The following is a 227,442-nucleotide window of genomic DNA, read 5'->3' as shown; positions in this document are numbered from 1 at the left end:
CTCCCTCCGCACCTCCACCGCGCCCGACCCACCGAAGTGCGCCGGAATCACCAACTCCCGTTCCTCCGCCGCTCGTTCCAGCACCCGGAGCCTGCTGGCCGCCGCCCGGCGCGGATCGAGGCAGAAGCAGCTGCTGCACTCCGGGCGCACCACCTGCACAGGGCTGTGCATCAAGTCCCCTACGAACACGGCCCGTTCGCCGCGCGAGGCGAGCCGCAGCACCGCCGAGCCGGGGGTGTGGCCGGGGGCCGACTCCAGGGTGAGGTGCTCGTCGATGCGGTACTCCCCGTCCCAGAGCTCGGCCTGCCCGGCCCGGTGCACGGGCGCGACGCTGTCCTCGTAGACCAGGCGGTCGTCCTCCCGTACCCCGCCGCCGTAGCCGCCCGCCGGGCCGAAGTGGGCGTCGTCGGCGGCCGGCAGGAGGTAGCGGGCCCGGGGGAAGGCCGGCGCCCACTCGCCCTCGACGTCGACGGTGTTCCAGCCGACGTGGTCCGCGTGGATATGCGTGTTGACGACGACGTCGACGTCCTGCGGGCGCACCCCCGCCCGCGCCAGCCGCCCCGGCAGGTCGCCCTGACGCCGGTGGAAGTGCGGAAAGCCCGGCCGCTCACGCCCGTTGCCCACTCCGGTGTCGACGAGTACCGTCCGCCCGGCGCTGCGCACGACCCAGGTCTGCAGCGCGGACACCACCCGGTCGCTGTCGGGGTCCCAGTGGTCGGGGGCGAGCAGCCCGCGGTGCTCCTTCCACACCTCGGGGCCGCAGTCGGGGACGAGCACGGGGGCGGGCACGAAGAGGGACTGCCACTCGACGACACGGAGGACCTCGACGTCCCCGATCACGAAACTCTGCACGTGCTCATCAACCAGGTCAGGTGTCATGTCATCACTCATGTCAGGCGTCGTGTCATCACTCATGTCAGGCGTCGTGTCATCACTCATGTCAGGCGTCATGTCATCGAGCCTAGGAAGAGGCCGGTGAGTGTTTCGATGCCTGGACGGCTCAGCCGGATACGCATGCGTCTCACGACAGGGTCGCCATGGACCGTACGCTGCCCCCATGGACCTGGTGAGCGACGCGATCTCCTCCGTACGAACCGGGCTTCCGCACTCCAACCGGCTGAGTGTGAGCGGGAGTTGGTGCACCCGGCTGGCCGCCTACGAAGGCGCCGGGTTCCATGTCGTCCTCGCGGGCGTCTGCTGGCTGCTGCCGGAGGGAGGCGGCGCGTGGCTGCGGCTGGGGGCGGGGGACGTCGTACTGCTGCCGCACGGCGCGGAACACGTGCTGGCCGACGCGCCGGTGGACGCGGCGACGGCCGCCCGCGCGGCGCCGTTCGAGGACGCCGAACGTCCGGCGGGGCCGACGGACGCCGTCGGCGACGTGGAACTCCTCTGCGGCAAGTACCGGCTGGACCGCAGCCGGACCCACCCCCTGCTGGCGGAACTGCCCCAGGTCGTCCATCTGCCGAACCGGGCCGACCGCCCCGCCGAACTCCGGGCCGCCGTGGACCTGTTGGCCGGTGAGCTGGACGGTCGCCGCCCGGGCTCCGCCCTCGCCCTGCCGAGCCTGCTCGACCTGCTCCTCGTCTACATGGTCCGGGCGTGGCTGGCGCGGGCCGCGACGGGCGCCTGGCCTGCGGTGCTGGGCGACCCGGTCGCCACGGCCGCGCTGCGCGCCCTGCACTCCGACCCCGCCGCCCCCTGGACCGCCGACCGGCTGGCCGCCCGGGCGGGCGTCTCCCGGGCGACGCTGTCCCGCCGCTTCACCGCGCTGGTCGGCCGGCCGCCGATGGCGTACCTCACGTGGTGGCGTCTGACGCTGGCCGCCGCCCGGCTGCGCGACTCGGACGCGCCGCTGGCGACGGTCGCCCGGGAGGCGGGGTACGGCAGCCCATACGCGCTCTCCCACGCCTTCAGCCGGGAGTTCGGGACGACGCCGGGGAGGTTCAGAGCTGGTCGACCTTCAGGTTCGCGATCGCCGTCCGCGCCACCTCCCGGCCCCGCTCGGTGAAGTCGCCCCTGCCCGGGTAGGCGACGGTGAGCTTGTACATGTCGCCGGCGGAGGACTTGTAGTAGAAGATCCGCAGCTCGCGCGGGCGGGGGTCCTGGGAGTCGTCGGTGGTGTACTTCACGGTGTTCCCGGCGGCCTTCTCACCGTGGAACGTCGCGTTGTCGTCGGTGACGGTCCTCGCGCCCTTGGGCATGTCGAGGCGGTAGCTGCCGCTGTCCTTGAACTCGCCGTTGTCGGCGTACATCTCGGCGGCGGCGGAGTCCTTGATCTCGTCACCGGTGTCCTCCGCCTTCCGGGCGACGGACAGCACGACGGTGACCGCGCCGCTCGGGTCGGTGTAGCTGACCCAGTGGCCGTCGTCGGTCTTACGGTCGGGAAGCCCCTTTTCGTAGCCCCCGGGCACCGCCAGCGTCGCGCGCACGTCCGTCACGTGGTGGGTCTTCCAGCCGTCCGGCAGCGGACCGGCGAACGGATCGGCGAACACCAGATAGGCCGCCACCGCCGCCGCGACGACCGACGCGACACCGGCGGCCCCGATCCCGATCCACGCCCTACGGCCGAACCGGCGCCGCCGAGCAGGGACTTCGGCCTGCTGCACGGTCTGCGTGGGCTGCGTGGGCTGCGTGGGCTGCGGCGGGCGGGGCGCGGGCGGGTTCGCGGCGGCCTGGAGCAGGGCCCGCACCTGCGCGGGCCCGGGGCGGCGCGCGGGATCCTTGTCCAGCAGCCCGTTGACGGCGTCGGCGAGCGGGCCCTGCGCGGCGGGCGGCGCGGGCGCGGCGTTGAGGACGGACTGGAGGGTGGCCGGGGTGTTGCTGCGGCGGAACGGGGAGACGCCCTCCGCCGCCGCGTACAGCACCACGCCGAGGGACCACAGGTCGGACGCCGGACCCGGACGCTGGCCCAGCACCCGCTCGGGCGCGATGTACTCGGGCGAGCCGACGAAGCCGCCGGTGTCGGTCAGGTTCGTCTCGCCCTCGATCTGGGCGATGCCGAAGTCGGTGAGGACGACCCGGTCGTACCGGCCGAGCAGCACGTTGTCCGGCTTGACGTCCCGGTGCAGGATGCCCGCCGCGTGCGCGGCCTCCAGCGCCCCGAGCACCTCCAGGCCGATCCGGGCCGCCTCGCGGATGCTCAGGGTGCCCTCCTGGAGGGCGTCGCCGAGCGAGCGCCCATGGACCAGCTCCATCACGATCCACGGCTGTCCGTCCACGACGGCCACGTCATGCACGTTCACCACGGACGGATGGTCCAGCCGGGCCGCGGCCCGCGCCTCGCGCCGCATCCGCTCGAACGCGTTGGCCCGTTCACGCGCGGAAAGATGGTCCGGAACCCGGGGCTCCTTGACGGCGACCTCACGGTCCACCGTCTCGTCCTTGGCCCGCCACACCGTGCCCATACCGCCGTGCCCGAGCTTGGCGAGCAGCCGGTAACGCCCGGCTATCAGCCGCCCGACACCTGGTTCCTGTGCCCGTGTCTGTGGCGGTGCCTGTGCCGGTGCCTGTGCCGATGCCGATGCCGGTGCCTGCTGAGGTACGGCTGCCTGCGGGTTCGGCGGTTGCAGAACAAAACTCGTCGTCTCGTCGGACTCGTGGCCTACGCCCCCCTGATGACTCATGGGTCCATCCATATCGCGCCAGGCAGGCCGGTATCCACCGAAGACGTGCAACTACCCTGTCACGAACGTGTCGACGGCGACGTCGAAGTACTCCCGGGCCTCCCGCACCTTCCCGACCGGCGCCGACACCCATACGTCGTACAGCCGACCGCCCTCCTCCCAGCACAGGTCGTACGTGTGCCGGGGCCCCTCCGCCGCGCTGAAGCCGTTCCAGGTGAACTCCCAGAGTGCGGCCGGGTGTCCGCCGTGCTCGGTCTCCGTGACCCGGCCGTCGTGGTAACCGGGATTGGTGTCCGGGCCCTTGGCGGCCGCGTCCTCCATCACGGCGAGCGGACCGTCGGGCGATGCGGCGGTGACCTTGATGCCGAGCCGGAACACCTGCCCCGGGGACATGTAGAAGACCCGCTCGCCCTGTGGCGTCCGCGTGAAGTCCTCCGGCACGGCGAGCGCGAACCCGGCCGGATCGTCGGCGACCCGGTAACCGGAGGGGGCGCTCGGCGCGGTGACGGCGGTGGAGTGGTCGTCGGAGGCGGGCGACGGGGAGCGACGGCTCGCGGAAGCGGACGGGGTGGGGTCGGCCCCGGAAGCGGTGGCGGCCGTAGAGCTCGTCGAACCGCTCCCCGGGCCGCTCCCCGAGCCGCTCGTCGTACCGCCCGTCGGCGACTGCGGCGCCGAACTCGTCGACGCCCGGCCCCCGTCGCCGTCCCGGTTCACCAGCAGCGCCGCCGCCGACACGCCCGCGCCCGCCATCGCGGCCACCAGCAGCGCGGCCACCAGCACGCCCCGCGTGGAACGCTCCCGACCGGCCGCATCCCGCCCGTCCGCATCCCGCCCGTCCGCCTCCTGACCGGCCGCGTCCGACCGCTGGCGGGGCAGGTCGGCCTGGGTCGGCGTGTAGCCGGAGGACACCGCCGGCGGCGTACGCCCGGTGTCCCTGAAGGCGCGCAGCATCCGCTCCGCCTCCGCCGCGCCGAGCCGCCGGTCCGGATCGCGCTCCAGCAGCCCCCGTACGACGGGCAGCAGCGGGGCGGCCTGCGGGGGCGTACGGATGTCGGCGAAGACGACGGCATGCAGGATGCCGCCCAACGAGTCGCGGCGGAACGGCGATTCGCCGCTCAGCACCGTGCACAGCAGCGCGCCCAGCGACCACAGGTCGGACTCCGGCCCGGTGCGCGCCCCGGACATCCGCTCCGGCGCGGTGTACTCCGGCGAGCCGACGAACGAACCCGTCTCGGTGAGCGTGGTGGCGCCCGCGACCTGCGCGATGCCGAAGTCGGTGAGGACGACCCGTTCGTCGTCACCCTCGCGCCGGCCTGCGCCTTCGCCCTCGCCGCCGCCTTCGAGCAGGACGTTCGCCGGCTTGATGTCCCGGTGCAGGACCCCGGCCGCGTGCGCGGCGCGCAGCGCGCCGAGCAGGGCGATGCCGATCCGGGCCGCCTCGTCCGGGGCGAGCGGACCGTGCTCGGCGATCCGGTCGGCGAGCGAGCCCCCGCCGATCAACTCCATGACGATGTACGGACGTTCGTCCTCCTCGACGACGTCGTGCACCACGATGACGTGCGGATGGCTCAGCTGGGCGACCGCACGGGCCTCGCGCAGCGTCCGGTCGCGTCGGCCACGGGCCTCCTCGTCCGGGAGCGAGTCGTCCTGGGTCAGCTCCTTGACCGCGACACGCCGTCCCAACAGCTCGTCGTTGGCCCGCCACACGATGCCCATGCCGCCGCGCCCGAGCCTCGCCTCCAGCCGGTAACGGCCCGCGATGACCCGTCCTGTGCCGTTCCCGACCCCCTCGGTCCCCATGAGCCCCATCATGCCGCACCGGACGCCCCGCCTCCGGGGCGGCGACCGGCCAACTGCCCCCGCCGGCCGACCGCCCACGCCCCCATGGCGGCCCACCATGGCTCAGGAACTGCTCGTCGGCTCCCGCCAGCTCTGCAGCACGGCCTTGAACTGCTTGGCCGTCGTGGCCCAGTCCTGCGCGGGCGACGACATGTAGACCGCGTACTCACTGCCGTCGCGGGCGTCGTACGTCTCCTCGATCGCCCGGCGCGGCCCCGGGAACGCGGTGTCCTTGGCCTGTGCGGTCCACGTGTACTCCCACTCGGAGCCCGCGCGGTCACGGTAGACGTTCTTCTTCAGGGTGACCTGGTGGTAGTCGACCAGCCCGTCGATCTGCTGCTCGAGGTCGACCTGGTGCGCGTACGGATCGCTGAAGTCGGGGGACTTGTCGAGGGCGATGCGCACGAAGTGCTCGCCGCCGTCGGGCGAGTAGTCGACCTGCTTGAGGTCGCCGTCGTCCTGGTACACCTTCCGCTCCCAGCCCTTGGGGAGCGAGAGCCCGAAGCCGAACGGGTCGTGGATCTCGCTCCAGGAGTCGGAGTCGGAACCCTCCTCCGCGGGAGCGCCGGTGGCCGTGGAGCCCGGCGCCCCGCCGGCCTCCTCCTGCCGCCCCGCGTCCCACTTCTGCAGCGCCACCGCCGTGCCCCCGCCGATCAGCGCGGCCACGACGAGCGCGAGCACGAGCGTGCGCCGACGGCGACGACGCCGGGGCGGCCGGGGGGACGCATGGGATCCGTGGGAGGTGTGAGAGGCGTGGGAGTCGTGGGACGCCGGAGATGCAGTGGACGCGGCGGCCACGGCGGACGAGTTCGGCCCGATGTACGTGGGGCCGCTGTCCACGCCGTCCACGGCTCCGTCCACGGTGCCGACCCCGCCGACCGCGGTCGGTCCGGTGGTCATCGGTACGGAGGTCGACGCCTCCTGCCCCGCGGAGAGGGCGGAGGTTTTGGAGACTCCGGACGAGCCGGAGCCGTACGCCGTCCCCGTACCCGCCGTACCGCCCGTACCCGACATGCCGCCCGCACCCCGGTCGGTCCCCCCGAACTGCGTAGGCACCCATGCCTGCGCCGCGCTCGGGCGGCGTCCTTCGGCCGCCTCGGCCAGGAGCTGCTCGGCCTCGGCGGTGTCGGGGCGGGCGGCCGGGTCCTTGCGCAGCAGCGCGGTGATGACGGGCTCGAGCGGGCCCGCGTACGACGGCTGGGCGGCCTGCTCCTCGACGACCGCCTGCAGGGTGGTCAGCGGCGAGGTGCGGCGGAACGGCGAACGCCCCTCGACCGCCGTGTACAGCGTCGCGCCGAGCGCCCACAGGTCGGAGGACGAGCCGGGGTCGTGGCCGCGGACCCGTTCGGGGGCCAGGTAGTCGACGGAGCCGACGACCTCCCCGGTACGGGTGATGGTCGTGTCGCCCTCGATCTGGGCGATGCCGAAGTCGGTGAGGAGCACCCGGCCGTCGTGCCCGAGGAGCACGTTGCCGGGCTTGACGTCACGGTGCAGGACGCCGGCGGAGTGCGCGGCGCGCAGGGCGCGCAGCACCCACAGCCCGATCCGGGCCGCCTCGGCGGGCTCGACCCGCCCGTCCTCCTTGATCGCGTCGGCCAGCGAACGGCCCTCGACCAGCTCCATCACGATCCACGGACGGCCGTCGTGTTCCAGCACGTCGTGCACGGTGACCACGGCGGAGTGGTTGATCCGCGCGGCCGCCCGGGCCTCCGCCCTGGTCCGCGCCAACAGGATCGTCCGGTCGCCCTCGGACACGTAGAGCGCTGCGGTCAGCTCCTTGATGGCGACGGCCCGGTGCAGCAGCTCATCGTGCGCACGCCACACCCGGCCCATGCCCCCGCTGCCGATGGAGTCGGCGAGCCGGTAACGGCCCGCGAGGAGCAGGCCCTGCATCTGATTCACGTTGCCCCGCAATGCTCTTGACAGGGTCAGCGTAAAGACCGGGCCGCGGCCGGGGAACCATCAGGGGCCCAAGGAGACCGCACTGTGACGGTTGTCGCTTCTGACGTCCACCGGGAACCGAAACGGGAAGCAGAAACAGAACCGGTGGACACCCGTCGAGCCTGTTGGACCGATCAGCCCGTGTACTGATAGGTGGCCGACGCCTGTTCGTACAACCGCGTCACCTCGTCCCGCTCGGCCTCGGGGCCGCGGACCTGGACGACGTGATAGCGCCCGTCGACGAGGATCGCCAGATTGCGCACATACAGCTCGCGTCCGGCGCCGTCGGTCCAGGTGAACTGCCCCTCGGCCATGACCCGCGTGCCCACCTGGATCGTCCGCAGCCCCGACGCCGTCGCCCAACTGGAGTCCCGGTACGGCTGCAGCTCGCTCTCCTTGTCCCGCTGGTACGCCATCGGGTCGCTGCCGTTCTTCGAGGCGCTGTCCCGCCCGGGGACGACGATCAGCTCGAAGTCCCCGTGCGCGTAGACGACCTGCCCGCGCCCGTTCTTCGGCGTACGGTCCCAGCCGTTGGCCACGGCCACCTGGAAGCCGGCCGCGTCCTTGCGCAGGGTGAAGCCGTCGGCGACGTCGGAACCGGACCCGGTCTGCGTCTGCGTGGCCTCGGCCTCCGAGGAGGCGCTGCCACTGGGCGCCGGCGAGGTCTGGTCCGGCCGGGGCTCACTGCTCGCCTCGGTGTCCTGGCCGACCGACCCGGTCGCCCCGGTCGCCCCGGTCCGCTGCCCCCCGTCCGTGCCGGCCGCGTTCTCCTCCCCGGACTTGGGCATGAACAGCACGGCGTACGCGACCACCGCGGCCAGCAGAAGCAGTATCAGCACGAGCAGCACGCGCCCCAGGCTTCGCGGCGAACGGCCCGTCTCCCGCGGAGCCGCCCGCTTGTGCCGCCCGTGCGTCGCGGGCAGCCCGGCACGCCGTCTGCGCACCAACTCGCCCTTGCGCCGGACGATCGGCAGCCGACGCGGGTCGGCGGGCGGCGCGGCGACGACGTACGTCCCCGCCTCCGGCTCCGGCGCGGAACGCACCAGCGAGCGCAGCCAGCCCCGCAGCTCCTCGAAGTCGAGGCGCTCGGTGGGGTCCTGCCGCAGCAGCGACTCCACCACGGGCCGCAGCGACCCGCACTCCTCGGCGAAGGCCGGCGGCTCGGCGCACACCAGCTGCACCAGCTCCGCCGTCGACTCCTCCGGATACGGCGCATGCCCCTGCACGGCCCGGAACAGCAACGCCCCCAACGCCCACAGGTCGGTCGCCGGGCCGATCGGCGCGGCCAGCTGCCAGTTCTCGTGCACCGGACCCGCCTGCTCCGGCGCCCACCGCTCGGTGACGGGCCCGACGACCGCCATCCGCGCCTGCCGGGCCCGCTCGGCGGCCAACGCCGTCGCAGGCCCCCGCCGAGCCGCCGCCCCGGGCGCCCCCGCCACCGGATCGCCCCAACGCGCCCCGGCACGCGCCCCACCGGAACCCTCGACCGACTGAGCGGGGAGGGAGACGGAAGGCGAAGGGGCAGAGGCGGGGGCGGGGGCAGGGGCAGGGGTGGCTGCGGAAGCGGCGATGCCATGGGGACCGTACGGGCCGTACGAGCCGTACGAGCCGTACGAGCCGTATGGTCCGGAAGCGGGGAGCTCCTGGGCGGAACCCGGAAGCGGCTGGGCCGACCCGGGAAGCTGCTGCGCCGGAGCGGGTGACGTGGGAGCGTACCCCGCCGACGCCGGGCCCCCCGCCGACGCGCTCGACCCAGGCCCCGGCCCTGAACCCGGCCCCGGCCCCGGCCCGTAGCCTGCCGAACCGGCCCCGGGCGTCGGCGCGCCGCGGACGCCGTAGGGGTCGGCGATCTGTCCGGGCGGCCCCTCCGGGGTACGGGCCCCCGGCAGGGCAGCCCGCCCGTTCTGTCCGTTCTGCGTCTCCTGGACCCGGGCCGCCGCCCGCGCCCCCGCGCGATACGCGGCGATCGCCCCGGCCCGCGCGGCACGAATGTCCCCACCGGTCTCCACGGCCGCCCTACGGGCCACCGCTCCCGATGTCCCGGCCCCGTTCGCCGACTCGTCCCCGGCTCCCGGCAGCCCACCGGCCGCCCGCGCCTCGATGGCGGCCCGCCGAGCAGCCTCGGGATCCACCGCACCGACACCACCGGCCCCAGCCCCCGCCACCGGCCCGGAACCGGCAGACCCACCGGACCCCCCCGAACCACCGGGACCGCCGTAACCACCCGGGCCGCCCATTCCCGTCGGCGGCACGGCGGAGCGAAGGCCTCCGCTCTCCTGCCCCGGCGCGCCCTGCCCCTCCTCCACCGGCACCGGGTCGTACCCGCACAGCGCCTCTTCCGCCGCCCCGACCGCCAGTCCGGTCAGCATGACCCGGCCGTCGTCGCAGACCAGGACCGTGCGCGCGGTGATGTTGCGATGCACCCAGCCGTGCGCGTGCAGCACCCGAAGCGCCATGAGCACGTCGGAGGCGACCTCGGCCGCCCGGTACGGCGTCAGGGGCTTCTCGGCGAGCAGCGCCGACAGGGGCCGCGCGGCCACCAGTTCACTCACTATCCACAGCGAACCGCCGTCGGCGAACACGTCGAAGACCTGGTCGAGCCGAGGATGGTCGGGAATGCTCGCCGCGGCCTGCGCCGCCTCAACCGCCCGTCGTACGACGGGATCGGCGGGCCGTCGCGCCCCGGCGCCCGCGCCCGTGCCCAGCCCCGCGCCCGCTCGCGCTCCCGGCCGCCGGGCCCCGCGCTCACGCGCCGTGAACCCCTCGGGCAGCCCCTCCGCGTCGAGCACCTCCGCCTCGACGACCTCCGGCAACGGCACCTGCCGGACCAGGACTTCCTGCCCGCTGTAGGTGTCGAAGGCCCGGGTCTCGGTGAGTTCGTACTCCTCCGCGGGAGGCAGCGGCAAGCGGTAGCGGTCGGCGAGTACCCGTCCCGCATAGTCGTCCACGTTGCCTCCCCCGGCCGCCAGGTCGGTCAATTCCGTTCACCTTGCGTGCCGTTCCAGCCATATTCGGCCGTACAGCTGGCTGCGTACGGTCCGCAAGCACTCACGATACGTGCCGGAGGCAACCCGCAAAGAGGGGATGCAAGATCTCGCACCCGCAACAGGCCCCGCACGGACCGCCAGCAGGCCCCGAAGGCCTCGCCACTTCGGCTGCTTCGGCTACTTCGGCTACTTCTTCGGCGTGAAGGTGTCCGCGAGCGTCGCCCAGGTGGTCTCCCGCAGATCGGTGCCCCACGCGGCGGACTTCGCCGTGTACATCAGCGCGTACCCCAGGCTGCCGTTCACGACGAACCCACGGTCGACCGTGCGGTACTTGGTCCCGCTCTCCACATAGGTGAACTCCCAGTCGGCCGTGTTCCAGCCGCGGTAGTCCACCTCCGCTATTCGGATCTTCTTGTACTGCGAGCGCGTCATGTAGCGCTCCTGGTTCTCCCAGTCGGCGACGGGGTCGTCCTTGGGCGTGGTCGTCCAGGCCACGAGCAGCTTCTGCCCGTCGGGCCCCGTGAACCGGTCCCCCGCGGACCCGGTGGACTGGAACTCCCACCCGGCGGGCAGCCCGATCGAGTACCCCTGACTCCCCTTGTACGTCGTCGTCGCCTGCCCGTCCTCATTGGCGGATACGTCGGACCCGGCGCCCCCGTCCGTGGAGGCGCCGTTGCTGGACGAGGAGCCGGCCGTGGCGGACTGCGACGCCGAACCGTCCGTCCGGGTCCCACCGTCCGTGCCGTCCCCGGACTCCGAGTCCCCCTTGTCCTCCTTGGTGGAGGCACTCGCGCTGTCGCTCGCCGTGCCGCCCGCGACCGCCTTGGAGCCACCGCTCTTCGAGCCGCTCGCCTTGTCGTCGTCCCCGCCGCCCAGCGTGAGGGCCAGCACGGTACCGAGCACCGCGAGCACCACCACCAGCGCGATGATCACCAGCGTCCGCTTCGGCACCACATCGGTGAGCGGCGCCCTGGGCACCGACCGCGGCGGCAGATCCGGAGGCGTCATCACGGGCCACCCCGAACTCCGCCCACCGGCACGGGCGCCGGCGCCAGAACCGACACCGGCTGCCGACGGGGTCGCCGAAGCGGTGGTGACCGTGGCCGCACCCGTGGTCCTGCCCTTCGAGGCAGACACAGCAGAGGCAGAAGGGGAGGAAGAGGAAAAGGAAGAAGAAGCAGGAGAGGGCGAGACGGAGGTAGAGGGAGAGGAAGCCGTAACCTCGGCGGAAGCCGCAGCAGCCCCGGTGCCCTTCTTCGCCTCATCCGCCCGCACGGCCCCCGAAGCCGAAGTCGCAGCCGAAGCCGCGGTCGAAGCCGAAGTCGCAGACCCGTTCGTCGACTTGGCGCGGGACGCGGCCGCAGAGGTGGCCGCTCCGGCCGCGACGGCGGCCTTGCGCACGGACCGGAACGCCCCGCGCAACTTCTCGCCGGCCTCCCCGCCGCCCGAACTCCCCTTGTTCTCCGGGGAGTCCGGCTGTGCCGGCAGCGGCACGACCGTCGTCGCGTCGGCCGGCTCGACCTCCCTGGGCTCGGGCGCGTGGATCACCGCGCTGAGCATCGACCGCGCACCGGCGTCATCGAGCCTCCGTGCGGGATCCTTGGTGAGCAGACCGTAGATGACGTCCCTCAGCGGACCCGCGTTCTTCGGCTCCTCCAACGGCTCGGTCATCACCGCGGTGAGCGTGGCGATCGCGGAGCCCTTGTCATACGGGGGCGAGCCCTCGACCGCCGCGTACAGCAGCCCGCCGAGCGACCACAGGTCCGCCGCCGGCCCCGGCTTGTGCCCGCGGGCCCGCTCCGGGGAGATGTAGGAGGGCGCGCCGACGAGCATGCCGGTGGAGGTGATGGACGGGTCGCCCTCGACCTGCGCGATACCGAAGTCAGTGAGCACGACCCGGCCGTCCTCGGCGATCAGCACGTTGGACGGCTTCACGTCACGGTGCAGAATCCCCTCACGGTGCGCCGAACGCAGCACGTCGAGAATCGCGAGCCCGACCTCCGCCGCACGCCTGGGCTCCAGCACGCCGTCCTCGCGGATGACCTCGGCGAGCGACTTGCCCTCGACGAGCTCCATCACGATCCACGGCCGGTCGTCCTCGTCGACCACGTCGAAGACCGTCACCGCGCTGTTGTTACGGATCCGCGCAATGGCCTTGGCCTCGCGCAGCGTCCGCGTGATCAGCCGGCGCTTCTCGTCGTCGTCGATGTTCCCCGGGAACCGCAGCTCCTTGACGGCGACAGTGCGTCCGAGGGTCTCGTCCTCCGCCCGCCACACCGTCCCCATGCCGCCGCGGCCGAGTACGTCTCCCAGCCGGTACCGCCCGGCGAGGAGACGTGCGCTCTTGTCCTGACGGGATGACCCCGCCCGCTCCGCCTCCGACATGCGTCCCCTCATGCAACCCGCCCTGACAGAGCCTTCATTGTCCCTCACCCGACAAGTGCCCGACGCCCAGGGTGCCTCTCACGACATCCACACCTCACCCCAGGACAGGAGCATTCAGGCCAGAAGGTGCAGCAGTCTCCGGCCAAACAGCACCACAACACCCACACCACCCGAGGAACACCACCTGCCCCACCTGCGAATTCCCCCTTTCCCCCCTCCCTCCGCCTCCCCCTCCCCCTCCCCCTCCCCCTCCCCGCCCCCGCCCTCGCCCTCGCCCTCGGCCCAAGCCCAGCCCTAAGCCCAGGCCCAAGCCCCGCCCTCGGCCCAAGCACCGGCCGGGCCTGGGCCGGACCTCGGCCCAAGCCCATGCCCGGCCCAGGCCTCGCCCCATGCCCATGCCCCGGCCCGGCCCCGGCCCCGATGAAGTGCCCCCTCCCCACCCCTGGATGATGGGCTCGACGCGACTCGGCAGAACTCGACGGGACTCGACCGCACCGCGACGAGAAAGGAGGATCCGCATGTCGCCGCCGTTCAGGAGCCTGTCGGCCGTGTCGCTGGCCCTGGCTCTCCTCGGCCTGGCCGCGACCGGATCGCAGGCGACCTCGACCCCGCCCACGGATGCCCTTCTCCCCCTGCTCGTCACTCGGGGTCAGGCCCCCGCCGCGGCCCTGCTGGCCCGTGAGGAGTCCGGCACCCGCTACGCCGAGGCGGGTCCCGGGATCTCCCGGGCCGACCGCTTCCGGGCCGGCAGCGTCACGAAGAGCTTCCTCGCGACCGTCGTGCTCCAACTGGCCGCCGAACACCGGCTGTCGCTGTCCGACACGGTGGAGTCGCATCTGCCGGGACTGGTGCGCGGGGCGGGCAACGACGGGCGCGCGCTGACCCTGCGTTCCCTGCTGACCCACACCAGCGGCCTGTACGACTTCACCCGGGACACCGAGGGCGTCGTCCCCGTCACCCCGCTTCAAGCTGTGCGTATCGCGCTCACCCACCCTCCGGCCGACCGCGGCCGCTTCGTCTACTCCAACACCAACTACGTCCTGCTCGGCCTGGTCGTCGAGCAGGTCACCGGCCACTCGTACGCCATGGAGGCCGAGCGGCGGATCATCGCTCCCCTGCGTCTGACGGGCACCTCCTTCCCGGGCTCCCGCACCTCTCTTCCCTCTCCGCACGGTCGCGCCTACGACACGGACGGAACCGACGTCACCGAGCTCGACCCGCGGGTGGCCGGGGCCGCGGGCGAGTTGGTGACCACGCTCGCCGACCTGGACCGCTTCTACGCGGCGCTGCTCGGCGGCGAGCTGCTGTCCTCGCGTTGGCTGCGCGAGATGCTCGACACCCGTACCGCACACGGCTCGTACGGCATGGGGCTGTTTCCCGTGAGGCTTCCGTGCGGCGTCACGGTGTGGGGGCACAACGGCCGGATCTCGGGCAGCTACGTGCGCACCGCGGCCACCCTCGACGGTCGGCGTGTCCTCACCTTCCGGGTGAACACGACGGCGGTCGCAGATCCCGGCCTCGAACCGGCCCTGCTCGCCGCCGAGTTCTGCCCCCGCACCCCGTAGAACGAGCGGGTTCCGAACGGAGATCCCGGTTCACGACACCCGTTCGAGTGAAAGAGCGGGCACCCGGCCACAGGCCCCGCACGTCACAGCGGCGCGATGTCCGGCGCCCCCAGTCGTGCCGCGTCCGCCGTCAGGTCGTCGGGCTGGAGTTGGGACTCGCGCTCGGCCTCCACCCGCTTCTCGTAGTGCTCGACCTCGCGCTCGATCTGGTCCTTGTCCCAGCCCAGCACCGGCGCCATCAGCTCAGCTGCCTCCCGGGCGCTGCGCATCCCGCGGTCGAAGGTCTCGATGGAGATGCGGGTGCGTCGGGTCAGCACGTCGTCGAGATGGCGTGCGCCCTCGTGGGAGGCGGCGTAGACGATCTCGGCGCGGAGGTAGTCGTCGGCGGCCTGGAGGGGCTCGCCGAGGGAGGGGTCCGAGGCGATGAGGTCGAGGATCTCCTCGGACATCGTGCCGAAGCGATTCAGCAGGTGCTCGATCCGCACCACGTGCAGCCCGGTCCGTGCGGCCGTCCGCGCTCGCGCGTTCCACAGGGCCCGGTAGCCCTCCGCGCCCAGCAGCGGGACGTCCTCGGTGACGCACTCGGCGACGCGCTGGTCGAGCCCGTGCACGGCCTCGTCGACGGCGTCCTTGGCCATCACCCGGTACGTCGTGTACTTGCCGCCCGCGACCACGACGAGCCCCGGCACCGGATGGGCGACGGTGTGCTCGCGTGACAGCTTGCTGGTGGCGTCCGACTCGCCGGCCAGCAGCGGTCGTAGACCTGCGTACACGCCTTCGACGTCGTCCCTGGTGAGCGGGGTGCGGAGCACGGAGTTCACGTGCTCAAGGAGGTAGTCGATGTCCGCACTGGACGCGGCCGGGTGGGCCTTGTCGAGGTCCCAGTCGGTGTCGGTGGTGCCGATGATCCAGTGCCGTCCCCAGGGGATGACGAACAGCACGGACTTCTCGGTGCGCAGGATCAGTCCGGTGGAGGAGCTGATCCGGTCCCTCGGGACGACCAGGTGGATGCCCTTGGAGGCGCGGACGTGGAACTGTCCCCGTTCGCCCACCATCGCCTGCGTGTCGTCGGTCCACACGCCGGTGGCGTTGACGATCTGGCGGGCGCGGATCTCGTACTCCCCGCCGCCCTCGACGTCCTGGACGCGTGCGCCGACGACTCGTTCGCCCTCGCGCAGGAAGCTCGTGACGCGCGCGCGGTTGGCCGTCTTCGCGCCGTAGGACGCGGCCGTGCGCACGAGGGTGGCGACGAAGCGGGCGTCGTCCATCTGGGCGTCGTAGTACTGCAGCGCGCCGACCAGGGCGTCCTTCTTCAGGGCGGGGGCGACGCGCAGGGCGCGGGTGCGGCTGAGGTGGCGGTGCAGGGGCAGGCCCCGGCCGTGGCCGCGGGCCATGGACATCGCGTCGTAGAGCGCGACGCCCGAGCCGGCGTAGAGGCGCTCCCAGCCCTTGTGCTGGAGCGGGTAGAGGAACGGAACGGGCTTGACCAGGTGGGGGGCCAGGCGTTCCAGGAGCAGTCCGCGTTCCTTCAGCGCCTCGCGGACGAGGGTGAAGTCGAGCATCTCCAGATAGCGCAGTCCGCCGTGGATCAGTTTGCTGGACCTGCTCGACGTGCCCGACGCCCAGTCCCGGGCTTCGACCAGGCCCGTGGACAGGCCGCGTGTCACGGCGTCGAGGGCGGTGCCCGCGCCGACCACTCCGGCTCCGACGACCAGTACGTCCAGCTCGCGCTCGGCCATGCCCGCCAGAGACTCGGCTCGCTGCGCCGGCCCCAGTGTCGCTGTCCTCACCGCTGCCTCCCGCTGTCGGTCGCGCCGGCCGCACCCTCAGGGCGAGGCCCGGCCCGTTTCCCCCATGACCAGATTCTGACCTTGTTGCCCGACTTCAGCCACCACATGCCCCCAGCCTGTGGACAACTCTCCCGGAAACTCACGTGACCGGAACGGGTCTACGGGAAAACACAGTCGATCAATCCCGCATAACGGTCATATTTACTCCTAGTCTGACATTGCGCTCGCCCATCCTGTCCACAGGGCTTGCGCACCTGTCCCGCTTCGGTTACTGGGAAGGACGGCATACGCCATGCCCGCAGATCTCGCCGTCATCGGACTCGGCCCGCTCGGCCTGCCCCTGGCCCAGGCCGCCGTGGCCGCCGGCATCCCCACCCTCGGCTACCGGACCGGCCCCGAGGCGGGCTCCCTCAGCCCCGCCGAACTGCGCCGGATGCTCTCGGGGGGTTTCCGGCCCGCCACCGACCCGGCGGAACTGGGCCGGGTGCGCACGGCCGTCATCTGCGCCCCCACCCCGCGCGACGCGGACGGCGGACTCGACCTGAGCCAGGTCGAGGCGGCCGCCCGCACCCTGGCCGGACAGCTGCGCCCGCACACCACCGTGATCCTCGAGTCGCCCGTGCACCCGGGGACGACGGAGGAGTTCCTGCGCCCGATCCTGGAGGAGACCTCCGGCCTGCGCGCGGGCCGCGACTTCCACCTCGCCTACTCCCCCAGCCGGGTCGACCCCGGCGGCCGCGACTTCTCCCCGGCCACCACCCCGAAGGTCATCGGCGGCCTCACCCCCGCCTGCACCGAGTCGGCCGCCGCCTTCTACGGCCGTCTCACCGACAAGGTGGTACGCGCGCGTGGGCTGCGGGAAGCGGAGACCGTGCAGCTCCTGGAGACCAACTTCCGGCACGTCAACATCGCCCTCGTCAACGAGATGGCCGTCCTCTGCCACGACCTCGGCGTCGACCTGTGGGACGTCATCCGCTGCGCGGAGACCAAGCCGTTCGGCTTCCAGGCGTTCCGCCCCGGCCCGGGCGTCGGCGGCCACTCCGTCCCCCTGGACCGCACCGGCCACCACCCCGGCGGCCCCCTGCGCATGGTCGAACTCGCCCAGCAGGTCAACAGCCGCATGCCCCGCTACGTCGTCCAGCGCGCCGCCGCGCTCCTGAACGAGCACGGCAAGTCGGCGCGGGGCGCGCGCGTGCTGCTGCTCGGCGTCACCTACAAGCCCGACCTCGCCGACCAGACCGCCACCCCCGCGCGCGAGATCGCGATCCGTCTGATGGAGCTGGGCGCCGCCGTCAGCTACCACGACCCGCACGTACCGTCCTGGAGCGTCCTGGACCGTCCGGTGCCGCGCGCCGACTCCCTCTACGAGGCCGCCGCCGACGCCGACCTGACGATCCTCCTCCAGCAGCACCGCACGTACGACCTCCAGGGCCTGTCGGTGAAGGCCCAGCTGTTGCTGGACACACGGGGGGCCACTCCCACGGGGGCGGCGCATCGGTTGTGAAATGGGGCGCACGCGGCCGACCCGGGCTCCGGGGGCTGGTGGCGCACGGCACGGCACGCCGGTAACGTACGAAACAGGTGAGGCCCACCGCAGTGGCCACTGCGGCAGGCTCCTGGATGGATCACGGAGTGTCCGCCCCTAATGTGTTTGGGGGCGGCCGCTCACCGTCCGAAATAGAAACAGGTGGAGCCCACCGCAGTGGGCACTGCGGCAGGCTCCTGGATGGATCACGGAGTGTCCGCCCCTATTGTGGTTGGGGGCGGCCGCTCACCATCCGAAAAGACGCAAGATCCACCTCCTCCGGCACTGCACCATCCGAAGACGGAGTCGGTCCCAGCGGGTGGGCTTGCGGTGGCGTCCCATGGGTGCCCCCTTCCACCACGCCGCCCAGATGGCCCGGTGGACGGCTCGTTCAGGAACTCGGGCCGGGCCCCGAGGGCCGGGGTCCGGAACGATGTCCTTGGAAGGGGGCACCCCACACAACCGGGGCGCCACTCCGGACGCTATCGCCCGCGACCCACCTGACCAGCCCGTATCCGCCCTGAACGCAACCGCGCGCCCCCGACCCACACCCACGCGCCTCAGGTCCGTCCGAGCACGCAGAAGGGGCCGGTCAGCTCACCCAAGTGAGCTGACCGGCCCCTCTCGACCGTCTACGGCACTACGGGACTACCGTCGGTGCACCGAGTCCGCGACCGTCACCTCGACGCGCTGGAACTCCTTCAGTTCGCTGTAGCCGGTGGTGGCCATGGCGCGGCGCAGGGCGCCGAAGAAGTTCATCGAGCCGTCGGGCGTGTGGGACGGGCCCGTGAGGACCTCCTCGATGGTGCCGACGGTGCCGAGGTCGACCTTCTTGCCGCGCGGCAGCTCCTCGTTGACGGCCTCCATGCCCCAGTGGTTGCCCCGGCCCGGCGCGTCGGTCGCGCGCGCGAGCGGGGAGCCCATCATCACGGAGTCGGCGCCGCAGGCGATCGCCTTGGGCAGGTCGCCGGACCAGCCGACGCCGCCGTCCGCGATCACGTGCACATACCGGCCGCCGGACTCGTCCATGTAGTCCCGGCGGGCGGCGGCCACGTCGGCGACCGCCGTGGCCATCGGGACCTGGATGCCCAGCACGTTGCGCGTGGTGTGCGCCGCGCCGCCGCCGAAGCCGACGAGCACGCCCGCCGCGCCGGTGCGCATCAGGTGCAGGGCCGCGGTGTAGGTGGCGCAGCCGCCGACGATCACCGGGACGTCGAGTTCGTAGATGAACTGCTTCAGGTTCAGCGGCTCGTGCGAGCCGGAGACGTGCTCCGCCGAGACCGTCGTGCCGCGGATGACGAAGATGTCCACGCCCGCGTCGACGACGGCCTTGGAGAACTGGGCCGTGCGCTGCGGGGAGAGCGCGGCGGCGGTGACCACGCCCGAGTCGCGCACCTCCTTGATGCGCTGCCCGATCAGCTCCTCCTTGATGGGGGCGGCGTAGATCTCCTGGAGGCGGCGGGTCGCGGTGTCCGCGTCCAGCTCGGCGATCTCGTCGAGCAGCGGCTGCGGGTCCTCGTAGCGTGTCCACAGGCCCTCGAGGTTGAGGACGCCGAGGCCGCCGAGCTCGCCGATGCGGATCGCGGTGGCCGGGGAGACGACCGAGTCCATGGGGGCGGCCAGGAAGGGCAGCTCGAAGCGGTAGGCGTCGATCTGCCAGGCGATCGAGACCTCCTTCGGGTCCCGCGTACGGCGGCTGGGGACGACGGCGATGTCGTCGAAGGCGTACGCCCGGCGGCCGCGCTTGCCGCGCCCGATCTCGATCTCAGTCACGTTGTGGCCTTTCCCTGATGCGTTGCAGCGTCTCCCAGTATCGCCGACGGGTACGACAAGGGGGCCACGGAGTGTCTCCGTGGCCCCCTTGGGAATGCCCTACGCGCGCGTGCGCGTCACTGGCTGCTGTAGTTCGGCGCCTCGACGGTCATCTGGATGTCGTGGGGGTGGCTCTCCTTGAGACCCGCGGACGTGATCCGGACGAAGCGGCCCTTGGTCTCCATCTCCTCGATGGTGGCCGCGCCCACGTAGCCCATGGTCTGGCGCAGTCCGCCGACGAGCTGGTGCAGCACGTTGCCGAGGGGGCCGCGGTAGGGCACCTGGCCCTCGATGCCCTCGGGGACGAGCTTGTCGTCGGCTGCGACCTCCGCCTGGAAGTAGCGGTCCTTGGAGTACGACTTCGCCTGCCCACGGGACTGCATGGCGCCGAGGGAGCCCATGCCGCGGTACGACTTGAACTGCTTGCCGTTGATGAACTGCAGCTCGCCCGGGGACTCCTCGCAGCCCGCGAGCAGGCTGCCCAGCATCACGGTGTCGGCGCCGGCGGCGAGCGCCTTGCCGATGTCGCCGGAGTACTGCAGGCCGCCGTCGCCGATGAGCGGGATACCGGCCGGACGGGCCGCGAGCGAGGCCTCGTAGATGGCGGTGACCTGCGGGACGCCGATGCCGGCGACCACGCGGGTGGTACAGATCGAACCGGGGCCGACACCGACCTTGATGCCGTCGACGCCTGCGTCGATCAGGGCCTGGGCGCCGTCGCGCGTGGCGACGTTGCCGCCGATCACGTCGACGCGCACGCTCGACTTGATCTTCGACATCCAGCTGAGGGCGTTGCTGTTGTGGCCGTGCGAGGTGTCGACGACCAGGAAGTCCACGCCGGCCTCGGCGAGCGCCTGGGCGCGCTCCAGGGCCTCGGGGCTGGCGCCGACGGCGGCGCCGACGAGCAGGCGGCCCTCGGCGTCCTTGGCGGCCCGGGGGTACTGCTCGGCCTTGACGAAGTCCTTGACCGTGATGAGGCCCTTGAGGACGCCCGCCTCGTCGACCAGGGGAAGTTTCTCGATCTTGTGGCGGCGCAGCAGCTCCATGGCGTCTGTGCCGGAGATGCCGACGTAGCCGGTGACCAGCGGCATCGGGGTCATGACCTCGCGCACCTGGCGCGAGCGGTCGGACTCGAAGGCCATGTCGCGGTTGGTGACGATGCCGAGGAGCTTCTTGTTGCCGTCCGTGACCGGGACACCGCTGATGCGGAACTTGGCGCACAGGGCGTCGGCCTCGGCCAGGGTCGCGTCCGGGTGCACCGTGATCGGGTCGGTGACCATGCCGGACTCGGAGCGCTTCACCAGGTCGACCTGGTTGACCTGGTCCTCGATGGAGAGGTTGCGGTGCAGCACGCCGACGCCGCCCTGGCGGGCCATCGCGATCGCCATGCGGGACTCGGTCACCTTGTCCATCGCCGCCGACAGCAGCGGGATATTGACCCGGACATTACGGGAGATGCGGGACGAGGTGTCGACCGCGTTGGGGAGCACCTCGGATGCACCCGGCAGCAGCAGCACGTCGTCGTAGGTGAGCCCGAGGGTCGCGAATTTACCGGGCACTCCGTCGACGTTGGCAGTCATGACACCTTCCCCAAATGGCCTTGATCGGTGCGGATGTCCATGCTAACGGGAAGCGCGGCTCCCGAATTCCACGGTCGAGTGTGACTCCGGGCTTCGTATGTTCGTACGGAATCGGCGGGCGCCCTGTTCACCGAAGGGGCCGAAACCGTAGGGACCGCAGGCACCGCAGGGGCGGCTGCCGCGCGGCTACTGCTCTGCGAGTGCTCGCAGCCTGCTCAGCGCCCGGTGCTGGGCCACGCGGACCGCGCCGGGTGACATTCCCAACATCTGGCCGGTCTCCTCTGCCGTGAGCCCCACGGCGATGCGCAGCAGGAGCAGCTCCCGCTGGTTGTCGGGCAGGTTGGCCAGCAGTTTCTTCGCCCATTCGGCGTCGCTGCTGAGCAGGGCGCGCTCCTCGGGGCCGAGGGAGTCGTCGGGCCGCTCGGGCATCTCGTCCGACGGGACCGCCGTGGAGCCCGGGTGGCGCATGGCGGCGCGCTGGAGGTCGGCGACCTTGTGGGCGGCGATGGCGAAGACGAAGGCCTCGAAGGGCCTGCCCGTGTCGCGGTAGCGGGGCAGGGCGAGGAGGACCGCGACGCAGACCTCCTGGGCGAGGTCCTCCACGAAGTGGCGCGCGTCGCCGGGCAGCCGGGACAGCCGGGTGCGGCAGTAGCGCAGCGCCAGGGGGTGGACGTGGGCGAGCAGGTCGTGGGTGGCCTGTTCGTCGCCGTCTACGGCGCGATGGACGAGTGCCCCGATCGTCCCCACGGCAGTGACCGCCTCGTCATCGCGCATCGGTCCATGGTGCCCTGCGGCCGGAGGGGCCGCGGCACCGTGCCCGTCGTTGTGCACCGAAGCGTTATGAGCAGGTGCGCCGGAACTCATCCCCTGCGCCCTCCCCTCCCGCTCGACCGACTCGTCCCCGAGGAACTCCACACCTCAAGGATGCGGCATCCGCGGCGAAACGAGCAGCGGGCGCTCGACGAGGCCCTGTGCCACCCCCGTCCACCGTGCGGCGGGCGGGGTTCTCCGCGGGGCTCTCCACCCCGTCTGAGCAGGAAGGTTCGCTCATGCCCCGGCTCCCCTCCGCTGGATGAAAGGCGACTCCGAACACGGCTCGCGACCCGGCTCGTATACGCCGGACGGCCCAAGATCGTCCCGTGAAGGCGTCCTCGACCCCGTCCCCCGGCCCACGTTCCCGGACCGGTCCGGGAACGTGGGCCGGGGGACGCGGAGACGGGCCCGCAGGACCTCTCCGGCGGGTCCTGCCGGAGAGGCGGGAGGGACGGGCGCCGGACAGGCAGGCCGTGCCGGGCGGACGTGCCGGGCGGGCAGGACGGCCGGACCAGCGGGACGTGCCGGGCAGGTCCTAGCGGACCAGCCCCCACCGGAAGCCGAGCGCCACGGCGTGTGCGCGGTCCGATGCGCCGAGCTTCTTGAAGAGCCGTCGGGCGTGCGTCTTGACGGTGTCCTCGGAGAGGAACAGCTCACGGCCGATCTCCGCGTTGGAGCGGCCGTGGCTCATGCCTTCGAGGACCTGGATCTCACGCGCGGTGAGCGTGGGCGCGGCGCCCATCTCGGCCGAGCGCAGCCGACGGGGGGCCAGTCGCCAGGTGGGGTCGGCGAGCGCCTGGGTGACGGTCGCGCGCAGTTCGGCGCGCGAGGCGTCCTTGTGCAGATAGCCGCGGGCGCCGGCGGCCACCGCGAGGGCGACGCCGTCCAGGTCCTCGGCGACGGTGAGCATGATGATGCGCGCACCGGGGTCGGCGGACAGCAGCCGCCGAACCGTCTCGACGCCGCCCAGTCCGGGCATGCGTACGTCCATCAGAATCAGGTCCGAGCGGTCGGCGCCCCAGCGGCGGAGAACTTCCTCGCCGTTGGCCGCCGTCGTCACGCGCTCGACGCCGGGCACGGTCGCGACCGCGCGGCGGAGCGCCTCTCGGGCAAGCGGGGAGTCGTCGCAGACGAGGACGGATGTCATGGCCGCCCTCCGCAGCTGATGCGCGTCACCTTGTGCCTCCAGGCTGGTACGAAATCGTCACCTGTGCGGTCGACCGTCTCGGACGCCTGTCCGAGCGTTTGTGTTTTCAACCGCCTCCGCACTCTCAACGACGGTCACTCGAAAGAGTTACGGGGCTGCGTGCATTCTTCGGCACTCTACGTGAGGGGGCGGACACGGTGGAGACAGCCGCGCGGACCCTCAAGCTTTCATCACAACCCATGCCCCATTCGGCCCTATTTCTTCCCTTTTACTGGTGTCTGAGGCTAGATTCGCAATGAGTCATATTTTCATCTCCTTAGATCGTAGTTGTACGGTCGTGGGCACCGTATCCGCTCAGAACGGCTACAAGGGGTCACGCAATGGCAGATTTCTCCCGCCTTCCCGGACCGAACGCTGACCTGTGGGACTGGCAGCTCCTGGCTGCCTGCCGCGGGGTGGACAGTTCGCTCTTCTTCCATCCGGAGGGTGAGCGCGGGGCGGCTCGGAGCGCTCGAGAGAACTCGGCCAAGGAGGTCTGCATGAGGTGTCCGGTCCGCGCGCAGTGCGCGGCGCACGCACTGGCCGTACGTGAGCCGTACGGCGTGTGGGGCGGATTGACCGAGGACGAGCGCGAGGAGCTCATGGGACGGGCGCGCAACCGCCTGGTGACGGCGTCGACCGGCGTGAGGGACACCGCTTCGAACACGTGAAGGAACGTTTCTGCAACCAAGCGGCGGGCACGCGTAGGTGCTCGCCGTTCTCTCTGCCGTCACGACTTCGACGAGGTCAGGGGCGCGCCGCGGCCCGCTCCAGCTGCTCCAGCGTCGCCGCCACCGCCGGCACCTGGGCCAGATCCGGCAGGGTGAGCGCCACGATCTCCCGCCGCACCGCCGGCTCCAGCGTCACCGCGCGCGCCCCTCGGGGCCGTACGGACTCGGTCGCGAGCTGGGGCAGGACGGCGACGCCCAGGCCCGCGCCCACCAGGCCGACCACCGCCGGGTAGTCGTCGGTCGCGAAGTCGATGCGGGGCGTGAAGCCCGCGCTCTCGCACACCTCCACCAGCTGGCCTCGGCAGCGCGGACAGCCCGCGATCCAGGGCTCCCGGGCCAGTTCGCCGATGGCGAGGGACTGCGCACGCGCGAGGCGGTGGCGTTCGGGCACGAGCGCGACCAGGCGGTCCGTCAGCAGCGGCCGTACGACCAGGTCGTCCCACTCCTCGCCGCCCGCGCCGCCCGCCGCGCGCTCGTAGCGGAAGGCGAGGGCGATGTCGCAGTCGCCGGCGCGCAGCAGCTCCACGGAGTTCGGCGGCTCGGCCTCCTCCAGGGAGACGCGGGTGCCGGGGTGGGCGGCGCGCAGGGCGGCGAGGGCGGTGGGGACGAGGGTCGAGCTGCCGCTGGGGAAGGAGACCAGGCGGACCCGGCCGGCGCGCAGGCCGGCGATGGCGGCGACCTCCTCCTCGGCGGCGGTGAGTCCGGAGAGGATGCCGACCGCATGCCGTACGAGGGCCTCGCCCGCCTGGGTCAGGCGCATCTCGCGGCCGCTGCGGATCAGCAGGGGCGTGCCGACGGACGCCTCCAGGGCCTTCATCTGCTGGCTGACGGCAGGCTGGGTGCAGCCCAGCTCACGCCCCGCCGCCGAGAAGGAGCCGGTGGCGGCCACGGCGCGCAGGACACGGAGATGACGGGCCTCGATCACTTCCTGAGCATAAGTGATCCTTGGATGCGTCGGCGAATAATGCGTCGACACTTTGACCTTCGGTGGCCTACCGTTCGGACATGAGGCTTCTGTCCGTGAATCTGGGTCGTCCGAAGGCCGTGCCTTACACCGATCAGCCGCAGGGGCTGACCGGTATCGACAAGCGGCCCGTCGAGGGGTCCGTGCGAATCTCGGCGCCCGGACCGAAGGGGGTCGGGGCGAGCGGGCTCGCCGGGGACGCGGTGTGCGACCTGCGCCATCACGGCGGCGCCGACCAGGCGGTGTACGCCGTGGCGCGCGAGGACCTCGACGACTGGGAGCGCGAACTGGGACGCCCGCTGGCCAACGGCGCGTTCGGCGAGAACCTCACCACCGCCGGACTGGACGTGTCCGGGGCGCGGATCGGCGAGCGCTGGCGGATCGGCGCGGAGGTGATCCTGGAGGTGACGGGCGGACGGATACCCTGCCTCACCTTCCAGGGCCATATGGGTGAGCAGCGGTGGGTCAAGCGGTTCACGCAGAAGGCCGCGACGGGCGCGTATCTGCGAGTGATCGCGCCGGGCGAGGTCCGCGCGGGGGATCCGGTCGAGATCGTCCACGTGCCGGAGCACGAGGTGACGGCGCGGATGGGGTTCCAGGCCACCACCACACACCGTGAGCTGCTGCCCCGACTGCTCGCGGCGGGCGAGGCACTGCATCCGGAGGCGCTGGCGGCGGCCCGGGAGTACGTCGAGAAGTACGGCGCGAAGCAGGGCGGGGCGTACGGCGGCTGAAGCGCCGTCACGGGTGGGTGTCCACGGGGTCTTCACCTTCGGGAGGGCGCGTGCAGAGAACGGACGTCCGCACTCCGGGTCACTAACCTTCTGCCATGACAACGGCTCTCATCACGGGTTCGACCGCGGGCATCGGCGCCGCGTTCGCGCGGCGGCTGGCGGCGGACGGGCATGATCTCGTCCTCGTGGCACGCGACACCAAGCGGCTGCGCGAGCAGGCGACCGAACTGCACGACCGGCACGGCATCGAGGCGGAGGTGCGCGCCGCCGACCTCGCCACGGACGAGGGCATCGAGGCGGTGGCCGCCCGGCTCGGCGACCGCAAGAACCCCGTCGACCTGCTGATCAACAACGCCGGCTTCGGCAACAAGGGCCGCTATCTCGACGTATCGATGGCCGATGAGCTGAAGATGCTCAAGGTGCACTGCGAGGCGGTGCTGCGGCTGACGTCGGCGGCGAGCGCGGCGATGCGGGAGCGCGGGCGCGGGGGTGTGGTGAACGTGGCGTCCGTGGCGGCCTTCGTGCCGCGGGGGACGTACGGGGCGTCGAAGGCGTGGGTCGTGCAGTTCACGCAGGGAGCGGCGCGCGATCTGGCGGGCAGCGGGGTGCGGCTGATGGCGCTGTGCCCGGGCTTCGTGCGGACCGAGTTCCATGAGCGGGCCGGAATGGGGACGGACAACATCCCGGGCTGGATGTGGCTGGACGCGGACAAGCTGGTCGCGGCGGCGCTGCAGGATCTGGCGCGCGGAAAGTCGCTGTCGATCCCGGATCCGCGGTACAAGGCGCTGATGGGGCTGGTGAAGGTGACGCCCCGGTCGCTGCTGGGCGGGATCAGCTCGAAGACGGGACGGAAGTACGGCCCTCAGTAACAGCCTCGGCGGTAATCGGGTGGCGTCGGCGCTCCGGTGGGAAGATGGACGTGACGGAAGCCGGACCCAGGGGGGCCGGAGGCTGCGCCATGACGTTCGTACAGCTCATCGACTGCAGGACCAGCCGGTTCGACGAGATGGACCGATTGATGGACACCTGGGTCGAACAGACCCGGGGGAAGCGGACCGCGACGCACGCGGTGGTCGGCAAGGACCGCTCCGACGCATCGCACTTCATCGAGATCGTGGAGTTCCCGTCGTACCAGGAGGCGATGCGGAACTCGAACCTTCCGGAGACCGACAAGATCTTCCGGGAGCTGGTGGCCCTGTGCGACGAGATGCCGACGTTCACGGATCTGGACGTGGTGCGCGACGAGCAGCTGTACGCGGTGGCCGCGCGGCGGTTCTTCGAGACGATCGCACTCCACGGGGAGCTGCCGGCGCTCGACGGCCTCATCGCCGAGGACTATCACGACCATGATCCCGCCAACGAGCAGGACACCATGGGGATGGACGCGATGCGGCGGGAGGTCGGGATGTGGCGGCGCGGCTTCGACTTCATGTTCGTCGTCGACGACCAGATCGCCCAGGACGACCGGGTGTGCAACCGATGGACCTGGCGCGGCACCCACAAGGGCGACTTCATGGGGCTCGCCGCCACCGGGAAGCAGGTCTCCATGACCGGGTCGACGATCTTCCGGTTCGGCGAGGACGGCAAGATCGCCGAGGCGTGGTGGCAGTACGACCGGCTCGGGCTGATGGGGCAGCTGGGGGCGCTGGATGCGCTGGAGACCTGAAAACCTTCAGACCTGAAAGCCTGGAGACCTGAAAGCCTGCAGACCTGGAGACCTGAAAGCAGGGTCGCAGAGACCGCCCGCGAGGGGAGAAGCCCCCGTTCCTGATCGGAACGGGGGCTTCTTCTGGTGCTGCTCGGGGTGGTGCGTGCCTCAGTGGGAGTGGCCGTGGCTGTGGCCGCCGGCGGCCGGCTCTTCCTCTTCCTTCTTCTCGACGACCAGGGTCTCGGTCGTCAGGAGGAGGGAGGCGATGGAGGCGGCGTTCTCCAGGGCGGAGCGGGTGACCTTGACCGGGTCGATGACGCCGGCCTTGACCAGGTCGCCGTACTCGCCGGTGGCGGCGTTGAAGCCCTGGCCCTTGTCGAGCTCGGCGACCTTGGAGGTGATGACGTAGCCCTCCAGGCCGGCGTTCTCGGCGATCCAGCGCAGCGGCTCGACGACGGCGCGGCGCACGACCGCGACACCGGTGGCCTCGTCGCCGGTCTTGCCCAGGCCGCCCTCCAGCACCTTGGCGGCGTGGACGAGCGCGGAGCCACCGCCGGAGACGATGCCCTCCTCGACCGCGGCGCGGGTCGCGGAGATGGCGTCCTCGAGGCGGTGCTTCTTCTCCTTCAGCTCCACCTCGGTGGCGGCGCCGACCTTGATCACGCACACGCCGCCGGCCAGCTTCGCGAGGCGCTCCTGGAGCTTCTCGCGGTCCCAGTCGGAGTCCGTGTTCTCGATCTCGGCCTTGATCTGGTTGACGCGGCCGACGACGTCCTCGTGGTTGCCGGCGCCGTCGACGACCGTGGTGTCGTCCTTGGTGACGGTGACGCGGCGGGCGGAGCCGAGCACGTCGACGCCGACCTGGTCGAGCTTGAGGCCGACCTCTTCGGAGATGACGGTGGCGCCGGTGAGGACGGCCAGGTCCTGCAGCATCGCCTTGCGACGGTCACCGAAGCCCGGGGCCTTGACGGCGACCGCGTTGAAGGTGCCGCGGATCTTGTTGACGACGAGGGTGGAGAGCGCCTCGCCCTCCAGGTCCTCGGCGATGATCAGCAGCGGGCGGGAGGAGTTGGTCTGGATGACCTTCTCCAGCAGCGGCAGCAGGTCGGAGATCGAGGAGATCTTGCCCTGGTTGATGAGGATGTAGGGGTCCTCGAGGACGGCCTCCATGCGCTCCTGGTCCGTCACGAAGTACGGCGACAGGTAGCCCTTGTCGAAGGCCATGCCCTCGGTGAAGTCCAGCTCCAGGCCGAAGGTGTTGGACTCCTCGACGGTGATGACACCGTCCTTGCCGACCTTGTCCATCGCCTCGGCGATGAGCTCGCCGACCTGCGTGTCCTGCGCGGAGAGCGCGGCGACGGCGGCGATGTCGGCCTTGTCCTCGATCGGACGGGCGGTGGCGAGGAGCTCCTCCGACACGGCCTTGACGGCGGCGTCGATGCCCTTCTTCAGGGCGGCCGGGGAGGCGCCGGCGGCGACGTTCTTCAGACCCTCGCGGACCAGGGCCTGGGCGAGCACGGTGGCGGTGGTGGTGCCGTCGCCCGCGATGTCGTTGGTCTTGGTCGCCACCTCCTTCACGAGCTGCGCGCCGAGGTTCTCGTACGGGTCGTCGAGCTCGACCTCGCGGGCGATGGTGACACCGTCGTTGGTGATGGTGGGGGCACCGAACTTCTTGTCGATGACGACGTTGCGGCCCTTGGGGCCGATCGTCACCTTGACCGTGTCGGCAAGCTTGTTGACGCCGCGCTCGAGGGCGCGACGGGCGTCCTCGTCGAACTTCAGGATCTTCGCCATGGGAGCGGTTCAGCCCTCTCGGAAAACGTGGGTGAAACGAACCGCGCCCCTGGCACCCGGCTTCATAAGGTCGCGGGGGCCAGGGGCGCAGCTCACTGCAGAGGGGGGTGCTGGATGTTCGGGGGCGAACCCTGGACCCAGCTCCCCTTTACTTCTCGGTTCTTACTTCTCGATGATCGCGAGCACGTCGCGAGCCGAGAGGACGAGGTACTCCTCGCCGTTGTACTTGACCTCGGTGCCGCCGTACTTGCTGTACAGGACGACGTCGCCGACCTTGACGTCGAGCGGCAGGCGCTCGCCGTTCTCGAAGCGGCCCGGGCCCACGGCGAGGACGGCGCCCTCCTGGGGCTTCTCCTTCGCGGTGTCCGGGATGACCAGGCCAGAGGCCGTGGTCTGCTCGGCGTCGAGCGGCTGGACCACGATGCGGTCCTCGAGCGGCTTGATGGCAACCTTGGAGCTGGTGGTCGTCACGATCCGACCTCCCCCTTCGGAGATCTCACGGGGTTAACTGTCTGAGGTGGCGACCAGGTGGATCCGTCGTCGCGGGTGCCGGACCTGCCCGTCGCGTTGTTGGCACTCTCCAGTGGGGAGTGCCAGAGCTGAGACTATGACCGGGGTTAGCACTCGGTCAAGCGGAGTGCCAATGACGGCGGCGCGCGGCGGGGATTTCAGTGACGGTTCGTGTCCTTGGTCGCCGCTCGTTCGGGCCGGCCTCGCCCCCCGGGAGCTGCCGAACACGCCGGTCCGCAGAGAGCCCTCCGCTACAGGTAGTCCTCCAGGCGCCCCACCGTCAGTCCCTGTTCCTGCACCCTCCGCAGGAGTCGTGTCGTGCGTTCCCGCAGCGTCGGGCCCGTGGCCTCGTCGGGGTCTACGGCGATGATGTCGCCGGCGTGGAGGCGGTGGGAGCCGTGGGCGTAGACGAGGTCGGCGGGGCCCATGGAGGTACGCCACAGGACGATCGCCGTGATGCCGCAGTCGGCGGCGGCTCGCAGCGTGGTCGGGTCGTAGGCGCCGTAGGGCGGGCGGAAGAAGCGGGGGCGCAGACCGAAGCGGGACCTGAGTTTCTCCTGCTGGCCGCAGATCTCGGCGCGCTGGCCTGCGTAGGGCAGGCCGCGCAGGGCCGCGTGGTCGAGGGTGTGGTTCTGGAGGTTCGCGCCGACCGACCGGAGGCGGGCGAAGTGCGCGTAGCCGGGGCCGACCACGCTGTCCGTGAGGAACATGCTGACCGGGAGACGCAGTTCACGGACCATGTCGACGAAGCGGGGGTCGCGTTCTGCGCCGTCGTCGTAGGTGAGGAAGACGACCTTGTCGCGGGTCGGGACATGGTCGACGACGGGCGGGAGGGCCGTCCGGGCGGGGCTGCCGGAGAGGGGCTGGGAGGGGTGGTGCGGGGCGGGGGCCAGGGGGGCCGCCAGGCCCCAGCGGCGGTAGGCCTGCCCCGCCGCTGGGGCGGGCGGGCGTACGCGCTCCGCGGCCTTCTTGCCCAACCGTTCGATGGGGTCGACGGACTGGGCACAGCCGGTCAGCGTCCCCATCAGGGCGAGGGTGAGAGCCAGAGTCAGGGTGAGGGCCTTCGTCAGGGGCCGGGCCTTCGTCAGGGGCAAGGACCGGGGCAGGAGCAGGAGCAGGAGCAGGGGCCGGGGCAGGGGCGGCAGTACGGCCGCCGTCGGACCCCGCCGGCCCCGCCGGCCCCGCAGGCCCCGCCGACTCCACTCATCACCCCGCCGACTCCATCCGTCCCGCCTGCCCTCCCCGCCCTTCCTGTCCTCCCCGTCCCTCCCGTCGCTTCCCGTCCTCACAGGTAGTCCTCCAGGCGGGCCACCGCGTAGCCCTTCTTCGTGACCTTGTCGAGGAATCTGCGGACCATGTCGGGCATGGTGCCCTTCCAGTCGTCGCGGCCGCGGAAATGGCTCAGGACGATGTCTCCGGGGTGCAGGTCACGGTCCCACTCGCGGTACTCCCAGTGGTCGACGAAGACCTCCTCGTCCCAGAGCGGCGCGTAACGCACACCGCAGGACTTCGCGGCGCGCAGGGTGTCCTGGTCGTAGTTGCCGTAGGGCGGCCGGAAGAGGGCGGGGCGTTTGCCGTAGTGCTTGCGGATGACGCTCTGCATGCCGCAGATCTCGCGCTTCTGGCGGCTGTAGGAGAGGGCGGGCAGGTAGGGGTGGTGGAGGGTGTGGTTGTTGAGGGTCACGCCCGAGTCCTGAATCTTCTTGAAGTAGGCGTAGTCGTCCTTGATCAGGTAGTCGCTGAGAAAGGCCGTGTAGGGGATGTGCAGGTCGCTCATCATCCGCAGGAACGCGGGGTCCTTCTCGGCACCGTCGTCGATGGTGAGGAAGACGACCTTGTCCTCGGTGGGGATCGTGGTGAAGACCGGGGGGAGGCCGAGTTCCTCGTGGTCGTCGACCTCGAAGCCGTCGCGGGTGGGGATCTCCGGCTTCTCCGCGGGCGGCACCGGGGGCGTCAGCGGGGCCTTCTTCAGGCCCCAGCGCTTCGCGGCGGCGATCCGGGCCTGCTGGACGGCGCGGAGCCTGGAGGCGTACGCGTGCAGGGCGCCGGCCCCGGCCCGGGGAGCCGCCTGCTCGGGCCGGCCGGGGGCCGGGCGGGCCGCGCCCGTGCCCGAGCCGCCCTGGGCGCAGCCCGACGCGATGGCGGCGAGGGCCAGCATCGCGATCGCGCCGCGGATTCCCGTACGCCGGTGCTCTACGGCACCGCGGAGGGCGGCGCGTCGGCGTTCCGCCCGGGAAGCACCCCTCTTGGCATCCCTCTTGGCATCTTTCTTGTCATTTTGTACGACAGATCCCATGGCGCCGGATCCTCGCAGCCACCCCCACCGAACCCGGCCCGACACCGCGACCGGAGGCGCACCATCCACCGACTGGCCCACACCGGCCGCCGCTGGCGGACAATGGGCCGGTGAACGACCTCGCCCCCCTCCTCACCCCCGAGGGCCGTGCCCTCCTCGACGCCGTGCGCGGCACCGCCCCCGCCGACGAGCTCGCCGTCGCCACCCGGCTGCGCCGCGAGCATCCCGCCGAGCTGGTGTCCGCGGCCCTGGGCCAGGCCCGGCTGCGGCAGCGGGCGGGGGCGAAGTTCGGGGTCCACGACGCCGAGCGGATGTTCTTCACGCCCAACGGGGTGGAGCAGTCGACGCGGGCGAGCGTGGCCGCCTACCGGGCCGAGCGGATGAAGGGCCTGGGCGTGACGTCCGTCGCCGACCTGTGCTGCGGGATCGGCGGCGACGCGATCGCGCTGGCCCGCGCCGGGATCCGGGTCCTCGCCGTCGACCGCGACCCGCTGACGGCGGCCGCGGCCCGGGCGAACGCCCGGGCGCTGGGGCTGGACGAGCTCATCGACGTGCGGGAGGCGGACGTCGCCGAGGTGGACACCGGCGGCTACGACGCCGTGTTCGTCGACCCTGCACGGCGCGGCGGACGAGGCCGGATCTTCGACCCCGAGGCGTACTCGCCGCCCCTGTCCTGGGCGATCGGGGCCGCGCTCGCCGCCCCGATCGCCGCGCTGAAGATCGCGCCCGGCGTGCCGCACGAGGCGATCCCGGCCGAGGCCGAAGCCGAGTGGATCTCGGACGGCGGGGACGTGAAGGAGGCGGTGCTGTGGTTCGGCGCCAAGCCGGGCGCATTCGAACCGGGCGCGGTCGAGCCGGGAGCCGTGCGGGCGACGCTGTTGCCGGGGCCGCGGACCCTGGTCGGAAGCGGGCTGCCCGACCCCGACGTCCGGCCCGTCGGCCGTTACCTCTACGAGCCCGACGGCGCCGTCATCCGGGCCCATCTGGTCGCCGACGTGGCCCGGGACCTGGACGGCGGACTGATCGACGAGACCATCGCGTACATCACCGCCGACGCACTGCGGCCGACGCCGTACGCGTCGGCGTACGAGATCACCGACGAACTCCCCTTCAACGTCAAGAAGTTGAAGGCGCTGTTGCGGGAGCGGGAGGTCGGGATCCTGACCGTGAAGAAGCGGGGGTCGGCCGTGGAGCCGGAGGAGCTGCGCAGGAAGGCCCTGCCCAAGTCGCAGGGGTCGAACTCGGCGACCGTGTTCCTCACGCGGGTGGCGGGGGCGCCGACGATGCTCATCGGGGCCCCCGCCACACCTGCCACCTCAAGTGCCATGTAGGTACTACATGAGTACTACTGGTGCTGGAGCGTCTTGAGCGCGTCCAGGTGCGGGTCCGCGCCGACCGGGGCCGACCGCTGCACCGTGGCGGCCTGGCCGTCGTTGGTGCGCAGCGCGTAGGTCGACGCCTGTGCGGTCGCGGGGATGACGCCGTTGTAGTACGGGCGGTAGTCGAAGTAGCTGCTGCCCGCGCTGATCGAGGCGCCCACCGTGTTCAGCGCCTGGGCGGTGACCGCGCCGGTGTTGCCGAAGGCGGCCGTGAAGTTGGTGCTAGCGGACTCGCGCAGCAGGTAGCTCTTGACCTCGCTCGACAGGGCGGGGCGGGTGGTCCACAGCACGGGCCCGAAGACGTTCATCGCGGCGGCCGCGGACACCCCGTCACGCCACTGGCCGGTGAAGGCGAGAGCGGTCTGGCTCGGCGCGGTCCACCAGAACTTGGCGATGGCCACCGAGATCGCCGCGTCCGTGCCGCCCGATCCCGCGATCGGGTAGTACGAGTACGTCGACGGCCACCGGGAGTAACTCGTGTGGGTGAGCGCGTACTTGGCCGCCGAACCGACCGTAATGATCATGGTCTTGTTCGGGTTCAGGCTGTTGAGGTACGCCTTCACCGACGCGGTCAGCTTCTTGCCGTTGGTGAGCACGACGCTGCCCGTGCTGGCGCTGCCGTCGGCGCCGGCCGCGGCGGCCGCCGAGAGGGCCGCACGGTACTCGGAGCCGCCGGCCAGGAACACGTACGTCGGGGTGGCGGCGACGGACTTGGCCACCGCGACCGAGGTCGCGTAACGGTCCGCGCCGGACAGCCGCTTGGGGACGTAGCCGAGGGTCTTGAGCTGGCTGGCGACCGAGCCGCTGAGGATGGACGTGCCGCCGACGAGGTACACGCTCGCCCCCGGCTTCACCGCCCGCTTCAGCTCCTTCTTCACCGCCGACGACAGCCCCGTCTTCGGGGTCATCAGCACCGGCCCCTGCTTCTTGCCGGCCAGGGCGGGCGCGGTGACGGAGTACGCCGGGTCGTCCCGGTTGACCAGCACCGCGGACTTGGCGTTCATCAGGCCCGGCACGCTCTGGCCGACCGTGTTCCAGGTCCAGCGGGAGGAGGCGATGTTGGTGGCGTAGGCGTCGGCGCCCCAGACCCGGCCGGCGCCGTTCTGGCGCAGGGGCTGCCAGCTGGGGTTGACGCCGAAGTTGGCCCCTTGGGTGTCCGCGACCTTGGTGAGCTGGCCGGTGGCCAGGTCGACGTACTCGTTGGTGTGCACGTCGTCGCTGTTGGGCGAGGTGTGCGCGTCGAAGACGATCCGGGTGCCGGTGGGCGACCAGGACGGGTTGGCGTACGACCGGGGGCCGGTGGTGATCTGCTTGACGTCGGCGCCGTCGGCCTTCGCGGTGAAGATCTGCGCCAGACCGTCGACATGACGCACGAAGGCCAGCTTCGTGCCGTCCGGCGAGTAGGCGGGCTGCTCGGCGTCGGTCAGGACGCGCTTGACCTTCTTGGCGACGGAGTCGTAGACGTAGACGCCGGCGTTGTCGTAGCAGCCGTAGTTGACGCGGCGCTCGAACGCGACCAGGCCCGTGGGGCTCACCGTCGGGTCGTTGTCGCAGACGGTGTCCGGCTCCAGGGAGGCGGACATCAGCGGGCGGGGCGCCCAGGAGCCGTCGGAGGGGCCGTAGGCGAGCTGGCCGCCGGTGGAGAAGACGACGAAGCGGCCGCCCCACCAGAAGGTCAGGTCCTCGTAGGAGGCGCTGGAGCGCACGTCCTGCGCCCACGGCAGGGTGATCTTCCCGGTGCCGTTGGGGCGGACGCTGGAGATCTGGCTCGCGGCGCTGATCAGCCGGCTGCCGTCCGGCGCCCAGGTGGCGTAGCTCGCCACGTTGGGGATCTGGGTGACCTGGCCGGTGGCCGGGTCGGTGAGCAGGCCGCCGTCGGTGAGGACGCGGCCCTCGACGCCCGGCCAGGGGCCCGCGTCGTCGGCGGCGGCGCCCGGCGCGGTGGCCAGGGCGCCCACGGCGGTGAGGACGGCCGTGGTGGCGAGCGCCGCGGCACGGCGGCGCGTGAACAGTCTCAAGTTGTCGACCCCCGGGGATCACATGACGTCAGAAGCGCGACGCCGGAAGCATGCAGATGTGCCGCGGGTGGGCCGGGTCGACGTCTTTCCCCTCCCGTCGACCGCACAGCCGTTCCACAGCGGCTGGGTCACTGTAGTACCCAACGAGACGCAAGGGGAACGGAGTTACGCATCGGATGCCTGTGCCGCCCTGCCCCGCAGCAGCTCCCGCTCCCGGGCGTTGCCGGTCAGCTCCGCCGCCCGTGCGAACTCCGCCCTCGCCTCCGCCGTACGGCCCAGGCGCCACAGCAGGTCGCCGCGGACGCTGGGCAGGAGGTGGTAGTCGCGGAGGGTCGGCTCGGCGGCCACGGCGTCGACGATCTCCAACGCCGGGCCCGGGCCGTCCGCCATCGAGACGGCGACCGCGCGGTTGAGCTCGACGACCGGGGACGGGGTGCGGGCGGTCAGCAGGCCGTACAGGGTGGCGATGCTCGCCCAGTCGGTCTCCTCGTAGGTGTACGCGTGCGCGTGGCAGGCCGCGACGGCGGCCTGGAGGGCGTACGGGCCAGGGGGGCCGGCGGAGGCGGCGCGGGCCCGGTCCAGGGCGGTGATGCCGCGGGCCAGGAGCATGCGGTTCCAGCGGCGGCGGTTCTGGTCCTTGAGCAGGACGGGCGCGCCGTCGGGGCCGGTGCGGGCGGCCGTGCGGGAGGCCTGGAACTCCAGCAGGGACGCCAGCGCGTGCACCTCGGGCTCCTTCGGCATCAGCGCCGCCAGCTGCCGGGCCAGCCGCAGCGCGTCCTCGCACAGCGCCGGGCGCAGCCAGTCGTCGCCGGCGGTGGCCGCGTAGCCCTCGTTGAAGATCAGGTAGATGACGTCGAGGACCGAGCCGAGCCGGGCCTCGCGGTCGGGGCCGTAGGGCACCTCGAAGGCGACGTTCTTCGTGGCCAGCGTCTTCTTGGCGCGGACGATGCGCTGCGCGACCGTCGGCTCGGGGACCAGGAAGGCGCGGGCGATCTCGGCCGTGCCCAGGCCTCCGAGCAGGCGCAGGGTGAGCGCGGTGCGGGCCTCGGGGGACAGCACCGGGTGGCAGGCGGTGAAGACGAGCCTGAGCAGGTCGTCGTCGATGTCGTCGGGGGCGGCGGGTTCCTCGGCTGGGACCGTCGTCTCCAGGCTGCGGCCGATCTCCTGGAGCTTGCGGGCGTAGTTCTCCCGGCGGCGCACCAGGTCGACGGCGCGGCGGCGGGCGATGGTGGTGAGCCAGGCGCCCGGGTGGTCCGGCACACCGCTGTGCGGCCACTGCTCCAGCGCGGCGACCAGCGCGTCCTGCGCCAGCTCCTCGGCGATGCCGACGTCCCGGACGACCCGGGTGACGGCGGCGACGACCCGCGGGAACTCCATGCGGAAGACGGTCTCGATCGCGTGTGCGGCGGTGGGCTGTGACGGTGACTGCACAACCCACCATGCAACACCCTCGGACGTCCCGGGGCCAGGGCGACCCGGGCTCTCAGCCCTCGGCGATCTCCCGCACCTCGCAGGTCACCGTCCAGTGCTCCTCGTGGACCTTCAGGAAGCGCTTGGTCCACTCCAGCGCCTCGGCCATGTCCTTGCACTGCATGAGCGCGTAGCCGCCGACGACCTCCTTGGACTCGGTGAACGGGCCGTCGGTGACGGAGATCTTCCCGCCCTCCCAGTGCACACGGACGCCCTGCGCGGACGGGGTCAGGCCGGCGGTGTCGAGCATGACGCCCGCCTTGGTGACCTCCTCGATCAGCTCGCCCATGCGCTGCATCAGCTCGGGGCTGGGGCCCTCGGCGGGGGCGGAGGCCTCGTCGATCTTCACGAGCGACAGGTAACGGGGCATGGTGACTCCCTCGGGACGGCGACTCGTACGGTGACGAGCCTCGCGGGCGGGGCCTGTCCCCGCCTCTCATCCCTGCGTCGAACGGGAGGCGGCCGGATCGACACCCTCGCTCAATCTTTTTCCGAGGAGGATTCCGGCGCTACTTCAGCGACTCCCACAGCTCCCTCGCCGCCGGCTCCTTCGCGATCACCCGGTTGGGGTCGGAGGGGGCGGTCACCACCGGCATCATCACCGTGGTGAGGCCGCCGGCCGACAGGCCCTTCAGGCTCTGGCCGAGTTCCATCAGCTCGCCGAGGGAGTCGAGGCCGGTGTCGGTGGTCAGGCTGCCGGTGACCGCGTCGGCGACCTCGTAGAGCTGGGTGGGGCTGGTGAGGAGGTCGGTCGAGGAGATCTGTTCCAGCAGGGCCGTGACCAGCTTCTGCTGGAGGCCTATCCGGCCGAGGTCGCTGCCGTCGCCGATGCCGTGCCGGGTGCGGGCGAGGGCGAGGGCCTGTCTGCCGTTCAGGTGATGGGTGCCGGCCTCGAGGTGCAGATGGCTGTCGTCGTCGTCGATGTCCTCGTCGGTGGTGACGGTGACCCCGCCGAGCGCGTTCACCAGCTTCGCGAAGCCCGAGAAGTCGACCTCGATGTAGTGGTCCATGCGGACGTTCGTGATCGACTCGACCGTCTTGACCGCGCAGACCGGACCGCCCAGCGAGTAGGCGGTGTTGAACATCACGCCGTACGCCGTCGCCGTCGAGCCGCCGTCGGACAGCGGGCAGGACGGGCGCGTGACGAGGGTGTCGCGCGGGATGCTGACGACGGTGGCCGACGTCCGTCCGGCGTCGATGTGCACGACCATCGCCGTGTCGGAGCGGGCGCCGGAGCTGTCGCCGCCGCCGAGCTCCTGGTTCTCCTTGCCGCTGCGCGAGTCCGAGCCCAGCACCAGGATGTTCACGGCCTCGGTGGGCAGCGGGGAGGCGGACGCGGAGCCGGACGGGCTGGGGGTCGTGACCGCCTTCGCGGGGCGGTTGTCGCCGAGGGCGTTGTCGATGTCGACGCTCTTGATGTTGTCGTTGAGCCGCCAGTACGCCCAGCCCGCCGTCCCGACGCCCGCCACCAGGGCGGCGGCCAGAGTGAGGCCGGCGATCTTCAGTACGGTCGATCGCCGGCCTGCTCTTCTGCCGTCCGCGTCGCGCTCCTCGTGTCCCGTCACGGGGAGGAACATAGGTCCGAATCATTAGGGGACTGTTAGGAGAAGCGGCACGAGCGGGATTTCTTGCGAAAATCTCAGGATTCTCAGCCCACTGTCAGCTCATCCCACAGTCAGCTCAGCGCACTGTCATCTCAGCCCACTGTCATCTCGGCGTCCTCAGCTCAGCTCAGTGTCACCGCGGGCACCGGATTGCTCCCGCTCCACGACGCGTTGAACCCGAAGCTCACCGAGCCGCCGTCCGGGACCGTCCCGTTGTACGAGGCGTTCGCGCACGAGACGGCCGCCCCCGACTGGGTGCAGGTCGCGTTCCAGGCCTGGGTGATCTGCTGCCCCGCGCCGTACGTCCAGGTCACCTTCCAGGACGACAGCGAGGCGCCCGAGCAGGAGATCGTCACGTTCCCGGTGAACCCGGTGTTCCACTGGCTGCCCACGCTGTACGCGGCCGTGCACGCCCCGCTCGGCGGAGTGGTCGGCGGCGGGGTGGTCGTCGTCCCGCCGAGCGCCTCGGAGATGCCGTAGTAGGCCGGTTTCGGCGCGTAGTTCGCGTCGTACGGCGTCGCCGCCCCGTAGCCCGGGAAGGTGCTGTCGACCCAGGAGTCGGAGTCGGTGAAGCCCCAGACGGTGAGGTTCACACAGCGGGCGACCGCGACGCAGGCGGCCGTGACCGCCTTGTAGTCGGCCTTCTGCTGGGCGAGCTTCGTGGCGTCCGCCGGGAGCGCCATCCGGATGTCCAGCTCGGTGATCGCCACGTCGACGCCGAGGTCGGCGAAACGCTGGATGTTCTGCTGGAGGGTGGACGGCACCTGACCGAGGATCAGGTGGGCCTGGAGGCCGACCCCGTCGATCGGGACGCCCCGTTCCTTCAGCGACTTGACCAGGTTGTACAGGGCGGTCGACTTCGCGTTGACGCCCTCGACGTTGTAGTCGTTGATGTACAGCTTGGCGGCCGGGTCGGCGGCCCGCGCCCAGGTCAGGGCACTGGCGATGTAGTCCGTGCCGAGGCCGTTGTACCAGAGGGTGGAACGGTAGGTGCCGTCCTCGTTGAAGGGCTCGTTGACGACGTCCCAGGCGGCGATCTCGCCCTTGTAGCGGCCCACCTCGGTGTTGATGTGGTTCTGGAGCAGGGTGCCGAGCTGGGCGGAGGTCCAGCTGCCGTTCGTGAGCCAGCTCGGGTTCTGGCTGTGCCAGACGAGGGTGTGGCCGCGCACCTGTTGGTTGTGGGCCTGCGCGAAGGCCACGATCTGGTCGGCCTCCGCCCAGTTGAAGGTTCCCTGGGTCGGCTCCACCGAGCCCCACTTCATGGCGTTGCCGGGGGTCAGCGAGTTGAACTGGGCCCCGGCGACGTCTCCGTAGGTCCCGGTGAGCTTGGAGCCGGTGACCGCCGTGCCGATGACCTTGCCCTTGGCTGCGCCGAGATCGCGCAGGGGCGTGTCGGCGGCCTGCGCGGTCGTGACGCCGGCGCCGAGCAGGGCGCCGGCGGCGGCCGCTGCGGTGAGCAGGACGGCGAGACTCGCCCGTACGGATGTACCGAAGGTGGATGTACCGAAAGTGGATGTACTGAAGGTCTTGGAGGTTCTCACTGCGGGTGCCTCCGAAAGTTTCGGTTGTGCAACCGATTGACTTCGGAGGAGTGTGGAGGCGCTCGCCCCACCCGTCAATACGTCAACTTCCGGTCAATCGCGTGGACTTCAGGCCACCGGAGCCCCGGTGCTCGCCCGCACGACCAGGCTGGTCGCCAGCTCCACCCGGGTCGCCGTCGGCGCCTCCTGCGCACGCCCCAGCTCCAGCACCAGCCGGGCCGCGGCCTCGGCCATCTCCGTCAGCGGCTGCCGTACGGTCGTCAGCGGCGGGCCCAGCAGGCGGGCCACCGGCAGATCGTCGAAGCCGACCACGCTCACGTCCTCCGGGATGCGCAGCCCCAGCTCGCGGGCGGCCTCGTACAGACCGAGCGCCTGGAGGTCGTTGCCGGCGAACACGGCCGTGGGCCGGTCGGGGCGGTCCAGCAGCTCGCGGCCGAGCCGGTGGCCGGTCTCGTGGTGGAAGTCCCCGGTCTTGATCAGTCCCTGCTCGACCGGCAGCCCGGCCGTCTCCAGCGCCGCCCGGTAGCCGTCGATCCGGGCCCGGCTGCACATCATCTGCGGCGGCCCGCTGATCGCCCCGATCCGCCGGTGCCCCAGCTCGACCAGGTGCCGGGTGGCGGCGAGCCCGCCCTGCCAGTTGGTGGCGCCGATGGACGGCACGTCGGCGCCCGGGTCGCCGGCCGGGTCCATCACCACGAACGGGATGGAGCGGCTGGTCAGCAGCGCCCGCTGGGACTCGTCGAGCCCGGACAGGACGAGGACCACGCCGTGCGGGCGGCGGGCGGCGACCTGGTCGGCCCAGGTCCGCCCCGGGGTGAGCCGTCCCGCGCTCTCGCTCAGCACCACGCTCAGCCCGGCGTCCCGCGCCACGTTCTCCACGCCCCGGATGACCTCCATCGCCCACGCGCTCTCCAGCTCGTGGAAGACCAGGTCGATCAGGGGCGAGCGGGTGGCCTCGGCACGGCGGCGCCGGTAGCCGTGCGCGCGCAGCAGCTCCTCCACGCGGGTGCGGGTCGCGGGGGCGACGTCGGCGCGGCCGTTGAGGACCTTCGAAACAGTCGGCGCCGAGACGCCGGCCTCGCGGGCGATCTCCGCGAGGGTCGCGGTCTGCGGCGACCGCGCTTCCGTCCGCGTTTCTGCGGGGTCCGAGGGTGTCATGGCGGCGATCGTATCCCCGCGCGACCTCTTGACGAACCTATTGCGACGCCATAGGTTCCCGGAACATTCGAAGCAATGGCCGAAACATTCGTACGTTCGACACCGATACGAAGCGATACCGGTACCCCGACTGGTGGCTCACCGACCTCTGACAGGAGTTTCATGACCACCGCCCCCTGGCGTGACCCCGCCCTGCCCGCCGCCGCCCGTGTCGACGACCTGCTCCCCCGGATGACCCTGGAGGAGAAGACCGCGCAGCTGTACGGCGTGTGGGTCGGCGCCGACACGGACGGCGACGGAGTCGCCCCGCACCAGCACGACATGACCTCCGACTACGACTGGGCCGAGCTGATCACCCGGGGGCTCGGCCAGCTGACCCGTTCCTTCGGCACGGCCCCCGTGGACCCGGCGCTCGGCGCGCGGGCGCTGGCGCGCGCGCAGCGCCGGATCGCCGCGGCGGGCCGCTTCGGCATCCCGGCGGTCGCCCACGAGGAGTGCCTGGCCGGCTTCACCGCCTGGCGGGCCACCGCCTACCCGGTCCCGCTGGCCTGGGGCGCCGCCTTCGACCCGCCGCTGGTGGAGGAGATGGCCCGGCACATCGGCCGGGACCTGCGCGCGGTCGGCGTGCACCAGGGCCTCGCCCCCGTCCTGGACGTCGTCCGCGACCCGCGCTGGGGGCGGGTCGAGGAGACGATCGGGGAGGACCCGTATCTGGTCGGCACGGTGGGCGCCGCCTATGTGCGCGGGCTGGAGTCGGCCGGGATCGTCGCCACGCTCAAGCACTTCGCCGGGTACGCGTCCTCGGCGGGCGCCCGCAATCTGGCCCCGGTGCGGGCGGGCGCCCGGGAGTTCGCGGACGTGACGCTGCCGCCGTTCGAGATGGCGCTGCGCGAGGGCGGCGCGCGGTCGGTGATGGCGGCCTACACGGAACGCGACGGAGTGCCCGCCTCCGCCGACCCCGAGCTGCTGACCCGGCTGCTGCGCGAGGAGTGGGGCTTCACCGGGACGGTCGTCGCCGACTACTTCGGCATCGGCTTCCTGCAGACCCTGCACCGGGTGGCGGGCACCCCGGCGGAGGCGGCGCGGCTGGCGCTGGAGGCCGGCGTCGACGTCGAGCTGCCGACGGTGAAGTACTACGGGGACGAGCTGGTGGCGGCCGTGCGGGCGGGCGAGGTCGGGGAGGAGCTGGTGGACCGGGCCGCCCGCCGGGTGCTGCTCCAGAAGTGCGAACTGGGCCTGCTGGACGAGGACTGGCAGCCGCAGCCCCCGGAGACGACCGACAGGACGAACGGCGAGACGGCCGGCGAGACGGTCCGCGCGGCGATCGACCTCGACCCGGCCGCGAACCGCGCGCTCGCCCGTCGGCTGGCGGAGGAGTCGGTGGTCCTGCTGGACAATGCCGACGGACTGCTCCCCCTCGCCCCCGACACCCGCGTGGCGGTGGTGGGCCCGCGGGCGGCGGACGCCCTGGCGATGCTGGGCTGCTACTCCTTCCCGTCCCATGTCCTCACCCACCACCCCGGGGTGGAGCTGGGCATCGAGATCCCGACGCTGCTGGAGTCCCTGCGGGCCGAACTCCCGGACGCGAAAGTGACGTTCACGGAAGGGTGCGGGGTGTCCGACCCCGACGCGTCCGGCTTCACGGAGGCGGTGGCCCGGACCGCGGAGGCGGACGTCTGCGTGGCCGTCCTGGGCGACCGGGCGGGCCTGTTCGGCCGGGGCACCTCCGGCGAGGGCTGCGACGTGGCCGACCTGAGCCTGCCGGGCGTCCAGGGCGAGCTGCTGGACGCGCTGGTGGCGACGGGCGTCCCGGTGGTCCTGGTCCTGCTCACCGGCCGCCCGTACGCGCTGGGCCGCTGGGACGGGCGGCTGGGGGCGGTCGTCCAGGCGTTCTTCCCGGGAGAGGAGGGCGGTCCGGCGGTCGCGGGAGTGCTGTCGGGCCGGGTGAACCCCTCGGGCCGCCTCCCGGTGAGCGTGCCGCGCGTGCCCGGCGGCCAGCCGTGGACCTACCTCCAGCCGCCGCTGGGCCTGGCCGGCGAGGTCAGCAACCTGGACCCGACCCCGCTGTACCCCTTCGGCCACGGGCGCTCCTACACGACGTTCGCCTGGGAGGACTTCGCGGGCCCCGACGCCGAGATCGCCACGGACGGCGCCTACGACCTCTCCGTCACCGTCCGCAACACCGGCGACCGGGCGGGCGCGGAGGTCGTCCAGCTGTACCTGCACGACCCGGTGGCGAGCGTGACGCGTCCCGACGTACGCCTGATCGGCTACCAGCGGCTGGAGCTGCCCGCCGGCGGGGCGGCCCGGGTGACCTTCCCCTTCCACGCCGACCTGTCCGCCTTCACCGACCGCGCGGGACGGCGCGTGGTCGAACCCGGGGCGCTGGAGCTGCGGTTGGGCGCCTCCAGCGCGGACGCCCGCGAGGTGGCCCGGCTGCGCCTGACCGGACCGGTGCGCGAGGTGGGCGCGAACCGGCGACTGCGCTGCGAGGCGGAGGTGGCACAGACCCCGTGACGGCCGTACGGCCGTGATCGACGTCGTACCGGTGTGTCAGAATCCGCCGACACCCCAGCAGTACGACGGGTCCGACGGGTACGACGGGAACCGCGATGGACATCCCCATAGGCGACGGTATGGGCGACCGGAGTCGGGTCGCCCCGGGCTCTGCGCTCTCCCCGCTCCATGAGTGGCTGCTCGGCGTCGTCATGCTCGCGCTGGCCTGGCTGCCGAGGGCGGTCGCCGGAGCGGTCGCGGTCCTGCTGTTCTCCCTCTGGGGTCCGCCGTGGGCACCGCTCGCACCGCTGTTCCTGGTCGTCGTCGAGATCACCCGGGCCGTCGGGGCGGGCCGCGGCCCGCTGCCCGGGCGGGCCGTGCGCCCCGGCGACGAGCCGGAGCTGACCGCGCTGGTGCGGGACGTCGCCGAACGGCTCGGCTTCCGCGGGCCGTTGCTGGTGCGGATCGTGCCCGGCGTCCAGGCGGCCCTGGGCCGCGCGGACGTCTCCGGCGTACGCGCCTACGTCCTCCTGCTCGGCCTGCCCCTGCTGCGCACCCTGACCGAGGCCGAGCTGGCGTGCGTGATCGCGCACGAGCTGGCGCACGAACGGCACGCCCGCGACCGCCGCGCGACCCTGCTGCGGTTCGCCCGCGCCCGGCTCGCGGACCGTTTGGACGGCCGCTTCCGCCCGCTCGCGCCCCTGGCCGCACCCTTGCTGCGCGCCTCCCAGCCCGTGTTCTGGCACGCGGAGACGGCGGCCGACGCCGACGCGGCACGGATCGGGGGCAGTGCGGCCACCGCCGAGGCGCTGCGCCGGGTCGCCCTGCTCGACGCCGCCTTCGACGGACTCGGCGAGCGCTGGCTGTCGGCGCTGGCCGAGGAGGACGCCTACCCCGAGGACTTCTACGACGCCGTCGACACCGCCCTCGCCGACCCGCACGTCGTCCGCCGGACCGCCCGCGCCGCCGCCCAGGCGGAGGCCGTGGACCCGTACGCCACGGCCGACCACCCGCCCCTGGAGGACCGCGTGGCCGCGCTGCCGCCCCACTCCGTCGCCCCGTACGGCACGGCGCCGCTCACCCTGCGGACCGCGGCGGCCGTCGAGGCGTGGTGCGTCCGACGGCTCGCGGGCCTGGACTGGGAGCCGGCGAACGAGCCGGGCGAGGACGTGCGTCCGGTACGCGTCCTGGACCTGCCCCACAGCGAACTGCGCGAACTCGGCTACGACACCCGTCTGTCCCTTCTGCACGCGACCCGCCGGGACAGCTCGACCGAGGCGGTGGCGCTGGCCCTGGACGCCCTCGCCGACGGCGGCTGGACACGGCTGGCCCGCCGGGTCGAACCCGCCCTGCGCCGGGTGCCCGCGTCCGTCCGCCCGGCGTTCACCCGCAGCGTCCTGGCGAGCGCCGTGAGCCCGCCCTTCGCGGAGGTCCTGTGCGCGACGGGCTGGACGTACACCAGCCCCTGGCTCACCACCGTCGTCACCGCGCCGGACGAGGACAGGGTCGTCGACCTGCACGAGCTGCTGGGCGAGGCCCTGCGCAGCGGGGACCCGGGACCGGTACGGGCCCTGTGGGCGTCCGCGGAACCGAAGGAGTGGGCCGTATGAGGGAGTGGGTCGTATGAGGGAGTGGGCCGTATGAGACGCCCCGGACCCGCCCTGCGCGTGGGTCTGCTGGGCGTGGCCGTCGTCCTCCTGGGCTACGCCCTGTTGGCCGCCTGGGCCGGCTTCCACGCCCAGCGCTACCTCGACGCCCGCGACCGGGCCTCGGCCACCGCCCCCGGCGTGGTCGTGGAGGACCACATCGGAGACGACGACGACATCCGCGTGCGCTGGACGGACGACGAGGGCCGCACCCGCGTACAGCGCTTCGGCGTCTACGACACCGGCCGCTACCTCGAGGGCGACGACTTCCCCGTGGACTACGACCCCGCCGAGTCCTCTCCCCGGGGCTTCCCGGCCGACCCGGACGAGACCGCCGACGAGGACGACCTCCTCGCCCCGCTCTTCATCGGCGCCCTGGTCGCCGTCCCGCTGCTCTGCGTCTGGGCCTGGCGCGGCCTGCGCTTCCGCCTCACGGCGCTGCGCCCCGGCCGCCCGACGACGGCGTACGTCCGTTTCGGCGCCCGGCAGCCGACGATTCTCCGGGACGCGAAGACGACCTGGCTGGAGCTGGCCGACCTCGAGGGCGGCAGGCACTGGCAGCGCGTCATGTGGCACCCGGCCCTGGACGGGGTCACCGGCCCGGTCGAGGCGACCGTGCACCGCGCGAAGGACGGGACCCGCCTCCCGGCCGTGGTCGCCCTCCCCGACGGCACCCGGCTGGTCCCCCTGGGCCGGCTGCGGACCCGCCCGTCGCCGGGAGTCGTCTTCGACGACCACGACGCGGTCCGCACCGACCTGCGCGACGCCTTCGTCCTCCCGGCCGGCACGGTCCCGCGCCCGGCCGTCCCCTGGCGACGGCGCATCGCCCACCCCGCCCTCGTCGGCCTCGTCCTCGGCCCGTTCCCGGGCGTCTTCCTGACCGGGGGCAGTCTGACCGGCACGGTCAGCGTCACTCTCGGCGTGGCCGCCCTCCTGACGTCGGCGTGGGCCCTGTCGGCGCCGCAGCCGTGACGGGCCGGGGCCGCGGGTGGGAGGCGGCCGTGCTCACCCGGTCCGCTCGTCCCCCGTGGCGAAGTACCGCTGCACGTACTCCCCCGGCGGCAGCGCGCTCTCGCGCATGAGGGAGAAGACCTCTGCGCCGTCCCCGGGGACGGCGTCCATGGCGTAGGCCTCGGCGAAGCCGACGTACTCGACGGCGTCGAGGTCCGCGCAGTACTCGGCGGCCTCGGCCTCCGCACGGTCGATCGCCTCGTCCGCGGTCCGGGCGGTCCAGAGGGTGACGCGTTCCTCGTAGACGTCCAGGGAGGCATGCCGCACAACGCACCGGACGCCGTACCAGGACGGCTGCGGCCCGTCCGACTCGAACCGCCAGCGGTGGACGGTCCGGGTCACCAACTCACCCTCGGGCTCCGGGAGTTCGGGGAGGTCGGCGTCGTACGGCGCATCCCACCACGTGATGACCAGCACCCGGTCCTGCGGGGCGCGGAGGATCTCGCGGCGCAGGGGCTCACGGGCCGGCACCTGGGCGTGGGCCCAGGCGAGGAGGTCCGCTCCCCTGCCCTCCGCCGCCCGGGCCTCCCACATCAACGCGACCGTCATGGCGTGATCCTCATGAGTACAGGTTGTCCTTGCTGACCTCGTGCACATGGTCGTGGCCGTGGTCATGACCGTGGTCGTGGCCCGGGACGTGGGGGTCCGTCACCGGGAGGGAGGAGTCGGCCGACAGGTCCCAGCTGGACGCCGACCGCCCCCTCGCCACCATCTCCGCGCCCAGGGCCGCGACCATCGCGCCGTTGTCCGTGCACAGCTTGGGGCGCGGAACGCGCAGCCGGATGCCGGCCGCCTCGCAGCGCTCCTGGGCCAGGGCCCGCAGCCGCGAGTTGGCGGCCACGCCGCCGCCGATCATCAGATGGTCGACGCCCTCGTCCTTGCAGGCCCGGACGGCCTTGCGGGTCAGGACGTCCACGACCGCCTCCTGGAAGGAGGCCGCCACGTCCCGCACCGGGACGTCCTCCCCCGCCGCCCGCTTCGCCTCGATCCAGCGGGCCACCGAGGTCTTCAGACCGGAGAAGGAGAAGTCGTACGCCGGGTCGCGGGGGCCGGTGAGGCCGCGCGGGAACGCGATGGCCTTCGGGTCGCCCTCGCGCGCGTACCGGTCGATGACCGGGCCGCCCGGGAAGCCCAGGTTCAGCACGCGCGCGATCTTGTCGAAGGCCTCGCCCGCCGCGTCGTCGATCGTCGCGCCCATCGGGCGTACGTCCGAGGTGATGTCGGAGGAGAGCAGCAGCGAGGAGTGGCCGCCGGACACCAGCAGCGCCATCGTCGGCTCCGGCAGCGGGCCGTGCTCCAGCTGGTCCACGCAGATGTGGGAGGCGAGGTGGTTGACGCCGTAGAGGGGCTTGCCGAGGGCGTAGGCGTACGCCTTGGCGGCCGAGAGCCCGACGAGCAGCGCTCCGGCGAGCCCGGGGCCGGCGGTGACGGCGATCCCGTCCAGATCCCGCGCGCTCACCCCGGCCTCCTTCAGCGCCCGCTCGATGGTCGGGACCATCGCCTCCAGGTGGGCCCGGGAGGCGACCTCCGGGACGACCCCGCCGAAGCGGGCGTGTTCGTCGACGCTGGAGGCGATGGCGTCCGCCAGCAGGGTCGTGCCGCGCACGACGCCGACGCCGGTCTCGTCACAGGAGGTCTCGATGCCGAGGACGAGCGGTTCGTCAGCCATGGGTCTCGGTTCCTTGCACAGATGTCGATTCCGTTGAAACTACTGATGAGGAGGGGTCGGTCAGGCGCATCACCAGGGCGTCCACGTTGCCCGGCTGGTAGTAGCCGCGCCGGAAGCCGATGGGCTCGAAGCCGAAGCGCTCGTAGAGCTTCTGAGCCCGGACGTTGTCCACCCGGCACTCCAGCATCACCTCGGCGCACTCGAAGGCGGTCGCCGCGCGCAGCAGCTCCGTCAGCAGGCGGCCGCCGAGGCCCGTGCCCCAGTGGTCGCGGGCGACGGCGATGGTCTGGACGTCGGCCAGGTCCCCGGACGAGGTCAGGCCGGCGTATCCGACGATCCGGTCGCCGTCCTCGGCCACGACATAGCGGCGCGTCGCCTCGGCGCCGCGGGAGTGCGCCAGCTCGGACCAGAACATGCCCCGGGACCAGGCGTCCTCGGGGAAGAGGTCCTTCTCCAGTTCGAGCACCGGATCGATGTCCCACCAGCGCATCTCGCGCAGCGCCGGCACGGGGGTGACGGGTTCGGGATCGGTCACTTGGGGGTGACCACCTTGTAGTTCTTGGGGACCTGGGCGTCCGGCCGGCGCAGATACAGCGGGCGCGGCGCGGGTAGTTCCTCGCCCGCGGCGAGCCGCTCGGCGGCCAGTGCGGCCAGCGCGGCCGCGGAGACGTGCTCCGGCGCGTGTACGTCGGGGAAGGAGTCCGGGTACAGCAGCGCGCCCGCGCCGACGGCGGGCAGTCCGGCCAGCTGTCCGGCGATGTCGGCGGGCCGGTCCACGGCCGGGTCCGTCAGCCGGGTCCGGGAGTCGGCGTAGCGCGCCCAGTAGACCTCCTTACGGCGGGCGTCGGTCGCCACGACGAAGGGGCCGGCGAGGTCGGCGGCGTAGGCGAGGCCGTCGAGCGTGCACAGTCCGTGCACGGGGACGCCGAGCGCGAGCCCGAAGGTGTCGGCGGTCATCAGACCGACGCGCAGCCCGGTGTACGGGCCGGGGCCGACGCCCACGACGATCCCGGTGACGGCGTCGAGCCTGCGCCCCGCCTCGGCGAGGAGCCGGTCGACGGCCGGCAGCAGCAGCTCGCCGTGCCGGCGCGCGTCCACCTGACTCGAGGAGGCGATGACGTCCGTGCCGTCGTGCAGCGCGACGGTGACGGCGGGGGTGGCGGTATCCAGAGCGAGCAAGAGCACGCAAACAGCCTACGGCTCCGCGCCGCGCTCCTCTCCGCCTGTGCCGGATGTCCCGACCGACCCCACGACGACTGCTAACGTCACCGCAAAACATGACATACGACGATGAGGTGGTCGCCGTGGCAAGCAGCAGCTCGACGTTGGTCGCCGGGCTCACCGCGGCGGCTGTCGCGACGGTCGGTCTCCTGGGCTACCGGGCGTCCGCGAACGTGCCCTCGGGTCTCGGCAGAGCGCACGCCGGCGTCGTCTCCGCCCCGGCGACGAAGGCTCCCCGCGACAAGAAGAACCCCGCCGCGCTGCCGGGCGGCTCCGGCAAGGGCGAGCGGGTGGTGTACTCGGTGGACGACGACCGGGTGTGGCTGGTCGGCGCGAACGGCAGGACCATGCGGACGTTCAAGGTCACCCCCGGCACCGTCGACCCGCTCCCGGGCACGTACGTCGTCACCTCGCGGGCTGCCGCGGTCACCGGCACCGACGGCGCCCCCATCGAGCACGTGGTCCGCTTCGCCGGCGTGAACGGCGTGACGGTGGGCTTCAGCGCGGCGGTGGACGGCTCGACGTCGGCGCCCGACTCGTCGGTGCGGACGGGCGGCATCCGGCAGTCCCGCGCGGACGGCGACGCGATGTGGATCTTCGCGACGATCGGGGAGCCGGTCGTCGTGATCCGGTAGGACCGCCACCGGGCAGGACCGCCACAGGAGGGGGCCGCCACGGGATGGGGCTGCCACCGGATGGTTCCGCTACGACGTCAGGCGGCCTTGCGGTGCTCGACGCGCTCCTTCGCGGGCGCGCGGTCGGGCAGGCGCGGCGGCGTCGAGACGGCCCGTGCGGCCGCGCAGGAGGCCAGCAGGTCGCGCATGGACACCTGGCCGGGGGCGACGGGCCGCGGCTGGGCCACGGAGGGCTCGGTGGCCGACATGGACGCCTCCTGGGACCGGGGCGGACCTAGTTAGGCACACCTAACTAGGGACTGGATACCATGTGACCACGCCCCGGACGCCGAACGCAACATCTTGCCGACGCGATGTCGGAAACTCTCGGACCGAACAGAACGCTCAGACCGAACAGCACGCTCAGACGGCGAGCACGCTCAGGTCCGCCGAAGCCCACCGCCGCCCGAGGCCCGTCACCGTCACATGGCGCACCTCGTCGGTCGTGTCGCCCACGGCGCGGTGGATGACGAGCTGCAGCCGGTCGTCCGTCAGCTCCTCGACCTTGCCCTCGCCCCACTCCACGACGATCACGGAGTCGGGCAGCGACACGTCGAGGTCCAGGTCCTCCATCTCGTCGAGCCCGCCGCCCAGGCGGTACGCGTCGACGTGGACGAGCGGCGGACCGTCGCCGAGGGAGGGGTGCACGCGGGCGATCACGAAGGTCGGGGAGGTGACCGCGCCGCGCACGCCGAGCCCCGCGCCGAGCCCGCGGGTGAGCGTCGTCTTGCCGGCGCCGAGCTCCCCGCTGAGCATCACGAGATCACCGGCGCGCAGCAGCTTGGCCAGCCGGCGGCCCAACTCCCCCATCTGCTCGGGAGAGGTGACCGTGAGCTGGACGTCAGCCGGGTTGCGCGGTGCTGCTGGTGCTTCCATAACCGCCCACGGTAGCTCCTGCGGGCACGGCGCCCGCGCGGGTGAGGAGGTCGGCGAGACGGTCGGTGACCACTTCCGGGTGCTCCAGCATCACGAGGTGCCCGGCGTCCGGCACGAGGACCAGTTCGGCGTCCGGCAGCAGGTCGGCGATGGCCTCGCTGTGCTCGCTCGGGGTGACCAGATCCCCGATGCCGGCCAGCACCAGCACCGGCATGTCGGTGAAGAGGGCGAGCGCCTCGGTCTTGTCGTGGTCGGTGAAGGCCGGGTAGAACTCGGCGACCACGTCGATCGGCGTGCCCTCGATCATCCGCTCGGCGAACCGGGCGACGGCCGGGTCGACGTCCCGGGACGCGAACGAGTACCGCTTGATGATCCCGGCGAAGAGATCGGCGGTGGCCCGCCGCCCCTTCTCCACCAGGGCCGCCTGCTGCCCGAGCGCCTTCAGCACGCCCGGCAGCACCCGCCGCACCGCGTTGACCCCGGCGACCGGCAGCCCGAAGTTGACCTCGCCCATCCGCCCCGAGGACGTGCCGACGAAGGCGGTGGCGACGACCCGCTCCGCGATCAGCTCGGGATACTGCGCGGCCAGGGCCATCACCGTCATGCCGCCCATGGAGTGCCCGACGAGCACGATCGGCCCCTCGGGCACGGCCGCGTCGATCACGGCCTTCAGGTCGCGCCCCAGCTGGTCGATGGTGACCGGCACGCCGTCCTGCGCCTGGGCCGTCCCGCGCGCGGACCGGCCGTGGCTGCGCTGGTCCCAGTGCACGGTCCGTACGACGCCCCGCAGAGCCGCCCGCTGGAAGTGCCAGGAGTCCTGGGTGAGGCAGTAGCCGTGGCTGAAGACGACGGTGACGGGGAGCGGGGCCTTGCGCCCGAAGAGCCTGCGCCGCCGGTTCGCCGGTCCGCCCTGGGGCTCGACGTCGTCGACCTCGTAGTACAGCTCGGTGCCGTCGTCGGCGTACGCCTTGCCGGGGGTGCCCCGCAGCGCGCCGTACGGGCCCGCCGAGTCGAGCGCGAGGCGGGCCTTGGCCCGCATCCCCCGTCCGACGGTCATCCGCTCCAGGGCGACCCCGGCCGCGGCGCCCGCGGCGATCACGCCTATCGCGGCGCCGGCGATGCCGGTAGCCCGGCGCCAGTTCCCGGCGGCCCCCGTGGCGGAGGCGGCGGCGACGGCCGCGGAGGCGGCGCTCGCCACCGCCTCGGCGCTGCTCTCGCTCACGACCCGCTCCCGTCCGGTTCTTCTGATTCTTGCGGTGGTTCTGCTGGTTCCTGCCGTGGTCCTTGTGGTTCCTGTCGTGGTCCTTCTGGTTCCTCGTCGAGGTAGACGCGCGGAACGCGGGCGCCGATGCGCGTGACGATCTCGTACCCGATGGTTCCGGCCGCCTGCGCCCAGTCCTCGGCCGTGGGCTCGCCGCGGTCGCCGGGGCCGAAGAGGACCGCCTCCGCGCCCGGCCCGGGCTCGTCGCCGCCGAGGTCGACGACGAACTGGTCCATCGCGATCCGCCCGGCGACCGTCCGCCACTTGCCGCCGACCAGCACCGGACCGGTCCCCGAGGCGTGCCGCGGAACGCCGTCCGCGTACCCCAGCGGGACCAGGCCGAGCGTGGTGCGGCCCGGGGTGACGTAGTGATGGCCGTAGCTCACGCCATGCCCGCCCGGGACCTGCTTGACCAGGGCCAGGGAGGCGGCCAGCGTCATCACCGGACGCAGGCCCAGGTCGGCGGAGGCGCCGACCGCCGGGCTGGGCGAGAGGCCGTACATGGCGATGCCCGGTCGGACGAGGTCGAAGTGGGTCTCCGGGAGGGTGAGCGTGGCCGGGGAGTTGGCGATGTGGCGCACCTCGGGCCGGAGGCCGCGCAGCTCGGCGTACGACACCATCTCGCGGAAGAGGGCGAGCTGGGCGGCGATGGAGGGGTGGCCGGGTTCGTCGGCGCAGGCGAAGTGCGACCAGAGCCCGGTGACGCGGACGAGCCCGGCGTCCTCGGCCCGCCGTGCGGCGGCGACCAGCCCGGCCCAGTCGTCCCCGGGCTGACACCCGTTCCGGCCCAGCCCGGTGTCGGCCTTGAGCTGCACCCGAGCGGTCCGGCCCGCGGCACGAGCCGCGGCTCCCGCCGCCTCCAGCGCCCACAGGTCACTCACCGAGACGTCCAGACCGGCCTCGACGGCCTCCCGCCAGGGGCCGCCCGGCGTCCACAGCCAGCACATGATCCTGACGTCCGCGGGCAGCTCGCCCGAGGCGCGCAGCGCCAGGGCCTCCTCGGGCGTGGCGGTGCCCACCCAGGTGGCCCCGGCCTGTACGGCCGCGCGGGCGCACGGCAGGGCGCCGTGGCCGTACCCGTCGGCCTTCACCACGGCCATGAACGCCGCGCCCGGCGCCTGGGCGCGCAGGGCCGTCACGTTGGCCCGCAGCGCGGCCAGGTCGATCTCGGCACGGGCGCGCGGCGGGGCGGCGGTCGTCTCGGCAGTCTCACTCATCGCGCCCAGTGTCTCAGAGGGGTCCGACCGGCTCTAAGTACCGGGCCGGTGGCCCCACACGTAGACCCGGTCCCCCTTCTTCAGCACGCCCCACAGCTTGCGCGCGTCGCCGAGGGTGAGGTTGACGCAGCCCATGGAGCCGATGGTGGTGTGGATGGTGCCGTAGACGGCGTGGAAGGCCTGTCCGCCGTCGAAGAACTGGGCGTAGGGCATAGGGGTGTTGTACAGCGTCGACACATGGTTCTTGTGCCGCCAGTAGACCGTGTGCCACCCCTTGCGGGTCGGATAGGCGGCCCGCCCGCTCCGCATGGACACCGGACCGAAGACGACCTTCGACCCCTTCTGCACCCAGGTCAGCTGCCGGTTGAGGTCGACGCACGCCACCCGGTACGTCCGCACCGGACACTTCTTCTTCGCGTTGGGATCCTTCTTCGCGGAGATGAGCTGCATCCGCGCCCAGGTGACGGGCCCCGCGAACCCGATCGCGGGCTTGATCTTCTGCTTCTGCTGGAACGCGCGGATGGCCTTGCAGTCGGCGGCGGACTGCTTCCCGTCCGCCTTCAGCTTCAGCCACCGTTCGACCGGCCGCTGATAGGGCCCGGTCCTCTTGCTGCACGCCACCCGCGCGGCCGCCTCGTCCAACGGCACGTACTCGACGAGCGCGTACGTCCCCTCCACCGCGTCCCGAGGCTCCACGGCGTCCTCGGCCGCGCTGGGCCGGTACACGGTCGGCGCCAGCACCTGGTCGGGCGTGTCGATCTGCCAGGGCTGCCCCGACCCCGGCGGAACCCCCGGCACCAACTGGGTCTCCGGGCTGGGGGGAGCGGGCGCGCCCGAGGCCACCCCGGCGGGCAGCACGATCGCCGCAGCGAGCAGGACGGCGACAGTCCGACATGCGATACGTCTGCTGATCATGCGATCAGAGAATCGCGGGGGCGAGGGAGGAAGGGGGAGGAGGGGGACGGCGCGCGGAGAGGTCACTCATTCCGACGAGCGCCAACATTTCAGCGCCGGGCGGCAGATGTCAGCCCCTGGGGTCCCCTCTGGGGGAGTCTGAGGACGAGGCCCTTTCGTGGCCGAAGCGAGGGTCCGGGGGGCAGCAGCCCCCAGGGACGGGACGGGAAGGGAAGGGGCTGCGGAGGCGAGAGCAGCCCGGCGCTCACCCCCGTACATCCCGCCAAGCCCCCGGAAGGGCCGCGGCCACGTCCTGCGCCCCCACCGGGGCCCCACCCGCCGCGAACCGTCCCGCCAGCCCGTGCAGATACGCCCCCACACTCCCCGCGTCCACCGCGGAGAGCCCCGCCGCGAGCAACGACCCCGCAAGCCCCGACAGCACGTCCCCGCTCCCCGCTGTGGCCAGCCACCCCGTCCCGGTCGCATTCACCCGCACCACACCACCGCCGCTGTCGGCCACCAAGGTCGTAGACCCCTTCAACAGCACCGTCGCCCCATACCGCCCCGCCAGCTCCCGCACCGCGGCCAGCCGGCCCCCCTCGACCTCCTCCCGAGCCACCCCCAACAACGCGGCCGCCTCCCCCGCATGAGGGGTCATCAAGGTAGGCGCGGCACGCCCCCGCACCGCCCCCACCTCCGCCAGCCGCAGCCCGTCCGCGTCGATCAGCACCGGCACCTCCGCGGCCACGGCCAACACCTCCGCGACGCCCGCGGCGTCGTCCCCCGCGCCGGGCCCGACGACCCACGCCTGCACCCGCCCCGCCTGTGCAGCCCCCTGGTCGGACACGAGCGTCTCGGGGAACCGCGCGAGGACCGCGGCCCCGGCGGGACCGACGTACCGCACAGCCCCCGCCCCGCCCCGCAGCGCCCCCGCGACGGCCAGCACGGCGGCCCCGGGATACCGGGAGGACCCGGCGGCGATCCCGACGACCCCGCGCCGGTACTTGTCGCTCTCGCCGGACGGCGTCGGCAGCAGCGCCGCCACGTCCGCGTGCTGCAAGGCCTCCAGCTCGGGCCGGGCGGGCAGCACGGACCCGAGCCCGATGTCGACGAGCCGCACCGACCCGGCGTACTCCCGCGCGGGATCGACGAGCAGCCCCGGCTTGTGGGTCCCGAAGGTCACGGTGAGATCGGCCCGTACCGCCGCCCCGCGCACCTCTCCCGTGTCCGCCTCCACCCCGCTGGGCAGGTCCACGGCGACGACGGCGGCCCGGGACTCCCCGGCCAGCGCGGCCAGCGCGGCGGCGGCCGGCCGCAGCCCGCCCTTCCCGCCGATCCCGACGATGCCGTCGACCACGAGATCGGCCCGCCGAACCGCGTCCTCGGCGGCGTCCCCGGTGTCGACGGCGTCCCCGGTCTCGACGTCCTGCGCAGTCGCCGCGGTGAGCGTGCGCCCGCCGGCCCGACACAGCGCCGCCAGCCCTGCCGCATGCGTGCGCCCGGGCGCGAGCAGCACCGCGGTCACGCCCGCTCCCCGCCGGGCCAGCCGGGCCCCGGCGTACAGGGCGTCGCCCCCGTTGTCCCCACTGCCGACCAGCAGCACGACCCGTCGCCCGTACACCCGCCCGAGGAGATCCGCGCAGGCGGCGGCGAGCCCGGCGGCGGCCCGCTGCATCAACGCCCCTTCGGGCAGCCGGGCCATCAGCTCCCGCTCGGCACTCCGGACCGTCTCGACACCGTAGGCAGTACGCATGACAGCGAGTCTCCCCCGAAACACCCGCTTCCTCACGGCCGCCTCCTCTTCGGCGCGACGCAGACGACCGGGATGCCGTGCCGCAGTTGACCGCGGGACGCGCACGACCGCGCGACGCCACATGACCGCGCGACGCCACATGACCGCGGGACGCGCACGACCGCGCTAGGTCACATGGCCGGCGAGCCAGTGTTCACCCCTCCGCGATCACCACCGCCGAAGCCACCCCCGCGTCATGGCTCAACGAGAGGTGCCAGGACCGTACGCCCAGCTCGGCGGCGCGAGCGGCGACGCTCCCCCGGACCCGCAACCGGGGCTGCCCACTGTCCTCGACGTACACCTCCGCGTCGGTCCACAGCAGCCCCGCCGGCGCCCCCAGCGCCTTGGCCAGCGCCTCCTTCGCCGCGAACCGCGCCGCCAGCGAGGCGACGCCCCGCCGCTCTCCGCCGGGCAGCAGCAACTCCCGCTCGACGAACAGCCGTCGGGCCAGTCCGGGCGTCCGTTCCAGGGACGCCGCGAACCGATCGATCCCGGCCACGTCGATACCGACCCCGATGATGCTCATGCCGAGCACCCTACGGCCGGCCCCGCCGCCCGGCCGTCCCCGCCCGGCCCCCCGGCCGCCCATGCGACTGTCACAGGCGACTGCTAGCCTGCGGCGACTTGATCACGCCAGGGGGGCGGGGGAATGAGCAGTACCAGCGTCGGCATGGGCTCTTCGGGGCCGACTTTCGATCCGTTCGACAACACACCCGAGCTGATCCCCCTGCGCACGGCCGCGCAGGCGGGGGACTGGTCGGCCGTGCGGGCCTGTTTCGCGGGCCTGGACTCCGTGGACAAGGTCTCCTCCGCCTCGGCCGTCCTCGCCGACCTCGCCGGGGTCGAGACCTTCCTGGAGAAGGCGGCCGCCGACCTCCCCGGCGACCCGCTGCCGCGCACCCTCCTCGCCGAGCGGTACATCCGCATCGGCTGGGACATCCGCAGCGGCGCCCGCGCCCAGCACGTCTCCAGGGACCAGTTCGGCCAGTTCCACGCCTGGCTGCGCAAGGCCGAGCAGCTCCTGATCGAGGTCTGCGCCGAGCAGCCCGGGTACGCCCCCGCCTGGACCGCCCGCCTGCTGACGGCCCGCGGCCTGGAGCTCGGCCAGGCGGAGGCCCGCCGCCGCTACGACCGCCTCGCCGCCCACCACCCCCACCACTACCGTGCGCAGACCCAGCTGCTCCAGCAGCTGTGCCCGAAGTGGGGCGGCTCCTGGGACGCGGCGCACGGCTTCGCCCGGGAGTGCGCGAGGGACGCCCCCGACGGCGCGAACGCCGGCGCCCTGGTCGCCCTCGCCCACATCGAGCACTGGCTGGACCTGGAGAGCCCCGAGCGCGCCGCCTATCTGCGCGGTCTGCCGGTCCGCGACGACCTGCGCTTCGCCGCCCAGGTCTCCGTCCTGAACGCCGGCCACCGCCCCGACTGGAACACGCTCGGCGCGCACAGCGCGTTCGCGTTCGCCTTCTCGATCGGCGGGCACTTCGCGGAGGCGGCCCCGCACTTCGCCTTCCTCGGCGACCGCGCCTCGGAGTTCCCGTGGCAGTACACGCAGGACCCGAAGTCCGCATTCCTGAAGTTCCGCGAGTCCGCGCTGGGGGCCGACCACCGATGACGACAGAACTGCGGCCACTGGACGGCCTGGTCTCCCACACCACCACCCAGGGCATCCCCACCCTCTACGCCCCGGTCTCCGCCGCCGCCGGCAAGGAGACGACGGCCGGTCTCCTCTTCCGCGTGGGCCGCGCCGACGAGACCCTGGCCACGGCCGGGATCACCCATCTCGTCGAGCATCTCGCCCTGCACCGCCTCGGCGTGTCCGACCTGCACTTCAACGGCGCGACGGCGAACGCGTACACCCTCTTCCACGTCACCGGCGGCGAGAAGGAGGTCGTCGAGTACCTCAACGGGGTGTGCGCGGCGCTCCGGGACCTGCCGATGGACCGGCTGGAGACCGAGAAGGAGATCCTGCGCACGGAGGCGGCGGGCCGCGGCACCGGCCCGCACCACCAGATGCCGCTGTGGCGGTACGGCGCCCAGGGCTACGGCCTGTCCAGCTACACCGAGCTCGGCACCTGGGGCCTGACCCCCGAGCAGGTGGGCGACTGGGCGCGGACCCGCTTCACCCGGGACAACGCGGTGCTGTGGATCACCGGCGACCACGTCCCCGAGGGCCTGGACCTCGCCCTCCCCGAGGGCGTCCGCGTCCCGGCGCCCGCCGCGACCAGCTCGCTCCCCGTCACCCCCGCCTACATCCGGGGCGACGACGGCCATGTCGTCCTCACCTCGGTGGTCCGGCGCTCCACCGCGGCCTCCGTCTTCGCCGACGTCCTCGGCCGGGCCCTCTTCCAGGACCTGCGCCAGGAGGGCGGCTACTCCTACTCGGCGCAGGCCGACTACACCCCCCGCGACGCCGACTTCGCCACCCTCACCGCCTACGCCGACGCCCTCCCGCAGAAGCAGGACGCGGTCGTCGGCGGCTTCGTCGACACCCTGGCCCGACTGCGCACCGGCCGCATCGAACAGTCCGAACTGGACTCCGTCCGCGCCAAACTCCTCAAGATGTACGACGTTCCCGACCTGGAGGCCGCCGCCCTCCCGTCGTACGCGCTGAGCCTGCTGCTCGGGCACCGGATCCTCTCCCCCGAGCAGCACAGGGCCGAGCTGAACGCGGTGACGGTCGCCGACCTGCGCGAGGTGGCCCGCGAGGCGTGGGCCGGCGCACTGCTCCAGGCGCCCGGCCGGGGCGTCGACTGGGCAGGTCTCGCCCTCGCCCCGCAGTACTCCTCGACCACCGTCACGGGCACCCGGCACCCGTCCCTGAACGACGAACGGGTCGCTCTCGTCATCGGCGCCGAGGGCGTCACCCTGACCACCCCGGACGGCCCGGTCACCGTCCACTACGACGCCTGCGCGGCCATGACCGCCCGCCCCGACGGCGCCCGCGTCCTCACCGGCCACGACGCCTTCTCGGTCACCGTCGAGCCGACCCTGTACCAGGGGGTCACCCCGGAGCGGATCGCGGCGCTCGACGCCGGCGTCCCGGCGTCCGCGGTGGTACGGATGCCGGCCCGCGAAGCCGACGCGATCCCCCGTCCCCGCAAGCGCGAGAAGCCCTCCGGCGAGCGGCGCACGCCCGGTGTGCCCCGCGCCTGGGGCTGGGCGGCGCTCCTCGTCCTGCTGGTCACGCTGGCGGCGGTCTGGCCGGTGGTCGGCGTGTACCTCATCGTCGAGCGGATCGAGCAGGGCCGCATACCGTCCCTGCCCGGCGTGTTCGGCATCGGTTTCCTGGAGTACACCCTGATCCGCTGGACCCGCACGGTGAACCAGCGCCGCAAGGACGCGCGCGGCTGACCGACGACCGGCCGAAGACAGGCCGAAGACCTGACGAAGACCGACGCCCGGCCGAAGACCTGACGAAGACCGACGACAGGCCGGCGACGGGCCGACGACAGGCCGAGGGGGCCGTCCCGCCGCCGGGACGGCCCCGACTCACTCCACGGTGACCGACTTCGCCAGGTTCCGGGGCTGATCCACCTCGTTGCCCCGAGCCGTCGCCAACTCGCAGGCGAACACCTGCAACGGCACCGTCGCCACCAACGGCTGAAGCAAGGTCGGCGTGACAGGAATCCGCACGAGATGGTCCGCGTACGGCACGACCGCCTCGTCCCCCTCCTCCGCGATCACGATCGTGCGCGCCCCCCGCGCCCGGATCTCCTGGATGTTGGACACGATCTTGTCGTGCAGCACCGACCGCCCCCGAGGCGAGGGCACGACCACGACCACCGGCAGATCCTCCTCGATCAGGGCGATCGGCCCGTGCTTCAGCTCGCCCGCGGCGAAGCCCTCCGCGTGCATGTAAGCCAGTTCCTTCAGCTTCAGCGCCCCCTCCAGCGCCACCGGATACCCCACGTGCCGTCCCAGGAACAGCACGGTGTCCTTGTCGGCCAGCGACCGCGCGAGCTCCCGCACCGGCTCCATGGTCTGCAGCACCCGCTCCACCTCGCCGGAGATCCGCGCGAGGTCCCGGACGACGGCCCGGATCTCGTCCCCCCATTTGGTGCCCCGCACCTGACCGAGATACAGCGCGACGAGATAGCAGGCGACCAGCTGCGTCAGGAACGCCTTGGTCGACGCCACCGCCACCTCGGGCCCGGCATGCGTGTACAGCACCGCGTCCGACTCACGAGGAATGGTCGACCCGTTGGTGTTGCAGATGGCGAGCACCTTGGACCCCTGCTCCCGCGCATGCCGCAGCGCCATCAGCGTGTCCATGGTCTCGCCGGACTGCGAGATGGCGATGACGAGCGACCGTGAGTCCAGGATCGGATCCCGGTACCGGAACTCGCTGGCCAGCTCCACCTCGCACGGGATCCGCGTCCAGTGCTCGATGGCGTACTTGGCGATCAGCCCGGCGTGGAAGGCCGTACCGCACGCCACCACGACGACCTTGTCGATCTCCCGCAGCACCCCCGAAGGGATCCGCACCTCGTCCAGCGTCAGCGAGCCGGACGCGTCGATGCGCCCCAGCAACGTATCGGCGACCGCCTTGGGCTGCTCGGCGATCTCCTTGAGCATGAAGTAGTCATAGCCCCCCTTCTCCGCGGCCGACGCGTCCCAGTCGACGTGGTACGACCGGACCTCGGCCGGACGCCCGTCGAAGCCGGTGACCGTCACCCCGTCCCGGCGCAGCTCCACCACCTGGTCCTGGCCCAGCTCGATCGCCGACCGCGTGTGGGCGATGAACGCGGCGACGTCCGAGGCGAGAAAGGCCTCGCCCTCTCCGACGCCCACCACCAGCGGCGAGTTCCGCCGCGCGCCCACGACGACGTCCGGCTCGTCGGCGTGCACCGCGACCAGCGTGAACGCCCCTTCCAGCCGTCGGCACACCAGCCGCATCGCCTCCGCCAGGTCCGCGCCCGACGAGGACTCCTCGGCGAGCAGATGCGCGACGACCTCGGTGTCGGTCTCCGAGGTCAGCTCGTGCCCGCGCTCGGCGAGTTCGGCCCGCAGGGCGGCGAAGTTCTCGATGATCCCGTTGTGGACGACGGCGACCCGGCCCGCGTTGTCGAGATGCGGGTGCGCGTTGGCGTCCGTCGGTCCGCCGTGCGTCGCCCACCGGGTGTGCCCGATGCCCGTCGAGCCGGTCGGCAGCGGCCGTTCGACGAGCTCCTTCTCCAGATTGACGAGCTTGCCGGCCTTCTTCGCACCGGCGAGCCCGCCGTCCGCGAGCACCGCCACGCCCGCCGAGTCGTACCCCCGGTACTCCAGCCGCTTCAGCCCGGCCATGACGACCTCGAGCGCCGACTGAGACCCCACGTATCCCACGATTCCGCACATGCGCGGCAGCCTACGGCCGAAGTCCATCCCGAAAGAGCCTTCGCGTGCCCGATTTCGGAAATTCCCACGGCCGTACGACCCGCCGAGCGGGCGTGACGGACCCCACCTGCCGTCCCGTTAAAACTCCGTTCACAATGGACTGTGATCTCTCCGGTCTCCCCGATGCCCCGGAGCGCCCACCGGCACAGGCCGGAGGCGACTCCCTACGTCGACCTCACCCGAAGCGAGTGGAGCGCTCTGCGCGAGAAGACTCCGCTGCCGCTGACGGCCGAGGAGGTCGAGAAGCTGCGCGGTCTGGGCGATGTCATCGACCTCGACGAGGTACGCGACATCTACCTCCCGCTGTCCCGTCTCCTCAACCTCTACGTCGGCGCCACCGACGGTCTGCGCGGCGCCCTCAACACCTTCCTGGGCGAACAGGGCTCCCAGGCGGGCACCCCGTTCGTCATAGGGGTGGCAGGCTCGGTCGCCGTGGGAAAGTCCACGGTCGCCCGCCTCCTCCAGGCCCTGCTCTCCCGCTGGCCGGAGCACCCCCGCGTGGAACTGGTCACCACGGACGGCTTCCTGCTCCCCACCCGGGAACTGGAGGCCCGCGGCCTGATGTCGCGGAAAGGTTTCCCCGAGTCCTACGACCGCCGCGCCCTCACCCGCTTCGTCGCCGACATCAAGGCCGGCAAGGACGAGGTGACGGCCCCCGTCTACTCCCACCTCATCTACGACATCGTCCCCGACCAGCGCCTCACGGTCCGCCGCCCCGACATCCTGATCGTCGAGGGCCTCAACGTCCTGCAGCCCGCGCTCCCCGGCCAGGACGGCCGCACCCGCGTCGGCCTCGCCGACTACTTCGACTTCAGCGTGTACGTCGACGCCCGCCTCGAGGACATCGAGCAGTGGTACCTCAACCGCTTCCGCAAGCTGCGCGCCACGGCCTTCCAGAACCCGAACTCGTACTTCAGGAAGTACACCCAGGTCTCGGAAGCCGAATCCCTCGACTACGCCCGCACGATGTGGCGCACCGTCAACAAGCCCAACCTGGTGGAGAACATCGCCCCCACCCGCGGCCGCGCCACCCTGGTCGTCCGCAAGGGCCCGGACCACAAGGTCCAGCGCCTCAGTCTGCGCAAACTGTGACGGCCGCCCCGCCCGCCGCCCTCCGGGCTACCCTGCCCGCATGCTGCATCTGCGCCTGATCACACCGTCGGACCGGACCGACGACGTGGTCCGTCTGATCGAGAAGACCGTCGGCACCGCCCACCTCGTGGTGGTGCCGGGGGCGGCCCGCAACCCCGCCGGCGATGTCGTCCTGTGCGATGTGGCGCGCGAGGCGGGCGACGAACTCCTCACCGCGCTCCAGGAGTTGGGCCTGGACAAGAGCGGCTCGATCGCCGTGGAGAACATCGACCTGTCGCTGTCCCTGCGCGCCGACAAGGCGGAGGCGGAGGCGCCCGGCGAAGGGGCCGACGCGGTCCTGTGGGAGCACCTGACGGACGCCACCCACGAGGAGTCGACGCTCTCCGTCACATACCTCGCGTTCATCACGCTGGCCACGATGATCGCGGCCTGCGGGGTGGTCCTCGACAGCGCGGTCCTGATCGTGGGAGCGATGGCGGTGGGCCCGGAGTTCGGCCCGCTGGCCGGCATCTCGACGTCGATCGTGCAACGCGCCCCGCGCCTCGCCCTGCGCTCCCTGATCGCCCTGCTGGTCGGCTTCGCGGCGGCGATGGCGGTGACGGTCGGCTTCAGCCTCTTCATGGACGCCCTGGACCTGTTCAGCCAGGACCAACTGGACGCCGCCCGCCCCCAGACGGGCTTCGTCTACGCCCCCGACGCCTTCTCCTTCATCGTCGCCGTCCTCGCCGGAGCGGCAGGCACCCTCTCCCTGACCTCCGCCAAGTCAGGCGCCCTGGTAGGCGTGGCCATCTCGGTCACCACAGTCCCCGCAGCCGCGAACGCGGCAGTAGCCCTCAGCTACGGCGACACCGAACAGACCTGGGGCTCGACAGAACAACTCCTGCTGAACCTCCTGGGCATCATCCTGGCGGGAACCCTGACTTTGCTGGCCCAGAAGTACTTCTGGTCACGGCAACGGTTGCGGACCCATTCCGGTTAGCGGGCAGCGGGAGTGCTTTTGCTTTCAGGGGCGCGGGGCTCTGTCGATGTGCGGCTCCGCCGCGTGCGCGCGACCAGCCACAACGCACCGTCAGCCCGCACCGCGCAGAACCCCCCACCCCGAACCCGCCCCGCCGCTTAACCCAACGCCGACTTCACGACATCGGCCAACCGCCCGGCCACAGACCGAGCCTGATCGATGTCGGCAGCCTCGACCATCACCCGCACCAACGGCTCGGTCCCGGAAGGCCGAAGCAACACCCGCCCGGTCGCACCGAGTTCCCGCTCAGCCTCGGAGACGGCAGCAGCAAGCTCCGCCGAGTCCCCGACCCGGGACCGGTCGACATCCGGCACATTCACCAGCACCTGAGGCAACCGCTCCATCACGGACGCCAGCTCCCGAAGCGACCGCCCGCTCTCAGCGACGCGCGCCGCCAGCATGAGCCCGGTCAACGTGCCGTCCCCCGTGGTCGCGTGATCAAGGATGATCACATGCCCGGACTGCTCACCGCCCAGCGCGTACCCGTGCTCCTTCATCTCCTCCAGCACATACCGGTCGCCGACGGCGGCCTGCACCAGCTGGATCCCCTCGCGTTCCATGGCCAGCTTGAAGCCGAGGTTGGACATGACAGTGGCGACAACGGTGTCCGACCGCAGAGCGCCCCGCTCCCGCATCGCCAGGGCGAGCACGGCCAGGATCTGGTCGCCGTCGATCTCCTCGCCGGTGTGGTCCACGGCCAGGGCGCGGTCGGCGTCGCCGTCGTGCGCGATGCCGAAGTCGGCGCCGTGCTCGATGACGGCGGCCTTGAGCAGGCCCAGATGCGTCGACCCGCACCCGTCGTTGATGTTGAGCCCGTCCGGCTCGGCCCCGATCGTGACGATCTCGGCCCCGGCCCGTGTGAACGCCTCCGGCGACACCCGCGCCGCGGCGCCGTGCGCCTCGTCGAGGACGATCTTCAGCCCGTCGAGCCGGTTGGGGAGTACGGCGATGAGGTGGGCGACGTAACGGTCGAACCCCTCGTTGTACGAGCGCACCCGGCCCACGCCCGAGCCGGTCGGCCGGTCCCAGGGAGCGCCGGTGCGGTGCTCCTCGTAGACGGACTCGATCCGGTCCTCGAGGTCGTCGGCGAGCTTGTGGCCGCCGCGGGCGAAGAACTTGACGCCGTTGTCCGGCATGGCGTTGTGGCTGGCGGAGAGCATCACGCCGAGGTCGGCGCCCAGGACACCGGTGAGATACGCCACGGCCGGGGTGGGCAGGACGCCGACCTTCAGCACGTCCACGCCCGCACTCGCCAGGCCCGCCACGACGGCGGCCTCCAGGAACTCCCCGGACGCACGCGGGTCCCGCCCCACGACGGCCACCGGCCGGTGGCCCTCGAAGGTGCCCGCCTCGGCCAGCACGTGCGCCGCCGCGACGGAGAGACCGAGCGCCATCTCGGCCGTCAGATCCGCGTTGGCGACACCGCGCACGCCGTCCGTGCCGAAGAGTCGTCCCACTTGTCCTCCTGAGGAAGCGTCAGTTTCAAAAGCCGCGCGGGCGCGTCGAATCAGTCGAATCATCGGCGGCGGCTCCCGCATTCAGGCATTTGATGCCCCGAACATCCGATCACACAAGCCTTTGAGCACCTTGTGCCGTTATACGCCCACGAATGAGAGAAAACGAACGCCCCGGCGGCACAATGGCGTGCCGCCGGGGCGTTCGGAGTACGCGGGAGCGAACCGAAAACTCGCTCCGGATACGTACGAGCAGGCAGCGAAGCTTAGCGCTTGCTGTACTGCGGGGCCTTGCGGGCCTTCTTGAGACCGGCCTTCTTGCGCTCGACCGCACGGTCGTCGCGCTTGAGGAAGCCGGCCTTCTTCAGGGCCGGACGGTTGTTGTCGACGTCGGCCTCGTTCAGCGCGCGGGCGACACCGAGACGGAGCGCACCGGCCTGACCGGAGACACCGCCGCCGGAGATGCGGGCGACGACGTCGTAGCGACCCTCGAGCTCGAGGACCTTGAACGGCTCGTTGACTTCCTGCTGGTGCACCTTGTTCGGGAGGTAGTCCTCGAGGGTGCGACCGTTGATCTTCCACTTGCCGGTGCCCGGGACGATCCGGACGCGGGCGATGGCGTTCTTACGACGGCCCAGGCCGGCGGCCGGCTGCGGGTCGCCGAAGCGGGAGGCCAGGGACTCCGAGGTGTACTCACCCTCGACGGGGACCTCGGACTCGGTGGTGTAGCTGTCGATGTCGACGAGCTCGGTCTCTTCGAGCGGCTGCTCGGCAGTGGTCTCGGCCACGGTTCTCCTCAGATTCTCTTCAGCTTGGGGCGGTGTGGCCGGAATTACTGCGCGACCTGGGTGATCTCGAACGGCACAGGCTGCTGCGCGCCGTGCGGGTGCTGGTCACCCTTGTAGACCTTCAGCTTCGAGAGCATCTGACGGCCCAGCGTGTTCTTGGGGAGCATGCCCTTGACGGCCTTCTCGACGGCCTTCTCGGGGTTGTTGGCCAGCAGGTCGTCGTAGCGCACGGAGCGCAGACCACCCGGGTAGCCGGAGTGGCGGTACGCCATCTTCTGGGTCCGCTTGTTGCCGGAGAGGTGCACCTTGTCGGCGTTGATGATGATGACGAAGTCACCGGTGTCGACGTGAGGGGCGTAGATCGGCTTGTGCTTGCCACGCAGGAGGGAGGCGGCAGTGGTGGCGAGACGACCCAGGACGATGTCCTGAGCGTCGATCACGTGCCACTGGCGCGTCACATCGCCGGGCTTGGGGCTGTACGTACGCACGGTTCGTAGCCTTCGCTTCTTCAGTGAATTGGTCCTGACAAGGTCACCGAAGACGATCACGACAGCCCAGACCGCACTGCGGTGACGCATACCGCGTGCTGGTCGCTGGTCATCGGCCCGGTGGACCGGTGTAAGGGCCCGTCCCGTGAGAATGAGCAAGCCAATACACAACGAAGATGCAGGATACCTGCGGTGCCTTGGCCGGGTCAAAACGAGGCTTCTCGGCACCGGGGTTCCCTGCTCTTACCTACCCAGTGTAAACGTGATCGTCTTTGGGGGCCGCCGCCCCCGAGCCCCCGCTTCGACCCTGGACGGGCCTCGTCCTCAGACGCCGGACGGGCTGGGAGAACACCGTCGCCGCCAGCGTGCACAGCGTGAACGCGTCCTTGAAGGCCCTGCGCCTCGGCAGCTCCAGATACGGCCACATCAGGCCGGGGATCTGCGGGACCAGCGCCAGCCAGAACCACGGCCGCCGGGCCGCCGAGTCGGCGTACGGCAGCCCGGCGAGCAGCAGCGGGACGACGACCAGCAGATAGTGGTCGTACGACGGCCTGGAGACCAGGAACGCCGACAGCATCAGCCCCGCCGCGGTCTCGGCGAGCCGCAGCGGGCCGGGGTCGGCGCTCCGCCAGCGCAGCCGGGCGCAGGCCACACCGGCCGCACAGCCCGCCAGGGCCAGGGCCTGGGCCGGCAGCGGCGGCATCCCGAGCCGGGGCAGCACCGCCACCGGCGAGGCCTCGTACAGCCGTACGAAGGCGTCGTGGCCGCTCAGCAGGAACGGCAGGGTCCGGGTGAAGAAGGCGGCCGGATCGGGCAGCAGCAGCGCACACGCGCCCGAGGCGGCCGCCGGGACCAGGACCAGCACGCCCAGCGCACGCCAGCGACCGGCGAAGAGGAACAGCAGCGCCAGCGGGGCCAGCAGCGGCTTCAGCGCCAGCGCCGCGCCCAGCACCGCGCCCGCCGCGACCCACCGGCCCCGGCTCGCCAGCAGCAGGGCCAGCGGCAGCGCCAGCACCGCGGTCACCGTCCAGTTGCCCAGCAGGATCAGATGCCCGAAGGGCGCGAAGGCCGCCGACAGGCCCGTCAGCCCGAGCACCGCGAACCGGCTGCGCAGCGGAACGCCGTGCATGCGCAGCGCGCACGCCCAGCCGCCCACCAGGCAGGCCGTCACCGCCGTCGGCACCAGCACGCGCAGCGCGATCGGGGGCAGCAGCGCCTGCGGGGCGGCCGCCAGCACCGCGCTCGGCAGGTACAGGAAGTGCGGGTCGTCGTACGGGGAACCGCCGGCCAGCCAGGCGTGCGCCGCCCGCACCACGATCGCGTTGTCCATCCCGCCGTCCGGGGTGGCTCGCGCCACATGTCCCGCCATCGCGCCCAGCACCGCTGCCAGGCCCAGCCACAGTGGCCAGGGAGAACGCCGCACCAACCACCCTGAGATGTCGCCCTTGCCCGTAATCATCCACTGAACGCTAGGCCTTCGAGGAGCCGTTGGGGCGGAACAGCACACCCCTCGGCCCGTCTAAGATGCGGCGCATGAGCTATGGGCAGGGGGGACCTCAGTCCCAGTGGGATCCGTGGAAACCGAACTCCCAGCAGCCGTGGGACGGCGGCGGTGACAGCCGGGGCCCTGACTGGGCCGCGCTCGCCGAGCAGTCCGAGACGCGCAACAGGCGTCGCCGGCTGTTCTTCATAGGCGGCGGCGCGCTCGCCACCCTCGGCGTGGGCGCCGCCGTGGCCATGGCCGTGGTGTCGGCGAACAGCAACGACGAAGCGAACCGGCCGACGTCCTCGCTGCCCGCGGCCACCGACCTGCCGAGCGCGTCCGGAACCCCGTCGTTCGCCCCGACCAGCGCCCCGCCCCCGCTGGACCCGAAGGAGTTCGTCTCCAGCAAGGCCAAGGACACGGCCCCCAACGGCACGGACATCCTCTTCCCGGGCAGACAGCTGACCATCGGCTCGTCCGTCTACAAGAAGGGCCCGACGGCCGACAGCACCAAGTGCGCCACCGGCGTCCAGGGCACCCTCACCAAGGTCCTCGCCGCCAACGGCTGCACCCGGCTGATGCGCGTGACGTACACCAAGGACGGCGTCGCGGTGACGGTCGGCGTGGCCGTCTTCGACACCGAGGCCCAGGCCCTCAAGACCAAGAGCCAGGCCGACAAGCAGAGCATCGTCAAGGCCCTCGCCGGCACCGACGTCAAGGCCTTCTGCAACGGCGCGATCTGCCGCTCGACGACCAACTCCTACGGCCGCTACGCCTACTTCACCATCACCGGCTTCAGCAGCGGCAAGGACGTGACGACGAAGGACACCCAGGTCTTCACCGCCGGCGACGACCTGGCCCAGTTCACCTTCCAGCAGATCCGCCGCCGCGGCGAGACCCAGGCCTCGGCCGCCGCCAACTCGTAGCGCCGGCCCGTCCGTTCTCCCGGGACCGGCTCGGCTCAGCAGCAGCCGGCCCCGGGCAGCGACCGCTTGTTCCGCGCCTCCTTGTTCCGCGCGGCCAGCAGCTCGTCGGCCGGATACCCGACCTCCTCCAGCGTCAGCCCGTGCGGCCGTACGACGTGCACCGCCGAGTCCCGGACCCCGGCGGCCAGCACCTTCCCCGGCCAGTCGGGGCCCCGGTGCCCGTCCCCCACGAACAGCAGCGCCCCGATGAGCGAGCGCACCATGTTGTGGCAGAAGGCGTCGGCGCGCACGGTCGCAGTGACGATCCCGTCGTCGCCGCGCACCAGGCTCAGCTCCTGGAGGGTACGGATCGTGGTCGCCCCCTCCCGCCGCTTGCAGTAGGCGGCGAAGTCGTGCTCGCCGAGGAGCCGCCGGGCCGCCTCGTTCATGGCGTCGACGTCGAGCGGCCAGTCATGCCAGAGCACGTGGTTGCGCAGCAGCGGGTCCACCCCGCCGGGGTTGTCGGTGACCCGGTAGGCGTACCGCCGCCAGACCGCCGAGAAACGGGCGTTGAAGCCGCTGGGCGCCTCTCTGAGGGCCCACACCCGCACATCCTTCGCCAGCCGCCCGGCGAGCCGCTTGAGCAGCTTCTCCCGGTGTTCGGCCCACAGCCCCTCGGGCAGATCCACATGCGCCACCTGCCCGCGCGCGTGCACCCCGGCGTCCGTCCGCCCGGCCACGGTCAGCTCGTACGTCGTGTCGCGCGACCGTGTGACGGTGCGCAGGGCGTCCTCGATCTCGCCCTGCACGGTCCGCCGCCCCCCGGCCTGCTTGGCCCACCCGGAGAACGCGGTCCCGTCGTAGGACAGATCGAGACGGACGCGCACCTGACCAGGCTGTACTTCGTCACTCACCCTGGATCCTCTCAAAAATCAGGAACAGGAAAGCGGGCCCGCCCCGGAGGGCGGACCCGCTCATTGCTGCAAGCTACTGCAAGGCAGAGCCTCAGGCGTCCTTGGACTCCTCGGCGGCGGCCTCGACGGCCTCCGGCTTGGCGTCCTCGACGACCTCGTCGACCTTGGTCTCCTCGACCTTGGCCTCGTCGGCCTCCTTGACCGCGCGCTTCGTCGCGGCCTCGGCCTCGCCGGTCGCCTGCTGCGCGACCGTCAGGGCCTCGACCAGCTCGATGACGGCCATGGGCGCGTTGTCGCCACGGCGGTTACCGATCTTGGTCAGGCGGGTGTAGCCGCCCGGACGGTTCTCGTAGCGCGGGGCGATCTCGGTGAAGAGCGTGTGGACGACGCTCTTGTCCGTGATGATCTGGAGCACCTGACGGCGGTTGTGAAGGTCGCCCTTCTTCGCCTTGGTGACCAGACGCTCGGCGTACGGGCGCAGGCGGCGGGCCTTCGCCTCGGTGGTGGTGATGCGGCCGTGCTCGAAGAGGCTCTTCGCGAGGTTCGCGAGGAGCAGCTTCTCGTGCGCAGCGCTGCCGCCCAGACGGGCGCCCTTGGCGGGCTTCGGCATGTCTTTCTCCTTGGTATCTGCCCCGGCCGTATCAGGTACCGGGGTCAGGACCCGGTGAGCGGATGCTCACCGGCAACAACCGATCAGTACTGCTCGGTTTCCACGAAACCCGCGTCCGCGTCGTCGTCCGCGCCGAAGGCGTCGGCGGCGGCGGTCGGGTCGAATCCGGGCGGGCTGTCCTTGAGGGCCAGGCCCATGCCGGCCAGCTTCGCCTTGACCTCGTCGATGGACTTCGCACCGAAGTTGCGGATGTCCAGCAGGTCGGCCTCGGAACGAGCCACGAGCTCACCCACGGAGTGGATGCCCTCGCGCTTGAGGCAGTTGTACGACCGAACGGTGAGCTCCAGCTCCTCGATCGGCAGCGCCAGATCGGCGGCGAGGGCGGCGTCCGTCGGGGACGGGCCCATGTCGATGCCCTCGGCGTCGATGTTGAGCTCGCGGGCCAGACCGAACAGCTCGACCAGGGTCTTGCCGGCCGACGCCATGGCGTCACGCGGACGCATGGCCTGCTTGGTCTCGACGTCGACGATCAGCTTGTCGAAGTCGGTGCGCTGCTCGACACGGGTCGCCTCGACCTTGTACGTGACCTTCAGCACGGGCGAGTAGATGGAGTCGACCGGAATACGACCGATCTCCTGGCCCACCTGCTTGTTCTGCACGGCGGAGACGTAGCCGCGGCCACGCTCGACCGTGAGCTCCATCTCCAGCTTGCCCTTGCCGTTGAGCGTGGCGAGGACGAGGTCGGGGTTGTGCACCTCGACACCGGCCGGGGGCGCGATGTCGGCGGCGGTGACCAGACCCGGACCCTGCTTGCGCAGGTACATCACGACAGGCTCGTCGTGCTCCGAGGAGACGACCAGCTGCTTGATGTTGAGGATCAGGTCGGTGACGTCCTCCTTGACGCCCGGCACGGTGGTGAACTCGTGCAGCACGCCGTCGATACGGATGGACGTGACCGCCGCACCCGGGATCGAGGACAGGAGGGTCCGGCGGAGGGAGTTGCCGAGGGTGTAGCCGAAGCCCGGCTCCAGCGGCTCGATCACGAACCGGGAGCGGAACTCGTCGACGACCTCTTCGGTCAAAGAGGGACGCTGAGCGATCAGCATGTTGCGATCCTTCAGTCAGGGGCACCCACTATTTGATGCCCTGAGGTAGTGCAAGGGTACGGGCGATACGGCCCTTTTACGGGGTCGTACCGCCCGAAACCTCAGACCAAGCAGCCGTACGTCAGATCAGACGCGGCGACGCTTGGGCGGACGGCAGCCATTGTGCGGGGTCGGGGTGACGTCCTGGATGGAGCCGACCTCGAGGCCCGTGGCCTGCAGGGAGCGGATGGCGGTCTCACGACCGGCGCCCGGACCCTTGACGAAGACGTCGACCTTGCGCATGCCGTGCTCCTGCGCGCGACGGGCAGCCGACTCGGCGGCCATCTGCGCGGCGAACGGCGTGGACTTACGCGAGCCCTTGAAGCCGACGTGGCCGGCGGAGGCCCACGAGATCACGTTTCCGGCCGGGTCCGTGATGGACACGATCGTGTTGTTGAACGTGCTCTTGATGTGCGCCTGGCCGTGCGCGACGTTCTTCTTTTCCTTGCGGCGCACCTTCTTGGCAGCGCCCTGACGTCCCTTGGGGGGCATCTATAAACTCCTACGGGAGGTGGTCGGTCCTACAGCGAAGACCGCTGATGAAGCGTTGTCCGCTGAGGACTACTTCTTGCCCGGCTTCTTCTTGCCGGCGATGGCGCGACGCGGGCCCTTGCGGGTACGAGCGTTCGTGCTGGTGCGCTGACCGCGGACGGGCAGACCACGACGGTGACGGAGACCCTGGTAGCAGCCGATCTCCACCTTGCGGCGGATGTCGGCCTGGATCTCGCGACGGAGGTCACCCTCGGTCTTGATGTTGGCGTCCACGTACTCGCGGATCGCGACGAGCTGCTCCTCGGAGAGGTCGCGAACGCGGGTGTTCGGGTCGACGCCGGTCGCAGCCAGCGTCTCCTGCGAGAGGGTCCGGCCAATGCCGAACACGTAGGTGAGGGCGACCTCCACACGCTTTTCGCGCGGGATGTCAACACCGGAAACGCGTGCCATTCAATGGCTCCAGTTGATCTTCGGAGGTCTTCCACAGAACCGACTCCCAGCCGCCGTACCAGGTACGAACCGGGTCCCCGGCCTCCGAACCGGGGGTGTCGGACACGCATGCATACGTGACCGGGTCCTGCGTATGAACAAATTCAGCTCGCGTCGCGCGAAGATTCTGCGGGGTGCAGAGGGGGTGCGATCTGTGTGCGATCAGCCCTGGCGCTGCTTGTGGCGCGGGTTCTCGCAGATGACCATGACCCGGCCGTGACGGCGGATCACCCTGCACTTGTCGCAGATCTTCTTGACGCTCGGCTTGACCTTCATGGGATGTGAGGTTCTCCGGGTCAGTTGCCGGCCACCCCGCACGGAAGCGCACGGGGCCTGGGCAAGATCTACTTGTACCGGTAGACGATCCGGCCACGCGTCAGGTCGTACGGAGACAACTCCACCACGACCCGGTCGTCAGGGAGGATACGGATGTAGTGCATACGCATCTTGCCGCTGATGTGCGCCAGGACCTGGTGGCCGTTCTGGAGCTCGACCTTGAACATGGCGTTCGGAAGAGACTCGACGACAGTGCCCTCGATCTCGATGGCACCTTGCTTCTTGGCCACGCTTCGCCCTTCGAATCGACTACCTTGATCGACTCACTTGCTTTCCCTTACGGGCGCATGCAGGCATGCGGGTGCACGAGAGCCGACGAGTCAGTCTACGTCAGCGCACCCGGAAAGACGAATCGGGGAAGTGTGCCCCACGAGGGAGATCCTTAAGCAGGAAAGCCAGGACCCGCCACGACCCACCAGCCCGTCCGGCGTTTGAGGACGAGGCCCTCTGAGGGCCGACAGCGGGGGTCTGGGGGCGCAGCCCCCAGGAACGGGAATGGGAAGGGGCGGCGGGGGCGATCCCCATCGAGGCCGGCCCCCGCCCAGGGAAACCTCAGCCCAGCGGATCCGGCGCCGCCACGATCCCGTGCTCCGCCAGCTTCGCCCTGCCCCCGTCAGGCGCCGTCAGGACCAGCGGGCCGGCCTCCGTCAGGGCGACCGAGTGCTCCCAGTGGGAGGACCACGTGCCGTCCGTCGTGATGACGGTCCACTCGTCCTCGAGGACCTCGGTGCGGGGGGTGCCCAGGGAGACCATGGGCTCGATGGCCAGGCAGAAGCCCGGGATCAGCTTGGGGCCCTTGCCGCGGCGGCGGTCGACGTAGTTCAGGAGGTGCGGGTCCATGTGCATCTCGGTGCCGATGCCGTGGCCGCCGTAGTCCTCGATGATGCCGTAGCGGCCGCCGCCGGGCTTGGGCTGGCGGCGGATGTACGTCTCGATGGCGCGGGAGACGTCCACCAGGCGGTTGCCGAGCTTCATGGCGGCGATCCCGGCCCACATCGACTCTTCGGTGACCCGGGAGAGCTCGATCAGCTCCGGGGCGTGACCGGAGCCGACGAAGGCGGTGTACGCGGCGTCGCCGTGCCAGCCGTCGACGACCGCACCGCAGTCGATGGAGATGATGTCGCCGTCCTTGAGGACGACCTCGTCGGAGGGGATGCCGTGGACGACGACGTCGTTCGCGGAGGTGCAGATGGTGGCGGGGAAGCCGCCGTAGCCCAGGAAGTTCGACTTCGCACCGTGCTCCGCCAGGACCTTGCGCGCGACCTCGTCCAGGTCCTTGGTGGTCGCCCCCGGCACGGCCGCCTCACGCGTCGCCGCGTGGATGGCGGCGACCACCAGTCCCGCCGCACGCATCTTGGCGATCTGCTCGGGACTCTTGATCTGCACCATGGGGGGCCTGCGCTCTCCGTCACTCAGGTCTGGGTTATGTACACAACAGTACGGCCGTGGGGTCCTGGGGACTCCACGGCCGTACAGAGTCGACGACTACTGGTCGTCGCCCTCGCGCTTCAGGGCCGCCAGCGCGCGGCCGGTGACCTCGTCCACCTGGCCCATGGCCTCGATGGTCACTACCAGGCCCTGGGCCTTGTAGTAGTCGATGATCGGCTCGGTCTGCGTGTGGTAGACCTCCAGCCGTGTGCGGACCGTCTCCTCGGAGTCGTCGTCCCGCTGGTACAGCTCGCCGCCGCAGACGTCGCAGACGCCGTCCTGCTCGGGCTTCTTGTACGTCACGTGGAAGACGTGAGCGGAGTCGTTACGGCAGATGCGCCGACCGGCGATCCGCTTGACGACCTCCTCCTCCGGGGCCTCCAGGTCCAGTACCGCGTCCAGCTTGATGCCCTCGGTGGTGAGGAGCTCGTCCAGCGCCTCCGCCTGCGAGACATTGCGCGGGAAACCGTCCAGCAGGAAGCCGCGCTCGGCGTCCGCCTGCTCCATGCGGTCCTTGGCCATGGCGATGGTGACCTCGTCGGGGACGAGGTTGCCGGCGTCCATGTAGGACTTCGCGAGTTTCCCGAGTTCCGTCTGCTGGCTGATGTTGGCGCGGAACAGGTCGCCCGTGGAAATGTGCGGAACGCGTAGTTTCTCGGCCAGGCGCGTGGCCTGCGTTCCCTTTCCGGCACCCGGCGGCCCGACGAGGACGATACGCATCAGCGGAGGAACCCTTCGTAATTGCGCTGCTGAAGCTGGCTCTCAATCTGCTTCACCGTCTCGAGACCCACACCCACGATGATCAGGATGCTCGTCCCGCCGAACGGGAAGTTCTGGCTTGCCCCGAAGCCAACCAACGCCATCGTCGGTACGAGAGCGATCAGACCCAGATACAGCGAACCCGGCCAGGTGATCCGGTTGAGCACGTACGACAGGTACTCAGCGGTCGGTCGGCCAGCCCGGATGCCCGGGATGAAGCCACCATACTTCTTCATGTTGTCGGCGACTTCCTCGGGGTTGAAGGAGATCGCCACATAGAAGAACGCGAAGAAAACGATCAGCAAGAAGTACATGCTGATGTAGATCGGGTGGTCGCCCTTGGTCAGGTTGGTCTCGATCCAGGTCTTCCAGCTGGAGGTTCCGCTGGAGAACTGGGCGACGAGAGCCGGGATGTAGAGCAGCGACGAGGCGAAGATGACCGGGATGACACCGGCCTGGTTCACCTTCAGCGGGATGTACGTCGAGGTGCCGCCGTAGGAACGGCGGCCGATCATGCGCTTCGCGTACTGCACCGGGATGCGGCGCTGGGCCTGCTCGACGAAGACCACCAGACCGACCATGACCAGGCCGACCAGGATGACCGTGCCGAACTCGATCCAGCCGTCGGCCAGGGTGCCCGTCTTCTTGATGGCCCACAGGGCCGAGGGGAAGGTCGCGGCGATCGAGATGAACATCAGGATCGACATGCCGTTGCCGATGCCGCGGTCGGTGATGAGCTCACCGAGCCACATGACCATGGCCGTACCGGCGGTCATGCAGATGACCATGGTGATGGTGGTGAAGATCGCGCGGTCCGGGACGATGCTCGAGGCGACCGTGCAACCGGAGAACAGGGCGCCGCTGCGGGCGGTGGCCACCAGGCCGGTGCCCTGCAGGATGGCGAGCGCCACCGTGAGGTAACGGGTGTACTGCGTGATCTTCGACGTGCCGGCCGAGCCCTCCTTCTTGAGGGCTTCCAGTCGCGGGATGACCACGGTCAGCAGCTGAAGGATGATGCTGGCCGTGATGTACGGCATGATGCCCAGCGCGAAGATGGTGATCTGCAGCAGCGCGCCGCCGCTGAACATGTTCACCAGACCGAAGAGGCCCTGGTTGCCGGACGCCTCGTCCACACACCGCTGAACGGACGTGTAGTCGACACCGGGGATCGGGATGTGCGTACCGACCCGGTAGATCACGATGATCCCGAGCGTGAAGAGCAGCTTCTTGCGCAGGTCGGGCGTCTTGAACGCCCGGGCGAACGCGGTGAGCACGGTGCCTCCTGCGACCCCCGCGCATCTGCGTCAAGGGTGACGGTCTTGAGGGTCCAATAAAGAACAACGACAACAACGACATGGATAACGGTCGACTGCCGCTGAAGGTGCCCCATGGGAAGCACCCGTTGAAAGTGGGCAGTGGAGGTCACCTTACCGGCGAGACTACCGCCTAGGAACGACCAACCGGGGATACCCCTTTTGTGGGGTATCCCCGGTCGGGATCGCTCAAGTCATCGAGACGCCTGATGGATTCAGACGAGCTCGGTGACGGTACCGCCGGCGGCGGTGATCTTCTCCTTGGCGGAGCCGGAGACGGCGTCGACCGTCACCTGCAGCGCCACGGAGATCTCGCCCTGGCCGAGGACCTTGACGAGGCTGTTCTTGCGAACGGCGCCCTTGGCGACGAGACCCTCGACGGTGACCTCGCCACCCTCGGGGTACAGCGCCGCGAGCTTCTCGAGGTTCACGACCTGGAACTCGGTCTTGAACGGGTTCTTGAAGCCCTTGAGCTTCGGGAGACGCATGTGGAGGGGCATCTGCCCACCCTCGAAGCGCTCCGGAACCTGGTAACGGGCCTTCGTGCCCTTGGTGCCACGACCGGCCGTCTTACCCTTCGACGCCTCACCACGACCGACACGGGTCTTGGCGGTCTTGGCGCCCGGGGCGGGACGGAGGTTGTGGATCTTGAGCGGGTTGTTCTCCGCCATGATCAGTCGACCTCCTCAACCGTCACGAGGTGGCGGACGGTGTGCACCATGCCGCGGAACTCGGGGCGGTCCTCCTTGACGACCACGTCGTTCAGGCGCTTGAGCCCGAGCGAACGAAGGGTGTCACGGTGGTTCTGCTTGCTGCCGATGTACGACTTCGTCTGCGTGATCTTGAGGCGAGCCATTACGCAGCACCAGCCCCGGCACGCGCACGCAGCAGAGCCGCGGGAGCGACGTCCTCGAGGGGCAGACCACGGCGAGCCGCGATCTCCTCGGGACGCTGCAGGCCCTTCAGGGCCTCCACGGTCGCGTGCACGATGTTGATCGCGTTCGACGAGCCGAGCGACTTCGACAGGATGTCGTGCACGCCGGCGCACTCGAGCACGGCACGCACCGGACCGCCGGCGATGACGCCGGTACCGGGGGAAGCAGGCTTGAGCAGGACGACGCCCGCAGCCTTCTCGCCCGTGATCGGGTGCGGGATGGTGCCCTGGATACGGGGGACCTTGAAGAAGTGCTTCTTGGCCTCCTCAACACCCTTGGCGATGGCGGCCGGCACCTCCTTGGCCTTGCCGTAACCGACACCCACGGTGCCGTCACCGTCGCCCACCACGACCAGCGCGGTGAAGCTGAAGCGACGACCACCCTTCACAACCTTGGCGACGCGGTTGATCGCGACGACGCGCTCAACGTACGCGGTCTTCTCGGCAGCAGCTGCGCCGCCGTCACGGCCCTTCCGGTCCCGCCGCTCGCCGCCACCGGCACCGCTTCCGCGGCGCTGGGGTCCAGCCATTGGATTACCTCTCTCTTTTTCCGCTAGCTACGCAGCATGAATCTCGCTGCGCGACGGGCGACTCAGAACTTGAGTCCGGCTTCGCGGGCGGCGTCCGCCAGGGCGGCGATGCGCCCGGCGTACTGGTTGCCACCACGGTCGAACACGACAGCCTCGACACCGGCAGCCTTGGCGCGCTCGGCGACCAGGGCGCCGACCGACTTGGCCTGCGCGGACTTGTCGCCCTCGCCGCTGCGGATCGTCGTGTCCAGGGTCGACGCCGACGCCAGGGTGTGACCCTTGATGTCGTCGATGACCTGGGCCACGATGTGGCGGTTGGAGCGCGTCACGACGAGACGCGGACGCTCAGCCGTACCCGAGATGTGCTTACGGATCCGGATGTGGCGACGCTTGATCGCGGCACGCTTGTAAGCGTCGCCCTTGAGGATCTTCTGTCCGTATGCCATGGCTTACTTACCCGCCTTTCCGACCTTGCGGCGGATGACTTCGCCCTCGTACTTGACGCCCTTGGCCTTGTACGGGTCGGGCTTGCGCAGCTTGCGGATGTTGGCCGCAACCTCGCCGACCTTCTGCTTGTCGATGCCCTCGACCTGGAAGCGGGTCGGGTTCTCCACCTTGAAGGTGATTCCCTCGGGCGCCTCGACGGTGATCGGGTGGCTGTAGCCGAGAGCGAACTCGAGGTTCGATCCCTTGGCCGTCACGCGGTAACCGACACCGCTGATCTCGAGCTTCTTCACGTAACCCGTGGTCACGCCGGTGATCATGTTCGCCACCAGCGTGCGGGACAGGCCGTGCAGGGCCTTGTTCTGACGCTCGTCGTTGGGGCGGGTGACGTTCAGAACGCCGTCCTCACCCTTGGCGATGTCGATCGGCGCTGCGACGGTGTGGCTCAGGGTCCCCTTGGGGCCCTTCACCGAGACCGTACGGCCGTCGATGGTGACGTCCACGCCGGCGGGAACCGTGATGGGGAGCTTGCCAATACGCGACATAGCTGTTTCCTCCGTTCCCTTCCGCTACCAGACGTAGGCGAGAACTTCTCCGCCTACGCCCTTCTTGCCGGCCTGCTTGTCGGTGAGGAGACCGTGCGACGTGGAGATGATCGCCACGCCGAGGCCGCCCAGCACCTTGGGCAGGGAGGTGGACTTCGCGTAAACCCGGAGACCGGGCTTGGAGATCCGCTTGATGCCCGCGATGGAGCGCTCACGGTTGGGGCCGAACTTCAGCTCCAGGACGAGGTTCTTGCCGACTTCGGCGTCCTCGACCTTCCAGCCCGTGATGAAGCCCTCCTGCTGGAGGATCTCTGCGATGTGAGACTTGATCTTGGACGCCGGCATCGTCACGGAATCGTGGTACGCCGAGTTCGCGTTCCGCAGACGCGTCAGCATGTCTGCGATCGGATCAGTCATGGTCATGAGTTGGCCTGTGGCCTCTCTCGCCGGGGTTTCCTGGTGCGCCATCCCTCTCCCCGATCCGAGACGGGACGGGTGCGGCGCGGTGGACCTACGGCGTAGTAAGTCGTACGGGCGACCATCAGGCGCCCAACCCTCCCAGCCTAAGCCATGGAGAGGAGGGCACCTGACACGCCCATTGCTTACCGAGAGCCTCTGGAACCCCTAAAAAAGGGGGTTTACCAGGAGCTCTTGGTCACGCCCGGCAGCTCGCCACGGTGAGCCATCTCACGAAGGCACACGCGGCAGAGGCCGAACTTGCGGTACACGGAGTGCGGACGGCCGCAGCGCTGGCAGCGCGTGTAGCCACGGACGCCGAACTTGGGCTTACGAGCAGCCTTGGCAATCAGAGCCTTCTTCGCCATCTCGCTTACGCCTCCTTGAAGGGGAAGCCGAGGTGACGGAGAAGGGCACGGCCCTCAGCGTCGTTGGTCGCCGTGGTCACCACGGTGATGTCCATACCCCGGACGCGGTCGATCTTGTCCTGGTCGATCTCGTGGAACATGACCTGCTCGGTGAGACCGAAGGTGTAGTTGCCACGGCCGTCGAACTGCTTGGGAGACAGACCACGGAAGTCGCGGATGCGCGGGAGCGCGAGCGACAGGGTGCGGTCCAGGAACTCCCACATGCGGTCGCCACGGAGCGTGACGTGGGCACCGATCGGCTGACCCTCACGCAGCTTGAACTGCGCGATGGACTTGCGGGCCTTGGTGACGGCCGGCTTCTGACCGGTGATCGTGGTGAGGTCGCGGATGGCGCCCTCGATCAGCTTGGAGTCGCGGGCGGCGTCGCCCACACCCATGTTGACCACGATCTTGATGAGGCCGGGGATCTGCATGACGTTCTCGTAGGAGAACTCCTCACGCAGCTTGCCCGCGATCTCCTCGCGGTACTTCGTCTTGAGACGCGGAGTGGTGGTGGTAGCCATCAGATGTCCTCACCCGTCCGCTTGGCAACGCGGATCTTGTTGCCCTCGTCGTCGAAGCGGTAACCGACACGCGTGACGACCTTGTTGCCGTCCTTCTCAACGACCAGCTGGACGTTGGAGACGTGGATCGGCGCCTCGGTCGTGACGATGCCACCGGCCTGCGAGCCCTTGGCGGTGGGGCCGGCCTTGGTGTGCTTCTTGACCCGGTTGACACCCTCGACCAGGACACGGTCCTCACGGGGGAAGGCCGCGATGACCTTGCCCTGCTTGCCCTTGTCCTTACCGGTGATGACCTGGACCAGGTCGCCCTTCTTGATCTTCATGCTTACAGCACCTCCGGAGCCAGCGAGATGATCTTCATGAACTTCTTCTCGCGCAGCTCCCGGCCGACCGGGCCGAAGATGCGGGTGCCACGAGGGTCGCCGTCGTTCTTCAGAATGACAGCGGCGTTCTCGTCGAAGCGGATGTACGAGCCGTCCGGACGGCGGCGCTCCTTGACGGTGCGAACGATGACCGCCTTGATGACGTCACCCTTCTTCACGTTGCCGCCGGGGATCGCGTCCTTGACGGTGGCGACGATGACGTCACCGATGCCCGCGTAGCGGCGACCGGAGCCACCGAGCACACGGATGCAAAGGATTTCCTTCGCACCAGTGTTGTCGGCGACACGCAGTCGCGACTCCTGCTGGATCACGTCTATCTCCTGTTTGTCTGCCGGTTCCCGGGGCGGGGTCTCCTGTGTACGGCGACCCCGCCCCGAGCCTGGCGGAACTGACCTGCGGGATTAGTCCCGCAGGAAATTACTTGGCCTTCTCGAGGATCTCGACGACGCGCCAGCGCTTCGTCGCAGACAGCGGACGCGTCTCCATGAGGAGGACGCGGTCGCCGACGCCCGCGGCGTTCTGCTCGTCGTGAGCCTTGAGCTTGTTCGTACGGCGGATGACCTTGCCGTACAGCGCGTGCTTCACGCGGTCCTCGACGGCGACGACGACGGTCTTGTCCATCTTGTCGCTGACGACGAGACCCTCGCGGGTCTTGCGGAAACCGCGCGCCTCGGTGTTCTCAGTCTCGGTCACGTTGCTCTCGCTCATCAGGCGCTCTCCACCGTCTCGATGCCCAGCTCGCGCTCACGCATCAGGGTGTAGATCCGCGCGATGTCCTTACGGACGGCCTTGAGCCGACCGTGGTTCTCGAGCTGACCCGTCGCCGCCTGGAAGCGGAGGTTGAACAGCTCTTCCTTGGCTTCGCGGAGCTTGTTGAGAAGCTCCTCGTCACCCAGTTCGCGCAGCTCGGACGCCTTGGTACCGGCCGACATCACGCTTCACCTGCCTCGCGCTTGACGATCCGGCACTTCATCGGCAGCTTGTGGGCTGCGCGAGTGAGGGCCTCACGGGCGATCTTCTCGTTGGGGTAGGACAGCTCGAACATGACCCGGCCCGGGTGCACGTTCGCGATCCACCACTCGGGAGAACCCTTACCGGAACCCATGCGGGTCTCGGCAGGCTTCTTCGTCAGCGGGCGGTCCGGGTAGATGTTGATCCAGACCTTGCCGCCACGCTTGATGTGGCGGGTCATCGCGATACGGGCCGCCTCGATCTGGCGGTTGGTGACGTACGCCGGCGTGAGGGCCTGAATGCCGTACTCGCCGAACGAGACCGTCGTACCGCCCTTGGCCTGACCGCGGCGCTTCGGGTGGTGCTGCTTGCGGTGCTTGACCCTACGGGGGATCAGCATGTCGGTCAGGCCTCCGTTCCGGTGCTCTCAGCCGGAGCGGCAGCCGCCGGAGCCTCGGCCTTGGGGGCCTCGGCGGCGGGAGCCTGCTGCGGCTTGCGACCGCGACCGCCGCGCTCGCCGCCACGGCCACCACGGGCCGGGCGGTCGGCGCCGCCGCCACCACGGGCCGGGCGGTTGCCGGCGCGGGCAGCAGCGTTCTCGGCGCGGACCTCGGCGATGTTCTTGACATCGCCCTTGTAGATCCAGACCTTCACGCCGATGCGGCCGAAGGTCGTCTTGGCCTCGAAGAAGCCGTAGTCCACGTTCGCGCGGAGCGTGTGCAGGGGCACGCGGCCCTCGCGGTAGAACTCCGAGCGGGACATCTCGGCGCCGCCGAGGCGACCGCCGCACTGGATCTTGATGCCCTTGGCGCCGGCCTTCATCGCCGACTGCATGCTCTTACGCATGGCGCGACGGAAGGAGACGCGGGAGGAGAGCTGCTCGGCCACGGCCTGAGCAACCAGCTGAGCATCGGTCTCGGGGTTCTTGACCTCGAGGATGTTCAGCTGGACCTGCTTCTTGGTCAGCTTCTCCAGGTCGCCGCGGATGCGGTCGGCCTCCGCGCCGCGACGGCCGATGACGATGCCCGGCCGGGCGGTGTGGATGTCGACGCGGACACGGTCACGGGTGCGCTCGATCTCCACCTTCGAGATGCCGGCGCGCTCCATGCCGGACGTCATCATCCGACGGATGGCGACGTCTTCCCCGACGTACTCCTTGTACGACTTGTCGGCGTACCAACGGGACTTGAAGTCCGTGGTGATGCCGAGCCGGAACCCATGCGGGTTAACCTTCTGGCCCATTACCGGGTTCCTTCCTTGCTGCTGACGACCACGGTGATGTGGCTGGTCCGCTTGCGGATCCGGTAGGCACGGCCCTGGGCGCGCGGACGGAACCGCTTCAGGGTCGGACCCTCGTCGACGTACGCCTCGGAGATGAAGAGGCTGTCGGCGTCAGTGTGGTCGTAGTTGTGCGCGGCGTTGGCGATGGCGCTGTCCAGCACCTTGCCGACCGGCACGCTCGCGGCCTGCGGGGTGAAACGCAGGACCGCCTGAGCCTCCGTGGCGTCCATGCCACGGATAAGGTCCACCACGCGGCGGGCCTTCATGGGCGTGACGCGGATGTACCGCGCCTGGGCCCTGGCTTCCATGGTTGTCCTTCCAGTGTCTGTCATGGTCATTCCACCCCGCGTTAGCGGCGCTTCGACTTCCGGTCGTCCTTGACGTGACCCCGGAAGGTGCGCGTCGGCGAGAACTCGCCGAGCTTGTGGCCGACCATCGACTCGGTGACAAACACCGGAATGTGGGTCTTGCCGTTGTGCACCGCGATCGTGTGGCCCAGCATGGCCGGGATGATCATCGAGCGACGGGACCAGGTCTTGATGACGTTCTTGGAACCGGCTTCGTTCTGGGCGTCCACCTTCTTTACGAGGTGGTCGTCGACGAAGGGCCCCTTCTTGAGACTGCGCGGCATCTAAACCCGCTCCTAGCGCTTCTTGTTCGTCTTGCGGCGGCGGACGATGTACTTGTTCGAAGCCTTCTTCGGCGAACGAGTACGACCCTCCTTCTGACCCCAGGGGCTGACCGGGTGGCGACCACCGGAGGTCTTGCCCTCACCACCACCGTGGGGGTGGTCAACCGGGTTCATCGCCACACCGCGGACGGTCGGGCGGACGCCCAGCCAGCGCTTACGGCCGGCCTTGCCCCAGTTGATGTTGCTCTGCTCGGCGTTGCCGACCTCGCCGACCGTGGCGCGGCAGCGCTGGTCGACCAGGCGGATCTCACCGGAGGGCATACGAAGGTGGGCCATCGTGCCCTCCTTCGCCAGCAGCTGCACCGAGGCGCCGGCGGAGCGGGCGAACTTGGCGCCGCCACCGGGACGGATCTCGATCGCGTGGATCGTGGTACCGACCGGGATGTTGCGGAGCGCCAGGTTGTTGCCCGGCTTGATGTCGGCCCCGGGACCGTTCTCGACGCGGTCGCCCTGCTGCAGGTTGCGCGGGGCGAGGATGTAGCGCTTCTCGCCGTCCGCGTAGTGCAGCAGCGCGATGCGCGCGGTGCGGTTGGGGTCGTACTCGATGTGCGCGACCTTCGCCGGCACGCCGTCCTTGTCATGGCGACGGAAGTCGATGACGCGGTAGGCGCGCTTGTGTCCGCCACCCTGGTGGCGAACGGTCACACGACCGGAATTGTTACGGCCGCCCTTGCTGTGCAGGGGGCGAACCAGCGACTTCTCCGGCGTGGACCGCGTGACCTCGACGAAGTCGGCGACGCTGGAGCCACGACGGCCCGGCGTAGTCGGCTTGTACTTGCGGATTCCCATTTCTCAGTCCTCGTCCGATATCGGACGATCCGGACCGCCGTCAGGCGGTCGGACCGCCGAAGATGTCGATACGGTCGCCCTCAGCGAGGGTCACGATCGCGCGCTTGGTGCTCGCGCGCTGACCGAAACCGGTCTTGGTGCGCTTGCGCTTGCCCTGGCGGTTGATCGTGTTGACCCCGGTGACCTTGACCGAGAAGACCGCCTGGACGGCCTGCTTGATCTGGGTCTTGTTCGCGGTGGGGTCGACGATGAACGTGTACTTGTTCTCGTCGAGGAGCGCGTAGCTCTTCTCCGACACGACCGGCTTCAGCAGCACGTCACGGGGGTCCGTGTACGCCTTGCTGGGCGCGGTGACGACGGTGTTCTTGCCCTCGGCGGCGTGGCGGCGTGCCTTGGCGACGCGCGCGGCCTTGGCGGCCTTCGCAGCCTTGGGGGCGATGCTCGGGTGACGCGTAGCCATCAGGCGTCACTCCCTTCGGTGTCGTTGGCCTGCGGGCCGGCGACGAAGGACTCGAGAGCGGCCTGGGTGAAGACCACGTCGTCCGAGACGATCACGTCGTACGTGTTCAGCTGGCCCGGCTCCAGGATGTGCACCTGGGGCAGGTTGCGGGCGGACAGCCACGCGGCCTCGTCGGCGCGGTCGACGACCAGGAGCAGGTTCTTGCGCTCCGAGATCTTGCCGAACAGCGTCCGAGCGGCCTTCGTGGAGGGAGCCTCGCCCTCGATCACGCCGGTGACGACGTGAATGCGGTTGTGGCGGGCCCGGTCGGTGAGGGCGTGACGCAGAGCGGCAGCCTTCATCTTCTTCGGGGTCCGCTGGGAGTAGTCACGCGGCTGCGGGCCGTGGACGACGCCACCGCCGGCGAACTGCGGCGCGCGGGTCGAGCCCTGGCGCGCGCGGCCGGTGCCCTTCTGACGGTAAGGCTTCTTACCGCCACCGCGGACTTCACCGCGGCGCTTGGTCTTGTGCGTGCCCTGGCGGGCAGCCGCGTTCTGCGCGACGACGACCTGGTGGATCAGCGGGATGCTGATCTTCTCCACGCCGAAGATCTCCGCGGGGAGCTCGACGCTTCCGGTCTTCTCGCCTGCAGGCGAAAGGATGTCAACAGTGCTCATCGGTACCTCAGGCCCCCTTGGCCGCGGTGCGGACCAGGACGAGGCCGCCGTTCGGACCGGGGACAGCGCCCTTGATGAGCAGCAGACCCTTCTCCGCGTCAACGGCGTGGACGGTCAGGTTCTGGGTGGTGACACGCTCGTTGCCCATGCGACCCGCCATGCGGAGGCCCTTGAACACGCGGCCCGGGGTGGCGCAGCCACCGATGGAACCGGGAGAGCGGTGCTTGCGCTGGGTGCCGTGTCCGGCGCCGAGGCCCTTGAAGTTGTGACGCTTCATGACACCGGCGAAGCCCTTGCCCTTGCTCTTGCCGGTCACGTCGACCTTCACGCCGGCCTCGAACACCTCAGCGGTGATCTCCTGGCCCAGCGTGTACTCGGAGGCGTCCGCGGTGCGGATCTCGACGAGGTGGCGACGGGGGGTGACGTCGGCCTTGGCGAAGTGACCCTTGAGGGGCTTGTTCACCTTGCGCGGGTCGATCTCGCCGAAGGCGATCTGGACCGACTCGTAGCCGTCACTGTCGTTCGTACGGACCTGGGTCACGACGTTGGGGCTGGCCTTGACGACGGTGACCGGAACAACACGGTTGTTCTCGTCCCACACCTGCGTCATGCCGAGCTTCTCGCCCAGGATGCCCTTGATCTGCTTAGCCATTCTCAGATCACCGGCCTTCAGAGCTTGATCTCGATGTCGACACCGGCCGGGAGGTCGAGTCGCATCAGAGAGTCAACGGTCTTGGGGGTCGGGTCGAGAATGTCGATCAGGCGCTTGTGCGTGCGCATCTCGAAGTGCTCGCGCGAGTCCTTGTACTTGTGCGGCGACTTGATGACGCAGTACACGTTCTTCTCAGTGGGCAGCGGCACCGGGCCCGCGACCGACGCACCAGTGCGGGTCACCGTCTCGACGATCTTCTTCGCCGAGCTGTCGATGACCTCGTGGTCGTAGGCCTTGAGCCGGATGCGGATCTTCTGTCCCGCCATGGCTACTCAGTAGTCCTGTCTCTTTTAACGCTCTGGAACCGGGTGTTCCGTCACTCGCTTCTCCGACCCACGCGGTCGGGTGTGTCGCGCTGTCACCGACACAGATGCCCCTTGTTCGAACATCCCTGCCGGGTAAGCACGGCCCTTCCGGAACCGCAAGCCGGGAGCGAAAGGCCCACCGGGTGCCTGGTCGGCGCTGCACTGACACTTCCCGAAAGATTCCCGTACGTCCGCCCCAGCGCTGCCATCAGGCAGTTAGGGCGACGAGTACTGTGGGACTCGCTTCCGGTCCTCCCGGCGGGAGGCGCGCAGCATCAACACTCGACCGAGCAACCCCGCTAGTCTGCCATATGGGGCAGGGGGTCCGCCAATCGAGCCGGAGAGAATACCCCGAGAGTGATGTAGGTCAAACGCGCGACGGATCGGGCCGGGTCAGACCGGGTCGGCCCAGGTGCCCATGGACTGCTCCAGGGTCCAGACGCGTACCCGGGCCTGGACGCGGGACGCGTAGAGGTCGCGCTCGGCGACGATGCTGAGATCCCCGGTGCCGAGCAGCCCGGTCGCCGCGTGCTCGCTCAGATCCATGCCCGTGCTGCCGCCGTCGCACAGGGAGGCGAGGAACGCTCCGTCCCAGGTTCGCTCGTGCAGCCGCCATGGAGCCTCGCCCTGTGCGGTCCTGCGCAGGGTTTTCATGAACACGTCCGCACAGCGTCGCCGGGCCCAGCCGTCCTTGACCTGGAAGACGTGGTTGCCGGTCTCGATCACCGTCGCGGTGGGCAGGACGAAGCTGACTCCGGCCCGGAGGCGGGCGTCCATCTCGGCCAGGACGTCCGACCTGTGGTCGTTCATGTAGGGAACGTCGAGGATCTCGACGAAGACCGACGTGTCCAGAAAGTCGACGACGGGCCGCTGGAACCCGGTACCGGACCGCTTGCTCACGCGCTCACAGGCTCCTCAGGAAGTCCTCGACGGTGTCCACGCCCGTGTCCCGGGGGCGCAGCGCGTCGGGCAGCCGCCCTTTGCTCACCGCGTCCCCCAGATCGCCTGCGGCGAGAAGATCCACATAGCCCGGCAGTTCTGTGAGCCGCGTCAGCCTGCTCTCGCCCGACTCCGGATCCCTGGTGCACACGACGACGCCGGAGTGGTCCTCGGCGGTGAGGGAGTTGAGCAGGGCCGGGCTGTGCGTGGTGAACAGGACGTCGATACGGCGGTGCTGCGACTCCTCTTTCATCAGGTGCAGCACCCGGGCGGCCTGCGTGGGGTAGAGACCGTTCTCGATCTCCTCGATGACCAGGTGGCGCTGAGCCCAGCCGAGCGCCTCGTCGTCCGCGTCCGGAGCGCTGAGCAGCGCCGTGCCGAAGGCGAGGAAGCGGAGCATGCCGTCGCTGAGGAGCCTCGCCGGGACGTCGTGCTCCGCTCCGTGATAGCCCGCCTCCTTCAGGAGGAGCTGCACGTCGCCGAACCTTGTCTCCACCCAGCCGATCGCCCGCACCGGGTACTCCGGCATGCCGGCCACCAGCTGGGTGAGCCGGGTGAAGGCTGCCCGGTCCTTTCTCATCAGCTCCACGACGGCCGCGCTGAGGTTGTCGCCGCTGCGCCTGAGCTCCCCGTCACGGGAGTTCACGTACTGCCTCATCAGGTGCGGGACCGGATCCAGCATGAAGACCTCGCGAAGGACCCCGAGGACGTCCTGGGATGCCTCGTGGAGCAGTTTGTTCGCCTCGGTGGTCACCGGGACGCGCAGCGGCACCTGGCCCGTCAGGAGGCGGTCCGAGGAGAACGGCATGCCCGGGTCCGTGCCACGCCGCCCGTTGAAGCACCGCACGTTGAGGTCGCCTCGCCGGACGTCCGCCGGGTCGCTGACCAGCAGGGGGCGGCCTGCCCCCAGTCGCCGGCCCGCGTAGCGCACGCCCTCGACCGCCGTCAGCTCCTCGTGCAGCACCCGTACCTCGGGGAAGGTCGCGATCTCCACATCGAGGTCGTAGACGGCCTGCCCGGACCGGACCCGGCAGCCCAGCCGAAACGACAGCTCCCCCAGTGGCGCGCAACCCCCCGCACCTCCTCGGACCGGCTCTTCGCCACCGCTGCGCGGACCGTCCAGAGCGTCCCGCAGCGACTCCCCCAGCGCCGCCAGCCGGGACAGCACCATCAGTCCGTCCAGGGCGTTCGACTTGCCGCTGCCGTTGCGGCCGATGAGCACCGTCAGGTCGTTGAGCGGCAGACGCTGTTCGGTGAAGCTCTTGAAAGAGGTCAGGCGCACCTCCTCCAGTCGCGGAGTGTCCACCAGGCACCTCTCTCACCGGCCGCGGGTCACGATCACCACCCAGCTAAGCAGCAACGCGCTCGGGCCGTCTAACGGTCTGAGGCGTGGGCCACGAATTCCGTCCATGCGGCCGAGGCGACGTTGAAGGTGGGGCCGTCGGCGACCTTGGAGTCACGGACGTGGATGGCGACGGGGGTGGTGGCGATTTCGATGCAGGAGTCGCCCTCGGAGCTGCTGCTGTAGCTGCTCTTGAACCACACCAGGTCCCGGATCATGTATCCCCCAGCAGTTGCTCGACGAAGGCCAACGACTCACGTGGAGTGAGCGCCTGAGCTCGGATGATGCCATACCGCAGTTCAAGGATACGGAGCTGCTTCAGGTCGGATACCGCCCGGCCGTTGGCCACCGCCGGCGAACGCCCAAGAGCGGAGCCGTCTCCGAACTTCAGCACCTCGATGCCACCAGCCAGCCCCGCATGTTCCTCGCGATCCATCGGCATCACCTGAAGCTCGACGTTCCGCAACCGCCCTGTCTCCAGCAGGTGTTCGAGCTGCCTGCGCAATGTCGCCCTCCCGCCGAACGGACGTCGTAGCGTCCACTCTTCCAGGATGAACCCGAGTTCTGGCATGGGGTCCCGTTCGAACACGGACTTGCGTCCCACACGAGCGGTGATGAACCCGGAGGGCGAATCGGGCCGGGGGCTGCTGCTCGTGGACACGCTCGCCGACCGTTGGGGAGTAGCGGAGGGGCGGCGTCCACGCAAGACGGTGTGGGCCGAAGTGCGGGTTTCACCGGAACCCGCGAAGTCGTGTTTCGGTGGCGGGGGCGGTCTTTTCCAAAGGACCACCGGGGTGAAAGAACCCCACCAAGCCCCACCCCTCCCGCCCACAGCGCAAACTCACTCCCGCGAGTGAATATGCCCAACTGGGCTGGATTCGGGACGGGTTGCCTGCCCTACTCTCAGCACAACAGCCGCAGAAAAAGCGACGGCCCCCGCAGGGACTGGCATCCCAGTGCGAGGGCCTAACCACCGAGGAAGTGCAAAGCTTCCCGATGGACGCCCACGAGGAAGAAAAGAGCTTCCCGATGGACACAGAAAACCCTAGCGCGCCCCCGCGCCCCCAGTCCCGTATCCCGGGCAAAAACCACCCTCGCAGGGGGCCCCATTCCGGCGTCGTCCACGACAACGTCCGCCACACCACCCACTTCACGGTGATCGGCAACCACCTCGCCCAGCACCCGGAGCTGTCCGGACTCGCCATCGGACTCGGTGTGTACATCCAGTCCATCCCGGCCAACACCCCCGTCGACATCAAGACCCTCGCCGCCCGCTTCCCCGAGGGCACGACCCGGATCGCCGCCGCCCTGCGCGAACTGGAAACCCACGGCTACCTGCGCCGCGAACGCGAACGCATCCCCGGCGGCCGGATTGTCACCCGCACGATCTCCTGCAACCGGCCAGGCCACCGCGGGACCGCAGAAGACCACCCCAGGCCCGCCCCCGCCCCGAAGCGACGCCCGGCTCCCCGCAAGGCGCTCCCGGCCGTGCCGCAGCCCGCGTACCCGGCCCCGGAGCTCCTCCAGACGGCCACCGACGTGCTCGCCGGCCTGCGCCGCCACGACCCCCGCCTCCTGCTCTCCGCCCTCGACACGGCCCACCTCGCGCCCGGGAGTCGCGGCCTGGCTGGAGCGGGACGTCGGCCCCGTCGCCCTACGCCAGGCCCTGACGGCGGACCTCCCTCGCGAGGACCTACGCCGCCCAGCCGCCCTCCTGGCCCACCGTCTCGCCGCCGACCTACCGCCCCCACCTCCCTTCCGGCCCCCGCCCTCTCCCCCACCGCCCCGCACCCGCCTCCAGAACTGCGACGGCTGCGACCGTGCCTTCCACGCCCCGGAACCAGGCCTCTGCCGCGACTGCCGGGCCCCCGGGCCCGGGGCCGCCTGATGCCTGCCTCCCGTCTTCCTCGCGCCCCGCTGTCCTGTCACCCCGGACGGATACTCTGGCTTGGGCATCCCCTGGAGGACACCATGAGCACTCAGGCCAACCACGGACACGAGCTGATCCCGCGTCCTGAACTGACTCCTGATGCTCTGCGTGCAGCACTCGCCCTCATAGCTCCAGGCCGCCTGGACGAGATGCAGGCCATGAAGGACGAGGCCTTCGCCAAGGCGGTCGAGTGGCAGTCCCTCAGTCCGGTCCAGAGCTGGGTCCTGTCCTGGGCCAGGGACATCGAGATCGCACGACGCCCTGACCTGGCAGTCCGCTATACACAGGCGGAGAACAACCTGGAGCACGAGGATCCGGCCGTCGCCCGGGAAGCCCTTCGCGAACTGAGTGCGGTTCTCGACGAGGCGATGAAGGCCGTGCGCGAGTGAGCTGGAAGTGGGAGTACGCGTTCGGAGCCGAAGAAGCCGCCCGTACCGCGCCTCCGGACTTCCTCGCCGCGGTGGAGCTCAGGGCCGATGAGCTGGTCAGGGCGGCTGAAGCTCTTCACGTCCATGGCCGGGCTCACGAGGACGTCGACCCGACGGGCCACGACATCATCGTCCCGGGCGGCATGTTCAGTTACCAGGTCGTCGTGCGGAGCGAACGCGTCTACATCGTGCAGATAACCCACCTGGGGTTCTGAACCACCCCGCCCGATCAACCCCGGGCCCCCTGCCCAACCCCCCGCACCCGCCCGAACGCCCCCTCCAACCCCCGCTTCACCGCCCCCGCCAGCGGCCGCTCCACCCACCGGTGAACCGCCCAGCTCAGCAGCAGGAAGCCGGTCAGGACCGCCGCCACCAGCAGCCGGGGGTCCATCTCGTCGCGCAGGCGGCTGATGACCGCCGTACCCGCCGCGTAGTGCATCAGGTAGAGGGGATACGTCAGGCTTCCCGCCGTCGCCAGCCAGCGCCAGCGGATGCGGTCCGTGTGGCCGAGGGCGACAGAGACCATGAGCAGCAGGAACGCCGTGAAGATCAGCACCGCTCCTCGCCAGCTCGACACGTGTTCGACCTCGTCTATCCGGGTGCCCAGTTCCTTCTGAGCCATCAGCCAGGACATCGCGAGGATCCCCCACAACAGAACGTCCTGGCCGAAGCGGTGCATCAGGTAGAGGGCGAGGCCCGCGATGAAGTACCAGGCCCCCTCCGGGTTGGCGATCAGTTCCAGGAGAGGCCACTTCGACACCGGCGCCAGCATCGCCGCCGCGCCCCATGCGCAGCAGAAGACGACCACCTTGCGGTAGGTCAGGCCCGTGGCGACCACCGCCAGGAAGAGCAGGTAGAAGCGCAGCTCCGACCAGAGGGTCCAGTAGACGCCGTCGACGTTCTGGACGCCCGAACCGGACTGGAGCATCGTCAGGTTGAGGAGTACGTCCCGTAGGCGCAGGCGTTCCCAGACGCCCGGCGCCGCCGCCAGCACGGCGGTGGTGAAGAGGACCGCGAACCAGTAGGCCGGGTAGAGGCGGATGACCCGGGACACGAAGAACTGGCGCGGGGTCCGGCCCCAGCACGACATGCAGATCACGAAGCCGCTGATCACGAAGAAGATCTCGACGCCGATCCAGCCGTAGGTCGCGACGTGGAACACCGTCGGCATGATGTCGGAGACCGGGCGGTCCCAGATGAGGTTGTGCGGCTGGTTGACGCGGCGGGTGCCGGCGTAGTGGTGCAGGGCGACCATGAGGGCCGCGAGGAGGCGGATGCCGTCCACGGCGTAGAGGCGGCGGGAGCGCTCGCGTCCCGGCCGGGCGGGGCCGGCGGCCGGGTGGGGCAGTGCGGTGAGCGGGGGCAGCGGCTGCGCACCGCGTGTGAGAGCCAAGCCAGTCATCCTCGTCGGTGGGTCCGGTCCGCCCGATGGGCACCGGCCGATCAGACTACGGCCGCCACAACCACCGCACAGGGAGCAGACAGGTGCAATCCACGCACGAGCCTCGCAAGCTTGACCGATCGCTCGTCGGCGCGTCGCGGCCCCGCCGCACAGGGTTCGCCCAGACTTCACCTGCCCCGACGCCCGCCCCGGCCGCACCGGTGTGCGGGCATGCGAAAGGGCCCGTACGACCGGAGTCGTACGGGCCCTCTCAGGTGCTCAGCGAGAGCGGAAGCTCATGCTGGAGCTACCGGGTCGATCGGCCAAGAACTACTTGGTGATCTTGATGACCTGGCCGGCGCCCACCGTGCGACCACCCTCGCGGATGGCGAACTTCAGGCCCTCTTCCATGGCGATGGGCTGGATGAGCTCCACCTTCATCTCGGTGTTGTCACCCGGCATCACCATCTCGGTGCCCTCGGGGAGGGTCACAACGCCCGTCACGTCCGTCGTACGGAAGTAGAACTGCGGACGGTAGTTGTTGAAGAACGGCGTGTGACGGCCACCCTCGTCCTTGGACAGGATGTAGGCCTGGGCCTCGAAGTCGGTGTGCGGCGTGACCGAACCCGGCTTGATGATGACCTGGCCGCGCTCGACGTCCTCGCGCTTGATGCCACGGAGGAGCAGACCGACGTTCTCGCCCGCCTGGCCCTCGTCGAGCAGCTTGCGGAACATCTCGATGCCGGTGACCGTGGTGGTGGTCTTCTCGGTCTTGATGCCGATGATGTCGACGGTCTCGTTGACCTTCAGGACACCACGCTCGATACGGCCGGTGACGACCGTACCGCGACCGGTGATCGTGAAGACGTCCTCGATCGGCATGAGGAACGGCTTGTCGACGTCGCGCTCCGGCTCCGGGATCGCCTCGTCGACGGCCGCCATGAGGTCCAGAACGGACTGGCCCCACTCCGGGTCGCCCTCGAGCGCCTTGAGCGCCGAGACCTTGACGACCGGCAGGTCGTCGCCCGGGAACTCGTACTCGGAGAGGAGCTCACGGACCTCGAGCTCGACGAGCTCCAGGATCTCCTCGTCGTCCACCATGTCGGCCTTGTTCAGGGCGACGACGATGTACGGCACGCCGACCTGGCGGGCCAGGAGCACGTGCTCCTTGGTCTGCGGCATCGGGCCGTCGGTGGCGGCGACCACGAGGATGGCACCGTCCATCTGGGCCGCACCGGTGATCATGTTCTTGATGTAGTCCGCGTGACCCGGGCAGTCGACGTGCGCGTAGTGACGCGTCTCCGTCTGGTACTCGACGTGCGCGATGGAGATGGTGATACCGCGCTGGCGCTCTTCGGGAGCCTTGTCGATCTGGTCGAAGGCCGAGGCCTCGTTCAGGTCCGGGTACTTGTCGTGCAGCACCTTGGTAATGGCGGCCGTGAGGGTCGTCTTACCGTGGTCGATGTGACCGATGGTGCCGATGTTGACGTGCGGCTTAGTCCGCTCGAACTTCGCCTTCGCCACTGGGGTCCTCCTACGGAGTGGTTCTGTACGCCTTACTCATCGGCGCCAGGTGATCTTTGCTGGAAAGCCCGGGCCCAGGGGCAAACATCCCGCAATGCGGGCGTTTGCCCCGAGAGGCTCCGGAGTCAAGCCTACGGCGTGCAAACGGAGTGCGTTACTCGCCCTTGGCCTTCGCGATGATCTCCTCGGCGACGTTCCTCGGAACCTCGGCGTAGGAGTCGAACTGCATCGAGTAGCTTGCGCGACCCGAGGTCTTGCTGCGGAGGTCTCCGACGTAGCCGAACATCTCCGAGAGGGGCACGAGGCCCTTCACGACGCGGGCGCCGGCACGCTCCTCCATGGCCTGGATCTGGCCACGGCGGGAGTTGATGTCGCCGATGACCTCGCCCATGTAGTCCTCGGGCGTGGTGACCTCGACGGCCATCATCGGCTCGAGCAGCACGGGGCTGGCCTTGCGCGCGGCCTCCTTGAACGCCTGCGAACCGGCGATCTTGAAGGCGAGCTCGGAGGAGTCGACCTCGTGGTAGCCACCGTCGAGAAGCGTGACGCGGACGCCCGTCATCTCGTAGCCCGCGAGGATGCCGAACTGCATGGCCTCCTGCGCACCGGCGTCCACCGAGGGGATGTACTCCTTCGGGATACGGCCACCGGTGACCTTGTTCACGAACTCGTACGAGGCGTCGCCGCCCTCGATCGGCTCGATCGCGATCTGCACCTTGGCGAACTGGCCGGTTCCACCAGTCTGCTTCTTGTGCGTGTAGTCGACCCGGTCGACCGCCTTGCGGATGGTCTCACGGTAGGCGACCTGCGGCTTGCCGACGTTGGCCTCGACCTTGAACTCACGGCGCATACGGTCGACCAGCACCTCGAGGTGCAGCTCGCCCATGCCACCGATGATGGTCTGGCCGGTCTCCTCGTCCGAGTGGACCTGGAACGACGGGTCCTCCTCGGCCAGGCGCTGGATCGCGATGCCCAGCTTCTCCTGGTCGCCCTTCGACTTGGGCTCGATGGCGACCTGGATGACCGGCGCCGGGAAGTCCATGGACTCCAGGATCACCGGGTTCTTGTCGTCGCACAGCGTCTCGCCGGTCGTGGTCTGCTTCAGACCCATGACGGCGACGATGTCGCCGGCGCCGACCGCCGCGATCTCCTCACGCTTGTTCGCGTGCATGCGGTAGATCTTGCCGATGCGCTCCTTCTTGCCCTTGACGGAGTTCAGCACGGCGGTGCCGGACTCCAGGCGGCCCGAGTAGACCCGGACGAAGGTGAGCTTGCCGAGGTGCGGGTCGCTCATGATCTTGAACGCCAGCGCGGACAGCGGCTCGTCGTCGGACGGCTTGCGCTTGACGATCTCCTCCGGGTCGTTCACGGCGTGGCCTTCGATGGCCTCGACGTCGAGCGGGGAGGGGAGGTAGCGCACGACCGCGTCGAGCAGGGGCTGAACGCCCTTGTTCTTGAACGCGGTACCGCAGAACACGGGGGTGACCGTGACGTCCTGGGACTTGCCGGACGCGATGGTGATACGACGGATCGCGGCGTACAGCTGCTCCACCGAGGGCTCCTGGCCCTCCAGGTACAGCTCCATGATCTCGTCGTCGTTCTCGGCGACGGTCTCGACGAGCTTGCCGCGGTACTCCTCGGCAGCCTCGGTGTGGGTGGCCGGGATGTCGACCACGTCGTACATCTCGCCCTTCTCCGCCTCGGCGGACCACACGAAGGCCTTCATCGTGACCAGGTCGACGACGCCCTTGAAGTCGGCCTCGGCACCGATCGGGAGCTGCATGACGATCGGCGTCGCGCCCAGGCGGTTGCTGATCATGTCGACGCAGCGGTGGAACTCGGCGCCGGTCCGGTCGAGCTTGTTGACGAAGCAGATGCGCGGGACGCCGTAGCGGTCCGCCTGACGCCACACGGTCTCGGACTGGGGCTCGACACCTGCGACACCGTCGAACACCGTCACAGCGCCGTCGAGCACACGAAGGGAACGCTCCACCTCGACGGTGAAGTCGACGTGGCCCGGGGTGTCGATGATGTTGATGGTGTGGTCGACGTCGGCAAGCGGCCAGTGACAGGTGGTGGCAGCAGAGGTGATCGTGATGCCACGCTCCTGCTCCTGCTCCATCCAGTCCATCGTGGCGGCGCCGTCGTGGACCTCACCGATCTTGTAGGAGACGCCGGTGTAGAACAGGATCCGCTCGGTGGTGGTCGTCTTGCCCGCGTCGATGTGGGCCATGATCCCGATGTTGCGGACCTTGGCCAGGTCAAGTGAAGTGGTAGCCATAAGGCTTTCGTCTTCTCTCGGTCTCGATGTGGGTAGCGACTACCAGCGGTAGTGCGCGAAGGCCTTGTTGGACTCGGCCATCTTGTGGGTGTCCTCGCGCTTCTTCACAGCGGCGCCGAGGCCGTTGGACGCGTCGAGAAGCTCGTTGAGCAGGCGCTCGGTCATGGTCTTCTCGCGACGGGCGCGGGAGTAGCCGACGAGCCAGCGCAGAGCGAGGGTGCTCGCGCGGCCGGGCTTGACCTCGATCGGGACCTGGTAGGTCGCGCCACCGACACGGCGGGACTTGACCTCGATGGTCGGCTTGATGTTCTCGAGAGCGCGCTTCAGCGTGATGACCGGGTCGTTGCCGGTCTTCTCGCGCAGGCCCTCCATGGCGCCGTAGACGATGCGCTCGGCGGTGGAGCGCTTGCCGTTCAGCAGCACCTTGTTGATGAGCGACGTGACAAGAGGAGAACCGTAGACCGGGTCGATGATGACCGGGCGCTTCGGGGCAGGGCCCTTACGAGGCATTGTTTACTTCTCCTTCTTGGCGCCGTAGCGGCTGCGGGCCTGCTTGCGGTTCTTGACACCCTGGGTGTCGAGGGAACCGCGGATGATCTTGTAGCGAACACCGGGCAGGTCCTTCACACGGCCACCACGCACGAGCACGATGGAGTGCTCCTGCAGGTTGTGTCCCTCACCCGGAATGTAAGCAGTGACCTCGATGCCGCTGGTCAGACGCACACGCGCGACCTTACGCAGGGCCGAGTTCGGCTTCTTCGGGGTGGTCGTGAACACACGCGTGCAGACGCCGCGACGCTGGGGCGAACCCTCGAGTGCGGGCGTCTTGTTCTTCTCGACCTTGTCCTGCCGGCCCTTCCGGACCAGCTGCTGGATCGTAGGCACTACTTCTCCGGTTTCTGTGTGCCGAATGGTGAAGCTAACCTGGAACATCGCCGACCCACGCGGTCGGGTGTGTCGAATCACGCGAACCCCCGCCGCGAGGCAGGAAAAGGCGCAGATTGCGGTGGCCGCTCTCGGGCCCCGTATGCGGTGGGAAGACACGCACGGGGGCCAGGGCACACCCCAGGCACAAGGTATGAGCGTACCCAGCGCAATCACTCCGGTCAAAACAAGGGCCGCGCGGCCGACACGAGGGGGTTGCGACGGCGGTTACCCGCGATGCCCGAGCTGGTGTGGTACAGGGCCCTCGTCCGCCGACGCGGACCCGTCGGGGGCGGCGTCCGTAGAGGCGAAGTCCGTAGAAGCGGCGTCCGTCGCCGTCGCCGTGTCGTGGCCGACGAAGTACGTCGGTCTGTTCTGTACGGCGGTGTAGATGCGGCCGACGTACTCGCCGAGCAGACCCACGCAGATCAGCTGGACCGCGCCGATGAACAGGACGCCGATGAACAGGGACGTCCAGCCGGGGACGGTGTGCTCCAGGGCGTGGGCGCTCAGGGTGTAGGCCATCAGACCCAGGCAGACCAGGAAGGCGAAGCCGCCGAGCCAGGTGGCGATGCGCAGGGGGGCCGCCGAGAAGCCGGTGACGCTGTCGACGGCCAGGCGGATCATCCGGCCGAGGGGGTACTTGCTCTGGCCCGCCGGGCGCGGGGCGCGCTCGTAGGTGACCCGGCCGCTGGGGAAGCCCAGCCAGGGCACGAGGAGGCGGTAGACGCGCTGCTGGTCCGGCAGGGCCTTCAGGGCGTCCACGGCGGCCCGGCTCAGCAGCCGGAAGTCACCGGCCTGGGCGGGCACGGAGGGTCCGGCGAGGCGGCGGACCAGGCGGTAGTACAGGCCGGCCGTCCACCGCTTGAACCCGGTGTCGCTGGCCCGGTCGGCCCGGATGCCGTACACGATGTCGAGTCCCTCGCCGCGGGCCAGCGCCAGCATCTCGGGGATCTTCTCGGGCGGGTCCTGGAGGTCGGCGTCGATGCTCACGACGTATGCGCCGACCGCCCGGTCGAGGCCGGCGGTGAGGGCGGCCTGGTGGCCGGAGTTGCGGCGCAGGCCGATCACGCGGAGCTCGGGCCAGCCGAGCCGGAAGGCGGCGAGGAGCTCGGCGGTGCGGTCGGTGCTGCCGTCGTCGACGGCGACCACCTCGTAGCCGGCCCCGAGGGCGGCCCCCAGATCGGCGAGAACCGGGCGCAACCTGCTGACCAGCGCGGGAAGTACCTCTTCCTCGTTGTACATGGGTATGACGACCGACAGGACGACCGGCAAGGCGGTCGGCAGGACGGTCGGCGCGGTCGTGCCGGCGGCCGTGACGTTCGAAGCGTCGGTCACCCGTCTTCCCCCAACCTGTGGCGCACATGTGCGACTCTGGTTCGATCTTATGACCACACTTCACGATCATCCGGACGGTGGTGTTGCCCCGGGGTCCGGCCGGTCGGCCCAGGGGGGACCTCAGGCATGAGCACGGCTTCCAGCGACGCGGCGACCGACCCCGCCGTGCCCGGCGAGCCCGACGGGCAGCAGAAACGGCCGCGCACGATCCGCCGGCCCACCCTGCCGGACGGTGTACGACCGTACCTCGCTCCGTTGCTCCTCTACGGGGTGACGAAGCTCGTGGGGTTGACCGTGTTCGCCTGGCTCCTGGAGTGGGCCGACGACTACCAGAAGAAGAACCCGCGCTTCGGCGGCGGCGCCCACTGGTGGGACGTGCTCGCCACCTGGGACGGCTGGTGGTACCTCCAGGTCGCCGAGAAGGGCTACGAGCCCCGGCCGCTGGAGCAGCTCGCCCCGGGCGGCCTGTTCACCGTCAAGCAGAACTCCGTCGCCTTCTTCCCTCTCTACCCGGGCCTGATCCGGGGCGTCTCCGAGATCACCGGCCTCGGCCTGTACGGCTCCGGGATCCTGGTCTCGGTCCTCGCCTCCTTCGTCGCGGCCGCGGGGATCTACGCCGTGATCTCGACGCTCGCGGGCGTGCGGGCGGGCACGATCGCCGCCGGACTGTGGGCGGTGGCGCCCGGCGCGGGCGTGGAGTGGGCGGTCTACTCGGAGTCCGTGTTCGTCGCCCTCGCGGCCTGGTGCTGCTACTGCGTGATGAAGCACCGGTGGATGGCGGCGGGGCTGCTCGCCTTCTTCGCCGGGCTGAACCGGCCGACCGCCGCCGCGCTCATCGGCGCGGTGGGCCTCGCGGCGATCGTGACCCTCGCCCGGCGGGAGAGCAGGCGCGAGCACGGGATCGCCGGTCCCCTGTACGCGATGTTCGCCGCGCCGCTCGGCCTGCTCACCTACATCACCTGGGTCGGCCTCAGCATGGGCGACCTCACCGCGTATTTCACGCTCCAGCGTGAGGGGTGGGCGCACAAGTTCGACTTCGGCGCCTACACCCTCGACGTGCTGGGCAACACGGCGGTCGGTCGCCACGACTATCTGTTCGCCTTCTCCGTCCCGGACCTGCTCGCCGTGCAACTGGTGGTGGCGCTGCCCTTCCTGGTCGCGCTGATGCTGGGCAGGAAGCCGCCGCTGGTGCTGGTCGCGTACACGCTGGCGTCGATCCTGACGGTGCTGGGCACCCAGCAGATGTTCGGCAACACGGGGCGGTACCTGCTGCCGGCGTTCCCGCTGCTGCTGGCCCCGGCGGCCGCGATGAGCCGGCTGAAGTGGCCGAGCGTGGCGGTGTTCTTCGCGACGGCGTCCGTGGCGTCCGGGTGGTACGCCCACTATGTGATCTTCGAGCTGGGCATTCCGTAGGCCGGCCCCTCTGAAAGCGGCGGCTCGACGGGCTCTGCGGACTCAACGGGCTCTGCGGTCGGCTCCGCGGGCGGCCCGTTCGGCGGCGAACACGTCCTCCAGGCGGAAGAGCTGGGCCCGGCCCGCTTTTCCGGCCGCCTTGAGGTGGCCCAGCTGGACCCACTTGCGAATGGTCGCGGGCGCGACACCGGCCTCCTGGGCGGCGAGGGGTCCGGGGATCAGGGTCGGCAGCGGGGTGTTCGTCGGGCGTGACGCGCTGGTCGGGCGTGGAGTGCTGGTCGAGCGTGGAGTGCTCGTCGGGCGTGGGGTGCTGGTCAGGCGTGGGGTGTTGCCGCCGGTCATGCGCGCTCCCACTCCCTCTCGTCCCAGGTGTGCCGGTAGGCGGGGTCGTCGTGGCAGCCGCAGTCCGGCTCGGAGCAGCGGCAGGCCGGGTTGACGCACAGGACGGCGCCGCGGTCGGGGAACGCCCGCAACGACACCGAGTCGCACCAGGGGCACCGGCCGGAGACCCGTACGACGGTCTCGCTGTCGCCGAGCGCCCGCGCGCAGCGGCGCGCCATCCGCCGGGTCTCGTCCCGCACATGGGCGGCCAGCACGGGGTCGGCGGCGATGCCGTCGAGCAGCGAGGCGATACGACGCAGCCGCTCGGGCACGGGCGCACGGCGCGGGCGGGTCAGGCCCAGGCGGTCGCGCACGGCCTCCTCCAGTTCGACCACGCCGTCGGTGATGTCCCGCAGGGCGTCGGAGACGTGCAGCCGCAGCGGGGCCGCACTGTGTCCGAGGGCGACGAGCCCGTGCCGCTGCTGAAGGAGCAGCGCCTCCTCGCGCTCCTCGCGCAGCCGGGCGCCGAGGTCGGCGGGGGGCCGGGGCACGGCCGCCGGACGAGCGGCGGGGGCGGTGCGGCCGGGGACCAACTCCCTGGAGAGTTCGGGGAACTGCTGGAGAAGGGTGGTGATCCAGAGGGCGGCCTGGGTTGCGGGGTGGGGGGCCGAGGGGGCCGAGGGGGCGGAGGGGCTTGCGGGGGTGGCCGGGCGGGAGGCCGCGGGGGTGGCGGGGTGCGGGGCCGGGTGGGCGTGAGCGGGCTCGGGGGCGATTCGGGAAGAGGCCGGGTGGGCGGACGGGTGGGCGGTCTGGTGCTCGTCAGCCACGGAAGCCTCCCGGGAGGAGGTGGGCGGGGAGCGGGACCGGGCGGCCCGAGCGCCAGAGGCGGCCGCCGCAGACGCCGTCGAACCAGTTCTCGGCCGGCGCCACCGTCTCCTCGCAGGCGCTGCGCACGGCGCAGGCGGCGCAGGCCCGCAGCGCGGGGGCGGCCTCCTTGGCCTTCTTGGAGAAGACGACGCGCGGGGAGAGCCCGGCGCAGGCGGCGGCGGTCTGCCAGCCGACGGCACGGGACGGACGTACGCGATCCGGTTGATCCGCTCGTCCCAGCCGGTCCGGCTGGACCGGCTGGACCGGCTGGACCGGCTGGACCGGCTGGGACGGTGGGCAGGAGTCGGCTGTGGGCGTGGACATGGGACCCCCCTGTCGGTTCGGAGAACGAGCTTGAAACGAACGCACTCCAGACTTACAGATTGCGTGCGCGCTCGCAACGAATTTACGGACGACCGGACTCCGCGATTCCCCTCGAATCTCCATGAACGGCGCGAATTTTCCTCAGTGCTTGCACGCGAGCACGTAATTCCGTGCGCGCAAGCAAGCTAAGCTCTTGCCACCCCCGAAGGAAGTGAGCAGAGATGACCACCCAGGATCTGGACGCGTTCGCCGCGTGGGTCGAAGCCCTGATGCGCGACCGCGGCTACGACATCGACAGTCCACGCGGCGGCGGCAAGTCGCGGATAGCGGACGAGGCGGGCGTGCACCGCGCGGCCGTCACCCGCCTGCTGCAACGCCAGAGCATGCCGGACCTCGAGACCACGCGCAGGCTCGCGCGCGTGCTCGGCGTCCCGGTCCGCGACATGCTCATCCGCTCCGGCCGGCTGACCGCCGAGGAGCTGTCCGACCCGCACGACTACCTGGCCGCACCCGCACCCAGCGCGGAGTTCGGCCGTCGCCCCACGCTCGAGGAGGTCGCCGACCTGCTGGGGGTGCCCGCCGACCGGCGGGAGATGTTCGTCCGGGTGGTGGAGCAGTTCCTGCCCACCGAGGCGGAGGCCGCGGGGCCGCCGGGCCCGGGCCGCGAGGAAGGGCGCGTGCTGGCGGAAGCGGCGGCGGGGACGTCCGCCGCCGACTGACACCGGCGCACCGATCCGCCGCGACCGGCCTACAGCCGACCCGCATCCGACCTACACCTGACATACAGCTGACCTGCAACGGCCGTTTCGATCGACGGGCACCCGTGGGCCGACGGGAGCTCCGTTCGACGACGGCGGCCGGGGCATGCACGGTATGCGCACCCCACCTATGCACGCCCCACCCGCACCACCCTTTGCGCCCGCACCGCCCCTCCCCCACCTCCCCCTCTCCCCCACCTGCGCTCCCCCGCCTCGCGCCGCTCGCGCCGCACCCTCCGCGCCTTCTTGCGCAACCGCCTCGCCGATTTAGTTGCGTGCGCGCACGATCGTCTGTCACAGTTGGTGCAGCGGCGGAGCTGTGCCCGCACCGAAACGGGCCGTACCCGCCGCCGTACGCCGGGCCGAGGCGCCGCGCGCCTCCCCTTCCCGCCCCCGTGCGGCGCCCGCCCGGCGGACTTCCCCTTCTTCCCGCTTCCGGCGAGGTGACCCGGCATGACCACACCCACTCCACCGAGCGCCTTCCCCGACGTCGAGGCTCTGGTCGTCGACATCCTGGAGGCCGACTCGGCGCTCTCCACCGCGCTCGTCGCCGTCGAGCCGCCGGAGGGCTTCGACGGCACGACCGCCGCCGTGCTCGTCAACCGGCGCGGCGGCGCCTGGGTCGGTGAACTCCACGTCGACCAGCCGCTGATCGAGCTGGAGGTGTACGGCCCGACCAAGCAGGCAGCGCACGTCCTGGCCAACTCGGCCCGCCGCGCGCTGATGGCGGCGGCCGGCAACCGCTACGGCACGAACACGCTCACCGAGGTGGAGGAACAGGACGGCCCCCGCTGGCTGCCCGACTACCTCTACCGCGCGGCCAACCGCTATGTGGCCGTGCTCAAGGTGTACCTGGACGTCTACTGACGTACCTCGCGCGGCCGGACCACGTACGCCCCCCTCCGTACGCCCCTCCGTGCGCCCGTCGTACGCCCCTCCGCGCCCCCCAGACCGAAGGCCCCGCCCCTCGCCTCCCCGAGCCGGCGGGGCCTTCGCCGTACCCGGAACCGCCGGATACGGCACCCCGCACCACCCTCACCCACCCTCCATAAGGAGACCCACCCATGGCAGGTACCAACTCCTCCGAGATCCGCATCGCCGGCGTAGGCCGCCTCTACGTCGCCGCCGCCGACACCAAGGTTCCGACGACCTTCTCCACCGACCCGTCCACCGACTGGGCCACCGGCTGGAAGAACCTCGGCTTCACCAACGGCGAGGGCGTCACCTTCAGCAAGAAGGACAAGCTGGAGCCGGTCGACGTGTGGCAGGCCGTCAGCCCGGTGCACTTCGTGTACTCGGACCGCGACCTGACCCTGAAGTTCTCGCTGCTGCAGTTCAACGAGGACACGCTGCCGTTCTTCATGGGCGGCGGCGCGGTCGAGGCCGTCACCGGCTCGACGGGCGTCTACAAGTACGAGATCGCCGACCGTCCGTACGCCGACGTGCGCGCCCTCGGCCTGGAGTTCACCGACGTCCGCGCCAGCGACGGCACCACCGTGACGTACCGCTTCGGCGTCCCGCGCGGCCAGGTCACGGCGGCGGACGACATCAAGCTGGCCCGCAAGTCGCCGGCCCAGCTCGGCATCACCTACACGGCGATGGCCGCCGCCGACGGTTCGGCGCTGGCCAGCTTCGTGATGAAGGACGCCGCGTACGCCGCGTCCTGACCCTTCGGCCACCGGGGTGGGGCGGGTCGCCCCAGGCCCGCCCCACCCCGGGCCCCTTGGCTCATCCCCTTTCACGTACCCGAGGAGCACCCATCACCATGGCCCGTTTCGACGTCAACGCAGCACGCGCCCAGCGCCTCGAAGCGCTCGGCCGCACCTGGTCGTTCGAGCTCGACGACGAGAGCTTCACCCTGCCCACCGAGCTGACCCGCGCCACCGCGAAGGCGCTGCGGGAGCTCGACGACAACGACGTGGACGGGCTGCTCGGCCTGCTCATGGGCGAGCAGCAGTTCGCCCGCTTCGAGCGGCACGAGGTCACGATGCAGGACATCGCCGCCATCCTGGAGGCCTACGGCAAGGAGACAGGGCTCGGCCTGGGGGAAGGCTGAGCCTCGTCGGGTTCGTCGACGAACACGCCGAGGCCCTCGAAGCGGACCTGCTCCGCTATTACGGCATCGATCTGCTCGACTGGCACCGTGACCGCCTCTCCGCGCGGCGGCTCGCGGTGCTCGTCAAACACCTGCCGCGCGACAGCGCCCTCAACCGGGACCTGCACGGCGAGGCCGCCGACTGGTCGGTGACCGATCATCTGCTGGCCGCCACGGTGGACCATCTGGCGGCGGCGAACTGGATGTTCCTGTGCGTCAACTCCGAGGACGGCGACCAGCCGGAACCGCCGGCGCCGGTGCCGCGCCCGGACGGCATCGCGGCGGAGGAGGAGCGGGAGGCGGATTCGACGGAGGAGGAGTGGGACGGGGACGCGCTCTCCTCCGCGCCGGGACCCGGAGCGGGACCCGGAGCGGGAGCGGGAGCGCAGGCGCCGTCGGCCGTCCGGGGGTCCGGCGACCGCGGTGACGCGACACCGTCCCCGGTCCAGTTGGCACGGTTCTTCGCCTGACCGGTACGGCGAACCGCCGCTCAGTGTCCGCCCGGCGTCCCCGGCTCGTCGTCCCGGCGCCGTACGGAGGCCCGGCCCTCCAGCTCGTCGGCGAGGGCCCGGGCCCGGTCGGAGAGACGCCGGCGCTTCTCGGCTCGGGCGGCGGAGCGCTCCGGCTGCTCCTGCGCGATCCGCTCCACGGGATCCGACCGACGCTCCTTGTCCCGGCCCGCCCCCGCCTCGCCCGACCGGGACAACGGGGGCACACTGGGCCGCCCGTTGCGCCGGACCACGGGCCGCCGCCCGGACGACGAGGGCGAGGCGGAAGCGGGTGCCGACGCCGACCGCTTCTCGCGCACCTCACGCGCGGAGAGCAGGATCTCGCCGGAGGAGCCTCCCGCGGAACCTCCCGCGGAGCCCCCCGGGGAATCCGCGGAGGAACTCTCCTCCCTGCGACCCGGGTTCTCCCGGACAACGTTGGCTTCAGGCGCCTGCCCCGGCGCCGGCACCGGTGTCCCGTCCGCCACGGACCGCTCCCGTTCGCCGCGCGCCTCGACCCGCGTCACCTCCGAAGGAGGGCGCAGGAGTTGGACGTACGGCAGCTGGATGACCTCGCCGCCCTGCTCGCTCCGCTCGCCCTCGGACCGGCGGGCCCGGCGGGGGCGGCGGCCGGTGCGGGCGTCCTCCTGGCCCTGGAGGTAGGCGGCGGTGATGCGTTCCTCGTACGCGCGCCGGATGGCGGGGAGCTGTTCGGCGACCACGTCGGCCCAGCCCGCGCTGTAGGCGGCGAGTTCGCGCCGGTCGAGTTCGGCGCGGGGAAGGGTCACCAGCTCGTCCGGGTCGTAGCCCAGGCGCAGGACGAGCTCGGACACGCGGGCGATGAGATGTGGCAGATCGGAGGCCTGTTCCAGCCAGTCGATCACATGGTCATGCCGCGCGTCGCTCGCGTCGCCGTCCACCCCGTTGGTCCTGCTCTCGTCCCCTTGCCCCATCGCGCCCCCCGCGTGAGGACGGCTGCCGTCGCTCGTTCCACCGTCGTCTGGCGGTCCATCAGTTCGCTTACAGCGCCCCGCTGTTCACCGCTTTTCCGCCGACGTGAGAACGGGCCGGATCCTACTCCACGAACCTGGCACAACTTTCGGCGCACCCTGCATCGCCGCAGGTCCGCACCACTGAACGCCGATACGTCCGCGTAGAACGCGGAGGGAACACGGAACGGCGCCACCCGAGTACTCGTACACTAGTTCGAACAGGCGCTTCGAACACCCCAGGAGCGTCGTCTGCACCACAGCCCAGCGGACAGACGGAAAGCAGGCCGACATGGCGACTCGCACGAGCAACTCCCCGAAGCAGCCGATCGACACGTACACCCGCCTCGCCCACCTTCTGCACTCCCCCGCCCCCGACCGCGAGGCCCTGCTCGACCGGCTGTACGAGGAACTGCTCACCCGGGAGTCGCGGGCGTACGCGGCGGGGTGGACGGACGCGCTCTCGGAGGCGCGGCGGCGGCCGCGGTCGTAGCGGCCGAAGGGCCGAGGCATCCCCCTGCTCATATGCCCGCTTGTATGCTTCGGCACCACTCGCATCGCGGCCTCCAGGGGGAGATCGGACTTGAACACGACGCTCGCGAGCACCACGAACTACGGCATTCCGTTCCTGATCGTCGCCCTTCCCTTCGCCGTCACGTCCCTGCTGTTCATCCCCCAGCAACTACGGAATCGGCGGCTCAGGAAACACGGCGTGGAGACCGTCGCCGTCTGCGACGAGCGCATACGGCGCGGCGGTGTGAACGTGGAGAAGCTGAACTGCTCCTTCCGTACGGCCGACGGCGAGGACGCCTGGGCCCTCGTCACCACTCCGAAGCCGGTGCCGCGGGAGGGCGAGGAGTTCGCGGTCGTGTTCGACGCACGCAAGCCCTCGACCGCCGAGAGCAGGTACTACCTCTCCTCGTTCGGATCACGGGCCGGTCTCGTGGTCCAGTCGCTCACCGGCCTGCTGCTCGTGACAGCCGCCGTGGCGGCCGCGCTCTCCTGACGCCCGCCCGACCGCTCGACCGACCGCTCGACCTCGACCGATGCCCTCTCTCGCAGCGCGGGAGGGGGCATCGCCATGTCCGGACCCCGCGCCGCACGAGAGGACCCAGATGACCGACTACGTGAGCCAAGAGGAATTGGGCACAGCCCGATCCGCCATTTCCAAGGAGATCAAGGGGGCGGTAGACGCATACGACGCCGCGCAGGCCGCGAAGGAGCCCAAGTGGGTCAGCGACTGGAAGGGCTACGTCGCCACCGAGCTCAACGGCATCAAGTCGGAACTCACCGTGTTCAAGGCGGAGTTCGTCCCGCTCAACGCCTCCCTTCCGTCGCTCTTCAGCCTTGAGGAACTGATCAAGAAGCAGTTCAGCCTGGACTACAACCAGTACGGCGTCCTCACCCGGCAGACCGGCGACGGCGGCGGTGGCGGCGGCGAGGGACGACGCGGAGCGCGCGGCGAACAGGGCCCTCCCGGCCCGCGCGGACCCGAGGGGCCTCAGGGACGGGAGGGGCGGCGCGGAACCCGCGGCGAACGCGGCCGGGTGGGCCGGCGGGGCCCGCGCGGCGAACAGGGCCGCCTGGGCCGGGAGGGGCCGCGCGGCCCCCAGGGGCCCCCGCCGTCGACCGAGGCGCTGCGCAACGCCACCCGCGACGCCCAGGCCGCCGAGACGGCCCTGCGCGGCGTCGTGACCCAGGCCGACCAGCTGCGCTCCCGGCTCGACGGCGCGTGAGCAGCGTTCCGGGCCCACCGCGATCCGTCCCCGTAGGCCGTTGCCGACACACAGACCGTTGGCGACACCCAGGCCGTTGGAGACGCCCAGGCCGTTGCCGACACATCCGGAGGGTTGAATGTCTCTCGTAAAATCCCTGAGCAGAGCCTCAGGAGCCGTGCAGGACTTCAAGACGAAGGCCTCAGGAGCCGGAACCGCCGCCCAGGGCCTGGGCAGCGCGGGCCAGAAGGGCTCGGGTCAGCTCAAGACCCTGAAATCGGCCGCTCAGGACGCCGAGAAGGAGCTCAAGGGCCTCAAGACCGCCTCCGACCAGGCCGAGAAGTCCGTCGGCAAGGCCGGCAAGACCGGCGCCGCCGCCGGCACGAACCTCGGCAAGTACGAGTCGGGCGCGAGCAAGGCGGCCAAGGGCCAGGACAAGATGAACAAGTCGATGAAGGGCAACCTCTTCGGCATGCTCATGCAGTTGCTGGCGCCGCTCATCGAGAAGGTCGTCGAGATGGCGACCCGGTCGAAGACCATGCAGAAGGTCCTGCAGACGGCCTTCGGCGTCATCAAGTCCGTGATCAGCAGCGTCATGAAGGCCATCGGGCCGATCATGAAGAACGCCGCCAAGCTGATCAAGTCCGTCTGGGACGGCATCAAGAAGGCGATCTCGGTCGTCGTCCAGGCCATCGCCACCGTCATCAAGACCTACGTCAACATCTGGAAGAAGATCATCAGCACCGCGCTGAACGCGATCAAGACGGTCGTCTCCAGCGTCTGGAAGGGCATCAAGGCCGTCATCTCGCCGGTCGTCAACTGGGTCAAGTCCGCGATCCCGAACGCCTTCAAGGCCGTCAAGGACAAGCTGTCCAGCATCTGGGGCGGCCTCAAGGGCATCGCGAGCCGCGCCTTCGACGGCATCAAGAGCGCGGTGAAGGGCCCGATCAACGCGGTCATCGGCATCGTCAACAGCGCGATCGGCGCCCTCAACGGCATCAAGGTGTCCATCCCGGGCTGGGTGCCGGGCGTCGGCGGCAAGAGCTTCGGCGTCAGCCTGCCGAGGATCCCCGCGCTGGCCGCCGGCGGTGTCGTCCTGCCCCGCTCCGGCGGTGTCCCGGCGCTCCTCGCCGAGGCCGGTGAGGCGGAGGCCGTCCTGCCGCTGAGCAAGCTCGACCGGCTGCTGCGCCGGGCCGCCGCCCAGGGCCCGGCGTACGCGGGCGCGGCCGCAGCCGGCGGCGCGCTGCACATCGAGCACTACTACGCGGCCGAGACCAGCAGCCCGCAGCGCACCGCCGACGCGCTGATGTTCCTGGCGAAGGCGCGCGGATGAGCACCGCCGGGAGAACGGCGGGCGGCTGGACGGCCGACCCGCTCGTCGGAGTCGCGCCCTCCCTGCGGGACTTCCGCACCCGGTTGCAGCAGACCGGCGGCGCCCTGGTCACGCTCGGCGGCAGGATCGCCGGCGCCGCCGGCGCGGCCGACCGCATCCGGTCGGCCGCCGACCAGGGCGGCACAGCCGTGCGGGGGGCGAAGGCGAACGCCGAGGCCGCCGCCCGCTCGGTCACCCGGGCCGGTGAGACGGCCACCGCGTCCGCGGCCGGCGTGAAGTCCGCCGGAAGCGGGGCCAAGGGCTCCGGCACGTCCCTCGGCAGGCTGCTGTCGGGCCTCGGCGGCGTCGTGGCCCTCGTCGCCGGGCTGCTCGGCATCGCCGGTCCCCTCGGCGACCTCATGGGCGCCGTCGGCACCGCCATGACCATCGGCGCCGGCGTCATGCTCATCGTCAACGCGCTCACCCGGGCCAACCCCATCGGTTTCGTCACGGGGCTGCTCCTCCCGGTCGCCGGGTGGCTGCTGGACCTGGCGATGAACTCCGAGACGGGTCAGCGGCTGATGGAGCAGCTCGCCACCCTCGTCCTGAAGTACGTCGAGGGCTATCTGACCGTCATGACCCCGCTGCTGAAGGCCATCGCGGGCGCGGTGAACACCTACGTCACCGCCTACCTGGCCGTCGTCACCACCGCGCTCACCGCCGTCGGCGCGCTCGTCGGCACCGGCTTCGCGCTGCTGAAGGCGCTGACCACCGGGGACACCCGGGCGCTCAGCGGCAGGGTGTCGTCGCTGTGGCGGGGGTTCAAGGACGCGGTGAAGCCGGCGCTCGCCTGGATCGGCAAGGACGTCCCCGGGATGTTCACCCGGATCAAGGAGGCCACCGCCCGCACCCTGAACGCGCTGGGGCAGTTCGTGACGACCGGCGCGCAGACCGTCGCCGGGGTCGTGAAGGGGCCGATCCAGGGCCTCGTCGCGTTCGCCAACTGGGTCATCGACGGGCTCAACTCCCTGAGCTTCTCGATCCTCGGCAAGAAGTTCGGCGTACACCTGGACAGGATCCCGATGCTCGCGGAGGGCGGCATCGCCGTGCCCGGCGCCTCCCGGCGGGCGGGCAGGGTGCTGCCGCTGACCGCCCTGGACCGGCAGCGGGCGCTGGCCGCGCGACACCGGACCGCATCTCAACTCCCTTACCACGTCAAGGAGTTCCACGAGAGCCACGGCGTCGGCGCCCACGGCGTCGCGACGGACCTGCTCTTCCTGGCATCCGCCCACGCCTGCCCATGACAATGAGGTGAAGGCCCGATGGCCGACCTGACGACAACCGCATACACCGACGATGTGGCCCCCGGCTCACTCATCACCCGCGACGGGCAGATGCAGTGGGCCGGACTGCTGCTCGGCCCCGGCACCCCCTACGAGATCGACCGGGGCGGGCTCAGCGGCTGGGAGGACCTGCCGGAGTACGACTCCTCCGACGCCGACCGCCCCACCGCGCACGGCGCCTGGCCCGGCGCCCGCTACGCCAAGCCGCGCAAGATCGGCGGCACGGTGTGGACCGTACCGCCGCAGGACGACACCGCCTCCTCGCTGACCACGACCCGCGCCCTGCGCCAAGCCCTGCTCCTGGGCGACCAGGAGCGGTGGCTGGCGGTCCGGCTGCACGGCGAGACCCTCGCCGTGCGCGCCCGGGTCAGCCAGCGCGTGCTGGCCGCCGACCGGACGTACACCACCCAGGGCGTCTCCCGGGCGGCCGTGCAGTGGTACGCCACCGACCCGCGCCGCTACTCGGTCACCGAGCAGACCGCCGTCACCGGCGCACCGCAGCCGGAGAGCGGACTGACCTGGCCGCTGACCTGGCCGCTGTACTGGGGCCAGGCGGCCTCCACCGGCGACGTCAACGCCGACAACGACGGCTCGGCGCCCACCCACCCGGTGATCACCTTCACCGGTCCGTGCACCAACCCGACGGTCACCGACCGGACCTCGGCGCTGCGGCTGCGCTACGAGATCGGGCTCGCCGCCGGCGACGAGCTGGTCGTGGACACCGCGGCCGGCACGGTCACCCTCAACGGCACCGCCTCCCGCCGGCACACCGCGGCCGCGGACAGCAGCCCCGAGGAGCTGTTCGCCTTCTCCCCCGGCCGCGCCCAGCTGGCCTTCCGACCCGACCTCGACGACACCGGCGCCCGGATGACGGTGCGTTGGCGAGCAGCGGAGTGGTGATCCCATGACCGTACGAGCCGCGTGGCTCACCGAGACCGGCCAGACCCGCGAGGACACCCGTCTCACCCTGTCCGGACTGCTGACCGTCAACGCCGGCGCGGCCGAGAACGTCCCGCTCAAGGCGCGCGGCGGCATCGTCCCCGGCGGCTTCGCGCTCACCGGCGCCGCCGGGGGCATGACGTGCACGATCGGCACGGGCCGCGCCTTCGTCCAGGGCGGCCGGATCAACCAGGGCGCCTACCCGGTAGCGGTGACCGAGCCGGAGACCCTGACCGTGACCGACGGCGACGCCCTCTACGACCGGATCGACCTCGTCGAACTGGTCGTCCAGGACGGCGTCTACGACGGCACCGCAGAGTCCGCGGCGAAGGTCCGCCTGGTCCAGGGCACCCCTGCGGCCACGCCGGTGGCGCCCAACACGCCCGACGGCAGCGCCCTGCCGCTCTACCGGATCCTGGTGCCCAAGGGGAGGTCGGCCGGCACCGGCGGCGTGGACTGGGCCTCCGCGGTCACCAGCCTGCGCTATCCGACGGTCGCCCTCGGCGGGATCGTCCCGGCGGGCGGCTTCAACGGCGCGTACGCGGGCCAGTACCGCGAGGAGTCCGGTGTGCTCCAGCGCTGGGACGGCGCCGCGTGGGCGCCGTACCCGAGGTCGGTCGGCGGGATCGCCCCGGCCTCTCCGCTGCTGGCCACCGGGAGTTACGTCGGCCAGTACCGGGAGGACGCCGCCGGGCTGCTCCAGCGTTGGAACGGCAGCGCCTGGGTGTACGCGGAGGGCCGGACGACCATCCTGTTCAGCGCCTCGCAGACCACCCAGCAGTCGGTGGCCTCCGGCGTCTGGGCGCAGATCACCCTGAACGTCGTCGACGTCGACGACGCGGCGGGCTGGTCCGGGTCGAACACGTACACGGTCCCGCGGGCGGGGTGGTGGCGGCTGGCCTGCGCGGTCAGCTGGTTCACGGAGTCCAGCGCCGGTTCGCGCGGCGCCCGTCTGCACCTCAACGGCGTCGGCGTCCCCCGGGCCACCTGGCAGATCGGCGCGGGTCCGGGCGCGACCAGTGTCGGCGGCACGGCCCTGCTGAAGCTGGCGGCCGGGGACAAGATCGCCCTCCACGGGCTGCAGAGCTCCAACGTCACCATGACCACCCTCGGCGGCTCCGGCTACTCCAGCAATCTCACCGCCGAGTGGCTCAGGTCCTGACGCCCCCTCGCCTTCCGTTCCCCTCCGCAGACCACAGGAGACCAGCAGATGAACCTGCGCAGCTCATGGGTGGCCGAGACCGGCCAGACCCGCGAGGACACCCGGCTGACCCAGATGGGCGCCACCACCCCGGCCAACCCGCTGGAGGTCCGCTCCGGCATCCTGCCCGGCTCCTACGACGGGCAGTACCGGCTCTCGGGCTTCTGGATGGAGGGCGGCGCCGGCCGGATGACCGCCACCGTCCACGAGGGCCGGGCCGTCATCCAGGCCGAGGGCAACCAGGGCGCCTACCCGGTCACCCTGCCCGAGCCGACGACGCTCACCTTCACCGACGGCCAGTCCAACCCCCGGATCGACGTCGTCGTCCTACGGATCTACGACAACCCCTACGACGCCTCCGGCTTCACCAAGGCCGCCCTCGAGATCATCCAGGGCGCCCCGGACGCCAACCCGCAGGTGCCCACGCTCCCGCCCATCGCGCTGCCGATCTACCAGGTCAGGGTCCGGGCCGGCGCCAGCGCCGGCAGCGGCGGCGTCAACTGGAACGACGACGTCACCGACCTGCGCACGCCCACCGTCGCGGTCGGCGGCATCCTGCCGGCGTACGGCGAGACCGGCAACGGCGCCTACCCCGGCCAGTACCGCGACTCCGGCGGCGCCCTGCAGCGCTGGGACGGCTCGGCCTGGGTCGGCTACCCCAGCGCCCTGGGCGGCATCGCCCCGGCCGGCGCGGTCGCCACGGCCAGCTACACCGGGCAGTACCGCGACAGCGGCACCGGGCTCCAGCGCTGGAACGGCACCGCCTGGGTGAACTACCAGCCGGTGCCCGCCTGGACCGACTACACGCCCGTGTGGGGCGCCGAGTCCGGCACCGCGCCCAGCATCGGCAACGGCACGCTGGCCGGGTCGTACGTGAAGACGGGCACGGTGGTGCACGTCCGGATCTATCTCAAGATCGGTTCGACGACCAACCTGTCCGCGCAGGCCTCCGGGGGCGCCTGGACCTTCTCCCTGCCGGTCGCCCCGACCTCCGTCGCCTGGAAGCTGGACGGCCGGGTGATGAGCGTGGAGGCCTTCGACTCCTCCACTCCCGTGCTCCTGTACCAGGGCAGCGGTCTGCTCGCGGCGACGGGCACCGGCGTCGTCCGCTCCCTGCGCGACACCCTCAAGACCAGCGCCACCGCCTGGGACAAGACGCTGCCGTTCACCTGGGCCACCGGGGACATCCTCTCGATCCACGGCACCTACGAGTCCGCCTCCTGACACCGACCCCGGACGGAAGGACCTCTCATGAACGCACGCTCCGCGTGGCTGTCCCCCGACGGCCAGACCCGCGAGGACACCCGGGTCACCCAGGTCGGCGCCGTCACCCCGGTGACCGACTCCAAGGGGCGTTCCGGCGTCCTGCCCGGCTCCGACAACGGGCTGTACCGGGTCACCGGCCTGTGGCTGGCCGGCACCGCCGGCGCCATGACCGCCACGGTGAGCGTGGGCCGGGCGGTGGTCCAGTCGACGCTCTCCCGGGGCGCCTACCCGGTCGCCGTCACCGAACCCTTCCCGCTGACCTTCACCGACGGCGACGCCCAGTACGGCCGCATCGACCTGGTCGTGCTGCGGATCTACGACGACGTCTACGACGGCCTGGGCCGCACCGAGGCCGCCGTCGAGATCGTGCGGGGCACGCCGGCCGCCGTACCGGTCGTCCCGGCGACGCCGGACGTCTCCCTGGTCCTGTTCACCGTCGCCGTCGGCGCGGGCGTCAGCGCCGGAAAGGCCGGCATCGACTGGGACACCGCCCGCGTCGACCTGCGCCCGACCACCGTCGCGATCGGCGGCATCCTGCCGACCCGCTCCGACGACACCGCCCCCGGCGGCTACCCCGGCCACTACCGGGACGTCAACAGCACCCTCCAGCGCTGGGACTCCGCCGCCTGGGTGGCGTACCCGAAGGGCGTCGGCGGGGTCGTCCCGGCCGGGGTGCTGACCACCGGCGGCTACGCGGGGCAGTACCGGGACTCCTCGCTCGGCCAGCTCCAGCGCTGGAACGGCAGCGCCTGGCTGCCGGCCGTGCCGGGGCCGGCCTTCGCCTCGTCGCTGGACGCCGGGTACACCGCCTCGGCGACCTACACGGCCACGCTGATCGACACGGCCCTGTCCGCGCTCACGCTCACCTTCACCGCCCCGCCGTCCGGCGCCGTGATCATCGGCCTGGGCGCCCGGATGTACACCTCGGGCAGCGAGGCCGCGCAGGCCCATATGTCCCCGCAGGTCACGCTGGGCGCCACGGTGATCTGGGCGGCTGACGACGAGCGCGCCGCGTCCTGCTCGGGGGCCGTGGGCAAGTCGGTGTCGACGCAGCTGCGCCTGGGCTCCCTCGTCGCCGGCTCGGTCTACACGGTCACCGCGATGCACCGGTCGTCGTACACCACCACCACGGCCGTCAACAGCTGGTTCGACACCCTCTTCCTGCGCGTCGACCCCATCGCCTGAACCTCAACCCCGCTTCTTCCCAGCCTTCTCAGCCCTCCCAGGCTTCCCAGCCTTCCCAGCCTTCCCAAGCCTTTCCAGGCAAAGGAGTCGACCCATGCCCGTACGCTCAGGATGGCTCTCCCCGGACGGCCAGTCCCGCGAGGACACCCGCCTCGTCTCGCTCGGCGCCCTCACCCCCACCTCGCCCGTCGCCACCCGCTCGGGCATCCTGCCGGGCTCCTCCGAGGGCCTCTACCGCATCTCCGGCTTCACCCTCACCGGCGCCACGGGCACCATGTCCGCCACGGTCAGCCCCGGCCGGGCCGTGGTGCAGAGCACCGACGCCCGGGGCGCCTACCCCCTCGCCCTGACCGAGTACCTGTCGCTGACGTTCGCCGACGGCGACGCCCAGTACGGCCGGATCGACCTGGTCGCGCTGCGGGTCTACGACGACGCCTACGACGGCTCGGGACGCACCGAGGCCGTCGTCGAGATCGTCCAGGGCGTCCCGGCCGCCACCCCGACCGTGCCCGCCACACCCGTCCAGTCCCTGCCGCTGTACGAGGTCGTCGTCCCCAAGGGCGCGAGCGCCGGCACCAACGCCATCGCCTGGAGCACGGCGCTCACCGGCCGCCGTACCGCCACGGTCGGCGTCGGCGGCATCCTCCCCGTCACCACCGACGCCACCATCGGCGCCTACCCGGGCCAGTACCGGGACGTCGCCGGGCAGCTCCAGCGCTGGAGCGGCACCGCCTGGACCGACTACCCGGTCCTGCCCACCTGGCAAAGCTGGAGCCCGACCTGGGCCACCAGCACCGGGGCCGCGACCCCCGCGTTCGGCAACGCGTCGGTCAGCTGCCGGTACGTCAAGTTCGGCACGACCGTGCACCTGGACTTCTCGTTCACCTTCGGCAGCACCACCAGCTTCGGCACCAGCCCCACCACCGACGACAACTGGCGCTTCTCGCTGCCGGTCGCGGCGGCCGCGGCCCGCCCGACGATCGGCTTCGCCGAAATGGCCGCCGGCACCGCCGCCAACCGAGCCACGGCCCGCGTCTACCTCTCCACCACCACGGCCTTCGAGTTGATCACCGCCTCGGGCCAGCCCACCGCCGTCGCCTTCGCCAAGTCCGGCGGAGTGGACGGCCTCACCCCGTGGACCTGGGCCAGCGGCCACACCATCACGGGCACCGCCACCTACGAGGCCGCCTCATGACGACCGCCGACACGCCGTACCGGGCGATCTTCTGCGATCTGCTCAGCGACCGGACCATCGACATCCTGCCGCTGCGCGACGTCACCGTCGACGACTACATCGGCAAGGCCGGCTCCCTCTCCGGCACCATCCCCGTGCCCGACCCGGCGATGGCCGCCCGGGTCCGCCGCATCGAGGAGGGCCGCACCTCGGTCTACCTCCAGCGCGGCAACGACCTGTGGTGGGGCGGCATCGTCTGGACCTCCACCCTGCAGAGCGACGACCGCGGCATCCTCACCCTCGGCATCCAGGCGGCCACCTTCGAGTCGTACGCGGGCCGCCGACGCATCCGCGCCGACCTCAACTTCCAGAACACCGAGCAGCTGAGCGTGGCGCGCAAGCTGTGGGAGCACCTCCAGACCGGCCATTTCGCCGACGAGAGCGGACCCACCGCGGCCGGCGGGGACATCAAGGTCACCTACGGCTACGAGACCCCCGCCCAGAGCCAGAACCGCTCGGTCGCGTACCGCGACGGCGACGAGACCGTCTACCTGGAGGCACTGGACGCGCTCGCCGCCCAGGAGAACGGCTTCGAGCACCACATCGGCGTCTACCGCGACCCGGTCACCGGCGAACGGGTGCGCCGACTGCGCCTGGGCAGCCCCACGATCAAGATCGGGACCACCGACCTGGTGATGGACCGGCCGGGCTCCGTCCTGTCGTACTCCTTCCCGCGCGACGCCACCCGCGGCGGCACCACCGCCCGGGCCCGGGGCGCCACGGACAACACCAACCAGGCCGTCGAGTCCCGGCCGCTGTACGCCGACGCCGACATCGCCGTGGGCGCCGCCCTGATCGCCGCCGGCTACCCGCGCATCGACCTGGCCTCGGACCACAACGACGTCGCCAGCACCACGATCCTGAAGTCCCTGGCCAACGCCGAACTCGCCGAGGGCGTCGGGGCGGTGGTGATCCCCGAGATCAGCGTCCGCCTCGACGACCTCGTGCCGCCCGCGCTGCTCGGCCGCACCGTACGGCTGCGGATCGCCGACGAGTGGTGGACCGAGGGCCTCGACGCCCGCTACCGGATCGTCGGCGTCAAGGTCAGCCCCGCGCAGCGCGGCCGTCCCGACACCGCCGAGCTCTATCTGGAGGAGGCCGCCTGATGCCCCAGCTCCCCGAAGACATCATCGACCGGCTGACCCAGATGGAACGCCGGATCCAGCAGCTGTCCACCGCCGTCAACAGCCGGCCCGCGCTCAACACGATCACCGGCGGCGAGGTGGAGATCAAGGACGGCACCCTGAAGGTCACCGACGGCGGCACGCTGCTGGTCCAGCGGCCCACCAGCACGGACCCGATGTTCCGGGTCGGCTCCTGGAAGAACGCCGAGTACGGCCTGGAGATCCACCGCCAGACCGGCAGTCTCGCCATGAGCCTGTTCAACGGCGACGGCACCGCGACCTCGCTCCAGCCGCTGCGGATCTACGACAACGGCCCCCGCGAGATCATCTCCGACGACGTCAACAACGGCGGCCTGGCCCGGCCCTGGCTGGCCATGCTGCCCCCGCAGGACGCGGTGCAGACCCGCTGGCCGCAGACCGCCCTGACGTCCTGGACGACGATCGCGATGTCGCTCAACCCGGTCTTCCAGCCGAAGATGCGGCTCCGGCTGCTGACGGGCGTCAGTTCCGGCGGGGCCGGTCAGGTCCGGGTGCTGGTCAACAGCGTCCAGTGGGGGCCCACGGTCACGGCGGGCGCCGAGTTCGACTACACCGACCTGCTCAGCAGCGACTTCAACACGGTCTTCACCCCCTCCACCGCCACGCTCCTCAAGGTCGAGATCCAGGCCATCGCCACGACCGGCACCGTCTACGCGACCCCGGTCCTCATGTACGGCCGCCAGACCTAGTCACCGCCAGGAAGGCATCCATGGACATCGACCCCACCCAGCCCTGGGGCCTCGCGATCGACTACGCGGGCCGGGCCACCCTGACGGAGGACGGCCACACGGTCCACGTCAACGTCTCCGACACCAGCCTCAGCTCCGTGATCGGCCCCGACTCGATCACCGGCGCCTACTCGCCCGTCAACGTCACCGCCCAGTTCACCGAGAACGGCGACGGCAACGCCGTCCTGCGCGGCAGCGGCCGCGTCACCGTCCTGCCCGTCGGCACGGACCCGGTCGTCCCCGACCGGACGGCCGTCCAGCGGGCGGTCGCCGCGGCGCTGGAGGACTTCCGGGCCAACGTGGCGCAGTACGCGACGCTGTGCGCCACGTGGCCGACAGAGGACGGGAGTTCGGGCGACGACGGGTCCACCACGGATCCCGACCCGGACACCGCCGTCTGACACACCACATCTCACCCCGAGCCCTCCCCGGCCGGGGTTTTCTTATGCCCTTCATGCCCGAAATGACCTGAAACTCCTCAGGGAGGCACCGCCCATGGCCCATCCCCTCTCCGCCGACGCCCTCGTCTCCGCTCTCCAGGCCGAGGGCGTCACCGTCGTCGAGCACGCCGGCTGGCGCACCCACAACCGGGCCGGACACGGCGCGTGGGGCCCGGTCAACGGCGTGATCATCCATCACACCGTCACCTCCGGCACCACGTCCTCCGTCGAGATGTGCTTCAACGGCTACGCGGCGCTCCCCGGCCCGCTCTGCCACGGCGTGATCGCCAAGGACGGCACGGTCCACCTCGTCGGCAACGGCCGCGCCAACCACGCCGGCAGCGGCGACGGCGACGTCCTCAGGGCGGTCGTCGCCGAGACCGCCCTGCCCGCGCCCAACGAGAACGACACCGACGGCAACGTCCACTTCTACGGCTTCGAGTGCGTCAACCTCGGCGACGGCAAGGACCCCTGGCCCGACGTCCAGCTGGAGGCCATGGTCCGGACCTCCGCCGCGCTGTGCCGGGCGCACGGCTGGTCCGCGCACTCCGTGATCGGCCACAAGGAGTGGACCAACACCAAGATCGACCCGCGCGGCTTCACGATGGCCGACTTCCGGACCCGGGTCGCCACCCGGCTGGGCAAGACCACCACACCCAACTCCGGCTCCGGCTCCGGCTCCGGCTCGACGAAGCCCACGTACCAGCCCTTCCCCGGCGCCGACTGGTTCAAGAAGAAGCCGAGGTCGGCGATCGTCACCGCACTGGGCAGGCGCCTGGTCGCCGTCGGCTGCTCGGCGTACACCTCGGGCCCGGGCCCCCAGTGGACCGAGGCCGACCGCCTCTCCTACGCCAAGTGGCAGCGCAAGCTCGGCTACACCGGCACGGCGGCCGACGGCTGGCCCGGCGCGAAGTCCTGGGCGGCGCTGAAGATCCCGTACAGCTCCTGACCGGTCCGGACCGCTCCGGACCGCTCCGGACCAGCTCCGGACCAGCTCTGAGAAACGAGGCTCACGATGTCAGAGGCCGCCAAGCGGACCCTCCGCACCGTTCTGCAAACCGCTGTCGGCCTGTGCGTCCTGCTGCCGACGGTCGTCGACGCCGCCGGCCTCCCGGACACCCTGCCCTGGGTGGCCGGCGCGCTGGCCGTCGCCGCCGGCGTCACCAGGATCATGGCCCTGCCCGCCGTGCAGGCGCTGCTGCCCGGGTGGCTGCGGACGGACACTCCGCCCAACGGCGACACCGCCCTGCTGTCCCTCGCCGGTCAGGACACCGAGCGGAGGGATGCGTGAACGAACCCCACCCGCTGTCCGATCCGACGTCCGTCGCCGTGGAGCTGGAGCGGCTGCGCGGCACCGTAGAGGCCGGGTTCGCCCGGGTCGACGGCCAGCTCGCGCTGCTGGTGCAGCGCAGCGACCAGACCGACAAGCAGCTCGCCGACCACGAACAGCGGCTGGACGCCCTGGAACGCTCCCGCTGGCCGCTCGCCAGCATCGGCGCGCTGGCCGCCATCGCCACCGTGGCCGTGACGGTCTGGGAGCTGACGGGACGCTAGGCGCACACAGGAACGCCGAAGGGCGGTCACCCCGTGAAAACGGGGTGACCGCCCTTTTCGGTCGTTTGCTACTGGCGCTTACTGGTTGTACGGACCGTAGTCGTAGTCCTCCAGCGGAACGGCCTGGCCGGAGCCCGTGCCGAACGGCGAGTAGTCGATGTCGTCGTAACCGACGGCCGAGTACATCGCGGCCTTCGCCTCCTCGGTCGGCTCGACCCGGATGTTGCGGTAACGGGACAGACCCGTACCGGCCGGGATGAGCTTACCGATGATGACGTTCTCCTTGAGGCCGATCAGGGAGTCGGACTTGGCGTTGATCGCCGCGTCCGTCAGCACCCTGGTCGTCTCCTGGAAGGACGCCGCCGACAGCCAGGACTCCGTGGCCAGCGAGGCCTTGGTGATACCCATGAGCTGCGGACGACCGGAGGCCGGGTGACCGCCCTCCTGGACCACACGACGGTTCTCGACCTCGAACTTCGAGCGCTCGACGAGCTCGCCGGGCAGCAGCTCGGCGTCGCCGGACTCGATGATCGTCACCCGGCGCAGCATCTGCCGGATGATGATCTCGATGTGCTTGTCGTGGATCGACACGCCCTGCGAGTTGTAGACCTTCTGGACCTCGCCGACCAGGTGGACCTGGACGGCACGCTGACCCAGGATGCGCAGCACGTCGTGCGGGTTGGTGGCGCCCACGGTGAGCTTCTGGCCCACCTCGACGTGCTCGCCCTCGCTCACCAGGAGTCGGGCGCGCTTGGAGATCGGGAACGCCGTCTCGTCGCTGCCGTCGTCCGGGGTGATGACGAGCTTCTTGGTCTTCTCGGTCTCCTCGATCCGCACGCGGCCCTGGGCCTCGGAGATCGGGGCGACACCCTTGGGCGTACGAGCCTCGAAGAGCTCGACGACACGGGGCAGACCCTGGGTGATGTCGTCACCGGCCACACCACCGGTGTGGAAGGTACGCATCGTCAGCTGGGTGCCGGGCTCACCGATGGACTGGGCGGCGATGATGCCGACCGCCTCACCGATGTCGACCAGCTTGCCGGTGGCCAGCGAACGGCCGTAGCACATGGCGCAGGTGCCGACGGCGGACTCGCAGGTCAGGACCGAGCGGGTCTTGACCTCCTCGACGCCGGCGCCGACGAGCACGTCGATGAGCACGTCACCGAGGTCGACGCCCGCCGGGGCGAGCACCTTGCCGTCGACGACGATGTCCTCGGCGAGGCAGCGCGCGTACACGCTGGTCTCGGCGTTTCCGGCCTTGCGCAGCACGCCGTCCTCGCCGCGCTCGGCGATCGCCAGCTTGAGACCGCGCTCGGTGCCGCAGTCCTCCTCGCGGATGATGACGTCCTGCGAGACGTCCACCAGACGACGGGTGAGGTAACCCGAGTCGGCGGTACGCAGGGCGGTGTCCGCCAGACCCTTACGGGCGCCGTGCGTGGAGATGAAGTACTCCAGCACGGAGAGGCCCTCACGGAACGAGGCCTTGATCGGACGCGGGATGGTCTCGTTCTTCGCGTTCGACACCAGACCACGCATACCGGCGATCTGCCGCATCTGCATCATGTTTCCTCGGGCGCCCGAGTCAACCATCATGAAGATGGGGTTCGTCTTGGGGAAGTTCGCGTTCATCGCCTCGGCGACCTCGTTGGTCGCCTTGGTCCAGATCGCGATGAGCTCCTGCGTGCGCTCTTCCTTGGTGATCAGACCGCGCTCGTACTGCTTCTGGACCTTCTCGTCCAGCGCCTCGTAGCCCGCGACGATCGCCTTCTTCGCCTCGGGGACGACGACGTCGGAGATGGCCACGGTGACACCGGAGCGGGTGCCCCAGTAGAAGCCGGCCGCCTTCAGGTTGTCGAGCGTCGCCGCCACGATGACCTTGGGGTAGCGCTCCGCCAGGTCGTTGACGATCTCGCCGAGCTGCTTCTTGCCCACCGAGTAGTCGACGAACGGGTAGTCCTCGGGCAGCAGCTCGTTGAAGAGCGCGCGGCCCAGGGTCGTCCGCAGGCGGAAGGTGTCACCCTGCTGCCACTCCGGCTCGCCCTCTTCGCGGGCCGGCGGGGTCCAGCCGCGCGGCGGGATGGTGCCCACCGGGAAGCGGATGTCGATCGGCGACTGCAGCGCGAGCTCACCGGCGTCGAACGCCATGATCGCCTCGGCCGAGGAGCCGAACGCACGGCCCTCGCCCTTGGTGTCGCGCAGCTCGCCGTCGGTGGTGAGGAAGAACAGACCGAGGACCATGTCCTGGGTCGGCATCGTCACCGGACGGCCGTCGGCGGGCTTGAGGATGTTGTTCGAGGACAGCATCAGGATGCGGGCCTCGGCCTGCGCCTCCGCGGAGAGCGGCAGGTGGACGGCCATCTGGTCACCGTCGAAGTCCGCGTTGAACGCGGTGCAGACGAGCGGGTGGATCTGGATGGCCTTGCCCTCGACCAGCTGCGGCTCGAAGGCCTGGATGCCGAGGCGGTGCAGGGTGGGCGCACGGTTCAGCAGCACCGGGTGCTCGGCGATGACCTCTTCGAGGACGTCGTAGACCACCGTGCGGCCGCGCTCGACCATGCGCTTGGCGCTCTTGATGTTCTGCGCGTGGTTCAGGTCGACCAGGCGCTTCATCACGAACGGCTTGAAGAGCTCCAGCGCCATCGCCTTCGGCAGACCGCACTGGTGCAGCTTCAGCTGCGGACCGACGACGATCACGGAACGCGCGGAGTAGTCCACACGCTTGCCGAGCAGGTTCTGACGGAATCGACCCTGCTTGCCCTTGAGCATGTCGGACAGCGACTTCAGCGGACGGTTGCCGGGGCCCGTGACCGGGCGACCACGACGGCCGTTGTCGAAGAGCGCGTCGACCGCCTCCTGGAGCATGCGCTTCTCGTTGTTCACGATGATCTCGGGCGCACCGAGGTCGAGAAGGCGCTTCAGGCGGTTGTTGCGGTTGATCACGCGGCGGTACAGGTCGTTCAGGTCGGAGGTCGCGAAGCGGCCACCGTCCAGCTGCACCATCGGGCGAAGGTCCGGCGGGATGACCGGCACGCAGTCCAGCACCATGCCCTTGGGGCTGTTGCTGGTCTGCAGGAACGCGGAGACGACCTTCAGGCGCTTGAGCGCACGGGTCTTCTTCTGGCCCTTGCCGGTGCGGATGATCTCGCGGAGCTTCTCGGCCTCCTCGTCGAGGTCGAAGGACTCCAGGCGCTTCTGCAGCGCCGCGGCGCCCATCGAACCGTCGAAGTACGTGCCGAAGCGGTCACGCAGCTCGCGGTAGAGGAGCTCGTCGCCCTCCAGGTCCTGGACCTTGAGGTTCTTGAAGCGGGTCCAGACCTCGTCGAGCCGGTCGATCTCGCGCTGCGCACGGTCGCGCAGCTGCTTCATCTCGCGCTCGGCGCCTTCGCGCACCTTGCGGCGCACATCGGCCTTGGCGCCCTCGGCCTCGAGCTCGGCCAGGTCGGTCTCGAGCTTCTTGGCGCGGGCCTCGAGGTCGGCGTCGCGGCGGTTCTCGACCTGCTGACGCTCGACGGAGACGTGAGCCTCCAGCGAGGGCAGGTCACGGGTGCGGCGCTCGTCGTCGACGAACGTGATCATGTACGCCGCGAAGTAGATGACCTTCTCGAGGTCCTTCGGGGCGAGGTCGAGCAGGTATCCGAGGCGCGACGGGACGCCCTTGAAGTACCAGATGTGGGTGACGGGGGCGGCGAGCTCGATGTGGCCCATCCGCTCACGGCGCACCTTGGCACGCGTGACCTCGACGCCACAGCGCTCACAGATGATGCCCTTGAAGCGGACACGCTTGTACTTGCCGCAGTAGCACTCCCAGTCCCGGGTCGGACCGAAGATCTTCTCGCAGAAGAGTCCGTCCTTCTCGGGCTTGAGCGTGCGGTAGTTGATCGTCTCGGGCTTCTTGACCTCGCCGTGGCTCCACTGACGGATGTCGTCAGCGGTAGCCAGACCGATCCGGAGCTCGTCGAAGAAGTTGACGTCGAGCACTATGCGTCAATCCCTCTCAGGGTTGTAAGTCTTGGGGTCTGATACGGGGGTCCCGGGGCCGGCGGGCCTTCGTTCGCCGTTCCAAAGGCGTTCAAAGGCCCGCCGAACTCCCGTCAGACCTCTTCGACGCTGCTCGGCTCGCGCCGGGACAGGTCGATGCCGAGCTCCTCCGCCGCGCGGAAGACGTCCTCGTCGGTGTCACGCATCTCGATGGACATACCGTCACTCGACAGCACCTCCACGTTCAGGCAGAGAGACTGCATCTCCTTGATGAGCACCTTGAAGGACTCGGGGATGCCGGGCTCGGGGATGTTCTCGCCCTTGACGATGGCCTCGTAGACCTTCACGCGGCCGGTGACGTCGTCGGACTTGATGGTCAGCAGCTCCTGGAGGGCGTACGCGGCGCCGTATGCCTCCAGCGCCCACACCTCCATCTCGCCGAATCGCTGACCGCCGAACTGCGCCTTACCACCCAGCGGCTGCTGGGTGATCATCGAGTACGGACCGGTCGAACGGGCGTGCAGCTTGTCGTCGACCAGGTGGTGCAGCTTCAGGATGTACATGTAGCCGACCGAGATCGGGTCCGGGAACGGCTCACCGCTACGGCCGTCGAACATCCGCGCCTTGCCGGTCGGGAGCACCATGCGCTCGCCGTCGCGGTTCGGGATGGTGTGCTGCAGCAGACCGGCCAGCTCGTCCTCGCGGGCGCCGTCGAAGACCGGGGTGGCGACGTTGGTGCCGGGGGCGACCTGGTCGGCGCCGATCACCTGGAGCCGCTTGGCCCAGTCGTCGGCGAGACCGGAGACGTCCCAGCCGCGGCTGGCGAGCCAGCCGAGGTGGATCTCCAGCACCTGTCCCGGGTTCATTCGGGACGGCACACCGAGCGGGTTGAGGATGATGTCGACCGGGGTCCCGTCCTCGAGGAACGGCATGTCCTCGATGGGCAGGATCTTGGAGATGACACCCTTGTTGCCGTGGCGGCCGGCGAGCTTGTCACCGTCCGTGATCTTGCGCTTCTGCGCCACGTAGACCCGAACCAGCTGGTTCACGCCCGGCGGCAGCTCGTCGCCCTCCTCACGGTCGAAGACGCGGACGCCGATGACCTTGCCGATCTCGCCGTGCGGCACCTTCAGCGAGGTGTCACGGACCTCACGGGCCTTCTCACCGAAGATCGCGCGCAGCAGGCGCTCCTCCGGGGTCAGCTCGGTCTCGCCCTTGGGCGTGACCTTGCCGACGAGGATGTCGCCGGCGACGACCTCGGCGCCGATGCGGATGATGCCGCGCTCGTCGAGGTCGGCGAGGACCTCCTCGGAGACGTTCGGGATGTCCCGGGTGATCTCCTCGGGGCCGAGCTTGGTGTCACGGGCGTCGACCTCGTGCTCCTCGATGTGGATCGAGGAGAGGACGTCGTCCTGCACGAGGCGCTGCGACAGGATGATCGCGTCCTCGTAGTTGTGACCCTCCCACGGCATGAACGCCACGAGCAGGTTCTTGCCCAGCGCCATCTCGCCGTTCTCGGTGGCCGGACCGTCGGCCAGGACCTGGCCCTCGATGATCCGGTCGCCCTCGTTGACGATGACCTTCTGGTTGACCGAGGTGCCCTGGTTGGAGCGGGCGAACTTGGCCAGGCGGTACGTGATGTACGTGCCGTCGTCGTTGGCGGTGGTGATGTAGTCCGCGGAGACCTCCTGGACGACACCCGCCTTCTCGGCCTTGACCACGTCGCCGGCGTCGACGGCGGAGCGGTACTCCATGCCGGTGCCGACGAGCGGGGACTCGCTCTTGATGAGCGGCACGGCCTGACGCATCATGTTCGCGCCCATGAGGGCACGGTTGGCGTCGTCGTGCTCGAGGAACGGGATCATGGCGGTCGCGACCGACACCATCTGGCGCGGCGAGACGTCCATGTAGTCCACGTCGTCACCGGGGACGTAGTCGACCTCGCCGCCACGACGGCGGACCAGGACGCGGGACTCGGTGAACTGCATGTCGTCGTTGAGCAGGGCGTTGGCCTGCGCGATGACGTAGCGGTCCTCCTCGTCGGCCGTCAGGTAGTCGACCTCGTCGGTGACGACGTCGCCGACGACCTTGCGGTACGGCGTCTCCACGAAGCCGAACGCGTTGACGCGGCCGTAGGAGGCGAGCGAGCCGATCAGACCGATGTTCGGGCCTTCGGGCGTCTCGATCGGGCACATGCGGCCGTAGTGCGAGGGGTGCACGTCACGGACCTCGAAGCCGGCCCGCTCACGGGAGAGACCACCCGGACCAAGAGCCGACAGACGGCGCTTGTGGGTGAGACCCGACAGCGGGTTGTTCTGGTCCATGAACTGCGACAGCTGGCTGGTGCCGAAGAACTCCTTGATGGAGGCGACGACCGGCCGGATGTTGATCAGGGTCTGCGGCGTGATCGCCTCGACGTCCTGGGTCGTCATCCGCTCGCGGACGACTCGCTCCATACGCGCCAGACCCGTGCGGACCTGGTTCTGGATGAGCTCGCCGACGCTGCGCAGACGACGGTTGCCGAAGTGGTCGATGTCGTCGGTCTCGACGACGATCGACGTGCCGTTGTCCGAGGTCGTCTCGGTCTCGCCGGCGTGCAGCTTGACCAGGTACTTGATCGTCGAGATGACGTCCTCGACGGTCAGCACGCCCGCGTTCAGCGGAGCGTCGCCGCCCAGCTTCTTGTTGACCTTGTAACGGCCGACCTTGGCGAGGTCGTAGCGCTTCGGGTTGAAGTAGAGGTTCTCCAGAAGCGTCTGCGCGGCCTCACGGGTCGGCGGCTCGCCCGGACGCAGCTTGCGGTAGATGTCGAGCAGCGCGTCGTCCTGGCCCTGGGTGTGGTCCTTCTCCAGGGTGGCGCGCATGGACTCGTACTCGCCGAACTCCTCCAGGATCTGCTCGGTGGTCCAGCCGAGGGCCTTGAGGAGGACGGTGACGGACTGCTTGCGCTTGCGGTCGATGCGGACGCCGACCATGTCGCGCTTGTCGATCTCCAGCTCCAGCCAGGCGCCCCGGGACGGGATCACCTTGGCGGAGAAGATGTCCTTGTCGGACGTCTTGTCGATCGAGGAGTCGAAGTAGACGCCCGGCGAACGGACCAGCTGCGACACCACGACACGCTCGGTGCCGTTGATGACGAAGGTGCCCTTGTTGGTCATGAGCGGGAAGTCGCCCATGAAGACCGTCTGGGACTTGATCTCGCCGGTCTCGTTGTTGGTGAACTCGGCCGTCACGAAGAGCGGGGCCGCGAACGTGAAGTCGCGGTCCTTGCACTCGTCGATGCTGTTCTTCGGCGGCTCGAAACGGTGGTCGCGGAAGGTCAGCGACATCGACCCGGAGAAGTCCTCGATCGGAGAGATCTCCTCGAAGATCTCCTCCAGACCGGACTTCGTGGGGACGTCCTGACCGGACTCCAGGGCCGCCTCGACGCGAGCCTTCCACGCGTCGTTGCCGAGCAGCCAGTCAAAGCTCTCGGTTTGCAGCGCGAGAAGGTTCGGAACCTCGAGGGGCTCCTTGATCTTTGCAAAGGAGATGCGCAGCGGGGCGGTGCTGGCGGCGTTGTTCGTATTCGCGATCGAGGCGTTGCGCGAGGCGGCCAAGAGGGGGTCCTTCCGAGGGCTCGGACTCACTACGCGCGTACCGGCCCCTCAGTCCTGTGCACAGAGACAGTCCTCCCGGATCCTGGTCAAAGGGCCAGGTCAGGGATTTCTGGTCGTCCGGGCTCAAGTGAGGGCATGCCCCTGGTGACGGGCAGGGGACAGCTAACAGGCAGCGCAAAGGGTCAGTGTAGCCACTTGGCACACTGATGTCCAGTGCGGGTTTCTCGAGACCCTCGTAGTTCTCAACGCCCTCGGTCTGCTAGCCCTCAACGCACGGTGATACTGCCCTCTTCGTCGTCGATCCATGCCTCGGAACTCGGATCGTTGTGACGACGCGTCCTGAGAATTGCGCGCTGCGTGCGGTTCGTCAAGGCCCCCCTTGCCCGAACCGGGGCTCTCGGAGACACAACGAAGATCACCATACCCCTCGTCAAAGCAGGTGCAAGGCAACCGTGGCCGGACCCCCGGGAACGCCGAAGAGCGACCACCCAGATGGATGATCGCTCTTCGGTGCGTCAGCGTTACAGCCCCGAAGGGACAGTTTCAGCCGTCACATACGGTCGACTGCTCGACCGCGAAGTGTTACTTGACCTCGACGGAGGCGCCGGCGGCCTTGAGGGCCTCGGCGGCCTTCTCAGCGGCCTCCTTGGCGACCTTCTCGACGACGGGCTTCGGAGCGCCGTCCACGAGGTCCTTGGCCTCCTTCAGGCCCAGGGAGGTCAGCTCACGCACGACCTTGATGACCTGGATCTTCTTCTCGCCGGCACCCGTGAGGATGACGTCGAACTCGTCCTGCTCCTCGACGGCCTCGGCGGCGGCGGCCGGACCGGCCGGACCCGCAACGGCGACCGCGGCGGCGGCGGTGACGTCGAACTTCTCCTCGAAGGCCTTCACGAACTCGGAGAGCTCGATGAGGGTGAGGGACTCGAACTGCTCGAGCAGCTCTTCCTGGGACAGCTTCGTCGCCATGTGGGCGATCCTTCCACTAATTCGGCTGGTGCCGGTATGTACATGTGTGGCGGGCGTACGTTCGGCCCGCTAACGACCGCTGCCGAGGGCCGGAGCCTTCAGGCGGCGATCATTTCGGGAGCCGAGTTACTCGGCACCGCCCTGCTCGGCGAGCTTGACCCGAAGCGCCTCCGCAGTGCGGACGAACTTCGACGGGAGCGCCTGGAAGAGCGAGGCAGCCTGGGACTGCTTGCCCTTGAACGCACCGGCCAGCTTGCTGAGCAGAACCTCGCGGGACTCGAGGTCCGCAAGCTTCTTGATCTCGTCGGCGGACAGCGCCTTGCCGTCAAGGACACCGCCCTTGATGACGAGGTTCGGGTTGTCCTTGGCGAAGTCACGAAGACCCTTCGCCGACGTCACCGGGTCACCGGTGATGAAGGCGACCGCCGTCGGACCGTTGAACAGGTCGTCGAGCGTCGAGATCCCGGCCTCGTTGGCCGCAATCTTGGTCAGCGTGTTCTTCACCACGGCGTACTGGGCGTCTTCACCGAGCGAACGGCGCAGCGTCTTGAGCTGCGCCACGGTGAGACCCCGGTACTCGGTCAGCACAGCGGCGTTCGAGCTGCGGAACTGCTCCGCGAGCTCGGCTACCGCGGCAGCCTTGTCGGGCCTTGCCATGAGCGTCGGCCTCCTTCCGGGTGATGACGACCGCTCGGAAGGGGCTGCGACAGACGAAACGCCCCGGCACAGGTGCACGGGGCGTAGCTCGACCGAACGAATTCCGTGGGCGGATTCCATCCGGGAGCAATTCCACAGTCACCTGCGCGGGTCGTCCGTATGACAACGGATCCTTCGGTCACCGAACCCTCTTGCGAGTGCACGGCGACGACCAGCGGTCTTTGGCTTCTTCGGAAGAGTACGCGAACGGGTCGGCGTCAAGCAAATCCGCCCGTACGGGACCCGGTTCCAGGAGTCGGATACAGGGCCCGGCACCACGGCTCAGTCGCCGGCCTTCTTCAGCTCCTTGGCCATGTCCACGGTGTCCGAGGCGGGCGGGGCCTTCACGGTCACCGGCTTGCCGTAGTCGTGGAAGGTGATGGTGAGGTCGAGCTCGCCGTGCCGGCCGAAGCCCCGCATGCGCAGCTGTCTGGCGCGGTCGGCGCCGTCGGTCCACAGGTCCATGGTGAGCTCGTCGACGCCCAGCTTCTCGTACTGGGCGACGCTCTTCTCGGTCCGCTGCCGGACCTTCTTGGCGTCGCCCTTGTAGGCGGCCCGGATGTCGTCGAGGGTGGCCGTGCCGGTGTAGTGGGTGGTGCGGACGCCGTCCACGGTCTCCGTGCCGGCCTTCTTCAGGTCGTCGGCGGCGGCGAGGAAGCCGCTCTCGTGGGAGGGGTTGTCACGGACCTGGTCGGCCGCCGGACCGGTGTCGACGTTGAGGCCGCTCAGGGGGGCGCCCGGGGCCCCGAACTTCACCCAGTGCTTGCCGTCCTCGTCAGCCTCGTCGCTGCCGACGTACAGCACCCCGTCGACCAGCCGGATCTCTCCGGTGCCCTTCTCGGATCCGTCGAGCGCGGTGGACTTCAGGCTCATGGCGGCCGGCTTCACGCCGATTGCGGCCTCGGCCTTGATGCGGCCCTCCTCCGGCGTCCGGCCGGTCATGCGGTAGCGCACGGACACGGGCTGCTCCGCCTTCGCCGCGGCCCGGGTGACGGCGGCCGCGGCGGCCGAGTCGCCCCCGCCGTCCGTACCGCCCGTCGCCGCGCAGCCGGCGACGAGCAGCGCGGACAGCCCGAGGGCACCCACGGAAGACCTCATCCCATTTCCCCCACAGCACACAGTGAACACACGGTCGATTCACAACAAGGGTGTGAAGGTAACCCAGAGGGGCGGGTGAGGTCCCGTGAATATCCGCGACCTGCTCCAAGCGGCTACGAGGTGCCGAGTCCCTGCTGCTTCACCAGTTCCGCGAAGTCCGCGGTGTCGCTCGCCGGGGGCTCCTGGGCGGAGACCTTGGTGCCGTAGTCGCTGTAGAACGCGGTCTGGGTGTAGGCGCCCGCCGTGGTCTCGCCCTTCTCGATCTTCTTGACCAGCAGGTCCTGGTCGTTGACCCAGATGTCGACGGTCTCGGTGGTGACGCCGGCCTGCTCCAGCTGCTTCTTCAGGCCGGCGAGCTGGCTCGCGCTGAGGCTGGAGTTCTCGGTGGCGAGGTCGGCGACGTCGACCGTGCCCGAGTAGTGCGTGGCCGTCTCGCCGCGGACCTTCTCCTCGCCGACTCTGCGCACGTCCCCGGAGGCCAGCAGCAGCTTCACCGACTGGTTCGGCGTGGTGTTCTGCATCTGGTCCTTCAGATACGCGCCGGAGCTGCCCGCGAGGCTCTCCAGGTCGTCGTACGCGTACTTGATCCAGTGCTTGCCGCCGGACTGCTGGGCGAAGGCGTCGCCCATCCTCGCGTAGTAGGCGTCGGGGAGATAGCGGGCCTCCATCGACGTGCTGCCCATCTGGCGCATCGTGTCGGCCATGGTGCCGCCGGTGTAGGTGATGGTGAGCGTGCCGGTGAGGCCGTCGCCCCAGCCGAGGCTGCCGTCGGCGGTCATCGACATCAGGGAGCCCATGCTCGTGGTCGACTCGACCTTCGCGGAGTCGGCGCCGTCGGTGGACTTCTCGGCGGTGCGCAGGGCGGCCACCGGACTGAGCCGCGGGCTTTCCTGGCCCGAACCGCCCGACCCGCCGGACCCGCCGGAGTCACCCGAGCCGCCCGAGCCGCAGGCGGTCGCCCCCGCCAACAAGGTCGTCGCCGCGATCGCCAGGCCCGCTCGGCGCACGGTCGTACGCTTCATTCGCCCCACCCCCAGTGATTCCCGTTACTGCACGCTAACTCACAGCACTGACAGTCGTACCTGGAAAAGTCGTACCTGGGAAAAGGGACGAGCCCCGCACCTCGAAAGGTTGCGGGGCTCGCGCCGACCGTGGGTGAGCTGTCAGGCTCAGACCGCCGCCGGGTCCTCCTCGACGAGAAGGTTGCGGGTGCGGTTCGGGTCGACCTGGATGCCGGGGCCGATCGTGGTGCTGATCGCGGCCTTCTTGATGTAGCGACCCTTGGCGGCGGACGGCTTCAGACGGAGGATCTCGTCCAGGGCCGCGCCGTAGTTCTCCACCAGCTTGTCGTCGTCGAAGGACGACTTGCCGATGATGAAGTGCAGGTTCGCGTGCTTGTCGACGCGGAACTCGATCTTGCCGCCCTTGATCTCGGTCACGGCCTTGGCCACGTCCGGGGTCACGGTGCCGGTCTTCGGGTTCGGCATCAGACCACGCGGGCCGAGGACGCGGCCGAGGCGGCCGACCTTGCCCATGAGGTCCGGGGTGGCGACGACGGCGTCGAAGTCCAGACGCCCCTTCGCGACCTCGTCGATCAGTTCGTCGGAGCCGACGATGTCGGCGCCCGCGGCCTCCGCGGCCGCAGCACGGTCACCGGTCGCGAAGACCAGGACCCGGGCGGTCTTGCCGGTGCCGTGCGGCAGGTTCACGGTGCCACGGACCATCTGGTCGGCCTTGCGCGGGTCGACGCCCAGGCGGAAGGCGACCTCGACGGTGCCGTCGAACTTGCTCGTGGAGGTCTCCTTGGCGAGACGGACGGCCTCGAGCGGGGCGTAGAGCTTGTCCCGGTCGATCTTGGCGTCCGCAGCGCGGAGAGACTTGCTGCGCTTGCTCACTACTGCTCCTGTGTGTCTTGAGGAGTCGTGGTCCGGGCCGAGCAGGCCCTGCCACGGTGCTACGAAGGTGCTACGGGGCTGGGGATCAGCCCTCGACCGTGATGCCCATGGAACGGGCGGTGCCGGCGATGATCTTCGACGCGGCGTCCAGGTCGTTGGCGTTCAGGTCGGGAAGCTTGGTCGTGGCGATCTCACGGACCTGCGCCTCGGTGATCTTGGCGACCTTGGTCTTGTGCGGCTCGCCAGAGCCCTTCTCGACACCAGCGGCCTTGAGGATCATCTTCGCGGCCGGCGGCGTCTTGGTGACGAAGGTGAAGGAACGGTCCTCGTAGACCGTGATCTCCACCGGGATCACCCAGCCACGCTGCGACTCGGTCGCGGCGTTGTAGGCCTTGCAGAACTCCATGATGTTGACGCCGTGCTGGCCGAGCGCGGGGCCGACCGGCGGTGCGGGGTTGGCCGCACCGGCGTTGATCTGGAGCTTGATGAGCCCCGTGACCTTCTTCTTCTTGGGAGGCATTGCTCTCTCCGGGTCCTAGTGAGAGTTTCAGCCGCCATCCCGAGCGACGATCGTGCCGATCATCCGGATGGAGGCATACCGCACAACGATAACGGGTATCCATGCGCGGCCAAAAACCGAGCAGGTCAGACCGGCTGCGAGAGCCTGTCTGACCTGTTCGGAGGCTTCTGTTCCAGAAGGTGCCCGGCACCTGGTACCAGGTGCTAGTTCTTCTGGATCTGGTCGAAGCTGAGCTCGACCGGGGTCTCGCGGCCGAAGATCTCGACGAGGCCCTTGACCTTCTTCGAGTCGGCGTTGATCTCGTTGATCGTGGCCTGCAGCGTGGCGAACGGGCCGTCGGTGACGGTGACCGAGTCGCCGACCTCGAAGTCCAGCACCTGAACCTCGAGCTTGCGGGCCGGAGCCGGCTTGCCCTCGGCCTCGGCGGCCTCGCGGGCGGCCTTCTCCTCGGCCTCCGGGGCGAGCATCTTCACGATCTCGTCCAGGGTCAGCGGGTACGGGTCGTAGGCGTTGCCCACGAAGCCGGTGACGCCGGGGGTGTTGCGGACGACGCCCCAGGACTCGTTCGTCAGGTCCATGCGCACCAGCACGTAGCCGGGGAGCTTGTTCTGACGGATGGTCTTGCGCTCGCCGTTCTTGATCTGGGCGACCTCTTCCTGCGGCACCTCGGCCTGGAAGATGAAGTCCTCGACGTTCAGCGAGACGGCGCGCTGCTCCAGGTTGGTCTTCACGCGGTTCTCGTAACCGGCGTAGGTGTGGATGACGTACCACTCGCCGGGGAGGGTGCGCAGCTCCTCGCGCAGGGCGGTGACGGGGTCGACGGGCTCGGCCGGCTCTTCTTCCTCGGCCTCGGCCTCGGCTTCTTCAGCCTCTTCGTCGAGCTCGTCGTCGGCGTCCTCGACGGCTTCGTCGTCCGCGTCGGTCTCGTCGTCGGCGACGCTCTCCGCGTCCTCGTCGTCTTCGTCCTCGACGTGGAGCGCGGCTTCCTCCGCGGGCTCGCCCGCCTCGGCGTCGGCAGCCTCGAACTCGTCCACCTCGTCAGCGCCCTCGACGATATCGAGCTCGTCGTCCACGGACTCGTCGGGCTCGATGGCGTCGTTCAGGTTCTGGTCAGACACGGTGGCTGCTTCTTCCTGGATACATAGGGGTGGAACATGCGAAAGGGGCGCCGGATACCTCGGCGCCCTATCGCTCTCGGCTCAGCCGAAGACGTACTTGGCGGCGTGGCTGAGTCCATAGTCAATCACGGTCACCAGGCCGATCATGATGACGACGAAGACGATCACGACGGTCGTGTACGTCGTCAGCTGACCTCGGGTGGGCCAGACGACCTTGCGGAGCTCCGCGACGATCTGGCGGTAGAAGAGCGCCAGTCGCTTCAGCGGGCCCTTCTTGGCACGCTTTCCGCCCTTGCGTGCCTTCTTCTGCGCCTCAGGCAGCTCGTCCTGGGCATCAGGCGTGTCGATGGAGCCCACGGCATCCGCCATTCGTCCTCACCTGTTCCCGGGTCGTGGCCGTGCCGCGCCCGGTCTGAGCCGCACGGCGGTGCATTGCTGTACGTACATGCGCACACATCCTGGCGAAGGTGTGTGTAGCAGGGCCGGAGGGACTTGAACCCCCAACCGCTGGTTTTGGAGACCAGTGCTCTACCAATTGAGCTACGACCCTTTGTGTGTTCCCCAACGTACCGCATCCGACCGAGTGCTCGGTGTGCACCGGTTGTGGCACGGCTGTTGAAGGCCAACGACGAGTGAGTGTACGTGGTCCGGAGCCCTCCGTCGAACGAAAAGTGCCCGCCAGGGCCCCTCGGGCGGAAGATCGTCGGGAAATCGCCGAAAGATCACCAGGCCACCGCCGATGTCCGCACGGGTGTTCCCTCCGTCCTCAGGCCGTCCACACTCCTTGCCCAGTCCGTGAAACCCGTGTGCCGGGGTGGTTTCCGGTCTGAAAACATGGGGTGCATGAGCGCTGCAACCCCTCCCACCGAGCGCCGGGTCTCCGCCCGGGTCGGTGCGATCTCCGAGTCCGCCACCCTCGCCGTGGATGCCAAGGCCAAGGCCCTGAAGGCCGCCGGGCGGCCGGTGATCGGCTTCGGCGCCGGCGAGCCCGACTTCCCGACCCCGGACTACATCGTCCAGGCCGCCGTCGAGGCCTGCTCGAACCCGAAGTACCACCGCTACACGCCGGCCGGCGGTCTGCCCGAGCTGAAGGCCGCGATCGCCGCGAAGACGCTGCGCGACTCCGGCTACGAGGTCGACGCGTCCCAGATCCTGGTGACCAACGGCGGCAAGCAGGCCATCTACGAGGCCTTCGCCGCGATCCTCGACCCGGGCGACGAGGTCATCGTCCCGGCGCCGTACTGGACGACGTACCCGGAGTCGATCCGGCTGGCCGGCGGTGTGCCGGTGGAGGTCGTGGCCGACGAGACGACCGGCTACCGGGTCTCCGTCGAGCAGGTGGAGGCGGCGCGCACCGAGAACACGAAGGTCGTGCTCTTCGTCTCCCCGTCCAACCCGACCGGCGCGGTCTACAGCGCCGAGGACGCCGAGGCCATCGGCCGCTGGGCCGTCGAGCACGGTCTGTGGGTCCTGACGGACGAGATCTACGAGCACCTCGTCTACGGCGACGCGAAGTTCACCTCGCTGCCGGCGCTCCTGCCCGAGCTTCGCGACAAGTGCATCGTGGTCAACGGCGTCGCCAAGACCTACGCGATGACCGGCTGGCGGGTCGGGTGGATCGTCGGCCCGAAGGACGTCGTCAAGGCGGCCACCAACCTCCAGTCGCACGCCACCTCGAACGTCTCCAACGTGGCGCAGGTCGCCGCGCTGGCCGCCGTCTCCGGTGACCTGTCGGCCGTGGCGAAGATGCGCGAGGCCTTCGACCGGCGCCGCAAGACCATCGTGCGGATGCTCAACGAGATCGACGGCGTGCTCTGCCCGGAGCCCGAGGGCGCGTTCTACGCGTACCCGTCGGTGAAGGCGCTGCTCGGCAAGGAGATCCGCGGCAAGCGCCCGCAGGACTCGGTCGAGCTGGCCGCGCTGATCCTGGAGGAGGCCGAGGTCGCGGTGGTGCCGGGCGAGGCCTTCGGCACGCCGGGCTATCTGCGGCTGTCGTACGCGCTGGGCGACGAGGACCTCGTCGAGGGCGTGAGCCGGATCCAGAAGCTCCTGGCCGAAGCCAGGGACTGACGCACATGACAGAGGGACCAGGCCTGAACGTTCAGGCCTGGTCCCTCTGTCATGTGTGCGAGCAAGACCACGTTCGGGGAAAGTGGTACCGGGACGGCGGACGCGTACGGCAGGATCCTTGGATGGAGCGTGTACGTGATGTCTCTGAGCTGCCGAAAGCCCATCTGCACCTGCACTTCACCGGGTCGATGCGGCCCACCACCGTGCTGGAGCTGGCCGACAAGTACGGCGTGCGGCTGCCCGACGCGCTGAGCGAGGCGCTGACCAGCGGGGAGCCGCCGAAACTGCGGGCGACGGACGAGCGGGGCTGGTTCCGCTTCCAGCGCCTGTACGACGCGGCGCGCTCGTGCCTCAGAGAGCCCGAGGACATAAGGCGGCTGGTGCGTGAGGCCGCCGAGGAGGACGTGAGGGACGGCTCGGGCTGGCTGGAGATCCAGGTGGACCCGACGTCGTACGCGCCTCGGCTGGGTGGGCTGATCCCGGCGTTGGAAGTGATTCTGGACGCGGTGGAGACGACCTCGCGGGAGACCGGGCTCGGGATGCGGGTGCTGGTGGCGGCGAACCGGATGAAGCATCCGCTGGACGCCCGGACGCTGGCCCGGCTGGCCGTGCGGTACGCGGACCGGGGGGTGGTCGGTTTCGGGCTGTCGAACGACGAACGCCGGGGCATGGCACGGGACTTCGACCGGGCTTTCGCCATCGCGAAGGAGGGCGGGCTGCTGTCCGCGCCGCACGGCGGCGAGCTGACCGGCCCGTCCTCGGTCCGCGACTGCCTGGACGATCTGCACGCCAACCGGCTGGGGCACGGGGTGCGGGCGGCCGAGGACCCGCGGCTGATGAAGCGCCTCGCCGACCGGGGCATCACCTGCGAGGTGTGCCCGGCGTCGAACGTGGCGCTGGGCGTGTACGAGAAGCCGGAGGACGTACCGCTGCGGACGCTGTTCGAGGCGGGCGTGCCGATGGCGCTGGGCGCCGACGACCCGCTGCTGTTCGGCTCCCGGCTGGCCGCCCAGTACGAGATCGCCCGACAGCACCACGGCTTCACGGACGCGGAGTTGGCGGAGCTGGCCCGGCAGTCGGTGCGCGGCTCCGCGGCGCCGGAGGAGACGAAGGGGAGGCTGCTGGCGGACATCGACGCGTGGCTGGCCTCGTGAGCGCTCAGCCGCCGATCCCGTCCAGCAGCGTCCGCGCCAGGCGTACGGCGAAGTCGGCGGCCTCCGGTCGCTCGCCGAGCACGTCGTAGGCGAACGCCCGCTGCGCGCAGGCGCCCATCAGCAGCGCGGCCGCGGCGGACACGTCGACGTCCTCCCGCACCCGGCCCACGCCCTGCTCGGCCCGCAGATACGCCGCCAGCTGCTCGATGGGCACATGCGGGCCCACGCCCAGGTCCCGCATCGCCTCGTCGTGCCGTCGCTTGAGCTGGACCTCGGCGTAGAGCGAGGCCGCGATCGGGAAGCTCTGCTCGTAGAAGAGGGCCGCCTGGCGGGCGATCTCGGTGAGGTTTCCCTCCAGCGTGCCGCGTCCCGGTTCGGCCGCGAGGCTGTCGAGCAGGGGGGCGAGCCGGGGGAGCCGTTCGGCGAGGACGCGGATGAACAGCTCCTCCTTGCTCGGGAAGTACTTGTAGAGCGCCGCCTCGGAGCAGCCGGCCGCGCGGGCGATCTCCTTGGTGGTGGCGCGGCCCAGTCCGACGGTGAGCATCAGCTCGTGCGCGGCGTCGAGGATGCGGACACGGGCCGGTCGTTCCATGCGGGTTCCCCACGTTCTGCTCTTGACGGGTGAGTGAATGCTTACCCACTCTAGAGGAAGCCAGGGGTGAGTGAATGCTCACCCACCTGACCCTGAGTGGGGAGCACACCATGAAGCTCACTGTTTTCGGCGCCACCGGAGGCATCGGCCGGGAGGTCGTCCGCCAGGCCCTGGCCGCGGGCCACGAGGTCACGGCCGTCGTCCGCGACCCGGCCCGGCTCGCGGTCACCGGCGACCGGCTGGAGGTGCTGCGCGCGGACCTCGCCGACCCCGGGGCGCTGCGCCCCGCCGTGGCCGGCCGGGACGCGGTGCTGTCCGGGCTCGGCGCACGCAGCCGCAAGGACGCCGGGGTCGCCGCCCGGCTCACCCGTACGGTGCTGTCGGCCCTGGAGGCGGAGGACGTGCGCCGGCTGCTCGTGGTGAGCGCCGGTCCGATCGGCCCGGCCCCGGAGGGCGACGGCGTCCTCGACCGCACCGTGCGCGGCCTGGTCTCGGCCGCCCTGAAGGACGTCTACGCCGACCTGCGGGAGATGGAGGCGGAGCTGGCCCGCAGCGCCACGGACTGGACGGCCGTCCGGCCGCCGCGCCTGCAGGACAAGCCGGTGACCGGCTCCTACCGGACGGTGGTGGGCGGGTTCCCGCCCAGGGGCCGGTTCATCGGGCGGGCGGATGTGGCGCACGCGATGCTGGCGATGATCGAGGACGGGGGGACGGTGAAGCAGGGGGTGGGGGTGGCCTACTAGGGCCGGTCCGGCGGGCGCCGGGCCGGCCCTGGTAGGGCAGAGCCGGTGAGCCGGGCCGGCGGGCCGGGTTCGGCAGGCCACCCCGCCCCTATGGCGTGCCTCGCCTCATCGTCGTACCGGATCGCCCGTCATCGTCGTACCGGATCGTCGCGCAGGAGCGGGTAGCGGGCCGACAGGCGCATGGCGCCCTCGGTGACCGCCGGGTCGTGCGAGGCGGCCTGGACGCCGTCGAGGTAGGCGTGGGCGGCGGCCTCGAACACCGCGTCCACCGCGGTCAGTTCGGCGGAGAGGGCGTCGCGGCGCTCGGTGCGCCGGCCGTCCTGGGTCTCCTGTTGGCGGCGGGCCGCCGCGGCCGCCCCTTCCGCCTGGGCCAGGGCCGTCTCGGCCGCCTCCAGCCGCCTGTGGTGGTGGCGGTAGGCGGCGACGAAGGGGTGTTCCTCGGACAGCGCCAGCAGGAACGCGATGCCGCCGGACATCAGGAGCAGCGAGATGAAGGTGACGCTGACCGTGTGCGCGTCCAGGTGCAGCTGCTGGAGCAGGGTGGGCGCGGGCGGCAGGTCGACGTTCAGCTGCCGGGCGAGCTCGTCCATGGCCCCCGTGTCGGTGTCCCGGAAGACGATGCGGGCGCGCAGGTCGCCCAGGTACCAGGCCGCCACCGCCCAGACCGAGGCGAGCGCCGCCGCGATCGGCAGGACCACCCACAGCGAGGCCGTGGCGCCCCGGCGACGCCACTGGCGGCCGGCCTGGAAGGGGCCGAGCGTCATGGCGACGCCCACCGCCGCGGTCAGCAGGTAGGCGCTGGCCCGGCCCTCCGGAGTGCCCTCGTGGATCGCCAGGAACAGGGTGAGATAGACGGGGAGTTCGACCAGGATCAGCAGCAGGGTGAGGGCCATGCGGGGCCGGCGGGCCATGGCCGCGGTCTCCGTGAGTCCCTCCCAGGGAGCGACGACCGGGCGGGCCGCGGCCCGGCCCTCCTTGTCGGAGTCGTCGTCCCAGTCGGCCGGTCCTGCCTGGTCCTCGCCCGGCCCGGCGTCCGGGTCCGCGCCGTGCGCCCGGCCCGCCCCGAACCGGCCCACGACCCAGGGCAGCAGACGGTCGCGCCGGTCCTCGCGGGCGGCTATTCGGGTCGCCGCCCGGTCCAGCCGCGCGGCCGCGGCCTGCCGGCGGAGCGTCTCCTCCTCCTGTGCCTCCTTGGCCTGGCGAGCCTCGCTCTCCCGGGCCGCCGTGGCGGCGAACAGCGCGGCCGAGGCCCGCAGTTCCTGCTCCTCACCGTCGTGGTGCCGGGCCACGATGCGGTCGCGGGCGTGGTCGCGCAGCCCCCGCAGCCGGCCGAAGTAGGGCAGCCGGTGCAGCGAGCCGAGGACGTACGGGTTGAGCGTGCCGTCCCTGGCGGCGCGGCGGCCGGCCGACTCGGCCTCCTCCAGCAGGCGTCTGGCCTCCCGGGTGTCGGTCGGCGGGACCTGGCCGCGGGGCGCGGCGGGGTTCGTGCGGCCCAGGCCGGGCGCGCGGCCCCGGCCGCGGCGGAATCGCTCGCGCAGATCGTCCCGGAGCCGGCGGGGCTCCTCAGGCGCCGTATCCGTCGTCGACATCGACCTTCACCTCCTTCTCCAGGAGCTGCTGCCAGAACTGCTCCATCTGGTCGACGCGTTCGGGGTTGGTCTTGCCGCCGCGCATGGCGAAGCCGACGCGGAAGACGGTGGTGTCCGGCAGATCCGGCAGCCCGCGGCCGCTGACCAGGGCCCTGACGGCGGTGTCCCGCTCGGGCTGGGTGACGAGGTCGTACTTCGACAGCTTGAAGTCGGGGTCGGCCTGGTCGAAGTCGCTGATCACCAGGACCTGGAAGGCGCCGCCGCCGTCACGCGGCACCTTGGCCGCACGGTCGAGGCCGCCCAGGACGTCCGAACCCGGCTGACGGTCCCGGGCGCACTCCAGCATCTTCTCCGCGCCCGCCTCGGCGAGGACCCGGGTCTGCTTCCACAGCCCCTCGCGCTCGGACCGTTTGTCGGCGTCCGGGTCGATGTCGATCCGCGCCACCTGGCAGGAGGAGGCGACGGAGGCGGAGGTGATGGGCGCGTAGGACAGGTACTTGCACTTCTTGTCGGCGAGGAAGCGGGGCAGCGTGGCCTTCAGCTTCTCCTGCGCCCGGAAGCCGATGTCGCTGTCGGAGCCGGATCCCGAGCCGTCCAGGACGACGGCGCAGTCGGCGGAGAGACGCTCCGGGCCGGCGAAGGGGCCGCCGCCGCAGGCCGTCGTCGTCAGGGTCAGCAGGAGGGTGGAGGCGGCCAGCGCCGCGGTGACCCCTCCCGCTCGGTCCCGCCGCCTCATTTTCGTCGCTCTTGTCATCGGGTCCCCTGTTCCCCCCGGCCGGCCTGGGCGGCCGCCGATCCGATCCTCTGCTCCAGAATCTGCAGCGCCCTGCGGACCAGGACGTCGTCGAGCATCCAGTCCGGCGCCCCCGTCCAGGACCCGTCGAGGACCGCGGCGCCCGGGCTCTGCGCGGGCGGCGGCTCCTCCTGGCGGGCGGCGCGCGCGTACGCGGCCTGGTAGTGGGCGAGTTCCTGGTCGGCGCAGGCGGCGAGGGCCAGGCCGCGCTGCTGGCAGGCCGTCACCTCCGTGCGCCACTGCGACACCCAGCCGCCGAAGCGGGCGAGCGCCGCGGGCACGTCCTCGCCGCGCCGGTCGTACTCCGTCACGATCCGCGCGGACTCCTCCTTCACGCGGTCGATGAGGGCCGCGTGGCGTGTGACGAAGCCGGAGCGCAGCTCGTCCAACGCCATTTCCAGCCCGCCTGCCAGCTGCCGTGCGCAGTGCTCGGCGCCGATGCCGGCGTGGCCGTCCCGGCGTCCGTGGCGGGTGGCCCGCCAGCGGGTGCGCGCGGTGAGACGGCTGCGGCCGTAGTCCGCCGGGACGGACTTCACCTCGCTCATTCCATCCCCCTCGTCAGATTCCCGGACCACCCCCTGGTCCGGGATTCGCGCAGCCTAGGGGAAAAACGAACGCGAGAGGGAGATATTCACGACAACGGATTACGGCATCCGGAAATCAGCCGGAGATCGACCGCCGAACGACCGGGGCCGCGCCTTTGTTACCGGAGAGTTCCTGGAAAACTTCCCAAACCCGAGCCGGTTCGACGTGACGCGGAATAGGCTTCCCTTCCGCTTGGTTCCGCTCGGTCCGGAGTGCGCCCTAAACAAGGGAAAAGATCTTCGAATATCGAGGGGCGGGGCGAGGAATATTGCTGTGGGCATATGACTGGGGGGCATATGGCTGGAGTGGGGCACGTGACCGACGCGGCTGAAGTGCCGGTGCGGGTCGCCGACGGGTACTTCCCCGTCGAGACGCTCGGGCCGGGGCGGCGGCTGGGGGTGTGGTTCCAGGGGTGTGCGCTGGCCTGCCCCGGCTGTATGTCCCGGCACACCTGGGACGCGGACGGCGGTCGGACCGCCACCGTGGGCGAGCTGCTGGAACTGTGGGAGAGGGCGCTGGACCTCGGCGCGGACGGGCTGACGGTCAGCGGCGGGGAACCACTCGCCCAGCCCGCCGCACTGACCGCACTGCTGCACGGAGCGGACCGGCTGCGTCGGCTCCATGCGCTGCGCCGACTGCACGGGCTGCGTGAGCCGCATGGGCCGCATGGGCGCGAGGGGCTTGAGGGGGGCGCGGGGTACCCAGCGGGCCTTCCCGACCTCCCCGACCTCCCCGACCTCCCCGACCTGCTCGTCTACACCGGTCACGAGCCCGACGAGGTGCCGGATCAGTTGCCGGAAGAGGCGTGGGCGGCGCTGGACGGCGCGGACGCGGTCGTGACGGGCCGCTTCCGGGTCGGCGAGCCGACGGACCTGGTCTGGCGCGGGTCGGCCAACCAGCGGCTCGTGCCGCGCACCTCCCTCGGCGCCCGCCGTTACGCCCCGCACCTCACCCGCGCCTACCCGCCGGGACCGCGCGTGAGCCTGCGGGCGGACGGCGCCGGAACCGGCGCGCGCATGTACGGGGTACCGGCGCGCGGGGAGCTGCGCCGGCTGGAGCGGGGCCTGGCGGCGGGCGGAATCCGCCTGACGGATCCGAGCTGGCGCCCATGATCGCCGTACGAAGCAGGGTGCACGCCCTGTTCAGCGCCCGCAGCCTCCTTTCCCTGCGGAGCCCCCTACCCCTCCGGGGCCTCCGGAGGAACCGCCTCGAACAGACGTGCCGCCTCCGGATAGCGGGTCACGACGTGGACCGACCAGTCGGGGTCCGCGGTGAGGGCGTCCTCGATGGCCCAGCGCAGCCACTCCACGCTGGTCCGGCGGTCCAGGCCGCCCCGGCCCGCGCCCAGCAGGGGGAAGCAGATCGAGCGCAGGCCGGGCAGGCCGTCGGCGCGGTCCTGGCGGGCTCGGGCGAAGCAGCCCGTGACGGCGGTGGCGATGTGCTGGGGGTCGACGCGGTAGGCGAGGCCGTCGGGCACGGCCAGGGCCGCGTGATAGACGCGCCGCACCCCGCGCGCGGCGAGGGCGCCGGGGCCGGTGGGCACGATCGTGCCCGGTCGCAGGGGCAGCACACCGGGGCGGGCCCGCACCCAGGCGGCGAGCTCGTCCGCGAGGACGTCGGCGACCGGCCCCTCGGAGGCGCAGCCCACGACGGCCGAGCGGCGCAGCGCCCCGGAGACGGTGGGCCGGAACGACTTGGACATCTCCAGATGGACGTTCTCGGAGGAGACGAGGACGTCGATGTCCCGCAGCAGTTCGATGGGCGAGATGTGCACGGTGACCGGCCGGTTCCCGGCCCGTCCGGGCAGTCCGGTGCGCGGTACGACGGCGGGTCGCGCCCCGGGCGTCTGCTGCGGCCGCGCCCCGGTCGCCGTCGGCCGCGGTGCACGTGCGCCGCGCGGCTCGCGGGCCTCGGCGAGCACGGCCCCCGCGAGCTGCTCGACGACCTGGCGTTCCTGACTGTGCCGGAACCGTTCGCTGGTCACCCCGTAGACCAGGGCGGCCGCCCGGCGCCGGTCCGCGGCCGGGTCGCCCCGGCGGCCGGGCAGCAGTCCGAAGGTGCACTGGGCCGCGCGGCCTATCAGGTCGTCGGCGCCGAGCCGTTCGGCGGCCGCGCGTATCAGCCGTTCCGCCCCGTCGGCCAGGTCGTCCTCGCCGTCGGCGTATCCGGCGTGCAGCGTGACCGCGCGCAGCGCCTCGGGCACCAGCGCCTGGAGCGCGGGCAGGCCTCCGCGGCGCAGGTGCCGCAGCTCCCGTACGAGGTCGGCACGGTCGGGCAGACCATCAGGGTTCATGCCGTTCATGCCGGTCAACATAGCCGCGCCTGCACCACGCTTGCCGGGCCTTCGACAAGCACGGGGCGGACGGCGGCGGGGTTCCGGTACGCTCCGCGAATTTCTCCGTTTCCCGGTGCGCGATGCGCGGATCCCGCTACTCTTCCGGCTCGGGCCTCTTCCTGTGCCGAACCACGCCCTCGGGGCGACTGTTCCCCTGCCCCCGAATTCACCGCAGGGCGCTTTCCTTTTCTCTTACCTCTGCCCTCCCTTCCGTACGTCCGCTCCGGCGTCGCCGGGTCCTTCCTTTTCGTGCGCAGGTGAATTCCATGGCCTTTCCCACCGGTCCTGTCGATCCCGTTGATCCCGTCGGTCCCGTTGATCCCGTCGGTCCCGTCGGTCCTTGTGGAGACGGCGGCGCGGACGCGGCCCCGCCGACCTTCGTCGAGCCGGAGCATCCCGTCGGCGGCATGGCCGCGCCCGATCCGCGGGGCGCCCCGATCGAGCTGCCGCCCTCGCTGGCGGACCGTTTCCAGACCTCTGAGCGGCTGCCGAGGCGCGAGGACCGGACGGAGCACCGGGTCGCGGAGGAGGGGCGCTCCGCCGAACTGCGGGCGGCCGTGTTCCGGGTACGGGGCCGGGAGCCCCACGCGGCGGAGCCCGAGCGGATCGTGAAGTGGTACCACCCCGACGCGGCCCCCGACCCCGAGGTCACCCGGCGACTGTCCCGGCCCCCGCACGACGGGCTGCCCCGTCGCCCCCTGCACGAGGGGCTTTCGTACGTCCTGGAGGAGGGGCGCGACCGCGGAGCGCCGTTCCAGGTGCTGCCCTCGCACGGCAACACCGATCTCGCCACCCATCTGCGCCACGGCGGCCCCCTGCGCCCCGAAGCCGTCCGGGCACTGGTGGTGCGGGTGCACGGCGCGCTGACCGCGCTGCACGAGGCGGGCGTGGTGCACCGGGACGTGAAGCCGTCCAACCTCGTCCTCACCGAGTACGGGCGGCCCGGAAGCGCCGTACTGATCGACTTCGGCATCTCCCTCACCCTCGCCGTCGGCCTCCCGCGCGAGGCGACCGGCGGCTGGGCCGGCACCCCGGGCTACGCGTCGCCGCAGGCTCAGCTGCGGATGGCGATCGTGCGGCCGTCGGACGACTGGTGGTCGCTCGGGATCGTCGTCGCCGAGGCCGCGCTGGGCCGGCATCCGGTCCCGCACCGCGCGGCGGCCTCGGTCATGGACGCGGTCCAGGACGGCGACATCGACCTCACCGGCATCGCCGACCGGCGTCTGCGCCTGCTGTGCGAAGGGCTGCTGACCCGCCGTCACGAGCACCGCTGGGGGACGAAGGAGGTCGGGCAGTGGCTGGCGAACGGCACCCCCGGAGTCGTACGCGACGGGCCCGGGCCGCGGACCGGTACGACGGGGGCGACCGCGCCGCCGCCCGACGCGCCGCGCTTCGAGCACGCGGGGCGGGTGTTCACGCACCCGTCGGAGCTGGGCGCGGAGTTCGCCGCCGACTGGGCGGCCATGGTCGGCCGGCTGGCCAAGGGCAGGGAACGCGAACGCCTGGGCGAGTGGCTCGGCCACTTCCGTCCCGTGGCGGACGACGACCGCGCCGCCGACCTCGACACGCTGCTGGAGGCGCTGAAGCGCCGGGCGAAGCCGAAGCCGGAGACCCTGGTCGACCTGGTCCGCTGGATGGCCCCGCGCCAGGAGCCGCGCTACCGCGACCTCCCGCTGGGCATGGGCGACCTGCTGCTCTTCGCACGGCGGGCGGCGGCCGGGGACCGGGAGTGCGTATCGGTGCTGACCGAGCTGCGCGACCGTGGGCTGCTGCGCCTGCTGGCCAGGTGGCGCGGGGGCGCGGAGCTGGCCCACGTCGACAATCGCTGGCGGCACTACGACGAGCAGTGGAAGGCGGCCGTCGCCCGGCTGTCGGCGATACCCGAGCTGGCCGAGGACCGGGAGGGCCTGCGCGCGGCGACCGCGGCCGGTCCGACCCTCTCCGCCCAGCTGCTGCAACTGGCCGTCGACCCGGCCGCCGTCGCCGGGCCGCTGCGCACCGAACTGCGGGACGCCGTGCCCGCCCTGCCCGCGCAGGTGCCCTGGTTCCTGCGCCTGGCCGAGGACACCGACGACCCCGTACCGCTGCTGCTCACGCTGCGGCTGCTGCCGCTGGCGCAGGAGCAGGCCCGGCGGATCCGGCTGGACCGGGAGCGGGCCCGGCAGCTCGCGGCCATGGACGTCCGCTCCCGCCACACCCGGCTGGTACGGCGGCGGCTGGAGCTGCCCGTGATGCTGGGGCGGGCGGCCGGCGGCGCGCTGCTGTTGTTCTTCCCGCACGCCTTCGTCGTCGGCGTGGCGGACGTGTACGCGATCGCGCCGCAGGCCACCGTGCTCGTGGCCTGGCTGCTGAGCGTCCCGTCGCTGGCGGCCCTGCTGGCCATCGAGTGCTGGACCGCCTGGTACATCGGCCATCTGTACCACCCGCAGTACTCGGTGATGGGCCAGCTCAGCCGCCGGGCGCTGCCGGTGACGCGCCGGATCACGGTGCGGGGGTGGCGGCAGTGGCTGCGGGCCGCCCTGGCCGCGGCGGTCTTCGTGGGCACGGTGGTGGGCACGTTCGTGCTCGCGGTGTGGATCTGGCCGCTGGCGACCGTGCTGGCGCTGCTGGTCTCGGCGGTCCTGCGGGTGCGGGCCTGGCACCGCTACCGGGCGGAGGCCCGCAGCAACCACCCGCTCGCACCACCGCCCACCGCCCCCGGCGGCGCCCCCCACCCCGGTGTTCCGGGAGCGCGCAGACGCCCCGGGGCCGCTTCCCCCTCCCTGTCCCCATCTGCTTCCCGTTCTGGAGGAGTGGCGTGAGCACTGCGTACGCCGGCACCGATCTGTTCGCCGTGGTCCCGGACGTCTCCGCGTACGGGTCGACGGCGGCCCAGCCCGACGTGGCGAACCTGGCCATGCCGGACACGGGCAGCGTCTCGCACGTGACGGATGCGGCCACGGGGCATGTGACCGACGCGGTCACCAGTCACGCATCGGACGCGGTCGCCCACGCCGGCGACGCCGTCGGGCACGCCGTCGACCACGCGACGGACGTCCTCGCGGACCAGCTGCACGACATGATCGTGCCCGCGCTCATCGGCCTCGCCGACCTCAGCGGGGCGCTGCTCGTCACCCGGCTGGCGGTGCGCGGAACGGTGGCGCTCGCCGCGTTCAACAACAAGGTCGCCGCCGATCAGGAGGCCCTCGCCCGCCGCCAGATGTCGTTGGAGAACGGCAGCGAGTGCTGGCGGCGCGCGGCGGAGGCCGCCGCCGGTCTCAACGCCCGGATCACGGTCCTGGGCCTCGGCCCCGCGGGCGGCCCCGGCGACCCGCCGCTGCCCGCCCCGGTGCAGCCCGTCGGCGTCCCGCTCGACCTGCTGTGGAAGCGGCTGGCCGAGACCGAGCGGGCGCTGCGCAGGGTAGAGGCCCAGCGCGCGTCCCGGACCACCGCGCGGCTGCCGTTCCAGCACACGGAGGACCCGGAGCGCGCCGACTGGTACGACCGGCTGCGCGAGCAGCGCCGCCGGGCGCTGAAGGAGTACGCCGAGGGCGGAGCCGCGCCCGGATCCGCGACCGCCGCAACGCCCGCGGCCGAGACGGGCGCCCCGGACACGCCCCCGGCCGCCGCCCTCACCGAGGAGGACGTCCTGAGCGAGGGCGCCCGGCTGCTGGCCGGTCTGCCGCTGTCGTTCACCTCCGAGAGCCGCGAACTGATCGACGACTGTCTGCTGGAGGCGAGACGGGCGGTGACCCGACGGCCCACGGCGGTACGGCGCTACCTGGACGAGGCAGCGATCATCGCGCAGAACGAGTCGGCGCGGGCCAGGCGGTCCGAGGAGGCCCGCCGGGACGCCGCACTGCGCCTCCAGGCGCTCCAGGCCCCCGCGCCGGAGGGCGTCGACCCGTTGCCGCAGGCGCCCGCCGCCGTCGCCGTGCTGGAGCGCGTCCTGCGGGACGGCGTGCCGGCGTCGGCGGCGGAGGAGCGGCTCGTCCAGCAGGGGCTCGCGGCCCGTTCCGCCGTGCTGCACCGGGCGTATCTGGTGGCGGCGCTGCGGCGGGCGACCGAGCAGTGGGGAGACGGGTCGGTGCACGCCCGGGCCGACGCCGAGCACTGGGACTTCGCGCCGGCCGCCTGGGGCGGCCACTACTGGCTGCGGGTCCGGCTCAACGCCTCCGGCCAGGCCCGTGTCCTCACCATGCGCCGCCCGCTCACCCCGGCGGAGGCCGCCGACCCCGACGTCGCGGGCCACTGGCAGGCCCTGGACGCCGAGCGGTGCGCGGAGAGCTCCCGGTACGTCGACGACCTGGGCCTGCTGAGCGAGGCGGAGGGCGTGCGGGCGGAGTTCGCCTGGACCGAGAACGGGGTCCTCATGGGCGAGCCCGCGCCGGGCCTGACGGACGCCTTCCGTTCCGGCGCGACCGGAGGGAAGACGGCAACGACCGGAAGGGCCGGACAGACCGCCCGGACCCGTCGTCGTAGGGGACAGCAGCCCAAGTACCAGCAGCGAGACGGCCAGTGACGCACCGCCAGCCCTTCTCGCTCGCCCTCCGGAGGACCGACTCTTGACCAGTAACCTCGACTCGCTGCGCGTGACCCGGACCACCCAGCCGCCCTTCGCGGCCGAGCTGGTCCACACCCTCAGCGTCCACTCCCAGTACGTGCTGCACGGCAACATCCGCGACGACTACGTGGTCGCCGACGACCTCACCGACGGCAGCCGCCGCTTCCGGGCCCTGGGCCTGGAGGACCTGCTGTGGGAGCCGTTGCAGCGCGCCGGGTACAACAGCCTGCTGCGCTACGACGCGGTGGCGGGCTTCAGCGTCGTGCACAGCAGCGACGAGGACGGCATGAGCACGCTGCTGCAGCGCCACACCCGGAAGCTGCCGGGCCGTTCCGAGGAGCCGGACACCGAGCAGATGGCCCGGGTCCTGGAGTCGTTCGCCCGCGGCTGGGTCGGCGAGCGGCCCGGCCCGGGGCAGGACAACCCGCGCTACGAGGACTACCAGCAGCCGCTGCCCGCCGCCCTGATCGTCGACTACGCCTCGCGGATCCCCACGCAGGTCAACCAGCTCAGCGACGAGGAGCGGACGTTCTTCCTGCGCTGTCTGAAGATCGCCGAGGAGGCGCGGCCCTTCGTCCGCCCCAAGTCGGGCCGAGCCCTGTTCAACCCGGTCATCTGGCTCGCGGACGGCGAACGGGACCTGCCCGCCTGGCTGGTCACGAGCGGCGTACGGGTGCGCAGCATCGGCGTTCCCACGCCGGACCTCGGCCAGCGCCGCCGGATGGCCAGGCTGCTCGCCGACCAGGCCGGCGTGCCCGGCCCCGCCACCCGGCTGGACGTGGGCCCGCTGGTGAACCGGGACGTCCGGGAGGATCCGACGGGCGAGGAGGTCGAGCGGTTCGCCCGGGCGGCCACCGGGCTCACTCTGCGCGCCATGCGGGAGAGCATGCGGCTGGCCCGCGCTTCGAAGATCACCTTCGACCGGATGGAACAGGCCGTGCGGATCTACGAGTTGGGCGTCAGCCGCAACCCGTGGACGGGCGGCGCGGTGGCCGACAGCATCCGGGACGGCGAGGCCGCCATCAGCGGCCGGGTGCTGGGCCAGGAGAAGGCGGTGACCCAGACCCTGGACGTGCTGAAGCGGGCCGCGCTGGGGCTGTCCGGCGCGCAGGCGTCCGCGGCCTCCGTGCACCGGCCCCGCGGTGTGCTGTTCTTCGCCGGACCGACCGGCACCGGCAAGACGGAGCTGGCGAAGGCGGTGGCCACCACCCTGTTCGGCTCGGAGGACGCCTGTCTGCGCTTCGACATGAGCGAGTTCTCGGCCCCCCACTCGGCAGACCGGCTGGTGGGCGCCCCGCCCGGCTACGTCGGCTACGAGGCGGGCGGCGAGCTGACCCGCGCGGTGCGCGAGGACCCGTTCCGGGTGGTGCTCTTCGACGAGATCGAGAAGGCGGACCGGGGCGTCCTCGACAAGTTCCTCCAGGTCCTGGAGGACGGCCGGCTGACGGACGGCCAGGGCGTGACGACGTACTTCAGCGAGTGCGTCCTCATCTTCACCTCCAACCTGGGCGTCCACGGCCCCTCGGGCCCGGACGGCCGCCCCCTGGCCGCGCCCACCGACGACGGCCGACTGCCCGAGACGCCCGAGGAGCGGGCCGCGTTCGAGCAGGAGATCCTGGGCAACGTACGCCACCACTTCGAGCACACCCTGAAGCGGCCCGAGCTGCTGAACCGGCTCGGCGGCAACGTCGTCGTCTTCCAGTACATCGACGAGACGACCGCCCAGCTCATCTTCCAAGGACAGCTGAACAACATCATCGGCCACATGAAACGCCAGAGCGGTCTACGGCTGCGGGTGCTGCCCGAGGCCGAGAAGGCCCTCGCCGACGCCTGCACCGCGGACCTGCGCAACGGCGGCCGGGGCATCGGCATGAAACTGGAGACCCACCTCATCAACCCGCTGGCCCGCGGGGTGTTCGACCTCGGCGCCCTGGGCGAGGGCACGGTGGTCACCGTCTCGAAGGTCACGATCCACGGGGACGGCGGGGTCGAACTGGCACTCCACGCGTCGGCCGAGGCGACCGACGGGGCGGTGCCCCTGCAGAAGGGGGCTGCCTGGTGAGCACGCCACGCTATGTGGACAAGGGGCTCGCGGACGACGGGGACCTGTTCGAGTTCGACGACATGGAGGAGGCGGCGGGAGAGGGGGAAGAGAGAGAAGAGCGGGAAGAGGGCGAACGGGAGGCAGCGCCGACCCCGGCCCCTCCTGCGCCCCCTCCCCCGTCCCACCCCTGCTGGTCCTGCCGCGAGCCCGTGCCGGCCGGGTCGCCGACCTGCCCCGAGTGCCTGGAGTCGACCCGGCACGTACGGCTGATCAGCCCCGAGGCGTCGATCGACCGCCGGTTCGGCACCGGCCCACCGCTCCAGCTGGGCCGCGATCCGGTGTGGGCGCAGGCCGTGGCGGTCGAGCTCTCCGGCGACAAGGGCAAGGGGGTCTCGCGCCGCCACGCGAACGTCGAGTTGACGCCCGACGGCACGGTGTGGCTGACGGAGCACCCCGGCGGCACGACGAACGGCACGTACGTCAACGGCGTGCAGATCGGGCGGGGCGCCCGGATCGCCCTGCGCGACGGAGACGTCGTAGGGCTCGGCCGGCACTTCGCTTTCACGGTGCTGACGGTCGAGCCCGACGCGTAGGCCGTCCTGCTCAGTCCGGCTCAGTCCTACTCAGTCCTGCCGGGGCATGATCGCGGCGCGCAGCGGGGCCAGCAGCCGGTTCGCCTCGTCCCGGCCCGCGGGCGTGGCGAGGTCGTGGCTGACCGCCGTATCCGCCGTACCGCTCGCGAACGGCTCGTCGCCGCAGCGGTCCCCGAACAGCACCAGCGCCCCACGCGGCCGGTGCCGACGCGACTGCCAGAGCAGCCCCTGCGCGTCCTTCGCCTGCCGCCGCAGCTCCTGCGCCCAGTAGCGGGTCCGCGGGTAGTCGTCGGGTTCGGAGTCGAGCAGCCAGCTGTCCTGGCACACGGCCGCCAGATCCTCCTCGGCCCGCAGCGAGACGAGCGTCAGATCGACCGTGGTGACGATCTTCGCCAGCGTGTACCGGCTCGCCTGCGCCCACGGCACGAGCCTGCTGCCCAGCATCGGGTCGAAGTCCATGGACCTGAGCAGCACCTCGGCCAGGGCCGTGGTGGGTTCGAGGGTGGCGTAGAGGTAGGGGTACGGGTCGTCGGCCGTGCAGTCGAAGCGGCTGCCGCCGAACAGGGTGTGCGCCTCGACCCTCTTGAAGCCGGTCGCCGGGTAGCCGCTGCGGTGACAGCGCCACAGCGCGGTACCGGCCGGGAGGACCGTGGCCCGGGGCGCCATGGCGACCTCCGGGGGGAGCTGCCGCGTCATCGGCCCTCCTCTACGAGAGCCAGGGCGGCGTCCGCCAGCCGGTCGTCCGGGACCTGTCCGAGCAGCGCGGCGGGCCGCCCGCCCAGCCAGGAGTTGCCGCCCAGCCACCAGTCGGCGGCGCCCCAGGGGTCGCGGTCGGCGAGGAGGATGCGATTGACGCGCACGACGATGTCCCTCGGCCGTCCGGTGTCCGGGTCGAACTGGAACTCGGGGCTGCGGGGACCGGCCTGCGGGTCGGCCAGCACGATGACGTCGGCGGGACCCGACCCGGCGGACGGGCTCCCGGCGGGAGCGGCCGCCCGCGAGGGCTCGGCGAGCAGCCTCGCCTTGGCGGCGGCGATGACGGCGGCCACGGGGTCGGAGTCAGGGCCAGGGGCGGGATCAGGGGCGGGATCAGGTGGCGGTGATGCCGACGGCGCCGCGTACAGCGCCTCCAGGGCCGCGACCAGCGCGTCCTGGGACGGCACGGCGGCGGCCACGGCGGCCGAACGGCTGTAGACGTGCAGCGCCTGGGCCAGTTCGGCCTCGTCGGGCACGGGCCACAGCGAGCGGACGACGGCCGTCGCGGCCATCGTGGCCCGCTCGGGGTCGTCGCCGGCCTCGCGCAGCCGCTCCAGCATGGTCAGGAAGGTCCGGTACTGGTCGTCGTCCAGCCACTGCCTGAGTTCCTCGCGGTGACGGACGAGCAGGGTCAGCAGCTCGTTGGTGTCCAAAGTGTCCCCTCCGGGTCGGGCCGGTGCGGGTGCGGGATTTCCTTGGTGGATGAAGGGGGCCCAGGCGGCCACGGGCAGTCGTGCGTCGCTCTTCACCCGAGCGGCCAGCGGCCGGGGAAGGAGCAGACGCCGAGGACGGGCGGCGGGATCGAGCGCCCACAGCTGCGTACGGCGCAGCGCCAGCGCGGGGTCCGCTCCCTCGGTGAGGAAGTGGTGGACGACGTACATCAGTACGGCCGCGCTGGCGTCGTCCAGGCCCCACTTGGAGCCGATCACGTCCGCGGCCCCACGGGCCACGAAGGCGGTGGTGAGGGTGAGCGCCTCGTCGTGGTCACGGGAGCTGAGGTCGGTCTCGCAGGCGCTGAGCACCACCAGCGGCCCGGCCGCGCTCCCGCCGTCCCGGCCGTGCGCCTCGCTCGCGGGCGCCCCGAGCAGCCGCCGTACGGTGAGCACGCCCGCATCGTCCCCGTCCCTCGCCTTCTCGTCGTTCCGCGCGTGCAGCAGGAGCCCGGAGACGGTGGGCCGGCCCCCGGCGAACCCGTGCACGCTGAGCTGCACGAGCGAGGCGGGCCGGTCGGCGGTACCCCCGGGCAGCAGCGGCAGCAGTTCGTCGGGGGCGCCGTCGACGTCCCACATGTTGCGCACGAAGTAGCCGTAGCAGCGCGCGTCCGGGTAGAAGGACGCCCGCAGTCCGTCGATCTCGTGCTCCGCGTAGGGCAGGGTGGCGCGGGGGTCCGCGACGAGGACGGGATCGGCGGCCAGCGGCAGCCGGGCGCGTGCGGAGGATCGTAGGAACTCGGCCCCCGAGGCCGCGTAGCTGACGACGGCGAGGTCGACGGCGTACACGGCCCGGTCCGCCGTGGATCCCGGCTCTTTCGCCCGTCCGCCGAGCCGGGCCGCGTGCCAGGGCACGGATCCGAGGTTCCCGGCGGGCAGCAGCACCAGCCGCACCGGATCCTCACGCCGCGCGGGCCGCCCGGGCCGTACGGCGTCGAGGACCGGCCCCATCACGGCCGGTCCAGCCCAGTCGCACAGCGCCTCCAGGGCCGTCTCCCAGACCGCGACCGCCTCGGCGCGCCCGGGCGCCGCGAGGGAGACGCCGGGCGCGGTGAGCAGGGAACGGTCACGGGCCGCGTCCAGGTACCGCTCCAGCGGGCCGCGTTCCGCCGCGGCCAGCCCGGCCAGCGCCAGCGGAAGAGGCGCCATGCCGGGCCGTACGACCAGCGCCCAGCCCGGCCCGTCGCCGTCGCCCACGAGGAGGTGGACGACCGCGTCCACGCCGACGCGCTGGGCCGTGTCGGCGACCTGCTGCCAGTCCGGCCCGTGCGGCACGTTGGATCCGTTCGGGGCTCCGGCCGACGCCGTCCGCAGGCGCAGGGCGCTCAGGGCGCGGCGGCGCAGGGTGCTGGGGATGAGGGTGTCCGGGGTCTGTCCGGGACGGGAGTCTCGGCGGGACTCGGCGGCGTCGCCCGCGCGCGCCGCCTCCCGCCACTGCGCGGCGAGTCCGTGCTCGCCGTGCTCGTCGAGCTGCTCCGGCACGCTCGCGGAGGCCGCGACGGCCCGGAGCACCAGCGCGCGGCCGGCCTCCAGGACCCGCAGCGCGGTGGCCGCGTCGCCCGCCTCCGCCGCCCAAGCGGCCGCCGTGACGCCCCGGTCGGCGGCGACCCGGGCGGCCGCGAGCCCGTGCTCGGCGCCGATCTGCAGCAGCACGTCCTCGGCGACCCTCTCCAGCAGCAGTTCGGTCGCCTCCAGCGCTCGCTCGGTGTCGCCGGGGGCCCCTCGACGCCGGTGGAGGACGGCCAGCTCCCGGTACACCTCCTGGGCGGTGGCGCAGCCGGTGCGGTCGGTGATCGCGGCCCGGGCGGTCTCCAGCTCGCGCAGCGCCGCGTCGAGCGCGGCCGGATCGCCGTGGCGCTCGTGCTCGACGTTGAGCGCGAGGGCCATGCCGAGCCGGGTCCGGATGTCCTGGTCGGCGAAGACCACCGTGCCGCCGAGGGAGGCGCGGACCCGTTCGACCTCCGCGAGGACGGTCCGGGAGGACGGGTCCACATACTGCTCCAGCGCGCTGATCATGGTCCCGGCCGACGCCATGACCCCGCGCAGGGCGACCGGCGTCCCGGGGTGCTCCTGCGCCTCCCGCAGATACATCAGCGCCCGCCGCAGCGGCGGCCCCACCGTCCCGCCCGCCCGTCCGATGGCCATGGCCCGGCGCAGTTGCAGCGCGCCGAGGTTGAACAGGACGAGCGTCGCCGAGCTGTCGTCGTCGGTCAGCTCCCGGCGCATGTCCAGCAGGACCTCGGCGATGTCGTCGAGCGTGTCGAGGTCGTCGTCGTCCACCTCGCTGATCCGCTGATGCAGCAGCAGGGCCCGGCCGGAATCGGCCAGTTCCCTGCCCATCGGCCCGGGCGGCATGTCCCGTACGACGTCCCCGCGGCCGAAGTTCTCGGTGAGCAGCCGGTACATGGCCGCTGTGTCCTCGCGGTTGCCGCCGACCAGGGCGGAGCCCGACAGCAGACCGGCGAGCAGGACCGGCGACACCCCGGCGGGGACGTTCCCGTCGCGGAACGCCTCCAGCAGCGGCTCCCCCGCCTCGACCAGACGCTCCGCGTCGCCGTCGCGCAGGGCGATGCCCATACGGATCAGACCGGCGGTGATCTGCTCCTGCCAGGTGTCCTGCGGCAGGCCCGCGGCCGCCTGCTCGAACTCCTCTCGTCGCAGGATTCCGGGCGCCATCAGCTCCATGACGGGCAGCAACTCGTCCGCGTAGTGCGCCACCAGGTCCGCGATGTCGGGGGCGGAAGTGGGGGCGGAAGTGGGGGCGGAAGTCGCGGTCGAGGCGTCGTCGGGCATCGCCTTGAGGAGTTCCATGGCCGCGCCCATGGCCGACGCGAGGTGGGGCGGCATCGCCCCGAACGTCTCCATCTGGGCGCCCAGTTCGAGCAGCGAGGCCCGGTCGCCGGTCGCGCCGCCGAGCAGTCGCATGGTCTTGATCCAGCGCTCCAGCTCGGGGCGGTCCGCGGGATCGGCCGTCTCGGCGAGTTCCTCCAGAAGCGTCCCGACCTCGGCGAGGTCGTCCCGCAGGGACCCGTCGGGCGTCAGATAGGCGGCCCCGATCTTCATCATCTCGGTGTAGCCCTGCCGGCCCTGCCCTTGCCCCTGCAAGGAGGGGAGGTCCGGCATCAACAGCCGGATCATCAGCCGGAGTACGGCCTCACGGGACCGTATCTCCCGCTCCGTGACGGGTACGGCCGCCCGGGCCTCCCGGAGCAGCGCGATCGCCTCGGCCCGCTCCTCGACGGGTTCCGCGGCCCCGCCCGCCAGATACCGCAGCCCCAGCAGGCTCCCCCGCGCCATCCGTAAGGCCCCGCGTTCCCGTTCCCCCACCGTCGGCTCGGCCTCCGCCAGCTCCCGCAGCATGCGGTCGGTCGCGACGGCGTCGGGGCGGGTGGGAGAGACGGGGGCCGCGGACTCCGTGCCGGATCCCCGGGCGGAGGCGGACGCGGCGGCCCACTCCCGGCTGAGCACGACGGCCCGCGCGAACAGACCCTGGTCCTCCCCTTGGCCTTCCCCTGCTCCCCCTGGTGTCTCTTCCGTCCCGCCCGTTTCCCCGGCACTCCCCTGCGTCCCGCTCACCGTCACGCGCGCCTCCCCGGATCCCGTTCGCCCCACATACTGGCGTCGGCCGGAGGGCCGCGAGGTGCTTTCGGCCGTATTTCAGCCGTCCCAGCCGGTAAACAACCGGACTGTGGGGCAGCGAGGCGACATGGACAGGGCCCACCATCGACGAGGGGGCGCCCGCGGCCGCCGGGGCTACGGATCGGGGGAGGCCCAGGGCCCGCGGCCGCCCCCGCCCAACGGGCGGTGTGGTGGGCGTCGGCTCGGTGCGGGGGCGGTGTGCCGGGGGGCGCTGTAGGGGGGCGGTGCTCTTCCGGGAGGCGGTGCTGTTCCAGGGGCGCTGTTCCTGCCGGGGGCGCTGTTCCTGCCGGGGGCGCTGTTCCTGCCGGGGGCGCTGTTCCTGCCGGGGGGCTAGAGCCCGACGCCCACCATCACGGGCTCGTTGACCAGCGTGATCCCGAACGCCTCGCGCACCCCGGCCACGACCTCGCGGGCCAGCGCCAGCAGGTCCTCCGTGGTGGCCGCCCCGCGGTTGGTGAGCGCGAGGGTGTGCTTGGTGGAGATACGGGCGGGCCCGCTGCCGTAGCCCTTGGTGAAGCCGGCCTTGTCGATCAGCCAGGCCGCGGAGGTCTTGGCGTGCCCCTCGCCGGCCGGATAGGCGGGCGGCTGCACGTCGTCGCCGAGCCGCTCCTGCACGCGCGCGTGGAACACCGCGAAGTCGGCGTCGGTGAGGATCGGGTTGGTGAAGAACGACCCGGCCGACCAGGTGTCGTGGTCCTCGGCGTCCAGGACCATGCCCTTCCCCGCGCGCAGCTTCAGCACGGTCTCGCGGGCGTCGGCCAGCGGGACGCGGTCGCCGGGCTCAACGCCCAGCGCCCGGGCCGTCTCGGCGTACTTGATCGGCGCCGACAGTCCGTCCGCGTCCGCCAGCTCGAAGCGGACGCGCAGGACGACGTACCTCTCGGGGTCGGCCTTGAAGCGGCTGTGCCGGTAGGAGAAGGCGCACTGCTCGTTGTCGAGGGTGACCGTCTCGCCGGCTCGGCGGTCGTAGGCGACGACCTCGGTGATCGTGGCGGAGACCTCCTGGCCGTACGCCCCCACGTTCTGGATCGGGGTGGCGCCGGCCGAGCCGGGGATGCCGGCCAGGCACTCGACGCCGGCGAGTCCGGCCTCCACGGTGCGGGCGACGGCGTCGGTCCACACCTCGCCGGCGGCCAGCTCCAGCCGGGTGCCGTCGAGCTCGAAGCCCCGGGTGGCGATGCGCAGGGCGGTGCCCTCGAAGCCCTTGTCGCCGATGACCAGGTTCGAGCCGCCGCCGACGAGCAGCAGCGCAGTGCCGTCGGCGTCGGCGGCGCGGACGGCGGCGACCACCTCGGCGTCGGTCGTCGCGGTCACCAGCCGGGTGGCGGGACCGCCCAACCGGAAGGTGGTCAGCGGCGCGAGCGGGGCATCGTGAAGTTCCAGCACACGCCCAAGCCTACGAGACCCCACCGACACCCGGTCCCGCCCACTTGCGCCACCCCGCTCTTCACGCCTCCACACGCGCGTACGGCCCCGTCGCCATCGACGGGGCCGTACGCGCGCGTGCCGTTCAACGAACCGAGGTCAACGAACCGAAGCCGGCGAACCGAAGCCAGCGAACCGAAGCCGGCGAACAAAGGTCAGCGAACAGAGGTCAGCCGACCGAAGTCACCGCCCGGCGGTCTCCAGGGCGGGCGTCGCCTCGGACACCGCCCCGGTCCCCGAAGGGGCACCCGTCTCGGCCGTCTCCGTCTCGGCTGCCGTCCCGCCCTGCCCCGCCCGTCGCCGCCCCGGAATCAGCAGGGCCGCGACCCCGGCGAGGGCGACGACCGCCGAGCCGGTGACGAGCGCGGGCCGCAGGCCGTCGACGAAGGACTGGCCGGACTCGTAGCCGCCCTGCGCCGAGAAGATCGACGCCATGACGGCGATGCCGAGGGCGCCGCCGACCTCCCGCAGCGCGTTGTTGGCGCCGGAGGCGATGCCCTGCTCCTGGGGCCGGACGCTGGACATCACCAGGTTGGAGGCGGGGGCGAAGAACAGCGCCATGCCGATGCCGCTGACGATCAGTCCGGGCAGCTGGACCGGGTAGGAGGCGTCGACGGTGACCACGGCGGCCATCCAGCCGAGGCCGACGGCCTGGAAGAAGAGCCCGGCGGCGACGACCGGCCGGCCGCCGATCCGGTCGGAGAGGATGCCGGCGATCGGCGCGACGAGCATCGGCATGCCGGTCCACGGCAGCATCCTGAGGCCCGCCTCGGTGGGCGAGTAGCCGAGGACGCCCTGCATGTACTGGCTGAGCAGGAAGATCGACCCGAACATCCCGAGGAACATCAGCAGGCTCGCGGCGTTGATCCCGGCGAAGGCCCTGGAGCGGAACAGCCGCATCGGCAGCATGGGGTTCTTGGCACGCAGTCCGTGCAGCACGAACGCGACGAGCAGCACCCCGCCCGCCACCAGCCCGGTCAGCACCAGCGGGCTGGTCCAGCCGTCGGCCGGTCCGCGCACCAGGCCGTAGACGATCCCGAAGAGTCCGCCGCTGGCGAGCAGGGTGCCGGGGAAGTCGAGCGGGGCGCCGGTGCCGTGGGACTCGGCGAGGCGCAGGCGGGCCAGCGGCAGCAGGGCGAGGCCCAGCGGAACGTTCAGCCAGAAGATCCAGTGCCAGGACACGTGCTCGGTGAGGCTGCCGCCGATCAGCGGCCCGGAGGCGACGGCGAGGCCGTTGACGGCGCCCCAGATGCCGTACGCCATCCCACGCTTGGCGACGGGCACGGCGGCCGTGAGCAGGGTGAGCGTGAGCGGCATCATGATCGCCGCGCCGACGCCCTGCACCGCACGCGCGGCGATGAGGGAGCCGATGCCCGGCGCCATCGCCGCGGCCGCGGAGGCGGCGGTGAAGACGGTGAGCCCGGCGAGGAACATCCGCCGCCGGCCGAACCGGTCGCCGAGCGCCGCGCCGAACATCAGCAGCACGGCGAAGGTGAGCGTGTACGCGCTCACGGTCCATTCGAGGTCGCCCAGCGCTCCGCCGAGGTCCTTGCGGATGGACGGCAGCGCGGTGGTGACGACGAGGTTGTCGAGAGCCGCCATGAACCCGGCGACGCTGGTGATGACGAGCGCCCAGACCATGCTCCCGCGTCCCGGGGCCTGCCCAACGGCTGTCTGCCCTGCCGCCGTGTCTTCCACTGCCTTTGACATCGCTCCCCCAGAGGATGATCGATCTTTGGTTAGTTATTGATGACTAACTTTCCTGCCCAGGAAAAAGCGCCCACGCCCTTCCCCGAACCCACGGAACCTACTTCTCCAGCCGGCCCTCGACCCGCGCCGACGGATACAGCCCTTCCCACACCCGATGCCCGGCCGGAAACCCCATGGCCACCAGGCAGTTGATGAGCATGCCGTACGCCATGAAAGTCGTCGTGTCGTTCAGGTCGGCGCCGAGCGGCAGATGGACGGCGTCCCACAGCCGCATCCACCCGGCGCGCACGGCCTCGCCGAACTCGTGGTCGCCCTCCGCCTCGGCGGCGGCCACCGCGACGTACATCTGCATCTGCATCAGCAGCCGCTCGGGCTGCTCCGCGATGACCCTGGTGTACGCGTTGCCCATGGCATGCAGGGCCTCTTCGCCCTCCATCCCCTCGGCGGCCTTCTCCAAGGTGTGCACGGTGTCCTCCAGGCACCTCTCGGACGCCGCCAGGAAGATCGCCTTCTTGCCCGCGAAGAGCCGGAAGAGATACGGCTGCGACACACCCACCCGCTTGGCGATCGCCTCGGTGGACGTGCCGTGATAGCCGCCCCGGGCGAACTCGCTCATCGCCGCGCGGACGACGCTCTCGCGCCTCTCTTCTGCGCTCATCCTGACCATGCGGCAAAGTTAGTGCCCAATCACTAACTACGTCAAGGGGGTGTCGTGGGCGAGACGCAAGGAGAGGCGGATCACAGGCGCGGCCGGTAAGGAGCGCCCGTCCAGGTGACTGCCTGTTACGAGTAAGGGGCGCTTCCCCTGGAGGAACGCCCCTTACATCACGCGACACGCGAGCTCTCAGCCCAGCCGTACGACCGCCCGGGACATCCCGAGCACCTTCTGTCCACCGCTGGTCACCGTCAGGTCGACCCGGACGGTGTGGTCGTCGAGCTTGGCGGCCACCTTGCCGGTGACCTCGATCACGGCGCCCTGGTCGTCGTTCGGCACGACGACCGGCCGGGTGAAGCGGACGCCGTAGTCGACGACCGCGCCCGGGTCGCCGGTCCAGTCGGTGACGACGCGGATCGCCTCGGCCATGGTGAACATGCCGTGCGCGATGACGTCCGGCAGGCCCACCTCCTTGGCGAACTTCTCGTTCCAGTGGATGGGGTTGAAGTCCCCGGAGGCGCCCGCGTAGCGGACCAGCGTGGCGCGGTCCACGGGGAAGGAGCGGGCCGGCAACTCGGTGCCGACCTCGACGTCGTCGTAAGCGATCTTCGCCGTCATCGGTTCCTCACGCCTCCCCTTCTTTGGAGCCCGTGGAGCCCGTGGAGCCCGCAGGGACCGTGGAGCCCGTGGGCTCCGCCGCGCGGGCGACGAGCTTGGTCCAGGCGGTCACGACGTGCTCGCCGGCCTCGTCGTGGACCTCGCCGCGGATGTCCAGGATGTCGTTGCCGGCCATGGACTTGACGGCCTCGATGGTCGAGGTGACCGTGAGCCGGTCACCGGCGCGCACCGGGCGCTTGTAGGCGAACTTCTGGTCGCCGTGCACCACGCGGCCGTAGTCCAGGCCCAGCTGGGGGTCCTGGACGACCTGCCCGGCCGCCTTGAAGGTGATCGAGAACACGAAGGTCGGCGGGGCGATCACATCGGCGTACCCGAGCGCCTTGGCGGCCTCCGGGTCGGTGTACACCGGGTTGGTGTCCCCCACGGCCTCCGCGAACTCACGGATCTTCTCCCGGCCGACCTCATAGGGATCGGTGGGCGGGTAGATCCGCCCTACGAAGGACTGGTCGAGCGCCATGGGCGTCGGCACCTCCTGCTTGCTCTCTTGCTCTGCTGACCGGTACGGATCGTGCAACGGGTTCAACGACGCGAGGCCGCCCCCGATCACTCGGGGACGGCCTCGCATACGAGCCTGATTTATCGCGTTTCGCGGTGCGCGGTGTGCGCGTTGCAACGCGGGCAGTGCTTCTTCATCTCCAGTCGGTCCGGGTTGTTACGCCGGTTCTTCTTGGTGATGTAGTTCCGCTCCTTGCACTCCACGCAGGCCAGCGTGATCTTCGGGCGGACGTCGGTGGCAGCCACAGGAGTGCTCCTTGACGAACGGATGGGACTTATTAACGCATAAAAGAGTAGCCGATCGAAGGACCGACCCCACAATCGGCTACTGTCAGTAGCGGTGACCGGACTTGAACCGGTGACACAGCGATTATGAGCCGCTTGCTCTACCGACTGAGCTACACCGCTTTGATGGGATCAGGTCCCGCCTTGCGACGGGAACCTCACCCACCAGAGCCCCAATACGGAATCGAACCGTAGACCTTCTCCTTACCATGGAGACGCTCTACCGACTGAGCTATTGGGGCGAGCGATGAAGACATTACACGGTCCGCCGCCGTTCACCCAAATCCGTTTCGCGGGGTCCTCCGGGGGCGTCCTGGCGGCCGTTTCCCCAAGGTCCCGGCGGCCTCCCGAGCCCCTCCCGCACGGCGGACCACACCGGTACGACTATTGCGCTCCTCCCCGCCGGCGCCGGCCCTCCGCCCTAGGCTCGACTCACTCTGCGTGATCTTGCCCGAGCCCCCTCGGCCTGCCCCACCGCCCCTGGAGCGCGATGCCCGACAGCCAGCCGCAGCCGCCCCCGCCGTCGTCCTCGTCCTCGTCCTCGTCCTCGTCCGGCGCCTCCTCCGGCCCTTCGGGAGGGCAGTCGGAGCCGGCGGCCCTCCTGCTGTGCGGGGCGCGTCTGACGGACGGCCGGACCGTGGACGTACGGCTGGGCCGTGGGCGCATCGAGGCGGTCGGCACGGCCGGCAGCCTGGCGTCCGGTCCGGCCCGCGGTGGCGGCGCACGCGTCGACCTCGGCGGCTACCTCCTGCTCCCGGCCCCCGCCGAACCCCACGCCCACGCCGACACCGCGCTCACGGCCGACGCCGACGGCCCGGTCTCGTACGCCGCCCAGGACGTCCAGCGCCGGGCCACCGAGGCCGCGCTGCTGCAACTCGGCCACGGCGCGACCGCGTTGCGCGCCCATGTGCGGGTGGGCGGCGTCCAGGGGCTCGGCGCGCTGGCCGCCGTACTGCAGGCCCGGCGTGCGCTGCGCGGGCTCGCCGAGCTGACGGCGGTGGCGATGCCCCGGGTGCTGACCGGGGCGGCGGGAACGGAGGGGCTCGCGATGCTGCGGGACGCGGTGAAGATGGGCGCCTCCGTGGTGGGCGGCTGCCCGGACCTGGACCCCGATCCGACGGGGTACGTCGAAGCCGTCCTGGAGGTCGCCTCCGAGCACGGCTGCCCCGTCGACCTGCACACCGACGCCGCCGACCCGGCCCGCCTCGCCCGCCTCGCCGCGATGGCCGGCGGCCTGCGCCCCGGAGTCGCCCTCAGCCCCTGCGGCGGCCTCGACCGCCTCCCCGCGGAGGCCCTCGCCCGCAGCGCCGACCAACTGGCCGCGGCCGGCGTGACGGTGGTGTGCCTGCCCCAGGGCGGCTGCGGGGGCGCGGAACGGCGCGGGCCCGCACCCGTACGCCTGTTGCGCGCCGCCGGGGTGCGCGTGGCCGCCGGCAGCGGGGCGTTGCGGGACGTGTCCAACCCGGTCGGCCGCGGCGACCCCCTGGAGGCCGCCTACCTGCTCGCCTCCCGTCACGGTCTGCGCCCCGAGGACGCCTACGACGCCGTGAGCACGTCCGCACGGGCCGTGTTGGGCCTGCCCGAGGTCCGCGTGGAGGCGGGCTTCCCGGCCGACCTGCTGGCCGTGCGCGGCGACCGGCTGGCGGGCGCGCTGTCGCTGGCGTACAGCCGGATCGTGATCCACCGGGGGCGCGTGGTGGCCCGGACGAGCGCGGTACGCGAGTACTGCGACTCGGCGGCGGCCGCGGAGCTGGGGCTGCCGCGGCAGGGGCGGGGGCAGGGCGAGTTGTCGTAGGGCTGTTCGTGGCTGTTCGCGCGGCTGCTCGGGGGGCTTTGGTGAGGCTGGGGCGGTGGGACCTGGGTGTCGGTGGTCGGTCGACGTCGTTCGGCGGACGGGGCCGGGCGGGCGTACGGTCGGAAGCATGCGCATTGTCATCGCTGGTGGTCATGGTCAGATCGCGCTGCGGCTGGAGCGTCTGCTCGCCGCGCGCGGCGACGAGGTCGCGGGGATCGTCCGCAAGGCCGAGCAGGGCGACGATCTGCGGGCGGCCGGCGCCGAACCGATCGTCCTGGACCTGGAGTCGGCGTCGGTCGAGGAGGTCGCACAGCGGCTGCGGGGCGCGGACGCGGCGGTGTTCGCGGCGGGCGCGGGCCCGGGCAGCGGGGTGGCCCGCAAGGACACGGTGGACAAGGGCGCGGCCGTGCTGTTCGCCGACGCGGCGGTCCTGGCGGGCGTACGGCGCTTCGTGGTCGTGTCGTCCATGGGCGCGGACCCCGCCCACCCGGGCGACGACATCTTCGACGTCTATCAGCGCGCCAAGGGCGAGGCGGACGCGTACGTGCAGGGTCTGGACGCCCTCGACTGGACGATCCTGCGCCCCGGAGCACTGACCAACGACGCCGGCACGGGCCTCGTCCGCCTCGAGGCGCACACGGGCCGCGGCCAGGTCCCGCGCGACGACGTGGCCGCCGCCCTGGCCGAACTCCTGGACACCCCCGCAACGTCCGGCCTCACCCTGGAGCTGATCAGCGGCTCGACGCCGGTGTCGGTGGCGGTGAAGTCGGTGGCGGGGAACTGAGGAGAACGGGCGGAGTAGAACAAGGGGACGGACTAGAACAAGGGGAGTTGCCCCGGGAACTCCGGGAGGACGTAGCCGTCCAACGACGGCTGGGCCGCGCCCAGTTGTGCCGTCCGGCGGGAGCCGGGGCAGGAGACGAGCTCCCCGCTGTCCCGTGCGCCGGGCGGGTCGTGCCGGGCGAACCGTCCGGCGACGACGGCGATCTCTCGACGGCACTCGGGGCACGTTCTGCGGCGGCTGGACATGGGCGACATGGAGCCAGTGTGCCCCAGTGGGCCACGCGGGTACGGCGTCGCGGCACGCGCGCGCTCACCGCGCGCAAGTGCGCTGACCTGCTTAGCATCCGTACACGTGGCACATACCTTCGAGGAACTCGTGGAGAAGCAGCGCGCGGCCGACGAGGCGCACGCGAGGGTCGAGGAACTACGGGACGCCTACGGCGCGCCCACGGCCGCCCCCTGGTCGGAGACCCAGACCGACACCTACGAAACCGCCTGGCGCGCCTGGCGCGACCTCGCCCGCGACAACCAGGCCGCGGTGACCGAATACGCCAAGGACGAGGGCAGGCCCCGTAACGACGTGGAGGCGGAGGTGAAGCGGACGGCGAAGTCGCCCGCGGCCGAGGCTCCGGAGGACCCCTCTGAGCCCTCTGAGGGAGGGTGAAGGGGCCCGCCCCCCGCACCTTGTGCGGCGAGCCGTCGAACAGCAGGTTGTTCTGCGGCGTCTGCGTCGACCGCGACGAGGGACCATGCAGGTGCGAGTGATCGAGCGCGGGACGGTTTGAGACAGCGCACCGCTCTCATGGACGCACGACAAAGGGCCCGTGACCTGCTGTTTAAGCAGGTCACGGACCCTTCGTTCTCAGCGTGGCGGCGCCAGGATTCGAACCTGGGAAGGCTGAGCCGGCAGATTTACAGTCTGCTCCCTTTGGCCGCTCGGGCACACCGCCGGGGTTTGCCGCCGATTCGAACCGCTTTTCGGCGGTGCTCCCTGGCAACGACGTAAACAATACCCGATGCCCAGGGGTGCTTCGCCACCTGATTCCTCGCCGCCCGGAGGGGGCTGGGTGGCTAGGCTTGTGCGGATGCGGCCCGGGACCACGCCGGGCTCGGCGGCCACCCCCACGCACGCCGATACGCACCCGACACGCACCCCGATACAAGGAGCCACAGGACATGGCCGACTCCAGTTTCGACATCGTCTCGAAGGTCGAGCGGCAGGAGGTCGACAACGCCCTCAACCAGGCCGCCAAGGAGATCTCGCAGCGCTACGACTTCAAGGGCGTGGGCGCCTCGATCTCGTGGTCCGGCGAGAAGATCCTGATGGAGGCGAACTCCGAGGACCGGGTGAAGGCCGTCCTCGACGTCTTCCAGTCCAAGCTGATCAAGCGCGGGATCTCGCTGAAGGCGCTGGAGGCCGGCGAGCCGCAGCTCTCCGGCAAGGAGTACAAGCTCTTCGCGGAGATCCAGGAGGGCATCTCCCAGGACAACGCGAAGAAGGTGGCGAAGCTCATCCGCGACGAGGGCCCCAAGGGCGTGAAGGCCCAGGTGCAGGGCGAGGAGCTGCGTGTCAGTTCCAAGAGCCGCGACGACCTGCAGGCCGTCATCGCCCTCCTGAAGGGCCAGGACTTCGACTTCGCCCTGCAGTTCGTGAACTACCGGTAGGCACACGGCAGACGCCACGAGCGAGGCGGTACGAGGAGGGGTGGACGCCCGTCGGCGCCCACCCCTCTACTCCTGTCGCTGCGGCCAGGGGCGCGCTCAGTCGCGCGAGTTGCCGAACAGGAGGCGGTAGACGATCAGGAGCACGAGCGAGCCGCCGATCGCCGCGGCCCAGGTGGCGCCGTCGTAGAAGTCCTTGGCGATGGGGTGGTCCAGCCAGCGGGCCGATATCCAGCCGCCGATGAACGCGCCCGCGACGCCGATGAGGGTCGTGCCGATGAAGCCGCCCGGGTCACGGCCCGGCAGCAGGACCTTGGCGATGACTCCGGCCAACAGCCCCAGAATGATCCAGCTGATGATGCTCATGTCCTGAACCTGCCCTTCCGTTCTGTGCCCACGCTGTCCCGGCGCTGTGATGTGGATCCGGACAGGCTGTGCTCGCGCGTGGTGTCCCTGGACATCCGGCCGTCCGGACGTCCGGACATCCGGCCGTCCCGCGTCCCCGCAGCGCTCGCGGGTTGGGTCATGTCGTTGCATGGCACGGCATGGCACGGCATGACGCGTTGTGCCGTGTCGTTCTGTGTTCGGTTCGTTCGGTTTTCATTTCGATGCGTCGGGGACGACGTCGCGACGTCGTCCGGCGGTTCCCCGGATCAGTAGGGTGCGGCACATGACACAGTCCGCACCCTCCGCCGAGCTGCGGCGGACGCTGGGCGTGGGGGACGCCGTGGTCGTCGGGCTCGGCTCGATGATCGGGGCAGGCGTCTTCGCCGCGCTGGCTCCCGCCGCGCACGCCGCGGGCTCGGGGCTGCTGCTCGGACTCGCGCTCGCCGCGCTGGTCGCCTACTGCAACGCCATGTCGTCGGCGCGGCTCGCCGCCCTGTATCCGGCCTCGGGCGGCACCTACGTGTACGGACGCGAGCGGCTGGGGGCGTTCTGGGGATACCTGGCCGGCTGGTCGTTCGTGGTCGGGAAGACGGCCTCCTGTGCGGCGATGGCGTTGACGGTCGGGGCGTACGTCTGGCCGGGGCAGGCGCACGCGGTGGCGGTCGCGGCCGTGGCGGCGCTGACCGCGGTGAACTACGGCGGTGTCCAGAAGTCCGCACGGCTGACGCGGGTGATCGTGGCGGTGGTCCTGGCGGTCCTCGCTTCCGTGGTGGTCGTGTGCCTGGGATCCGGGGCTTCCGACGCCGGGCGGCTGGACGTCGGGGCCTCCGGTGGCCTCGCAGGGGTGCTGCAGGCCGCAGGTCTGCTGTTCTTCGCGTTCGCCGGGTACGCGCGCATCGCGACTCTCGGCGAGGAGGTGCGGGATCCGGCGCGCACCATCCCTCGCGCGATCCCCCTGGCGCTGGGCATCACGCTGGCCGTGTACGCGTGTGTGGCGGTCGCCGTCCTTTCCGTACTGGGGTCGGGCGAACTCGGGCGGGCGGGCGCGCCGCTGACCGAGGCGGTGCGGGCGGCCGGGGCGCCGGGGCTGGTCCCGGTGGTCCGGGTCGGGGCGGCCGTGGCCGCGCTGGGCTCGCTGCTCGCCCTGGTCCTGGGCGTCTCGCGCACGACGCTGGCCATGGCCCGGGACCGGCATCTGCCGGGCGCGCTGGCGGCCGTGCATCCGCGATTTCAGGTACCGCACCGGGCCGAGCTGGCCGTGGGCGCGGTGGTCGCGGTCCTCGCCGCCACGGTGGACGTGCGGGGCGCGATCGGTTTCTCCTCCTTCGGTGTACTGACGTACTACGCGGTGGCCAACGCCTCCGCCTGGACCCTCGATCCGGCCCCGGTGCGGCGGGTCCTGCCTGCGGTGGGTCTGCTGGGCTGCGTGGTCCTGGCGTTCGCGCTGCCGGGAGAGTCGGTGGTCGTGGGGGCGGGTGTGTTGGCGGTGGGTGTGGTCGCCTACGTCGTGCGGCGCATGTGGGTCGCTGGACGCTAGGGCGCGCTGTGGCGAGGCAGATCCATCATGCGGGCCGCCACCGGCATCGGGGCCGGCCTGTGGACAACCGGGCCGTTGTGGAAAACCGTGCGACCCGGCGCTGACGAAGGGGATCGTTTCCGTAGGTTCCCGATCACGCTACAAAGACGCTCCGGTTCCGCCTGAAGGCGTGACCGGCTGATACTTGTGGCAGCAGGCAGTACCGGCGGATCCCTTTGGAGAGGTACCGATCATGAAGCTTTTCAACCTGCTGCTGAACATCCTGTGGCTCGTCTTCTGCGGCATCTGGATGGCGATCGGCTACCTGATCGCCGCGTTGATCTGCTTCGTCCTGATCATCACCATCCCGTTCGGCATCGCGTCGCTGCGCATCGCCGGCTTCGTCATCTGGCCGTTCGGCCGCACGACTGTGGAGCGGCCGGGGGCCGGTGCGGGGTCGTTCATCGGCAATGTGATCTGGGTGATCTTCGCGGGCTGGTGGCTGGCTCTCGCCCACCTGATCACGAGCATCCCGCTGTTCCTGTCGATCATCGGCATCCCGTTCGGGTGGGCCAACCTGAAGCTCATCCCCATCTCGCTCATGCCGCTGGGACGTGAGGTCGTCTCGACGGATGAGGCGTTCGGCGGACGCTGAGGAATCCGGGGCTTCAGCCCACAGTCGGGGCCTTGGTCAGCACGTCCATGAAGAGGTCGACGAGTCGACGGGCGTGCTCACTGGTGGCGGCCCGCCATCTTCTCGAGGCGGGCGATGCGCTCCGCCATCGGCGGATGCGTCGAGAACATCTTGGAGAGTCCCTGACCCGGGCGGAAAGGGTTCGCGATCATCATGTGGCTCGCGGTCTCGATCCGGGGCTCCGGCGGCAGCGGGAGCTGCTTGGTGCCCGTCTCCAGCTTGCGCAGGGCGCTGGCCAGAGCGAGCGGGTCACCGGTGAGCTGTGCGCCGGAGGCGTCCGCCTCGTACTCCCGGGAGCGGCTGATGGCCAGCTGGATGAGGCTGGCGGCGAGCGGGCCCAGGATCATGATCAGGAGCATGCCGAGGATGCCGGGGCCGTCGTCGTCGTCGGAGCGGCCGATCGGGATCAGCCAGGCGAAGTTGACCAGGAACATGATCACGGAGGCGAGGGCGCCGGCGACCGAGGAGATGAGGATGTCGCGGTTGTAGACGTGGCTGAGCTCATGGCCGATGACGCCGCGCAGTTCGCGCTCGTCGAGGAGGCGCAGAATGCCGTCGGTGCAGCACACGGCGGCGTTGCGCGGATTGCGCCCGGTCGCGAAGGCGTTGGGGGCCTCGGTCGGGGAGATGTACAGGCGGGGCATGGGCTGGCGGGCCTGGGTGGAGAGCTCGCGGACCATCCGGTACAGGGCGGGGGCCTCGAATTCGCTCACCGGGCGGGCTCGCATCGCGCGTAGCGCCAGCTTGTCGCTGTTCCAGTACGCGTACGCGTTGGTTCCGAGCGCGATCAGGACCGCGACGACGAGCCCCATACGGCCGAAGAAGCTGCCGATGACGATGATGAGTGCGGACAGTCCCCCGAGGAGTACTGCGGTCCTGAGCCCGTTGTGCCGGCGGTGCACGGTACGCCCTCCAAGTCGTGCGGCAGGGGAACCCTTTGCTTGCGGATGTTCCTCGTCTCCAGTGCCCTCTGGCTCCGTGGTGTCACGTCCAGTGGACCCTCCCGTACCGGTCAACGCCAGGCGGGGGCCACGAGTTCCCTTTAGTGCCCTTGTGCGTCCGGCAGGGGGGCGTGGGCCGTGCAGGTGGACACGGGGGCGTACGCGAGCGTGCCGGCCCGGAAGACCGTCGGCGCGGGGCTCGGAGGAGACCGGTGCGGGGGCTCGGAGGAGTCCCGTGCCAAGGTCGGAAGAGGCCGGTGCGGGGTCAGAAGAGGCCGGTGTCGGCGAAGCGCAGAACCAGCTGGGGGGCTCCGGAGAGGGCGACGCCGAGGGCCGCGGTGAGGGTGATCGCGGCCGTGAGGGGGGCGGGGACGCGGTGCTTCACGGGCTCGCCCTCGGGGGCGCGGAAGAGCAGGGCCGTCCATTGGAGGTAGTAGTAGAGGGCGATCACGACGTTGACGGCCATCACGACCGCCAGCCAGCCCAGGCCCGCGTCGACGGCCGCCGAGAAGACGGTGACCTTGGCGAAGAGACCGATGACGCCCGGCGGCAGTCCTGCGAGGCAGAGCAGGAAGAAGCCCAGGAGAAGGGCGGCCAGGGGGTTCCTCGCGTACAGGCCGCGGTAGTCCGAGATGCGGTTCGTGGAGCTCGTACGGCTCACCAGGGCGGCCACCGCGAAGGCGCCCAGGTTCACGGCGGCGTACATGAGGGCGTAGGCGACGGTGGAGCCGACGGCGTGCTCGGCGTCGTCGGAGTACGCGGCGGCGGCGATCGGTACGAGCAGGTAGCCGGCCTGTCCGACGGAGGACCAGGCGAGCAGGCGTACGGCGCTGTACGCGCGCGTGGCCTGCTGGCGGAGGGCGCCGAGGTTGCCCACGGTCATGGTGAGGGCGGCCAGCGCTGCCAGGGCGGGGCCCCAGACGTCGGCGTAGGAGGGGAAGCCGACGACCGTGACCAGGATGAGGCCGGAGAAGCCGACCGCCTTGCCGACCACCGAGAGGTAGGCGGCGATGGGCAGGGGGGCGCCTACGTAGGTGTCGGGGACCCAGAAGTGGAAGGGGACGGCGGCGGTCTTGAAGGCGAAGCCGACGAGGGTGAGGACCACGCCGGTCTGGGCGAGGGTGTGCAGCTGTCCGTCGACGTGCTGGATGCGGTCGGCGACCTGGGTGAGGTACAGGGTGCCCGTCGTGGCGTAGACGAAGCTGATGCCCATCAGGCTGACCGCGGTCGCGGTGACGGACGACAGGAAGAACTTCAGGGCCGCCTCGGAGGACCTGCGGTCGCCGTGCCGGATGCCGACCAGGGCGAAGGCGGGCAGGGAGGCGACCTCCAGAGCGACGACGAGGGTGGCGAGGTCGCGGGAGGCGGGCAGCAGGGCGGCGCCTGCGGCGGAGGACAGCAGCAGGAACCAGAACTCCCCTTCGGGGAGTCGACCGCGCGCGTCCTTGAGGGCGGTGACCGACAGAAGGGCGGCCAGCAGCGCTCCGCCGAGCACCAGGAACTGGATGACCAGGGTGAAGCGGTCGGCCGTATAGCTGCACACGCGTGTGTCGCCGGTCAGGCAGAAGGTGGCGCGGTCGCCGTCCAGGAGGGGCAGGAGCAGGGCCGTGGAGGCCGCGAGGCCCGCGACCGAGAGCCAGCCGAGGAGCGGCTTGCGGGCGTCGCCGACGAAGAGGTCGGCGACGAGCACGACGAGGGCCACGACCGCCGCAAGGGTGGGCGGGGCGATCGCGAGCCAGTCGACGGACTGGACCACGGACGGGATCGACGACTCGGCCAGGGGCTGGCCGAGGGTCTGGGCCAGGGAGCTCATCGGGTGCCTCCTGCGAGGAGCTGCTGCACGGCCGGGTCGGTCAGGCCGAGGAGGGCCTTGGGCCACAGGCCCCCGACGACGGTGAGGACGACGAGCGGGGTCCAGGCCGCGAACTCGTAGCCGCGTACGTCGGCGAGGCGCGGGGCGTCCTGCGGGACCGCGCCCATGCAGACGCGGCGGACGACGACGAGCAGGTACGCGGCCGTCAGCAGGGTGCCGAACGCGGCGATCGCCGTGAAGGTGAGGAAGGCGGGGCGGCTGAGGCCGTCGGCGGGGTTGAAGGCGCCGAACAACGCCAGCATCTCGCCCCAGAACCCGGCCAGGCCCGGCAGGCCGAGCGAGGCGACGGCGGCGAAGGCGAGCAGGCCGCCGAGGCGGGGGGTCCTGCCGTACAGGGCGGCGCCGGTCTGCTCGGCCAGGGCGTCGAGGTCGGTGCTGCCGGTGCGGTCCTTCAGGGCTCCCACCAGGAAGAAGAGGAGGCCGGTGATGAGTCCGTGGGCGATGTTGGCGAACAGGGCGCCGTTCACTCCGGTCGGGGTCATCGTGGAGATGCCGAGCAGCACGAAGCCCATGTGGCCGACGGAGGAGTAGGCGATCAGGCGTTTGAGGTCGCCCTTCGCTCCCCGTTTTGCGAGGGCCAGACAGGCCAGCGAGCCGTAGATGATCCCGACGACGGCGAAGGCCGCGAGGTAGGGCGCGAAGGTGCGGAACCCGTCGGGCGCGACCGGGAGAAGGATCCGGACGAACCCGTACGTTCCCATCTTCAGCAGGACGCCGGCCAGCAGGACCGAGCCGACGGTCGGCGCGGCGGTGTGGGCGTCGGGCAGCCAGCTGTGCAGGGGCCACATCGGGGTCTTGACCGCGAGCCCGATCCCGATCGCCAGAACGGCGATGACCTGCACGGATGTGGTCAGCGACCGGCCGTTGTCAGTGGCGAGTGCCACCATGTCGAATGTGCCCGCCTTGATTCCGATCAGGAGCAGGCCGAGCAGCATGACGACGGAGCCGAGCAGGGTGAAGAGGATGAACTTCCAGGCGGCCTGGGTCCGTTGCTCACCGCCCCAGCGGGCGATGAGGAAGTACATCGGGATGAGGACCGTCTCGAAGGCGAGGAAGAACAGGATCAGGTCGAGGACGGCGAAGGTCGCGAGGGTGCCGGACTCGAGGACGAGCACGAGCGCGACGAAGGCCTTCGGGGACGGGCCCGCGGCCCGCGGCGTCTGCCGCTGATGTTGCTGCTTGAAGTAGGAGTAGAGCGCGCAGAGGAAGGTCAGCAGCGCGGTCAGGACCAGAAGGGGGAGGGAGATGCCGTCGATGCCGAGGTGGATGCGCACGTCGAGTGCCGGGATCCAGCTGATGTCCGTGCTGGCCTGCATCTTCGACGGGTGGTCGTGGTCGAAGCCGAGCGTGAGGACGATCGCGGCGAGGAGGACCACGCCGGTCACGGTCACGCCGTGCCGCAGCACGGCCTGCTCGGGCGACTTCCCCTTCAGCCCCGGCGGGGCCGGCAGCAGAGCGGCGCCGGCGCCCAGGAGCGGGCCGACGACGATGAATGCCAGAAGGACCTGCATCACGGACTCGTTGATATCGATCACGCCCGCTCACGCTCCCGAGGCGACGAGAAGGGCGGCGACCGCCAGGACGACGGTGCCGGCGAGCAGCGCGCTCACATAGGTCTGGACGTTGCCGGTCTGGGCGCGCCGTACGGCGGCCCCGAGCCAGCGGGGCAGGGCGCCCGCGCCGCGTACGTAGGTGTCGACGACCTCGCGGTCGAGGAACCGGACGAGACTCGCGCCGGCTAGGACCGGGCGGACGAACAGCACGTGGTACACGGCGTCCAGGTGGAAGCCGACGGCCGCGTGGCGGTGCAGCGGGCCGAGCAGGAGCCGTCCGGGGTCCGCGGGGTCGGGCGCGGAGGCCACGTCGCCGTACGCGGGCGCGTGCGACGCGATGGCCTCGGCCTCGACGAGCCCGGCGTCGCCCTCGGGGTGGGCGGCGACCGCGCCCAGGGGGACGCGGGCGGCGAGCCCGGCGAGGTGGCGCCAGGCGGCGTAGGCGACGAGGCCGCCGACCAGGGCGACGCCCGTGCCGAGGACGGAGGTGGTGAGGGTCGGGGCGAGGTCGCGGCCGTCGAACCAGTCGGGGAGCGTGCGATAGGCGAGCGCGCCGAGGGCGAGCGACGGGACGGCCAGGACCCACAGCACCAGGGTCATGGTCAGGGGCTGGCGGCCGTGGTCGGGGGCCTCGGCGCCGCTGCCGCGGAAGGCCAGCAGCCACAGACGGGTCGCGTAGGCGGCCGTGAGGAGGGCGGTGAGGAGACCGGCGACGAGGACGGTCCAGCCCGCCGCGCCGGGGGCGTGCTCGGTGTGGCCCGCGGTGACGTGTTCGGCGGCGCCGAGAACGGACTCCTTGGAGAAGAAGCCGCTGAAGGGCGGAATCGCGGCGAGCGCGAGGAGCGCCACAGTCATCGTCCAGTAGGCGTCGGGGACGCGGTCGCGCAGTCCGCCCATCCGGGACATGGCGGCCAGCGAGTTGGTGCCGGCGGCGTGGATGACGACGCCGGCCGCGAGGAACAGCAAGCCCTTGAAAGCGCCGTGCGAGAGGAGGTGGAAGACGGCGGCCGAGCGGTCGCCGACGGCGAGGGCGCCGGTCATGTAGCCCAGCTGGCCCATCGTCGAGTAGGCGAGGACGCGCTTGATGTCGTCCTGGGCGAGCGCGGCGAGACCCGAGCCGACCATCGTGACGGCGGCCATCACGGCGAGCACGACCATCGCGGCCGAGGAGGCCTCGAAGACGGGGAGGAGACGGGCGACGAAGTAGACGCCGGCGGCGACCATCGTCGCCGCGTGGATCAGCGCGGAGACGGGCGTCGGGCCCGCCATCGCGTCGGGGAGCCAGGTGTGCAGCGGGAACTGCGCCGACTTGCCCGCCACACCCGCCAGGAGCAGCAGGGCGACGAGGGTCGGGTGGTCGAGCCCGCCATGGGCGACGGTGCCGAGGACCTTCGTGATCCGGAAGGAGCCGGCGTCGGTGGCGAGGGCGAACAGGCCGATGAGGAAGGGGACGTCGCCGAGCTTGGTGACGAGGAAGGCCTTGAGAGAGGCGGCGCGGGCCTCAGGGGTCTCCCAGTAGTGACCGACCAGGAAGTAGGAGCAGATGCCCATGACTTCCCAGCCGACCAGCAGCACGATCAGGTCGCCGGAGTAGACGACCAGGAGCATGGCGGAGGTGAAGAGGGAGACGAGCGCGGCGTACGAGGGGTAGCGCGGGTCCTCGCGGAGGTAGCCGGTCGAGTAGATCTGCACGCAGACGGCGACGAAGCACACGAGGAGGGCGACGAGGGCGGCGAAGCCGTCGATGTGCAGGGCGAGTTCGACCGGGACCGAGCCGGTGGGGGTCAGTTCGGTGGCCGCGTCGACGGCCGCGTCCCCGCCCTGGCGTGCGGCGACGATCGCGGCCAGCGCGAGGGCGGCCAGGGTCGGCAGGACGGCGAGGGGGCGGACGAAGCCGGGGGCCGTGCGGCCCAGGAGCAGGCCGACGACGGCCCCCAGGAACGGAAGGAGGGGGACGAGTACGGCGAGGGTGGTCGTGGTCACGCGGTGGCCTCAGCCTTCTCGGCGGCCGCTCCGGTCGCGGGGGCGTCGCTGTCGGGGCCGTCGAGCCCGGGGCTCTCGTGGCCCTCGGCGGTGTCGCGGAGCTTGTCGATGTCCGCGGTGCCGCGGCCTCGGTGGACGGCGAGGACGATCGCCAGGCCGATGCCGATCTCGGCGGCGGCGATGGCGATGGTGAACAGGGTCAGGGCCTGGCCGGAGTGCAGGGTCTCCTCGGCGGTCCTGCTGAGCCAGACGTCGAAGGCGACCAGGTTGAGGTTGACGGCGTTGAGCATCAGCTCGACCGACATCAGGACCAGGATCGCGTTGCGGCGGGCGAGGACGCCGTACAGGCCGGTGCAGAAGAGGAGGGCGGAGAGGACGGCGGGGTAGGCGAGATGCATCAGCGGGCCCCTTCCTGCTCGGCCGGATCTTCCCGGGTGCCTGGGACGGACGGGGAATTCACGGAACTCTCCGTGACGGGCGGGGAACTCTTGGTGGCGGTTCGGGAGTTCACAGGGGGAGAGCTCGACTCCGCCTTCGTCTTGCGGGACAGGACGATCGCGCCGACCAGGGCCGCGAGGAGAAGGACGGAGAGGGCCTCGAAGGGGAGCACCCAGTTCTGGAAGAGGCTCGCGCCGGTGACCTCGGTGGAGCCGACGGCCGGGCCGTCCAGGTCGATCCAGGTGGCCCGGAAGGCGTCGACGACCACCCAGACCAGCGCGGCGGCCGCGGCGACGGCGACCGTGAGGGCGGCCCAGCGGTTACCGGAGTCGGCGTCCGGGGAGCGGCCGATGGGGGCCTTGGTGAGCATCAGACCGAAGAGAAGGAGGACGACGACGGAGCCGACGTAGATGAGGACCTGCACCCAGGCGATGAACTCGGCGGTGAGCAGGAGGTACTCGACGGCCAGGCCACCGAGGGCGACCACGAGCCACAGGGCGGCGTGCACCAGCTGCTTGGTGGTGACGGTGACCAGGGCGGCGCCGAAGGTGACCAGACCGACGAGGAGGAAGGCGATCTCCACACCGGTCGGGGAGAGGAATCCGTGCGGCGCGGAGGCGACCGGCGTGGCGGCCGCGGAGAGCGGGGTCACGTCCGTCCCTCCTGGGGGTCGGCGGGTGCGGTGGGCTCGGCCTCGGCCGATTGGTCAGGCTCGGCGGCTTTGACGGCATCCGAAGCCTGGGCGGCACCTTCGGCCTCGGCGGCCTGGGCGGCTTCCGTGGGCTGGGCAGCCTGAGCGGTTTCCGTGGGCTGGGCGGCTCCCGCAGTCTCGGCAGCCTGGGCGGCTTCGGCAGCCTCCGCGGCTCGGGCGGCTTGGGCGGCTTCCGCGGCCTCCGCGGCTCGGGTGGCTTCTGCGGCTGCGAGCTTCTCGGTCGTCTTGCGGGCGGCCGCGATCTCCTTGGGCTCCTCGGCGGCGGGGTCGAGGGCGGGCGGGGCCGGGACCGTCCACATCCACTCGCGGAGCTTGTCGCGTTCGTGGGTGAGTTCGTGGATGTCGGTCTCGGCGTACTCGAACTCCGGGGACCAGAACAGCGCGTCGAAAGGACAGACCTCGATGCAGATACCGCAGTACATGCACAGGGAGAAGTCGATGGCGAAGCGGTCGAGGACGTTACGGCTGCGTTCACGGCCCCCGGGGGCGGCGGGCGGGACCGTCTCCTTGTGGGAGTCGATGTAGATGCACCAGTCGGGGCACTCACGGGCGCACAGCATGCAGACCGTGCAGTTCTCCTCGAACAGGCCGATCACGCCTCGGGTGCGGGGCGGGAGGTCGGGCTGAGCGTCCGGGTACTGCTCGGTGACGGTCTTCCTCGTCATCGTGCGGAGGGTGACGGCCAGCCCCTTGGCGAGGCCGGAGCCGGGGAAGCGGGACCGGGTGGGCGGAGGTGACTCAGCCACTAGGAGATCACCACCTTGACGATGCCGGTGAGGGCGATCTGAGCGAGGGAGAGGGGGACGAGGAGGGTCCAGGAGAGCTTCTGGAGCTGGTCCTCGCGCAGCCGGGGGTAGGTGACGCGCAGCCAGATGACGACGAAGGCGAGGATCGCGGCCTTCAGCAGGGTCCAGACCCAGCCGAGCCCGTCGGCGCCCCAGGGGCCGTGCCAGCCGCCGAGGAAGAGGACCGTGGTCAGGCCGCACAGGACGACGATTCCGGCGTACTCGGCGAGGAGGAAGAGGGCGAAGCGCAGGCCGGTGTACTCGGTGTACGCGCCGAAGATGATCTCCGAGTCGGCGACGGGCATGTCGAAGGGCGGGCGCTGGAGTTCGGCGAGGCCGGCGACGAAGAAGACGAGTCCGCCGACGATCTGCCAGGGCAGCCACCACCACTGGAAGGCGTCGACGATGCCGGGGAGGGAGACCGTGCCGGCCGCCATCGCCACCGAGGCGGCGGTGAGCAGCATCGGAAGTTCGTAGGCGAGGAGTTGGGCGGCGGTGCGCAGGCCGCCCAGGAGGGAGAACTTGTTGGCGCTGGCCCAGCCGGCCATGAGAGAGCCGAGGACGCCGACGCCCATCACGGCGAGCACGAAGAAGACGCCCGCGTCCAGGACCTGCCCGACAGCGCCCTCGCCGGGGCCGATCGGGATGGCGAGCAGGACCAGGAGGTAGGGCAGGAGGGCGACGGCGGGGGCGAGCTGGAAGATACGGCGGTCCGCGCCCGCCGGGACGATGTCCTCCTTCTGTGCGAACTTCACGCCGTCCGCGACGAGTTGGGCCCAGCCGTGGAAGCCGCCGGCGTACATCGGGCCGAGGCGGCCCTGCATGTGGGCCATCACCTTGTGCTCGGTCTGACCGACGATCAGGGGGAAGGTGAGGAAGACGACGAAGACGATCAGAAGTCGCAGGGCGACGTCGAGTGCGTCGTTCACTGCGGGCCTCCTGACGGGGTTTCGGGGGTGGAGGGTTCGGCCTCGACCTCGGAAGTGGCCTCGGAAGTGGCCTCGGAAGTGGCCTCGGAAGTGGCCTCGGAAGTGGCCTCAGGGGGTGACGGCTTCTTCGGTTCCGATTCGTCGGCGGTCCGGTCCGGCTCGTCGGTCCCCTGGTCCGGCGCGTCGGCCTTCTGGTCCGGCTCGTCGAAGGCCGGGCGGGCGTGGTGCCAGGGGGCGTCGGAGCTGCGGGGGGCCGGGGAGGCGCTCGGAGGCTGGGTGTGCGGGGCGCCAGAGCCCTGGGAGACCGAGCCCTGGGAGGCGCTACGGGACCTGCGTGGGCCGGACGGGGTGCGTCCAGGTGCCGGGGCCGTCTCGGGGGCGGCGCCCTCCGTGTCCCCTCTGCCCTCCGTGTCCCCTCTGCGCTCGGTGAGCTCGGTGTTCTCCGTTCCCTCTGCGCTCTCCGTGCCCTCTGCTCGCTGGGAGGCTGAGCCTGCGGTTGCGCTCCTGGCGCGGCGCGGGCCGGCGGAGGTCGGGGCCAGGTTCGGGGGCGTATCGGCTTCCGGTGCGGACGGCGTCGGTGGCGGTGCCGGCTGGCTTGCCGAGCCGTCTGCTGCCGTGCGGGCGCGGCGGACCGGGCGGTCGCCGGCTGTTGGGCGGGCCGCCGCCGCGCCACGGGCCGGGCGGGCCGGGCGGGACGGGGCGGGCGGGAGTTGGCCCTTGAGGGGGCCCCATTCGTTCGGGTCGGGGACGCCGGGGGGAAGCATCTGGCGGCGTTTGGGGCCGCCGTGCTCGGATTCTCCGGGCTCCTTCGCGCCCGGCCAGGCCTTGGCGACGCGGGCGGCGAGGACGAAGTCCTTGCGCAGGGGGTGGCCCTCGAAGGTCTCCGGGAGGAGGAGGTGGTCCAGGGCGGGGTGGCCCTGGAAGGCGACGCCGAACATTTCGTGCGTCTCGCGTTCGTGCCAGGCCGCGCCCGCGTAGACGTCGACGGCGGAGGCGAGCGCGGGCGCCTCGTGCGGGACCGTCGTGCGCAGCAGCAGTCGGCGCACCGGTGAGAGGGCCACGACGTGCGCCGAGACGCGGAAGCCCGTGCCCGGTTCGTCGACGGCGCTCAGCCAGTCGAAGTAGGTGCAGGTCAGCCGGTCGCGGGCCGTTTCCAGCGCGGCGATCCAGGAGGCCGGCGGGACGTCGACGGTCAGGACGTCGTAGGACTCCTCGGCCGTGGCCTGCGTACCGAAGAGTTCCTCGGTGGGAGCGGGGAGCCAGCCGGTCGTGGTCATCGGCCCGCCTCCGAAGGATCCGAAGGAGAGAGAGAAGGAGAGGGGGAGGGAGAAGGAGAGGCAGAGTCGGTGGGCGGGGGCTTCAGCAGGCCGCTCTGGAGGGCCTTCGTCGACGGGCGGGGTGCGGAGGCGCCGTAGCGCTCGCCCAGGGACTCTCGGGCGATCTTCTCCTGGAGTTTGAGGATGCCCTGGAGAAGGGCCTCGGGGCGGGGCGGGCAGCCGGGGACGTAGACGTCGACCGGGATGATCTGGTCGACGCCCTTGGTCACCGAGTACGAGTCCCAGTACGGGCCGCCGCAGTTGCTGCACGCGCCGAAGGAGATGACGTACTTCGGCTCGGGCATCTGCTCGTAGAGGCGCTTCACGGCCGGGGCCATCTTGTCGGTGACCGTGCCCGACACCACCATCAGGTCGGCCTGGCGCGGGCCGGGCGCGAAGGGGATGACCCCGAGGCGGATGAAGTCGTGGCGGGCCATCGACGCGGCGATGAACTCGATCGCGCAGCAGGCGAGGCCGAAGTTGAAGACCCAGAGCGAGTAGCGGCGGCCCCAGTTCAGGACGACCTTCATCGGCTCGGGGGCGAGGCGGGCGAGGGCGCCGAGCCGCTTCGGCTCGGGCAGGTACACCGGCTCCGGCGAGGTCGGTTCCGGGGCCGCTTCGGGGGTCGCGTCCGGGGTCACGTCCATGTCAGGACGCCCTTCTTGTATGCGTACAGCAGGCCCACGGCCAGGAAGCCGAGGAAGATGAACATCTCGACGAGCGTGGCCGCGCCGTAGCCGGGTGCGGCGAAGACCGTGGCCCAGGGGAACAGGAAGATCGAGTCGACGGCGAAGACGACGTAGAGGAAGGCGTAGACGTAGTAGCGGACCTGGGTGTGGGCCCAGCCCTCGCCGACGGGGTCGACCCCGCACTCGTACGTCAGGAGCTTCTCCGGGGTGGGGACCACCGGGCGCAGCAGGCGTCCCGCGCCGAAGGCGACGGCGACGAACAGCACGCCGACGACGGCGAGCAGCCCGACGACGGAGTAGGACTGGAAGTAGTCCGCCGCGACGTGTTCCGCGACATGTTCGGCGTGATCCGCCGCGACTTCGACGGTCGACTCCCGCACGTCGTCCCTCGCTCCCTGACCTCAGCCTCTTCGCCGACAGGTCCGTTCGACGATCTGTACGCACGGGAGTCTAGGCCCTGATAAAGGGACGGTAAGCAGCCCGTGGGGCCTCGGGAGGGGGTGCCGGGGGTTTCCCGGGGCATGTAGGGGGTTTCCCGGGGCATACGGGGGTTTTCCCCAGGGGATGGAGGCGGCGGACCTCATGGCGCGGCGGAGTACGGCGCGGCACGCTAGCCCATATGACCGCTTCCCAGCCCGCCTCTTCTCCGTCTTCCCCGTCTTCCCCGTCTTCCCCATCCCCATCCCCATCCCCATCGCCTTCGCCATCCCCATCGCCTTCGCCATCCTCACGCTCCTCTCCGTCCTCCCTGTCTTCCCCCTCCTCCTCCCCGTCCTCCACTTCCTCCCCGGGAGACGGGGAGCAGGGAGGTGGCGCCCTGCCTCCGGTCCGGCATGTCTACGACGCGCAGACGTGGAAGGAGATCGCGCACCTTCTCGGGAATCTGCCGATGTCGTTGATCGGCTTCACGTATGTGGCGACGGTGATGGTCACCGGCGCCGCGATGACGTTCACCGTGGTGGGGCTGCCGCTGCTTGCGTTCGGGCTGGGCGGGGCGCGGCTGCTGGGCCGGTTCGAGCGGGGGCGGGCGCGGCGGCTGCTGGGGGTGCGGATCGAGGAGCCGAGTCCGTTGCCGCTGCGCCGGGCGGGCGGCTTGCTCGCGCGGATGTGGCTGGCGCTGAAGGACCCGGTGGCCTGGCGGGCGGTGCTGTACGACGGCATCCGGCTGCCCTGGGGCATTCTCACCTTCACCGTGGCGCTGACCTCGTTGTTCGTGCTGTGGCCGGTGCTGCCGTATCTGGCACGCTGGCTGACCAACGCGGACCGGGCGATGGTGCGGGGGCTGCTGTCGCCCTCGGACGGGCTGGAGCGTCGTATCGCGGAGCTGGAGTCGGACCGGGGGGTCGTGGTGGACGCGGCCGCCGCCGATCTGCGGCGCATCGAGCGCGACCTGCACGACGGCGCGCAGGCGCGGCTGGTCAATCTGGCGATGGGGCTGGGGCTGGCGAAGGAGAAGCTCCTGGAGGGCCAGGCCGACGACGTCGTCGCGGCGATGGTGGAGGAGGCGCACGGCGAGGTGAAGCTCGCCCTGCAGGAGCTGCGGGATCTGGCGCGGGGCATTCATCCGGCCGTGCTGACCGACCGGGGGCTGGACGCGGCGCTGTCGTCGGTGGCGTCCCGGTGCACGGTGCCGGTGAAGGTGACCGCCGACCTGCCGTCCAGACCTGCGGCGGCCATCGAGGGGATCGCCTACTTCACCGTGTCCGAGCTGCTGCAGAACGTCAGCAAGCACAGCGGGGCGCGTTCGGCCTCGGTCGACGTGTGGCGGACGGACGAGCGGCTCCTCATCCAGGTGTGGGACGACGGTCAGGGGGGCGCGAGCCCCGACGGCGGGACGGGGATGCAGGGGCTGTCGGAGCGGCTGGACGCCGTCGACGGGCTGTTCGTCGTGGACTCGCCGGTGGGGGGTCCTACGACGGTGACGGCGGAGTTGCCCTGGCGGGACCGGGGCGCGACGGGGTGACTCGCGTCGCGCCCTTCCCGGTTCTCAGGAGGTAGGGAAAACCCCCCGTTCGAGACGCCGACGGACTCCATGGCCGGTTCGGGGCGGGTCCAGGAGGGTGGGACGTACGGCACACCAGCTGCGCGATGAGCCGTACGAGCGCGACGAGTAGAACGGATGACACCGATGGCCACGCAGTACGGGCAGCACGAGCAGCACGGGCGGTACGGGCAGCACGGGCGGTACGGGCAGCACGGGCGGTACGGGCAGCACGGGCGGTACGGGCAGCACGGGCGGTACGGGCAGCACGGGCGGTACGGGCAGCACGGGCAGCACGGGCGGTACGGAACGGAGTACGAGGGTTCGGAGGCGGGTTTCGTCGAGCGGCGGCGCCGGCTGCCGGCCGGGTTGCGCGAGCCGCTCTCCGGTCGCCACTGGCGCGAGCTCGCCTACGTCCTGACCGGCTTCCCGATCGCCCTCGTGCTGTTCACCTTCACGGTCACCATGCTGTCGTTGGGCGTGGGCCTGCTGGTGACGTTCCTCGGCGTCCCGGTGCTGGCGGCGGCGCTCGCCGCATGCCGGGGGTTCGGGGCGCTGGAGCGGGCGCGGGCGCGCGGGCTGCTGGACCTGGACGTGGCCGCCCCCGAGCCGCTGCGGGTGAAGGGCAAGGGCGGCGGGATGGCCTGGATGGGGGCCGTCCTGAAGAACGCGGCGTCGTGGCGGCACGCGCTGTACGCGCTCGTGCAGTTCCCGTGGGCGGTGTTCTCCTTCTGCGTCACCATCACCGTGTGGTCGGTCGGCTGGACGACGCTGACGTATCCGCTGTGGTTCTGGGTCCTCCCGATGTACGCCGGTCAGGGCGGGATCCAGCTGTACGGCGACGACCACCACCAGATCTATCTGGACAACCCCTTCGAGATCGCCGTCACCGCGTTGGTGGGGCTGCTGGTGACGATGGCGACGCCGTGGATCGTGCGGGCGCTGACGACGGTGGACCGGCTGCTGGTGCACGGGCTGCTCGGGCCGTCCCGGCTGGCGTCGCGGGTGGTGGAGCTGGAGTCGGACCGGGGGGTCGTGGTGGACGCGGCCGCCGCCGATCTGCGGCGCATCGAGCGCGATCTGCACGACGGTGCGCAGGCGCGGCTGGTGGCGCTGGCGATGGATCTGGGGCTGGCGAAGGAGAAGCTGCGGGAGGATCCGCGCGCGGCGGCGCAGATGGTGGACGAGGCGCACGGCGAGGTGAAGACGGCGTTGCAGGAGCTGCGGGATCTGGCCCGGGGCATTCATCCGGCGGTGCTGACCGACCGGGGGCTGGACGCGGCGCTGTCGTCGGTGGCGTCCCGGTGTGCGGTGCCGGTGCAGGTGGAGGTGGATCTGGCGGAGCGGGCGGCGCCGGCGATCGAGGGGATCGCGTACTTCACGGTGTCGGAGCTGCTGCAGAACATCAGCAAGCATGCGCGGGCCACCTGGGCGTCGGTGGACGTGTGGCGAGTGGAGGATCGGCTGATGTTGCAGGTGGTGGACAACGGGGTGGGCGGCGCGGAGGCCTCCGGCGGGTCCGGGTTGGCGGGGTTGGCGGGGCGGTTGGACGCGGTGGACGGGATTCTGGTGGTGGACTCGCCGCCGGGGGGGCCTACGCGGGTCACGGCGGAGTTGCCGTGGCGGGGAGAGCGGGGGTAGCCCCCTAGGGGGCCGCTCTACGGGGTTTCGCCTCCGCCGCCTCCGGTTCCCGTCCCTGGGGTGTCGGCCCCCGCCGCCGGTTCCCGCCCGTTCCCGTCCCCGCCCGTTCCGATCCTGCCCGTTCCCGTCCCTTCCGTTCCCGTCCCTGGGGGCTGCCGCCTCCCCAGACCCCCGCTTCTGCCCTAAAGGGCCTCGTCCTCAAAGGCCGGCGGGCTGAAATACCTGTCAGGGCCCCCTATTCCGTCCCGTTCCCGGGTGCAGATGAAGCCGATGCTGGAATGCTGGACTCGTTCCACAGAAGAGTGGACCGGTGGACGGGTGGACGGCTGGGGGGCCGAGGATCGTGGAGGACAGGGTGCGGGTGGTCATCGCCGAGGATTCGGTGCTGTTGCGGGAGGGGCTGACCCGGTTGCTCACCGATCGGGGGCACGACGTGGTGGCGGGTGTCGGGGACGGGGACGCGCTGGTCAAGACCGTCACCGAGCTGAGTGACGAGGGGGCGCTGCCCGACGTCGTGGTGGCGGATGTGCGGATGCCGCCCACGCACACCGACGAGGGGGTGCGGGCCGCCGTACAGCTGCGAAAGGTGTATCCGGGGCTGGGAGTGCTGGTGTTGTCGCAGTATGTGGAGGAGCGGTACGCCACCGAACTTTTGGCCGGTTCCAGTCGTGGGGTGGGCTATCTGCTCAAGGACCGGGTGGCCGAGGTGCGGGAGTTCGTGGACGCCGTGGTGCGGGTCGCGCAGGGGGGTACGGCGCTGGATCCGGAGGTCGTCGCGCAGTTGCTCGGGCGGAGCCGGAAGCAGGATGTGCTGGCCCGGCTCACCCCCCGTGAGCGGGAGGTCCTGGGGCTGATGGCCGAGGGGCGGACCAACTCCGCCATCGCCCGGCAGCTGGTGGTGAGCGACGGGGCCGTGGAGAAGCACGTCAGCAACATCTTCCTGAAGCTCGGGCTCTCGCCCAGCGACGGGGATCACCGCCGTGTTCTCGCGGTCCTCACCTACCTCAATTCGTAGCGGACCGGAGCGTCTACCGGAGCGATGCCGGGGGGCGGGAAATCATGACAAGTCGGGGTGCCGGGCCGTCTCGGGGCAGTGACCGTCTGACGAACGGCCGAGGGAAGGCGACCCTTACCGACGTAGGGTTGATCCAGGGAGGCCTTCGGGAAGGCCTCTCCGGGACAGCCACCTCGAGGGAGGTCCAGTTCAGTGACCAGTCAGGTCAGCAGCCCAGCGGAACAGGCCGACGGAAGCGGCGGAATCGACGGGATCGACGGGATCGACAGATCCGAGGAAGCCGACGGAGCCGTCGTGGGAGAGCAGCGCAAACCGGTCGGGACGAAGGACGTCCGTCGTCTCGACCGGGTGATCATCAGGTTCGCGGGGGACTCGGGCGACGGTATGCAGCTCACCGGTGACCGCTTCACCTCCGAGACCGCCTCGTTCGGGAACGACCTCTCGACCCTGCCGAACTTTCCTGCCGAGATCCGTGCGCCCGCCGGCACCCTCCCCGGCGTCTCCTCGTTCCAGCTGCACTTCGCCGACCATGACATCCTCACGCCGGGTGATGCGCCCAATGTGCTGGTCGCCATGAATCCGGCGGCGCTGAAAGCCAACATCGGCGATGTGCCGCGGGGTGCGGAGATCATCGTCAACACGGACGAGTTCACCAAACGGGCGATGCAGAAGGTGGGGTACGCGGCCTCGCCGCTGGAGGACGGGTCCCTCGACGGTTACCAGCTCCACCCGGTCCCCCTGACCACCCTGACCGTCGAGGCACTCAAGGAATTCGACCTCACCCGCAAAGAGGCCGAGCGCAGCAAGAACATGTTCGCGCTCGGCCTCTTGTCATGGATGTACCACCGGCCGACCGAGGGCACCGAGAAGTTCCTGTCGTCGAAGTTCGCGAAGAAGCCCGACATCGCGGCCGCCAACATCGCCGCCTTCCGGGCCGGCTGGAACTTCGGCGAGACGACCGAGGACTTCGCCGTCAGCTATGAGGTCGCTCCGGCCTCGAAGGCGTTTCCCGTCGGCACCTACCGGAACATCTCCGGGAACCTGGCTCTGGCGTACGGCCTGATCAGCGCCGCCCGGCAGGCGGATCTGCCGCTGTTCCTGGGGTCCTACCCGATCACCCCGGCCTCCGACATCCTGCATGAGCTGAGCAGGCACAAGAACTTCGGCGTGCGTACCTTCCAGGCCGAGGACGAGATCGCGGGGATCGGGGCGGCGCTGGGTGCGGCCTTCGGCGGGTCGCTCGGCGTGACGACGACCTCCGGGCCGGGGGTGGCGCTCAAGAGCGAGACCATCGGGCTGGCCGTCTCGATGGAGCTGCCGCTGCTGGTGGTCGACATCCAGCGGGGCGGGCCGTCGACCGGGCTGCCGACCAAGACCGAGCAGGCCGACCTGTTGCAGGCGATGTTCGGGCGCAACGGCGAGGCCCCGGTCCCGATCGTCGCGCCGCGCACGCCCGCCGACTGCTTCGACGCGGCCCTGGAGGCGGCCCGGATCGCACTCGCCTACCGCACGCCGGTGATGCTGCTGTCCGACGGCTATCTGGCCAACGGCTCCGAGCCGTGGCGCGTGCCGGAGGTGGACGAGCTGCCGGACCTGACCGTGCAGTTCGCGCAGGGCCCGAACCACACCCTCCCGGACGGCGCCGAGGTCTTCTGGCCGTTCAAGCGCGACCCGCAGACCCTGGCCCGCCCGTGGGCGATCCCGGGCACGCCGGGGCTGGAGCACCGGATCGGCGGGATCGAGAAGGAGGACGGGACGGGGAACATCTCGTACGCCCCCGCCAACCACGACTTCATGGTCCGCACCCGGCAGGCCAAGATCGACGGCATCGACGTCCCGGACCTCGAGGTCGACGACCCGCACGAGGCGAGAACCCTGGTCCTGGGCTGGGGTTCCACCTACGGACCCATCACGGCGGCGGTACGACGGCTGCGGACGGCCGGGGAGCCGATCGCCCAGGCCCATCTGCGCCACCTCAACCCCTTCCCGCGCAATCTCGGAGCAGTGCTGAAGGCGTACGACAAGGTCGTCATCCCCGAGATGAACCTGGGCCAGCTCGCCACCCTCGTACGGGCGAGGTACCTGGTCGACGCCCACTCGTACAACCAGGTCAACGGGATGCCGTTCAAGGCGGAGCAGCTCGCCGCGGCGCTGAAGGAGGCCATCGATGGCTGAGAGCACGGGGTCCACCGGGGAAGGGTCGGGCACGATCGAGGCGCTCTCGCTCGTCCCCAAGGCCGAGGCCAGGCAGTCCATGAAGGACTTCAAGTCCGATCAGGAAGTGCGCTGGTGCCCGGGCTGCGGGGACTACGCGATCCTGGCGGCCGTCCAGGGCTTCATGCCGGAGCTGGGGCTGGCCAAGGAGAACATCGTCTTCGTCTCGGGCATCGGCTGCTCGTCGCGCTTCCCGTACTACCTGAACACGTACGGGATGCATTCGATTCACGGGCGGGCCCCGGCGATCGCGACCGGGCTGGCGGCCAGCCGGCGGGATCTGAGCGTGTGGGTGGTGACCGGCGACGGGGACGCGCTGTCCATCGGCGGCAACCATCTGATCCACGCCCTGCGGCGGAACGTGAACCTGAAGATCCTGCTGTTCAACAACCGGATCTACGGGCTCACCAAGGGTCAGTACTCCCCCACATCCGAGGTCGGGAAGATCACCAAGTCGACGCCGATGGGCTCACTGGACGCGCCCTTCAACCCGGTGTCGCTGGCGCTCGGCGCGGAGGCTTCGTTCGTGGCACGAACCATCGACTCCGACCGCAAGCACCTGACGGAGGTGCTGCGCCAGGCCGCCGCCCACCCGGGCACGGCGCTGATCGAGATCTACCAGAACTGCAACATCTTCAACGACGGCGCGTTCGAGGCGCTCAAGGACCGGCAGTCGGCCGAGGAGGCGGTGATCCGGCTGGAGCACGGGCAGCCGATCCGGTTCGGGGCGGACCGCGCGCGGGGGGTCGTACGGGACGCGGCCACCGGCGACCTGAAGGTCGTCACCGTGACCGCGGACAACGAGGCGGACGTCCTGGTCCACGACGCGCACTCCGCGTCCCCGACCACCGCCTTCGCCCTCTCCCGCCTCGCCGACCCCGACACCCTGCACCACACGCCGATCGGCGTGCTGCGCTCCGTGGAGCGGCCGGTCTACGACACCCAGCTGGCGGACCAGCTGGACGCGGCCGTGGAACAGCACGGCAAGGGCGACCTTGCGGCGCTGCTGGCGGGCGGGGACACCTGGACGGTCGTCGGCTGAGGCCCGTAGAACAGCCCTAGGAAGCCCCTAGGACGTCACGAGGCCCGGGAGCGGAGTTCCCGGGCCTCGTCGTACGCCTGGCGGGCCTGTTCGACGGCGGGCATCCGCTCATGGGTCCACAGGGCCAGCGTCCGCACCTGCTCGGCGGCCTCGCGGCCGAGGTCGGTGAGGGAGTAGTCGACGCGCGGCGGGATGACGGGCTTGGCGTCGCGGTGGACGAGTCCGTCGCGCTCCAGGGTCTGCAGGGTCTGGGTCAGCATCTTCTCGCTGACCTGCTCGATCGCCCGGCGCAGCTCGCTGAAGCGGTACGGGCGGTCGAGGAGACGGATGAGAACGAGAACGCCCCAGCGGCTGGTGACGTGCTCGAGGACGAGGCGGTAGGGGCACATCGCCTCGGCGACCCGAGGGGCGCTCCTGGGGGTACTTACTGTCATGCCAGTACCTTACTTCAAAGTGGGTACTTTCGCTTGGTTAGTGTAGATCCTAGGGTAAGTGGCACACCCGCACCACCCCCACGAGGAGTTCCTGAGTCATGAGCATCGTCGTCACCGGATCCACCGGACACCTCGGCCGCCACGTCGTGGAGCAGCTGCTGGAGAAGGTCCCCGCGGACCAGATCACGGCCGTCGTACGCGACGAGGCCAAGGCCGCCGACTTCGCCGCCCGCGGCGTCAAGCTCGCGGTCGCCGACTACAACGCCCCCGAGACCTTCGGCAGCCTGTTCGCCGCCGGCGACAAGGTGCTGCTGATCTCGGGCAACGAGTTCGACAAGGGGCGCGTGGCACAGCACCAGGTCGTCATCGACGCCGCGAAGGCCGCCGGTGTGGCCCTGCTCGCCTACACCAGCGCCCCCGGCACCCTGACCGCCGCGCTCGCCGACGACCACCGCGGCACCGAGAAGGCGCTCCTCGCCTCCGGCGTGCCCTACGCGCTGCTGCGCAACGGCTGGTACCACGAGAACTACACCGAGCAGCTCGCCCCCGTCCTGGAGCACAACGCCGTCGTCGCGTCCGCCGGCGAGGGCCGGGTCTCCTCCGCCTCCCGCGCCGACTACGCGGCCGCCGCGGTCGCCGTGCTGACCGGCGAGGGCCACGAGAACAAGACGTACGAGCTGGGCGGCGACGAGGCGTGGAGCTTCGCGGAGTACGCGGCCGAGCTGAGCAAGCAGACCGGCAAGGAGATCGCCTACAACTCCGTCCCCGGAGAGGTGCTCACCGGCATCCTGACCGGCGCCGGACTGCCCGAGGCGTTCGCCACGATCCTGGTGGGCGTGGACGCGTCGATCGAGAAGGGCGAGCTGGTCGTCACCAGCGGCGACCTGTCCCGGCTGGCCGGCCGCCCGACCACGCCGCTCGCCGAGGCGATCACGGCGGCCCTCAAGGGCTGACCCCTAGCACTCCGGTAGCACTCCGGTTGTGCACTGGAGTACTAGCCAGCGCCTGCGGCTGACCCTCAAGGGCCGCCCCGGAGCTCCGCTCGAGGGCCGTTACTCCCCCGTAGGGCCCTCGACCACCCCGACCCCCGACTGTCATGACCGTATTGCGATACGGGCATGACAGTCGGGGGTCCTCGGCGTTACCTTCGTGCACGCGTGCACGCATGCCCACACAGCCGGGCAGGCGGCAGGCCGGCGAGAAGGAGGGGCCCGTGGCCGGGACGCCTGAAGGGTCAAGGGGCATGACGGGGTCGAGGGGCGAGACGGGGTCGGCGGAAGCGAAGAGCGAGGGCCGGATAGGCCTGCTGAACGGCTTCGCGGCCTACGGCATGTGGGGCCTCGTCCCTCTCTTCTGGCCCCTGCTCAAGCCGGCCGGGGCGACGGAGATCCTCGCCCACCGCATGGTCTGGTCCCTCGCCTTCGTCGCCGCCGCGCTGCTCGTCGTACGGCGCTGGGCGTGGGCCGGGGAGCTGCTGCGCCAGCCGCGCCGCCTCGGGCTCGTCGTGATCGCGGCGGCCGTCATCACCGTGAACTGGGGCGTCTACATCTGGGCCGTGAACAGCGGCCATGTCGTCGAGGCGTCTCTCGGCTACTTCATCAACCCGCTGGTCACCATCGCCATGGGCGTGCTGCTCCTGAAGGAGCGGCTGCGGCCCGTGCAGTGGGCGGCGGTCGGCGTCGGCCTCACCGCCGTGCTGGTCCTCACCATCGGCTACGGCCGCCCGCCGTGGATCTCCCTCACCCTCGCCTTCTCCTTCGCCACCTACGGGCTGGTGAAGAAGAAGGTCAACCTGGGCGGGGTCGAGTCGCTGGCCGCCGAGACCGCCGTCCAGTTCCTGCCCGCGCTCGGCTATCTGCTGTGGCTGTCCGCGCACGGCGACGCCACCTTCACGACCGAGGGCCCCGGACACGCGGCCCTGCTCGCCTCGACCGGGGTGGTCACCGCGCTCCCCCTCGTCTGCTTCGGCGCGGCGGCGATCCGCGTGCCGCTGTCCACGCTGGGGCTGCTGCAGTACATGGCGCCGGTCTTCCAGTTCCTGCTCGGCGTCGTCTACTTCGGCGAGGCCATGCCGGCCGAACGCTGGGCGGGCTTCGCGCTGGTATGGCTGGCGTTGGTGATGCTGACCGGGGACGCGTGGCGCTCCGCGCGGCGGCCGAAGGGGGTTGTCGAGGTGCCGCGGGTTTCTCAGCTGGGGTCAGCATCGGTGGACGTCTGACCGGGGGCTTCTGCCCCCAGACCCCCGCGTCGGCCCTTGAAGGGCCTCGCCCCCTGGAGGACCTCGCCCTCTGAAGGGCCTCGCCCTCAAACGCCGGACGGGCTGATCTTTGCCCGCGCTCGCTGAAAAGTTCCAGGCTCGCTGGTTGAGTGGTCCGCATGACACAGACACCCGCGCCCTCCCCCGCACCCGTTCACTGGAAGCTCGTCGTCGACTCCGGCGATCCGCATGCGCAGGCCGACTTCTGGGCCGCCGCGCTGCACTACACGGCGGAGGACAACAGCGCGCTCGTCGAGCGGCTGCTGGAGGCCGGTGCGCTGCCGGGGGCGGCGACCGTGGAGTTCCACGGCCGGCCCGCCTTCCGGGACCTGATCGCCGTACGACACCCCGACGACCCCTACGACGCCGAGACCGGGACCGGGCTCGGGCGGCGACTGCTGTTCCAGCGGGTGCCGGAGGCGAAGACGGTCAAGAACCGCCTCCATCTGGATCTGCATCCCGGTGCGGGGCTGCGGACCGAGGAGGTCGAGCGGCTGACGGGGCTCGGGGCGAGCGTGCTGCGGGAGGTGAAGGAGCCGTCCGGGGCGTGGGTGGTGATGGCCGACCCGGAAGGGAACGAGTTCTGCGTGCACTAGGGGGCTGTGGGCACTGGGGCTGTGGGCACTGACGCTGTGGGCACTGGAGGGCTGTGCACCAGGGGTGTCGAACAGGGGCTCGGTGTCCGATATATGAATCGGCTGTCCAGATATCGCTCTTGACGCAGAGTTTGCTGCGCGTTCACCATCCTGGGACCCCATTGACTGTGGAACCGCTGTGATCCTGCGGTTCCCGAGGAATTCGGAGCCCCCCACATGCAGCTCCCCGTTTCCGGCACTTCCCGCACTTCCCGCACCTCCCGCGTCTCCCGTGTCTCTCGGCGTACGGTCGGCGCGGTCGGCGTTTCTGTTGTCATGCTCCTGACTGGCGGGTCGATAGCGGGCGCGGCGCCCGCGCCCCTGGCCGCCGCGCCCGACATCCCCGTGGCCAACGTCAAGGCGCATCTGGCCCAGCTGCAGTCGATCGCCACCGCCAACGGCGGCAACCGGGCCCACGGCCGGACCGGCTACAAGGCCTCCCTCGACTATGTGAAGGCCAAGCTGGACGCCGCCGGATACACCACCACCATCCAGCAGTTCACCTCCTCCAGCCGCACCGGCTACAACCTGGTCGCCGACTGGCCCGGCGGCGACGCCAACCAGGTCGTCATGGCCGGGTCGCACCTGGACAGCGTGTCGGCCGGAGCCGGCATCAACGACAACGGCTCCGGCTCGGCGGCCGTCCTGGAGACCGCCCTGGCCGTGGCCCGGTCCGGCTACCAGCCCACCAAGCACCTGCGGTTCGCCTGGTGGGGCGCGGAGGAGCTGGGCATGGTCGGGTCGAAGTACTACGTCAACAACCTGTCGACCGCCAACCGGGCGCGGATCAGCGGCTACCTCAACTTCGACATGGTCGGCTCGCCGAACCCCGGCTACTTCGTCTACGACGACGACCCGACCATCGAGAAGACCTTCAAGGACTACTTCGCCGGCATCGGCGTCGCGACGGAGATCGAGACCGAGGGCGACGGCCGCTCCGACCACGCCCCCTTCAAGAGCGCGGGCGTCCCGGTCGGCGGCCTGTTCAGCGGCGCCGACTACATCAAGACGGCGGCGCAGGCGGCCAAGTGGGGCGGTACGGCCGGCCGGGCCTTCGACGCCTGCTACCACTCCTCCTGCGACACCACCGCCAACATCAACGACACCGCCCTGGACCGCAACGCGGACGCGCTCGCGTACGCGGTGTGGTCCTTGTCGGCCTAGGCCGTTTCTGATGGCTCTTGGACGGTGTCGCGGAGCCAGATGACGATCGCGGTGACGGTGAGGGTGCCGTTGAAGATGTAGTCGCGCTTGTCGTACCGGGTGGCCACGGCACGGAACTGCTTCCACTTGTTCACGCACCGCTCGACTGCGTTGCGGCGGCGGTACTGGGCCTTGTCGAAGGCCGGGGGCCGGCCACCGGAGCGTCCGCGGCGTGTGCGGTGGGCCCGCTGGTCATCAGGCTGCGCGATGGTGGCCTTGATGCCGCGCCGTCGCAGGTAGGCGCGGTTGTCACGGCTGGAGTACGCCTTGTCGCCGCGCACCCGGTCCGGTCGGCTGCGCGGGCGGCCCGCGCCGCGGCGCCGGATGCGTAAGCCGTCCAGCACCGGGGCGAACATCGGGCTGTCTCCGCGCTGACCGGGCGAGGTCAGCCAGTGCAGAGGGCGGGCCCGGTCGTCGGAGAGCAGATGGACCTTGCTGGTCAGCCCGCCCCGCGAGCGCCCCAACGCCTCGCGCCCATCTGCCTCCTCACGCGCCCCGCCCCCTTTTGCGGGTAGTCGGCAGGAGGCTTGCGGGGCGCCCCGGCCGCGTGCTGATGCGCCCGGCAGGAGGTCGAGTCGATGTTCACGGCCCACTCCTGCCGGGACGCCTCGCGGGCAAGCGCCCCGTCCGGGTCACCGGCATCCGCCTCGATCTGCAACTCCTCAAGGACGGTTTTCCAGGTGCCGTCCGCGGACCAGCGGCGATGCCGCTCGTAGACGGTCTGCCAGGGACCGTACCGTTCCGGCAGGTCAGGCCAGGGCACCCCGGTCCGGGCCCGGAACAGCACCCCGTTGATCACCCTGCGGTGATCCGCCCACTGTCCGCCCGGCCTGCCGTTGCCGGGCAGGAGGGGTTCGATCTTCTGCCACTGCGCGTCCGTGAGCTCGTGTCGCCGCACCATACCGGCGTCCTGCCCGGCAACCCACGAGATCCACCCAGCCCACCAAGAGCCATCAGAAACGACCTAGCGGCAGGAGCCAGGAGTAGGGCAGGAGCAGGGGCAGGGGCAGGGGGCAAGGGCAGGGGCAGGGGGCAAGGGCAGGGGCAAGCGCAGGAGTAGGCCTCGGCCGTCAACTCCCCTGCTTGCGGGCCCGGTCGGCCAGCCGGAGCATGCGCGCACGGGCCGACTCCAGCTGCTCCACGTCGTCGGCGGCCGGGCCCTCCTCGGTGGTGAGCTCCGTCCACAGGCCGAGGAGTTCGGTCCCCAGGTTCAGGCCCTGCAACGGGTCGCGCACGGCACGCCAGGCCGCCGCCGCGCTCTGGACGTTGCCGTACGCGGCCTCAGCGTCCCGGGTGCGGCGGCGGATGCGGGCCAGGTCGAGGGAGAGGTGGAAGGAGCGCAGCGGGTCACCGGCCAAGTAGGCGATGTACGAGGTGAGTTCGCGTAGCCGCAGCACCTCGGGGTGCTCCAGCCCCAGTGTCGCCGATGCGTCGATCACGGCCCGTTCCGCGAGGGAGGCCGCGGTGTCCACGCGGCCCGCCCGCACGGCCTCGTTGATCTGCGCCATCGGCTCCCCGAGGAGCGCGGGCCCGCCGCCGTCGCCGGGGAGGGTCCGCGGGTCGTCCCCGAGCACCGCCTCCGCCACGGCGTCGAAGCCGCGGGCGGGAGTGGGCTTGGGGTCCGGTTCGGGCTCCGGGTCGGGGGTGACGCCGAGGAGGGGGACGGGGTCGGGGGCCGGGACCCGGACCGGGTCAGGGCTGAGGTCAGGGGCGGAAGTGGGGTTCGGGTCCGGGACGGAGTCCGGGATGGAGTCCGGGGCGGGGTGCTCGTCCGTCTCCGGGCGCTTGTCCATCGTCGGCGGCGGCCCGAAGACGCCTGTCGGGGCGGTGACCGTGCCGGGGGTCGAGGCCGGGATCGGGGTCGGCTCCAGATCCAGGGCCAGGGCAGGGACGTCGTCCTGACGGTCCGGGACCGCGCGGAGCGGGAACGTCGGGGCCGTCTCCTTCACCGGCCCGTTCACCGATTCCGGCTTCGGCTCCGGCTGCTCCGGCTGCTCCGGCAGCTCCGGCAGCGGCTCCGACTTCGGCAGCGGTTTGGCGTCGGCCTTCGAGGTCGCGTCCGGCACCGGACCCAGCTCCGGCACCGGGCCCAACTCCGGCACCGCGCGCAACGGGAACGTCGGCGCGGTCTCCTTCACCGGGCTCACCGGGTTCACCGGGCTCGCCGGACCCGCCGGGTCCGTCACCTGGCGCAGGAAGTGGGTTGCCTTGTCGCGGGGCGGCGGCTGCGGCGACGGCTCGGCGGTGGGCACGGAGAGGGACGCGGGCACGGGCTCGAGCTGAGGTGCGGCCAGTTCGGCGGGCTGCCCGGGCGACAGGGCCGCCGTCCGCAGGGGCTCGCCCGTGAAGTGGCTGGACCCGTCCGGGTCGACGCGCAGGGGAACGACGTAGCCGATGCGTTCGTCGTGGACCGTGGCGAGGACCGGGTGGCCGGTGGCGAGGGCGATGCGGTGGAGGTGGCCGAGCACGGCGTGCTGGAGCTCCTGGCCGGCCGCCGGGACGACCGGTACACCGCCGATCGTCGCGGGCCCGCCTCCGCGGACGTGCACGTCGAGGGGCGCCACGACCGTGGCCGGCCGCCCGGCGCGCTTCTGTTCCCGCTTCTTCTCACGGCTGAGTCGAGACATCGGTTCCTCACTCGGATACGTCGTCACGATCCGATCGTCCGGGTCCGTGCACACATACACGCACACGTAGTCGTACTCGTAGTCGCAGGCGTACTCGTCGTCGTCCAGGTCCGTGCACACGTACACGTACTGTTGAGTCTCTCCGCTCGCTCCCGGTCCGCACGTCACCACGACGTCACAGCCTCGTTCCAGGAATCCACGCCCCGCTCGCGCGGCCCTGGCGAGGCCGCCAGGATCAGGGGCGTCCCGGAGTGACGGCGACGACTAGGGGGGCCACGGCCATGCGGACGACGGACGGGCAACGGGGACCGGAGATCTGGATCCGCGGGCCCGTGCCCGCACCGGAGTCGGCGACGTCTACTCCCCAGGCGCCGGGGCCGTACCCGCCGTCCGCCGCCACGCCTCGGCGCTTCTCCTGGCTCGGCACGCACGGCGGGGCCGGCGTCTCCACGCTCTGCGCCGTCTACGGCGGTCACGACTGCGGACGCGACTGGCCGGGCCCCGGCGATCCTCCCTCCGTCCTGCTCGTCGCCCGCACGCACGCGACCGGTCTCGAGTCCGTTCTGCGCACCCTGGACGTCTTCCGGCGCGGGGAGGCGCCCCAGGGGCTGGACCTGAACGCGATCGTCCTCGTCGCGGACGCGCCGGGGCGACTGCCGCGGCAACTCGTCCAACGCGTGCGGTTCATCGAGTCGGTCATCGACGTGTACCGGGTCCCGTGGGTGCAGGACTGGCGCCTGGGCGACCTGGGCGGGGGGCCGCCGAAGGAGACGGAGACCCTGACCCGGCTCACAGGGGCGGCGGTCGGGGGGCGGGTTCGCTGAGCGCGGGGGCGGCGCCGGAGGCGGTGCGGTCCGCCGGGGACATCGCCTCGGCTGTGCGGGCGGGGCGGACGCGGGCCGTGGACGCGGTCGGCGAGGCGCTCGAACGCATCGCCCGGGTCGACCCTTCCCTGTGCGCCTTCGCCGAGGTGTGGGAGGAGGCGGCGCTCGCGCGGGCTCGCGAGGTCGACGTACGGATCGCCGCGGGCGAGCGGCTGCCGCTGGCCGGGGCGCCGATCGGCGTCAAGGGGCGGCACGGGCTGCGCGCGGCGGGCCCGCTGATCGCCGCCGGGTGCGTGCCCGTCGGGGCGACCGCCGTGCCCGGGCCCGGCGCCCCCTGGCAGACCTGGGGTCTCGGCGCCCACGGCCGCACCGTCAACCCCTGGCACGCCGACCGCACCCCGGGCGGCTCCTCGGCCGGGTCCGCGGCGGCGGTGGCGGCCGGACTGGTGCCCCTGGCGACCGGCAGCGACGGCGCGGGCTCGGTACGGATCCCGGCGGCCTGGTGCGGTGTCATCGGCCTGAAGACCACCAACGGCCATCTGCCGTCCCCGGACCGCACCGGCCTCGCGGCACCGGGAGTACTCGCCCGACACGCGGCGGACGCGGAGGCGTACTGGCGGGTGATGAGGGCGACGGGGGCACATCCGGGGACATGCCCAGGGGTGTGCCCAAGGGTATGCCCAGGCGTCTGTTCGGGAGCGTGTCCAGGCGTCTGTCCGAGGGCGGGGTCTTCCGTGCCCACCGCCGTCTTCTCGCCCGACCTCGGCTTCGCCGATACCGATCCCGAGCCCCTCTCCCTCGCCCGGGCCGCCGCCGAACGCCTGGCCGACGCGGGGGTCGTACGACTGCTGCCGCTCGACGCGCCCCTGCGGCTGACAGACCCCGCGCCCGCCTGGCTCGCGCTGCGCACCCCGGGGTCGGACCTCCGTGCGGCCGGGCGGGTCCGGGCGGCGAACGACCTGCGGCTGGCCCGTCTCTTCGCCCGGACCGACCTGCTGCTGACCCCCACGACCCCGAACCCCGCGCACGGCCACGACGGGCCCGGCGACCGGTATTCGACCGCGCTCACCTGGGCGTTCAACCTGAGCGGGCATCCGGCCGCGAGCCTCCCGGCAGGTTTCGGCGCGGACGGCTGCCCAGTGGGACTCCAGGCGGTCGCGGCGCACGGACGGGAGGCACTGCTGCTGGCCGTGGCGCGGGGCGCCGAGGCGGGGAGCGGACGAGGCTGAGCCTTCATGCCCGGGCACCTCACCACCTCGGCACCTCACTGCCCGGCACCTGACTGCCTCGACACCTCGAAACTTCGACACCTCGACATACTGTTGCATGTGCATATAATGCACATGCAGATTATCCGCGTACGGCGATCACCTGGGGGAGTCATGACCCGCCGTTTCCTTTTCGTGCTGGGCAGCAGTCGTCCGGACGGCAACACCGAGCTGCTGGCCCGCGAGGCCGCCGCGCAGTTGCCCTCCGACGTCGAGCAGACGTGGATCAGCCTGGCCGAGCATCCGCTGCCCGACTTCGAGGACCTGCGGCACGACAGCGACCACGTCCGGCCGACGCACGGGAACCTCGCGGCGCTGCTCGACGCCACGCTCGCCGCAACGGACCTCGTCATCGCGTCGCCGCTGTACTGGTACTCCGTGTCCACCCACACCAAGCGCTATCTGGACCACTGGTCGGGCTGGCTGCGCACCCCCGGCGTCGACTTCAAGGCGACGATGGCCGGGCGCACGCTCTGGGGCGTCACCGCGCTCGCGCACGAGGAGACCGTGGTCGCCGACCCGCTGATCGGCACGCTCGACCACTCGGCCGCGTACCTGGGCATGCGCTTCGGCGGGGTCCTGCTCGGCAACGGCAGCAAGCCGGGGGACGTGCTCAAGGACACGGAGGCGCTGGCGCGGGCGAAGACGTTCTTCGCACAGCAGGCGCCGCTCGCGCGGTTCCCTTACGACAACTAGGAACTAGAACCGGGAGCCGAGAACCGCGAGCAACTGACTTCTACGCCGTGATGTCCTTCGTCGTGAAGCGCGCCCAGGCCGCCGAGCCGAAGACGGCCAGGTAGAGGGCCTGAAGGCTGAGGTTCTTCACCAGGTCGTCCCAGTAGACGGGGTCGCGCATGAGGTCGGCGAAGGACAGCCAGTAGTGGGAGAAGAAGTACGGCTGGAGGGCGTGGAGCTGGGGTATCTGGTCGAGGATCTGGACCGTGATCAGCAGGCCCACCGTGGTCGCCATGGCCGCGATCCCGCTGCTCGTGAGGGTGGACACGAACAGGCCCAGGGCCGCCACTCCGGTCAGTGAGGCGGCGACGACCAGGGCGATCAGCAGGGCCCGGCCCAGACCGTCGGCGAAGGAGATCGTCGTACCGGAGATGGTGGTGAGGTCGCCGAGAGGGAACAGCAGCGCTCCGACCGCCAGCGCCGAGGTCGCGACGACGAGCGTCGCCACCAGGCAGAACGCCATCACGGTGGCATACTTGGTGAGGAGGAGACGGGTGCGGCCGGCGGGGGCGACCAGGAGGTAGCGCAGGGTGCCCGCGTTGGCCTCGCCGGCGATCGCGTCGCCCGCGATGACGCCGATCGCCATCGGCAGGAAGAACGGCAGGGTCGCGGCCAGCGCGGTGAAGACCAGGAACAGCCCGTTGTTGGTGATCTGCGCGATGAACGCCGGTCCCCCGCCGCCACCGCCTCCCCCGCCGCCCGGCCCGGCGGACGAGCCGTCGCTCGTCTCGATCTTCACGGCGATCCCGACCAGCACCGGCACGGCCGCCAGCACGGCCAGCAGCGCGAGGGTGCGCCAGCGCCGGAAGGTGGTCAGCAGTTCGCTGCGCAGCAGTCCCAGCGTCCACAACGGGCTTGCCGGACGGGCGACTTCAGCCTGCGACATCGAATCCCTCCCCCGTGAGCGCCACAAACGCGTCCTCCAGGGAGGCCCGTTCGACGGCGAAGCCGCGCACGCGGACGCCGGCCGTCACCAACGCGGCGTTCACGTCGGCGAGATCGCGGTCGGGCGGCTCGGCGGTCACCCGGTCGTCGGCGATGACGACGTCACCGGCCCCCTGCTCCTTCAGCACCCGGGCGGCCTCCGCCGGGTCCGGGGTCGTCACGACCAGCCGGCCGCGGGTGCCCGCCGCGAGGTCGGCCACCGCGCCCTGGGTGATCAGACGGCCCTGTGCCATCACCGCCGCGTGGGTGCAGACCTGCTCGATCTCGTCGAGGAGGTGGGAGGAGAGGAACACGGTCGTGCCGTCCGAGGCCAACTCCCTGACCAGCGAACGGATTTCACGCATGCCCTGCGGGTCGAGGCCGTTGGTCGGCTCGTCCAGGACGAGCAGGCGGCGGGGCTGGAGGAGGGCGGCGGCGAGGCCCAGGCGCTGCTTCATGCCGAGCGAGTACGCCTTCGCCTTCTTCGCGGCCGCGGCCGTCAGTCCCACCCGGTCCAGCGCCGCCGCGACGCGGACACGCCGGGTGCGGGGGTCGGCGGTCGGGTCGGCCGCGTCGTAGCGGAGCAGGTTGTCCCGGCCGGAGAGGAAGCCGTAGAGGGCGGGGCCCTCGATGAGGGCCCCGACGTGCGGGAGCACGGTGCGCGCGGCCCGGGGCATGGGGCGCCCCAGGACGCGCGCGGAGCCGGCCGTGGGTTCGATGAGGCCCATCAGCATGCGGATGGTGGTGGTCTTGCCGGAGCCGTTGGGGCCGAGGAAGCCGAAGACGCTGCCCGCCGGGACGGTCAGGTCGAGACCGTCGACGGCGAGCTGGCCGCCGCGGTAGCGCTTGGTGAGGGCGCGGGTGTGGATGGCGGCGCCGTCGTCCTCCGTGGACTCCCTCACGGGCTCCCCCATCCGCTCCCCCATCCGCTCCCCCATCGACTCCGCGATCTCCGGTGCCCGTACCCGGCGGTACCGGTACCGCCTGCTCCTGCTTCCCCTTACTTCCCCGTGTTCGCCGCCTTCACCAGGGTGTCCTTGGTGACCGCGCCGACGTAGACCTTGCCGTCGTCCGTGATCAGGGCGTTGATCAGACGGGTGGAGTAGACGGTGCCGGAGCCGAACTTGCCGCTCACCTTGTCGCCGAAGGAGCCGAGGAAGCCGCCGAGCGCGCCGCCCGCGTCGGAGCCGGTGTCGGAGCCCGAGGGGACGCCCTCGCCGCCGGTGCCGAAGGTGGCGACGGAGGTCCAGCCCTTGCCGATGACGTTGGGACCGCCGGCGCCCTCGAAGTCCTGCGCGAGGGTCTCGGGCGTGCCGGACCCGCCGAAGCCCTCGGGCGCCGCGCCGCTCTCGTCGCTCTTGCCGGCCTCGTCGCCCTCGGTCACCTTCGCGCCCTTGGGGGCGGTGAAGTCGAAGGTGGAGGCCGCGGGCTTGGAGAAGCTGACCTGGGTGAAGCCCGCGTCCACGACGGCTGCGCCGCCGCTCGCCGGGGTCAGCGTGAACTTCAGCGGCAGGCCCGTCTTCGCGTCGACGGCCACGCTGATGGCGCCGACCGTGGAGCCGGACTGCTTCGGCTTGACCAGCAGTTTGTAGGCGTCGCGGCCGGCGACCTGGACGGTGCCGTCGACGGTCACGGAGGTCGTGTCGTCGACCGCCTTCAGGGCGTCCTCGGTGAGCTCCTTGGGCGTGGCCGGAACGGGGTCGGCGTCCTTCCCGGTCCTGTCCCCGCCGTTGTCCGCGCTCTCGTCGACGGTGGAGTGGTAGACCTCGTTGGAGGCGCTGTCGTACCCCCACACGTCCTTGCCGTTGTGGATGACGCTGTACTCGGCTGCGTTCTCCAGAAGGGAGAGCTTCTGCCGGTCCGGGCCGTCGGCGGCGACGCGCAGGGTGTGCGTGCCGGAGGCCAGTTCGGTGAGCTTGGCGGACGGGTCGGCGGACGATCCGTCACCGCCCTGCTGGGCGACCCCGGAGAGCAGCCCGCTCTCCAGGCCGCCGAGGTCGGGCAGACCCAGATCGGTGGTGATCTTCACGGTGCCGGACAGCTGCTGTACGTCCGACGCGGCGATCTTGTCGAGGAGCTGCTGCGCGGTGATCTTCGGCAGGTCGGGGTCGCCGGAGTCGGCGAGCGCCGGGACGAGCCCGATCGTCGCCGCCGCGATGCCCACGACGGTGACCGGGACGACGTACCGTACGGCCTTGCGCCGACCGGCGCGCAGGTCGTCGACCTCCCCGGCGGTCGTGCTGTCGTCGGATGCGTTCGGTGCCATGTGTGCCTTACCTCCGTCGTCGGCGGCGGCCGGTCATCTCACGTTGAACGTCCCCACCCCGAGCCGCCATTCTCACCCGAATCGGTGAGGAGTGGTGTTTTCCGCGATTCCCATCTCACCAAATCCCACCGGAGGAAGCGTCAGACCGAGGACTCAACTCCGCGTACGCCTGCGGTATGACATGGCGGCGGAGTTGGGCGGTCGACCCGTAGGGGGCGGGCACAGGGTGCGGAGGTCCGGAGACGCCGGGCGCGGAGGTCCGGAAGCACAGGGTGAGGAGCTCCGGAGGCGCCGGGCGCGGGGGGACGAAGTCCCCGCCGGGGCAGGCCCGGGCCGGCCCGGTCGTGACCGGACCGGTCAGCCGGCTCGGTGGACCACCGCGTCGCAGAGTTCCAGCAGCGCCGCCTTCGCGTCGCACTCCGGCAACGGCGCCAACGCGGCGCGGGCGTCCTTCGCGTACCGGACCGTGTCCCGGCGGGCCTGCTCCAGCGCGGGGTGGGCCCGGAAGGCGGCCACCGCCTCCGCGAGCTTGGCGTCGTCGCCGAGGTCGGAGTCCAGGAGCTCGCACAGGGCGATGTCCTCCGGGAGTTCCAGCCGCGCGGCCCGCTCCCGCAGTCGTAGCACCGGGAGGGTCGGGACGCCCTCGCGCAGGTCCGTGCCCGGCGTCTTGCCGGACTCATGGGAGTCGGACGCGATGTCCAGGACGTCGTCCGCCAGCTGGAAGGCGACCCCGAGCCGCTCCCCGTACTGGGTCAGCACGTCCACGACCGTCTCGTCGGCGCCCGACATCATCGCGCCGAACCGGCAGGACACCGCCACCAGCGAGCCGGTCTTGCCGCCGAGGACGTCCAGGTAGTGCTCCACGGGGTCGCGGCCGTCCACCGGCCCCGCGGTCTCCAGGATCTGTCCGGTGACCAGCCGCTCGAACGCCTCGGCCTGCACCCGCACCGCCTCGGGCCCGAGGTCGGCCAGGATGTGCGAGGCACGGGCGAAGAGGAAGTCGCCGGTGAGCACGGCGACCGAGTTGCCCCAGCGGGTGTTCGCGCTCGGCACCCCCCGCCGCACCTCGGCCTCGTCCATCACGTCGTCGTGGTACAGCGTGGCCAGATGGGTCAGTTCCACGACCACCGCGGACGGCACGATCCCCGGCGCGTACGGGTCGCCGAACCGCGCCGCGAGCATCACGAGCAGGGGACGGAACCGCTTCCCGCCCGCCCGCAGCAGGTGCTGGGCCGCCTCCGTGATGAACGGAACCTCACTCTTGGTTGCCTCGAGCAAGCCCTCCTCGACAGCCGCCAACCCGGCCTGGACATCGGCTTCCAGAACCTGGTCCCGCACGCTCAGCCCGAACGGCTCGACGACGGTCACGAGGGGTCTCCTGTCTGCTGGTGTCTACGGGCGATTACGCGGTTTGTCGATAGGTCTCTGCGCTCACTCAAGGCTCACTCAAGTCAGCGTATCCGGTCACGTTTCGATCACCGACAGCCCCCACGTCCACCCGCTCGACCAATTAACTATGACTTGAGTTTATTGACCGATTTACCACTCTTGCGCCCCGTGGTGAGTTGAGTCACGCGTACCCGCCCCGCACCGCCTCCACCCCTACCGAGCCTCCCCCGGTTCCCGCCGTGCCGCAAACGCCAGTTGAAGCTTTGCAGTACCAAAGGATCAAGCACCCCATACGCCCCAGACCAAGGTCAATAGGGCTGATCTGTGAATCCGGTACTTGTTCCGGACATGTGCTCTCGCATACGTTCCCGGCCTGTCGGGCGGACGCCGAATCCTGCCGCCGCCCGGACCACCTACTAGAACGCTCGGCAGGAGCGGGGGAACCAGGTAAGTCGCCGTACTGAATATTTTCGACATCTCCAGTTTTTACGGTTGATTCGGACATACCGGTACGGCTTGGGGTGAAGTCGTGTCCGTCAGGGCGCGGCCGGGCAGCTCCCGCCCGAACCCGACAGCTCACCTCGCAGGCGAAGGAGAGGAACTTCGTCATGCCCGCTGCCGCTCAGCCGCGCCGCAACCGTCTCTTCCGCACCCTCGCCGTCGCCGGCACCGGTGCGGCCGTGCTCGCCCTCCCGCTCATCGGCGCGACCAGCGCCTCCGCCGCCACGACGGCGACCACCGCCGCGACCGTCACGACCGCCGGGTACACCAACAACCTCGACGGCTGGATCCGCGAGTCGCTCGCGATCATGGCCCAGAAGGGCATCCCGGGCACGTACAACGGCATCTACCGCAACGTCATGCGCGAGTCGTCGGGCAACCCGAACGCAGTCAACCTCTGGGACTCCAACGCGGCCGCGGGCACCCCGTCCAAGGGCCTGCTCCAGGTCATCGACCCGACCTTCCTCGCCTACCACGTGGCGGGCACATCCTTCAACCCGTACGACCCGGTAGCGAACATCACCGCCGCCTGCAACTACGCGGCCGCGCGGTACGGCTCGATCGACAACGTCTTCGGCGCGTACTGACACCCGCTTCCGCTGCTTCCGCTGCTTCCGTGCGAAGTCGTCAGCGGATCCGCAAAGCCGCGGAGCCGCGGAGCCTTAAGCAAACAACCGTTCGAGGACGATGGCCACGCCGTCGTCCTCGTTCGACGTCGTCACCTCGTCGGCCACCGCCTTGAGCTCGGGGTGGGCGTTGGCCATCGCGACGCCGTGGGCGGCCCAGTCGAACATCGGGATGTCGTTCGGCATGTCGCCGAAGGCGAGGGTGTCCTCGGGCCGCAGACCGAGGTGCTCGGCGGCCAGGGCCAGCCCCGTCGCCTTGGTGATGCCGCAGGGCTGGAGCTCGACCGTGCCGGGACCCGACATGGTCACGGTGGCCAGCGAGCCGACCACCGAGCGGGCGGTGGCCGCCAACTCGTCGTCGGACAGCCCGGGATGGCGCAGCAGCACCTTGCTGATCGGCTCGCACCACAGGTCGTCGCGCGAGCCGACGCGCAGCGCGGGCAGCGTCGGGTGCGGCATCAGATAGCCCGGCTCGATGAGCGTCAGCCCGTCGACGCCGTCCTGGTCGACGGCCGCGTACACCTGCCCGACCTCGGCCTCGATCTTGCCGAGCGCGGTCTCGGCGAGTTCCCGGTCCAGGGTGACCGACCACAGCAGACGGTCCGCGCCGGCGTCGTACAACTGCGCGCCCTGTCCGCACACCGCGAGCCCGCCGCCGCGCAGGTTGTCCAGCAGCGGGCGGACCCGGGGCGCCGGCCGTCCGGTCACGACCAGATGGCAGGCGCCGGCCGCCCTCACCCGCGCGAGCACGTCGAGCGACCGGTCGGAGAAGGTGTCGTCGCCGCGGAGCAGCGTTCCGTCCAGGTCGGTGGCGATGAGCGAGTACGCGGTGCGCGGGGCATATGCGATGGGTGCGGCCATGATCAGAGAATACGGATCCCACGCCCCACGGGTTCGACGCGAACCGGACGACGGCCAGGTCCTGTCCGGTTCTGCCAACTCCCCTTTAAAAGAAACAGCTTTCTGACACATCGCCGGGTAGCGGACGGTTAAAGGCCTCTGCACCAGTTGGCAACAACATGCGACGCTACCTACCGCGACGCCCTGATGGAGCGGTACCGTCCAGGTGTCCAGGGGGACTTGATCGGGGGGTCAGGTTGAGCAGTGGGCGCATTCGTGTGCTGAGGCCGGAAGGCCTCGGCGAGGGGGAGAGGGAGCGGTGGCGCGCGCTGCGCGCCGCGTCGACGCTGCCGCGCAACCCCTTCATGGAACCGGAGTTCACCGACACAGTGGGCCGCGTGCGGGCACGCGCGCGGGTGGCGGTGGTGTACGAGGGGCGCGAGCCGGTCGGCTTCCTGCCCCATGAGCGGGGCCCGCTCGGCCAGGGCCAGGCCCTCGCGTACGGCGTCTCGGACGCGCAGGGCGCCGTACTGAGCCCGGGACTCGGTCTGAACGCCGAGGAACTGATGCGGGCGTGCTCCCTGTCGAGCTTCGCCTTCGACAACCTGGAGGCGGAACAAGGGCTGTTCGCCCGCCACACCGCCGCGGAGTACGCCTCCTACGTCATCGACGTGGCAAAGGGGTACGAGACCTACGAGTCCGTACTGCGCGCCCAGTCGCCGAAGTTCCTGAAGACGACCCTCGCCAAGGAGCGCCGGCTCGGCCGCCAGGTCGGCGACCTGCGGTTCGTGTTCGACGAACGCGACCCGGCCGCACTGCGCACGCTCATGGCGTGGAAGTCCGCGCAGTACCGCAGGACCGGCCGCCGGGACCGGTTCGCGCAGGAGTGGATCACCCGGCTCGTGAACCTGCTCCACGAGACACGCGCTCCCGAGTGCGCCGGCACGCTCTCCGTCCTCTACGCCGGCGACCGACCGATCGCCGCGCACTTCGGCCTGCGTTCGGCGACCGTCCTGGCGTGCTGGTTCCCGTCGTACGACCCGGAGTTCTCGAAGTTCTCGCCGGGCCTGGTGCTGCATCTACGGATGGCCGAGGCGGCCGCCTCCGAGGGCATCGGCCTGCTCGACCTGGGACGGGGCGCGGCCGAGTACAAGGACTCGCTGAGGACCGGGGAGCTTCCCGTGTACGAGGGGGCGTGGACGCGTCCGGGGGCGGGCGCCGCGCTCTACTGGCTCAGCCGTGAACCGTCCCGCCGCGCACACCACTTCGTGCGCAACCGGCCGAGGCTCGCGGCGGCGGCCGCACGGACCCTGAAGAGCGCGGGCCGGCTGCGCCGTTCCTGACGGTCATGGAAACGGTCATGAAACGAGGGGGGTTCATGTCCCGCGCGACGCATGCTCGGCAGGAGACAGAGCGGGAGATCCAGAGGTTCCTCGACATCGGGCCCGTGCAGATCGCCGAGCTCGAACTGGACGAGGGCGGTCTGCTCAGACCCGGGCCGGGCAGCCCGCCCGTCGCGCACGGCGAGGTGTTCGTGCTGGTCAGGCAGGGTGGGCGACCGATCGGCACGCTGCTCGGGCAGGTGCCCGAGGGGGCCGATCCGAAGACGGTCCTCACCCGGCTCGCCACACGGGAGCTCTCTTCCGGGGAGCCTTCAGCGACCGTGGGCGCCACCGCCGGACCGTTCACCACCGCCGTACCGTTCCCCACCGCCGTGCCGTTCACCACCGTCGTCATCGCCACCCGCGAGCGTGCCGGGCGACTCGCCCACGCCCTCGACTCCTTGCTCGCCCAGGACCACCCGGACTTCGAGATCGTCGTCGTCGACAACGCGCCCGTGACGGACGCGACCCGGGACCTGGTGACGCACAAGTACGCCGAGCGCGTGCGGTACGTGACCGAGCCGACGCCCGGTCTCGCCGTCGCGCACAACAAGGGCGTCGAGGCCGCGCGCGGCGAGGTGATCGCCTTCACCGACGACGACGTCGTGGCCGACCCGCGCTGGCTCACCGAACTCACCGCGCCCTTCGTCGCCGACCCCGCCCTCGGCTGCGCCACCGGCCTGATCCTGCCGGCCCGGCTGCGCACCCCCGCCCAGGTGTTGCTGGAGAGCCACGGCGGCTTCGCGAAGGGCTTCACGGCACGGACGTACGATCCGCAGGACCCGCCCGCCGACGAGCCGCTGTTCCCCTTCACGGCGGGACGCTTCGGCTCCGGGGCCAACATGGCCTTCCGGACGGAGGCGCTGCGGACGGTCGGCGGCTTCGACCCGGCGACGGGCGCGGGGACGCTCGCGCTGGGCGGCGACGACCTCTACGGGTTCGTCCGCCTCCTCGCCCAGGGCCACCGCCTGCACTACACCCCGCAGGCCCTGGTCTGGCACTGCCACCGCGAGACCTGGCAGGACCTGGAGACCCAGGCGTACGGCTATGGCGCCGGCCTCACCGCCTACCTCACCGCGATCCTGGTCAACCGGCCGGGGCTGCTGCCGGCGTTCCTGGCCCGGCTGCCCCGGGGGCTCCTCTACGCCCGGACGCTGACGGCGAGCCGTGAGGCTGGGCGGGACGCGAGGCGTGCGCCGGGGGGTGGGCCGGAGAGCGGGCACGAGAGCGGGCTGGGGAGTGCGCCCGGTGGGCACGACGAGCGGACGCACGCCTGGCCCGGACGCCTGTCCCGGCTCCAGCGGCGCGGCATGCTGTACGGGCCGGTGGGCTATCTGCGAGCCCGGCGCGCGCTGCGAGGTGCGGCGCGATGACGGCGGCCGCGCACAGGGGCGACGGGAGCGGCGGGGGCGGCCGGGGTGACGGGGGCAACAGGGGTGGCGGGGGCAGCGGGAGCAGCGGGGGCGGCAGCATCCCGGTGTTTCTGTATCACGCCGTGATGGAGGATCCGCCGGACTGGATCGCCGAGTTCACCGTCAGCCCGAAGCAGTTCGGCGCGCATCTCGACGCCGTCGTCGGCAGCGGCCGAACGCCCGTCACCATCGGCGCGCTCGCCGACCATCTCGCGGGGCGGGCGCCGCTGCCCGCGCGTCCGGTGCTGCTGACCTTCGACGACGGCTTCGCCGACCTGCCCGGACCGACCGCCGAGGCGCTGGCCGGGCGAGGGCTGTCCGCCACCGCCTATCTCACCACCGGGGCCCTCGTCGCGGGCGGGCGCAGCCTGCTGCCGCCCGCGCCGATGATGACGCTGGCGCGGGCGGCGGAGCTGGAGCAGTACGGCATGGAGGTCGGCAGCCACACGGTCACCCACGCCCAGCTGGACACCCTCGCGCCCCGCGCCCTGGCGCACGAACTGCACGCCTCCCGGGCCGTGTTGGAGGACGCCCTCGGGCATCCCGTCCGCCATCTCGCCTACCCGCACGGCTACAACAGCGGGCGGGTGCGGCGCATGGCGGCCGCCGCCGGGTACGAGACGGCCACCGCCGTACGCCACGCGCTCAGTTCGGACCGCGACGAGCACTACCGCATCGCCCGGCTCATCGTGCGCCGCGGCCACACCGTCGCCGACGTCGAGGACTGGCTCGCGGGCCGGGGGGCGCGGGTCGCGCCGTACCGCGACAGCGCGAAGACGGTCGCGTGGCGCTGGTACCGCCGGACCCGCGCGGTGGTGCGCGGGCCCGTCTTCGCGGGCTGAACCCCTACGTCAACGGCTGGTTGAGGTAGGGGTCGGAGACCGCCTTGCGCAGGCTGCCCCAGGCGTCGTCGTTGGCCACCGCCAGATCGCAGTGCGGGCCCGGATCGCGGTAGTTCCACTGGAGCGCGGCCTTGACCCCGGTCAGGCCCTTCAGCACCGCCGGGACCTGCGCGTACCACTCGGCCTGCCGGTCCGGCTCGGTCGGGTCGTTCGCGGTGCCGAACTCGGAGAGCATCAGCGGTTTGTCGGCGGAGATGTTCTTGCGTATCCAGTCGTGCGTGGCCCGCTGGGTCTGTGCGAAGGACAGCCAGCCCGCCTTGTGGCACTGGTAGTAGTTGTACTGGTTGTAGGCGACCCAGTCGACGTAGTCGTCGCCGGGATACATCCGCTTGATCAGGTCGGCGTGGGCCAGATAGCCCGTGGTGATCCAGGTCCACACCACATTGGTCACGCCCAGCTCCCGGAACCGGTCGTGGATGTGCCGGTACGCCCTGACGTAGTCCTCCGGGGTGCCGCTGGCCGGTGTGCGGGTGTCCATCTCCAGGTCGAAGGAGAGGAAGATCTTCTCCCCGTACTGCTTGACGCGCCGGGCCTGCACGTCGATGACGGACGCGTCGAGGTCGCCGTCGGCGATCTGCTTCCAGGTGGGCTGCTGCGTGTCGGCTCCACCCCACCACTTGCTCTCCCAGGACAGCAGCAGCAGATGGCCGTCGGCGGCGACCCGCTTCTCCTCCGGGGTGAGCAACTGCCCTTCCAGACGGGCCCCTTGGGCGAGAGACATGTCGTGGTACGTGTACACGATGTCGAGCTTGCGGCCCACCTTCCGCTCGTAGGCGTGGACCTTCTCCAGCAGGTTCCCCTTGTCGTGCGGCACGAACGCGCCGAACCAGGCCCCGCAGGGCGGTTCGAGCAGCGCCGTCGGCGCGCACTGCCCGCCGAGCGCGGAGGGCCGCGACCCGATGACCTGCCCCGGCCCGCCCGAGCCCTCCGGTAAGCCGTCGCGCAGGAGGAGCGCGGCGGTGAGCGCCGCGCAGAGGGCGGCGGAGACCACCAGGAGCAGACGGCGGCTGACGCGGCGGGCCACGGGGCGGACTGCCGGACGGACAGTGGGGCGGACCGTGGGGCGGACGGCGGGGCGGCTCTTCGGGCGGGGGCGGGTGGAGCGTCGGTGGCGGTGCGCGGGTAGGTCGTGGCGGAGCAGGTGGAGCAACCTCACAGAGCAGTACCCTTCCCAGTCCTCGCCCTCGTGCTCGTCCTCGGCGGGGAGGCGCGCAGCGGCGGGCAGAACGCGGCGATGGTGGTCAGCAGCGTCAGCGTCAGCAGGACGCGCTGCGCGCTGAAGGCGTGCGTGGCGATGAACACCGTCGCGTCGATCAGGACGACGGCGACGCTCAGGAACACGATCAGCATCAGCCGCTCCAGCAGGTCGGAGTGGCGTTCGAAGGCCGGGTCCCTGCGTTCGACGGGGCCTTCGGCGGGCCGCGCGCCCAGCGCCGGCCCGCAGATTCTGACCAGGGCCGCGCCCGGGCCCACCGCGAGGAAGGCCACCATGGCCACTCCGCGCAGCCCGGAGCCGTCGGGCAGCGCGAGCGCGGAGAGGGCCAGCCAGCCGCCGAACGGGGGCAGCGTCCGGACCACGAGTTCCTGCGGGGTCATCGGCCCGCCTCCTTCAGCGCCTTCGGCGCCTTCGATGTCGTGGTCGCCGGCGCCTTCAGCGCGTAGGCCGAGCCCGCGCTATTGTGGGCCACCCGTTCGAACAGCGGGGACGCGGCCACGGACTTCTCGATGCGGGTCAACTGGGCTTCGGTGAGCAGGCCGTTCATCTCGGAGTCGGCCAACTGGCCCTGGGTGAACAGCAGATAGGACCGGGCGGGCGACTCCACGGACGCCATGTCGCGGGCGAGGGTGGCCGCCGGGTCCCGCACGATCAGGTCGACGTGATGGCGGGCGTCGTCGAGGAACCAGTAGTGGTCCACCCGCCAGTAGTCGGCGAACGCGAGCGGGTAGTTGCGGTCGGCGGCGACGACGAGGGAGCCGTCGGGCGCCTGGTCGAAGACCTGCTGCACGAGGTCCACCTCGGCCGGCGGGAAGTAGCTGATGCGGTCCTTGCCGGAGTAGCTCGGCACGAAGGCGAACGTGCCGGCGAGGAGGGCGAGCAGGGGCAGCCAGACGAAGCGGCGGGGCTCGGGCCGCACGCCCTGCGCCTCCACGGCCGCCTGCGTGCGCACCTGGGGCAGCAAGGCCGCCGCCGCGAAGAACGCGGCGCCGGGCAGCATGAACATCAGCACCCGGAAGATCATCTCCGCGCCGTAGCTGCTCGCCGCGAACATCGGCAGCGGGGCCAGGGCGAGCAGCAGCAGCGGCAGAGCCCGGTGGCGCAGCACCGGCCGGCGCAGTGCGCCGAACGCCGCGAGCAGCAGCACCGAGCCCGACAGCAGCCGGGCCGCCCAGGACGTCGTCACCGCGCCGGTGCCGGTGGGGGTCGCGCCGTACCCGGTGGCGACGTTGCCACCGACGTCGCCGACGGAGCGGAGCATGTCCGGCATCGTGGCGGACAGGAAGGGCAGGGCGGCGGTGAGACACCAGGCCAGGAAGATCACGGCGGTGGTGATCAGCGGGACCCGGTCGCGGTAGCGGCGGGCGAAGAACAGGGCGGCCAGGGACACCACCAGCATGGCCGGGGTGAGCTGGTGCGAGATGACGATGGCGACGACCAGCAGGGTGAGCAGCACCGTCCACACGGTCTGCCGCGCCGTGCCGCCCGTCGTCCCGACTGTCCTGCCGCCCGCCGTGCCGCCGCTCGCGTATCGGCGCAGGACGACGGCCAGGACGCCGAGGTGCAGGGCGAAGGCCACGGACTGGGGCGAGAAGTAGTCCTGGCCCACCCAGTCGGCGACGTAGAACAGCCAGACCGCGGTCCAGATCAGGCGGCGGTCCTCGGTGAACGTGCGGTAGATCAGCAGCAGCGGAAGCAGCAGCATCAGGCTGGAGACCAGGGGCCACCAGGCCATGAACTGCGCGGCGGAGTCCACACCGAGCAGTTTCACGAGCGTGGCCTGCGCGGCGAAGAAGCCCGGCCACTGGTCGTAGACGGCCATGTCGCCAAGCGCGTCCGCGGTCTGCAGATGGCCCGCCGTCAGCAGATGGTCGATGACCGCGTCGTGCTTCCACGCCCACGCGTACAGCGGCGTCGGGTACACCACGGCCTGTGTGGCCCGCTCCATCACCAGCAGCCCGACCACGAACGCCGGCGCCCAGGCCGGGTGGCGGTGCGGGCCGCGCAGGGTGAACCAGAAGCCGGCCGTGAGCAGCGCGAGGCCGGCCCAGAAGGCGGGGTGCAGCGCGGTGACGAGACCGAAGTCGCCGAGGTCGGAGACATCGGTGTGGGTCACCGCGTACCCCCACAGGGCGAGCGCGGCGAGCAGCGCGGCGGCCGACCACAGCCCGGAGCTGCGCCAGGGGCGCGCGGGCGGCAGGTCGGAGAGGTCGGTCACCGCGTCACCGCCCGCCGAGCCGTGCGACTCCTGGGTGACGGTGGTCCCCGGGATCGGCTGCGGCGGCGTCGTAGCTGGTCTTCCCCTTGGAGTGGTTGGCGGACGCACGACGGTTCCCCCCTGGCGTTCGGCTCTGAAACGTGGTCGGTCGCTGGTGCGGTCAGTCGCGGATGCGGTCAGTCGCGGATGCAGTCAGTCGCGAATGCGGTCAGTCGCGAATGCGGTCAGTCGCGAATGCGGGCCCCGGGTCTCTCGTTCACTGGTGAACGGTGTGGGTCCTGGGCCGCCTCAGGCTCCGCCGGCGTTTCGGCGCGGTGGAGCGACAGGAGAAGGACGAGCAGGAACAGCAGGCCGAGCAACGGCAGCGCGACCGGAGCGAGCGCCGCGCGCCCCGCCCAGCCCCCCACGGCGGCGAGGAACACGACCCCCCAGCGTGCTGCCCACGGCAGCCGTCCACCCACCCGGGCGAGCAGCTGCCACAGCGTGATGAGGCACAGCAACTGGCAGACGGGCGGCACCCAGCGCAGCAGCGGTTCGGGCCCGGGCAGGCCCAGCGTCTCCGCGAAGAAACCGGCCGTTTCCGTATAGAACGTCCCGCCCAGCGCCCGTGGTTCCCGCCCGAACGCCACCGGCACGGAATACAGGGCGAGGGCGACGACCGCGAGGGCCGTGCCGGGCAGCCACCCCTCGCGCCGCACGCACAGCGTCACCGCGGCAACGAACAGCACGAGCAGCGCGACACCGGCGGCGAGCGCCGGACCGGGCAGCAGACCGAGCATCTCCCGCCCGCCGAGCGGCCCGGCGAGATCTGCCGCCAGGCCGTCCGGAAGGCCGTCCGGAAGGCGGTCCGGGAGGCGGCCGCCGAACCACGGCAGGTCGCGCAACCCGGCCCCGAAGCATCCGGCGGTGACCCCGATCAGCGCCCACAGTCCGGCCCGCAGCCGTCGCTGCCACCGCTCGGACCAGATCCCGTTCCCCTCGTACGCGGGTGCGGGTGCGGGTATCGACGCCGCCGCCGACGCGCGCGGCTCGACGCTCCGCCCGACCGGGCCGCCCTGCTGGTGCGGCCGGACGATCACCGCGAGGGTGTCCGCCTCCAGCGCCTCGCGCTCGTAGCCGGGACGCCCGATGAACAGCGCGACCGTGTCCTGGTCCGACGCCCCGTGCTCGTCCGCGGCCCGGCGGGCCCAGTTCGTGCCGTACCCGGCGGTGGCGTTGAGACGGGCCCAGTGGGTGCCGTACGCGGGCGGGGCGTCGGCGGGGGCGGAGGCCGGGACCAGGTCGGCGGGAACGGCAGGGACGGCGGGAACGGCGGGGACGCAGGGGACGGCGGGCACCCCGTCGGTCTCCCGGAGCGCGGCCCGCAGCCCGACCACCGAGACGACGGCGATCAACGTCATGCTGAGCAGCACCGCCCAGCCCGCCCCCGCGATCCCGGCCGGCGCGAACAGCAGGGCCGCACTGCCCAGCACCATCGTGCACATGGCGCCCTGGAGCGCGGCGAGCACTCCGGTGCGCCCCTGGACCCGCAGCACTCCGATGTACAGCTCGACCACGACCCTCGGCAGCGCCCCGGCGGCCAGCAGCCGCAGCACGGTGGTGCCGTGCTCGGCGTAGTCCTCGTTGAAGGGCAGCAGGATCTGCGGGGCGAACAGCACCAGCACCAGCACCACCGGCACCAGCAGCAGCGTCATCCGGCGCAGCGCCCCGCGCACACCGTCGGCCAGATGGCGCGGGTCGTGCGAGGCGTGGGCGGTGAGGGAGGAGGCCATGTTGATGGCCATGAACTCCATCGTGCCGCCGACGGTGTACGCCACGTAGAAGTAGCCGTTCTCCGCGGCGCTGAAGCGCACCGCGACCATCACCGGCAGCAGGTTGATCATGGCCAGGCTGAACAGCGCGCCCAGCGAGTCCCCCGCGAGGAAGCGGCCCATCTCGCGCAGCCGGGGCGGCTCCAGGTCACGGTCGGCTGCGATCTGGCGCGGGATGAGCCGGCGGAAGATCAGCCAGCCCAGCGGCACCGTCGAGAGCGCGATCGCCGCCGCCCAGGAGATGAAGATGCCGAGCGCCGGCAGCGCGGTCGCGAACACGACGAGCAGGATCAGCTTGCCGACCGAGAACACCGCGTTGCCGATGGGCACCCACCCCGACCTGCGCAGCCCGGTGAGCACCCCGTCCTGGAGGGTGAGCAGCGCCCACGCCACGCACGCCACGACGAACGCCGCCCCCGCGGCCGGCGTCCCCAGCGGCGCGTACGACGCCCCCCACAGGTCGAGGGTGAGCAGGAAGACGAACGCGGCGATGACCACGACCACCGAACTGGCCGCGTACGCCCGCCACACCAGCGAGCCGGTCGCCCGGCCGGCCCGCGGCACGAAGCGGACGACGGCGCCGATCATCGTCGTCGCCGTGATGCTGGCGAGCAGGCGCATCGCGGCGATCGCTGCGGAGCCCTGGCCGACGGCCTCTGTCGAGTAGTAGCGGGCGGCCACCAGCCAGAAGCCCAGGCCCAGCACGGCGGAGACGCCGGTGCTGAGCATCAGGAAGTAGGCGTTCCTGAAGAGGGAGTCGGAGCCTTGGCCGCTGTCGGCCGGCTTCGGGCCGACCACCGCTTCCTCGCCGGCCTTCCCAGACCTCCCAGACCTTCCGGCTTTCCCGGCCTTCCCGGTGGGCGGCACCGCGGGCTCGGGCACCTGGATCTCGTGGATCTCGGCCTGCGTCTCAGCCACGGCTCGGCTCCAGCCCTCCCGGCGCGTCGGCCGGCCGTGCGCCGGACTCCTGAAGCACCTCGACGACCTGCCGGGCCCGCAGCGGATCCACCGGCAGCGCGTGCCGCGCGAACCAGCGGGCCCCTGCCGGATCGGGCGACAGGTCGGTGAAAGCGGCGCCCGCGTAGTCGTCCAGCGGCGGGTCATAGAGGTACCCCACGACGATGCCCCGCCGGGCGAGCGCCGCGATCGCGGCATCCCTGTCGGCGACGAACAGGGGGACCCGGAAGAGAGGTTGGGCACGCTCGGCGCGGGGCGCGCAGGGCCGCGCCCACGGCGTCGACAGCAGCAGCTCCGTGCCCGCCCGGCAGGCGGCCAGCACCTCGTCCAGCCGCTCCAGCCTGCGCCCGATCCGGCCCATCCGCAGCGAACCGGAACGCAGCCGGTAGTCGTGCATGTCGACCCGGACCCAGGAGTCGTGCGCGGCGAGGTCCGGCGCCGCGTCGACGGCGCGGGCCAGCTCGCCCGGCCGCAGCGGCATCCGGATCTCCTCCCGCTCCATCCGCCCGAGCAGCCGCAGGGTGGCCCAGGCCGCCCGCCGCAGCCGCAGCCCGCGCACCGTCGCCTCCGCGTACGGCCGGACGGCGTAGGCGAGTTCCGCCGAGGGCCGCCTCGGCAGCAGCAGGTCCTCGCAGGTCTTCGTCAGGGCCTCGCGCAGCCCCGGGTCCGCGCAGGCCAGGAAGCCCCCGGCCTTGGCGCCGACATGCTTGGACAGGCTGAAGACGGAGGCGTCGCCCCAGGCCCCCACCGGGCGGCCGCCCACCTCGCTGCCGATGGCGTGCGCCCCGTCCTCGAACAACGGGATGCCGAGCGCGTCGCACTTCCGGCGCAGTCTCGGCGTGTCGTCCGGGTTCCCGTACAGATTCGTCGTGAGCACCGCCGACAGCGAGCCCCACACCTCGTCGGGCACCGCGTCCACGTCGATCGACGCGTCCAGCGGGTTCAACGGCGCCTGCACGGGCCTGAGACCGGCCGCGAGCACCACGAAGAAGATCACGTCGTCGTTGACCGGCGACATCAGCACGCGTCCGCCGGGCGGGCACCAGTGGCGCAGGGCCACGAACAACCCGAATCTGCACGACGGCACGTACACGCATTCCCGGCCGAGTCTGTCGCGCATCGCCGCTTCCAGCCGTTTCGGCCGTGAGCCACGCCGCGCCGACCCGAGGCCGGCCTCCCCTATGGCCATCCGCCCCCCAGGTGTGCCACAGGAAGACCCCCTCCCCGAGGCCTTCCAGCACCCGCCCAGACTCGCCCCTTTCGACCCGGTCCGTCAAGATTGCGGACCGGCCTGTGGACAACTTCGGGTGAGCAACCGTAAGCGGAGCGCTGCGACTGCGCGCACCTCCCCGGCACCGCCCCCGTGCGGCTCCTGCGAGGTCGGCCGTAACGTGTGGCCCGACTCGACGCACCGGCCGAACACCCTTCGCGCACAGCGTGAGCACGACATGGCGAGCACCAGAGAGCGCACGAAAGAGAGGCAGTACCCGATGCCCCCCTTCGACATCCCCGAGGGCGACCCCTTCGGCCCGCACAATCTCCCCTACGGCGTCTTCTCCCTGCCCGGCTCGACGGAACGGACCGTCGGCGTCCGGCTCGGCGACCACGTCCTCGATGCGGGCGCGGCGGCCCGTGCGCTCGGCTCGCCGCACGCCGGCCTCCTCGCGGCGCCGACCCTCAACCCGCTGCTGGCGGCGGGCCGCACGGCCTGGTCGCAGGTACGACGCGAGCTGACGGAGTGGGTGACGGACCCGTCCCACCGCTCCACGGTCGAACCGCTCTTCCACCCGCTGTCCTCGGTGGCCCTGCACCTCCCCTTCGAGGTCGCCGACTACGTCGACTTCTACTCCTCCGAGCACCACGCCGTGAACGCGGGCGCGATCTTCCGCCCGAACGCCGTGGACGCCCTCCCGCCCAACTGGAAGCACCTGCCCATCGGCTACCACGGCCGCGCCGGCACGGTCGTCGTCTCCGGCACGGACGTCGTCCGCCCGTCGGGCCAACGCAAGGCGCCTGCCGACCCGGCTCCCGTCTTCGGCCCGTCCGTGCGGCTGGACATCGAGGCCGAGGTCGGCTTCGTGGTCGGCGTGCCCTCGCGGCAGGGCAGCCCGGTGGCGCTGGCCGACTTCCGTGAGCACGTCTTCGGCCTGTGCCTGCTCAACGACTGGTCGGCCCGTGACATCCAGGCCTGGGAGTACGCCCCGCTCGGCCCGTTCCTCGCCAAGTCCTTCGCCACGTCGGTATCGGCGTGGATCACCCCGCTGGAGGCGCTGGAGGCGGCGCGGGTCACGCCCCCGGAGCGCACCCACCCGCTCCTTCCCTACCTGGACGACTCGGCCGCCGAACCTGCCGGCTACGACCTGCGCATCTCCGTCGCCCTCAACGGTCACGTCGTCTCCGAGCCGCCCTTCTCCACGATGTACTGGACGGCCGCCCAGCAACTCGCCCACCTGACCGTCAACGGCGCCTCCCTGCGCACCGGCGACCTCTACGGCTCGGGCACGGTCAGCGGCCCGGGCGAGCAGGAGCGCGGCTCCTTCCTGGAACTGACCTGGAACGGCCGCGACCCCCTCGAACTCCCCGACGGCAAGCGCACCTTCCTGGAGAACGGCGACGAGGTGACCCTGTCCGCCTGGGCCCCGGGCCCAGGCGGCCTGCGCGTGGGCCTGGGCGAGGTGAGCGGCCGGGTGACCGCCGCCGAGTGACGGCGACGGAGCGGGGCGGCTGGGGGCGAGGCCGGGAGACGGGGCGCTGCCCGAGCAGGAGCCGGGCGGGCGGTCAGGTCGCCGTCGGCTGAATCGGGGGGTCGTCGTGGGCTGACTCCCGGGGCCGCCGCCGTCATACTGGCGACGGGCACGGTCCTCGCGCCGAGCCCGTCGCCCGTAGCCGGCCGCACGCGCACGGGTACCCAGCACGCACCCCTCGCGCATGCGGCGCACGCCCCCTTCTCGACCAGGATCCGGAGCCTGTGGCATGACCGTCTGCCTGCTCCTGCTGAGCGTCGTCGCCCTGGCGGCCGCCGTGCCGGTCCCGCGTGCACTGACCCGGGCCGAGTGGCCCGAGCGGGAGCCGGTGGTCGCGCTGTGGGTGTGGCAGTGCCTGGTCGCCACGGTCCTGCTGTGCTGCCTGACAGCCCTGATGCTGGGCGCGGCCGCCGTCTTCCACACCGTCCGCACCCAGGTCTTCGCACCCGCGCCGCCCGCGGTGACGGAGGCGTACGACCTCTCCGCCGCGCCGCTGTGGGCGGTCGCCCTGACCCTGCTGCTGGCCTGCGGGGCCGCCTGGACCACCGCGATGCTGGCCCGCGAGCTCGTCGACGCCCGCCGGCGCCGCGGCCTGGCCCGGGCCCACCTGCGGGAGCGTGCGCCCGACCTGCCCGCGGGGCTGCCGTCCGCCCGCGGCCCCCTGCTCGTGCTGGAGGACGAGTACCCCGACGCCTGGTGGATGCCGGGCAGCCCGCCCCAGCTGATCGTGACCACCGGCGCCCTGCACCGCCTCACCTCCCACCAACTGGACGCCGTCCTCACCCACGAACGCGGCCATGCCCGCGCCCACCACGACTGGCTGCTCCACCTGTCGACCGCCCTAGCCACCGGCTTCCCCCGTATCCCGCTCTTCTCGCACTTCTGCGACCAGACCCACCGCCTGGTCGAACTCTCCGCGGACGACACCGCGTCCCGCCGCTGCGGTCACCTGACCACCGCCCTGGCCCTGATCGAGCTGAACCAGCACCGAGGCGTTCTGTCCTGCGCCTCCAGCCACCGCCTCCTGGGCGAGCGAGTCGACCGCCTCCTCCAGCCGCCGCCCCGCCTGGGCCGCCGACACCGTGCGCTCACGACGACGGCTGCGGCGCTGGTGCCTCTGCTGCCCCTGCTGATCACGTTCGCGCCGGGACTGACGGCGCTGTCCTGACGCCCGCGGACAGCCGGCAGCCGTCGGCCGACGGCTGTGGCAGATCTTGCGCCCCGCATGGCGTTTCCGCAGGTCATCGCCCTGTCTGACGTTCCCGCAGGTGGCGCAACACTCCGGCAACACGGCTTTTCCTACCGGCTCGCTATGGTTCGAAACATGCCGCCCACCGACCGCGTCCGAGACCACGCCGGCCAAGGCGCGACCACCGTCGCCGCCCACCGCGCGCGGCGACGGCTGCGCGCCGACCAGGCCAGGCAACTCGCCGACCTACTGCGCCACCAGCTCCTGGCCGGCGGGTTCCCGGACGGCACACTCCCGCACGAGACGACACTCGCCACGGACTACCGCGCCACCCGCAACACCGTCCGCCAGGCCCTCGACCTCCTCAGGGCCGAAGGCCTCGTGGAACGGCTCCCCGGCGTCGGCACCGTCGTCGTCGCCGAGAAGTACCCGCACGGCCTAGACCATCTGATGGGCCTCGCGGAAACCCTCCGTGAGCACGGCCGGGTCACCAACGAGGTCCGCACGATGGGCCCCGCCCCCGCGCCCTCCCCGGTCGCCGAACGCCTGCACATCCCGCCCGGCACGGACGTCCTCTACATCGAACGTCTGCGTCGCCTCAACGGTCTCCCCCTCTCCCTCGACCTCACCTACATCCCGCTCGACATCGGCGCCGCCCTGCTCGGCGCCGACCTGGAGAACACCGACGTCTTCCGCCTCCTGGAGGGCATCACGGGCCAGCGTCTCGGCCACGCCGAGATCACCCTGGAGGCGGTCAACGCGGACGCCCACTCCGCCGCCGTACTCGAAGCCCCGCGCGGCGCGGCCGTCCTCATGCTGGAACGGCTGACGCATCTCGCCGACGGCCGCCCGGTCGACCTGGAGTTCATCCGCTTCCGCGGCGACCGCATCACCATGAGCGGCCTGCTCCACCGCTCCCTCTGACCGCCCTCCGCCACCCCGCCCTCCGTCACCCCGTCCTCCCTTCGCCCCATCCCCCTTCACCTCTTCATCGTTCGGCAGGGCCTTTTCGGTTCACTGCCGCGCCGGATATTTCACTGGATATCTGCCGGACATTTCTGGAGACAGCCATGCCCTTGGCGCCCCAGCGGGCCGACGTGCCCGTGACCATCGACGAGTCGAAGTGCATCGACGGCTGCACCCTCTGCGTGGACATGTGCCCGCTGGACTCCCTCGCCATCGACGAGAGCAACGGCAAGGCGTACATGCACGTCGACGAGTGCTGGTACTGCGGCCCGTGCGCAGCCCGCTGTCCCACCGGAGCCGTCACGGTCAACATGCCCTACCTGCTCCGGTGAGAGGTCCCGAACTCCCATGAAACGCAGAGCAGTCGTCACGTCCGCCGTCCTTCTCCTCCTCCCGCTCACGGCCTGCGGCGGCAACGCCGAGGCCGGCAGCGGCTCCACGGTGACCGTCACCGTCGGCTACCAGTCCAAGACCATCAACACGGTCACCGCAGGCACCCTTCTGCGCTCGCTCGGCTACTTCGAGAACGCGCTGAACGCCCTCGGCGACGGCAACACCTACAACGTCGACTGGCAGGACTACGCCACCGGCGCCCCCATCACCGCCCAGATGACGGCCGGGAAGATCGACATCGGCTCGATGGGCGACTTCCCGCTCCTCATCAACGCCGCCCGCGGCAAACAGCTCGGCAAGCCCACCCACCTGGTCTCGGTCACCGGCTACAACCTGCGCGGCGGCCTCAACACCATCGTCACCGCACCGGACTCCAAGCTCACCTCCCTCACGGACCTCAAGGGCAAGAAGGTCTCCACCAGCATCGGATCCGCCGCCGACGGCACCCTCGTTCGGGCCCTCCAGCGCGTCGGCATCGACCCCGACCAGGGCATCGAGAAGCTCAACCAGCAGCCCGCGGTGGGCGCTTCGGCCCTCGCCGCGGGCAGCGCGGACGCGCTCTCGCAGTTCGTCGCCTGGCCCGGCCTGCTCGCCTACCAGGGCAAGGCCAAAGCCCTGTACGACGGCGCCCAGCTGGACCTCCCCACCTTCCACGGCGTCACCGCCCGCGAGGACTTCGCGACGAGACGCCCGGCCGTGCTGGAGGCATTCCTGAAGGCCCAGGCGGAAGCCACCGCCTACCTCGACGAACACCCCGTGACCGCCGCCGAGAAGGTCGCGAAGGCCACCGGCCTGCCCGCCGAGGTCGTCTACCTCTACAACGGCGCCCACGGCATCGCCACCTTCGACCCGGCCCTCAAGCCGCAGCTCGTCTCCGCCCTCAAGGAGGACGTGTCGGTCCTGAAGGCGGCGAAACTGACCGGGGACGTCGACGTGGACGCCTTCGTCGACGACCGGTACGTGAAGAAGGCGCTCGGCTCGTCCTACGCCCAGCAGCTGGCCGCCACGCCCGCACCGGCCGCGAGCGAGGTCTGGCCCCGGGGCGCCGCCGAGACCCGTACCTTCAAGTCCCCCGCCGCACTGCTGGCCTACGTCGCGCAGCACAAGGACGGCATCCGCGCCGCCTATGTCCCAGACGCCACCACCGGCACCCTGTGGTTCGCCGACAAGGCGGTCTGGGTGACCGACGGCGACCAACTGCTCCCCTTCGTCGCTCCGGCGACCGCACAGGCGTACGTCGCCGGGCACGGCGGCGCCCGCCTCGTCGCCTACGCCGACGCGCTGGGGCGGGCGTCGTGACCCGGTATGCGCTGCGGGCGGCCTCGCTGGTGGCCGCCCTCGGCGTCTGGCAGCTGCTGACCAGCCTGAACGTCGACCTGTGGCTGCGCTTCTCGCAGTTCCCGACGGTCGCCGACGTCGCCCGGACCTTCGCCGACCGGCTGACCGGCGACGACTACTGGACCGACCTCACCGACAGCCTCACCCGCATCGTCACCGGCTTTCTGCTGGCCGCCGTCCTGGGCGTGGCCACGGGCGTGCTCGTGGCGCGCTCGCGGCTCGCCGAAGACCTGCTCGGCCCGGTCCTGGAAGTCCTCCGTCCGATCCCGGCGATCGCCCTGGTCCCCGTCGCGATCCTCCTCTTCCCCTCCAACGAACAGGGCATCGTCTTCATCACCTTCACCGCCGCCTTCTTCCCCGTCCTGGTCTCCACCCGGCACGCAGTGCGCGCGCTGACCCCGGTGTGGGAGGAGGCGGTGCGCACCATGGGCGGCGGCCGATCGCGGGTCCTCGGCTCGGTCGTCCTGCCTGGCGCGCTGCCCGGCATCTTCGGCGGCTTGTCGGTCGGCATCGGCGTGTCGTGGATCTGTGTGATCTCCGCCGAGATGATCTCCGGCCAGTACGGCGTCGGCTACCGCACCTGGCAGGACTACACGGTCGTCGACTACCCCGGCGTGTTCGTCGGCATGGTCACGATCGGCGTGCTCGGCTGGCTCACCTCCACGGCCGTGGAACTCCTCGGCCGCAGGCTGACCCGCTGGCTGCCGAGGACGTCGTACGTCCCCGTCGGCCGGACTCCGCGGCGAGTGAGCGGTGCCGCGGCAGCCGTTCCGGTCAACCCCGCGACCCAGGAGGACCTGCCCCATGACCAGCTCGTCTGACGTCCGTTCGCCCTCCCGCACCGGCGCGGGACTGGCGCTGCGGGGCGCCGCCCTCGGACGGCCGGGCGCGCCCGTGCTCGACGGAGTGGACCTCGACGTGGCCCCCGGCGAGATCCTCACCGTCGTCGGCCGCTCGGGGTGCGGCAAGTCGACCCTGCTGCGCACGCTGGCCGGGCTTCTGTCTCCCCTCGCCGGAGCGATCAGCCAGGACGGGCGCCCGCTGACGGGCCCCGCCGCCGACCGTGCCCTGATCTTCCAGGAGGACGCCCTCCTGCCTTGGCGCACCCTGCGCGCGAACGTGGAGCTGCCGCTGGCCGTCAAGGGGTTGCCGCGCGCCGAACGCCGCGCCCAAGCCGATTCCTGGCTCACCCGCGTCGGCCTCGCCGACCAGTCCCGGCAACTGCCGCACCGTGTCTCCGGCGGGCAGCGCCAGCGCGCCCAGCTGGCCCGGGCCCTCGCGGGAGCGCCCCGCGCCGTCCTCATGGACGAACCCTTCGGCGCCCTCGACGCCCAGACCCGCGCCGGCATGCAGGACCTGCTGGTGGAGGTGTTGCGCGGCACCGGCGCCACCGTCGTCTTCGTCACCCACGACGTGGACGAGGCCCTGTTCCTCGGCGACCGCGTCGCCCTCCTGGCCGCCGGCCGGCTGACCGCCGTACGCGACGTGCCTCGTCCGCGGGAACGTGCGGCACACGACGATCCGGCGCACTCAGCCCTGCGCCACGACGTCCTGACCTCGCTCGGTACCTGAAAGGCTCCCCGGTGACCACCCCCGTGAACACGCCCCTGGAGATCCCCGCCCTCGCCGACGCCGAGGAGCTGACCTGCGACGTCCTCGTCATCGGCGGCGGCACCGCCGGCACCATGGCCGCGCTCACCGCCGCCGAGCACGGCGCCGACGTGCTCCTCCTGGAGAAGGCCCACGTCCGCCACTCCGGCGCGCTCGCCATGGGCATGGACGGCGTCAACAACGCGGTCATCCCCGGCCGCGCCGAGCCCGACGACTACGTCGCCGAGATCACCCGCGCCAACGACGGCATCGTCGACCAGACCACCGTCCGCCAGACCGCGACCCGCGGCTTCGCCATGGTGCAGCGCCTGGAGTCCTACGGCGTGAAGTTCGAGAAGGACGAGCACGGCGACTACGCGGTCCGCCAGGTGCACCGCTCCGGCTCCTACGTGCTGCCCATGCCGGAGGGCAAGGACGTCAAGAAGGTCCTGTACCGGCAGCTGCGGCGGCGCGAGATGCGGGAGCGGATCCGGATCGAGAACCGGGTGATGCCGGTACGCGTGCTGACGTCGCCCGAGGACGGGCGCGCCGTGGGGGCGGCCGGCTTCAACACCCGTACGGGCCGGTTCGTCACCGTCCGCGCGGGCGCGGTGATCCTCGCGACCGGCGCCTGCGGCCGTCTGGGCCTGCCCGCCTCCGGCTACCTGTACGGCACCTACGAGAACCCGACCAACGCGGGCGACGGCTACGCCATGGCCTACCACGCGGGCGCGGAGCTCACCGGCATCGAGTGCTTCCAGATCAACCCGCTCATCAAGGACTACAACGGACCCGCCTGCGCCTACGTCGCCAACCCGTTCGGCGGCTACCAGGTCAACCGGCACGGTGAACGCTTCGTCGACTCCGACTACTGGTCCGGCCAGATGATGGCCGAGTTCGCGGCGGAGGTCGCCTCGGACCGCGGCCCGGTGTACCTGAAGCTGAGCCACCTCCCGGAGGAGTCGGTCTCGGCCCTGGAGTCGATCCTGCACTCGACGGAACGCCCGACCCGAGGCACCTTCCACTCTGGCCGGGGCCATGACTACCGCACCCACGACATCGAGATGCACATCTCCGAGATCGGCCTGTGCGGCGGCCATTCCGCCTCGGGCGTACGGGTGGACGACCACGCCCGCACGACGGTCCCCCGGCTGTACGCCGCCGGCGACCTGGCCTGCGTCCCGCACAACTACATGATCGGCGCGTTCGTCTTCGGCGAGCTGGCGGGCGCGGACGCGGCCCGCTACCAGCCCTACGGCGGGAAGCTTCCGGCCGATCAACTGCGCGAGGCGCACGAACTGGTCTACCGCCCGCTGCGCAACCCGCAGGGGCCGCCACAGCCCCAGGTGGAGTACAAGCTGCGCCGCTTCGTGAACGACTACGTGGCCCCGCCGAAGTCGGGCGCGCGTCTGTCCCTGGCCCTGGAGGCGTTCGAGCGGATGCGCGCCGACATCGCCGAGATGGGCGGCCGCACCCCGCACGAGCTGATGCGGTGCGCCGAGGTCACCTTCATCCGCGACTGCGCGGAGATGGCCGCGCGCGCCTCCCTGGCCCGCACGGAGTCCCGCTGGGGCCTCTACCACGAGCGTCTCGACCACCCTCGTCGCGACGACGCGTCCTGGTTTCATCACCTCGATCTGCACAAGTCCCCCTCTGGTGCGATGGAGTTCACGGCCCGACCCGTGGCTCCCTATCTGGTGCCGGTCGACGAGTTCACCCCCGTCGGCGGCCCTTCCCGGCATCTCGGCGAGGTACGTCCCGAGGACGTGGCCACGGCTGGCTCACGGGACGTGGCACCGGTGGCGACCGGGACCGCGGGCGCCGTGCCGGATCGGCCGGACACCTCTGCGACCCCGACCCCGACCTCGACGCCGACCTCGACGCCGACCTCGACGCCGCCCCAGCCCCAGTCGCCCGGACCCGCTCCGGACTCCGTCCCCGAGCCCGGCCCCGAGCCCGGCCCTGAGCACTCCTCCTCCCGCCTCCTCGAACTCCTCGCCCTCACCGAGGACGAGCCAGAACTCGAACTCGACGCCCTGCTGCCCTATTTGACCGACCCCGCGCCCGCCGTCCGGCGCGAGGCCGTCGCCGTCCTCACCGAGACCGTGCCACCGGGCACCGGCCCCGCCCTGGCGCAGGCGCTGCGCGACGCCACCGCCGAGGTGCGTGCCGCCGCCGCGGCCTCGCTGCGGGAGCTCGTCGAGACCTTGCCGCCGGAACCCGCCCTGCGCGACGGCCTCGCCGCCGCCCTGACCGAGTCCGACCCCGTCGTGCGCGCCGCCGCCCTGGACGTGCTGCGCGCTCTGCGCCTCGGTGACACCGCCCTGTTCGCGGGCTCGCTCCGGGACGCCGACATCGCCGTCCGCATCGAAGCCGTACGCGCCCTGGTGTCCGTCGACGACGCCGACGAACTGGCCCTCGCGGCGACGGCCGACCCGTCCCGCGAGGTCCGCGTCACGATCGCCAAGTCCCTGGCCACAGTGGCCGCGGGCCGCCTCGGCGAACCCCCCGCAGCCGCGACCTCAGCCCCCGAGGACGACGACGCGGTCCGCACCGCGCTCGCCGCCCTCACCGACGACCCCGACGCCCTGGTGCGCGCCGCCGCCTACGGTGCGCTGGGCACCACCGGCTGCCCTGGGCCGCTCGCCGCTCGTGCCGTGGCCGCTCTGGCCGACCCGGCCTGGCAGGTTCGCGCCGGGGCCGCCACCGCGCTGTCCGTCGCGGACTCCGACACGGCCGTCCCCGTCCTGGCCAAGGCCCTGGCCGACCCGAACGCCGACGTCCGCAAGGCCGCCGTCCTGGCCCTGACCCGCCACCGCACCGCCGAGCCGGCCCGCGCGGCCCTCGCCACGGCGACGACGGACTCGGACGCGGACGTCAGGGCGTACGCGACGCGGGCCCTGTGAGAGGCCGGGGCGGCCCTGTGCCGAGCGCCCCCTATATCCAGTCGGGCTCCGGCTCCTCGTCCATCTCCGGCCAGTAGTCCGAGGCCCCCGGGTCCACGTCGGTCCTGGATCCGGTGCCGGCTGCGGAGCCGGACGTATAGCCGGACGTAGTGCCGGCCGTAGAGGCAGGCGTAGAGACGGGCGCAGAAGCCGTCGCCGCGCCAGACGTGGAGCCGGATGCCGAGTCGAGGCCAGAACCAGAGCCCGGAGCAGGGGCCGCAGCCTCGCCCAGCGAGGCCAGGACCGCGACCACGCCCTCCCCGTACGTCGCCAGCTTCTTCTCGCCGACCCCGCTGATGCCGCCGAGCTGCTGCACCGAGGTCGGCCACAGCGTGGCGATCTCCCGCAGCGTGGCGTCATGGAAGATGACGTACGCCGGGACGCCCTGCTCGCGGGCCTGCTCGGCGCGCCAGGCGCGCAGGGCCTCGAAGGCGGGGAGCAGTTGTTCGGGCAGCTCGGCCGCGGCGACCTTGGTCTTGCCCCGGCCGGAGGAGGACGAGCCCGACGTCTTCGCGGTCGCCGCCTTCTTCGGCTCCTTGCGCAGCGGTACGTCCCGCTCGCGCCGCAGTACCGCGCCGCTGTCCTCGGTCAGCACCAGCGTGCCGTAGTCCCCCTCGACCGCGAGCAGGCCCTGCGCCAGCAACTGCCGTACGACGCCCCGCCATTCGCCTTCGGCGAGATCCTCGCCGATGCCGAAGACGGACAGCTGGTCGTGGTCGAACTGGATCACCTTGGCCGTGCGCTTGCCCAGCAGGATGTCGACGATCTGCACCGCGCCGAACTTCTGCCCGCGCTCCCGTTGCAGTCGGACCACGGTCGACAGCACCTTCTGGGCCGCGACCGTGCCGTCCCAGGTCTCCGGGGGCATCAGGCAGGTGTCGCAGTTGCCGCAGCCCGCGGCGTCCGGCTCCTGGCCGAAGTAGACGAGGAGCTGTCCGCGACGGCACTGCGCGGTCTCGCACAGCGCCAGCATGGAGTCCAGGTGTGCGCCGGCCCGCCGTCGGAAGGCCTCGTCGCCCTCGCCGGACTGGATCATCTTGCGCTGCTGTATGACGTCGTTGAGGCCGTAGGCCATCCAGGCGGTCGACGGCAGGCCGTCGCGGCCGGCGCGACCGGTCTCCTGGTAGTAGCCCTCGATCGACTTCGGCAGGTCGAGGTGGGCGACGAACCGCACGTCCGGCTTGTCGATGCCCATGCCGAAGGCGATGGTCGCGCACACGACCAGGCCGTCCTCGCGCAGAAACCGGGACTGGTGGGCCGCGCGCGTGCCCGAGTCCAGTCCCGCGTGGTACGGCACCGCCGTGATGCCGTTCTTGGCGAGGAACTCGGCCGTCTTCTCCACGGAGTTGCGCGAGAGGCAGTAGACGATGCCGGCGTCGCCCGCGTGCTCCTCGCGCAGGAAGCTCAGCAGCTGCTTCTTGGGGTCGGCCTTCGGCACGATCCGGTACTGGATGTTGGGCCGGTCGAAGCTCGCCACGAAGTGCCGGGCCGTCGGCATGTTGAGCCGCTGGGTGATCTCCTGGTGCGTCGCGTGCGTGGCCGTCGCCGTGAGCGCGATGCGCGGGACGTCCGGCCAGCGCTCGCCGAGCAGGGAGAGGGACAGATAGTCGGGGCGGAAGTCATGGCCCCACTGGGACACGCAGTGCGCCTCGTCGATCGCGAAGACCGAGATCTTGCCGCGGGAGAGCAGGTCCAGCGTGGAGTCCAGACGCAGCCGCTCCGGGGCCAGATACAGCAGGTCCAGCTCGCCGGCCAGGAACTCGGCCTCGACCACGCGCCGCTCGTCGAAGTCCTGTGTGGAGTTCATGAACCCGGCGTTCACGCCGAGCGCCCGCAGTGCGTCCACCTGGTCCTGCATGAGCGCGATCAGCGGCGAGACGACGATGCCCGTACCGGCTCTGACCAGGGACGGAATCTGGTAGCACAGCGACTTGCCGCCGCCGGTGGGCATGAGGACGACCGCGTCCCCGCCGGCCACCACATGCTCGATGACCGCTTCCTGCTCGCCGCGGAAGGCGTCGTATCCGAAGACCCGGTGCAGCGTGGCCAGTGCCTCGCTGTCCGTCCGCTCCGGTGTCCCGGTGATCCCTGTCATCTCGCTGATCCCGCCCGTCCCGCCCATCGAATGGTCCCCCGTACGTCGTCCCTCGACCACTGCCTCCACGATAGGGGTCCGCACTGACACCGCCGGAGTTATCCACAGACCCGATCTGGTGACTCTGCGTGTTCGAAGCCTGGCGGGCCCCGTCGAACCGCCGGTGCGGCAGGTCGTTCGAGGACGGCGAAGACGGCGGCGGGCCCGGCCCCCACCGAGGGAGCCGGGCCCGCCGTACACGCCCGTCGCAGGTCAGCGCACGAACACTCCGGCCTGGTTCGCCAGGTCCAGGAAATACTGCGGCGCCACGCCGAGCACCAGGGTGACCGCCACGCCCACCGCGATCGCCGTCATCGTCAGCGGCGACGGGACGGCGACGGTCGGGCCGTCGGGCCGCGGCTCGCTGAAGAACATCAGCACGATCACACGGATGTAGAAGAACGCGGCGATCGCCGACGAGATCACACCGACCACGACCAGTGGGGCCGCACCGCCCTCCGCCGCCGCCTTGAACACGGCGAACTTCCCGGCGAACCCGGAGGTCAGCGGGATGCCGGCGAAGGCCAGCAGGAACACCGCGAACACGGCCGCCACCAGCGGCGACCGGCGGCCGAGGCCGGCCCACTTGGACAGGTGCGTCGCCTCGCCGCCCGCGTCCCGCACGAGCGTGACCACCGCGAACGCGCCGATCGTCACGAACGAGTACGCGGCCAGGTAGAAGAGGACCGACGAGACGCCGTCCGGGGTGGTCGCGATGACGCCCGCGAGGATGAATCCGGCGTGCGCGATGGACGAGTACGCCAGCAGCCGCTTGATGTCGGTCTGGGTGATCGCGACGATCGCGCCGCCCAGCATGGTGACGATCGCGACGCCCCACATGACCGGCCGCCAGTCCCAGCGCAGGCCCGGCAGCACGACGTACAGCAGACGCAGCAGCGCGCCGAAGGCGGCCACCTTGGTCGCCGCGGCCATGAAGCCGGTGACCGGGGTCGGCGCGCCCTGGTAGACGTCCGGCGTCCACATGTGGAACGGCACCGCGCCCACCTTGAACAGGAGGCCCATGACGATCATCGCGGTGCCGATGAGCAGCAGCGCGTCGTTGCCCATGGTGTCCGCGAGGGCCGGGTTCACGTTCTTGATCGTGCCGTCGACGACCTGCGCGATCGTCCCGTACGACACGGAGCCCGCGTACCCGTACAGCAGTGCGATGCCGAAGAGGGTGAACGCGGAGGCGAACGCGCCGAGGAGGAAGTACTTGACCGCGGCCTCCTGCGACATGAGCCGCTTGCGGCGGGCCAGGGCGCACAGG

At 71.2% G+C, this 227,442-nt stretch carries 210 protein-coding genes, 4 tRNA genes, 5 pseudogenes and 1 riboswitch (2 of these 220 only partly in view); of the genes and pseudogenes, 81 read left to right on the top strand and 138 right to left on the bottom strand.

Going from position 1 to position 227,442, the window contains the following annotated elements; translation table 11 throughout:
- A protein-coding gene (locus tag OG562_RS26410) for an MBL fold metallo-hydrolase (protein ID WP_266401948.1) crosses the window boundary here: on the bottom strand, window positions 1-879 show its 5' portion. 36 nt of this gene lie to the left of the window's left edge; the window shows 879 of its 915 coding nt (coding positions 1-879); the start codon lies at window positions 877-879; its stop codon lies beyond the left edge, outside the window.
- 178 nt (window positions 880-1,057) lie between these two features.
- Here OG562_RS26410 and OG562_RS26405 point away from each other — a divergent pair, with 178 nt between their 5' ends.
- Window positions 1,058-2,008 (top strand): AraC family transcriptional regulator, encoded by a 951-nt coding sequence (locus OG562_RS26405; RefSeq protein ID WP_266401946.1) that lies wholly within the window; start codon window positions 1,058-1,060, stop codon window positions 2,006-2,008.
- Here the strand turns inward: OG562_RS26405 and OG562_RS26400 are convergent.
- The 5 genes from OG562_RS26400 to OG562_RS26380 all read right to left on the bottom strand — a co-directional run bounded on the left by OG562_RS26400 (window position 1,944) and on the right by OG562_RS26380 (window position 12,775).
- Entirely contained in the window at window positions 1,944-3,623 is a 1,680-nt protein-coding gene (locus OG562_RS26400) for a serine/threonine-protein kinase (RefSeq protein WP_266401944.1), read from the bottom strand. The two genes, OG562_RS26405 and OG562_RS26400, sit on opposite strands and share 65 nt — an antisense overlap.
- Window positions 3,624-3,674: 51 nt before the next feature.
- Complete coding sequence (locus OG562_RS26395) at window positions 3,675-5,423, bottom strand: serine/threonine-protein kinase (protein ID WP_266401941.1); 1,749 nt, start codon at window positions 5,421-5,423, stop codon at window positions 3,675-3,677.
- A 102-nt stretch (window positions 5,424-5,525) separates the two neighbouring features.
- A complete protein-coding gene (locus OG562_RS26390; RefSeq protein ID WP_266401938.1) occupies window positions 5,526-7,355 on the bottom strand; it encodes a serine/threonine-protein kinase in 1,830 nt (609 codons plus the stop codon).
- 182 nt (window positions 7,356-7,537) lie between these two features.
- Window positions 7,538-10,381, bottom strand: a complete 2,844-nt coding sequence (locus tag OG562_RS26385; RefSeq protein WP_266401935.1) for a protein kinase — start codon at window positions 10,379-10,381, stop codon at window positions 7,538-7,540.
- 195 nt (window positions 10,382-10,576) lie between these two features.
- A complete protein-coding gene (locus OG562_RS26380; RefSeq protein WP_266401932.1) occupies window positions 10,577-12,775 on the bottom strand; it encodes a serine/threonine-protein kinase in 2,199 nt (732 codons plus the stop codon).
- Window positions 12,776-13,293: 518 nt separating this feature from the next.
- On the opposite strand from OG562_RS26380, the gene OG562_RS26375 reads away from it, so the two are divergent.
- Window positions 13,294-14,340, top strand: coding sequence for a serine hydrolase (locus OG562_RS26375; protein WP_266401929.1), 1,047 nt, complete (start codon window positions 13,294-13,296; stop codon window positions 14,338-14,340).
- An 83-nt stretch (window positions 14,341-14,423) separates the two neighbouring features.
- Here the strand turns inward: OG562_RS26375 and OG562_RS26370 are convergent, their stop codons facing one another.
- Window positions 14,424-16,130, bottom strand: a complete 1,707-nt coding sequence (locus OG562_RS26370; RefSeq protein WP_266401927.1) for a glycerol-3-phosphate dehydrogenase/oxidase — start codon at window positions 16,128-16,130, stop codon at window positions 14,424-14,426.
- Window positions 16,131-16,422: 292 nt separating this feature from the next.
- On the opposite strand from OG562_RS26370, the gene OG562_RS26365 reads away from it, so the two are divergent.
- A complete protein-coding gene (locus OG562_RS26365) occupies window positions 16,423-17,634 on the top strand; it encodes a nucleotide sugar dehydrogenase (RefSeq protein WP_266401924.1) in 1,212 nt (403 codons plus the stop codon).
- A 669-nt stretch (window positions 17,635-18,303) separates the two neighbouring features.
- On the opposite strand, the gene OG562_RS26360 is transcribed toward OG562_RS26365, so the two are convergent.
- The 4 genes from OG562_RS26360 to OG562_RS26345 form a co-directional block, all read right to left on the bottom strand.
- Window positions 18,304-19,428 carry a GuaB3 family IMP dehydrogenase-related protein gene (locus tag OG562_RS26360; protein WP_266401921.1) on the bottom strand — a complete coding sequence of 375 codons (1,125 nt, stop codon included), beginning with the start codon at window positions 19,426-19,428 and terminating at the stop codon, window positions 18,304-18,306.
- Between the two features lie 116 nt (window positions 19,429-19,544).
- Window positions 19,545-21,047, bottom strand: coding sequence for an IMP dehydrogenase (guaB, locus tag OG562_RS26355; protein WP_266401918.1), 1,503 nt, complete (start codon window positions 21,045-21,047; stop codon window positions 19,545-19,547).
- A gap of 186 nt (window positions 21,048-21,233) precedes the next feature.
- Window positions 21,234-21,821 carry a sigma-70 family RNA polymerase sigma factor gene (locus OG562_RS26350; RefSeq protein WP_266401916.1) on the bottom strand — a complete coding sequence of 196 codons (588 nt, stop codon included), beginning with the start codon at window positions 21,819-21,821 and terminating at the stop codon, window positions 21,234-21,236.
- Window positions 21,822-22,395: 574 nt separating this feature from the next.
- Entirely contained in the window at window positions 22,396-23,007 is a 612-nt protein-coding gene (locus OG562_RS26345) for a response regulator transcription factor (protein WP_003948568.1), read from the bottom strand.
- A gap of 380 nt (window positions 23,008-23,387) precedes the next feature.
- On the opposite strand from OG562_RS26345, the gene OG562_RS26340 reads away from it, so the two are divergent.
- Window positions 23,388-23,717: a WhiB family transcriptional regulator gene (locus OG562_RS26340; RefSeq protein WP_266401913.1), complete on the top strand. Its 330-nt coding sequence runs from the start codon at window positions 23,388-23,390 to the stop codon at window positions 23,715-23,717.
- 76 nt (window positions 23,718-23,793) lie between these two features.
- Here OG562_RS26340 and OG562_RS26335 read toward each other — a convergent pair whose 3' ends face one another.
- Window positions 23,794-24,702, bottom strand: a complete 909-nt coding sequence (locus tag OG562_RS26335; RefSeq protein WP_266401911.1) for a LysR family transcriptional regulator — start codon at window positions 24,700-24,702, stop codon at window positions 23,794-23,796.
- A gap of 80 nt (window positions 24,703-24,782) precedes the next feature.
- Here OG562_RS26335 and OG562_RS26330 point away from each other — a divergent pair, with 80 nt between their 5' ends.
- The 3 genes from OG562_RS26330 (at window position 24,783) to OG562_RS26320 (ending at window position 27,141) form a co-directional block, all read left to right on the top strand.
- Window positions 24,783-25,475 carry an MOSC domain-containing protein gene (locus OG562_RS26330; protein WP_266401909.1) on the top strand — a complete coding sequence of 231 codons (693 nt, stop codon included), beginning with the start codon at window positions 24,783-24,785 and terminating at the stop codon, window positions 25,473-25,475.
- Window positions 25,476-25,570: 95 nt separating this feature from the next.
- On the top strand, window positions 25,571-26,344 hold the full coding sequence (locus OG562_RS26325) for an SDR family oxidoreductase (protein WP_266401908.1): 774 nt from the start codon (window positions 25,571-25,573) through the stop codon (window positions 26,342-26,344).
- Between the two features lie 89 nt (window positions 26,345-26,433).
- Window positions 26,434-27,141: an ester cyclase gene (locus OG562_RS26320; RefSeq protein ID WP_266401906.1), complete on the top strand. Its 708-nt coding sequence runs from the start codon at window positions 26,434-26,436 to the stop codon at window positions 27,139-27,141.
- A 150-nt stretch (window positions 27,142-27,291) separates the two neighbouring features.
- Here OG562_RS26320 and groL read toward each other — a convergent pair whose 3' ends face one another.
- The 4 genes from groL to OG562_RS26300 form a co-directional block, all read right to left on the bottom strand.
- Window positions 27,292-28,917 (bottom strand): chaperonin GroEL, encoded by a 1,626-nt coding sequence (groL, locus tag OG562_RS26315; RefSeq protein ID WP_266401904.1) that lies wholly within the window; start codon window positions 28,915-28,917, stop codon window positions 27,292-27,294.
- A 162-nt stretch (window positions 28,918-29,079) separates the two neighbouring features.
- Window positions 29,080-29,388, bottom strand: coding sequence for a co-chaperone GroES (gene groES / locus OG562_RS26310; protein WP_020132158.1), 309 nt, complete (start codon window positions 29,386-29,388; stop codon window positions 29,080-29,082).
- 290 nt (window positions 29,389-29,678) lie between these two features.
- On the bottom strand, window positions 29,679-30,452 hold the full coding sequence (locus OG562_RS26305; RefSeq protein WP_266409529.1) for a polysaccharide deacetylase family protein: 774 nt from the start codon (window positions 30,450-30,452) through the stop codon (window positions 29,679-29,681).
- Between the two features lie 260 nt (window positions 30,453-30,712).
- Window positions 30,713-31,585, bottom strand: coding sequence for a polysaccharide deacetylase family protein (locus tag OG562_RS26300; RefSeq protein ID WP_266409527.1), 873 nt, complete (start codon window positions 31,583-31,585; stop codon window positions 30,713-30,715).
- 248 nt (window positions 31,586-31,833) lie between these two features.
- Between OG562_RS26300 and OG562_RS26295 the strand changes: the two genes are divergently transcribed.
- Window positions 31,834-33,054: a methyltransferase domain-containing protein gene (locus tag OG562_RS26295; RefSeq protein WP_266401902.1), complete on the top strand. Its 1,221-nt coding sequence runs from the start codon at window positions 31,834-31,836 to the stop codon at window positions 33,052-33,054.
- Between the two features lie 14 nt (window positions 33,055-33,068).
- On the opposite strand, the gene OG562_RS26290 is transcribed toward OG562_RS26295, so the two are convergent.
- From OG562_RS26290 to OG562_RS26265, 6 genes are all read right to left on the bottom strand, one after another.
- Window positions 33,069-35,120, bottom strand: coding sequence for a cell wall-binding repeat-containing protein (locus OG562_RS26290; protein ID WP_266401900.1), 2,052 nt, complete (start codon window positions 35,118-35,120; stop codon window positions 33,069-33,071).
- Window positions 35,121-35,285: 165 nt separating this feature from the next.
- A complete protein-coding gene (locus OG562_RS26285; RefSeq protein ID WP_266401898.1) occupies window positions 35,286-36,551 on the bottom strand; it encodes an RNA polymerase sigma factor in 1,266 nt (421 codons plus the stop codon).
- A 52-nt stretch (window positions 36,552-36,603) separates the two neighbouring features.
- A complete protein-coding gene (locus OG562_RS26280; protein ID WP_266401897.1) occupies window positions 36,604-36,960 on the bottom strand; it encodes a YciI family protein in 357 nt (118 codons plus the stop codon).
- Window positions 36,961-37,099: 139 nt separating this feature from the next.
- Window positions 37,100-38,167: an LCP family protein gene (locus OG562_RS26275; RefSeq protein ID WP_266401895.1), complete on the bottom strand. Its 1,068-nt coding sequence runs from the start codon at window positions 38,165-38,167 to the stop codon at window positions 37,100-37,102.
- Between the two features lie 149 nt (window positions 38,168-38,316).
- Window positions 38,317-39,654: an endo-1,4-beta-xylanase gene (locus OG562_RS26270; protein WP_266409525.1), complete on the bottom strand. Its 1,338-nt coding sequence runs from the start codon at window positions 39,652-39,654 to the stop codon at window positions 38,317-38,319.
- A gap of 189 nt (window positions 39,655-39,843) precedes the next feature.
- Complete coding sequence (locus OG562_RS26265) at window positions 39,844-40,893, bottom strand: LacI family DNA-binding transcriptional regulator (RefSeq protein WP_266401892.1); 1,050 nt, start codon at window positions 40,891-40,893, stop codon at window positions 39,844-39,846.
- A 162-nt stretch (window positions 40,894-41,055) separates the two neighbouring features.
- Between OG562_RS26265 and OG562_RS26260 the strand changes: the two genes are divergently transcribed.
- The 3 genes from OG562_RS26260 to OG562_RS26250 all read left to right on the top strand — a co-directional run bounded on the left by OG562_RS26260 (window position 41,056) and on the right by OG562_RS26250 (window position 46,007).
- On the top strand, window positions 41,056-43,410 hold the full coding sequence (locus OG562_RS26260; protein ID WP_266401890.1) for a glycoside hydrolase family 3 N-terminal domain-containing protein: 2,355 nt from the start codon (window positions 41,056-41,058) through the stop codon (window positions 43,408-43,410).
- A 95-nt stretch (window positions 43,411-43,505) separates the two neighbouring features.
- The gene (locus OG562_RS26255) at window positions 43,506-44,999 is read left to right on the top strand and encodes a M48 family metalloprotease (RefSeq protein WP_266401887.1); all 1,494 of its coding nucleotides are present in this window, start codon (window positions 43,506-43,508) and stop codon (window positions 44,997-44,999) included.
- 30 nt (window positions 45,000-45,029) lie between these two features.
- Window positions 45,030-46,007 (top strand): hypothetical protein, encoded by a 978-nt coding sequence (locus OG562_RS26250; RefSeq protein ID WP_266401884.1) that lies wholly within the window; start codon window positions 45,030-45,032, stop codon window positions 46,005-46,007.
- Window positions 46,008-46,352: 345 nt separating this feature from the next.
- Here the strand turns inward: OG562_RS26250 and OG562_RS26245 are convergent.
- From OG562_RS26245 to tsaB, 4 genes and pseudogenes are all read right to left on the bottom strand, one after another.
- A pseudogene (locus OG562_RS26245) lies at window positions 46,353-46,595 on the bottom strand (hypothetical protein); the annotation flags it as partial.
- Between the two features lie 10 nt (window positions 46,596-46,605).
- Window positions 46,606-47,715 carry a tRNA (adenosine(37)-N6)-threonylcarbamoyltransferase complex transferase subunit TsaD gene (gene tsaD / locus OG562_RS26240; RefSeq protein WP_266401881.1) on the bottom strand — a complete coding sequence of 370 codons (1,110 nt, stop codon included), beginning with the start codon at window positions 47,713-47,715 and terminating at the stop codon, window positions 46,606-46,608.
- Window positions 47,708-48,205, bottom strand: a complete 498-nt coding sequence (rimI, locus tag OG562_RS26235; RefSeq protein ID WP_266409523.1) for a ribosomal protein S18-alanine N-acetyltransferase — start codon at window positions 48,203-48,205, stop codon at window positions 47,708-47,710. Before rimI ends, tsaD begins: the two co-directional genes overlap by 8 nt.
- A 41-nt stretch (window positions 48,206-48,246) precedes the next feature.
- Complete coding sequence (gene tsaB, locus OG562_RS26230; protein ID WP_266401879.1) at window positions 48,247-48,900, bottom strand: tRNA (adenosine(37)-N6)-threonylcarbamoyltransferase complex dimerization subunit type 1 TsaB; 654 nt, start codon at window positions 48,898-48,900, stop codon at window positions 48,247-48,249.
- Between the two features lie 119 nt (window positions 48,901-49,019).
- On the opposite strand from tsaB, the gene OG562_RS26225 reads away from it, so the two are divergent.
- On the top strand, window positions 49,020-49,571 hold the full coding sequence (locus OG562_RS26225) for a hypothetical protein (protein WP_266401877.1): 552 nt from the start codon (window positions 49,020-49,022) through the stop codon (window positions 49,569-49,571).
- 77 nt (window positions 49,572-49,648) lie between these two features.
- Here the strand turns inward: OG562_RS26225 and OG562_RS26220 are convergent, their stop codons facing one another.
- The 7 genes from OG562_RS26220 to OG562_RS26190 form a co-directional block, all read right to left on the bottom strand.
- Complete coding sequence (locus tag OG562_RS26220; protein ID WP_266401874.1) at window positions 49,649-49,819, bottom strand: hypothetical protein; 171 nt, start codon at window positions 49,817-49,819, stop codon at window positions 49,649-49,651.
- A 154-nt stretch (window positions 49,820-49,973) separates the two neighbouring features.
- Complete coding sequence (gene tsaE / locus OG562_RS26215; RefSeq protein ID WP_266401872.1) at window positions 49,974-50,486, bottom strand: tRNA (adenosine(37)-N6)-threonylcarbamoyltransferase complex ATPase subunit type 1 TsaE; 513 nt, start codon at window positions 50,484-50,486, stop codon at window positions 49,974-49,976.
- Window positions 50,452-51,708, bottom strand: coding sequence for an alpha/beta fold hydrolase (locus OG562_RS26210; protein ID WP_266401869.1), 1,257 nt, complete (start codon window positions 51,706-51,708; stop codon window positions 50,452-50,454). The genes tsaE and OG562_RS26210 overlap by 35 nt, the downstream gene beginning before the upstream one ends.
- A complete protein-coding gene (gene alr / locus OG562_RS26205; protein WP_266401867.1) occupies window positions 51,705-52,964 on the bottom strand; it encodes an alanine racemase in 1,260 nt (419 codons plus the stop codon). The genes OG562_RS26210 and alr overlap by 4 nt, the downstream gene beginning before the upstream one ends.
- Before the next feature lie 33 nt (window positions 52,965-52,997).
- Complete coding sequence (locus OG562_RS26200; protein ID WP_266401865.1) at window positions 52,998-53,879, bottom strand: L,D-transpeptidase family protein; 882 nt, start codon at window positions 53,877-53,879, stop codon at window positions 52,998-53,000.
- A gap of 244 nt (window positions 53,880-54,123) precedes the next feature.
- On the bottom strand, window positions 54,124-55,611 hold the full coding sequence (locus OG562_RS26195; protein ID WP_266401862.1) for an NAD(P)H-hydrate dehydratase: 1,488 nt from the start codon (window positions 55,609-55,611) through the stop codon (window positions 54,124-54,126).
- A gap of 193 nt (window positions 55,612-55,804) precedes the next feature.
- Window positions 55,805-56,176: a holo-ACP synthase gene (locus OG562_RS26190; protein WP_266401860.1), complete on the bottom strand. Its 372-nt coding sequence runs from the start codon at window positions 56,174-56,176 to the stop codon at window positions 55,805-55,807.
- A gap of 123 nt (window positions 56,177-56,299) precedes the next feature.
- Here OG562_RS26190 and OG562_RS26185 point away from each other — a divergent pair, with 123 nt between their 5' ends.
- Both OG562_RS26185 and OG562_RS26180 read left to right on the top strand, forming a co-directional pair.
- On the top strand, window positions 56,300-57,262 hold the full coding sequence (locus OG562_RS26185) for a hypothetical protein (protein WP_266401858.1): 963 nt from the start codon (window positions 56,300-56,302) through the stop codon (window positions 57,260-57,262).
- Window positions 57,259-59,001: a pitrilysin family protein gene (locus OG562_RS26180; protein WP_266401855.1), complete on the top strand. Its 1,743-nt coding sequence runs from the start codon at window positions 57,259-57,261 to the stop codon at window positions 58,999-59,001. The genes OG562_RS26185 and OG562_RS26180 overlap by 4 nt, the downstream gene beginning before the upstream one ends.
- Window positions 59,002-59,139: 138 nt before the next feature.
- On the opposite strand, the gene glmS is transcribed toward OG562_RS26180, so the two are convergent.
- A complete protein-coding gene (gene glmS, locus OG562_RS26175; protein WP_266401852.1) occupies window positions 59,140-60,987 on the bottom strand; it encodes a glutamine--fructose-6-phosphate transaminase (isomerizing) in 1,848 nt (615 codons plus the stop codon).
- Between the two features lie 162 nt (window positions 60,988-61,149).
- On the opposite strand from glmS, the gene coaA reads away from it, so the two are divergent.
- Window positions 61,150-62,118 carry a type I pantothenate kinase gene (coaA, locus tag OG562_RS26170; protein ID WP_266401849.1) on the top strand — a complete coding sequence of 323 codons (969 nt, stop codon included), beginning with the start codon at window positions 61,150-61,152 and terminating at the stop codon, window positions 62,116-62,118.
- A gap of 40 nt (window positions 62,119-62,158) precedes the next feature.
- A complete protein-coding gene (locus OG562_RS26165; protein WP_266401847.1) occupies window positions 62,159-63,097 on the top strand; it encodes a DUF389 domain-containing protein in 939 nt (312 codons plus the stop codon).
- 137 nt (window positions 63,098-63,234) lie between these two features.
- Here OG562_RS26165 and glmM read toward each other — a convergent pair whose 3' ends face one another.
- From glmM to OG562_RS26145, 4 genes are all read right to left on the bottom strand, one after another.
- Complete coding sequence (glmM, locus tag OG562_RS26160) at window positions 63,235-64,593, bottom strand: phosphoglucosamine mutase (protein WP_266401846.1); 1,359 nt, start codon at window positions 64,591-64,593, stop codon at window positions 63,235-63,237.
- Between the two features lie 263 nt (window positions 64,594-64,856).
- The gene (rpsI, locus tag OG562_RS26155; RefSeq protein ID WP_266401843.1) at window positions 64,857-65,378 is read right to left on the bottom strand and encodes a 30S ribosomal protein S9; all 522 of its coding nucleotides are present in this window, start codon (window positions 65,376-65,378) and stop codon (window positions 64,857-64,859) included.
- 44 nt (window positions 65,379-65,422) lie between these two features.
- Entirely contained in the window at window positions 65,423-65,866 is a 444-nt protein-coding gene (gene rplM, locus OG562_RS26150) for a 50S ribosomal protein L13 (RefSeq protein ID WP_266401841.1), read from the bottom strand.
- Window positions 65,867-66,113: 247 nt separating this feature from the next.
- Complete coding sequence (locus OG562_RS26145; RefSeq protein ID WP_266401839.1) at window positions 66,114-67,325, bottom strand: glycosyltransferase 87 family protein; 1,212 nt, start codon at window positions 67,323-67,325, stop codon at window positions 66,114-66,116.
- A 74-nt stretch (window positions 67,326-67,399) separates the two neighbouring features.
- Between OG562_RS26145 and OG562_RS26140 the strand changes: the two genes are divergently transcribed.
- Entirely contained in the window at window positions 67,400-68,275 is an 876-nt protein-coding gene (locus tag OG562_RS26140) for a hypothetical protein (RefSeq protein ID WP_266401837.1), read from the top strand.
- 35 nt (window positions 68,276-68,310) lie between these two features.
- On the opposite strand, the gene truA is transcribed toward OG562_RS26140, so the two are convergent.
- From truA to OG562_RS25965, 35 genes and pseudogenes are all read right to left on the bottom strand, one after another.
- Window positions 68,311-69,168 carry a tRNA pseudouridine(38-40) synthase TruA gene (gene truA, locus OG562_RS26135; protein WP_266401836.1) on the bottom strand — a complete coding sequence of 286 codons (858 nt, stop codon included), beginning with the start codon at window positions 69,166-69,168 and terminating at the stop codon, window positions 68,311-68,313.
- A 91-nt stretch (window positions 69,169-69,259) separates the two neighbouring features.
- Window positions 69,260-69,778: a 50S ribosomal protein L17 gene (gene rplQ / locus OG562_RS26130; protein WP_266401835.1), complete on the bottom strand. Its 519-nt coding sequence runs from the start codon at window positions 69,776-69,778 to the stop codon at window positions 69,260-69,262.
- An 83-nt stretch (window positions 69,779-69,861) separates the two neighbouring features.
- Entirely contained in the window at window positions 69,862-70,884 is a 1,023-nt protein-coding gene (locus tag OG562_RS26125) for a DNA-directed RNA polymerase subunit alpha (RefSeq protein WP_003966937.1), read from the bottom strand.
- Window positions 70,885-71,010: 126 nt separating this feature from the next.
- Window positions 71,011-71,415 (bottom strand): 30S ribosomal protein S11, encoded by a 405-nt coding sequence (gene rpsK, locus OG562_RS26120; protein WP_010354218.1) that lies wholly within the window; start codon window positions 71,413-71,415, stop codon window positions 71,011-71,013.
- A 69-nt stretch (window positions 71,416-71,484) separates the two neighbouring features.
- Window positions 71,485-71,865: a 30S ribosomal protein S13 gene (gene rpsM / locus OG562_RS26115; protein WP_020132619.1), complete on the bottom strand. Its 381-nt coding sequence runs from the start codon at window positions 71,863-71,865 to the stop codon at window positions 71,485-71,487.
- Window positions 71,866-72,066: 201 nt separating this feature from the next.
- Entirely contained in the window at window positions 72,067-72,180 is a 114-nt protein-coding gene (rpmJ, locus tag OG562_RS26110) for a 50S ribosomal protein L36 (RefSeq protein WP_003998809.1), read from the bottom strand.
- Between the two features lie 68 nt (window positions 72,181-72,248).
- Entirely contained in the window at window positions 72,249-72,470 is a 222-nt protein-coding gene (infA, locus tag OG562_RS26105; RefSeq protein ID WP_003948620.1) for a translation initiation factor IF-1, read from the bottom strand.
- Between the two features lie 322 nt (window positions 72,471-72,792).
- Entirely contained in the window at window positions 72,793-73,629 is an 837-nt protein-coding gene (map, locus tag OG562_RS26100) for a type I methionyl aminopeptidase (RefSeq protein ID WP_266401832.1), read from the bottom strand.
- Window positions 73,630-73,725: 96 nt separating this feature from the next.
- Complete coding sequence (locus tag OG562_RS26095; protein ID WP_266401831.1) at window positions 73,726-74,388, bottom strand: adenylate kinase; 663 nt, start codon at window positions 74,386-74,388, stop codon at window positions 73,726-73,728.
- Entirely contained in the window at window positions 74,388-75,701 is a 1,314-nt protein-coding gene (secY, locus tag OG562_RS26090) for a preprotein translocase subunit SecY (protein ID WP_266401829.1), read from the bottom strand. The genes OG562_RS26095 and secY overlap by 1 nt, the downstream gene beginning before the upstream one ends.
- Window positions 75,702-75,955: 254 nt before the next feature.
- On the bottom strand, window positions 75,956-76,411 hold the full coding sequence (gene rplO, locus OG562_RS26085) for a 50S ribosomal protein L15 (protein ID WP_055418358.1): 456 nt from the start codon (window positions 76,409-76,411) through the stop codon (window positions 75,956-75,958).
- Between the two features lie 2 nt (window positions 76,412-76,413).
- Window positions 76,414-76,596 carry a 50S ribosomal protein L30 gene (gene rpmD / locus OG562_RS26080; protein WP_005313525.1) on the bottom strand — a complete coding sequence of 61 codons (183 nt, stop codon included), beginning with the start codon at window positions 76,594-76,596 and terminating at the stop codon, window positions 76,414-76,416.
- Window positions 76,596-77,204 carry a 30S ribosomal protein S5 gene (gene rpsE / locus OG562_RS26075; RefSeq protein WP_010354225.1) on the bottom strand — a complete coding sequence of 203 codons (609 nt, stop codon included), beginning with the start codon at window positions 77,202-77,204 and terminating at the stop codon, window positions 76,596-76,598. The genes rpmD and rpsE overlap by 1 nt, the downstream gene beginning before the upstream one ends.
- 62 nt (window positions 77,205-77,266) lie before the next feature.
- Window positions 77,267-77,650, bottom strand: coding sequence for a 50S ribosomal protein L18 (rplR, locus tag OG562_RS26070; RefSeq protein ID WP_266401825.1), 384 nt, complete (start codon window positions 77,648-77,650; stop codon window positions 77,267-77,269).
- 3 nt (window positions 77,651-77,653) lie between these two features.
- Complete coding sequence (gene rplF / locus OG562_RS26065; RefSeq protein WP_266401822.1) at window positions 77,654-78,193, bottom strand: 50S ribosomal protein L6; 540 nt, start codon at window positions 78,191-78,193, stop codon at window positions 77,654-77,656.
- 24 nt (window positions 78,194-78,217) lie between these two features.
- Window positions 78,218-78,616 (bottom strand): 30S ribosomal protein S8, encoded by a 399-nt coding sequence (gene rpsH, locus OG562_RS26060; RefSeq protein ID WP_013001411.1) that lies wholly within the window; start codon window positions 78,614-78,616, stop codon window positions 78,218-78,220.
- A gap of 215 nt (window positions 78,617-78,831) precedes the next feature.
- Complete coding sequence (locus OG562_RS26055; RefSeq protein WP_003948630.1) at window positions 78,832-79,017, bottom strand: type Z 30S ribosomal protein S14; 186 nt, start codon at window positions 79,015-79,017, stop codon at window positions 78,832-78,834.
- Between the two features lie 5 nt (window positions 79,018-79,022).
- Window positions 79,023-79,580: a 50S ribosomal protein L5 gene (gene rplE, locus OG562_RS26050; protein ID WP_266401795.1), complete on the bottom strand. Its 558-nt coding sequence runs from the start codon at window positions 79,578-79,580 to the stop codon at window positions 79,023-79,025.
- Complete coding sequence (gene rplX / locus OG562_RS26045; RefSeq protein WP_030039760.1) at window positions 79,580-79,903, bottom strand: 50S ribosomal protein L24; 324 nt, start codon at window positions 79,901-79,903, stop codon at window positions 79,580-79,582. Before rplX ends, rplE begins: the two co-directional genes overlap by 1 nt.
- A 2-nt stretch (window positions 79,904-79,905) precedes the next feature.
- A complete protein-coding gene (gene rplN / locus OG562_RS26040; protein WP_003992364.1) occupies window positions 79,906-80,274 on the bottom strand; it encodes a 50S ribosomal protein L14 in 369 nt (122 codons plus the stop codon).
- A 106-nt stretch (window positions 80,275-80,380) separates the two neighbouring features.
- Window positions 80,381-80,671, bottom strand: coding sequence for a 30S ribosomal protein S17 (rpsQ, locus tag OG562_RS26035; protein WP_266401791.1), 291 nt, complete (start codon window positions 80,669-80,671; stop codon window positions 80,381-80,383).
- The gene (gene rpmC, locus OG562_RS26030) at window positions 80,671-80,895 is read right to left on the bottom strand and encodes a 50S ribosomal protein L29 (protein ID WP_005481220.1); all 225 of its coding nucleotides are present in this window, start codon (window positions 80,893-80,895) and stop codon (window positions 80,671-80,673) included. The genes rpsQ and rpmC overlap by 1 nt, the downstream gene beginning before the upstream one ends.
- Complete coding sequence (gene rplP, locus OG562_RS26025) at window positions 80,895-81,314, bottom strand: 50S ribosomal protein L16 (protein WP_006140905.1); 420 nt, start codon at window positions 81,312-81,314, stop codon at window positions 80,895-80,897. The genes rpmC and rplP overlap by 1 nt, the downstream gene beginning before the upstream one ends.
- Window positions 81,315-81,319: 5 nt before the next feature.
- On the bottom strand, window positions 81,320-82,156 hold the full coding sequence (gene rpsC / locus OG562_RS26020) for a 30S ribosomal protein S3 (protein WP_266401789.1): 837 nt from the start codon (window positions 82,154-82,156) through the stop codon (window positions 81,320-81,322).
- Window positions 82,156-82,503: a 50S ribosomal protein L22 gene (gene rplV / locus OG562_RS26015; protein ID WP_266401786.1), complete on the bottom strand. Its 348-nt coding sequence runs from the start codon at window positions 82,501-82,503 to the stop codon at window positions 82,156-82,158. The genes rpsC and rplV overlap by 1 nt, the downstream gene beginning before the upstream one ends.
- Before the next feature lie 41 nt (window positions 82,504-82,544).
- Window positions 82,545-82,826 carry a 30S ribosomal protein S19 gene (rpsS, locus tag OG562_RS26010; protein ID WP_266401783.1) on the bottom strand — a complete coding sequence of 94 codons (282 nt, stop codon included), beginning with the start codon at window positions 82,824-82,826 and terminating at the stop codon, window positions 82,545-82,547.
- A gap of 12 nt (window positions 82,827-82,838) precedes the next feature.
- Window positions 82,839-83,675 carry a 50S ribosomal protein L2 gene (rplB, locus tag OG562_RS26005; RefSeq protein WP_097285858.1) on the bottom strand — a complete coding sequence of 279 codons (837 nt, stop codon included), beginning with the start codon at window positions 83,673-83,675 and terminating at the stop codon, window positions 82,839-82,841.
- A 40-nt stretch (window positions 83,676-83,715) separates the two neighbouring features.
- On the bottom strand, window positions 83,716-84,135 hold the full coding sequence (gene rplW / locus OG562_RS26000) for a 50S ribosomal protein L23 (protein ID WP_266401777.1): 420 nt from the start codon (window positions 84,133-84,135) through the stop codon (window positions 83,716-83,718).
- Complete coding sequence (gene rplD, locus OG562_RS25995) at window positions 84,135-84,791, bottom strand: 50S ribosomal protein L4 (protein WP_020132635.1); 657 nt, start codon at window positions 84,789-84,791, stop codon at window positions 84,135-84,137. The genes rplW and rplD overlap by 1 nt, the downstream gene beginning before the upstream one ends.
- 7 nt (window positions 84,792-84,798) lie before the next feature.
- Window positions 84,799-85,443 carry a 50S ribosomal protein L3 gene (gene rplC / locus OG562_RS25990; protein WP_020132636.1) on the bottom strand — a complete coding sequence of 215 codons (645 nt, stop codon included), beginning with the start codon at window positions 85,441-85,443 and terminating at the stop codon, window positions 84,799-84,801.
- Window positions 85,444-85,460: 17 nt separating this feature from the next.
- Window positions 85,461-85,769 carry a 30S ribosomal protein S10 gene (gene rpsJ / locus OG562_RS25985; RefSeq protein WP_003948644.1) on the bottom strand — a complete coding sequence of 103 codons (309 nt, stop codon included), beginning with the start codon at window positions 85,767-85,769 and terminating at the stop codon, window positions 85,461-85,463.
- Window positions 85,770-86,201: 432 nt separating this feature from the next.
- Window positions 86,202-86,708 carry a hypothetical protein gene (locus OG562_RS25980; protein ID WP_266401773.1) on the bottom strand — a complete coding sequence of 169 codons (507 nt, stop codon included), beginning with the start codon at window positions 86,706-86,708 and terminating at the stop codon, window positions 86,202-86,204.
- Between the two features lie 4 nt (window positions 86,709-86,712).
- Window positions 86,713-88,053 carry an AAA family ATPase gene (locus tag OG562_RS25975; RefSeq protein ID WP_266401771.1) on the bottom strand — a complete coding sequence of 447 codons (1,341 nt, stop codon included), beginning with the start codon at window positions 88,051-88,053 and terminating at the stop codon, window positions 86,713-86,715.
- 68 nt (window positions 88,054-88,121) lie between these two features.
- Complete coding sequence (locus OG562_RS25970) at window positions 88,122-88,307, bottom strand: DUF397 domain-containing protein (RefSeq protein WP_266401769.1); 186 nt, start codon at window positions 88,305-88,307, stop codon at window positions 88,122-88,124.
- Window positions 88,304-88,705 (bottom strand): annotated as a pseudogene (locus OG562_RS25965) (DUF5753 domain-containing protein); the annotation flags it as partial. The pseudogene OG562_RS25965 and the gene OG562_RS25970, both read right to left, overlap by 4 nt.
- Window positions 88,706-88,712: 7 nt before the next feature.
- On the opposite strand from OG562_RS25965, the pseudogene OG562_RS25960 reads away from it, so the two are divergent.
- The 4 genes and pseudogenes from OG562_RS25960 to OG562_RS25945 all read left to right on the top strand — a co-directional run.
- A pseudogene (locus OG562_RS25960) lies at window positions 88,713-88,946 on the top strand (ATP-binding protein); the annotation flags it as partial.
- A gap of 172 nt (window positions 88,947-89,118) precedes the next feature.
- Window positions 89,119-89,977, top strand: a pseudogene (locus tag OG562_RS25955) (helix-turn-helix domain-containing protein).
- Between the two features lie 83 nt (window positions 89,978-90,060).
- Window positions 90,061-90,408, top strand: a complete 348-nt coding sequence (locus OG562_RS25950; RefSeq protein ID WP_266401766.1) for a hypothetical protein — start codon at window positions 90,061-90,063, stop codon at window positions 90,406-90,408.
- On the top strand, window positions 90,405-90,662 hold the full coding sequence (locus OG562_RS25945; protein WP_266401763.1) for a hypothetical protein: 258 nt from the start codon (window positions 90,405-90,407) through the stop codon (window positions 90,660-90,662). The genes OG562_RS25950 and OG562_RS25945 overlap by 4 nt, the downstream gene beginning before the upstream one ends.
- A 14-nt stretch (window positions 90,663-90,676) precedes the next feature.
- Here OG562_RS25945 and OG562_RS25940 read toward each other — a convergent pair whose 3' ends face one another.
- The 6 genes from OG562_RS25940 to OG562_RS25915 form a co-directional block, all read right to left on the bottom strand.
- Entirely contained in the window at window positions 90,677-91,849 is a 1,173-nt protein-coding gene (locus OG562_RS25940) for an acyltransferase (RefSeq protein WP_266401760.1), read from the bottom strand.
- A gap of 309 nt (window positions 91,850-92,158) precedes the next feature.
- Window positions 92,159-93,352 (bottom strand): elongation factor Tu, encoded by a 1,194-nt coding sequence (tuf, locus tag OG562_RS25935; protein WP_266401757.1) that lies wholly within the window; start codon window positions 93,350-93,352, stop codon window positions 92,159-92,161.
- Window positions 93,353-93,506: 154 nt separating this feature from the next.
- Window positions 93,507-95,633: an elongation factor G gene (gene fusA / locus OG562_RS25930; RefSeq protein ID WP_266401754.1), complete on the bottom strand. Its 2,127-nt coding sequence runs from the start codon at window positions 95,631-95,633 to the stop codon at window positions 93,507-93,509.
- 39 nt (window positions 95,634-95,672) lie between these two features.
- Window positions 95,673-96,143, bottom strand: a complete 471-nt coding sequence (gene rpsG / locus OG562_RS25925) for a 30S ribosomal protein S7 (RefSeq protein ID WP_020132641.1) — start codon at window positions 96,141-96,143, stop codon at window positions 95,673-95,675.
- 3 nt (window positions 96,144-96,146) lie between these two features.
- Window positions 96,147-96,518 carry a 30S ribosomal protein S12 gene (rpsL, locus tag OG562_RS25920; RefSeq protein ID WP_003948652.1) on the bottom strand — a complete coding sequence of 124 codons (372 nt, stop codon included), beginning with the start codon at window positions 96,516-96,518 and terminating at the stop codon, window positions 96,147-96,149.
- A gap of 267 nt (window positions 96,519-96,785) precedes the next feature.
- On the bottom strand, window positions 96,786-97,844 hold the full coding sequence (locus OG562_RS25915; protein ID WP_266409521.1) for a glycosyltransferase family 2 protein: 1,059 nt from the start codon (window positions 97,842-97,844) through the stop codon (window positions 96,786-96,788).
- A gap of 177 nt (window positions 97,845-98,021) precedes the next feature.
- On the opposite strand from OG562_RS25915, the gene OG562_RS25910 reads away from it, so the two are divergent.
- Window positions 98,022-99,308 (top strand): glycosyltransferase family 39 protein, encoded by a 1,287-nt coding sequence (locus tag OG562_RS25910; protein ID WP_266401750.1) that lies wholly within the window; start codon window positions 98,022-98,024, stop codon window positions 99,306-99,308.
- A gap of 42 nt (window positions 99,309-99,350) precedes the next feature.
- Here OG562_RS25910 and OG562_RS25905 read toward each other — a convergent pair whose 3' ends face one another.
- The 3 genes from OG562_RS25905 to OG562_RS25895 form a co-directional block, all read right to left on the bottom strand.
- The gene (locus OG562_RS25905; RefSeq protein WP_266409519.1) at window positions 99,351-99,539 is read right to left on the bottom strand and encodes a hypothetical protein; all 189 of its coding nucleotides are present in this window, start codon (window positions 99,537-99,539) and stop codon (window positions 99,351-99,353) included.
- Window positions 99,540-99,646: 107 nt separating this feature from the next.
- Window positions 99,647-100,264, bottom strand: a complete 618-nt coding sequence (locus OG562_RS25900) for a hypothetical protein (RefSeq protein WP_266409517.1) — start codon at window positions 100,262-100,264, stop codon at window positions 99,647-99,649.
- 184 nt (window positions 100,265-100,448) lie between these two features.
- Window positions 100,449-100,820, bottom strand: a complete 372-nt coding sequence (locus tag OG562_RS25895; RefSeq protein WP_266401748.1) for a WhiB family transcriptional regulator — start codon at window positions 100,818-100,820, stop codon at window positions 100,449-100,451.
- Between the two features lie 221 nt (window positions 100,821-101,041).
- Here OG562_RS25895 and OG562_RS25890 point away from each other — a divergent pair, with 221 nt between their 5' ends.
- The 5 genes and pseudogenes from OG562_RS25890 to OG562_RS25870 all read left to right on the top strand — a co-directional run.
- Complete coding sequence (locus OG562_RS25890; protein WP_266401745.1) at window positions 101,042-101,539, top strand: helix-turn-helix transcriptional regulator; 498 nt, start codon at window positions 101,042-101,044, stop codon at window positions 101,537-101,539.
- A 492-nt stretch (window positions 101,540-102,031) separates the two neighbouring features.
- Window positions 102,032-102,445, top strand: coding sequence for a hypothetical protein (locus tag OG562_RS25885; RefSeq protein WP_266401744.1), 414 nt, complete (start codon window positions 102,032-102,034; stop codon window positions 102,443-102,445).
- A 197-nt stretch (window positions 102,446-102,642) separates the two neighbouring features.
- Window positions 102,643-103,245 carry a phage tail protein gene (locus OG562_RS25880; RefSeq protein ID WP_266401741.1) on the top strand — a complete coding sequence of 201 codons (603 nt, stop codon included), beginning with the start codon at window positions 102,643-102,645 and terminating at the stop codon, window positions 103,243-103,245.
- 98 nt (window positions 103,246-103,343) lie between these two features.
- Complete coding sequence (locus tag OG562_RS25875) at window positions 103,344-103,634, top strand: hypothetical protein (protein ID WP_054238774.1); 291 nt, start codon at window positions 103,344-103,346, stop codon at window positions 103,632-103,634.
- A 65-nt stretch (window positions 103,635-103,699) separates the two neighbouring features.
- Window positions 103,700-103,942 (top strand): annotated as a pseudogene (locus tag OG562_RS25870) (hypothetical protein); the annotation flags it as partial.
- Window positions 103,943-104,163: 221 nt separating this feature from the next.
- On the opposite strand, the gene OG562_RS25865 reads toward OG562_RS25870, so the two are convergent.
- Window positions 104,164-105,114, bottom strand: coding sequence for a hypothetical protein (locus tag OG562_RS25865; protein ID WP_266401737.1), 951 nt, complete (start codon window positions 105,112-105,114; stop codon window positions 104,164-104,166).
- Between the two features lie 328 nt (window positions 105,115-105,442).
- Here OG562_RS25865 and OG562_RS25860 point away from each other — a divergent pair, with 328 nt between their 5' ends.
- The 16 genes from OG562_RS25860 to OG562_RS25785 all read left to right on the top strand — a co-directional run bounded on the left by OG562_RS25860 (window position 105,443) and on the right by OG562_RS25785 (window position 119,230).
- Window positions 105,443-105,643, top strand: coding sequence for a hypothetical protein (locus tag OG562_RS25860; RefSeq protein ID WP_266401735.1), 201 nt, complete (start codon window positions 105,443-105,445; stop codon window positions 105,641-105,643).
- A gap of 90 nt (window positions 105,644-105,733) precedes the next feature.
- A complete protein-coding gene (locus OG562_RS25855; RefSeq protein ID WP_266401732.1) occupies window positions 105,734-106,156 on the top strand; it encodes a hypothetical protein in 423 nt (140 codons plus the stop codon).
- A gap of 109 nt (window positions 106,157-106,265) precedes the next feature.
- Window positions 106,266-106,886, top strand: coding sequence for a hypothetical protein (locus OG562_RS25850; protein WP_266401729.1), 621 nt, complete (start codon window positions 106,266-106,268; stop codon window positions 106,884-106,886).
- Between the two features lie 118 nt (window positions 106,887-107,004).
- Window positions 107,005-108,198 (top strand): phage tail protein, encoded by a 1,194-nt coding sequence (locus OG562_RS25845; protein WP_266401726.1) that lies wholly within the window; start codon window positions 107,005-107,007, stop codon window positions 108,196-108,198.
- Complete coding sequence (locus OG562_RS25840) at window positions 108,195-109,481, top strand: tape-measure protein (RefSeq protein WP_266401724.1); 1,287 nt, start codon at window positions 108,195-108,197, stop codon at window positions 109,479-109,481. Before OG562_RS25845 ends, OG562_RS25840 begins: the two co-directional genes overlap by 4 nt.
- A gap of 18 nt (window positions 109,482-109,499) precedes the next feature.
- The gene (locus OG562_RS25835) at window positions 109,500-110,420 is read left to right on the top strand and encodes a phage tail domain-containing protein (protein WP_266401721.1); all 921 of its coding nucleotides are present in this window, start codon (window positions 109,500-109,502) and stop codon (window positions 110,418-110,420) included.
- Window positions 110,421-110,424: 4 nt separating this feature from the next.
- The gene (locus OG562_RS25830; RefSeq protein ID WP_266401719.1) at window positions 110,425-111,621 is read left to right on the top strand and encodes a hypothetical protein; all 1,197 of its coding nucleotides are present in this window, start codon (window positions 110,425-110,427) and stop codon (window positions 111,619-111,621) included.
- 48 nt (window positions 111,622-111,669) lie between these two features.
- A complete protein-coding gene (locus OG562_RS25825) occupies window positions 111,670-112,884 on the top strand; it encodes a hypothetical protein (RefSeq protein WP_266401717.1) in 1,215 nt (404 codons plus the stop codon).
- Between the two features lie 27 nt (window positions 112,885-112,911).
- Window positions 112,912-114,111 carry a hypothetical protein gene (locus OG562_RS25820; RefSeq protein WP_266401715.1) on the top strand — a complete coding sequence of 400 codons (1,200 nt, stop codon included), beginning with the start codon at window positions 112,912-112,914 and terminating at the stop codon, window positions 114,109-114,111.
- Window positions 114,112-114,205: 94 nt separating this feature from the next.
- The gene (locus OG562_RS25815) at window positions 114,206-115,306 is read left to right on the top strand and encodes a hypothetical protein (RefSeq protein WP_266401712.1); all 1,101 of its coding nucleotides are present in this window, start codon (window positions 114,206-114,208) and stop codon (window positions 115,304-115,306) included.
- Window positions 115,303-116,451, top strand: a complete 1,149-nt coding sequence (locus OG562_RS25810) for a hypothetical protein (protein ID WP_266401709.1) — start codon at window positions 115,303-115,305, stop codon at window positions 116,449-116,451. Before OG562_RS25815 ends, OG562_RS25810 begins: the two co-directional genes overlap by 4 nt.
- Window positions 116,451-117,197 (top strand): hypothetical protein, encoded by a 747-nt coding sequence (locus OG562_RS25805; protein WP_266401706.1) that lies wholly within the window; start codon window positions 116,451-116,453, stop codon window positions 117,195-117,197. The genes OG562_RS25810 and OG562_RS25805 overlap by 1 nt, the downstream gene beginning before the upstream one ends.
- 20 nt (window positions 117,198-117,217) lie before the next feature.
- Entirely contained in the window at window positions 117,218-117,637 is a 420-nt protein-coding gene (locus OG562_RS25800) for an ATP-binding protein (RefSeq protein WP_266401704.1), read from the top strand.
- Window positions 117,638-117,731: 94 nt separating this feature from the next.
- A complete protein-coding gene (locus OG562_RS25795) occupies window positions 117,732-118,625 on the top strand; it encodes a peptidoglycan-binding protein (protein WP_266401701.1) in 894 nt (297 codons plus the stop codon).
- A gap of 66 nt (window positions 118,626-118,691) precedes the next feature.
- On the top strand, window positions 118,692-118,967 hold the full coding sequence (locus OG562_RS25790) for a hypothetical protein (protein WP_266401698.1): 276 nt from the start codon (window positions 118,692-118,694) through the stop codon (window positions 118,965-118,967).
- Entirely contained in the window at window positions 118,964-119,230 is a 267-nt protein-coding gene (locus tag OG562_RS25785; protein WP_266401695.1) for a hypothetical protein, read from the top strand. The genes OG562_RS25790 and OG562_RS25785 overlap by 4 nt, the downstream gene beginning before the upstream one ends.
- Window positions 119,231-119,308: 78 nt before the next feature.
- Here OG562_RS25785 and OG562_RS25780 read toward each other — a convergent pair whose 3' ends face one another.
- The 11 genes from OG562_RS25780 to OG562_RS25730 all read right to left on the bottom strand — a co-directional run bounded on the left by OG562_RS25780 (window position 119,309) and on the right by OG562_RS25730 (window position 133,653).
- Window positions 119,309-123,208 carry a DNA-directed RNA polymerase subunit beta' gene (locus tag OG562_RS25780; RefSeq protein WP_266401692.1) on the bottom strand — a complete coding sequence of 1,300 codons (3,900 nt, stop codon included), beginning with the start codon at window positions 123,206-123,208 and terminating at the stop codon, window positions 119,309-119,311.
- Between the two features lie 113 nt (window positions 123,209-123,321).
- Entirely contained in the window at window positions 123,322-126,807 is a 3,486-nt protein-coding gene (gene rpoB, locus OG562_RS25775; protein WP_266401691.1) for a DNA-directed RNA polymerase subunit beta, read from the bottom strand.
- A gap of 582 nt (window positions 126,808-127,389) precedes the next feature.
- The gene (rplL, locus tag OG562_RS25770) at window positions 127,390-127,776 is read right to left on the bottom strand and encodes a 50S ribosomal protein L7/L12 (RefSeq protein ID WP_266401689.1); all 387 of its coding nucleotides are present in this window, start codon (window positions 127,774-127,776) and stop codon (window positions 127,390-127,392) included.
- A gap of 126 nt (window positions 127,777-127,902) precedes the next feature.
- Window positions 127,903-128,433 carry a 50S ribosomal protein L10 gene (gene rplJ / locus OG562_RS25765; RefSeq protein ID WP_266401687.1) on the bottom strand — a complete coding sequence of 177 codons (531 nt, stop codon included), beginning with the start codon at window positions 128,431-128,433 and terminating at the stop codon, window positions 127,903-127,905.
- Window positions 128,434-128,754: 321 nt separating this feature from the next.
- Complete coding sequence (locus OG562_RS25760) at window positions 128,755-129,570, bottom strand: hypothetical protein (RefSeq protein ID WP_266401684.1); 816 nt, start codon at window positions 129,568-129,570, stop codon at window positions 128,755-128,757.
- A gap of 113 nt (window positions 129,571-129,683) precedes the next feature.
- Window positions 129,684-130,592: a hypothetical protein gene (locus OG562_RS25755; protein ID WP_266401681.1), complete on the bottom strand. Its 909-nt coding sequence runs from the start codon at window positions 130,590-130,592 to the stop codon at window positions 129,684-129,686.
- 147 nt (window positions 130,593-130,739) lie between these two features.
- Complete coding sequence (gene rplA, locus OG562_RS25750) at window positions 130,740-131,465, bottom strand: 50S ribosomal protein L1 (protein WP_266401679.1); 726 nt, start codon at window positions 131,463-131,465, stop codon at window positions 130,740-130,742.
- Window positions 131,466-131,550: 85 nt separating this feature from the next.
- Entirely contained in the window at window positions 131,551-131,985 is a 435-nt protein-coding gene (rplK, locus tag OG562_RS25745; RefSeq protein WP_005481290.1) for a 50S ribosomal protein L11, read from the bottom strand.
- Between the two features lie 203 nt (window positions 131,986-132,188).
- Entirely contained in the window at window positions 132,189-133,103 is a 915-nt protein-coding gene (gene nusG / locus OG562_RS25740; protein ID WP_266401676.1) for a transcription termination/antitermination protein NusG, read from the bottom strand.
- A gap of 81 nt (window positions 133,104-133,184) precedes the next feature.
- Complete coding sequence (gene secE, locus OG562_RS25735; protein WP_266401674.1) at window positions 133,185-133,472, bottom strand: preprotein translocase subunit SecE; 288 nt, start codon at window positions 133,470-133,472, stop codon at window positions 133,185-133,187.
- A 108-nt stretch (window positions 133,473-133,580) separates the two neighbouring features.
- Window positions 133,581-133,653 (bottom strand) — tRNA-Trp (locus tag OG562_RS25730).
- Between the two features lie 293 nt (window positions 133,654-133,946).
- Between OG562_RS25730 and OG562_RS25725 the strand changes: the two genes are divergently transcribed.
- Together OG562_RS25725 and OG562_RS25720 are read left to right on the top strand one after the other, a co-directional pair.
- Complete coding sequence (locus OG562_RS25725; protein ID WP_266401671.1) at window positions 133,947-135,173, top strand: pyridoxal phosphate-dependent aminotransferase; 1,227 nt, start codon at window positions 133,947-133,949, stop codon at window positions 135,171-135,173.
- Between the two features lie 122 nt (window positions 135,174-135,295).
- Complete coding sequence (locus OG562_RS25720) at window positions 135,296-136,327, top strand: adenosine deaminase (RefSeq protein WP_266401668.1); 1,032 nt, start codon at window positions 135,296-135,298, stop codon at window positions 136,325-136,327.
- A 4-nt stretch (window positions 136,328-136,331) separates the two neighbouring features.
- Here OG562_RS25720 and OG562_RS25715 read toward each other — a convergent pair whose 3' ends face one another.
- The gene (locus tag OG562_RS25715) at window positions 136,332-136,919 is read right to left on the bottom strand and encodes a TetR/AcrR family transcriptional regulator (protein ID WP_266401665.1); all 588 of its coding nucleotides are present in this window, start codon (window positions 136,917-136,919) and stop codon (window positions 136,332-136,334) included.
- A 110-nt stretch (window positions 136,920-137,029) separates the two neighbouring features.
- Between OG562_RS25715 and OG562_RS25710 the strand changes: the two genes are divergently transcribed.
- Window positions 137,030-137,662, top strand: coding sequence for an NAD(P)-dependent oxidoreductase (locus OG562_RS25710; protein ID WP_266401662.1), 633 nt, complete (start codon window positions 137,030-137,032; stop codon window positions 137,660-137,662).
- A 128-nt stretch (window positions 137,663-137,790) separates the two neighbouring features.
- Here the strand turns inward: OG562_RS25710 and OG562_RS25705 are convergent, their stop codons facing one another.
- From OG562_RS25705 to OG562_RS25695, 3 genes are read right to left on the bottom strand one after another with little or no spacing between them, the layout of a single operon-like run.
- Complete coding sequence (locus tag OG562_RS25705; protein WP_266401660.1) at window positions 137,791-139,251, bottom strand: hypothetical protein; 1,461 nt, start codon at window positions 139,249-139,251, stop codon at window positions 137,791-137,793.
- Entirely contained in the window at window positions 139,226-139,987 is a 762-nt protein-coding gene (locus OG562_RS25700; protein WP_266401657.1) for a hypothetical protein, read from the bottom strand. Before OG562_RS25700 ends, OG562_RS25705 begins: the two co-directional genes overlap by 26 nt.
- Before the next feature lie 14 nt (window positions 139,988-140,001).
- Window positions 140,002-140,589 (bottom strand): hypothetical protein, encoded by a 588-nt coding sequence (locus OG562_RS25695; RefSeq protein WP_266401655.1) that lies wholly within the window; start codon window positions 140,587-140,589, stop codon window positions 140,002-140,004.
- A 345-nt stretch (window positions 140,590-140,934) separates the two neighbouring features.
- On the opposite strand from OG562_RS25695, the gene OG562_RS25690 reads away from it, so the two are divergent.
- Complete coding sequence (locus OG562_RS25690; RefSeq protein WP_266409515.1) at window positions 140,935-141,741, top strand: 4Fe-4S cluster-binding domain-containing protein; 807 nt, start codon at window positions 140,935-140,937, stop codon at window positions 141,739-141,741.
- 65 nt (window positions 141,742-141,806) lie between these two features.
- Here OG562_RS25690 and OG562_RS25685 read toward each other — a convergent pair whose 3' ends face one another.
- Complete coding sequence (locus tag OG562_RS25685) at window positions 141,807-142,931, bottom strand: macro domain-containing protein (RefSeq protein WP_266401653.1); 1,125 nt, start codon at window positions 142,929-142,931, stop codon at window positions 141,807-141,809.
- A 440-nt stretch (window positions 142,932-143,371) separates the two neighbouring features.
- Here OG562_RS25685 and OG562_RS25680 point away from each other — a divergent pair, with 440 nt between their 5' ends.
- Genes OG562_RS25680 through OG562_RS25665 form a run of 4 tightly spaced genes read left to right on the top strand, consistent with a single transcriptional unit; the run spans window position 143,372 to window position 150,144 of the window.
- Entirely contained in the window at window positions 143,372-145,765 is a 2,394-nt protein-coding gene (locus tag OG562_RS25680) for a protein kinase (protein ID WP_266401652.1), read from the top strand.
- On the top strand, window positions 145,762-147,465 hold the full coding sequence (locus OG562_RS25675; RefSeq protein WP_266401650.1) for a hypothetical protein: 1,704 nt from the start codon (window positions 145,762-145,764) through the stop codon (window positions 147,463-147,465). The genes OG562_RS25680 and OG562_RS25675 overlap by 4 nt, the downstream gene beginning before the upstream one ends.
- Window positions 147,466-147,508: 43 nt before the next feature.
- Window positions 147,509-149,569 carry an AAA family ATPase gene (locus OG562_RS46050; RefSeq protein WP_323187557.1) on the top strand — a complete coding sequence of 687 codons (2,061 nt, stop codon included), beginning with the start codon at window positions 147,509-147,511 and terminating at the stop codon, window positions 149,567-149,569.
- Entirely contained in the window at window positions 149,566-150,144 is a 579-nt protein-coding gene (locus tag OG562_RS25665; protein WP_266401647.1) for an FHA domain-containing protein, read from the top strand. Before OG562_RS46050 ends, OG562_RS25665 begins: the two co-directional genes overlap by 4 nt.
- Before the next feature lie 30 nt (window positions 150,145-150,174).
- Here OG562_RS25665 and OG562_RS25660 read toward each other — a convergent pair whose 3' ends face one another.
- The 10 genes from OG562_RS25660 to OG562_RS25615 all read right to left on the bottom strand — a co-directional run bounded on the left by OG562_RS25660 (window position 150,175) and on the right by OG562_RS25615 (window position 160,739).
- Window positions 150,175-150,840, bottom strand: a complete 666-nt coding sequence (locus OG562_RS25660; RefSeq protein ID WP_266401645.1) for an RES family NAD+ phosphorylase — start codon at window positions 150,838-150,840, stop codon at window positions 150,175-150,177.
- Window positions 150,837-155,186, bottom strand: a complete 4,350-nt coding sequence (locus OG562_RS25655) for a CHAT domain-containing protein (protein ID WP_266401643.1) — start codon at window positions 155,184-155,186, stop codon at window positions 150,837-150,839. The genes OG562_RS25660 and OG562_RS25655 overlap by 4 nt, the downstream gene beginning before the upstream one ends.
- A gap of 393 nt (window positions 155,187-155,579) precedes the next feature.
- Window positions 155,580-156,635, bottom strand: a complete 1,056-nt coding sequence (locus OG562_RS25650) for a UDP-N-acetylmuramate dehydrogenase (protein WP_266401642.1) — start codon at window positions 156,633-156,635, stop codon at window positions 155,580-155,582.
- Window positions 156,636-156,857: 222 nt separating this feature from the next.
- Window positions 156,858-158,315, bottom strand: a complete 1,458-nt coding sequence (locus OG562_RS25645; protein ID WP_266401639.1) for a DHA2 family efflux MFS transporter permease subunit — start codon at window positions 158,313-158,315, stop codon at window positions 156,858-156,860.
- A 166-nt stretch (window positions 158,316-158,481) separates the two neighbouring features.
- Complete coding sequence (locus OG562_RS25640; RefSeq protein WP_266401638.1) at window positions 158,482-159,051, bottom strand: TetR/AcrR family transcriptional regulator; 570 nt, start codon at window positions 159,049-159,051, stop codon at window positions 158,482-158,484.
- 177 nt (window positions 159,052-159,228) lie between these two features.
- Complete coding sequence (locus tag OG562_RS25635; RefSeq protein WP_266401637.1) at window positions 159,229-159,657, bottom strand: MaoC family dehydratase; 429 nt, start codon at window positions 159,655-159,657, stop codon at window positions 159,229-159,231.
- A 7-nt stretch (window positions 159,658-159,664) separates the two neighbouring features.
- Window positions 159,665-160,174 carry a MaoC family dehydratase N-terminal domain-containing protein gene (locus OG562_RS25630; protein WP_266401635.1) on the bottom strand — a complete coding sequence of 170 codons (510 nt, stop codon included), beginning with the start codon at window positions 160,172-160,174 and terminating at the stop codon, window positions 159,665-159,667.
- Window positions 160,175-160,293: 119 nt separating this feature from the next.
- Window positions 160,294-160,458, bottom strand: coding sequence for a 50S ribosomal protein L33 (gene rpmG, locus OG562_RS25625; protein WP_003948671.1), 165 nt, complete (start codon window positions 160,456-160,458; stop codon window positions 160,294-160,296).
- Between the two features lie 89 nt (window positions 160,459-160,547).
- Window positions 160,548-160,620, bottom strand: a tRNA-Met gene (locus OG562_RS25620).
- A gap of 46 nt (window positions 160,621-160,666) precedes the next feature.
- Window positions 160,667-160,739, bottom strand: a tRNA-Thr gene (locus OG562_RS25615).
- Window positions 160,740-160,987: 248 nt separating this feature from the next.
- Between OG562_RS25615 and OG562_RS25610 the strand changes: the two genes are divergently transcribed.
- Both OG562_RS25610 and OG562_RS25605 read left to right on the top strand, forming a co-directional pair.
- Window positions 160,988-162,292 carry a hydrolase gene (locus OG562_RS25610; RefSeq protein ID WP_266401634.1) on the top strand — a complete coding sequence of 435 codons (1,305 nt, stop codon included), beginning with the start codon at window positions 160,988-160,990 and terminating at the stop codon, window positions 162,290-162,292.
- Between the two features lie 127 nt (window positions 162,293-162,419).
- Window positions 162,420-163,076: an SDR family oxidoreductase gene (locus tag OG562_RS25605; protein WP_266401632.1), complete on the top strand. Its 657-nt coding sequence runs from the start codon at window positions 162,420-162,422 to the stop codon at window positions 163,074-163,076.
- Window positions 163,077-163,108: 32 nt separating this feature from the next.
- On the opposite strand, the gene OG562_RS25600 is transcribed toward OG562_RS25605, so the two are convergent.
- Window positions 163,109-163,321, bottom strand: coding sequence for a hypothetical protein (locus OG562_RS25600; protein ID WP_266409511.1), 213 nt, complete (start codon window positions 163,319-163,321; stop codon window positions 163,109-163,111).
- Window positions 163,322-163,427: 106 nt separating this feature from the next.
- Here OG562_RS25600 and OG562_RS25595 point away from each other — a divergent pair, with 106 nt between their 5' ends.
- Window positions 163,428-163,739: a hypothetical protein gene (locus tag OG562_RS25595; protein WP_266401630.1), complete on the top strand. Its 312-nt coding sequence runs from the start codon at window positions 163,428-163,430 to the stop codon at window positions 163,737-163,739.
- A 204-nt stretch (window positions 163,740-163,943) separates the two neighbouring features.
- Here the strand turns inward: OG562_RS25595 and OG562_RS25590 are convergent.
- Window positions 163,944-164,025 (bottom strand) — tRNA-Tyr (locus OG562_RS25590).
- A 226-nt stretch (window positions 164,026-164,251) separates the two neighbouring features.
- Here OG562_RS25590 and OG562_RS25585 point away from each other — a divergent pair.
- Window positions 164,252-164,740 carry a YajQ family cyclic di-GMP-binding protein gene (locus OG562_RS25585; protein WP_266401629.1) on the top strand — a complete coding sequence of 163 codons (489 nt, stop codon included), beginning with the start codon at window positions 164,252-164,254 and terminating at the stop codon, window positions 164,738-164,740.
- A 96-nt stretch (window positions 164,741-164,836) separates the two neighbouring features.
- Here OG562_RS25585 and OG562_RS25580 read toward each other — a convergent pair whose 3' ends face one another.
- The gene (locus tag OG562_RS25580; protein WP_266401628.1) at window positions 164,837-165,103 is read right to left on the bottom strand and encodes a GlsB/YeaQ/YmgE family stress response membrane protein; all 267 of its coding nucleotides are present in this window, start codon (window positions 165,101-165,103) and stop codon (window positions 164,837-164,839) included.
- 304 nt (window positions 165,104-165,407) lie between these two features.
- Between OG562_RS25580 and OG562_RS25575 the strand changes: the two genes are divergently transcribed.
- On the top strand, window positions 165,408-166,661 hold the full coding sequence (locus OG562_RS25575; RefSeq protein ID WP_266401626.1) for an APC family permease: 1,254 nt from the start codon (window positions 165,408-165,410) through the stop codon (window positions 166,659-166,661).
- Window positions 166,662-166,893: 232 nt separating this feature from the next.
- A complete protein-coding gene (locus OG562_RS25570; protein WP_266401624.1) occupies window positions 166,894-167,295 on the top strand; it encodes a YccF domain-containing protein in 402 nt (133 codons plus the stop codon).
- 77 nt (window positions 167,296-167,372) lie between these two features.
- Here OG562_RS25570 and htpX read toward each other — a convergent pair whose 3' ends face one another.
- The 11 genes from htpX to OG562_RS25515 form a co-directional block, all read right to left on the bottom strand.
- Window positions 167,373-168,236, bottom strand: coding sequence for a zinc metalloprotease HtpX (htpX, locus tag OG562_RS25565; protein WP_266401622.1), 864 nt, complete (start codon window positions 168,234-168,236; stop codon window positions 167,373-167,375).
- Between the two features lie 304 nt (window positions 168,237-168,540).
- Window positions 168,541-170,088 (bottom strand): NADH-quinone oxidoreductase subunit N, encoded by a 1,548-nt coding sequence (locus OG562_RS25560; protein ID WP_266401620.1) that lies wholly within the window; start codon window positions 170,086-170,088, stop codon window positions 168,541-168,543.
- The gene (locus OG562_RS25555) at window positions 170,085-171,683 is read right to left on the bottom strand and encodes a NuoM family protein (protein ID WP_266401617.1); all 1,599 of its coding nucleotides are present in this window, start codon (window positions 171,681-171,683) and stop codon (window positions 170,085-170,087) included. Before OG562_RS25555 ends, OG562_RS25560 begins: the two co-directional genes overlap by 4 nt.
- A 6-nt stretch (window positions 171,684-171,689) precedes the next feature.
- A complete protein-coding gene (locus OG562_RS25550) occupies window positions 171,690-173,684 on the bottom strand; it encodes an NADH-quinone oxidoreductase subunit L (protein ID WP_266401614.1) in 1,995 nt (664 codons plus the stop codon).
- Window positions 173,681-174,082, bottom strand: coding sequence for an NADH-quinone oxidoreductase subunit NuoK (gene nuoK, locus OG562_RS25545; RefSeq protein ID WP_266401612.1), 402 nt, complete (start codon window positions 174,080-174,082; stop codon window positions 173,681-173,683). The genes OG562_RS25550 and nuoK overlap by 4 nt, the downstream gene beginning before the upstream one ends.
- Entirely contained in the window at window positions 174,082-174,774 is a 693-nt protein-coding gene (locus OG562_RS25540; RefSeq protein WP_266401610.1) for an NADH-quinone oxidoreductase subunit J, read from the bottom strand. The genes nuoK and OG562_RS25540 overlap by 1 nt, the downstream gene beginning before the upstream one ends.
- Window positions 174,771-175,499, bottom strand: a complete 729-nt coding sequence (locus OG562_RS25535) for a 4Fe-4S binding protein (RefSeq protein ID WP_266409509.1) — start codon at window positions 175,497-175,499, stop codon at window positions 174,771-174,773. The genes OG562_RS25540 and OG562_RS25535 overlap by 4 nt, the downstream gene beginning before the upstream one ends.
- Before the next feature lie 80 nt (window positions 175,500-175,579).
- Window positions 175,580-176,548, bottom strand: coding sequence for a complex I subunit 1 family protein (locus OG562_RS25530; RefSeq protein ID WP_266401608.1), 969 nt, complete (start codon window positions 176,546-176,548; stop codon window positions 175,580-175,582).
- Window positions 176,545-177,825, bottom strand: coding sequence for an NADH-quinone oxidoreductase subunit C (locus OG562_RS25525; RefSeq protein ID WP_266401606.1), 1,281 nt, complete (start codon window positions 177,823-177,825; stop codon window positions 176,545-176,547). The genes OG562_RS25530 and OG562_RS25525 overlap by 4 nt, the downstream gene beginning before the upstream one ends.
- Window positions 177,822-178,511, bottom strand: coding sequence for an NADH-quinone oxidoreductase subunit B (locus OG562_RS25520; RefSeq protein WP_266401604.1), 690 nt, complete (start codon window positions 178,509-178,511; stop codon window positions 177,822-177,824). Before OG562_RS25520 ends, OG562_RS25525 begins: the two co-directional genes overlap by 4 nt.
- A complete protein-coding gene (locus OG562_RS25515) occupies window positions 178,502-178,933 on the bottom strand; it encodes an NADH-quinone oxidoreductase subunit A (protein ID WP_266401601.1) in 432 nt (143 codons plus the stop codon). Before OG562_RS25515 ends, OG562_RS25520 begins: the two co-directional genes overlap by 10 nt.
- 437 nt (window positions 178,934-179,370) lie before the next feature.
- Here OG562_RS25515 and OG562_RS25510 point away from each other — a divergent pair, with 437 nt between their 5' ends.
- From OG562_RS25510 to OG562_RS25490, 5 genes are all read left to right on the top strand, one after another.
- The gene (locus OG562_RS25510) at window positions 179,371-180,516 is read left to right on the top strand and encodes a sensor histidine kinase (protein WP_266409508.1); all 1,146 of its coding nucleotides are present in this window, start codon (window positions 179,371-179,373) and stop codon (window positions 180,514-180,516) included.
- Between the two features lie 165 nt (window positions 180,517-180,681).
- Window positions 180,682-182,175 (top strand): sensor histidine kinase, encoded by a 1,494-nt coding sequence (locus tag OG562_RS25505; protein ID WP_266401600.1) that lies wholly within the window; start codon window positions 180,682-180,684, stop codon window positions 182,173-182,175.
- Between the two features lie 355 nt (window positions 182,176-182,530).
- Window positions 182,531-183,190: a response regulator transcription factor gene (locus OG562_RS25500; protein WP_323187664.1), complete on the top strand. Its 660-nt coding sequence runs from the start codon at window positions 182,531-182,533 to the stop codon at window positions 183,188-183,190.
- Between the two features lie 252 nt (window positions 183,191-183,442).
- On the top strand, window positions 183,443-185,365 hold the full coding sequence (locus OG562_RS25495; RefSeq protein WP_266409506.1) for a 2-oxoacid:acceptor oxidoreductase subunit alpha: 1,923 nt from the start codon (window positions 183,443-183,445) through the stop codon (window positions 185,363-185,365).
- Window positions 185,358-186,446, top strand: coding sequence for a 2-oxoacid:ferredoxin oxidoreductase subunit beta (locus OG562_RS25490; protein WP_266401596.1), 1,089 nt, complete (start codon window positions 185,358-185,360; stop codon window positions 186,444-186,446). The genes OG562_RS25495 and OG562_RS25490 overlap by 8 nt, the downstream gene beginning before the upstream one ends.
- 35 nt (window positions 186,447-186,481) lie before the next feature.
- Here the strand turns inward: OG562_RS25490 and OG562_RS25485 are convergent, their stop codons facing one another.
- Window positions 186,482-186,880, bottom strand: coding sequence for a helix-turn-helix domain-containing protein (locus OG562_RS25485; protein ID WP_266401594.1), 399 nt, complete (start codon window positions 186,878-186,880; stop codon window positions 186,482-186,484).
- Between the two features lie 98 nt (window positions 186,881-186,978).
- Between OG562_RS25485 and OG562_RS25480 the strand changes: the two genes are divergently transcribed.
- The 4 genes from OG562_RS25480 to OG562_RS25465 all read left to right on the top strand — a co-directional run bounded on the left by OG562_RS25480 (window position 186,979) and on the right by OG562_RS25465 (window position 190,936).
- Window positions 186,979-187,833, top strand: a complete 855-nt coding sequence (locus tag OG562_RS25480) for an SDR family oxidoreductase (protein ID WP_266401592.1) — start codon at window positions 186,979-186,981, stop codon at window positions 187,831-187,833.
- 290 nt (window positions 187,834-188,123) lie between these two features.
- The gene (gene rarD / locus OG562_RS25475) at window positions 188,124-189,098 is read left to right on the top strand and encodes an EamA family transporter RarD (RefSeq protein WP_266401591.1); all 975 of its coding nucleotides are present in this window, start codon (window positions 188,124-188,126) and stop codon (window positions 189,096-189,098) included.
- A 158-nt stretch (window positions 189,099-189,256) separates the two neighbouring features.
- Complete coding sequence (locus OG562_RS25470; RefSeq protein WP_266401589.1) at window positions 189,257-189,733, top strand: VOC family protein; 477 nt, start codon at window positions 189,257-189,259, stop codon at window positions 189,731-189,733.
- Between the two features lie 315 nt (window positions 189,734-190,048).
- Window positions 190,049-190,936, top strand: a complete 888-nt coding sequence (locus OG562_RS25465; RefSeq protein WP_266401587.1) for a M28 family metallopeptidase — start codon at window positions 190,049-190,051, stop codon at window positions 190,934-190,936.
- Here the strand turns inward: OG562_RS25465 and OG562_RS25460 are convergent.
- Window positions 190,933-191,876, bottom strand: a protein-coding gene (locus OG562_RS25460; RefSeq protein ID WP_266401585.1) for an IS5 family transposase whose coding sequence is annotated in 2 segments (ribosomal slippage) — window positions 190,933-191,493 and window positions 191,496-191,876 — 942 coding nt in all. Because the reading frame shifts where the segments join, the coding sequence is not laid out codon by codon here. The two genes, OG562_RS25465 and OG562_RS25460, sit on opposite strands and share 4 nt — an antisense overlap.
- A gap of 169 nt (window positions 191,877-192,045) precedes the next feature.
- Entirely contained in the window at window positions 192,046-193,728 is a 1,683-nt protein-coding gene (locus tag OG562_RS25455) for a tetratricopeptide repeat protein (RefSeq protein WP_323187556.1), read from the bottom strand.
- Window positions 193,729-193,883: 155 nt separating this feature from the next.
- Here OG562_RS25455 and OG562_RS25450 point away from each other — a divergent pair, with 155 nt between their 5' ends.
- From OG562_RS25450 to OG562_RS25440, 3 genes are all read left to right on the top strand, one after another.
- Window positions 193,884-194,426 carry a DUF6668 family protein gene (locus tag OG562_RS25450; RefSeq protein WP_266401582.1) on the top strand — a complete coding sequence of 181 codons (543 nt, stop codon included), beginning with the start codon at window positions 193,884-193,886 and terminating at the stop codon, window positions 194,424-194,426.
- Window positions 194,427-194,449: 23 nt separating this feature from the next.
- On the top strand, window positions 194,450-195,655 hold the full coding sequence (locus OG562_RS25445; protein WP_266401580.1) for an amidase: 1,206 nt from the start codon (window positions 194,450-194,452) through the stop codon (window positions 195,653-195,655).
- Window positions 195,656-195,808: 153 nt separating this feature from the next.
- On the top strand, window positions 195,809-196,390 hold the full coding sequence (locus OG562_RS25440) for a flavodoxin family protein (protein WP_266401577.1): 582 nt from the start codon (window positions 195,809-195,811) through the stop codon (window positions 196,388-196,390).
- A 40-nt stretch (window positions 196,391-196,430) separates the two neighbouring features.
- Here OG562_RS25440 and OG562_RS25435 read toward each other — a convergent pair whose 3' ends face one another.
- The 4 genes from OG562_RS25435 to OG562_RS25420 all read right to left on the bottom strand — a co-directional run bounded on the left by OG562_RS25435 (window position 196,431) and on the right by OG562_RS25420 (window position 200,987).
- Window positions 196,431-197,315 (bottom strand): ABC transporter permease, encoded by an 885-nt coding sequence (locus OG562_RS25435; protein WP_266401575.1) that lies wholly within the window; start codon window positions 197,313-197,315, stop codon window positions 196,431-196,433.
- The gene (locus tag OG562_RS25430) at window positions 197,302-198,255 is read right to left on the bottom strand and encodes an ABC transporter ATP-binding protein (protein ID WP_266401573.1); all 954 of its coding nucleotides are present in this window, start codon (window positions 198,253-198,255) and stop codon (window positions 197,302-197,304) included. Before OG562_RS25430 ends, OG562_RS25435 begins: the two co-directional genes overlap by 14 nt.
- 98 nt (window positions 198,256-198,353) lie before the next feature.
- Window positions 198,354-199,619: a DUF2092 domain-containing protein gene (locus tag OG562_RS25425; RefSeq protein WP_266401571.1), complete on the bottom strand. Its 1,266-nt coding sequence runs from the start codon at window positions 199,617-199,619 to the stop codon at window positions 198,354-198,356.
- Window positions 199,620-199,976: 357 nt separating this feature from the next.
- Complete coding sequence (locus OG562_RS25420) at window positions 199,977-200,987, bottom strand: polyprenyl synthetase family protein (protein ID WP_266401570.1); 1,011 nt, start codon at window positions 200,985-200,987, stop codon at window positions 199,977-199,979.
- A 396-nt stretch (window positions 200,988-201,383) separates the two neighbouring features.
- Window positions 201,384-201,611, top strand: a riboswitch (cyclic di-AMP (ydaO/yuaA leader).
- 5 nt (window positions 201,612-201,616) lie between these two features.
- Here OG562_RS25420 and OG562_RS25415 point away from each other — a divergent pair.
- The gene (locus OG562_RS25415; RefSeq protein ID WP_266401568.1) at window positions 201,617-202,096 is read left to right on the top strand and encodes a transglycosylase SLT domain-containing protein; all 480 of its coding nucleotides are present in this window, start codon (window positions 201,617-201,619) and stop codon (window positions 202,094-202,096) included.
- A gap of 75 nt (window positions 202,097-202,171) precedes the next feature.
- Here the strand turns inward: OG562_RS25415 and OG562_RS25410 are convergent, their stop codons facing one another.
- Window positions 202,172-202,996, bottom strand: coding sequence for an HAD family hydrolase (locus OG562_RS25410; RefSeq protein WP_266401567.1), 825 nt, complete (start codon window positions 202,994-202,996; stop codon window positions 202,172-202,174).
- Between the two features lie 257 nt (window positions 202,997-203,253).
- On the opposite strand from OG562_RS25410, the gene OG562_RS25405 reads away from it, so the two are divergent.
- The 3 genes from OG562_RS25405 to OG562_RS25395 all read left to right on the top strand — a co-directional run bounded on the left by OG562_RS25405 (window position 203,254) and on the right by OG562_RS25395 (window position 206,611).
- Entirely contained in the window at window positions 203,254-204,318 is a 1,065-nt protein-coding gene (locus OG562_RS25405; RefSeq protein WP_266401564.1) for a GNAT family N-acetyltransferase, read from the top strand.
- Between the two features lie 35 nt (window positions 204,319-204,353).
- Entirely contained in the window at window positions 204,354-205,730 is a 1,377-nt protein-coding gene (locus OG562_RS25400; RefSeq protein WP_266401561.1) for a glycosyltransferase family 2 protein, read from the top strand.
- A gap of 125 nt (window positions 205,731-205,855) precedes the next feature.
- Window positions 205,856-206,611 (top strand): polysaccharide deacetylase family protein, encoded by a 756-nt coding sequence (locus OG562_RS25395; protein ID WP_266401559.1) that lies wholly within the window; start codon window positions 205,856-205,858, stop codon window positions 206,609-206,611.
- 4 nt (window positions 206,612-206,615) lie between these two features.
- Here OG562_RS25395 and OG562_RS25390 read toward each other — a convergent pair whose 3' ends face one another.
- The 5 genes from OG562_RS25390 to OG562_RS25370 all read right to left on the bottom strand — a co-directional run bounded on the left by OG562_RS25390 (window position 206,616) and on the right by OG562_RS25370 (window position 214,062).
- Window positions 206,616-207,695 (bottom strand): glycosyl hydrolase, encoded by a 1,080-nt coding sequence (locus OG562_RS25390; RefSeq protein ID WP_266401557.1) that lies wholly within the window; start codon window positions 207,693-207,695, stop codon window positions 206,616-206,618.
- A gap of 128 nt (window positions 207,696-207,823) precedes the next feature.
- A complete protein-coding gene (locus OG562_RS25385; protein ID WP_266401556.1) occupies window positions 207,824-208,267 on the bottom strand; it encodes a hypothetical protein in 444 nt (147 codons plus the stop codon).
- Entirely contained in the window at window positions 208,264-210,213 is a 1,950-nt protein-coding gene (locus OG562_RS25380; protein ID WP_266401553.1) for a glycosyltransferase, read from the bottom strand. Before OG562_RS25380 ends, OG562_RS25385 begins: the two co-directional genes overlap by 4 nt.
- A 116-nt stretch (window positions 210,214-210,329) precedes the next feature.
- The gene (locus OG562_RS25375) at window positions 210,330-212,834 is read right to left on the bottom strand and encodes a lipopolysaccharide biosynthesis protein (protein WP_266401550.1); all 2,505 of its coding nucleotides are present in this window, start codon (window positions 212,832-212,834) and stop codon (window positions 210,330-210,332) included.
- Window positions 212,827-214,062 carry a DegT/DnrJ/EryC1/StrS family aminotransferase gene (locus tag OG562_RS25370; RefSeq protein WP_266401549.1) on the bottom strand — a complete coding sequence of 412 codons (1,236 nt, stop codon included), beginning with the start codon at window positions 214,060-214,062 and terminating at the stop codon, window positions 212,827-212,829. Before OG562_RS25370 ends, OG562_RS25375 begins: the two co-directional genes overlap by 8 nt.
- Before the next feature lie 301 nt (window positions 214,063-214,363).
- On the opposite strand from OG562_RS25370, the gene fahA reads away from it, so the two are divergent.
- From fahA to OG562_RS25330, 8 genes are all read left to right on the top strand, one after another.
- Window positions 214,364-215,578: a fumarylacetoacetase gene (fahA, locus tag OG562_RS25365; RefSeq protein ID WP_266409503.1), complete on the top strand. Its 1,215-nt coding sequence runs from the start codon at window positions 214,364-214,366 to the stop codon at window positions 215,576-215,578.
- Window positions 215,579-215,846: 268 nt separating this feature from the next.
- Window positions 215,847-216,785 (top strand): M56 family metallopeptidase, encoded by a 939-nt coding sequence (locus tag OG562_RS25360; RefSeq protein WP_266401547.1) that lies wholly within the window; start codon window positions 215,847-215,849, stop codon window positions 216,783-216,785.
- A 156-nt stretch (window positions 216,786-216,941) separates the two neighbouring features.
- Entirely contained in the window at window positions 216,942-217,730 is a 789-nt protein-coding gene (locus tag OG562_RS25355) for a GntR family transcriptional regulator (RefSeq protein WP_266401545.1), read from the top strand.
- A gap of 146 nt (window positions 217,731-217,876) precedes the next feature.
- Window positions 217,877-218,104, top strand: coding sequence for a ferredoxin family protein (locus OG562_RS25350; protein ID WP_010986276.1), 228 nt, complete (start codon window positions 217,877-217,879; stop codon window positions 218,102-218,104).
- 16 nt (window positions 218,105-218,120) lie between these two features.
- Window positions 218,121-219,464 carry an ABC transporter substrate-binding protein gene (locus tag OG562_RS25345; protein WP_266401539.1) on the top strand — a complete coding sequence of 448 codons (1,344 nt, stop codon included), beginning with the start codon at window positions 218,121-218,123 and terminating at the stop codon, window positions 219,462-219,464.
- A complete protein-coding gene (locus tag OG562_RS25340; protein ID WP_266401537.1) occupies window positions 219,461-220,324 on the top strand; it encodes an ABC transporter permease in 864 nt (287 codons plus the stop codon). The genes OG562_RS25345 and OG562_RS25340 overlap by 4 nt, the downstream gene beginning before the upstream one ends.
- Window positions 220,308-221,075, top strand: a complete 768-nt coding sequence (locus OG562_RS25335; RefSeq protein WP_266401535.1) for an ABC transporter ATP-binding protein — start codon at window positions 220,308-220,310, stop codon at window positions 221,073-221,075. The genes OG562_RS25340 and OG562_RS25335 overlap by 17 nt, the downstream gene beginning before the upstream one ends.
- 41 nt (window positions 221,076-221,116) lie before the next feature.
- Window positions 221,117-223,999 (top strand): fumarate reductase/succinate dehydrogenase flavoprotein subunit, encoded by a 2,883-nt coding sequence (locus OG562_RS25330; protein ID WP_266409502.1) that lies wholly within the window; start codon window positions 221,117-221,119, stop codon window positions 223,997-223,999.
- Window positions 224,000-224,030: 31 nt separating this feature from the next.
- Here the strand turns inward: OG562_RS25330 and recQ are convergent, their stop codons facing one another.
- Both recQ and nuoN read right to left on the bottom strand, forming a co-directional pair.
- On the bottom strand, window positions 224,031-226,133 hold the full coding sequence (gene recQ / locus OG562_RS25325; protein WP_266401534.1) for a DNA helicase RecQ: 2,103 nt from the start codon (window positions 226,131-226,133) through the stop codon (window positions 224,031-224,033).
- Between the two features lie 252 nt (window positions 226,134-226,385).
- Window positions 226,386-227,442 carry the 3' portion of an NADH-quinone oxidoreductase subunit NuoN gene (gene nuoN / locus OG562_RS25320; RefSeq protein WP_266401533.1) on the bottom strand. It continues 602 nt past the right edge of the window, so 1,057 of the gene's 1,659 nt are visible here — the last part of the coding sequence; its start codon lies beyond the right edge, outside the window — the gene reads right to left on this strand; the stop codon is at window positions 226,386-226,388.

Origin of the sequence: Streptomyces sp. NBC_01275, assembly GCF_026340655.1 — a bacterium.
GTDB lineage: Bacteria > Actinomycetota > Actinomycetes > Streptomycetales > Streptomycetaceae > Streptomyces.
This window is presented reverse-complemented; position numbering and strand designations above follow the sequence as displayed.

Excerpts from the sequence above, each read along its gene's own strand:
- OG562_RS26200 (WP_266401865.1), bottom strand. The coding sequence starts at position 53,879 with ATGATCAGCAGACGTATCGCATGTCGGACTGTCGCCGTCCTGCTCGCT.
- OG562_RS25535 (WP_266409509.1), bottom strand. The coding sequence starts at position 175,499 with ATGACGAGGAAGACCGTCACCGAGCAGTACCCGGACGCTCAGCCCGAC.
- OG562_RS25350 (WP_010986276.1), top strand. The coding sequence starts at position 217,877 with ATGCCCTTGGCGCCCCAGCGGGCCGACGTGCCCGTGACCATCGACGAG.
- OG562_RS26145 (WP_266401839.1), bottom strand. The coding sequence starts at position 67,325 with ATGATTACGGGCAAGGGCGACATCTCAGGGTGGTTGGTGCGGCGTTCT.
- OG562_RS25885 (WP_266401744.1), top strand. The coding sequence starts at position 102,032 with ATGACCACACCCACTCCACCGAGCGCCTTCCCCGACGTCGAGGCTCTG.
- rpmD (WP_005313525.1), bottom strand. The coding sequence starts at position 76,596 with ATGGCTCGCCTCAAGATCACGCAGACGAAGTCGTACATCGGCAGCAAG.
- OG562_RS25345 (WP_266401539.1), top strand. The coding sequence starts at position 218,121 with ATGAAACGCAGAGCAGTCGTCACGTCCGCCGTCCTTCTCCTCCTCCCG.
- rpsK (WP_010354218.1), bottom strand. The coding sequence starts at position 71,415 with ATGCCCCCCAAGGGACGTCAGGGCGCTGCCAAGAAGGTGCGCCGCAAG.
- OG562_RS25480 (WP_266401592.1), top strand. The coding sequence starts at position 186,979 with ATGAGCATCGTCGTCACCGGATCCACCGGACACCTCGGCCGCCACGTC.
- OG562_RS25360 (WP_266401547.1), top strand. The coding sequence starts at position 215,847 with ATGACCGTCTGCCTGCTCCTGCTGAGCGTCGTCGCCCTGGCGGCCGCC.
- rplR (WP_266401825.1), bottom strand. The coding sequence starts at position 77,650 with ATGGCATACGGACAGAAGATCCTCAAGGGCGACGCTTACAAGCGTGCC.
- OG562_RS25840 (WP_266401724.1), top strand. The coding sequence starts at position 108,195 with ATGAGCACCGCCGGGAGAACGGCGGGCGGCTGGACGGCCGACCCGCTC.
- OG562_RS26345 (WP_003948568.1), bottom strand. The coding sequence starts at position 23,007 with ATGACATCCGTCCTCGTCTGCGACGACTCCCCGCTTGCCCGAGAGGCG.
- OG562_RS25865 (WP_266401737.1), bottom strand. The coding sequence starts at position 105,114 with ATGGGGCAAGGGGACGAGAGCAGGACCAACGGGGTGGACGGCGACGCG.
- rplD (WP_020132635.1), bottom strand. The coding sequence starts at position 84,791 with ATGAGCACTGTTGACATCCTTTCGCCTGCAGGCGAGAAGACCGGAAGC.
- OG562_RS25875 (WP_054238774.1), top strand. The coding sequence starts at position 103,344 with ATGGCCCGTTTCGACGTCAACGCAGCACGCGCCCAGCGCCTCGAAGCG.
- OG562_RS25795 (WP_266401701.1), top strand. The coding sequence starts at position 117,732 with ATGGCCCATCCCCTCTCCGCCGACGCCCTCGTCTCCGCTCTCCAGGCC.
- OG562_RS25525 (WP_266401606.1), bottom strand. The coding sequence starts at position 177,825 with ATGACCACGACCGGCTGGCTCCCCGCTCCCACCGAGGAACTCTTCGGT.
- OG562_RS25485 (WP_266401594.1), bottom strand. The coding sequence starts at position 186,880 with ATGACAGTAAGTACCCCCAGGAGCGCCCCTCGGGTCGCCGAGGCGATG.
- OG562_RS25710 (WP_266401662.1), top strand. The coding sequence starts at position 137,030 with ATGAAGCTCACTGTTTTCGGCGCCACCGGAGGCATCGGCCGGGAGGTC.
- rplV (WP_266401786.1), bottom strand. The coding sequence starts at position 82,503 with ATGGAAGCCAGGGCCCAGGCGCGGTACATCCGCGTCACGCCCATGAAG.
- OG562_RS26140 (WP_266401837.1), top strand. The coding sequence starts at position 67,400 with ATGAGCTATGGGCAGGGGGGACCTCAGTCCCAGTGGGATCCGTGGAAA.
- OG562_RS25790 (WP_266401698.1), top strand. The coding sequence starts at position 118,692 with ATGTCAGAGGCCGCCAAGCGGACCCTCCGCACCGTTCTGCAAACCGCT.
- OG562_RS25815 (WP_266401712.1), top strand. The coding sequence starts at position 114,206 with ATGCCCGTACGCTCAGGATGGCTCTCCCCGGACGGCCAGTCCCGCGAG.
- OG562_RS26400 (WP_266401944.1), bottom strand. The coding sequence starts at position 3,623 with ATGAGTCATCAGGGGGGCGTAGGCCACGAGTCCGACGAGACGACGAGT.
- OG562_RS25630 (WP_266401635.1), bottom strand. The coding sequence starts at position 160,174 with ATGGCGCTCGACCAGTCCTTCGTAGGGCGGATCTACCCGCCCACCGAT.
- OG562_RS25440 (WP_266401577.1), top strand. The coding sequence starts at position 195,809 with ATGACCCGCCGTTTCCTTTTCGTGCTGGGCAGCAGTCGTCCGGACGGC.
- OG562_RS26095 (WP_266401831.1), bottom strand. The coding sequence starts at position 74,388 with ATGCGTATCGTCCTCGTCGGGCCGCCGGGTGCCGGAAAGGGAACGCAG.
- OG562_RS25640 (WP_266401638.1), bottom strand. The coding sequence starts at position 159,051 with ATGGTCAGGATGAGCGCAGAAGAGAGGCGCGAGAGCGTCGTCCGCGCG.
- glmS (WP_266401852.1), bottom strand. The coding sequence starts at position 60,987 with ATGTGCGGAATCGTGGGATACGTGGGGTCTCAGTCGGCGCTCGAGGTC.
- OG562_RS26365 (WP_266401924.1), top strand. The coding sequence starts at position 16,423 with ATGCCCGCAGATCTCGCCGTCATCGGACTCGGCCCGCTCGGCCTGCCC.
- rpsG (WP_020132641.1), bottom strand. The coding sequence starts at position 96,143 with ATGCCTCGTAAGGGCCCTGCCCCGAAGCGCCCGGTCATCATCGACCCG.
- OG562_RS25755 (WP_266401681.1), bottom strand. The coding sequence starts at position 130,592 with ATGAAGCGTACGACCGTGCGCCGAGCGGGCCTGGCGATCGCGGCGACG.
- guaB (WP_266401918.1), bottom strand. The coding sequence starts at position 21,047 with ATGACTGCCAACGTCGACGGAGTGCCCGGTAAATTCGCGACCCTCGGG.
- OG562_RS25845 (WP_266401726.1), top strand. The coding sequence starts at position 107,005 with ATGTCTCTCGTAAAATCCCTGAGCAGAGCCTCAGGAGCCGTGCAGGAC.
- OG562_RS26250 (WP_266401884.1), top strand. The coding sequence starts at position 45,030 with ATGAGACGCCCCGGACCCGCCCTGCGCGTGGGTCTGCTGGGCGTGGCC.
- secE (WP_266401674.1), bottom strand. The coding sequence starts at position 133,472 with ATGGCGGATGCCGTGGGCTCCATCGACACGCCTGATGCCCAGGACGAG.
- fahA (WP_266409503.1), top strand. The coding sequence starts at position 214,364 with ATGCCCCCCTTCGACATCCCCGAGGGCGACCCCTTCGGCCCGCACAAT.
- OG562_RS25465 (WP_266401587.1), top strand. The coding sequence starts at position 190,049 with ATGCTCCTGACTGGCGGGTCGATAGCGGGCGCGGCGCCCGCGCCCCTG.
- rplX (WP_030039760.1), bottom strand. The coding sequence starts at position 79,903 with ATGAAGATCAAGAAGGGCGACCTGGTCCAGGTCATCACCGGTAAGGAC.
- nuoK (WP_266401612.1), bottom strand. The coding sequence starts at position 174,082 with ATGCATCTCGCCTACCCCGCCGTCCTCTCCGCCCTCCTCTTCTGCACC.
- OG562_RS25450 (WP_266401582.1), top strand. The coding sequence starts at position 193,884 with ATGCGGACGACGGACGGGCAACGGGGACCGGAGATCTGGATCCGCGGG.
- OG562_RS25800 (WP_266401704.1), top strand. The coding sequence starts at position 117,218 with ATGGACATCGACCCCACCCAGCCCTGGGGCCTCGCGATCGACTACGCG.
- OG562_RS25825 (WP_266401717.1), top strand. The coding sequence starts at position 111,670 with ATGAACCTGCGCAGCTCATGGGTGGCCGAGACCGGCCAGACCCGCGAG.
- OG562_RS26265 (WP_266401892.1), bottom strand. The coding sequence starts at position 40,893 with ATGACACCCTCGGACCCCGCAGAAACGCGGACGGAAGCGCGGTCGCCG.
- OG562_RS25680 (WP_266401652.1), top strand. The coding sequence starts at position 143,372 with ATGGCCGCGCCCGATCCGCGGGGCGCCCCGATCGAGCTGCCGCCCTCG.
- OG562_RS26275 (WP_266401895.1), bottom strand. The coding sequence starts at position 38,167 with ATGTTCCTCCCCGTGACGGGACACGAGGAGCGCGACGCGGACGGCAGA.
- OG562_RS26325 (WP_266401908.1), top strand. The coding sequence starts at position 25,571 with ATGACAACGGCTCTCATCACGGGTTCGACCGCGGGCATCGGCGCCGCG.
- coaA (WP_266401849.1), top strand. The coding sequence starts at position 61,150 with ATGCCCCGGAGCGCCCACCGGCACAGGCCGGAGGCGACTCCCTACGTC.
- rpsJ (WP_003948644.1), bottom strand. The coding sequence starts at position 85,769 with ATGGCGGGACAGAAGATCCGCATCCGGCTCAAGGCCTACGACCACGAG.
- OG562_RS25820 (WP_266401715.1), top strand. The coding sequence starts at position 112,912 with ATGAACGCACGCTCCGCGTGGCTGTCCCCCGACGGCCAGACCCGCGAG.
- OG562_RS26220 (WP_266401874.1), bottom strand. The coding sequence starts at position 49,819 with ATGTCGGCCACCGAGCCCTCCGTGGCCCAGCCGCGGCCCGTCGCCCCC.
- OG562_RS25435 (WP_266401575.1), bottom strand. The coding sequence starts at position 197,315 with ATGTCGCAGGCTGAAGTCGCCCGTCCGGCAAGCCCGTTGTGGACGCTG.
- OG562_RS26055 (WP_003948630.1), bottom strand. The coding sequence starts at position 79,017 with ATGGCGAAGAAGGCTCTGATTGCCAAGGCTGCTCGTAAGCCCAAGTTC.
- OG562_RS26380 (WP_266401932.1), bottom strand. The coding sequence starts at position 12,775 with ATGTCGGAGGCGGAGCGGGCGGGGTCATCCCGTCAGGACAAGAGCGCA.
- rplC (WP_020132636.1), bottom strand. The coding sequence starts at position 85,443 with ATGGCTAAGCAGATCAAGGGCATCCTGGGCGAGAAGCTCGGCATGACG.
- OG562_RS26340 (WP_266401913.1), top strand. The coding sequence starts at position 23,388 with ATGGCAGATTTCTCCCGCCTTCCCGGACCGAACGCTGACCTGTGGGAC.
- OG562_RS25725 (WP_266401671.1), top strand. The coding sequence starts at position 133,947 with ATGAGCGCTGCAACCCCTCCCACCGAGCGCCGGGTCTCCGCCCGGGTC.
- OG562_RS25410 (WP_266401567.1), bottom strand. The coding sequence starts at position 202,996 with ATGGCCGCACCCATCGCATATGCCCCGCGCACCGCGTACTCGCTCATC.
- rpsE (WP_010354225.1), bottom strand. The coding sequence starts at position 77,204 with ATGGCTGGACCCCAGCGCCGCGGAAGCGGTGCCGGTGGCGGCGAGCGG.
- OG562_RS26125 (WP_003966937.1), bottom strand. The coding sequence starts at position 70,884 with ATGCTGATCGCTCAGCGTCCCTCTTTGACCGAAGAGGTCGTCGACGAG.
- OG562_RS25385 (WP_266401556.1), bottom strand. The coding sequence starts at position 208,267 with ATGACCCCGCAGGAACTCGTGGTCCGGACGCTGCCCCCGTTCGGCGGC.
- OG562_RS25570 (WP_266401624.1), top strand. The coding sequence starts at position 166,894 with ATGAAGCTTTTCAACCTGCTGCTGAACATCCTGTGGCTCGTCTTCTGC.
- OG562_RS25415 (WP_266401568.1), top strand. The coding sequence starts at position 201,617 with ATGCCCGCTGCCGCTCAGCCGCGCCGCAACCGTCTCTTCCGCACCCTC.
- OG562_RS25605 (WP_266401632.1), top strand. The coding sequence starts at position 162,420 with ATGCGCATTGTCATCGCTGGTGGTCATGGTCAGATCGCGCTGCGGCTG.
- OG562_RS26190 (WP_266401860.1), bottom strand. The coding sequence starts at position 56,176 with ATGAGCATCATCGGGGTCGGTATCGACGTGGCCGGGATCGATCGGTTC.
- OG562_RS25470 (WP_266401589.1), top strand. The coding sequence starts at position 189,257 with ATGACACAGACACCCGCGCCCTCCCCCGCACCCGTTCACTGGAAGCTC.
- OG562_RS25880 (WP_266401741.1), top strand. The coding sequence starts at position 102,643 with ATGGCAGGTACCAACTCCTCCGAGATCCGCATCGCCGGCGTAGGCCGC.
- OG562_RS25700 (WP_266401657.1), bottom strand. The coding sequence starts at position 139,987 with ATGAGGCGGCGGGACCGAGCGGGAGGGGTCACCGCGGCGCTGGCCGCC.
- OG562_RS25575 (WP_266401626.1), top strand. The coding sequence starts at position 165,408 with ATGACACAGTCCGCACCCTCCGCCGAGCTGCGGCGGACGCTGGGCGTG.
- OG562_RS25715 (WP_266401665.1), bottom strand. The coding sequence starts at position 136,919 with ATGGAACGACCGGCCCGTGTCCGCATCCTCGACGCCGCGCACGAGCTG.
- OG562_RS25685 (WP_266401653.1), bottom strand. The coding sequence starts at position 142,931 with ATGAACGGCATGAACCCTGATGGTCTGCCCGACCGTGCCGACCTCGTA.
- rimI (WP_266409523.1), bottom strand. The coding sequence starts at position 48,205 with ATGCGCTGGTGGGACATCGATCCGGTGCTCGAACTGGAGAAGGACCTC.
- OG562_RS26395 (WP_266401941.1), bottom strand. The coding sequence starts at position 5,423 with ATGGGGACCGAGGGGGTCGGGAACGGCACAGGACGGGTCATCGCGGGC.
- OG562_RS25890 (WP_266401745.1), top strand. The coding sequence starts at position 101,042 with ATGACCACCCAGGATCTGGACGCGTTCGCCGCGTGGGTCGAAGCCCTG.
- rplJ (WP_266401687.1), bottom strand. The coding sequence starts at position 128,433 with ATGGCAAGGCCCGACAAGGCTGCCGCGGTAGCCGAGCTCGCGGAGCAG.
- OG562_RS26320 (WP_266401906.1), top strand. The coding sequence starts at position 26,434 with ATGACGTTCGTACAGCTCATCGACTGCAGGACCAGCCGGTTCGACGAG.
- rarD (WP_266401591.1), top strand. The coding sequence starts at position 188,124 with ATGACGGGGTCGAGGGGCGAGACGGGGTCGGCGGAAGCGAAGAGCGAG.
- OG562_RS26185 (WP_266401858.1), top strand. The coding sequence starts at position 56,300 with ATGAGCAGTACCAGCGTCGGCATGGGCTCTTCGGGGCCGACTTTCGAT.
- recQ (WP_266401534.1), bottom strand. The coding sequence starts at position 226,133 with ATGACAGGGATCACCGGGACACCGGAGCGGACGGACAGCGAGGCACTG.
- OG562_RS26260 (WP_266401890.1), top strand. The coding sequence starts at position 41,056 with ATGACCACCGCCCCCTGGCGTGACCCCGCCCTGCCCGCCGCCGCCCGT.
- OG562_RS25490 (WP_266401596.1), top strand. The coding sequence starts at position 185,358 with ATGGCTGAGAGCACGGGGTCCACCGGGGAAGGGTCGGGCACGATCGAG.
- OG562_RS25585 (WP_266401629.1), top strand. The coding sequence starts at position 164,252 with ATGGCCGACTCCAGTTTCGACATCGTCTCGAAGGTCGAGCGGCAGGAG.
- OG562_RS25910 (WP_266401750.1), top strand. The coding sequence starts at position 98,022 with ATGAGCACGGCTTCCAGCGACGCGGCGACCGACCCCGCCGTGCCCGGC.
- OG562_RS25940 (WP_266401760.1), bottom strand. The coding sequence starts at position 91,849 with ATGACTGGCTTGGCTCTCACACGCGGTGCGCAGCCGCTGCCCCCGCTC.
- OG562_RS25720 (WP_266401668.1), top strand. The coding sequence starts at position 135,296 with ATGGAGCGTGTACGTGATGTCTCTGAGCTGCCGAAAGCCCATCTGCAC.
- rpsM (WP_020132619.1), bottom strand. The coding sequence starts at position 71,865 with ATGGCACGCGTTTCCGGTGTTGACATCCCGCGCGAAAAGCGTGTGGAG.
- OG562_RS26180 (WP_266401855.1), top strand. The coding sequence starts at position 57,259 with ATGACGACAGAACTGCGGCCACTGGACGGCCTGGTCTCCCACACCACC.
- OG562_RS26165 (WP_266401847.1), top strand. The coding sequence starts at position 62,159 with ATGCTGCATCTGCGCCTGATCACACCGTCGGACCGGACCGACGACGTG.
- rpmJ (WP_003998809.1), bottom strand. The coding sequence starts at position 72,180 with ATGAAGGTCAAGCCGAGCGTCAAGAAGATCTGCGACAAGTGCAGGGTG.
- OG562_RS25635 (WP_266401637.1), bottom strand. The coding sequence starts at position 159,657 with ATGACGGCGAAGATCGCTTACGACGACGTCGAGGTCGGCACCGAGTTG.
- OG562_RS25425 (WP_266401571.1), bottom strand. The coding sequence starts at position 199,619 with ATGGCACCGAACGCATCCGACGACAGCACGACCGCCGGGGAGGTCGAC.
- rplF (WP_266401822.1), bottom strand. The coding sequence starts at position 78,193 with ATGTCGCGTATTGGCAAGCTCCCCATCACGGTTCCCGCCGGCGTGGAC.
- OG562_RS26405 (WP_266401946.1), top strand. The coding sequence starts at position 1,058 with ATGGACCTGGTGAGCGACGCGATCTCCTCCGTACGAACCGGGCTTCCG.
- OG562_RS25805 (WP_266401706.1), top strand. The coding sequence starts at position 116,451 with ATGCCCCAGCTCCCCGAAGACATCATCGACCGGCTGACCCAGATGGAA.
- OG562_RS25760 (WP_266401684.1), bottom strand. The coding sequence starts at position 129,570 with ATGAGGTCTTCCGTGGGTGCCCTCGGGCTGTCCGCGCTGCTCGTCGCC.
- tsaE (WP_266401872.1), bottom strand. The coding sequence starts at position 50,486 with ATGGAAGCACCAGCAGCACCGCGCAACCCGGCTGACGTCCAGCTCACG.
- map (WP_266401832.1), bottom strand. The coding sequence starts at position 73,629 with ATGGTGCAGATCAAGAGTCCCGAGCAGATCGCCAAGATGCGTGCGGCG.
- rplB (WP_097285858.1), bottom strand. The coding sequence starts at position 83,675 with ATGGGAATCCGCAAGTACAAGCCGACTACGCCGGGCCGTCGTGGCTCC.
- OG562_RS25520 (WP_266401604.1), bottom strand. The coding sequence starts at position 178,511 with ATGGACGTGACCCCGGACGCGACCCCCGAAGCGGCCCCGGAACCGACC.
- OG562_RS26350 (WP_266401916.1), bottom strand. The coding sequence starts at position 21,821 with ATGCGCGATGACGAGGCGGTCACTGCCGTGGGGACGATCGGGGCACTC.
- OG562_RS25370 (WP_266401549.1), bottom strand. The coding sequence starts at position 214,062 with ATGGCCATAGGGGAGGCCGGCCTCGGGTCGGCGCGGCGTGGCTCACGG.
- rplW (WP_266401777.1), bottom strand. The coding sequence starts at position 84,135 with ATGGCTACGCGTCACCCGAGCATCGCCCCCAAGGCTGCGAAGGCCGCC.
- OG562_RS25895 (WP_266401748.1), bottom strand. The coding sequence starts at position 100,820 with ATGTCCACGCCCACAGCCGACTCCTGCCCACCGTCCCAGCCGGTCCAG.
- OG562_RS26255 (WP_266401887.1), top strand. The coding sequence starts at position 43,506 with ATGGACATCCCCATAGGCGACGGTATGGGCGACCGGAGTCGGGTCGCC.
- OG562_RS25810 (WP_266401709.1), top strand. The coding sequence starts at position 115,303 with ATGACGACCGCCGACACGCCGTACCGGGCGATCTTCTGCGATCTGCTC.
- rplO (WP_055418358.1), bottom strand. The coding sequence starts at position 76,411 with ATGGCGGAGAACAACCCGCTCAAGATCCACAACCTCCGTCCCGCCCCG.
- OG562_RS25355 (WP_266401545.1), top strand. The coding sequence starts at position 216,942 with ATGCCGCCCACCGACCGCGTCCGAGACCACGCCGGCCAAGGCGCGACC.
- OG562_RS25560 (WP_266401620.1), bottom strand. The coding sequence starts at position 170,088 with ATGAGCTCCCTGGCCCAGACCCTCGGCCAGCCCCTGGCCGAGTCGTCG.
- rpsC (WP_266401789.1), bottom strand. The coding sequence starts at position 82,156 with ATGGGCCAGAAGGTTAACCCGCATGGGTTCCGGCTCGGCATCACCACG.
- OG562_RS25660 (WP_266401645.1), bottom strand. The coding sequence starts at position 150,840 with ATGACGCGGCAGCTCCCCCCGGAGGTCGCCATGGCGCCCCGGGCCACG.
- OG562_RS26305 (WP_266409529.1), bottom strand. The coding sequence starts at position 30,452 with ATGGGGACGCTGACCGGCTGTGCCCAGTCCGTCGACCCCATCGAACGG.
- OG562_RS26195 (WP_266401862.1), bottom strand. The coding sequence starts at position 55,611 with ATGCGTACTGCCTACGGTGTCGAGACGGTCCGGAGTGCCGAGCGGGAG.
- OG562_RS25335 (WP_266401535.1), top strand. The coding sequence starts at position 220,308 with ATGACCAGCTCGTCTGACGTCCGTTCGCCCTCCCGCACCGGCGCGGGA.
- OG562_RS25505 (WP_266401600.1), top strand. The coding sequence starts at position 180,682 with ATGGCCACGCAGTACGGGCAGCACGAGCAGCACGGGCGGTACGGGCAG.
- OG562_RS26390 (WP_266401938.1), bottom strand. The coding sequence starts at position 7,355 with ATGCAGGGCCTGCTCCTCGCGGGCCGTTACCGGCTCGCCGACTCCATC.
- OG562_RS25950 (WP_266401766.1), top strand. The coding sequence starts at position 90,061 with ATGAGCACTCAGGCCAACCACGGACACGAGCTGATCCCGCGTCCTGAA.
- OG562_RS25970 (WP_266401769.1), bottom strand. The coding sequence starts at position 88,307 with ATGATCCGGGACCTGGTGTGGTTCAAGAGCAGCTACAGCAGCAGCTCC.
- rplE (WP_266401795.1), bottom strand. The coding sequence starts at position 79,580 with ATGGCTACCACCACCACTCCGCGTCTCAAGACGAAGTACCGCGAGGAG.
- OG562_RS25850 (WP_266401729.1), top strand. The coding sequence starts at position 106,266 with ATGACCGACTACGTGAGCCAAGAGGAATTGGGCACAGCCCGATCCGCC.
- OG562_RS26330 (WP_266401909.1), top strand. The coding sequence starts at position 24,783 with ATGAGGCTTCTGTCCGTGAATCTGGGTCGTCCGAAGGCCGTGCCTTAC.
- OG562_RS26375 (WP_266401929.1), top strand. The coding sequence starts at position 13,294 with ATGTCGCCGCCGTTCAGGAGCCTGTCGGCCGTGTCGCTGGCCCTGGCT.
- rplL (WP_266401689.1), bottom strand. The coding sequence starts at position 127,776 with ATGGCGACGAAGCTGTCCCAGGAAGAGCTGCTCGAGCAGTTCGAGTCC.
- OG562_RS25610 (WP_266401634.1), top strand. The coding sequence starts at position 160,988 with ATGCCCGACAGCCAGCCGCAGCCGCCCCCGCCGTCGTCCTCGTCCTCG.
- OG562_RS26300 (WP_266409527.1), bottom strand. The coding sequence starts at position 31,585 with ATGCTGGCCCTCGCCGCCATCGCGTCGGGCTGCGCCCAGGGCGGCTCG.
- rpsH (WP_013001411.1), bottom strand. The coding sequence starts at position 78,616 with ATGACCATGACTGATCCGATCGCAGACATGCTGACGCGTCTGCGGAAC.
- OG562_RS25645 (WP_266401639.1), bottom strand. The coding sequence starts at position 158,315 with ATGGTCTGGGCGCTCGTCATCACCAGCGTCGCCGGGTTCATGGCGGCT.
- OG562_RS25580 (WP_266401628.1), bottom strand. The coding sequence starts at position 165,103 with ATGAGCATCATCAGCTGGATCATTCTGGGGCTGTTGGCCGGAGTCATC.
- fusA (WP_266401754.1), bottom strand. The coding sequence starts at position 95,633 with ATGGCTACCACTTCACTTGACCTGGCCAAGGTCCGCAACATCGGGATC.
- alr (WP_266401867.1), bottom strand. The coding sequence starts at position 52,964 with ATGAGTGAGACTGCCGAGACGACCGCCGCCCCGCCGCGCGCCCGTGCC.
- OG562_RS25695 (WP_266401655.1), bottom strand. The coding sequence starts at position 140,589 with ATGAGCGAGGTGAAGTCCGTCCCGGCGGACTACGGCCGCAGCCGTCTC.
- OG562_RS25705 (WP_266401660.1), bottom strand. The coding sequence starts at position 139,251 with ATGTCGACGACGGATACGGCGCCTGAGGAGCCCCGCCGGCTCCGGGAC.
- OG562_RS25835 (WP_266401721.1), top strand. The coding sequence starts at position 109,500 with ATGGCCGACCTGACGACAACCGCATACACCGACGATGTGGCCCCCGGC.
- rplK (WP_005481290.1), bottom strand. The coding sequence starts at position 131,985 with ATGCCTCCCAAGAAGAAGAAGGTCACGGGGCTCATCAAGCTCCAGATC.
- OG562_RS26280 (WP_266401897.1), bottom strand. The coding sequence starts at position 36,960 with ATGCCCCGTTACCTGTCGCTCGTGAAGATCGACGAGGCCTCCGCCCCC.
- rpsQ (WP_266401791.1), bottom strand. The coding sequence starts at position 80,671 with ATGAGCGAGAGCAACGTGACCGAGACTGAGAACACCGAGGCGCGCGGT.
- rplP (WP_006140905.1), bottom strand. The coding sequence starts at position 81,314 with ATGCTGATCCCCCGTAGGGTCAAGCACCGCAAGCAGCACCACCCGAAG.
- OG562_RS25600 (WP_266409511.1), bottom strand. The coding sequence starts at position 163,321 with ATGTCCAGCCGCCGCAGAACGTGCCCCGAGTGCCGTCGAGAGATCGCC.
- OG562_RS25830 (WP_266401719.1), top strand. The coding sequence starts at position 110,425 with ATGACCGTACGAGCCGCGTGGCTCACCGAGACCGGCCAGACCCGCGAG.
- rpsS (WP_266401783.1), bottom strand. The coding sequence starts at position 82,826 with ATGCCGCGCAGTCTCAAGAAGGGGCCCTTCGTCGACGACCACCTCGTA.
- rplQ (WP_266401835.1), bottom strand. The coding sequence starts at position 69,778 with ATGCCGAAGCCCGCCAAGGGCGCCCGTCTGGGCGGCAGCGCTGCGCAC.
- tsaD (WP_266401881.1), bottom strand. The coding sequence starts at position 47,715 with ATGGCTGACGAACCGCTCGTCCTCGGCATCGAGACCTCCTGTGACGAG.
- OG562_RS25860 (WP_266401735.1), top strand. The coding sequence starts at position 105,443 with ATGGCGACTCGCACGAGCAACTCCCCGAAGCAGCCGATCGACACGTAC.
- OG562_RS25395 (WP_266401559.1), top strand. The coding sequence starts at position 205,856 with ATGGAGGATCCGCCGGACTGGATCGCCGAGTTCACCGTCAGCCCGAAG.
- rpmC (WP_005481220.1), bottom strand. The coding sequence starts at position 80,895 with ATGTCGGCCGGTACCAAGGCGTCCGAGCTGCGCGAACTGGGTGACGAG.
- OG562_RS25400 (WP_266401561.1), top strand. The coding sequence starts at position 204,354 with ATGTCCCGCGCGACGCATGCTCGGCAGGAGACAGAGCGGGAGATCCAG.
- groL (WP_266401904.1), bottom strand. The coding sequence starts at position 28,917 with ATGGCGAAGATCCTGAAGTTCGACGAGGACGCCCGTCGCGCCCTCGAG.